This is a genomic window from Okeania sp. SIO2F5 (genome assembly GCF_010692685.1).
Classification (GTDB): Bacteria; Cyanobacteriota; Cyanobacteriia; order Cyanobacteriales; family Microcoleaceae; genus Okeania; species Okeania hirsuta.
Window position 1 is genome coordinate 115,343 of sequence record NZ_JAAHGU010000006.1, and the last position, 191,095, is coordinate 306,437.

Annotated in this window: 143 protein-coding genes, 2 tRNA genes and 8 pseudogenes (1 of these 153 only partly in view); 86 read left to right on the top strand and 67 right to left on the bottom strand. The window is 36.6% G+C overall.

The genetic code is table 11. From position 1 onward, the window contains the following. The 5 genes from F6K27_RS03575 to mnmA all read right to left on the bottom strand — a co-directional run. A protein-coding gene (locus F6K27_RS03575) for a BMP family protein (RefSeq protein WP_287273963.1) crosses the window boundary here: on the bottom strand, positions 1–600 show its 5' portion. 468 nt of this gene lie to the left of the window's left edge; only the first 600 of its 1,068 coding nucleotides appear in the window; it begins with the start codon at positions 598–600; the stop codon falls past the left edge of the window. A gap of 2,113 nt (positions 601–2,713) precedes the next feature. Beyond that, complete coding sequence (locus F6K27_RS03580; protein WP_287273964.1) at positions 2,714–3,325, bottom strand: macro domain-containing protein; 612 nt, start codon at positions 3,323–3,325, stop codon at positions 2,714–2,716. 348 nt (positions 3,326–3,673) lie between these two features. Then, positions 3,674–4,156, bottom strand: coding sequence for a DUF2656 domain-containing protein (locus F6K27_RS03585; RefSeq protein ID WP_287273966.1), 483 nt, complete (start codon positions 4,154–4,156; stop codon positions 3,674–3,676). 682 nt (positions 4,157–4,838) lie between these two features. Beyond that, a complete protein-coding gene (locus F6K27_RS03590) occupies positions 4,839–5,087 on the bottom strand; it encodes a hypothetical protein (protein ID WP_287284195.1) in 249 nt (82 codons plus the stop codon). A gap of 378 nt (positions 5,088–5,465) precedes the next feature. Further along, complete coding sequence (mnmA, locus tag F6K27_RS03595) at positions 5,466–6,560, bottom strand: tRNA 2-thiouridine(34) synthase MnmA (RefSeq protein ID WP_287274083.1); 1,095 nt, start codon at positions 6,558–6,560, stop codon at positions 5,466–5,468. Between the two features lie 290 nt (positions 6,561–6,850). On the opposite strand from mnmA, the gene F6K27_RS03600 reads away from it, so the two are divergent. The 4 genes from F6K27_RS03600 (at position 6,851) to F6K27_RS03615 (ending at position 11,642) form a co-directional block, all read left to right on the top strand. Then, positions 6,851–6,982 carry a hypothetical protein gene (locus tag F6K27_RS03600; RefSeq protein ID WP_287273967.1) on the top strand — a complete coding sequence of 44 codons (132 nt, stop codon included), beginning with the start codon at positions 6,851–6,853 and terminating at the stop codon, positions 6,980–6,982. 234 nt (positions 6,983–7,216) lie between these two features. Further along, positions 7,217–8,065, top strand: coding sequence for a hypothetical protein (locus F6K27_RS03605; protein WP_287273969.1), 849 nt, complete (start codon positions 7,217–7,219; stop codon positions 8,063–8,065). A gap of 363 nt (positions 8,066–8,428) precedes the next feature. Next, positions 8,429–9,967 carry an NAD(P)H-hydrate dehydratase gene (locus tag F6K27_RS03610; RefSeq protein ID WP_287273971.1) on the top strand — a complete coding sequence of 513 codons (1,539 nt, stop codon included), beginning with the start codon at positions 8,429–8,431 and terminating at the stop codon, positions 9,965–9,967. Positions 9,968–10,709: 742 nt separating this feature from the next. Continuing rightward, positions 10,710–11,642, top strand: a complete 933-nt coding sequence (locus F6K27_RS03615) for a spermidine synthase (RefSeq protein ID WP_287273973.1) — start codon at positions 10,710–10,712, stop codon at positions 11,640–11,642. Between the two features lie 1,126 nt (positions 11,643–12,768). Here F6K27_RS03615 and F6K27_RS03620 read toward each other — a convergent pair. Further along, positions 12,769–13,395, bottom strand: coding sequence for a calcium-binding protein (locus F6K27_RS03620; RefSeq protein WP_124154982.1), 627 nt, complete (start codon positions 13,393–13,395; stop codon positions 12,769–12,771). An 86-nt stretch (positions 13,396–13,481) separates the two neighbouring features. On the opposite strand from F6K27_RS03620, the gene F6K27_RS03625 reads away from it, so the two are divergent. After that, on the top strand, positions 13,482–14,150 hold the full coding sequence (locus F6K27_RS03625) for a DUF2301 domain-containing membrane protein (protein WP_287273975.1): 669 nt from the start codon (positions 13,482–13,484) through the stop codon (positions 14,148–14,150). A 499-nt stretch (positions 14,151–14,649) separates the two neighbouring features. Further along, positions 14,650–15,309, top strand: a complete 660-nt coding sequence (locus tag F6K27_RS03630; protein ID WP_287273977.1) for an ElyC/SanA/YdcF family protein — start codon at positions 14,650–14,652, stop codon at positions 15,307–15,309. 253 nt (positions 15,310–15,562) lie between these two features. Here F6K27_RS03630 and F6K27_RS03635 read toward each other — a convergent pair whose 3' ends face one another. The 4 genes from F6K27_RS03635 to F6K27_RS03650 form a co-directional block, all read right to left on the bottom strand. Then, a complete protein-coding gene (locus F6K27_RS03635) occupies positions 15,563–15,862 on the bottom strand; it encodes an RNA-binding protein (RefSeq protein WP_287273978.1) in 300 nt (99 codons plus the stop codon). Positions 15,863–16,714: 852 nt separating this feature from the next. Next, a complete protein-coding gene (locus F6K27_RS03640; RefSeq protein ID WP_287273979.1) occupies positions 16,715–18,118 on the bottom strand; it encodes an NAD(P)(+) transhydrogenase (Re/Si-specific) subunit beta in 1,404 nt (467 codons plus the stop codon). Further along, positions 18,118–18,408, bottom strand: coding sequence for an NAD(P) transhydrogenase subunit alpha (locus tag F6K27_RS03645; RefSeq protein ID WP_094678584.1), 291 nt, complete (start codon positions 18,406–18,408; stop codon positions 18,118–18,120). The genes F6K27_RS03640 and F6K27_RS03645 overlap by 1 nt, the downstream gene beginning before the upstream one ends. Positions 18,409–18,751: 343 nt before the next feature. Beyond that, positions 18,752–19,891 (bottom strand): Re/Si-specific NAD(P)(+) transhydrogenase subunit alpha, encoded by a 1,140-nt coding sequence (locus F6K27_RS03650; protein ID WP_287273980.1) that lies wholly within the window; start codon positions 19,889–19,891, stop codon positions 18,752–18,754. A 901-nt stretch (positions 19,892–20,792) separates the two neighbouring features. On the opposite strand from F6K27_RS03650, the gene F6K27_RS03655 reads away from it, so the two are divergent. The 11 genes from F6K27_RS03655 to F6K27_RS03705 all read left to right on the top strand — a co-directional run bounded on the left by F6K27_RS03655 (position 20,793) and on the right by F6K27_RS03705 (position 29,737). Further along, positions 20,793–21,320 carry a DUF2808 domain-containing protein gene (locus F6K27_RS03655; protein ID WP_124147109.1) on the top strand — a complete coding sequence of 176 codons (528 nt, stop codon included), beginning with the start codon at positions 20,793–20,795 and terminating at the stop codon, positions 21,318–21,320. A gap of 120 nt (positions 21,321–21,440) precedes the next feature. Next, a complete protein-coding gene (gene rpmH / locus F6K27_RS03660; protein ID WP_124147110.1) occupies positions 21,441–21,581 on the top strand; it encodes a 50S ribosomal protein L34 in 141 nt (46 codons plus the stop codon). Between the two features lie 57 nt (positions 21,582–21,638). After that, positions 21,639–22,046, top strand: coding sequence for a ribonuclease P protein component (gene rnpA / locus F6K27_RS03665; RefSeq protein WP_287273981.1), 408 nt, complete (start codon positions 21,639–21,641; stop codon positions 22,044–22,046). After that, on the top strand, positions 22,018–22,407 hold the full coding sequence (locus F6K27_RS03670) for a PH domain-containing protein (protein WP_287273983.1): 390 nt from the start codon (positions 22,018–22,020) through the stop codon (positions 22,405–22,407). Before rnpA ends, F6K27_RS03670 begins: the two co-directional genes overlap by 29 nt. Positions 22,408–22,599: 192 nt before the next feature. Beyond that, entirely contained in the window at positions 22,600–23,748 is a 1,149-nt protein-coding gene (gene yidC, locus F6K27_RS03675; protein ID WP_287273985.1) for a membrane protein insertase YidC, read from the top strand. Next, positions 23,748–24,248, top strand: coding sequence for a R3H domain-containing nucleic acid-binding protein (locus F6K27_RS03680; protein WP_287273987.1), 501 nt, complete (start codon positions 23,748–23,750; stop codon positions 24,246–24,248). Before yidC ends, F6K27_RS03680 begins: the two co-directional genes overlap by 1 nt. Positions 24,249–24,650: 402 nt before the next feature. Further along, complete coding sequence (locus F6K27_RS03685; protein ID WP_124147115.1) at positions 24,651–25,166, top strand: DUF177 domain-containing protein; 516 nt, start codon at positions 24,651–24,653, stop codon at positions 25,164–25,166. Positions 25,167–25,268: 102 nt separating this feature from the next. Further along, entirely contained in the window at positions 25,269–26,768 is a 1,500-nt protein-coding gene (locus tag F6K27_RS03690) for an AAA family ATPase (protein ID WP_287273989.1), read from the top strand. A gap of 104 nt (positions 26,769–26,872) precedes the next feature. Beyond that, a complete protein-coding gene (locus tag F6K27_RS03695; RefSeq protein ID WP_287273991.1) occupies positions 26,873–27,301 on the top strand; it encodes an SH3 domain-containing protein in 429 nt (142 codons plus the stop codon). 289 nt (positions 27,302–27,590) lie between these two features. Continuing rightward, positions 27,591–27,767: a hypothetical protein gene (locus F6K27_RS03700; RefSeq protein WP_287273993.1), complete on the top strand. Its 177-nt coding sequence runs from the start codon at positions 27,591–27,593 to the stop codon at positions 27,765–27,767. A gap of 518 nt (positions 27,768–28,285) precedes the next feature. Then, a complete protein-coding gene (locus F6K27_RS03705; RefSeq protein WP_287273995.1) occupies positions 28,286–29,737 on the top strand; it encodes a peptidoglycan-binding protein in 1,452 nt (483 codons plus the stop codon). Positions 29,738–29,814: 77 nt separating this feature from the next. Here the strand turns inward: F6K27_RS03705 and F6K27_RS03710 are convergent, their stop codons facing one another. The 8 genes and pseudogenes from F6K27_RS03710 to ffh all read right to left on the bottom strand — a co-directional run bounded on the left by F6K27_RS03710 (position 29,815) and on the right by ffh (position 35,343). After that, positions 29,815–30,327 carry a transcriptional repressor gene (locus F6K27_RS03710; protein WP_287273997.1) on the bottom strand — a complete coding sequence of 171 codons (513 nt, stop codon included), beginning with the start codon at positions 30,325–30,327 and terminating at the stop codon, positions 29,815–29,817. Between the two features lie 670 nt (positions 30,328–30,997). Further along, on the bottom strand, positions 30,998–31,408 hold the full coding sequence (locus tag F6K27_RS03715) for a ChuX/HutX family heme-like substrate-binding protein (protein ID WP_124147120.1): 411 nt from the start codon (positions 31,406–31,408) through the stop codon (positions 30,998–31,000). A 116-nt stretch (positions 31,409–31,524) separates the two neighbouring features. Continuing rightward, positions 31,525–31,656, bottom strand: coding sequence for a hypothetical protein (locus tag F6K27_RS03720; protein WP_287286804.1), 132 nt, complete (start codon positions 31,654–31,656; stop codon positions 31,525–31,527). 15 nt (positions 31,657–31,671) lie between these two features. Further along, entirely contained in the window at positions 31,672–32,625 is a 954-nt protein-coding gene (locus F6K27_RS03725; RefSeq protein WP_287240666.1) for a PhoH family protein, read from the bottom strand. A gap of 28 nt (positions 32,626–32,653) precedes the next feature. Then, a complete protein-coding gene (locus F6K27_RS03730; RefSeq protein ID WP_287273999.1) occupies positions 32,654–32,824 on the bottom strand; it encodes a hypothetical protein in 171 nt (56 codons plus the stop codon). An 84-nt stretch (positions 32,825–32,908) separates the two neighbouring features. After that, a complete protein-coding gene (locus F6K27_RS03735; protein ID WP_192901299.1) occupies positions 32,909–33,388 on the bottom strand; it encodes a KH domain-containing protein in 480 nt (159 codons plus the stop codon). Positions 33,389–33,479: 91 nt separating this feature from the next. Continuing rightward, a pseudogene (gene rpsP, locus F6K27_RS33510) lies at positions 33,480–33,749 on the bottom strand (30S ribosomal protein S16); the annotation flags it as partial. A 142-nt stretch (positions 33,750–33,891) separates the two neighbouring features. Continuing rightward, positions 33,892–35,343, bottom strand: a complete 1,452-nt coding sequence (gene ffh, locus F6K27_RS03745; RefSeq protein ID WP_124145993.1) for a signal recognition particle protein — start codon at positions 35,341–35,343, stop codon at positions 33,892–33,894. A 965-nt stretch (positions 35,344–36,308) separates the two neighbouring features. Here ffh and F6K27_RS03750 point away from each other — a divergent pair. Together F6K27_RS03750 and F6K27_RS34285 are read left to right on the top strand one after the other, a co-directional pair. After that, entirely contained in the window at positions 36,309–38,663 is a 2,355-nt protein-coding gene (locus F6K27_RS03750) for a GAF domain-containing protein (protein ID WP_287274001.1), read from the top strand. Positions 38,664–39,229: 566 nt separating this feature from the next. Beyond that, a pseudogene (locus F6K27_RS34285) lies at positions 39,230–39,340 on the top strand (IS1 family transposase); the annotation flags it as partial. A 31-nt stretch (positions 39,341–39,371) separates the two neighbouring features. Here the strand turns inward: F6K27_RS34285 and F6K27_RS03760 are convergent. Both F6K27_RS03760 and murF read right to left on the bottom strand, forming a co-directional pair. Then, the gene (locus F6K27_RS03760) at positions 39,372–40,736 is read right to left on the bottom strand and encodes a hypothetical protein (protein ID WP_287274003.1); all 1,365 of its coding nucleotides are present in this window, start codon (positions 40,734–40,736) and stop codon (positions 39,372–39,374) included. 543 nt (positions 40,737–41,279) lie between these two features. Then, on the bottom strand, positions 41,280–42,689 hold the full coding sequence (murF, locus tag F6K27_RS03765) for a UDP-N-acetylmuramoyl-tripeptide--D-alanyl-D-alanine ligase (protein WP_287274005.1): 1,410 nt from the start codon (positions 42,687–42,689) through the stop codon (positions 41,280–41,282). 621 nt (positions 42,690–43,310) lie between these two features. On the opposite strand from murF, the gene F6K27_RS03770 reads away from it, so the two are divergent. The 4 genes from F6K27_RS03770 (at position 43,311) to F6K27_RS03785 (ending at position 47,945) form a co-directional block, all read left to right on the top strand. Next, positions 43,311–44,636, top strand: coding sequence for a hypothetical protein (locus F6K27_RS03770; protein WP_124145999.1), 1,326 nt, complete (start codon positions 43,311–43,313; stop codon positions 44,634–44,636). A 715-nt stretch (positions 44,637–45,351) separates the two neighbouring features. Next, on the top strand, positions 45,352–45,525 hold the full coding sequence (gene rpsU, locus F6K27_RS03775) for a 30S ribosomal protein S21 (protein ID WP_124146000.1): 174 nt from the start codon (positions 45,352–45,354) through the stop codon (positions 45,523–45,525). Between the two features lie 422 nt (positions 45,526–45,947). Beyond that, on the top strand, positions 45,948–47,378 hold the full coding sequence (locus F6K27_RS03780) for a GTP-binding protein (protein ID WP_287274007.1): 1,431 nt from the start codon (positions 45,948–45,950) through the stop codon (positions 47,376–47,378). A gap of 390 nt (positions 47,379–47,768) precedes the next feature. Then, on the top strand, positions 47,769–47,945 hold the full coding sequence (locus F6K27_RS03785; RefSeq protein ID WP_375339400.1) for a hypothetical protein: 177 nt from the start codon (positions 47,769–47,771) through the stop codon (positions 47,943–47,945). Between the two features lie 301 nt (positions 47,946–48,246). Here the strand turns inward: F6K27_RS03785 and F6K27_RS03790 are convergent, their stop codons facing one another. Beyond that, on the bottom strand, positions 48,247–49,902 hold the full coding sequence (locus tag F6K27_RS03790; protein WP_287274009.1) for a mechanosensitive ion channel: 1,656 nt from the start codon (positions 49,900–49,902) through the stop codon (positions 48,247–48,249). An 80-nt stretch (positions 49,903–49,982) separates the two neighbouring features. Here F6K27_RS03790 and F6K27_RS03795 point away from each other — a divergent pair, with 80 nt between their 5' ends. Beyond that, entirely contained in the window at positions 49,983–50,441 is a 459-nt protein-coding gene (locus F6K27_RS03795) for an SRPBCC family protein (RefSeq protein ID WP_124146003.1), read from the top strand. A 998-nt stretch (positions 50,442–51,439) separates the two neighbouring features. On the opposite strand, the gene F6K27_RS03800 is transcribed toward F6K27_RS03795, so the two are convergent. From F6K27_RS03800 to mutL, 3 genes are all read right to left on the bottom strand, one after another. Next, positions 51,440–52,087 carry an alpha/beta hydrolase gene (locus F6K27_RS03800; protein WP_287274011.1) on the bottom strand — a complete coding sequence of 216 codons (648 nt, stop codon included), beginning with the start codon at positions 52,085–52,087 and terminating at the stop codon, positions 51,440–51,442. 108 nt (positions 52,088–52,195) lie between these two features. Beyond that, positions 52,196–53,020, bottom strand: a complete 825-nt coding sequence (locus F6K27_RS03805; RefSeq protein WP_287274013.1) for a SirB1 family protein — start codon at positions 53,018–53,020, stop codon at positions 52,196–52,198. Between the two features lie 1,628 nt (positions 53,021–54,648). After that, positions 54,649–56,412 carry a DNA mismatch repair endonuclease MutL gene (mutL, locus tag F6K27_RS03810; protein ID WP_287274015.1) on the bottom strand — a complete coding sequence of 588 codons (1,764 nt, stop codon included), beginning with the start codon at positions 56,410–56,412 and terminating at the stop codon, positions 54,649–54,651. 59 nt (positions 56,413–56,471) lie between these two features. Between mutL and F6K27_RS03815 the strand changes: the two genes are divergently transcribed. After that, positions 56,472–56,891: an element excision factor XisH family protein gene (locus F6K27_RS03815; RefSeq protein ID WP_287274017.1), complete on the top strand. Its 420-nt coding sequence runs from the start codon at positions 56,472–56,474 to the stop codon at positions 56,889–56,891. A 56-nt stretch (positions 56,892–56,947) separates the two neighbouring features. Here F6K27_RS03815 and F6K27_RS03820 read toward each other — a convergent pair whose 3' ends face one another. From F6K27_RS03820 to F6K27_RS03830, 3 genes are all read right to left on the bottom strand, one after another. Continuing rightward, entirely contained in the window at positions 56,948–58,330 is a 1,383-nt protein-coding gene (locus tag F6K27_RS03820; RefSeq protein ID WP_287274018.1) for an IctB family putative bicarbonate transporter, read from the bottom strand. Positions 58,331–58,867: 537 nt separating this feature from the next. Then, the gene (locus tag F6K27_RS03825; RefSeq protein ID WP_287274020.1) at positions 58,868–59,689 is read right to left on the bottom strand and encodes a sensor histidine kinase KdpD; all 822 of its coding nucleotides are present in this window, start codon (positions 59,687–59,689) and stop codon (positions 58,868–58,870) included. A 797-nt stretch (positions 59,690–60,486) separates the two neighbouring features. Beyond that, positions 60,487–61,893: a 1-acyl-sn-glycerol-3-phosphate acyltransferase gene (locus tag F6K27_RS03830; RefSeq protein WP_287274021.1), complete on the bottom strand. Its 1,407-nt coding sequence runs from the start codon at positions 61,891–61,893 to the stop codon at positions 60,487–60,489. A 211-nt stretch (positions 61,894–62,104) separates the two neighbouring features. Here F6K27_RS03830 and F6K27_RS03835 point away from each other — a divergent pair, with 211 nt between their 5' ends. Further along, entirely contained in the window at positions 62,105–62,248 is a 144-nt protein-coding gene (locus F6K27_RS03835; RefSeq protein WP_287274023.1) for a hypothetical protein, read from the top strand. A gap of 622 nt (positions 62,249–62,870) precedes the next feature. On the opposite strand, the gene F6K27_RS03840 is transcribed toward F6K27_RS03835, so the two are convergent. Together F6K27_RS03840 and F6K27_RS03845 are read right to left on the bottom strand one after the other, a co-directional pair. Beyond that, positions 62,871–63,077, bottom strand: coding sequence for a hypothetical protein (locus tag F6K27_RS03840; RefSeq protein WP_124147097.1), 207 nt, complete (start codon positions 63,075–63,077; stop codon positions 62,871–62,873). Positions 63,078–63,683: 606 nt separating this feature from the next. Beyond that, complete coding sequence (locus F6K27_RS03845) at positions 63,684–64,433, bottom strand: metal ABC transporter ATP-binding protein (RefSeq protein WP_287274025.1); 750 nt, start codon at positions 64,431–64,433, stop codon at positions 63,684–63,686. 102 nt (positions 64,434–64,535) lie between these two features. Between F6K27_RS03845 and F6K27_RS03850 the strand changes: the two genes are divergently transcribed. The 4 genes and pseudogenes from F6K27_RS03850 (at position 64,536) to F6K27_RS03860 (ending at position 67,137) form a co-directional block, all read left to right on the top strand. Further along, a complete protein-coding gene (locus F6K27_RS03850) occupies positions 64,536–64,694 on the top strand; it encodes a hypothetical protein (RefSeq protein WP_287300841.1) in 159 nt (52 codons plus the stop codon). A 303-nt stretch (positions 64,695–64,997) separates the two neighbouring features. Next, a complete protein-coding gene (locus F6K27_RS03855) occupies positions 64,998–65,987 on the top strand; it encodes a metal ABC transporter solute-binding protein, Zn/Mn family (RefSeq protein WP_287274084.1) in 990 nt (329 codons plus the stop codon). Positions 65,988–66,157: 170 nt separating this feature from the next. Further along, positions 66,158–66,223: pseudogene (locus F6K27_RS33515) on the top strand (helix-turn-helix domain-containing protein); the annotation flags it as partial. A 404-nt stretch (positions 66,224–66,627) separates the two neighbouring features. Then, positions 66,628–67,137 carry a TerB family tellurite resistance protein gene (locus F6K27_RS03860; protein WP_287274027.1) on the top strand — a complete coding sequence of 170 codons (510 nt, stop codon included), beginning with the start codon at positions 66,628–66,630 and terminating at the stop codon, positions 67,135–67,137. A 570-nt stretch (positions 67,138–67,707) separates the two neighbouring features. Here the strand turns inward: F6K27_RS03860 and F6K27_RS03865 are convergent. The 4 genes from F6K27_RS03865 to F6K27_RS03880 all read right to left on the bottom strand — a co-directional run bounded on the left by F6K27_RS03865 (position 67,708) and on the right by F6K27_RS03880 (position 72,759). Next, positions 67,708–68,574 carry a bifunctional 2-polyprenyl-6-hydroxyphenol methylase/3-demethylubiquinol 3-O-methyltransferase UbiG gene (locus tag F6K27_RS03865; protein WP_287274029.1) on the bottom strand — a complete coding sequence of 289 codons (867 nt, stop codon included), beginning with the start codon at positions 68,572–68,574 and terminating at the stop codon, positions 67,708–67,710. 242 nt (positions 68,575–68,816) lie between these two features. Continuing rightward, positions 68,817–70,391, bottom strand: coding sequence for an NAD(P)/FAD-dependent oxidoreductase (locus F6K27_RS03870; RefSeq protein ID WP_287284103.1), 1,575 nt, complete (start codon positions 70,389–70,391; stop codon positions 68,817–68,819). 122 nt (positions 70,392–70,513) lie between these two features. Beyond that, the gene (locus tag F6K27_RS03875; protein ID WP_287274033.1) at positions 70,514–70,768 is read right to left on the bottom strand and encodes a hypothetical protein; all 255 of its coding nucleotides are present in this window, start codon (positions 70,766–70,768) and stop codon (positions 70,514–70,516) included. 332 nt (positions 70,769–71,100) lie between these two features. Continuing rightward, entirely contained in the window at positions 71,101–72,759 is a 1,659-nt protein-coding gene (locus F6K27_RS03880; protein ID WP_287274035.1) for an iron ABC transporter permease, read from the bottom strand. Positions 72,760–73,709: 950 nt separating this feature from the next. On the opposite strand from F6K27_RS03880, the gene F6K27_RS03885 reads away from it, so the two are divergent. Next, complete coding sequence (locus tag F6K27_RS03885) at positions 73,710–74,822, top strand: ABC transporter ATP-binding protein (RefSeq protein WP_287274036.1); 1,113 nt, start codon at positions 73,710–73,712, stop codon at positions 74,820–74,822. A gap of 554 nt (positions 74,823–75,376) precedes the next feature. On the opposite strand, the gene F6K27_RS03890 is transcribed toward F6K27_RS03885, so the two are convergent. Further along, a complete protein-coding gene (locus F6K27_RS03890; protein WP_287274038.1) occupies positions 75,377–75,571 on the bottom strand; it encodes a hypothetical protein in 195 nt (64 codons plus the stop codon). Positions 75,572–75,674: 103 nt separating this feature from the next. Continuing rightward, positions 75,675–76,535 (bottom strand): Npun_R2479 family HD domain-containing metalloprotein, encoded by an 861-nt coding sequence (locus F6K27_RS03895; protein WP_287274040.1) that lies wholly within the window; start codon positions 76,533–76,535, stop codon positions 75,675–75,677. A gap of 1,668 nt (positions 76,536–78,203) precedes the next feature. Between F6K27_RS03895 and F6K27_RS33520 the strand changes: the two genes are divergently transcribed. From F6K27_RS33520 to F6K27_RS03935, 8 genes and pseudogenes are all read left to right on the top strand, one after another. Continuing rightward, positions 78,204–78,362 carry a hypothetical protein gene (locus F6K27_RS33520; RefSeq protein ID WP_338043266.1) on the top strand — a complete coding sequence of 53 codons (159 nt, stop codon included), beginning with the start codon at positions 78,204–78,206 and terminating at the stop codon, positions 78,360–78,362. Between the two features lie 335 nt (positions 78,363–78,697). Continuing rightward, complete coding sequence (gene gshA, locus F6K27_RS03905; protein ID WP_124147595.1) at positions 78,698–79,849, top strand: glutamate--cysteine ligase; 1,152 nt, start codon at positions 78,698–78,700, stop codon at positions 79,847–79,849. A gap of 617 nt (positions 79,850–80,466) precedes the next feature. Then, the gene (locus tag F6K27_RS03910; RefSeq protein ID WP_124147594.1) at positions 80,467–80,928 is read left to right on the top strand and encodes a tRNA (cytidine(34)-2'-O)-methyltransferase; all 462 of its coding nucleotides are present in this window, start codon (positions 80,467–80,469) and stop codon (positions 80,926–80,928) included. Positions 80,929–81,586: 658 nt separating this feature from the next. Then, positions 81,587–84,004: a peptidoglycan DD-metalloendopeptidase family protein gene (locus F6K27_RS03915; RefSeq protein WP_287274041.1), complete on the top strand. Its 2,418-nt coding sequence runs from the start codon at positions 81,587–81,589 to the stop codon at positions 84,002–84,004. 643 nt (positions 84,005–84,647) lie between these two features. Continuing rightward, positions 84,648–84,720: transfer RNA gene (locus F6K27_RS03920), tRNA-Met, on the top strand. 1,045 nt (positions 84,721–85,765) lie between these two features. Further along, entirely contained in the window at positions 85,766–86,365 is a 600-nt protein-coding gene (locus F6K27_RS03925; RefSeq protein WP_287274043.1) for a peroxiredoxin, read from the top strand. A 129-nt stretch (positions 86,366–86,494) separates the two neighbouring features. Next, complete coding sequence (locus F6K27_RS03930; protein WP_287274044.1) at positions 86,495–87,058, top strand: peroxiredoxin; 564 nt, start codon at positions 86,495–86,497, stop codon at positions 87,056–87,058. Positions 87,059–87,499: 441 nt separating this feature from the next. After that, a pseudogene (locus F6K27_RS03935) lies at positions 87,500–87,937 on the top strand (GGDEF domain-containing protein). Positions 87,938–88,588: 651 nt separating this feature from the next. Here F6K27_RS03935 and F6K27_RS03940 read toward each other — a convergent pair. The 4 genes and pseudogenes from F6K27_RS03940 to psbN all read right to left on the bottom strand — a co-directional run bounded on the left by F6K27_RS03940 (position 88,589) and on the right by psbN (position 91,180). After that, positions 88,589–88,774, bottom strand: coding sequence for a hypothetical protein (locus tag F6K27_RS03940; protein WP_124147590.1), 186 nt, complete (start codon positions 88,772–88,774; stop codon positions 88,589–88,591). 95 nt (positions 88,775–88,869) lie between these two features. Beyond that, positions 88,870–89,226, bottom strand: coding sequence for a hypothetical protein (locus tag F6K27_RS03945; RefSeq protein WP_124147589.1), 357 nt, complete (start codon positions 89,224–89,226; stop codon positions 88,870–88,872). Positions 89,227–89,290: 64 nt separating this feature from the next. Then, positions 89,291–90,196, bottom strand: a pseudogene (locus F6K27_RS03950) (adenylate/guanylate cyclase domain-containing protein); the annotation flags it as partial. Positions 90,197–91,048: 852 nt separating this feature from the next. Further along, positions 91,049–91,180 (bottom strand): photosystem II reaction center protein PsbN, encoded by a 132-nt coding sequence (psbN, locus tag F6K27_RS03955; RefSeq protein WP_124146299.1) that lies wholly within the window; start codon positions 91,178–91,180, stop codon positions 91,049–91,051. 88 nt (positions 91,181–91,268) lie between these two features. On the opposite strand from psbN, the gene psbH reads away from it, so the two are divergent. The 6 genes from psbH to F6K27_RS03985 all read left to right on the top strand — a co-directional run bounded on the left by psbH (position 91,269) and on the right by F6K27_RS03985 (position 96,162). Continuing rightward, positions 91,269–91,472 (top strand): photosystem II reaction center phosphoprotein PsbH, encoded by a 204-nt coding sequence (gene psbH, locus F6K27_RS03960; RefSeq protein WP_287274054.1) that lies wholly within the window; start codon positions 91,269–91,271, stop codon positions 91,470–91,472. Between the two features lie 106 nt (positions 91,473–91,578). Next, positions 91,579–91,851 carry a TatA/E family twin arginine-targeting protein translocase gene (locus F6K27_RS03965; RefSeq protein WP_287274056.1) on the top strand — a complete coding sequence of 91 codons (273 nt, stop codon included), beginning with the start codon at positions 91,579–91,581 and terminating at the stop codon, positions 91,849–91,851. Between the two features lie 84 nt (positions 91,852–91,935). After that, positions 91,936–92,580, top strand: a complete 645-nt coding sequence (pth, locus tag F6K27_RS03970) for an aminoacyl-tRNA hydrolase (protein WP_124146296.1) — start codon at positions 91,936–91,938, stop codon at positions 92,578–92,580. A 315-nt stretch (positions 92,581–92,895) separates the two neighbouring features. Continuing rightward, the gene (locus tag F6K27_RS03975) at positions 92,896–93,162 is read left to right on the top strand and encodes a DUF3146 family protein (protein ID WP_124146295.1); all 267 of its coding nucleotides are present in this window, start codon (positions 92,896–92,898) and stop codon (positions 93,160–93,162) included. Positions 93,163–93,569: 407 nt separating this feature from the next. After that, entirely contained in the window at positions 93,570–95,291 is a 1,722-nt protein-coding gene (locus F6K27_RS03980) for a CTP synthase (protein ID WP_287274058.1), read from the top strand. A 442-nt stretch (positions 95,292–95,733) separates the two neighbouring features. Further along, positions 95,734–96,162, top strand: a complete 429-nt coding sequence (locus F6K27_RS03985) for a hypothetical protein (RefSeq protein WP_124146293.1) — start codon at positions 95,734–95,736, stop codon at positions 96,160–96,162. Between the two features lie 630 nt (positions 96,163–96,792). Here F6K27_RS03985 and F6K27_RS03990 read toward each other — a convergent pair. Both F6K27_RS03990 and F6K27_RS03995 read right to left on the bottom strand, forming a co-directional pair. Continuing rightward, the gene (locus tag F6K27_RS03990) at positions 96,793–97,779 is read right to left on the bottom strand and encodes an ROK family protein (RefSeq protein WP_287274059.1); all 987 of its coding nucleotides are present in this window, start codon (positions 97,777–97,779) and stop codon (positions 96,793–96,795) included. Positions 97,780–98,126: 347 nt separating this feature from the next. Then, positions 98,127–98,378, bottom strand: a complete 252-nt coding sequence (locus F6K27_RS03995) for a hypothetical protein (protein ID WP_202218420.1) — start codon at positions 98,376–98,378, stop codon at positions 98,127–98,129. Positions 98,379–98,690: 312 nt separating this feature from the next. Here F6K27_RS03995 and carB point away from each other — a divergent pair, with 312 nt between their 5' ends. Together carB and F6K27_RS04005 are read left to right on the top strand one after the other, a co-directional pair. Next, positions 98,691–101,921, top strand: a complete 3,231-nt coding sequence (gene carB / locus F6K27_RS04000; RefSeq protein ID WP_287274062.1) for a carbamoyl-phosphate synthase large subunit — start codon at positions 98,691–98,693, stop codon at positions 101,919–101,921. A 1,057-nt stretch (positions 101,922–102,978) separates the two neighbouring features. Continuing rightward, a complete protein-coding gene (locus F6K27_RS04005) occupies positions 102,979–103,620 on the top strand; it encodes a choice-of-anchor E domain-containing protein (protein WP_287274064.1) in 642 nt (213 codons plus the stop codon). 185 nt (positions 103,621–103,805) lie between these two features. On the opposite strand, the gene F6K27_RS04010 is transcribed toward F6K27_RS04005, so the two are convergent. Further along, complete coding sequence (locus F6K27_RS04010) at positions 103,806–104,327, bottom strand: hypothetical protein (RefSeq protein WP_287274066.1); 522 nt, start codon at positions 104,325–104,327, stop codon at positions 103,806–103,808. Continuing rightward, entirely contained in the window at positions 104,321–104,506 is a 186-nt protein-coding gene (locus tag F6K27_RS04015; RefSeq protein ID WP_287274067.1) for a hypothetical protein, read from the bottom strand. The genes F6K27_RS04010 and F6K27_RS04015 overlap by 7 nt, the downstream gene beginning before the upstream one ends. A gap of 407 nt (positions 104,507–104,913) precedes the next feature. Between F6K27_RS04015 and F6K27_RS04020 the strand changes: the two genes are divergently transcribed. The 3 genes from F6K27_RS04020 to F6K27_RS04030 all read left to right on the top strand — a co-directional run bounded on the left by F6K27_RS04020 (position 104,914) and on the right by F6K27_RS04030 (position 108,037). Then, entirely contained in the window at positions 104,914–105,909 is a 996-nt protein-coding gene (locus tag F6K27_RS04020) for a YgcG family protein (RefSeq protein WP_287274068.1), read from the top strand. A gap of 685 nt (positions 105,910–106,594) precedes the next feature. Continuing rightward, positions 106,595–107,143 carry a Uma2 family endonuclease gene (locus tag F6K27_RS04025; RefSeq protein WP_287274070.1) on the top strand — a complete coding sequence of 183 codons (549 nt, stop codon included), beginning with the start codon at positions 106,595–106,597 and terminating at the stop codon, positions 107,141–107,143. Positions 107,144–107,239: 96 nt separating this feature from the next. Next, positions 107,240–108,037 (top strand): phosphodiester glycosidase family protein, encoded by a 798-nt coding sequence (locus tag F6K27_RS04030; protein ID WP_287274071.1) that lies wholly within the window; start codon positions 107,240–107,242, stop codon positions 108,035–108,037. A 662-nt stretch (positions 108,038–108,699) separates the two neighbouring features. Here F6K27_RS04030 and F6K27_RS04035 read toward each other — a convergent pair. From F6K27_RS04035 to yidD, 3 genes are all read right to left on the bottom strand, one after another. Continuing rightward, positions 108,700–108,837 carry a hypothetical protein gene (locus tag F6K27_RS04035; protein WP_287274073.1) on the bottom strand — a complete coding sequence of 46 codons (138 nt, stop codon included), beginning with the start codon at positions 108,835–108,837 and terminating at the stop codon, positions 108,700–108,702. 17 nt (positions 108,838–108,854) lie between these two features. Then, complete coding sequence (gene cbiE / locus F6K27_RS04040) at positions 108,855–110,111, bottom strand: precorrin-6y C5,15-methyltransferase (decarboxylating) subunit CbiE (RefSeq protein ID WP_287274075.1); 1,257 nt, start codon at positions 110,109–110,111, stop codon at positions 108,855–108,857. A 498-nt stretch (positions 110,112–110,609) separates the two neighbouring features. After that, on the bottom strand, positions 110,610–110,870 hold the full coding sequence (gene yidD, locus F6K27_RS04045; protein WP_287279050.1) for a membrane protein insertion efficiency factor YidD: 261 nt from the start codon (positions 110,868–110,870) through the stop codon (positions 110,610–110,612). A gap of 414 nt (positions 110,871–111,284) precedes the next feature. Here yidD and chlP point away from each other — a divergent pair, with 414 nt between their 5' ends. Both chlP and F6K27_RS04055 read left to right on the top strand, forming a co-directional pair. Then, the gene (gene chlP / locus F6K27_RS04050) at positions 111,285–112,505 is read left to right on the top strand and encodes a geranylgeranyl reductase (protein WP_287279051.1); all 1,221 of its coding nucleotides are present in this window, start codon (positions 111,285–111,287) and stop codon (positions 112,503–112,505) included. Between the two features lie 647 nt (positions 112,506–113,152). Then, positions 113,153–113,929: a DUF938 domain-containing protein gene (locus tag F6K27_RS04055; RefSeq protein WP_375339652.1), complete on the top strand. Its 777-nt coding sequence runs from the start codon at positions 113,153–113,155 to the stop codon at positions 113,927–113,929. Positions 113,930–114,268: 339 nt separating this feature from the next. On the opposite strand, the gene hemB is transcribed toward F6K27_RS04055, so the two are convergent. The 6 genes and pseudogenes from hemB to F6K27_RS04085 all read right to left on the bottom strand — a co-directional run bounded on the left by hemB (position 114,269) and on the right by F6K27_RS04085 (position 121,919). Further along, a complete protein-coding gene (hemB, locus tag F6K27_RS04060) occupies positions 114,269–115,273 on the bottom strand; it encodes a porphobilinogen synthase (protein WP_287279065.1) in 1,005 nt (334 codons plus the stop codon). 255 nt (positions 115,274–115,528) lie between these two features. Next, entirely contained in the window at positions 115,529–117,571 is a 2,043-nt protein-coding gene (locus F6K27_RS04065; protein ID WP_287279052.1) for an SPFH domain-containing protein, read from the bottom strand. Positions 117,572–117,606: 35 nt separating this feature from the next. After that, positions 117,607–118,338 carry a GUN4 domain-containing protein gene (locus tag F6K27_RS04070; RefSeq protein WP_287279053.1) on the bottom strand — a complete coding sequence of 244 codons (732 nt, stop codon included), beginning with the start codon at positions 118,336–118,338 and terminating at the stop codon, positions 117,607–117,609. A 446-nt stretch (positions 118,339–118,784) separates the two neighbouring features. Beyond that, a pseudogene (locus tag F6K27_RS04075) lies at positions 118,785–119,528 on the bottom strand (IS1634 family transposase); the annotation flags it as partial. Between the two features lie 214 nt (positions 119,529–119,742). Further along, positions 119,743–120,966: a flavin monoamine oxidase family protein gene (locus tag F6K27_RS04080; protein WP_287279054.1), complete on the bottom strand. Its 1,224-nt coding sequence runs from the start codon at positions 120,964–120,966 to the stop codon at positions 119,743–119,745. Between the two features lie 743 nt (positions 120,967–121,709). Beyond that, complete coding sequence (locus F6K27_RS04085) at positions 121,710–121,919, bottom strand: hypothetical protein (protein WP_287279055.1); 210 nt, start codon at positions 121,917–121,919, stop codon at positions 121,710–121,712. A 317-nt stretch (positions 121,920–122,236) separates the two neighbouring features. Here F6K27_RS04085 and F6K27_RS04090 point away from each other — a divergent pair, with 317 nt between their 5' ends. From F6K27_RS04090 to F6K27_RS04115, 6 genes are all read left to right on the top strand, one after another. Continuing rightward, positions 122,237–123,505: a MerR family transcriptional regulator gene (locus tag F6K27_RS04090; RefSeq protein WP_287279056.1), complete on the top strand. Its 1,269-nt coding sequence runs from the start codon at positions 122,237–122,239 to the stop codon at positions 123,503–123,505. Positions 123,506–123,980: 475 nt separating this feature from the next. Then, positions 123,981–124,169 carry a hypothetical protein gene (locus F6K27_RS04095; RefSeq protein ID WP_287300842.1) on the top strand — a complete coding sequence of 63 codons (189 nt, stop codon included), beginning with the start codon at positions 123,981–123,983 and terminating at the stop codon, positions 124,167–124,169. A gap of 194 nt (positions 124,170–124,363) precedes the next feature. Next, entirely contained in the window at positions 124,364–128,038 is a 3,675-nt protein-coding gene (metH, locus tag F6K27_RS04100; protein ID WP_287279058.1) for a methionine synthase, read from the top strand. A gap of 447 nt (positions 128,039–128,485) precedes the next feature. Further along, on the top strand, positions 128,486–128,959 hold the full coding sequence (locus tag F6K27_RS04105) for a hypothetical protein (protein WP_287284108.1): 474 nt from the start codon (positions 128,486–128,488) through the stop codon (positions 128,957–128,959). Positions 128,960–129,046: 87 nt separating this feature from the next. After that, entirely contained in the window at positions 129,047–129,592 is a 546-nt protein-coding gene (locus F6K27_RS04110; protein ID WP_287279060.1) for a hypothetical protein, read from the top strand. A 169-nt stretch (positions 129,593–129,761) separates the two neighbouring features. Beyond that, entirely contained in the window at positions 129,762–130,238 is a 477-nt protein-coding gene (locus F6K27_RS04115; protein WP_287279061.1) for a hypothetical protein, read from the top strand. A 799-nt stretch (positions 130,239–131,037) separates the two neighbouring features. Here F6K27_RS04115 and F6K27_RS04120 read toward each other — a convergent pair. The 3 genes from F6K27_RS04120 to F6K27_RS04130 all read right to left on the bottom strand — a co-directional run bounded on the left by F6K27_RS04120 (position 131,038) and on the right by F6K27_RS04130 (position 134,037). Further along, positions 131,038–131,403 carry a hypothetical protein gene (locus F6K27_RS04120; protein ID WP_287279062.1) on the bottom strand — a complete coding sequence of 122 codons (366 nt, stop codon included), beginning with the start codon at positions 131,401–131,403 and terminating at the stop codon, positions 131,038–131,040. Between the two features lie 477 nt (positions 131,404–131,880). Next, positions 131,881–132,075, bottom strand: coding sequence for a hypothetical protein (locus F6K27_RS04125; RefSeq protein WP_287284110.1), 195 nt, complete (start codon positions 132,073–132,075; stop codon positions 131,881–131,883). 1,428 nt (positions 132,076–133,503) lie between these two features. Further along, the gene (locus F6K27_RS04130; protein WP_287274328.1) at positions 133,504–134,037 is read right to left on the bottom strand and encodes a Dps family protein; all 534 of its coding nucleotides are present in this window, start codon (positions 134,035–134,037) and stop codon (positions 133,504–133,506) included. Positions 134,038–134,319: 282 nt separating this feature from the next. Here F6K27_RS04130 and F6K27_RS04135 point away from each other — a divergent pair, with 282 nt between their 5' ends. From F6K27_RS04135 to F6K27_RS04175, 9 genes are all read left to right on the top strand, one after another. Next, the gene (locus tag F6K27_RS04135) at positions 134,320–134,565 is read left to right on the top strand and encodes an Asr1405/Asl0597 family protein (RefSeq protein WP_287274330.1); all 246 of its coding nucleotides are present in this window, start codon (positions 134,320–134,322) and stop codon (positions 134,563–134,565) included. A 283-nt stretch (positions 134,566–134,848) separates the two neighbouring features. Further along, positions 134,849–135,520 carry a (2Fe-2S) ferredoxin domain-containing protein gene (locus F6K27_RS04140; RefSeq protein ID WP_287274332.1) on the top strand — a complete coding sequence of 224 codons (672 nt, stop codon included), beginning with the start codon at positions 134,849–134,851 and terminating at the stop codon, positions 135,518–135,520. A gap of 356 nt (positions 135,521–135,876) precedes the next feature. After that, positions 135,877–136,878, top strand: a complete 1,002-nt coding sequence (gene galE / locus F6K27_RS04145) for a UDP-glucose 4-epimerase GalE (protein WP_287274333.1) — start codon at positions 135,877–135,879, stop codon at positions 136,876–136,878. 251 nt (positions 136,879–137,129) lie between these two features. Further along, positions 137,130–137,480: a hypothetical protein gene (locus F6K27_RS04150; RefSeq protein WP_287274335.1), complete on the top strand. Its 351-nt coding sequence runs from the start codon at positions 137,130–137,132 to the stop codon at positions 137,478–137,480. Positions 137,481–137,765: 285 nt separating this feature from the next. Further along, the gene (locus F6K27_RS04155) at positions 137,766–138,473 is read left to right on the top strand and encodes a hypothetical protein (protein ID WP_287274337.1); all 708 of its coding nucleotides are present in this window, start codon (positions 137,766–137,768) and stop codon (positions 138,471–138,473) included. Between the two features lie 14 nt (positions 138,474–138,487). Next, positions 138,488–140,194, top strand: a complete 1,707-nt coding sequence (locus F6K27_RS04160; RefSeq protein WP_287274339.1) for an asparagine synthetase B — start codon at positions 138,488–138,490, stop codon at positions 140,192–140,194. Between the two features lie 697 nt (positions 140,195–140,891). After that, positions 140,892–141,317 (top strand): hypothetical protein, encoded by a 426-nt coding sequence (locus F6K27_RS04165; RefSeq protein ID WP_287274341.1) that lies wholly within the window; start codon positions 140,892–140,894, stop codon positions 141,315–141,317. 286 nt (positions 141,318–141,603) lie between these two features. After that, positions 141,604–142,821 carry a decarboxylase gene (locus F6K27_RS04170; RefSeq protein ID WP_287284029.1) on the top strand — a complete coding sequence of 406 codons (1,218 nt, stop codon included), beginning with the start codon at positions 141,604–141,606 and terminating at the stop codon, positions 142,819–142,821. Positions 142,822–142,832: 11 nt separating this feature from the next. Further along, on the top strand, positions 142,833–144,203 hold the full coding sequence (locus F6K27_RS04175) for a hypothetical protein (protein ID WP_287274345.1): 1,371 nt from the start codon (positions 142,833–142,835) through the stop codon (positions 144,201–144,203). A gap of 693 nt (positions 144,204–144,896) precedes the next feature. Here the strand turns inward: F6K27_RS04175 and F6K27_RS04180 are convergent. Next, positions 144,897–146,630, bottom strand: coding sequence for an asparagine synthetase B (locus F6K27_RS04180; protein ID WP_287274347.1), 1,734 nt, complete (start codon positions 146,628–146,630; stop codon positions 144,897–144,899). A 668-nt stretch (positions 146,631–147,298) separates the two neighbouring features. Here F6K27_RS04180 and F6K27_RS04185 point away from each other — a divergent pair. The 5 genes from F6K27_RS04185 to F6K27_RS04205 all read left to right on the top strand — a co-directional run bounded on the left by F6K27_RS04185 (position 147,299) and on the right by F6K27_RS04205 (position 155,047). Beyond that, on the top strand, positions 147,299–148,465 hold the full coding sequence (locus F6K27_RS04185) for a class I SAM-dependent methyltransferase (RefSeq protein WP_287274349.1): 1,167 nt from the start codon (positions 147,299–147,301) through the stop codon (positions 148,463–148,465). A gap of 278 nt (positions 148,466–148,743) precedes the next feature. Then, complete coding sequence (locus tag F6K27_RS04190; RefSeq protein WP_124142809.1) at positions 148,744–150,102, top strand: acyltransferase domain-containing protein; 1,359 nt, start codon at positions 148,744–148,746, stop codon at positions 150,100–150,102. A gap of 21 nt (positions 150,103–150,123) precedes the next feature. Further along, positions 150,124–150,816 carry a 5'/3'-nucleotidase SurE gene (surE, locus tag F6K27_RS04195; RefSeq protein ID WP_124142810.1) on the top strand — a complete coding sequence of 231 codons (693 nt, stop codon included), beginning with the start codon at positions 150,124–150,126 and terminating at the stop codon, positions 150,814–150,816. Next, positions 150,810–153,068: an SMP-30/gluconolactonase/LRE family protein gene (locus tag F6K27_RS04200; protein ID WP_287274351.1), complete on the top strand. Its 2,259-nt coding sequence runs from the start codon at positions 150,810–150,812 to the stop codon at positions 153,066–153,068. The genes surE and F6K27_RS04200 overlap by 7 nt, the downstream gene beginning before the upstream one ends. A 1,445-nt stretch (positions 153,069–154,513) precedes the next feature. After that, complete coding sequence (locus F6K27_RS04205) at positions 154,514–155,047, top strand: histidine kinase dimerization/phospho-acceptor domain-containing protein (protein WP_240038743.1); 534 nt, start codon at positions 154,514–154,516, stop codon at positions 155,045–155,047. Between the two features lie 543 nt (positions 155,048–155,590). Here F6K27_RS04205 and F6K27_RS04210 read toward each other — a convergent pair. Further along, positions 155,591–158,275: a HEAT repeat domain-containing protein gene (locus F6K27_RS04210; protein WP_287274353.1), complete on the bottom strand. Its 2,685-nt coding sequence runs from the start codon at positions 158,273–158,275 to the stop codon at positions 155,591–155,593. An 869-nt stretch (positions 158,276–159,144) separates the two neighbouring features. Here F6K27_RS04210 and pip point away from each other — a divergent pair. Continuing rightward, complete coding sequence (pip, locus tag F6K27_RS04215; RefSeq protein ID WP_287274354.1) at positions 159,145–160,092, top strand: prolyl aminopeptidase; 948 nt, start codon at positions 159,145–159,147, stop codon at positions 160,090–160,092. Positions 160,093–160,599: 507 nt separating this feature from the next. On the opposite strand, the gene F6K27_RS04220 is transcribed toward pip, so the two are convergent. After that, positions 160,600–161,412 carry a trans-aconitate 2-methyltransferase gene (locus F6K27_RS04220; protein WP_287274356.1) on the bottom strand — a complete coding sequence of 271 codons (813 nt, stop codon included), beginning with the start codon at positions 161,410–161,412 and terminating at the stop codon, positions 160,600–160,602. 253 nt (positions 161,413–161,665) lie between these two features. Here F6K27_RS04220 and F6K27_RS04225 point away from each other — a divergent pair, with 253 nt between their 5' ends. Further along, positions 161,666–163,096, top strand: coding sequence for an adenylate/guanylate cyclase domain-containing protein (locus tag F6K27_RS04225; RefSeq protein WP_287274358.1), 1,431 nt, complete (start codon positions 161,666–161,668; stop codon positions 163,094–163,096). A gap of 479 nt (positions 163,097–163,575) precedes the next feature. Here the strand turns inward: F6K27_RS04225 and F6K27_RS04230 are convergent, their stop codons facing one another. Further along, positions 163,576–164,100: a pentapeptide repeat-containing protein gene (locus tag F6K27_RS04230; protein ID WP_240038744.1), complete on the bottom strand. Its 525-nt coding sequence runs from the start codon at positions 164,098–164,100 to the stop codon at positions 163,576–163,578. 358 nt (positions 164,101–164,458) lie between these two features. Here F6K27_RS04230 and F6K27_RS04235 point away from each other — a divergent pair. From F6K27_RS04235 to F6K27_RS33525, 3 genes and pseudogenes are all read left to right on the top strand, one after another. Further along, positions 164,459–165,173: pseudogene (locus F6K27_RS04235) on the top strand (IS1 family transposase). A 652-nt stretch (positions 165,174–165,825) separates the two neighbouring features. Beyond that, a pseudogene (locus F6K27_RS04240) lies at positions 165,826–166,509 on the top strand (Rpn family recombination-promoting nuclease/putative transposase). Between the two features lie 12 nt (positions 166,510–166,521). Beyond that, the gene (locus tag F6K27_RS33525) at positions 166,522–166,722 is read left to right on the top strand and encodes a DUF4351 domain-containing protein (protein ID WP_338043114.1); all 201 of its coding nucleotides are present in this window, start codon (positions 166,522–166,524) and stop codon (positions 166,720–166,722) included. A 620-nt stretch (positions 166,723–167,342) separates the two neighbouring features. On the opposite strand, the gene F6K27_RS04245 is transcribed toward F6K27_RS33525, so the two are convergent. Then, positions 167,343–167,492, bottom strand: coding sequence for a hypothetical protein (locus tag F6K27_RS04245; RefSeq protein WP_161564986.1), 150 nt, complete (start codon positions 167,490–167,492; stop codon positions 167,343–167,345). A gap of 586 nt (positions 167,493–168,078) precedes the next feature. On the opposite strand from F6K27_RS04245, the gene F6K27_RS04250 reads away from it, so the two are divergent. Further along, positions 168,079–168,273 carry a hypothetical protein gene (locus F6K27_RS04250; protein ID WP_287284034.1) on the top strand — a complete coding sequence of 65 codons (195 nt, stop codon included), beginning with the start codon at positions 168,079–168,081 and terminating at the stop codon, positions 168,271–168,273. An 82-nt stretch (positions 168,274–168,355) separates the two neighbouring features. Continuing rightward, the gene (locus tag F6K27_RS04255) at positions 168,356–168,508 is read left to right on the top strand and encodes a hypothetical protein (RefSeq protein ID WP_287274359.1); all 153 of its coding nucleotides are present in this window, start codon (positions 168,356–168,358) and stop codon (positions 168,506–168,508) included. A gap of 271 nt (positions 168,509–168,779) precedes the next feature. Here the strand turns inward: F6K27_RS04255 and F6K27_RS04260 are convergent, their stop codons facing one another. Further along, entirely contained in the window at positions 168,780–169,634 is an 855-nt protein-coding gene (locus F6K27_RS04260) for a DUF6816 family protein (protein ID WP_287274361.1), read from the bottom strand. A gap of 366 nt (positions 169,635–170,000) precedes the next feature. Between F6K27_RS04260 and F6K27_RS04265 the strand changes: the two genes are divergently transcribed. Next, a complete protein-coding gene (locus F6K27_RS04265; RefSeq protein WP_287274363.1) occupies positions 170,001–170,165 on the top strand; it encodes a hypothetical protein in 165 nt (54 codons plus the stop codon). A 424-nt stretch (positions 170,166–170,589) separates the two neighbouring features. Here F6K27_RS04265 and F6K27_RS04270 read toward each other — a convergent pair whose 3' ends face one another. From F6K27_RS04270 to F6K27_RS04280, 3 genes are all read right to left on the bottom strand, one after another. Further along, on the bottom strand, positions 170,590–172,230 hold the full coding sequence (locus F6K27_RS04270; protein WP_287274365.1) for an AAA-like domain-containing protein: 1,641 nt from the start codon (positions 172,228–172,230) through the stop codon (positions 170,590–170,592). 849 nt (positions 172,231–173,079) lie between these two features. Beyond that, entirely contained in the window at positions 173,080–174,192 is a 1,113-nt protein-coding gene (ribD, locus tag F6K27_RS04275) for a bifunctional diaminohydroxyphosphoribosylaminopyrimidine deaminase/5-amino-6-(5-phosphoribosylamino)uracil reductase RibD (protein ID WP_287274366.1), read from the bottom strand. A gap of 637 nt (positions 174,193–174,829) precedes the next feature. Continuing rightward, complete coding sequence (locus F6K27_RS04280) at positions 174,830–175,054, bottom strand: cyclic nucleotide-binding domain-containing protein (RefSeq protein ID WP_287274368.1); 225 nt, start codon at positions 175,052–175,054, stop codon at positions 174,830–174,832. Positions 175,055–175,607: 553 nt separating this feature from the next. Between F6K27_RS04280 and purF the strand changes: the two genes are divergently transcribed. After that, positions 175,608–177,089: an amidophosphoribosyltransferase gene (purF, locus tag F6K27_RS04285; RefSeq protein WP_287274370.1), complete on the top strand. Its 1,482-nt coding sequence runs from the start codon at positions 175,608–175,610 to the stop codon at positions 177,087–177,089. 1,035 nt (positions 177,090–178,124) lie between these two features. Here purF and F6K27_RS04290 read toward each other — a convergent pair. Next, positions 178,125–178,751: a chorismate lyase gene (locus F6K27_RS04290; protein WP_124142820.1), complete on the bottom strand. Its 627-nt coding sequence runs from the start codon at positions 178,749–178,751 to the stop codon at positions 178,125–178,127. Between the two features lie 1,829 nt (positions 178,752–180,580). On the opposite strand from F6K27_RS04290, the gene F6K27_RS04295 reads away from it, so the two are divergent. Both F6K27_RS04295 and F6K27_RS04300 read left to right on the top strand, forming a co-directional pair. After that, positions 180,581–182,218: a hypothetical protein gene (locus F6K27_RS04295; RefSeq protein ID WP_287274371.1), complete on the top strand. Its 1,638-nt coding sequence runs from the start codon at positions 180,581–180,583 to the stop codon at positions 182,216–182,218. A gap of 327 nt (positions 182,219–182,545) precedes the next feature. Beyond that, positions 182,546–184,516, top strand: a complete 1,971-nt coding sequence (locus F6K27_RS04300; RefSeq protein WP_287274373.1) for an ATP-binding protein — start codon at positions 182,546–182,548, stop codon at positions 184,514–184,516. 990 nt (positions 184,517–185,506) lie between these two features. Here F6K27_RS04300 and F6K27_RS04305 read toward each other — a convergent pair. Continuing rightward, positions 185,507–185,587 (bottom strand) — tRNA-Leu (locus F6K27_RS04305). A gap of 330 nt (positions 185,588–185,917) precedes the next feature. Here F6K27_RS04305 and accC point away from each other — a divergent pair. Then, the gene (gene accC, locus F6K27_RS04310) at positions 185,918–187,276 is read left to right on the top strand and encodes an acetyl-CoA carboxylase biotin carboxylase subunit (RefSeq protein ID WP_287274375.1); all 1,359 of its coding nucleotides are present in this window, start codon (positions 185,918–185,920) and stop codon (positions 187,274–187,276) included. Positions 187,277–187,376: 100 nt separating this feature from the next. Here the strand turns inward: accC and F6K27_RS04315 are convergent, their stop codons facing one another. After that, positions 187,377–187,661 carry a YggT family protein gene (locus F6K27_RS04315; RefSeq protein WP_124146590.1) on the bottom strand — a complete coding sequence of 95 codons (285 nt, stop codon included), beginning with the start codon at positions 187,659–187,661 and terminating at the stop codon, positions 187,377–187,379. A 540-nt stretch (positions 187,662–188,201) separates the two neighbouring features. Here F6K27_RS04315 and psbX point away from each other — a divergent pair. Continuing rightward, positions 188,202–188,321, top strand: a complete 120-nt coding sequence (psbX, locus tag F6K27_RS04320) for a photosystem II reaction center X protein (RefSeq protein WP_124146589.1) — start codon at positions 188,202–188,204, stop codon at positions 188,319–188,321. A gap of 487 nt (positions 188,322–188,808) precedes the next feature. Beyond that, the gene (locus F6K27_RS04325; RefSeq protein WP_287274377.1) at positions 188,809–189,690 is read left to right on the top strand and encodes a Ycf66 family protein; all 882 of its coding nucleotides are present in this window, start codon (positions 188,809–188,811) and stop codon (positions 189,688–189,690) included. The last annotated feature ends 1,405 nt before the right edge of the window (positions 189,691–191,095 follow it).

A 191,095-nucleotide genomic window follows, 5' to 3' on the forward strand; every position in this document is an offset into this window, starting at 1 on the left:
GTCATTTACTGACTTAGCACCTAACTCAAACGCCTTACCTTGTAAGTTAGTTCCTTTAAAAGATAAACCTGTAAGATAAGCAACTTTATTAGTCTTAGTCATCAAACCAGCAATTACACCAGCAAGATAACCCATTTGGAAATAATTTGTTGTCACCGAAGCGTAATTTTCACCAGCAATATTACCATTAACTCCCAAAAAAAATTTATCGGGAAATTGACTAGCTACTTGTTGAATAGCAGCATCAAATTGTCCGCCATGACCTACGACTAAATCGTAATTTTTCCTAGCAAAATCAGAAAGAGTTTCTACCTGGTATGGTTGGGCAATATTTTCTACATAAATCATCTCACCATTGAGAATTTCGGCTGCTTTTTTTACCCCTTCATAACCAGATTGATTCCATCCTCCATCGGTAATAATTCCAGGTAAGGCAATGGCAATTTTAAAAGTTTCAGAATTATCTATAGAATCATTATTAGGATTTTCTGTCCGAATTATTGTAGAAGGAGAGTCAGCACAAGCTTTTAATAATAAGCTAGTTATTAATGTTGCTGTACTATAGGAAATAAATGAGCGTCTATTTAATTTTTTAGTCATATTAAGTAGTCCTATAAATGTAGTAATTTACTTTGGAGTTAAGGAGTAGAGAATATCTCTAATTGAAAATTTAAAAGCAACAGTATTTATCAATGCAGAAGGAAGAAAGAAAAAGGAAAAATCTTGATTTGCCTGAATTTTCAGCTTTTAATATGTCTGCCCTCTCTCCTTTGACTGCTATCTCTACTAATAGTAACTGCTGGCGTTTCTCTTAGTTCTATGCAGAAGGAAGAAAGAAAAAAGAAAATCTTGGGTTGTCTGATTTTTAAGATGAGTGATATATCCGCACCTTTTCCTGAGACTACTATATTTACCAATAGCAACTTTTGGTGTTTCTCCTAGTTCTATGCAGAAGGAAGAAACAAGAAGGAAAAAGAAATAAATAACAAGGAAAAATCTTGGGTTATCTGATTTTTCAGATGAGTGATATATCCGCACCTTTTTCTTCGAATGCTATATTTACCAATAGTAACTATTGGTGTTTCTCCTAGTTCTATGCAGAAGGAAGAAATCAGAAGGAAAAATCTTGAGTTGTCTGAGTTTTAAGATGAGTGATATATCCACACCTTTTCCTGAGACTGCTATATTTACCAATAGTAAATTTTGGTATTTCTCCTAGTTCTATGCAGAAGAAAGAAACTAGAAGGAAAAAGGAATAAACAACAAGGAAAAATCTTGAGTTGTCTGAGTTTTAAGATGAGTGATATATCCGCACCTTTTCCTGAGACTACTATATTTACCAATAGCAACTTTTGGTGTTTCTCCTAGTTCTATGCAGAAGGAAGAAACAAGAAGGAAAAAGAAATAAATAACAAGGAAAAATCTTGGGTTATCTGATTTTTCAGCTTTTTATATTTCCGCGCTCTTTCCTGAGACTGCTATATTTACCCATAGTAACTATTGGTGTTTCTCTTAGTTCTATGCAGAAGGAATAAACAAGAAGGAAAAAGGAATAAACAAGAAGAAAAAATCTTGAGTTGTCTGAGTTTTAAGATGAGTTATATATCCGCACCTTTTCCTGAGAATGCTATATTTACCAATAGCAACTATTGGTGTTTCTCTTAGTTCTATTTTAAAGTCTAAAGGCACTATAGTCAGAGAAAAATTCATGTTAATTGGGGTTATATAGAAAAAAGTAGACCAGAAAATTTAGCAGAACTATCATCGGAATATTAGATTTGTCAAACTGGTCAAAATCAATCGCAAATTAATATCAAATCACCTATATCTATTGAAGCACCTCAAATTTAAATTAATATCAAGTCCGGCAACATCAGTATTATAAAGTTTAGGAAAGGAAGAGAGTCTTAGTTATCTAGGAGAGAAGATTTGAAATAAAGAAAAAGTAGATATTTCCCAAGTTTTTACACAAACGATACCAACAGACATGATATAACTCAAAAAATATCCCATAAAATAAATATTATTAATAATAGTCATAGAAACCAGGTAAATTATACACATGGAAGTAGACTAAATATTTAGTGACAAATCTATTGGAACCTGAGTAGCAAATCTAAAAATTTGCTCAATTATATCCTAATAATACTAGACCTGGTAAATCACTAAGACAACAATTTTCACTAAAGTCCCGTTAAATAACCTGACAATAAATTAAACTCCTAATTATGGGGTCTTAATTATGGGGTAATTTAATCTGTGTCAAGCTAGGTGAATTTAATACTACTGTAAAATAAGAGAAAGTAATAATTTTGCCAACTCTAAATTAGTAAGATATTTAGAGCTACTACTAATTAAATTGATCCTCTAGCTAATAGCTCATTTTCAAATTAACTCGATCGAAGAATATGACAAAAAACTGTTTTATAGTCAGCTCCAAAACTAGAAATTTTAGCATATTAGATAGCGTTATCAAATGAGATGTCAAACAAGAGTTGGTGATTTACTAACAGTAAAAAGTCTAACAAACCTTCTTACATATTGACCCCTGCCTTTTGCCAAAAAGCGACCAATTTTGTTACGCAACTCAAATGAAATTACTATATCCATATGATATTAGTTAATATAATTAAATTTAACATTTTATAGTGTAGATAAAAATAGCGATCGCCTAGCCAAATCAATAACTAACTTATAAATAATAGTAATAAATTTAACTATATCTTTTTTTCAAGTCTCCCTCTTCCCAAATTTGGAGTTGCCTTTCAGCAGCAATAAAATTGTTAATTGATTTCGGCGGGTAAACAAAATGGTCATAAGCAAGAGCCATTTGTCTAGCTGCTTCTTGGTAAGAAACTTTTCCTATTCCTGTACCTAAACCTGGACAGACAACATTTTGAATTTGTTGCTTTTGCTGACGGTTGTGGTGTCGCACTGTCAGTAACATTGCCCACATTGCGATATAAGGAGTATCAGTGCCAGCAATGGACATAGGTACGCGCATAGTGGGGGTATGGGCAAGAAAAGGATGTTGGGGATGACCAGTTTCGACAATAGTAGATGTGCCAACTGGTTGTTCGCCCAGATATTCATCTAATATTTTTTGTTGAACCGAAGTCATTAAAAAATCACCAAAATATTTGACGATCGCTGCATCTATACCACCATCCATAAGTCCAAAAGAATTTCCTGGACTTACTAAACAGTCATATTCTGGTACAGTCTCGAAATAATTATTGATAATTTCTAGATTGGGTAAATAATGGAAATGTTCTTGAAAAGCATCATATAATGATGTATTTGGAGCAACTAAAATCAGTTTCATATTAGTCTTTATTCTGGTAACTTGAGAATTATCAAGAATCCTAATAGGTTTTCAATTTGAAGAAGGAAAAATATCAGCCTTAAAAAATAATTTTTGGACATAGTTTACGGGCGTTGAATTGAGTCTCAAACATATTTTCTATTTCTTCCTCAACAAATTGTTAAATCATTTTTTTTATTTAATCAGGACTTACGCATAACCACCAAATATTGTAGGGGTTAACGGCCGTTAACCCCTAAAAATGGCGTATATTTTTTTCTTTTGCGTAAGTTATATAAATCTTGAATCTACCACTTTGACTAAAGAGTGAAACATACCTCGCACAACTTTAATTTTTCGGTAAATAAATTAACTCAGAATATTTTTCACTTCTATTTTAAAAATATTTTCAATAGTTTTTCCGGCAGTTTTTTCCTCCCAGTTAAGGATATTGAGAAAAGTTTTTGCTGAGTGAGTTTCTACAACATCAATACCCCATTCTCCTGTTTGGAGAGTATCAGGAGAATCATTTAATGGAGGTGTTTTTTTTAAACCTCCCAGAATCAAGACATCAACAATTATATCCTTGTCATTTTTTTGAATTATTCGCTTTTCTATTAAAGCTTCAGCACATTTTTCACCAACTTGAGGTGGAGAAAAAACTTGATTTTCAAATAAAATTTCTACCATCCAATGAGGATGATTTAATTGCCGACATTTAAGTTGTGGGTATTTGCTTAAACCATTAATGAAAACTTCAGCAAATTCTTCCCTATTTAATTCAGGCAGAGTATTTTCTGAGAGTTCAAAATTGTGGGAAAGCAACATTCGTCCAGTTTGAGATTCAGTCATTATTTTATTTATCCTATGTTCTAGAAATTTTAATTCACAATTTTACAGCAGAAGTAAGAAGGAAGAAGTAAGAAGGAAGAAGGAAGAAGGAAGAAGGAAGAAGGAAAAATATTATGTTGTCTTAGTTTTAAGCTTTGGAGTTGTCCGCGCCCTTTCTTTCGACTGCTATATATCCTATTAGACCATAAATCAATACCATAGATAAAATTGATATGTCTATAAATTTCGGCATTGCTGAATTAAGGTATGAAAGTAGGTTTGTAGGGAATAGGGAATAGGGAATAGGGAACAGGGAACAGTTAATATTAACAAGTAGTTCAAAGCATCCAAAATACAAAATCAAAAATATAAAATTATCAAATCATACCCAGAATCAGCAACGGCTAAATTTCCAAGAAAAACAGTATAAATCAGAGGAATTGATATTAGACAAAAATTATTAGTTATTCAGACAATATTTTGATTTTCGATAAATTTTGCTAGGAATGTTCCATGGAAAATCTACTACTCCTGAATTTTCCCCTCTAACCATCAAAAAATTTCCAGACTTATCCATACTTACTCTTGCTTTATCTCCTAAAAAATTTCAACCAGTCAAAATCTGAGAAACCCAACGATGACAAATTTACTACTCCTGAATTTTCCCCTCTAACCATCAAAAAATTTCCAGAAGAAACCATGCTTACCCTGACTTTATACCCTGAAAAAATTTCAACCAGTCAAAATCTGAGAAACTCAATGATGAAAAATTTACTACTCCTGAATTTTCCCCTCCGACCGTCAAAAAATCTTCAGAGTTACCTATACTTAACCCTGACTTTATACCCTGAAAAAATTTCAACCAGTCAAAATCTGAGAAACTCAATGATGAAAAATTTACTACTCCTGAATTTTCCCCTCCGACCGTCAAAAAATTTCCAGAGGAACCCATATTTACTCTGACTTTATCCCCTGAAAAAATTTGTACAAGCCAAAATCTGAGAAACTCAATGATGAAAAATTTACTACTCCTGAATTTTCCCCTCCGACCGTCAAAAAATTTCCAGAGGAACCCATATTTACTCTGACTTTATCCCCTGAAAAAATTTGTACAAGCCAAAATCTGAGAAACCGACTCATAGAAAATTTACTATTTCTAGATTTTCCCCTCCGACCGTCAAAAAAATTCCAGAGGAACCCATATTTATTCTAGTTTTACCCTTAAAAAAATTCCCACAAAGCAAAATTTAAGAAATCTGCTAATAGATAATTTAGTCGTCTGGATTTTCAACTTCAATAATCAACTAAAATCCAGACAACAAACTAACACTTACTCCTCCTTTTCAATTATCCCTCCACCTAACAAAATATCTCCGTCATACCAAACAGCCGCTTGCCCAGGAGTTATACCAAAAACTGCCTCTTCAAACATTAACTTAACTCGAAAACCATCCTGTGGTTTCTCCTCATTAATACCCAAAGGAATAATATTTGCTGCTACAGGTAAACTACGATATCTCACTTGCACCTCCCCTCGTATAGGTATAGTTGGTGGGACAATAGAAACCCAATTAACTAACTTCACAGTGGACTCCATTTTTGACGCACTGTGGCGATCGCCCACTATTACCCGATTCATCACTGGGTCTAAATCAATCACATATAAAGGATGAGGGGCCGAAACTCCTAAACCTTTTCTTTGGCCAATTGTATAATGATGGACACCATCATGGTTTCCTAACACTCGCCCCTCTTGGTCAACTATTTCACCTTGATGGGGAGTAATATATTTATCCAAAAATGCCCGCATCGAACCGCTAGCTTCCACTAGACATAAATCCTGACTTTCAGGTTTATCAGCAGTTTTCAAACCATATTCTGCTGCAATCCGTCGGGTTTCACTTTTCACCATCTTTCCTAGAGGAAATACGGAACCAGCTAATAAGTCCTGTGTTAAATCGTACAGAAAATAAGACTGGTCTTTGTTACGGTCAATAGCACGTTTTAATTGATAGCGATCGCTTTCTGAATCATAATCAATTCGTGCATAATGCCCCGTGGCAATTTTGTCAATACCCAATTTTTCACGGCCATAAGCTAACATCGGGCCAAATTTCACAGCTTTATTACATTGAGAACAAGGTAGTGGAGTAATTCCGGCACTGTATCCTGTTACTAAATAATCAACAATATTTGCTTGAAATAAATCGCGACTATCCACAATATGATGGGGAATACCTAATTGTTCACAAATATGAGCAGCATCTACCATTCCTTCGGAACAACATTGACCTTTTCCTTTCATTAACCAAAGAGTTAAGCCTTCAACTTGATATCCTTGATGATGTAGTATTGCTGCGGTTGTGGAACTATCAACTCCACCAGAAAGACCGACTATAATTTTATTCATTGAATTTGAGGTTATAAAATCAAAACTATATGTATTTATCTTAAATTATAGATTTTTTGAAGAAGGAAGAGTTCAATAATTGATAATTGATAATTGATAATTGATAATTGCCTCTCCCTAAAAGGAAGAGGATTGAATAAAAGGAAAATTTTTTCTTGTTTCTCCTTTAAAGGAGAGGAATTTTACCTTAATTATTCGGTAAGAGGGAAGAAGGAAGAAGGAAAAATATTACTTTGTCTGAGTTTTAAGTTCTCGATCTTTCTTAACCTTTCCTTCGACTGCTATATATGAGACTGCACAGAATTATGAAATTTATTAATTTGTCTGTATTAATCTTAAGTAAGGAAGAAGGAAGAAGGAAGAAAAAATGGATGGGGACTCAAACCCCAATCAATTGTCAACACCGTGTAGACGGTGGGGTATTAAACCCAAAATAAAAAGATAATTTAGAATTGCTATATATAATCTCACGGGTGCATCTCATACCAAGCAAAAATACTTTTTTCCTATATATTCCCTGTTCCCTGTTCCCTGTTCCCTGTTCCCTAAAAGCAATAACTTTTTAGCTTTATTCACGCATTGAGATGCACCCAATTTCACTTTGTTTTATCCATATAATAAACTATGTTTGAGCGCCTGCTAAAAATCATCATTTATTTGCTCGACTCACCATGCCAAACCAATTATTTTTAATATTAAAATACAGAATTTCAAAAAATTCATTATTATCAATTATATTAGGAGGATTTTTAGCTATAAATCACCAAACTATCGCCCAAGGAAAAGTCATTAAAACTCAAATTTTACCCACCAATCAAAGGCAAAGCAAAACCACAAATTTTAGTCCCAATAGTAATACAAAAAAAAATGCACTATTAATAACAGAAAATACCAGCTTTCCAAGATCTCTTGAAGCATTACCTCCATCAACACTAAGACCCTCAATTCGACAGCAAGAACCAATATTTAATCCCATTGAAGTAAATCCATTTCCCAATTTACGGTATGTTGTCTATATTGAATCAGATAGTGCGTTGTTGTTAGGAATTATTCGGCGAAAAATCGAACCAAGAGCAGTATTGCGCTCTTTTGCAGGCAGCACTGTAATTCAAGTAGGAAGTTTTTCTCAGTTATTTTTCGCTTTAGATTTGTTAGATTATTTGGAAGAAAGAGGAATTAATGCCCAACTAGAAAAACTTGATTCAAATGAAGCTTTTGGTGAACCTGTAAAACCTGCAATTTTAGCAGCTAGTGTATATCCTCCAGTTAAACGTTCAATTGCTTATGGACTAAGTAATAGTAAATCTTATTATTTATTAATTCCTAGTAAGTCAACAAATTTAGCTTTAATTACATATAAATTGCGATTATTAGGAATTCCCGACCAAGGTATTCAAGTGACAGAAATTCCCGAAAATGTAGCGATAGGACCTTTTGAAAAGGAAGAAATAGCAGAAAAGTGGCAACGCTATTTATTAGATTCGGGGTTTGTTAATGTGGTTATTTACTTTGGTCGTTAAAAGTCAGTCAGAAGTTAAATTTAAAAGTTGATTGAAATACATTTTTAGGCAACAGGCAACAGGGAATATAGAATAGGGAATAGAGAATAGGGAATATATAGGAAAAAAGTATTTTTGTAAATATGAGATGCACCCTCCAAAACTGCTTTAAGTAAAATTTCAAGTCCCTTATGTATCAAGAAGAAAAAAGACAAAAAATCCTTTTAGTAAGTCCTATACTTTTAAACATAGGTAATTAGGGTTTGCTGAATCTTATATAGCGTTTCTCAAGTTATTGAGGTACATTTTTTCTTCTTTTCTACTCCCTGCTCTCTACTCCCTAATCTCTACTCCCTACTCCCTACTCCCTACTCCCTAAAATCAATGAACAATACTAAAGAAAAATTTGTAGTTACTGCTGCCCAAATGCGACAAATAGAAGAACGAATATTTGTTGCCGGAATGCCAGTAGCAGCATTAATGGAAAAAGTTGCAGGATTAGTAACACGAAGAATCGTAAAATTATTCAATCGTAATATTAGTAAAATTGGTATATTAGTAGGTCCTGGTCATAATGGCGGAGATGCTTTAGTCATAGCCAGAGAATTATATTTCCAAGGTTATGAAATAACAGTTTACTGTCCGATACTAAAACTTAAAGAATTAACAAATGCTCATAGTAAATATCTGCAATCTTTAGGAGTTAATTTTGTTGATAATATTTCCCCGATCAAAAATTGTGACTTGCTCATAGACGGTTTATTTGGCTTTGGTTTAGAACGAGAAATTACCGGATATTTAGCTAAAGCAATCAATGAAATTAATAGTTGGAAAAAACAGATATTTAGTATCGACTTACCTTCTGGAATTCATACAGATACAGGAGCAATTTTAGGAACAGCAATTTCTGCTAATCACACATTTTGTTTGGGTCTGTGGAAACAAGCATTTTTACAAGACCAAGCATTAGAATATATAGGTACATCTGAACTAATAGATTTTGATATTCCTCTGACAGATATTACAGCAATTTTAGGAGAAATTCCCACTATTGAAAGAATCACAAAAACATCTGCCACAGCAAATTTTCCCTTACCTCTTTCTCCCACAACCTATAAATATAAAAACGGTAATTTATTATTAATTGTAGGTTCCCATCGTTATAGTGGAGCAGCAATTTTAACAGGATTAGGAGCTAGAGCAACAGGTGTAGGAATGTTATCAATTGCCGTACCAGAATCAATTAAACCTATACTAAATAATCACTTACCAGAAGCACTAATTATTGGTTGTCCTGAAACAGAAACCGGAACAATAAAACAATTACCAAAAGATATAGATTTAAGTAAATTTGAAGCGATCGCCTGCGGACCTGGTTTAACCACAGAACCTAAATCTATAGTAGAAGCAATATTATCCGTAAATTGTCCGATAGTTCTAGATGCTGATGCTTTAAATATTTGTGATAATTTAGAAAAAAATTATTTAGTCAGTCAGCGTCAAGCACCAACAATTATTACACCCCACCCAGGAGAATTTAAACGTCTATTTCCTCACCTAGAAAATCAACTTAATAATCGGATATTATCAGCTAAAAAAGTAACTAAAAACAGTAACCTGATTTTAGTTTTCAAAGGAGCAAAAACAATTATTGCCAATAGTCAAAAAATATTGATTAATCCAGAAAGTACCCCTGCATTAGCAAGGGGAGGTAGTGGAGATGTATTAACAGGATTAGTTGGTGGTTTATTAGCTATTACTTCAGCTAAAACTTCACCACTCGAAGCTGTCAAAACAGCAGTTTGGTGGCACGCTCAAACGGCAATATTCGCAGCAAAAAAACGCACCGAGTTAGGAGTAGATGCTTTTACTTTAACTCAGTATTTAATCCCCGCACTAGAAAAAATATATAGCAATTCCTAAGAAGCGTGAACTACAAAATTCCTTGGTTTTAGGGAATAGGGAGTAGTAATTCGGGCAACAGGGAATAGCGGTGTGACCCCGCGAGGTGCGTTTGTCGCACCTAGTAGCGCACTCCTGTGAGAAAAGAAGAAATGTCATTGCACCTCAGTAACTTGAGAAATGCTATAACCTTTCTTAGTTTGATAAGAAACCAAAATCTGGAAACTGAAATACCTCCTTATTTATGCCTCAAAATTCTATCAGCACTTATTAACTAGGCAGGCATAAAAATATATATAAAACTGGGATATGGTGTTAAGTATTGAGGAGTCAAAATAATCCTTTTTCTCTTTTAAATTAACAAAAAATATCCGGCCTCAATCTTGATCTTTATAAAGAGATAAAAAAGAAAATCCTGAATCTTCAAAGCTTCCCTATTCCAGGAGTTACTGATAACTGATAACTGAATAGACCATTACTAGGTTTTTATTCCCTCGTTTAATTGTTCTTTTTTTAATTTAAACTATAGTTTTTTTATATGAGATGTAAATGTAGGTTAAGGTTTTTTATAATAAAAAAAGCACGCTTATTGATTGCTTTACCTCCTTGTATTTGCTAATATTTAATGCTGTTCTCCCTTCTTTACTATTCCCTCCATACCTTTTTCATAACACTTGGTTTCCACATCCCACATAAAAACGCTATACCTAACTTTAAGTCTAAAAATGCTATAATTAAATATTTATTCGGAGGAAAACCATCAATGGCAGGTGCTAAACTTAATACAAATTTATGGTTCGCTGAACAAATTACACCTTGGGATATTTATAAACATGGCATTGATCGAGTGCTGGTTTATCAAAAAACTAAATATCAGGAAATGTATATTGTTGAAGGTATCTATGGCAAAGCTTTAATACTAGATAATAAGTGGCAGTCGTGCACCAAAGAAGAATTTCTCTACCATGAATGCTTAGTACATCCAGCAATGATTTTTCATGAGTCCCCACGCAAAGTCTTAGTACTTGGAGGTGCAGAAGGAGCAACATTACGAGAAGTATTACGCTGGAAAACTGTGGAAAAATTAGTTATGGTTGATATAGATGGGGAAGTAGTAGATGCCTGCAAAAAGTATCTACCAGAAATGCACCAAAATTCTTTTGAAGACCCCCGGGTAGAATTAATTATTGATGATGCCCAGAATTTTTTAAACTCTTCTTCAGAAACTTGGGACGTGATTATTTCCGATCTAACTGACCCTATTGAGTTTGGTCTGTCTTTTCCCTTATTTACTCAGGAATACTTTCAAAAAATTTATCAAATTTTGTCTCCTGATGGAGTTGTTATGATACAAGCAGGTTCAATTTCTCCTGCCGAAATGTATCTTCATGTCCGGGTGCTTAAAACTTTACAAACTGTGTTTAATTATACTTATTCTGTAGAGCCTTATTCTGCCAGTTTTGGAACTCCATTAGGATTTGTTATTGCTTCGGACCAAGAACTTTCCTCTACACCAAACCCAGAAAAAGTAGACCTTTTATTAGCAGAAAAAACTATCGGTGGTTTAAAAGTTATGGATGGTATTTCTTTGTTAGGAATGTTGCAAATACCTTTGAATGTACGACAGGCGATCGCCACAGAAACTCAGATATATACTTTGAAATCTCCACCAAAATCTCTTCAGATTTCAGGTTGAAAACTAACAAGAAAATTACTACTCAATCAAGCAGTTGTAAATAATTTCATAAATTAAATTTTATCAGATAAAGCCGTTGGTAGAAAAACATACAGGAGTCAGAATGAATAGCTTCTGTAGGATTTCTTAAGTCGGAACTTCTACCAATTTGAAAAAAGAATGTGTTCAAATAATAAGTGCGATCAAAAGATTTTGTAGGAAATGTCCCTTTGACGAAAAAGAGAATTTACGACCGTTCAAACTGGTATTGAAGCAATTATCGTGTGACTCAGTCCGACTGACTTCCCCTCCAGGGATGGGTTAGAGGTGGGTTGACTCCTAAGAAATAGCCTAACTATTTGTAGCAAACATTTATCAAATTGGTATTATCTATCTTTTTAGTCAAAGAGATATCTACTGTAAAGTCTTTTAATGGCCAAAATTAATTCGTAACATTCTTTATTCTGCGTTTGCTATTAGATATCTTAAAGTTAGAATATGAAGCACATTCGTACTCCTAATTAGCTAGGTTTTAAAATGTTAAAACCTTAAAATTTAGACAACACCAAATTTTTCCAACTTCCTTGTTCCTTCTGCTATATTTATCCTTCATATAATAAATAAAATCTAGTTTTAATTATTAAAGTAATTTGATTAGAAAAAGGTGTAAAAGTTTAGCCAAAAACTTTGCAATTATTCCAGAAAATACACCAACTGGTGAAAAGATTAACAATTGATATCAAATGATTTCGATATTTGAGTCTGTAGTTATATCATGTCCGCTGGTATCGTTTGTATAAACCCAAGGGTGAATATCTACAAAAAATTTAAGTTTTTTTGGACTTTTAAGTCTTCCGTTCTAGATAACTAAAGCCTTCTTCCCTCTTCCAACTTCGGTCCTTCCTTACCTTTACATACAATACTGATGCTACCGGACTTGATATTACACCTTATATATCTTTCAACAGCACTTTAGAGAATGTTTGTCAAATAAATATAAGACCGCGTAGGGTGCCAAGGGTGTTACGTAATTCACTATCCAACAGCACGCGGTTCGTGAGGAGTCAAACCGACCATTATTCCATAAATTAAATTGTAAGCGTACCGTCACACACCCTACTTAGTTCTTAGGGCCACTTTCAATTTATTATAGATAAGTAAAAAACCACATAGAATAATCTTCTAACAATTCAGCATTCTCAGAATCTTCCATAACAGCTTCTAATTCAGCTAGTGGCAATATAAATTTTTGACTATCTGTAGTGCGCTCCAATTCTGCTAAGATTCCAGACTCTAAATCTAATTTATCATCTAACTTTAGCAGATTAAACACATCTGTATAGGATGGTTTTTTCTTCTTCAGCTTCTGATATTCTTTTTTACTCCCTGGACCCATAGTATAATATACTTCCCACTCAAATTCTTCTATTCCTGTTACTAAACAAGGAAATTCAAGATTTTGCTTGAGATATTTAAAAAAAGATTTTAAATTACTTTGATTAACTTTGAAATTACTTGTATTGAAAATTTCCTCTAACTTTTGCTCAAAAACTTCTAAATTAATTTGTTCTGCTTGATCATCATCTTCCATCCCTTGAAAAGCACCGATCTGCTGTAAAAAATTATCAATAGGTACACTAATAGTTATATTTTCTCCATTATTCAACTTACCAGTTTTCCCTGATATAATAGTCTCATCAATCTCAATTGGTTTTAGTTTTCTGGTATCAGGTTGAGACTTATTTTTATTTTGTTTTTGATTAGATTTTGGCATAAAGTTCTCCCCTTATCCAGGTTTATGATTAAAAATATCTATAAGTAAAAAAAATCAGTCGATCTATATTTCTTTAGGAGTAAATTATGACACAAATACTACAATCTCCAAAACCGATAGTTTATCAAGGACATTTTGGAGAATTTACGATCACAAAAAGCGATCGCCTTAGTGTCATTATTTATCGTAGTGGCCTGATGATAGCTGCCCTTAGTTTTGCATTAGGCAGCACCTTAGTCTTATGGCAAGGCAACAACCCAGCAGTGATTAAAGCACTAACACCTATCTACGGCTGTTTTTGTCTAGCTTTAGGTGTAAGTTTAGCCACTATTCATATCTATATGGCCATTTTACACCGACTACTCCAGTTATTTTGGATTATAGGGACTATTACTACAGTAATCTTAGCAATTAACAGTAGTCAGCCCCTGCCCTTAGTAGTTTACACTAATCCAATTACCATTTTGGGTGTTGGTTTTACCTTTGCGGCCTTGACTGGTATTTATTTCAAAGAAGCTTTTTGTTTTAACCGCCTAGAAACAAAATTCCTCACACCTTTAGTACCTTTTTTACTCCTATCTCATATGGCTAACTTTTTATTACTTGAATTCAAAGAGTTTTTATTGGGAATTTGGGCGTTTCTATTTATAATTTTTGCTATCCGAAAGGTATTCCAAGCAATACCTCCAGATATTGGTGATAAGAGTGTTTTTGAGTATTTACACAAAAAACAAGAAGAAGTAGCTCATAGCTAGAAAGAGCTATTAACAGTAAATATTACTGAAGTTAAATCAAGAAGATTGAGTCTTTTTGAATAGATAGTAGTTATAGCAAATCTAAAAAATTTTGCTACCTACATTTAGTTAAAAGTAAAAGTAATCAATAGTCAGTAGTCAGGAAAAACAGAATAACAACATTTACAGCAGATTCCAAATATATGAAGACATATATTAACAATTAAATGTTACCACTGCGGGCATCTTGCCCGCTATAGTTGTACCTCACCCCTGATGGAATCTACTGTACCAAAAGCCCTACTACGCTCATAACTTTGATTTTGCAAACTTATAAAGCACTCAAGTATAGCAAGATTTTTAGTAATTGATATTATCTAAAATTCAGTTTAAATAAATTACTTATGAAGGTCAAGAGTAAAGAACAGAAAAAAATTATAAATCTGTTTTATTAACCGGATTTAGTGTGAGATGAAATCTGTTACTTTCTTTCTTCTTTACTTCTTAGTTGATTACTTAAATGTATCCAAAAAACATTTTATTACAATGGCAGGAAAAATTAATTTTAATAATCCAGGTATGGATATTAATTTTAGGATTAATTATCTTTCTAATTACGATTTGCTGCTTTAATATTTATTCATTCTTAGCACTAACCTCCCCCATAAAAGCAGATATACTAATAGTTGAGGGTTGGATGTCTGACTATGCAGTAAAGTTAGCTATCGCTGAATTTCAGCAAGGTGCTTATCAAAAATTAATTACCACAGGTTCGCCCATAGGTAAGGGATATTATCTATCAGAATACAATAACTTTGCCGAACTAACAGCAGCAACTTTAATTACTTTAGGTTTCGATCCAGACCGAGTAGTTACGATACCAACTCCTCAAGTTGTTAAGTATCGCACTGCTGCCTCCGCTATTGCAGTTAAAGAATGGCTAACAACTTCTAATCTCAAAGTAGACTCTATCAATATCTATACTTTAGGACCCCACGCTCGCCGTAGCTGGATGATTTACCGAAATATTCTCAGTCCAGATATTCAGGTAGGTGTGATTGCTCTTGAACCTAAAGATTATAATCCTCACAGATGGTGGCAGTCTAGTGCAGGTATGCGGACTGTTGTTGGAGAGGCGATCGCTTATTTTTATACCCGTTTTGTCAATTGGACATCTTGAAGAAGAAGTTAGGAGTTAGTAGACAGGAAAAAGCATTAATTAGGCATTTAAGACCCATCACTCATTAAAGACTACCAAATTTTATGTTTGGTAGAGGGTCTTAAACGCACTTGCGAAACATAAAAATTTTACAGAATTCAATTCAAAATTCTGCACTTTGTTAATCCAACGTTTCCCCTACCTAAATTCTTTCTTGATAATTATAGGAGCTAAACTAAGTCTTATAATTAGGTTTTCATGAAAATGAATTAAATTAGTAGCGACGAGAGTTGTTTCTGCGACCACCGCCACCACCAAAGGAAGGCCTTTCCTCCCGTGGCTTTGCTTTGTTCACTTTTATTTCGCGATCCATCCATTCAGCACCATCAAGTGCCGCAATGGCCGCTTCTTCTTCTGCCTCAGTATCCATTTCCACGAATCCAAAACCACGAACGCGTCCTGTTTCACGGTCAGTTGGTAAATGAACCCGTTTGACAGAACCATATTCCTGAAAAACTTCAGATAGGTCATCCGTCGTGACCTCGTAGGATAAGTTGCCTACATAAATTGACATAGATATTCTCCAAAATTAAGATTTTTGTAGAGATTTAGATTTCGGAGAGAAGCTTGTCAATAGCGACAGGAAAGTAGCCCTCAATATAAACAAACATTATAACCGAATTTATTCTCACCTTCTATAATAGCACAATAGATATTTATATTCAGAGACTTTTTTGAAAATATTGAAAATATTTAAGACGAGAAAATGACCAACTAAGTTCGTTTCACTAAAGTCAGAAGTCAAAAGTCAGAAGTCAGAAGTGATATTTTAGACACTTATATAAAATCCGGTTATACAGTTATCGCACTTTCTACTTCCATTCAATGCAGACTTGAAGAAGGAGACAGGAGACAGGAGACAGGAGGAAAATTACATGGGGATAGTCAACGAAGGGCCGCTCCGCGTCTACGCTCCCCCAAGTAATGCGTGAACACCCCCGTTGACGGTGGGGTATTAAACCCACAAAGAAAATGATAAAATGCCGGAATATCCCCAGATAATTCCAACTCTCATCCTTTCTTCTTACTGACTCGTGAGTTCTGAGTTCTGACTCCTCTCATCATACAATAACTAATTATCCGGAACTATATTAAAACCTCTACTCTACAGTAATTTTAGCTTATTATTTGACTTCATCAGTTACCAACTATTTGTGACATTTTTTAAGTGAATTGGTATAAGTTCGTGTAGTCTTCTGTAAGGAATAACAAGAGCAAACAAAATAATGAAAAATAATTTACTCTGGAACACTTAAAATGAGCATTGCTCAATGAACAATGCTCAGTATTGAATGGGTTAGAGGTAAGCGCTTTGAGACAAATATTATGCGCTTACCACAGCTAAATTTAATTTTAAGACCCCGAATTAAAGTTGCTTAACCTCAGAAACCAACTTAGCAACCATATCCTTAGCACTGCCAAATAGCATCATAGTTTTATCCTTGTAGAACAAGTCATTGTCCACACCAGCAAAACCAGTGCTAAGACCGCGCTTAATCACAATAGTATGCTTTGCCTTATCAACATCGAGAATGGGCATTCCATAAATCGGACTATTCTGATCCGCACGCGCCGCCGGATTAACCACGTCATTCGCTCCAATCACCAAAGCTACATCTGCCTGGTCAAACTGAGGATTAATGTCATCCATATCATATAACTGGGGATAAGGCACATTTGCCTCTGCCAACAATACATTCATGTGTCCAGGCATCCGTCCTGCAACTGGGTGAATAGCATACTTAACCTCAACACCCAATCCTTCCAACTGGTCTGTCAACTCACGGACAGAATGTTGTGCTTGAGCAACAGCCATACCATAACCAGGTACAATTACCACAGAACGCGCATAACCCAACATCATTGCACCCTCTTCAGGGTCAATACTACGAACAGACTTATCAGTTGTACCACCAGCAGCAGCAGGACCACCACCTTCACCAGTACCAAATGCAGCAAACAGTACATTAGTCAAGGAACGGTTCATACCCTTACACATAATTACTGTGAGAATAATTCCAGAAGCACCAACCAATGCACCAGCAATGATCAACATATTGTTCATCACCACAAAACCAGCAGCACTAGCAGCTAGTCCAGAAAATGAGTTCAACAAAGAAATCACAACTGGCATATCGCCACCACCAATAGGGATGACAAACATTATACCCAATACTAGGGATACGCCTACCAATGCTAAAAATATGGGTAAGTTGAATGGCGTGACACATAGATAGACACTACCAACAATAAACCCACCAAATAGGAGAGCATTAACAGGTTGTTGCAATGGGAAAGTGATCGGAGAACCACTCATAATTCCCTGTAGTTTAGCAAAAGCAATTACAGAACCTGTAAAAGTTACGCCACCAATTAATACGCCCAATAATGCTGTAATAGTAGTAGGCAATGGAGGAGACTGAGCAACAGCCAAATACCGCCAAAACTCACCTACTGCCACCATTGCAGAAGCAGCACCACCCAAACCGTTGAATAAACCAACCATTTGAGGCATATCAGTCATTTCTACTTTGTAAGCACCGATCGCTCCAATAATGGAACCGACAACAATTGCTACCAAAATCATCTCATAGTTGATTACTTCCTTTTCTAGCAGGGTTGCTACAATAGCAATCAACATTCCCACTGATGCTAATAAATTACCATTACGAGCTGTAGCTGGAGAACCCAACTTTTTCAGCCCCACGAAAAATAGAGATACTGCTACTAGGTAGCTTAACTGGATTCCGGTTGGTATAAAGTCAGTCATTATGCAGCCTCCTTTTTCTTGAACATTTGCAACATCCGGTCTGTTACTAAAAAGCCACCAACTACGTTAATGGTGGCAAAAACGACAGCAATTAAACCTAAAATCACAGTGACATTCCAATCTTTGTCACCAGCAATAATTAGTGCGCCCAAAACTGCAATTCCTGAGATGGCATTTGCTCCAGACATCAGGGGAGTGTGCAGAGTTGGTGGCACTTTATTAATAACTTCAAATCCGGCAAATGATGCCAAGACGAATACGAATAAAGCTGCAATTAATGTTTCACTCATAGTCCTTTTACAGTTAATTTTTGACTTCTTGCTTTTGTTGTTGTTAAAAGTTTTATCCAAAAAGTTGACTAAGTAAGACCGCATTAAATTAAAATTTCAGCTATAGCAGGGAACAGGGAACAGGGAACAGGGAACAGTGGTAAAAGCTTTCCTCTGTCTCAGGTTCATCATAAATCTCTGTCAAACACCAACTCTTTCCTTGCTATACTAGCTAATTTGGCATCAAATTTATCTTCATCACAGATAGATGATGAAAAACTGCTTAATTTACCAAATACAACTTTTAACCAAATGCTATTTTACGGATATTCAAACTTAGCAATACTTTTCAGATTGAGATTAACTAACTAACAGCAACACCTAAAGCATCTTTGACTCTTTGATTGCGAATTTCACCACCATGGGCAACACAAGCACCAGCAATGATGTCATCCTCAAAATCAAGATTTAGCTCTCCATCCTTAATCATCAATTTGAGTAAAGCGGAAATATTTTTGGCATACAATTCACTAGCATGAACTGGCATAGTTGCTGGCAAGTTTACCGGACCGATAATAGTCACACCATTCCACTGTACATTTTTGCCTGCTTCAGTACATTCACAGTTTCCACCCTGTGATGCTGCCATATCAACTATCACTGCACCTGGTTTCATTTGGTCTACCATTTCTTTAGTTACTAGCAATGGCGCTTTTTTGCCAGGAACTTGAGCAGTAGTAATTACAATATCCGAAGCAGCAACGTGCTGTGTGAGAACTTCACGAGTGTGTTGTTTAGCTTGCTCAGAAAGTTCTTTGGCATAACCACCCTCAGCAACAGTATCTTCCTGGAGAGTCACGTCTACAAACTTGGCTCCCAAGCTTTGCACTTGTTCTTTAACTTCTGGACGAATATCAAATGCTTCTACTACCGCACCTAGACGACGAGCAGTAGCGATCGCCTGTAAACCTGCAACCCCCGCACCCATTACTAATACTTTGGCAGGTTTAATTGTACCTGCTGCAGTAGTTAACATTGGGAAAAACTTGGGTAAAGCAGCAGAAGCGAGCAAAACTGCTTTATATCCACCAATATTAGCTTGGGAAGATAAAGCATCCATAACTTGCGCTCTACTGGTACGAGGAATCAACTCCATACTGAATGCAGTTATTTTCCGCTCCGCTAAACGTTGGACGATAGCAGGGTTGCCTAAAGGATCGAGGAAACTAATTAAAACAGTACCCTCTCGTAACTTATCAATTTCTGATTCCTGTAGTACCCCAATTTTTAGAAGTACCTCAGTTTCATGCCACAGGGCGTCACTATCAGAAATTATTTTTGCTCCAGCTTGTTCGTAAGCTCCATCAAAGAAGAAAGACTTTTCTCCCGCACTTGCTTCTACCTGGATTTCTAATCCCTGTTTGACTAATCGTGCTATAACATCGGGAACTAAGGCCACACGGGATTCATTGACCAGAGTTTCCTTAGCTACTGCTATTCTCATAAATTCTCCTTGTCTACTTAAAGTTTGATTTCCTTACCTAAGAACCCTACCTAAAATCATGGGCCTGAGTTAGCTAGCTATAGCTATGTTTATTGTTCTTTTACTAATAATTATTAGGCTGATATTTCGTTGCTCATTGCTATCTTTAACTTGTCTTATGAATTCAAGGTGGACATTAAGAAAATATGTGATTTTTAAGACTAAATACTTGGTCATTATTGAAGCTTGAACAAATTCAAAAAAATTGCTAAATAAAGAGGATATTAAATAAATTTGTGGAGATTACTCTCAAAGTCAATATTTTTAATTTGTCAGTTTGAATAGAGATACTACTCCCTACTCCCTACTTTGGTGGAAATATCTATTTTAAAAATCCTGTTTATACTATTAGGCATCTCCAAAAATCAAAAATCAAATCAATTATCATAAATAAATCATCAATTATCAAAATAACATGGGTCTAAAACCCCGCCTTTTAAGGCGCAATATTTGTGGAGCGAAGTTCAAATCCGCTACTTCCCCTCCTGGGAGGGGTTAGGGGTGGGTTAACTTCTGACTTCTGACTTCTGACTTCGTTAATTCCCCCTACTCCCTACTCCCTCAGATATCTATTTTCAAAATCCCTAATGCAGGATGGCGAAAATAACTGACCAGTTACAAAAATTACAAATCAATACTTTTGACTGTCAGATGTGCGTCTTACATTCTGTTTGCGGAGCGTTTCGGGAGGAAACGGAAACCTCGCTAATTAGAACTCGTTTTTAACTTTTGACTTTTAACTTCCTCTCAATACTTTTGACTTTTAACTTTTGACTTTTAACTTCCGCGTAGCAGCACTAGCCGTATATATAAAATCTTGATAAAGTTTTAGTGAAGAGATTTTAAAATTAGAGGAAGTTTTATGAAACGTATACTTTCTACTTTGCTGGTTAGCAGTTGCTTATTAACAGGTGTACCAATTGCTAGCTTGGCTCAAGGGATGCCAGGATTTACATTATTTGGTGGCCCAGAACAAAAAAATCAGTTAAACTTTCGTTTAGATTCTGGTAGGTCCGGGACTTGGGATCGTTATCGACTAAGGATACCAGCAAACAAATTAAATTTAGCAGTTGCCCAGTTATCAATTTTTTATCCCAATTACTACAAAGGTTCATTTGATACTGACAAAATAGAAATTCGTGTTGGGGGAGGAAGTTCAGAAAAACCAGAATCAATACCTATTGATGAAATAGTATGGGACAAAGAAAATAATTTTGTCGAAATTTACCCTGCTGAACCTATCCCTGCGGGTAATAAAATTGAAGTAGTTTTCAGCAATGTCAGAAATCCAAGATTTGGTGGAATGTACCACTTTAATGCCAATATTAGGACTCCTGGTGATGTGCCTTTACTACGTTATATTGGCACATGGCTTTTGACCATAGAATAAGATATTCGACCGAGAAATAGACGATAGATTTGCCCTATTTTACTTTATATGATATATGTGCTATAATAAGGGATTGTGACTTTAAATTGTGATTAGATTAGTGGCTAAGGAGCAGAAAAAATGACTCAAAGGACTTTACATGGTACAAGTAGAAAAAGAAGAAGAGTATCTGGCTTTAGAACAAGAATGCGTACTAGAAATGGCCGAGCAGTAATTAAAGCACGTCGGCAAAAAGGGCGGGAGCGTCTAGCAGTCTATTAGAAAAAGAAAATTAGAAATAATTCTGATGATTATAGACAAATTTTAAATAATCTCACTATGTTGCCTATCGAAAACAGGCTGCGTCATCATAAAGATTTTGGTGCTGTATATCAAAAAGGAATTCGCAAGAATAGTTCTTATCTGACATTAAAGGCTCTGCGTCATCAGCAAGAGCCTAAGTTACCTCAAGGTGCAGATAATTTAGAATCTATGCAACCTACTCGCATAGGCATTACTATTAGCAAAAAAGTCAGCAAAGGAGCAGTAGTCCGAAATCGAATTAAACGCCAAATTAGAGCAGCTTTACGTCAAATGTTGCCATTCATTTCCAAAGGATGGGATATAGTGATTGTAGTTAAACCAACAGCTCAACAGTGCAATTATTCTCAATTTCTGCAACAATTAGAAGAGTTATTGACACAAGTGGAGGTGTTGGATGGGTATTCGAGAGGAAGCCTTTTATGAAGGTGGTCCCCACATAGGAGATTTAATTCTTAACTTATTTATTGGTTTAACAATTATTGGCCTACCTCTAACTGTTGCTGCTATTGTGAGGGCTTTATGGCTACGCTATAGGATTACTAATCGTCGAGTTTCCGTAATAGGAGGCTGGATGGGACAAGATAGAACAGATATTGTTTACTCAGAAATTGTCAAAATAGCAAAAGTACCCAGGGGATTAGGAGCTTGGGGGGACTTGGTAGTTACTCTCAGAAATGGTACTCGTTTAGAACTCAGGGCAATACCAAGATTTAGAGAGATTGAATCTTACATAACTGAAAAGATGACTGCAAAAGCTCAAAAAACTAATAGTCCTACTAATTGATAGTTATTTAACTATTATTTTTCAAAGCTACTATGTCTTTCAATTAGCTACTACTATAATATCGACCTAGTAAATGTTCTTATAAATGACTAATTTATATGTATTGAACTAGATACCTTTATTATATAGTAATCAAAAATTAAAAATAGTCGAAATTAGAAATATCACCAGCCCCAAGGTTGACATAAAATAATGGATTTTGGTATAGGGTTTCTTTCCAACAATATAATGCTGCCGATCCTAGATTTTTTCTACGGGATCGTACCAAGTTATGGTCTAGCGATCGTAGCTTTAACTCTTGTAATTCGCGCAAGTCTCTACCCGTTAAATGCGGGGTCAATTAGGAATATGCGTAAGATGAAAGTTACGCAACCTTTGATGAAAAAGCGACAAGAGGAGATTCAAAAACGCTATAAAGACGATCCACAAAAACAGCAGGAAGAAATGGGTAAACTGATGAAAGAGTTTAATCCATTGGCAGGATGTTTGCCACTGCTATTTCAAATGCCTATACTTTTTGCCTTGTTTGCAACTCTGCGTGGATCGCCCTTTACTAATATTAATTACACTGTAGATATACAAATATTTCCTCAAGAACAACTAGAGCGAATTCAACCACAAGCTTATATAACTTCACCTCAAAATATATATGTTAATGATGGTGTCCACTTTCCTATTTTTGCCTTGATGCCTAGTGGTAATAAGTTAGTTGTTGGAGATAAGACTCACGTCGAATTTCAAACAGTAGAAGGTAAATCTCTAGAAACTCTGAAACAGGAATATAATCAAACCGAAGTTAAACCTACATGGACTATAACTAAAGGTTCAGAAAGAGTTCAAATCGATGGAGACGGTAACTTAGTAGCTTTACAACCAGGGGATGCTACAATTCAAGGTACTATCCCAGGAATTGCAGCAAATAAAGGATTTCTATTTATTAAAGCTCTAGGTCGTGTAGGTGCCTTTGATGAAAATGGGAAGATTCACTGGGATATATTAATTATGGTGATTGGTTTTGGAGTTAGTATCTATGCTAGTCAGACAATATCAGGTAAAGGACCAGGGGCTAACAATGCTAATCCTAATCAAGACTCAATTAACAAAATCACTCCCTTTTTGTTTTCAGGAATATTTCTGTTTACTCCTTTACCGGCAGGTGTGTTACTTTATATGCTCATAGCTAACATATTTCAAACGGTTCAGGCTTTTATTTTATCAAAGGAACCATTACCTGAGAACCTACAGAAATTAGTAGAAGAGTCACAGCCAAAAACAACAAAAACAGGAAAGGGAAGAGAAGCATTACCCTTTGAACCAGGACGTTCTAAGAAGAAAGCTTAATGCTAGTAATGAACGATAGTTATTATATAGAACAAGGATTAGACCAAGGAAAGCAATGGCTAGAGAAACTGCTAATTTTAGCAGAAATTCCAGCAAAAGTCACAGGTCAACAACAAGAAGACGGCTATTGGTTAATCATAGATGAGACAAATCTGACACCAGAACAAGTTTCTATTCTAGTAGGATTTGATGGTAAAGCAATTGATGCAATTCAGTATCTTGTTAATACAATTCTGAATATAGCTCATGATTCAGAACAGCATTTGTCCTACACTGTGGAAATAGCCGGTTATCGAGTTCGCCGTCAAGAAGAACTCCTATTAATAGCAGAGTATGCAGCCAAAAAAGTACGTTTGACTGGTGAAGAACATGAGTTAACATCTCTATCTTCTGCCGAACGTCGTCAAATACATACTATGCTTCAAGACTGTGAAGATTTAGAAACTTACAGTCATGGACAGGAACCAGACCGCCGTTTAGTAGTGAAAATTAGAAGTTAATGACCAATAGAAAATATATAGAAAATATTTGGAGAAAAGAATGATTTATAGAGATTAAAATCATTAGTGTAAGTAAAGCAAATTCAGAATTCTATCAAAAATGGAGCGAGAGGACTCCCGGTAAATCTGAGATTATACCGGGAGATGGATCGCGACCAAACAAACAATAAGCACTCCATTAAGAAAGTATCTGTAAAATAAATCTTAAGAGATGCTCAAAAGTTTAGGTTTTACTGGGTTACGGTGAATCACAAAGCTAACTATTAACTTTAACCATGTAATCTGCGCAATCCAAATCGTGAGGTTTGGGAGTCTCACTTTATAATCGCGAGATTTAATGGGAGAGGATGTCAAACTCAGAATTCTGAATAGCTGATATGGAATAAGTGAGGTATAAGGAAGATGGAAGTAATACATATTCCCAGTCTACTAAAAAAAACTGAGCAGACTGAGGCTATTAAGTTTGAAGAATTTATATCAGACTTGGACACACTGACTCCAGTTAGAGGCTATTTACAAGTAACTCATCATGGCAATTATCTGGAAGTTAAAGGAAAATCAGAAACAATTATTACTCTCACTTGTGATAGATGTTTAAAACAGTACAACTATAAATTGGCGATCGCTCCAAAAGAATTAATTTGGTTTCAAGAAATTAAAGAGCAAAAGGATTTATTTCAGATAGAAGTAGAAAATTCTGTGGAAGATTTGGTGGAAACTTTACCTCCAGATGGATATTTTAACCCTAAAGAATGGGTATATGAACAGTTGTGTTTGGCAGTTCCTCCCAGAAAGTTATGCGATAAAAATTGCCAGGGAATTAAATTATCTGAAAAAAATGGCTCTTCATTAATGATAGACCGGCGATGGGCTGGTTTAGAATCTATCAAAAAACAACTGAATATAAATAATAATTGAAATTTTAATCAGAAAGTTAGCTGTTAAATATTAAATAAAAAATTTTTTTTTTACTGGCAATACACTGAAGATTATCAAATTGGCAACTGACAAAAAAATATTATGAGTTTTCAAGAAGAATTTGAACTACTACTACGTTCGCGCTACTCAATAATTTATATCCAAACTAGGGAAGAAGAGCGAGTCGAAAATGCAATTATTCAATCAGCAAAAAGACAGGCTAATAGAGCGGTTTATATATGGGATTTTGTCGAAGGATATCAAAATAATCCTAATGATATAGGGTGGGGAAAAAGAAATCCTCTCCAAGGTTTAGAGCTTTTGGAAAAGTTACCGGAATCTGCTCCGGCAGTCTTTATTTTGCGTGATTTTCAAAGATTTTTGGAAGATATTTCTATTTCGAGAAAACTACGAAATTTGGCAAAAAAGTTAAAATCTCAACCTAAAAATCTAGTTATTCTTGCTCCTCAAATATCTGTTCCAGAAGATTTAACTGAAGTTATCACAATTATAGAATTCCCACTGCCAAATAGTCAAGAAATTTCCCAAGAGGTAGAACATCTATTAGTGGCAATGGGTCAATCTTTAGACAAACGTTTATTAGATGAAGTTGTTCGAGCAGCTCAAGGATTATCTATTGAAAGAATTAGAAGAGTTTTGGCTAAGGCAATTGCTACTCACGGAGAACTACAGCTTAATGATGTTGATTTAATATTAGAAGAAAAACGTCAAAATATCCGCCAAACTCAAATATTAGACTTCTATCCTGCTCGTGAAAATATTTCTGATATTGGGGGTTTAGATAACCTGAAAGATTGGTTATTGCGACGTGGAGGAGCATTTTCTGAAAGGGCCAGACAATATGGTTTGCCTCATCCAAGAGGTTTACTTTTGGTAGGAATACAAGGTACTGGCAAATCTCTTACTGCTAAAGCGATCGCTCATCATTGGCATTTGCCTCTACTACGTTTGGATGTGGGACGTTTGTTTGGAGGGTTAGTCGGAGAGTCGGAGTCTCGTACCCGACAGATGATTTCTATTGCGGAAGCTTTAGCACCTTGTGTTCTCTGGATTGATGAAATTGATAAGGGTTTTGCAGGGTTGAAAAGTCAAGGAGATGCTGGTACTACCAGTCGCGTTTTTGGTACATTTATTACTTGGTTAGCTGAGAAAAAATCTCCTGTTTTTGTGGTAGCTACTGCTAATAATATTCAATCTTTACCTCCTGAGATATTACGAAAAGGTAGGTTTGATGAAATATTTTTTGTTGGTTTGCCTAACCAAGAAGAAAGAACAGCTATTTTTGAGGTACATTTATCTCGACTAAGACCTCACAATATCAAAAATTATGATATAAATCGCCTAGCTTATGAAACTCCAGATTTTTCTGGTGCAGAAATAGAACAATCTCTAATTGAAGCTATGCACATTGGATTTAGTCAAAATCGTGAGTTTACTACTGAGGATATTTTAGAGTCTGCTAGTCAAATTATCCCTCTTGCTAGGACTGCAGAAGAACAAATCAAGTTTTTACAAGATTGGGCAGCAGCAGGTAAAGCGCGTCTTGCTTCTAGATATGGTGGCTTAAAAAGTAATTTTTAGTATTATCAATAATAATTCTATAGGACTATAAGTTTAGCAACTTTAATTTTGCTTATATATATCCAATTTTTTTGATTTCAATCTTGGAAAAAAGTCTTAAAATTATGAATTTTTATAGCTTCTTCAAATTTTTAATAGGGTTTATTTTAGCAATACTATTGCTAGCTGGTGCTAGTGCAGCAGCAGTTCTCTTCTTTGCAGCAAAACTAACGAAAATGCCAGAAAAACCAATATTTACTAATGAAAAACCTGTTGCCCAAAAAGTGAGTACGTCTTCTTCAGAAACTACAAATAAAAATTTATCTAATGAATTAGACCCAGGAGCTTATAAAGCTATTGTAGTTGAGCCTATTGGTTTAATTTTGCGGGATACTCCTAGTAGAAATGCTAATCGTATTGGTGGTGTTTCTTATCAAGAGAAAGTTATAGTTTTGGAAGAAAGTTCAGATAAAAGATGGCAAAAAGTTCGAGTGGATGATGGTAGTAATCGTACAGGATGGGTATCAGGTGGTAATACTGAAAAATTGGAGTAGATTCTCTATTATTTAATATCATTGAAGACTTACCTAATAAATATAAATATTGAGTATAAAAACATATTTATAAGTAATTATTTAATTTTTTTATTTTCTCTGCCACCTTTTCCCAACTTCTGCAAAAAATTTATCATTAAATAGTCTTGATTTGTTAAGAAATTTAGAGAAATTTTAATGTTAATTGCAAAACCAGGATAATTCCCATCTTAATTATTAATTAAGTGATAGGTTGAGACAACGTTGTTAGTTATGAATTGTTTCAAAAGTCTATCTGGGATAAATAATTATGTACAAAAATCGTTCAAACCGCGATCCATTAGTTGCTGCCGTTACTGCTGCTCTAGGAGCTGGTGTAGTGACTTCCTTTGCTGTTACTCAAGGTCAAAATCCTTTAACTGCTTTAGGAATAACTATTTTTGCCGCTTTAGTAGCTCTAATTTTTGACCGCGCAGGTTTAATTTAAGCATTTTATAGTACAACAAAATGATAGAATATTAGATAGGAAAGTTTAAATTAAATTAATCTATAGATGTTCTTTCAGTAAGTTATTGTACTAACAATTTGATACCCTAATAGTAGTTGAATAATGAACAAAGACATAAACTCAAATAGAGAAGTCTTTAAAGGAGAGAAAAGTACCTCTGTGTTAATGGGGGAAGTTGTTTGAATATTTGAAGTTATAGATTCAAATATTTCCCTCTCCTGATGAGCTAGAGATTTTATTATACATAAAGTCTCCGTCTCTGTTCATAATAATTGAATTATTATACTCTGTTAAGAATTGCTTTAATACCAAATTCATCAGAAGTTGTATAGAATAATATTTTGATCGGGGTTGACTGTAGATCGAGACAGACAAGTAGTAATAAATTTCATAATTTTGTGCCGCCTTACATAAAATTGGTATAACTTCTTTAAGATAACAAGCTCAATCAATTTAGCTTGTTACTATTAAAATTTTAGAGTCCCCCAGGAAAATTTATGGAATCTCTTGCATATATAGAATTTTTTCTGGTTAATGAAGAAAACAAAGACTTCAAACTTATTGAAGGACTTAACTGGAAAAAACTGTCTAGCTTCGCTTACATAAATTTTTTATCAATAATGATGATTAATTTAATTATTATTGATTCTAGTTGTGCTAGAAGGCCAGAAATTCTCAGTCCTGAAACAAATAGTTATTTTAATGTTAGTCAAACATACCAAGGACAAATAGCAACAAACTCTTTTTTTTCTGGCTCTTCTAACTTTAGACCAGAAAGCGATGCTATTCTTTCCCCTAATAGTGCAGTCTATCTAAGACGTGGAGATAATGCCGCAACAGTGTCTGCAGTTCAAAGAAAACTTAGAGAGTTAGGCTATTTTTCTGCTAATCTAACTGGTTATTATGGTCCTATTACAGAAAGAGCTGTAAGACAGTTCCAGCAAGACAAGGGTATTGCAGCTACAGGTCAAATTGAACCTACTACCTGGTCATTACTATTTGCAGGTAAGAGGTCTAATCAAATTCATTCTTCCCTATTAAATTCTTCAACAAGACCATTATCTTTTGGACAAGTTAGCCCTCAAGTAGCAATTATTCAAAGAAGGTTAGCAGAATTAGGGTTTTACAGAGGTCCAATCAATAGTATTTATGACCAAAATACTAGAACTGCAGTTATCAGATTTCAAAACTCTCACAGAATTACGCCTACGGGTCAGGTAGGTATTACAACTAGAGAATATTTGTTTGGCACTAGACCTGTTCCTGTGGAGAAAGTATTTCTTCGACCTGGAGAAACAGGTGTAGAGATAGGAAGATTACAACAACGTTTGAAAAATTTAGGTTATTATCAAGGACAAATAACTAACTATTTTGATCGAAGTACTGAGATAGCAGTAATTGAATTTCAAAGGAGGAATAGAATTACTCCTACAGGTATAGTAGGACCAACAACTCAATCATTTCTATTTAATCCTAGTCAAGTTCTGCCCCCAGGTCCTGTGTCTGACTCCAGGCAAAACTACACCACTAGGCAATACTCCTACTCAAGTTCTCTCAGAAGGGGTAATCGAGGTTTGGCTGTAAAACAACTCCAGATTTTGTTAACAAGATTGGGTTATTATCCTGGTGTCATTGATGGTGTTTTTGGACCTGCGACTGAGTTTGCGGTCAGACGTTTTCAGCAAGATGCGGGAACAAACGCCAGTGGAGTAGCTACAAGAAATACATTACAAGCTCTTAGGCATCCTATGATTGTTACTCCAAGTGCTTCCAAAGGGCGAGCTACTTATATAGGTAGTCAAGCAAATGTCTTAGAACTGCAAAAGAGACTTCGGCTACAAGGATTTTATTTTGGTCCGTTAAATGGAGTTTACAACTCAGAAACAAGAGTAGCAGTGGCGAAAGCTCATCTGCATTATGGTTTAAGTGCTAAAGATATTGGAAACTAATTATTAGATTTATAAATCTTTTTTTATTTACCCCACTCAGAGATTAAGTGGGGTTGTTTATTTTATTCAGAGTTTTTTTATTCAGAATTTTCTGCATCTGCAAGTGATCGTGGACAAGACCATTCACAAGATACTAGAGAAGGCCAGCCCATTCTTAGGGCTTCATAACAAATTGTATGAATAGTTAATTGACAATCTAAGAGATGTAACCCAGATTTTTCTGTCTGCTTAAGACCAATTTTTAAAATAGAATCATTCTTAAATTCAACAGTTTTATTGCATTGTACGCAGACAAGATGATGGTGATGATGGGGATAAGGTTGATTTATCTCATAATGTTTATGTCCCTCCGCTAGTTCTAGTTCTCTTAGAATTCCCATCCTTGCCATTAACTTTAAAGTTCTGTAAATGGTAGATAGACTAATTCTTTCACCCCGATTTTGTAGCATATTATAAAGATCTTCGGCACTCAGATGATTGCCTTTAGGAAGATTTTGAAAAACGTGCAAAATGGTCTCCCGTTGGGGAGTCATTCGCCAACCTTTGTCATTTAGTTCTGCTTTAAATGAAGATGGTGTGTAAAGGGCCACGGTACTTTATCAAAAATGTACGCCTATTGATAATCATACACAATAACTAAACGATTGTCAAAAAAAAGATATTATTGAAAATTGCCTGAAAATTTTTGGGAGCTTGAGAGTAATATCACGTCCGGTTGAATACTTATAAATCAGGGAGTAGGGAGCGGGAAGCAGCGATAATAGGGAGATTTGCCCTGTGTAAGAGGATAGGTTTTTTTATAACTAATTATCCGGACTTAATATCATAGACAGTAGATAGAAATACCGAATACACTTTATCCTATAGGCAAAAAAAAGATTATTTAGAGTTTGCAGAAAAACCCTTCAGAGTTTTAAAATAATAAACTTGTCGCTAAATAAAACCCTAAAAGTGGCAAAACAAAATTGTAAAATTGTGGGTTGGACTTATCAAAATTAAGCGACAAGTCTCAGGATCGATCTTCGTAATTTTGGATTAAAGGTTGAAAAACTTCTAGTTGAGAGCTTTTTATAGTATCAAAAGTAATATCTTTTTTGAAGATAAAGGAGTAAAATTCTGGGGTTGTAACAAGAAAAATTTCCCTACTTTCTGTTCCTTAAGCTAAAACTTAGGACTTTTGAGGATACCCTAATTATTAGTATTTAACCATACAATACATAGTTTAATTTTCATTAAAACTCATTAGGTAATCCTCTGTAACTATTCCAAACTTTCCACAGGAACAGGTTTCCAAACTTCACCATATTTTTCTTTCAACCCTTGCCAAGATTCTACCTGTCCAGGTTCATATTCTCCTGGTTTTCCCCATTGTAAAAATGCACTCAAAGCAATTTTATCTTCACTATCTAAGAAACGAATTGCATAAGTAGTAAAATTTCCTCTTTTTGCCTCCCCAGTCTCAAACTTTACCTGTTTAATCATATCCATGTTTAGATGGAACTCAACAATATCGGTGTGCATATTGGCATACTTGCCTTTAGGAAGTTCAGCATAAAATAACTTTTGAATTTTGCCCCTAACTTCCAATACGGCAGCAGTACTTGTCACAATTAAACGTAAAGTTCCCAATTGTTCACAAGCTTCTAAAAAATCTTTTAGGTTAGTAGTCATAGATAAAAATATTATTTAATTATTTATTTTTGGCGTTGGCGATTTAAGATATGATATAATAACTAGACAACTAGGGATAAAACTCCGTTCCGCGCTCCGCCTTACATATCGCGTAGCTAAACAAAAAAACTTTCTCCTTCTATTCTTCTCTTGTTTCTTCTTCTTTCTCCCCTCCTAACTCCTGTTCCCCTCCTGGGAGGGGTTAGGGGTGGGTTGACTCCTAAGTAATTAATACTAATATCATACACTAATTCAGCAACGTCTTATTTTTCATACTGCTCGTAAGCAGCAACTATTCTCTGTACTAGAGGATGTCGTACCACATCTGCTTGGGATAGTTCACAAATAGCAATACCCTCTACATTTCGCAGAATTTTCATAGCAACTGTTAAACCAGATTTTTGACTTAGGGGTAAATCTGTTTGAGTAATATCTCCCGTTACCACCATTCTTGAGCGGAAACCCAAGCGAGTTAATACCATTTTCATCTGAGCAGGAGTGGTATTCTGAGCTTCATCAAGAATCACGAAAGAGTTATTCAGAGTTCGACCTCTCATATATGCTAAAGGCGCAACTTCAATAGTGCCTTTCTCCATCAAAGTAGTTACTTTTTCTGGTTCTATTAATTCATAAAGAGCATCATATAGAGGTCGTAAATAGGGATTAATTTTCTGTTGCAAATCACCTGGTAAAAATCCCAATTTTTCTCCAGCTTCTACAGCAGGTCTAGTTAAAATCAAACGTTCATATTGGTTATCTAAAAGTGCTTTAACTGCTAGAAGTGCTGCCAAAAATGTTTTACCTGTACCAGCAGGACCCACACAAAAAGTCATATCGCGGGTGCGGATAGCTTGTGCATATTTTCGTTGACGGAAAGTTTTAGCACGAATTTCTAACCCACGACGGGTTTTAACTAGAACGTCTTGTTGAAGTTCTTGTAGGTCATCTTGACGGTTAGTATCAATAGCATGGCGAGCAGTGATAATTTCTACTCCAGTAATTATTTTACCATGTTTCCAGAGGCTTTCGAGCGATCGCACAATTTGTTGGCATCGTTCTATTTGAGTTGCCGTGCCACTGATAAATAATTCTTGTCCACGCAGTACAACATTTGCCCCTGTATGTCGTGCCAGTAGTTTAATATTTTCTTCCTGATAACCAGAAAGATTGATCGCGCTATCAATACTAGGCAACTCTACTCTTACTGTCTCTGTCATGCCAACATGGTTCTCCATTCCATATTTGCTAAGACTCCCTAACAAATACTTTCTGTTTTTTTATCCAAGTGCTAGCACTAGATAACCCAAAGGCTGTCACAGTTGTTGGCAGTAGCAAAGCAAGTTGCTCAATGACCGCCCAACGCAAATTTATCTTATCGGTTTTTAAACTAGGAAACCATCTATATATTTTTATCAATAAATAGTCCTCCAATCTTAGAATAATGAAAGTAATGCCCCACTATTCCTAATAAAAGTTTTAGTGGTGGCATTGTGATAATTTTTACCTCATTCCACGATCGTCTCGTTTATATATAATTGGACTTGGAGTTGTACTACGACTACGAGATACTCTTTGTCTGTTGTAGGATGGGCGACTAATTGGCATAGTCTTTCTATCATAAGTCCCTTCTTCTCGATTGCTATCAGAGTAAGAAGGAGAAGGGCGTGGTGTCTCTGAATGGTCTTCGTATATCTCCAAATGCACAGATTGACCTGCTGTTTGAGCTAATGCTGCTAACACAGTACGAACCGCTTGGATATTACGTCCTCCACGACCATATACTCGTCCTTTTTCGAGTTCATCAAAAGCTAGACGAATCCAGGCTTTTGCTTGCCGAGGATTTACTTCACAGTCCACTCGTAAAGACTCTGGTGAATCTAGAAATGGCTCAATTAAAAATCTTACTATTTCCGCGTAATCAGGGTTAGCTGAGTGAGAATTATTCCTCAGACTCGGTAGCTGCTGTTTCAGTTGACTCACTGTCACTGGTTTGGCTGGCTTCGGTATTGGCAGTTTCTTCGCTTGGTTGATTATTGGCAATGGCTTCTGTCGATTCTGCATGGGAAACTGATACGTTCTCTTGGGTGTTAATTCCGGTTCTTGGTGATTCAAGGACATTAGCTTTTCTCAATATGTCACGCACTGTTTGTGTTGGTTGAGCGCCTTGTTCAAGACGTCTGGTAATTCCTGGTACATCTAGCCTAGTTTCATCTGTTCTGGGATTGTAAAAGCCGAGTTCTTCTAATGGACGGCCATCACGTCGGGAACTGCTGTTCATTGCTACTATCCGGTAGCTAGTCTCCCGTTTTTTTCCATATTTCTTTAATCGCAGTTTGATCATTTCGAGTGATTATACTCCTGTTTGGAATTGTAAGCTATTATGTTTCATGGTAACGAAGAAATTATTAGGCATCTTTTGTCAAATTTACAGTTTGCCACCATATATTTATATTTTAGGACTCTTAATACCTGCTACCGTATTCTTAAAGTTGCCCAAAGCCCTTTTTCTTTTTCTGTTTCTTTTTCTTTTTGCCACCACCCATACCGGGGTAGTTTGGCAATCCTGGAGGTGTTCTGCCTCCTAGCATTCCTGGCATTCCCATACCTGGCATTCCTGGCATCCCCATACCTGGCATTCCTCCTTGGCCCATTTGTTGCATGAGCGATCGCATTTTTTGGAAGTCACTCACCAGTTTACTAACATCTTTTTCAGCATAACCTGAACCACGAGCAATACGTTTTCGTCGAGAAGGAGACTTGGCTAAAAGTTCTGGGGTTTGGCGCTCTTGCTTTGTCATTGAATTAATCATTGACTCACAGCGTTTGAGTTGAGTTTCTCCCTGCTGTAACTGATCGTCACTCAATTTATTCATTCCAGGAATTAATTTCATAATTCCTCCCAGAGAACCCATGTTCTTCATGAGTCGCGTTTGCTTCAGGAAGTCAGTAAAGTCAAACTTAGCTGAGAGAATTTTCTCTTGCATTTTTTCTGCATCAGCTATGTCAAACTCTTCCTGAGCTTTTTCTACCAGGGTCAGTACATCTCCCATCCCCAGAATCCGAGAAGCCATCCTCTCTGGGTAGAAAGGTTGTAGGGCTTCTACTTTTTCTCCCACCCCCACAAATTTTATGGGCTGACCAGAAATTCTACGTACTGATAATGCTGCCCCACCTCTTGTATCCCCGTCCATTTTTGTGAGGATTGCCCCTGTAATCCCAATTTGATCGTTGAAGGTACGGGTTAATGTTGCCGCTTCTTGACCTGTCATTGCATCCACTACTAGTAATGTTTCTTGGGGCTTAACTGCTGCTTTAATTTTGGCGAGCTCCGCCATCATATCTTGGTCAATCTGTAGCCGACCTGCTGTATCTATAATTACAGTATCTATGCCCTCTGTCTTTGCTTTTTCAACACCTTTTTGAGCAATTTCTACAGGATCTATATCTATGCCTAATTCAAATACGGATACATCTATCTGCTTACCTAGAGTAACTAGCTGGTCTATAGCAGCAGGTCTATAGATATCAGTAGCTACTAGCAAGGTACTTCTGTCTTGCTTCCGTAGATGTAAGGCCAATTTAGCTGAGGCAGTGGTTTTACCTGTCCCTTGTAAACCTGCCATCAGAACAATAGTTGGTGCTTGTTCAGCTTTTGCTAGGGGAGCATTGGTTTCTCCCATGACGCGCACTAGCTCATCATGGACTATTTTGATGAACTGTTGATCTGGCCTTACTCCTGTTAATACATCTGCCCCTTTAGCCTTATTGCTAACCTCGGCTATAAAGTCTTTCACAACCTGTAAGTTAACATCTGCCTCTAATAGAGCACGACGGACTTCTCGTAGGGCTTCTTGAATATTGGAGTCTGTAATTTTATCTTGACCCCTTAGTTTTTTCCAGGCGACTTCTAAGCGGTCGGCAAGGGCTTCAAACATAAAGCAATTTCAGCTAGCTAGTAGTAGTTTTTTATTATATATCATCTGAAAGGTTTTTTCTTTTTTTTACCTAACTTTTTTTCCAACTGTGAAATTCAAAGCGTTCTGAACATAGACAGTTAGCTTCTGTTTAAATTTTATTTATTGCTTCTTTAAAGTAAAAAAAATTTTCGTTAAATCATTGCTTTTTCTCTTTTACAACAATGTAATCTTTTATTCCTAACCTAATTTCCTATTTCCATAATCGATAACTATTTTGGTTTTTTATTCAGCTCTTCATAGATATATAGAAAATTCAGTGCATATTTTTTTCATATCTGCAATGTTGGATATCTTTCAATATTTTTAGTACAAAATATTTCTCGGCATTTTTTGTAGCAAAACAAAAATTATATAATTTACTTCTTCAAAACAACATAAATCACGATTTTCTAACTTTAACTCTACTCAATATTCAAGCAAATCGTAAATATTAATCTATATCTTTATCTTTAATTATATTATATTTACCATAGTGTATATATTCTGTCAATAGTTTCCATTTTATGGGGTTTTACCCATAATATTATTAACCTATCAGTAAATATTTGTCCAGTATCAAGCTTACTTGTCCAGATATATAGCTTCGATCTTGGATTTTATGGCCTATTATTAAAAACTCGGCCTAGTTTAAGATCGTATATATAACCCATTTGAGAGTTATCTAATTGATATAGTTTAAACATGGGGAGATGGGGAGATAGGGATATGGGAGCATTTTTCTACCTGCTTGGTGCGCGTTCCCTTGCGCCGTGCGAAGGCGCGGGGTCGCATCTGCTTTTTCCCCTATTCTATTTCTGAATTTCCTGACTTCACCAGGACTGAGTTCTGAATTCTATGCCAAAAACACATACCGTGTGCAAAGAGACCAAATGGGTTCTCATAGATACATAAAATAAATATTCAAAACATCAGGTGTAAAACAGATGCATACTTCCAAACAAAAAATTACAGATAAACATAACAAATATTATACAAAAGCTTTACCAGGGAAAACTTCTTCCATCCCAAACCATCAAAACAGTGAGGATATCAATATAGAGCAACTATTGCAAGCTCTAGCATCTCAACTATCCAATCACCATAATCAAGTCGATCAACTAAAAATTTGGAGACAAATAATAGAGCGACTTGAAGATTTTCCACACCAAAGCAGAATATTAACAGCAATTGTAGAACCAAGTAACCTCAGCATTAAATATGCTAATCGTGCTTTTTGCCAGCTAATGGGAATGAATCAGATCGATGAAATAGAATCAAAGCAAAACATTAAGCTGAATGAGTTGGTAAGTGATTGGGAGAAAACAGAACTAGAAAAAATTTACCGCCTGCAAATTTTGCACTGGATACTCAAAGAACTTTATCAAATAAATACAGCAAATCTACAATTTCAACATTATTCAATCATATCAACCATTAATTGCCCACAAAACTCAGAACCACAGTATATAGAATTCTGGTTTTGTTGCTCACAACAAAAAGTACAAAGAGTTGAGAAAACTGTAGACGATTTTACAGATATCAATTTCCAATCAATGTCAACATCTGAACAAATAGCTTGGTTGATACAACCGGGAAATCTAGAAATTTTAGCCCAACAGTTAAAATTGGAAAATTTCCAACTAGAGGGTTTGTTTTTACTCGAAGGATTGGATGTAACTGTTAAAGAACAAAAACGAAGACTAACTCAACTGTTAGTAGAACCAGAATCATTGATGCAGCAAGAAAAATTTCAGCAAATTGACAAACAAATGCGGTCGCTATTCCGGGCAGATGATATGATTCTACTGCGCAATGAAGGAGAAAAACAACTAAAATTATTCATCAGCAGTGAGTATTTAACAACAAGCAACTATCCTGGACTATATTCCACACAGAGTCTAGAGGATTCTCCAATCTTCAAAACTGCTAAAGATAATCAAATTCAGAATATTCCCGACCTGAAGATACATTGTCAAACTGAGTGTGAACAAAATCTATATCAAAAAGGAGTTCGCTCCTTGCTACTAATTCCTCTAGTAATTAAAGCTGCCTGTCCACAAGATAGTTCTGGACTTCAAGCAGTTTTGGGAATAGTAGGATTAACTAGCAAGCTCCCCAACAATTTTTATACCTCTGATTACAAACACGCTCAGGAACTTATTTCACCTTTAACCACTGCGGTTCGTCAAACAATTCAACAACGGTTCACAAATATTCGTAATATTCACCCGGCAGTTGAATGGCGATTTTTGCAAGAAGCAGAACGCCGTCGTTGGGGATTACCGCCAGAAATAATCGTTTTTGAAGATGTCTATCCTCTTTATGGTATCTGTGATATTCGTGGATCTTCCAGCGAACGCAATCGAGCAATTCAAACCGATCTGCTGACACAATTTTGCTTAGGATTGACAATTGTCGAAACTGTTTGTCAAATCAAAGATAGTGCTTTTTGTCAGCAACTACGGCAAGATCTGTTGGAATATATTAAGTCTCTAGAAGCAAAAGTATCAGTGGATAGTGAAATTACAGCGAGAGATTATCTACATTTACATTTAGAAATCTACTTTGATTATTTTGTGGAATGTGGAGATGCTGTTAAAACTGCTGTAGAAGCTTATCGAGCTGCTTGTAGCAATGAACATCATAGCGTATATCAAGCTCGCGATCGCTACGACCAGATGTTGCACAAAATTAACTACCATCTTCAAAATACTTGGGAAAAGTGGCAAAAGCAGATGCAGCAAATTATACCCCACCATTGTGATTTTGAGGCTACCGATGGCATAGACCACATGATGTATCTGGGGAAATCTATTAATCCTAAATTTAGTCAATTTCATCTCTGTAGTTTGCGTTATGAGCAACTACGAGCAATTTGTGATTGTGCTAGAACAATTTTGCGCCTGAAAGCTGAATCTGAGGAAGTTACTTTGGGAGTTGTGCATCTGATCTTAGTACAGAATTCTACAATTGATATTTATCACAATGAAAGTACAGAAAGATTGTTTGATGTCAAAGGTAGTCGCGATATTCGTTATGAAATTGTTAAAAAGCGAATTGACAAAGGTGTGGATCAGGAAACAAAGGAGCGGATAACTCAGCCAGGGATGTTGACTGTGGTTTATTCTACTGATGAAGAGTGGCAAGAATATCAACAGTATTTCCGTTATCTAGTTCGTGAAGGTTGGGTGGAGGATAAATTTGAGAGTGGTTTGGTTGAACCTCTACAGGGAGTAAGTGGTTTACGGTTTGTTCGAGCAAAGGTACTGTTGCCTGAAGAAGCTACATCTACTAAGTAGGTCGATAAAGTTGGCGTTGTCAGAAAAGAAGATGATTGAGAGAATGATCAGCGTGTAAAGTTCAAGGAAAAATGCAATGGAATGTCCAGAATGCCACAGTTACCACATCCATAAAAATGGTCACGCGAAAAGGTAAACAAAATTATAGCAATGTGCGCTGGCATATTTACAAATTACAAGAACTGTCCAGTAGCTAAAAGTCTTATATTATAGGTTTTTTATTCCCCCTTCCGGAGCTGTTGCCTTCCAGAGCTGTTGCCTGCGCACAGCGCTATATCTCTGTGTCAAGTGTGGCCGTCAATTGATCCCAGAATATCAACCCATACGGATATAGTGATGATGCCAAACGCAACTGCTGGAAAATGTATGTTAATGGCATGGGTTTTCGTGCCATAGAGAGAATTACAGGAGTTTCACGCACAACTATTATAGATGGGGTTAAACTCGTGGGAACACTTCTACCAGATACCTATGAGGCAGAAACTATGCCAGAGGTAGGAGAATTGGAGCAACTGGAAACCTTTGTTGGAAAAAAAAATCAAATCTGGCAGAGGAGCTGCTGTTGGGTGAGGGATGGTAATCCAGTTTATAGCAAATTTATTCCAGCAGGAGATCAGATTGTGAGCAAGACTTACATGACTGGTGTAGAGGAAGAAAATACACCTTTACGTCATTACTGAGCTAGGTATAGTAACGTTTCTCAAATGTTTACTGCGGAGCAATCCGAACTGGTCCAAATATTCCCGTCAAATAGATGCCACCATCAGGAGTGGGCATTGCAAATGTGCCACCAGTATTAAATTTGACGCTCTGACCGAAAGAGATGTCAGCGACCTTTTCTCCAGTCTCCCAATCAAATCCAACCAATCCGTACACGCCCTCTCCTACGGTTGCAAGGTAGGCCGTGCCATCCTTGACAGAAACAGGCGAAAGCGTCCAAGTGAAAGTCTTTTCATCATAGACCCAATCGCTCTTGAATTCGTTGTTCTGCCAATCCCAACTGAACTTTTCAGCACCACGAGGAGCTGGACGTGTTAATCCCATCGTCACCTGAGTTGAAACCAGATCAAATTCTCCATCTAAGTAGACAGGTTCGGGAAACTCTGAAGCAAACATCATCATGCCATTTCCGAAGACGTGCGGCGACCATTCAATTGTTGTCGCAACCGGAAAAGAAAGCGGAATAGACGCAGCAGTTCTCTGAGTCTTCGCGCCTTCTACTTTTTTGGCATCCTCTGGTATTTCATCACGCCAGAAAGCCACTGCTTTTACCGGATCGCCTTGATCGGCGATTATTACAAGTTTGTCCTCTTCCTCTCCAAATCCCAGCAATGTTGGGGTCGTGCCGCTGCCATTTGAAAGAGACCCCTCTTTTTTCACCCAGTCATAGGGTTCTTTCCAAGCGCCATCTGCTTCCTCTAGGGATATATCGGTGCCAGTCCAAACGAGTTTTCTCATGTACTGGTCTGTGACGACGTAAATACCACCTTTCTCATCTACACTGACGCCGTTATCAACAATTTCACCAGGGATTGGGGCGATCTTGACATTAGACATATCGCGGTCTACAATCGCAATTGCTCCTGCCATGGCCACTACAATCTTTCCGTCATAGGTCATATTTACCCCAAGGAAACGGCTAATCTGCTCTTGCAAATCCTCAGGCGCATCCAGGCGAAGGTCTCTGGAGTTCACAATTTCGATTTCAGAAGCAGGATCATCAGGTGATATATCGCCGACTTTTATCAGTTCTGTTCCATACCCTGGGTAGTAAAAGCCATCCACATCCATCATCGTGTAGAGGCCGTTAGACCAATTTTCCGTTTTGATTCCAGTCTCTCGCACTACCGGTTGCAAACGAGCGAGTAAGGTTTCCTCATCTGTCTCTGCAGCATCAAGGTCATCAACCAGACTCGCTGTTTCTTCTTGTGACAGGTACTGTTGTTCAAAGCCGGGAATTTGAATTTCCGAGACGAGTTGAAGTCCGCCATTATCAAACAAATATTTGGCAACCCGTCCCAGTCCCGAAACAAAAATCACCTCGCTGCCATCGGGGTATTTTCGATATGCCAAACCGGTATTTCCAATACCACCGGGAGCAAAGGTGACATCCTCTGGTTCTACTTCGACCTCACCTTTCCAGGCAGGAAATTCGATTATGTCTGTTTGCGCAACATTGAAATGAATTATCGGGTAGAAACTCTCCTGGATCAGTCAGGGATTAACAGGGGGGAGGTCGGCACGGGCCGTTCCCGGAGCAAATATCACCAGCAATACTGTTATTGCAAGGATTGTCGCTTTAGTAAGAATTTTATGATACATTGAGTGATCCCTTGATAAAGTAGAACTAAATCATCGTAATACTATCGATAGTACAAAGTCTCAAAAGTTTTGCTGACGGATAGCTTCGATTCAAAGTGAAAGTTTGTAGGGAAACTGGGCAATAGTAACCTTATTTGTTTACTGATTTTATCATGTTTATAGAACCCATTTTAAGATATTCCAAGGAAATTAAGGTTTGAAACTTCTCAGTGGTTGGGGGTTGAAAACCTCTAAAATCTTACTTTTGACTTTAAATTTTCCCTATTTCCCTAATACATATTCATCGAAATAGCATTACTTATTAATTAAAATTTCAACAACTTTATTAAGTTCTACAGAATGAGAAGCCTTAAAAAGAACCCGATCGCCTGGTTGTAAAAACTCCTGCAAATGTGTTGCTAATTTCTGATGAACATCATTAGAACTAATATTTTCTACCTCTATAAACTGCAAACCAGCAGCACCAATAGCCATTGCCTGTGCTTCTTCAAAATCTGCCAAAATAAATAAACCATCAATATTCAAATCTCGCACAACATGACCAACTTGTTGATGAAATAAAACTGATTTATCCCCTAATTCTTTCATCGTTCCTAACACAGCAACATGACGTTTTCCCGGAGTTTCAACTAACAAATTCAGAGCAGCTATCATCGACTCTAAACCAGCATTATAACTTTCATCTAAAATCACAATATCATTCTCTAAATCATATCTTTTTGCCCTGCCTCCTGGTAATTGAACCGATAAATTATTAGTCAAAGGTTCAAACAAAGTTTTTGTCGAAATATTTTTTCCATGTAGCACTTTCAACACTGCCAATGCTGCCAAATAATTAGAAGCATTATGACTACCAGGTAAAGGTAAAGGTAAATCTACACCCTCAACATTTATAGTTTGAGAACCAATTAATTTTCCCTGTAAATCTCCACCTTCTAAACCATAAGTAAAAGTTTCTCCAGACCAAACTTTAGCCGCAGTTTCTATCAACCGTTGATTATCATAATTCAGAATAGCAATACTATTATTAGACATTTCTCTTAATAATTCACACTTAGCTTCAGCGATCGCTTCAACAGAACCCAAACGACCAATATGAGCAGTACCAACATTAGTAATTAAGCCAATTGTCGGATTGGCAATATGTGTTAATTCTGCTATTTCCCCTGGTCCTCGCATTGCCATCTCTACCACAGCATAATTATCATCAGAGGAAAGTCTTAGTAGAGTTTTAGGCACACCTATTTCATTATTATAGTTAGCTTCAGTTTTCAGAACTTGACCCTGAGTAGTCAAGACTTGAGCAATTAATTCCTTAGTAGTAGTTTTACCCACTGAACCTGTTACCGCAATTACAGGAATAGCAAACCGATCTCGCCACCAACGAGCAATTTTTTGGTAAGCTTCTAAAGTATTTTCTACTTGTAATATAGTTACGCTATTTGACTCTTGTGTAACTCTATTCTTTAAGGTATATTCTTCCTCAACAATGATACAAGAAGCCCCTTTTTCCATTGCCTGTTTCACAAATTTATGGCCATCAAACTTTTCACCTCGTAATGCCACAAATCCTTCACCAGATTGTAAGTTACGAGTGTCTGTATTTATGCCTGTAATTAATGTTTTTTCAGGAATCTGAAAATTTTTAAGTGTTGTAGCAGCCAAGATTTCAATTAATTGAGATAAGGTAATGTGACAGACCATAACGATTGGCAGTCCTACTCAAATATGTATAATAATTATATTAGAGTATTTATTATTTTTGAAGTCAATTTATTTTTTGAGAGATAACTGAGCAATCAGGAAAAAATAAAAAGTATAAATAATTCTCTAGGGGAAAAAAAATTTTAAGTTTGGTAAATTTTGTCATAATTTAGAGCTGACACCAGACAAAATAACTAAAACTTTGCCGAGCAAGGATTAATAAAATTTAGACTATCTTATGTATATTACAATCAGTAACGAAAAATTTGTATGGAGTGGGAAGTAGATGCTACTAATAAATCAGTAAAATCAAAATTGACCGATGTAGGAGAGTTTTTAATCAAGCAAAATCTTTACTGAAACTTCACACAAATTCAGTAAGTTTTTAAGATAATGAAAGTTATGGGTTTTAGTCAACTGTAGGGTATCGATGTTAGGTATAGAATAATCTAAGGGTTTTAATACTGAGTTATAGATAAAAATTATACCTAGTATAGTAAAGTAAATATCAACCTAAAATTTGGAATTAAATATACAATTTTATACAAACTATAGACGCTAATTAATCGTCAAACTAGCCCTAGAAGATAAAAATCTTAAAGTAGGTAGGAAGTATATAAAATGAAAAATATTATGGACGAATATAACAAATACAAATCTCAAGATGAACAAGATATCTATAACCATTTTATCCAATTGATAGATCTAAAGTCTTCAAAAGAAGTAATTGAAAGATTTAGAATGTTATTTATTAATGGTTCGGGATATCCTGACAGAGAAATATCTCAAGCACTAGATAGAATTACAGCATTGCCAGAAATTGAAGAAGATTTTAATTTTATCTTAAATCGCTGCTGTCATATAGTTATCAATAGAAAACAACCATATAACTATAAAAAAGATGTTTTACTAGACTTAATGAAGCTTTTCGCTCGAGTTGAAAATCAACCAGCACGCCGCCACTACTACGGTTCTCATAATAGTAAGAAATTATTAGAACTGGTTCAAGCATTCACAAGAAGCGAGCAATATCTCTCCTTAAAACGCTTAACAGAATTAATTAACCAACAAACAGGAAGTTGCAGAAACACTAATAGTGCTCTAGCTCAACCTTTAAGAACTCTAATTCCACGCTATCCTTACATATACCAACATTGTTTAGTTACTCCAGATAGTAGTTATGAACACCAACAAGTTATCAGAAAAATTCAACGACAGAAACAAAGAAAATTTGAAATAGACTTATCCAAATATGTAACTCATAAAATTAGACAGAGAGTAGTAACAACTGCCTCTGAAAGAGAAGCTGCACTTTCAAACTTGACAGCATTTCCTTGGGAAGGCACCAACAATATTCAAAATCCTACTCTTTTGAGCGAGCGGGAAGTATTATCAGCAATTAAAAAATTTGTAGGTAAAGTTGAAAATGGTAATAACTATCGAGATAATGCAAAAAGTTTCCTAACCCATGTCAGACAACCTCAATCCTATCGTTCTTTTAAAGAAAGTTTCTATGAATATTTAAGTACATCTTTTGATGTAGATTCCAAATCTATTAAGCATCAGTTTCAAGATAAACTATATAAGCAGCTAAAAAATACTATGTCTCACAGTAATGACAAACAGTTTAATGACTTTTTGCTGATGAGAACTTGTAATCAAATGTTAGGATATCTAGTTGTAGAAAGTACCCAAAAACCACAACACTTTCTATTTCTCAATCTAATGGGTAACCTGGGTCCGATCACAACAACTGGCCTTTTACTGAAAATAGTTTTGGTCTGCTATAGAGTCAAACCATACCTAGAAAAACGATTTTCTATACTATTTAACCATTACGAATCACATACTAGAGAAACAGTTATGTGGTTAGTTAAAGCTCTAGAAAATATGCAGGTTGCTTTAAGTACTAACTTTGGTAGGGTTGATTTATCTTTGATTCGTTAGAATATTTTAAATAAGCAATCAGCACTTAGCAGTAAATGTTTAGAAGGAGATTTTAACCCCTCCGCGTACCTTCCGGTTTATAGAAGAAACCGGGGACTTAAACAGAGCTACTAAAAGCTGTTAAAGCTTCCGAAATCTAGAATAAGCTAAGTTAACATTAGGAATAATATTGCAATGTTAAAATAAAGCTCAGAGTAAAGTTTTCAAGTATCATTTACATGATGGAATTATAGTTAATCTAAATATTTGAAGAAGGAGACAGGAGACAGCTATACTGGAGACAGGAGGAAAATTACATGGGGATTCGCTCCCCCAAGTAATGCGTGAACACCCTGTAGACGGTGGGGTATTAAACCCACAAAGAAAATGATAAAATAAATAAAAAATACGGTAAACATTAAAAAGATTAAATATGTTGCCTAATTTAGCTATCGTATTATAAATAATAAATAATTAGATAACCTCTTAGCTTGTAGCTGTGGGTAGTTAAATACTAAGCATAGGTTAAGTAAAGACAAAAAGAAAAAGTAATGACCCAAGTGTTATATCAAATCCGTTTAATTGGACATAAAAAAAATCTTCAATCGTCATAACTACGCTCATCTTTGTAATTCTTTCTTCTCCTGACTCCTGACTCGGTCCTTCCCCTCCTGGGAGGGGCGAGGGGTGGGTTGACTCCTCCTAACTTAACCATTCTATGGTTGTTTAACCGGATTTGATATTACTAGGTAAAAACGAAGGTATAGAGTTGGCCCTCCGGCGATTCAAGCGTCAAGTTTCTAGAGCAGGTATCCTTGCAGATGTGAAAAAACGTCGGTACTTTGAAACTTCTCAGGAAAAACGAAAGAAAAAGGTAGTAGCAGCACGACGTCAAAAACAATTTTATTAAAGCAAAAAATTTACAGTGGCAAATATTATAGAAGTGTTGAAATAAATTTTATAGAGCTTTAGCTAGTATTTTATGATATTAGTAATGTCTAATTTGAAGAAGGAAGAAGGAAGAAGGTCTAATTGCTTATGCATAGTCAACGACAGACCACGCGCGTGTATGATAACCCCAAACAATTTTCAGCACCTCCGTTGACGGTGTAGGGTTAATTTATTGTCACGCTTAGAAAAATTGTATCCTTTGAAATTTCCTAGATCTTGCTAGAACTAGTTAACCAAAAATATAGAGTTGTAAATATTCTCTGACGACAAAGAATTAGCCCTGTGGGTAGGGGACACTACTCCTGCCTTTTGCCTTATTCAATAAAGTTGAAATCAACAACTAGAATAGGGAATTAATTATTAAATGAAAACTATCCAGAAATGAATGTAGATCGAGAACTAGACAATACAATACTAAGTTTTGCAGATATTCAAGCAGAACTTAATATCCGCAATGCAAAAGATGCTTTAAAAGAAATCGTAGATAATATAGATTTAACTTCCGAAGAAAGAACCGGATTAGACTCAGAAATTTCTGGTTTAGAATCAATGTTAGAAAAACTGGAAAAAGCCTCTGTACATATTGCCGTATTCGGTATGGTAGGAAGAGGTAAATCTTCAGTTCTCAATGCTTTGTTAGGAGAAAAAGTATTTGAAACAGGCCCAATTCATGGTGTTACCAAAACTACAGAAATCAAGCAATGGCAATTAGGGAAAGATAACTTAGAAGAAACAGAATCCTCATCTGATACCTCTCTAGTTTCTTACAGAATATCCCAAATTGAACTTATCGATACTCCCGGTATTGATGAAGTAGACGGAGAAACTCGCGAACTAATGGCCAGACAGGTGGCAAAGCAAGCAGACTTACTCTTGTTTATTGTGGCAGGAGATATTACCCAAGTAGAATATGAAGCTCTTTCCCAATTACGAGATGCTGGTAAACCGATGTTGTTAGTATTTAATAAAATAGACCAGTATCCAGAAGCAGATAGACTAGCTATATACAATAAAATTCGAGATGAGCGAGTCCGTGAGCTACTATCTCCCAACGAAATAGTCATGGCAGCAGCTTACCCACTTGTAGCTAAGGCATTACGACAACCTGACAGTAATATTACAGTAAAGATGGAGCGGGGGGAACCCCAGATAGAAGATTTAAAGCTAAAAATATTAGAAATTTTAGACCAAGAAGGTAAATCTCTGGTAGCTCTCAATAGTATGCTCTATGCTGATAATGTCAATGAGCAGTTGGTGCGCCGGAAAATAGAAATTCGCGAACAAAGTGCTAATCAAGTAATCTGGAAAGCAGTAATGGCCAAGGCTATGGCGATCGCTCTTAATCCTCTAACTTTGGTAGATATTCTGAGTGGAGCTGTAATTGATGTAGCTATGATATTGACTTTATCAAAGTTGTATGGTATAAGCATGAGCCAAAGCGGAGCAATAGATTTACTGCAAAAGATAGCTATTAGTATGGGTGGCATTACAGCTAGTGAATTAGTGGCAAATCTAGGACTAAGTTCTGTGAAAGGATTATTGGGTTTAGCTGCACCTGCTACTGGTGGGTTGTCTTTAGCGCCTTATTTATCTGTAGCGGTAACTCAAGCTGCAGTGGCAGGTTTATCATCTTATGGAATTGGACAAGTAAGCAAAACTTATCTTGCTAATGGTGCATCTTGGGGAGAAGAAGGTCCAAAAGCTGTAGTGAGTCATATTTTAGAATCTCTGGATGAAACTTCAATTATGGGTCGAATTAAGGAAGAGTTAATAGCTAAGTTAAACATCAAAAATTTCAGTAATCAGCAATAGCAAAATAGCAAAATCAGGAAAGTTTTACTAACGAAAAAATAGTATTGCAGAGTAATAGTAAAGTGTGAAAGAAGAATGTTACGAATAATTTGAATCATTGAAAGATTTTACACATCATGTTTCTTTCAGAGTGCGGGGCAAAATTACCTGATTAAATTACAGCAGTTTTCGAGTTGATAAGGTAAAAAGTTTTATTCTTTTAGGGAATAGGGAATAGGAAATAGGGAACAAGGAATGAATAAAAATTATAGATTAGTCTCAAACTTTACCTCACTATGAAGAAAACAGAAGATATTTTTATTTTAGCTGTGGAGGATATCCAAATATTAATTATTCCTGCTACAGAGGTAAAAATTCTGTGATCAAGGCTAATTTTCCAACAATGAGTAAATTGAATTCAGAAATTATGTTCTGGTTCACCTAGAGAATATGGAGACATTTTATGCTTTGTTAGATCCTCTCAAAGAAAAACTACAAAGAACTTTATCAGAAAAAAAAATAGATAATTTATCCGAAATTTTGGCAGACAAAAAGCACAATAGTTTAGTTATTGATGCATGGCAATAGTTTGAGATTTTGACTAGGTGGAGAGTAAGCATTCAGCTATTAGCAGTCAGCTCTTCCTACGGAATGCTCTCGTAGTCAGCTTTTTAATGAATGAAGCAAGCATTTTGTTAACTTCTACTACATTTTTATACAAAGAATTGAAGTACAAGAACAAGAAGCTTAAATTGTCCACTAAAGGTAATAAAGCTGATAGCTGATAGCTGACCGCTGAATGCTTACGGTGGAGAGAGGATGATTAAAATCTTTAAAATTCTTTCTACTCTCCCCAATACAATACTTTTGCAGTAGCTTTAACTACTTATTATTTCTTATTTTTGAACTGCTCTAACCATTCTTGAATTTTAGAAGAAGCAATATCTCGTCCTCCTAAACCAAAAGCTAAAGCAATAGCTACTGCCATTGCTCCCATGAAAAGTCCAAAAGCTAGATTCACAATACTAGGAGCAATTCCCATTTGTTGCAAAGCCATAGCTGAGACTAATACAATAATCCCAATTCGAGCTAGCTGGCCCAAAAGTCTAGCTTGAGAATTACCAGAACTGGTGATTAAATTATAAGCAAGGTTAGCCAAGTATAGACCTATAGCCAATACTACTAAACCATAAAGAACCCGACCTGCAATATAAATTACAACATTGACAATTAAGGTCAGAGCTTCCAACTCCATAATCTGGGTAGCTGAAACTGTGGCAAAAAGGATAATACCCACAAAAGCTACAATACCAGCAATTTCTGAAGGAGTCCGTGCAGTAGGTTTAGCCCCAGGAGTACCAGGTTCACCCTGAATTACAGTAGCATTTGGATCAGAAGCTGGTTGTGTTGAACTTAAACCAAGCCAGTTGAAAAGGTTATTGAAACCAACGCTAGTCAGAAGATTAGTAACTAAATCACTAACAAATCTACCAACAAAATAAGCAACTACCAAAATCACAGCAGCAGCAAAGATTTTCGGTATAAACGTCAGAATATCATTGAGCATCGCCACTGCTGGAGTAGTAATGGCCAAAATATCCAGAGCGCTCAGAGCAGCGATCGCTACAGGAATCAATATCAGAACATAAACAACTGTGCCAATAATGGAAGAAAGATTTTGACCCCCAGTAGTTTGACTCATACCAAACCTACTACCTATTTGGTCTACACCTGTAGCAGCCAGAAGATTAGTAACAACTTTCTTAACCACAGTAGCAACTAACCAACCTACTCCAGCTAGAATAACAGCCTTGAGAATTCTGGGAAGAGACTGTAGGATTTGGTCAACAATGTTCTGAACAGGTTGTAGTGCAATCTGTAGTTGTAAAGCTTCCAGGATTACAGGCAAGAATAACAAGAAAATCAACCAATAGATAGCATTAGCAATAGTATCGCTAATTTGCACTTGATTTTCTGTTTGTCCATCACTAACTTGCTGGTTCAGACGGTCATCTAAACCAAATGTCCTCAGTCCTTTAGTAACTGCTAATTTAGCTATAGTTGCCACTAACCAGGCAATACCTAGCCAAATTAGGGCAGCTGCTACATTAGGTAAGAAGCTAGTTATTTCTGTGAGGAAGGCATTGAGAGGTTGAGAAACTGCCGTCAGGTTGAGCTTATCAAAGAAAGCTATCAGAACAAAGATCATGATGATCCAGAAAATCAAAGAGGAGATCCATTTCTCCACTGGTAAATTCTGAGCTTGTTCTTGACTACCCGTTACCCAACCAGCAATTTTGTTATCGATTTTGGTCTTCTTGAATAGTCCTCCAAGGAAGCTGGAGAGAATCCAAGCCACTATCCAGCCTACAACTAGAATTGCAATTGCTGTTACTATGTCCAAAATTGCAATTGCTGTAAAATTTTGGGACACCATATTTACAGGATTTGCTTCAGTTTGTGCCAAAATATTTGAGGCTAACATCAAATTAGCCTGAATTGGCTCACTGATTGATTGTGTAATAATTTGCCAAGTGCCATTCATGCTTTTTTTGGGTTAATGTGACCTTTAAATTAGCAACCTGATGAGATTACCAATATATGCCTTATAGCTTGAAGGTAACTATGTCATTTAGTCAAGTTTTTCAGCAATTTATTTTAATTCGTGCCAGTGCCACTATTGTAGAGGATTGTATTACTAATAACATTCTTATGCACAAGTGGTTAAATCCAATGTTACGTTGTGAACCTGTGGGCAAATGGGATACATTTGTGGGAAGTCGTAGTAGATTTATCATAAATATTCCCTTTTTATATCCATCTTTAGATAGTGTTGTGGTAGAACGAGAACCTGGTTTAATTGTCTGGGAGTTTAAGGGCTTTTTTCGAGGTCGAGATCGCTGGGAATGTCAACCAGAAGCTGAAGGTACTTGTTTATTAAATCGTTTTGAATTTGAGATACCGAATCCTGTAATTCAATTCGGTTTTAATAAGTTTGCTGCCTCATGGACAAAAGCAGATATGGAAGCTCAACTGCGACGTTTGAAGAGAGTAGCAGAAGAACAATACTATTATAAATGTTGAAAGAGGACTCCAGTTATAATCGCGAGATTTAACGGTGAGACGGGGCGTATAAACGGAGCGGGAAACCTAAATTGTTAACAGATAATTAACCTGAATCCTCAAAAAAAGTCTGATGATAACAGGGGATTAAAAGCTCTGTCAATCTTAGATAATACTTAACTAGGGCTTGCTGATTAAATCTAAAAGTATTTACAGATAAAGGTTTTAGCCTTTTTTGGGTCGAAAAAAGTACCTGGTTTTCAGCTCTTCACGCTCAAAAAGGAGCGTATTTTAGGCGCATAGTTGGGCAGAATAATCTTGGGACAAAACTTAGCTCCTACCTCCTCGCTCCCGATCCATTTCTCCCCTCCACCGGAGGGGTTAGGGGTGGGTTGTCTCCTGTCTCCTACCCTCACCCATAAGACTTTATTCAGCAAACCCTAACTATTTACACTCAACGTCTTACCTTTCATCTGATGATTAAACAATTTTCAATTGACTTACATAAATGTTCTAAGATACATTTGATTGAACAATGAATCAATGTAATTTGTGGTGTTGGTTAGCGTTGGCGGAGCCTAGCGGCAGCTATATCGCGAACCCACACCCTCACTAATAATGATGATCCCACTCCTATAAAAAACCTCAATTTTTGACAGAGTGGATACCCTTGAAATGCTTACAAAAAATAGTTTTGAAGTGGTTCTCACCCCGTGAGGTAAACTCCTTATTTTCAATTTTATCTTCTTACTTTCTGCGCAGCACTCGGGTTAAATTTATCAAAATTTATGACAACAAATTAGTTTTCAACAATTAATAATTATAGTAGTCACCATGACTGTATTTGAAATATCAAAAACTTAAAACTCAGACAACGAAAATTTTTATTTCTGCCTTCTACCTTCTTAAAAGAAGAGGTTTTCAACCTTAATTATTCAGTAAAAAATATTAATTTTAGCTGAAATAATTGAGAATTAACCTTCTTCTTTCTTGCTTCTTTTACCTTCCTGACCTGTAGACTACTCACAGAATAATTTTTGTACCTGTGGCTGGGCCTTGAGAAAATCTAGTCCTCTTTTTGCAAAATCAATAGTCTCTACAAAAAATGTTTCAATACCTTTAGCATCAATCAAAATTTTATCTGTCCATTTAAACTCTTGCACCATTTCTAAAAATGATATTTCTCCATCACTAATCATTCGACTAACTGTATCAATAATATCGTTAGTTACTTGAGATAAATTACTATCTGGAGAAAAATAACGACTAAATTGTTCTACACCAAGTTTGCCATAACGCGATTCTAATAATGTATTTACAAAATCAGCTTCAACTTCTAATTTATAATTTAAAATTTCCCGAACTGTATCGATATTTTCCTGAGTAGCATTTGCAGTTAAAAACAGTGACTTTAGTTGCTCAGACTGTTCTCCTGTCTCAGCAAAAGTTACTAGATCGGCAATAGCTATAGGTATATTCAAACCGTCATAGGTAATTTTAATTTCATCTATAGCATCTGCTGGTTGAGAAGTAAAGATTAAAACACTACTAATAATTGCCAAAAATCCTGCAAAAAAAAGGTAGAAAAACTTTGATATTCCTTGCCTAAAATCAGCAATTTTTTTGGATTTATTGTTCCACTGCCCTGAATTAAAAATATTTTTCATTCTACTATTCCTCAAAAATTAATAATTACATTTGTTCAATGTATTTTCACTCTTGTATATAAGGTCTGAAAGATGAGAGATGGGGTTCCCCAAATCTGTCATATTCAGTTATAAATCTTGACTCATACTAGCCAGTAATTGTCTAATTATATCTGCATCCTCTGCTTGAGGAAGATTTACTAGATAACTCTCTAAATCTTGACGAGCTTCTGCCCAAAAATTTAACTGATAATATAATACGCCTCGGTCTCGCTTTTCTACAATTGCATCAGGAAATAATAATAAAATCCGGTCGATAGCTGCAATAGCTTTTAACCCCTCATTTCGGTTCAAATAAATTCCTTTAAGATTTGTCAACATTCGTGCTAAAAATTGTTTTTTACTTACCTTTGCCAAAAACTGAGGTTGTAGCTCTACCGCTCGACCATAAATCCTGGCCAATCTTTCTTGACAATCTTGAGGAAAAAGAATTTCACCTCGATCAAAAGCATCTACATATATGCCAGCTTCTTCAAAATCAGGTCGAATTAAAAAATGTCCTGGCATTCCAATACCAACCATCGGAAAATTAATTCTCTTGGCAATTTCTAGATAAACGAGGGATAAAGTAATTGGAATACCAGTGTGTCTTTCTATTACTTGATTCAGAAAACTATTCTGTGGATCGTAATAATCAATTGTATTTCCAGCAAAGCCTAAATCATCATAGAGATAGTTATTAATACTTTTAATAATTTGTAGAGGGTAAAGCGTTTCTGGTAGTTTTTCTCGAACTTCATCTGCCATGGTATCCAGAGCATTCAGATATTCATCAGGGTCAAATTCTGGTTCATATTCTAAAGCTAAATAAAGAGCAGCTTTAGCTAAATCTATTTTTTCATCAGGTTGATTAATTACTGAATAAAATAACTGTCGATATTGGGAATAATTCATCTTTAAAATATTAAGTATTAGGTGGTAGTTTTGCAGTTTTTAACAATTAACAATTACCTCTCCTTGAGAGGGTATCTGTAAATAAAATATTAAATTCTGGTGTAGGGTGGGTTAGGCGCAGATTAATAGTTAAACTTCATAGTTGTCGCTATGATTCGCCGTAACCCACTAGAACCAATTTTTTAACATCCCTGAAGATTTATTTTATAGATACCTTCTGAAAAGAAAATGATTAACTAAAAGGAAAATTTTTTATTTTTTCCTCTTTAAAGGAAAGGCTTTAAAATTTAATTATTTGGTAAATGAGAAAGTTTGCCTAATGGGACAAACTTTATAGGTGACAAAGCGCCTAAAAGTCCCTCTAGGGAGTGGAATAATATCAATGTTCTAAAAATGTATGAAATCCTTAGCAATTTATAATTTATACCTTTTTGAGGTAAATACTGTAACTCACCAATCTGACAGATATCTTACCTGAGTTCTGCCTTGTTATTTATAACTATTCAACAGAAGATGATATTAAGTAGATGAGCATAAATAAAAGCAATATTAGAGGGCGGGTTTTTAGAACTAGATCGCGCTGAAGTCAAAGCTTTCGGTTAAACCTCCCCCTACAATTTTTTTACGTTTAATTAGACCTACCTACTTATACCAAATTGATAAATTTTTGCTACAAATAGCTAGGATATTTCTTAGGAGTTAACCCACCCCTAACCCCTCCGGTGGAGGAGAAGTCAGTCTGACTGAGTCAGAATGAATAGCTTTAATAGCAGTTTTTAGATCTGAACTTATCTTTTTCGTCCAAGAGACATCTCCTATAAAGTATTTTAATTGCCCTGATTATTCGTAACATTCTTTTTTCACGCTTGGTATTATACCAATTCCCAAAAGTATTGCTATACTTGGGCAATACTTCAGTTGTCAACTAATCAGCACAAGTAAAATCACTTTTTTGCTAATTTCAGCTAAGTTAATGTTAATTATTCTTATGTTTGATTCTCCCCACACTACCCCACTACCATACTCCCCTGCTCAACAAAGTGTAGAAAAGTTTTTGAGAAATGGTATTACTTACCTAAAACCTAATAGGTAATAAAGTGGCTAAAAGTCAGTCTATGGAGTGGAATAAGATCAATTTTCTCAAAATGTATAAAACCCTTTTGGATGTAAATACTGTAATATCATGTATCTTTAAATGCCCACAATAAAAATTTTAGGGAACAGGGAACAGGTAACAGGGAACAGGGAAAAATTTATCATAGAAAACATTTTTATTATGGCTAATTAATGAGACTTGATATAACTCGCCAATATGACAGATATACTACCTGAGTTCTGCCTTGTTATTTAAACTATTCAATAGAACATAGTATTACTTACCTAAAACCTAAAAGCTACCACCTAATAGCTGACAAAGCGCCTAAAAGTTATTCTAGGGAGTGGAATAATATCAATGTTCTCAAAATATATGAAATCCTTGGCAATTTATAATTTATACCTTTTGGAGGTAAATACTGCAACTCACCAATCTGATAGATATCCTACCTGAGTTCTGTCTTGTTATTTATAACTATTCAACAGAACATAATATTACTTATCTAACACCTACCACCTACCACCTTCTTCCTTCAAATACCATGACTTTTTCCAATTACCCAATGTCGCCGAAAGAAACGAGCTAAAGCTGATTCTTCTAAAGATAAATAAATCGGTCTGCCATGAGGACAAGTACGAGGGTTGCGAGTAAGTCGCCATTGATTTAATAAACTTTGCATTTCTGACAGACTTAAAGGAGTTCCATTTCTAATAGCACTTCGACAAGAAGTAGCTACTTTAGCAGATTCTAAATCACCACCTTTACTCAGTTCAATTAAAGCTTCAGCACAGTCATTTCTTTTAGCTAAAATTGCTGGAGCAGTACGAGCTGCCCAAAGGAAATCTCCAAAAATTTCTACTTCTATATTTAAACGTTGAAGTTGTTCTATTTGACCAGAAGATAAATTATGCAAAATAATTGGTGGCTCTAAATAAATTATTTCCCAAGCATCACATAATTTTTCATATAAAACTCTTTCATGGGCAATATGTTGCTCAATTAACCAAATGCCATTCGGATGTTCAGCTACTATATAAGTATTGTGTAATTGAGCGATCGCTTTGAGTTCTATCAATCCAAATTCTTGATTTTTTTCTGCTGTATTATCTGGAGAAACTTGTATCGACCGACGAGTTTGATAATTCCCTGTATTTTCAGATACTTTTAATATTTTTTCCACTCTTTCTGATAAAGGAAATTCTGGCATTACTTCCATATTAAATTGTAATGCCTTAGCAATTGTTAGCTCGATTTGTTGTTGCCAAAAACTGAGGTTATGAAGATAAACTTCTGTTTTTGCAGGATGACGATTCCAATTTATTTGATGAGGAAAAATTTGGAAATGAATAAAACATATAGGATAGCGATCGCGAGGGCAAGTCCGCGCCAAAGAACTAATAATTTTTTGTTCTAATTCTGGTACTTTTACTACCCTCCCATTAATAGCAACTTTCACCCAATCAGGTCGTCTGCGATGACATCTATCTGGCAAACCTAAGACTAATTCTAATGATTGTCTATCTAAAATTTGAGAATCTTGATATTGGGAAAAATTTGATGTTTCAATATTTAATTCTTCTGCTTCTTGCTCATCAATTTCTTGTTGAATATACTGTAAATCGCTCAATCTTACCGTCGATAAAATTTGAGGTAAAATTTGTTTTGCCGTAGCACCAGGACTAATTTGTATCCATAATTTACTACCCTGCCAAACTTGCCAAGTAACATCAGGATAACAAAGCGCTATTTGCTGAATAACTAATTGTATACCTCGCATTTGTTGTGCCAAAGAAGGCATTCCTTGACGACGTACAGGCCATTTTCCAAAAAGATTAGAAACCTTAACAATAGTACCAGGAGCAACAGCAACTCTTTCAACTTCAACAGCCTTTCCTTGCTCGTTATAAACAACTCGCCAACCTTCATTTTCATTCTCTAAAAGAGGCGACTTAGGACGACTTAATATTTCCAAAGTTGAGAGATTAGCTAAACTATGAAGTGCCTCTCCACGAAATCCCAAACTGGTAATTTTTGTGAGGTCTTGAAGATGAGTAATTTTGCTCGTACTATGAGGATTAGCTGCTTGTTTTAAATTAGCTAAATTCATACCCATACCATTGTCAGAAATTTGCACTCGCCACTGTTCAGAAATGATAGAAATTATGATGCGAGTTGCACCAGCATCCAGAGAATTTTCTACTAATTCCCGTACTACTGCTGCTAAAGAATCAATCACTTCTCCAGCGGCAATTAAATTAACAACTTCTTTGGGTAAGGTTTGAATTTTAGATTGCATTTGCAGACACAGATTTGGCCACGGATGTACGGATTAGTCCAGTAAGGAAAATAGTCATAATGCCAGCCCGCGATTATTATCATAATACTGTCAAATCTGCTATTCAAAAAGACGGATGGAGAATCACTGAGGATTCATATCTTCTTAAACTTACAAGGAGGAAAAATTTATTTGTTGATCTAGGTGCAGAACGTCTAATTGCGGCAGAAAAAGGACTAGAAAAAATTGCTATTGAAGTCAAAAGCTTTGGGAGTGCTTCAGAAATGAAGGATTTAGAACAAGCTATTGGTCAATTTGTATTGTATGAACATATTTTAAATCGTTACGAACCTGAGCGAAAATTATACTTAGCTGTTTCTGAAGAAATACGTCAATCAGTGTTTGAAGAAGAAGCTGGAATAATATTAATAGAAGATCGAATATTACGTCTTGTTAGCTTTAATCCCACTAAAGAGGAAATTGTTAAATGGATACCCTAAATATTGAACTTAAGCAAGCAATTATCAAAGTTTTACAGACGTTGCATGCAACGTCCCTACTGCCTACTCCCTCCTTTCTCACCGTAATAACTAGCAATAATAGCTACCATCAACCACCAAAGCGTATTAATTTGAGGACGATACCAAACCGTATCCACCAAACCATGAGCCATTAACCCTACCATCGCCACCATTGCCCCAATTAACCAATACCCTTGACGATCGCCTGCATCTCGCAAACGTCTTAAATTTAATACACCTTGATTGAAAGTCACCAACAGCAACCATAAAAAAGCAGTAAAACCAATAAAACCAGTTTCCACAATAATTTCTAAAGGTACCGAATAAGCACTCAAAGCACTATAACGAGGTCGCTGATAAAGAGGATAAATTTTGTTAAAGACATCATTTCCGGGCCCAATACCCAAAACCGGGCGATCGCGAATCATATCAAATACAGACATCCAGACATTCATCCGAAAATTATTACTACTATCTTGACGACCTGCAAAAACACTAAAAACCCGATAACGCAAAGGCTCTAATAACACCACCGCCAGAATTAATAAACCTGCCAAACTTCCCACAGCTATTGGCAGCGACCAAGTTTGCCAAAAACTGGGCATATAGATGCTCCACCAATACCACATTAAAATTAACAGAGCAAACATCAAAGCGATAAACCCAATCCAACTGCCTCTACTACCTGTATAACGTAAACAAGCACAATTCACTAGCAACATTGTTACTGCCAGAAATTTCTGTGGCCAAGTACGCCAGGCAAAAATTGCGACAAAGCTCAAAGCAATGGCAGGTAGTAAATATCCACCTAATAAATTAGGATTTCCCAAATAACTATACACGCGAGTAATACCAGCTTGAGCAGAAGTAGGGTCGTTCCAGGTAGCAAGGGGTTCAACCTTGTCTATCCATTGACGAATACCGTAGAAACTGACTACCAAAGAAACCAATAAATAGATACTAATTAACCAAGAGCGGAGTTTAGGCGATCGCAATACCATTGCTCCTAAAACAAATAACAATAGATAAAGAGTTAACTTGACCCATCCACTAAAAGCAGCCATTCTTGCTGGCGAAGTTGCCATTGCTAATGTAGCAATACCCCAATAAACGAATATCAGTAGATGAATGGGAGTTAAATATTCCTGAGTGTTATCTGAGACAGCAAGCAATACCCAAAACCCGGCACCAGCAAGTAATAATAAACCTATCAGAGCAGTATTTACAAAAGGAGCCAGACTAAATACAATTGCCAGCAAGATAAAACCCAGAGCTTCTCCCCATTGCATTAACCAACTACCTCGTCGCCAGTTATGGAGGGAACCATTAATTAAACCATAGAGGTAGCTAGCATTTAGCCATGGAGAGTTAGAAAAAGAAAGATTAGTTAATGTTAATTTCTGCCAAACTGAGTTCATATTATTATCAATTGGATAAATAATCTTACAAATAGTATAAGCAAGTAAAGAAAGTTATATAGCAGTCCTATTTTATTTGTGTATAAAAATCTTACCGCTTTTAGGGAACAGGGAACAGCGGTGCGACCCCGCGTCGGCGTCAGACGCAAGCGGTCAGACCCCGCGACGACGCCAGCTCGCTTGCGGAATGCTGACCAAGAGAGGGAACGCGCACCAAGAGAGGGAACAGGGAACAGGTAGAAGTTTCAGTTTTTTTATCTACTTTTTGATTTGTCACAACTTATTTAGGATTGCTATATTTGAGAATAATACAATACAGAATTTTGGCGTTGCTGAATTAGTGTATTATATTAACTTTAATTACTTAGGATTCAGGATAAAGAAAAGTGCTTTTCGGTCAATTCAGTAAGGGCAATATCTAATTTTGCCATTCAAAGAATGACTCTTAATTTACCTAAATCACTTATTTCATAACTTTTCATAACTCAAATCACCAATGCCATAATTTTAAATAAGAAGAAAACTATTTCCTATTCCCTACTTAGAAAGTGGCAGAGTTAAAATATATCGATAGCCTAATTCCGTAGAACCTTGAACCCAGAAAGAGCCACCATTTTGTTCAGCTAACTGACAACTTAATAGTAATGCCAATAGCTCGCGGGTAGGTTCAGCTGCAATATTTTCTCCTTGTATTGAAGTTTTGTCAAAAACTATTGTTGTTAGTTCATCAAATGTTAGCTGTAATCTATTTAGCATTAAGCTAGACTGATTATCCTGGTTTTCAATCTCTGATAACTTGTGAGAATATAGTTGAGCATGAGGAAGATTATCTCCAAGAATAGGATGAGAAACCCACACTGCAATATTAAATTCTTCTTGCTTTTCAGACAAATGAATTTTTACTCCACTCCCTGAACCTGTAGATTTAATTACACTATAAATTAAGTTGTACAATGTTTGTTCTAAAGCTATTTTATCAAAAAAACAAACCTGATCACTAGACCCAGCTAATAACTGAACTTTTATCTGCTGATGAACTATTTCTGGCTCTAGGTCTCTTACGATCTGCTGACAGATATTTTTCACATCAACGGGAGTTTTTTCTGAAGTTTGGCCAGACTCATCTAGTTTTGTTAAACCAATAATTTCTTCAACTAGCAATCGTAAATATTGACTTCTTTCATGAATCACTTCTACATATTTTCTCTGCTTATCAGTTAGAGAACCATAGATTTCTTGGTGGAGAACACTTGCCATCCCCATCACAGAAGTTAAGGGAGTTAACATTTCTTGGATCAAAAGACTTAGTAGCTTATTTTTAATTAAATTAGAGGATTTAATAATAGATTCTTTAGTCATTACAAAAAATTAGGCGGGGGATAGTTTTGTCAAGTTTTATTAGTGGTATAGCAGAAGGAAGAAGGCAGAAGAAAAAATATTGTGTTGTCTGAGTTTTAAGCTTTTGATATGTCCTCACCTCCCCTTCAACTGCTATACTAATTCACTCAAATTATTTCACAAATAATTCAAAACTTGGTATTTGAAATAATTTTCTAAATTTATTTTCAGTCAAAGCTTTTAATCTATATATTTATAATTTTATAGCAGATAACAGTGAAAAAAAATTTATCCTGATTGGGACATCATCAGTCTATATCTGCGCCCTACTTGTCTATTGCTATAATTTTTAACTTTCGATTTCTGTTTAAGTAGTTAACTAGCTATCAACATTTCAGCATTTCTGTACCGGAATGCTCCGCAAACAGCCTTCAGCGGGCTAAAAGCTTGGGTTGAAATTCTCGACTTCTAGCTTATCGTTTAATTTTATAACACTAGGCAAATAGGGCGCGGACATTTATAAATGCTCAAAGTTAGTCAGAGATTATTTTTGTACGGACAAACGGCCGAAAGCTTGCGCATAACGATCGTTAACGCCACTACTGACTTATGACTTTTGACTTGCGCGTAGCGTTATAGGAGGGGTCGCGTATCCACTTCTCAAAAGCTGACTGCTAAACGCCTAGCGGCTGTTTGCGGAGCATTTCAGACCGAAACGCTTTTTAAACCGAATTAACCGAATTAATTGTATATTTTATTTTCTATTCCCTATTCCCTTTTCCCTACAAATGTTAAATTAATTTTTGGCACAGATACTATCATTTAATCGTTTCTTCCAGTGCCTCTTGCAAATCTTGAGTCAGCTCTGATATAGCTGTACGACGTTTAGTTTTGTAACTCTCCCAACGCTGGGAAACAGAAATTGGTTGTCCCACTGTCATGTATACTATTTGTTTTCCTAGTATAGGACGCTTGAGAGGATTACCGCCCTTAATGCGATTAATCATATCCCATATTAGTAGAGTTGTATCAGAAAACCTTTCTACTGTCGGTTTTTCCGTAATATATTTGCCACTAACCGCAACAAAACTTTCGACTAATCTCATGTGCCACATTCTTAGACTAGCCTCATGCGCAAGTCGATCTGCAAGAGCTTTGTCTAAAGGAGAAAGAGTTGCTAAATTTTCAATATCTTCTCTGTATATACAATTCCAACCCGCTTGTTCTAAACGACGACAACGATCTATAAAATTACCGCTGGCCTTAATATGAAAATATTCTTCTGCCACTTCCAAAGCAACATTGAGAAGAGCATTGAGGCGAGTGGCGATCGCTTCATTAATTTGGTTATCTGTTAAAGATTGTTGGGAAGAACTTTCTTCAGTCAACTTGGGTAGCTCTCGGTGGTAGAACTTTCTATAAAATTCTTCCATTTTTGCTAATAAATGACCTGCTAATCTCAAAAGTCGTTGGTACAGTGCAGAAGGTGCTAACTTTTGCTGATGAGAAAGATTTTCTGAACCTGAAAATAAACCACTATCTTTTTCCAGCTTAGTTAAAAGTTGCTCTATATTTTCCCATGGTTCACCCAAGTATTTATATTGAATACCTATTGGTACAATGAAAACTTCCTCAGAACGAGTTGCTTGATGTATATCCTCAACACACCAAAATCCCATCTGGGCAATACCAGGCTCTAAGGGACTAACTCTTTCATTATGGCCATTAGTAGCTCCTTCTGGAGCAGCCATCATTGGTAAACTGCCATTGGCAAATAATTCACGAGCTGATTTTAGTCCCTGACGGTCTATTTTTCCTCGGTGAATTGAACTTCCTCCCAAATATGAATACCATTTACCTACAAAATCACCAGCCCATAAAGGAATACCTCGGTCAAAGAGAAAATGATAGTGGAGAAGAGATGGAAGGGTAATTCCTTGTTGTTTAGCAAATTTGGGCAATAGATACCAGATCATATACCCTAGACAGTAAGGGTCGTTGGCATTAGGATGACGAAATGCCATCAGAAAGCGGTTTTTCCCCTGATGGAAGTTTTGATATAGTTGGGCTAGGGTTTCTAGGTTATCTGCTTGTACGTCGGCGACAGACACTTGGTACTTAAGCCACCAAGGTAACATTAGCTTTGTACCTAGTCGTACCAGTGGCTTGAAGTTGGGTGGAATATATTTTAGGGGTGGTTGAACGTGGATGGTTGAGTGGGACATTAAAATTTATCAGTTACTTATGGGTTAAATATTAGATTTTCCTGCGAGCTATTTGTCTATTCCCTACTTTCTAATGCTTCTACCCTTTTTTCTAATAATAGTATTGTATGAATTGGGGTTGGCTTTCTTTATACTCCAAAAATTCCGCCAATACACTTACCACTACTTCTGTTTTAGACATCTTTGTTTGATTAATATAATCTTTAAACTTATGCAAAAGTTGGAGCGAGATTATAACTTGAAGAAGGAGACAGCTATACTGGAGACAGGAGGAAAATTACATGGGGATTCGCTCCCCCAAGTAATGCGTGAACACCCTGTAGACGGTGGGGTATTAAACCCACAAAGAAAATGATAAATCTGATATTTTTTTCTAACTAATCATTACTGTCTGTCCTGTTTGTGTATATGAACAACATCATATTACATGGCAAAAACTTTAACATAATTTTATATACTAGAAAATATTTCTACTTTGATATATGTATATAGCAATCCTATTTAAGTTGCGGGTAACAATCTCTTTAAATTTAGGGAACAGGGAATAGGGGTAAAAGTTTCAGAGTTTTTATATATCCTTATATTTTTTACAAATCATATCAAATCCGTTTAATATGGTATGAAAATATTGTCCATATTCACCATTACCAAATCTTGATAACTGTTTTTCTTCTTGTACGAGCGTTAATAGCAATGCTACCGGATTTAAATCATTTGGGATTACTGTATGATCGTATTTTTGAAAAAATATTTGGGTGCATCTCACATTTGCAAAAATACTTTTTTCCTATATATTCCCTATTCCCTGTTGCCTGTTGCCTGTTCCCTAAAAGCGATAAATTTTTAGCTTTATTCAAAATTGAGATGCACCCAAAGATTTCCTACTGCTATAGTCTTAATAGTTAAAGGCTAGAAATAAATATTTTAATTTCTAGCAGATATATATTTTTGATTTTTTTTCACTGCCACTCTTCTAATTATTCTATCCAATTTTGCAATAAATTATTAATTTGTTCTCGTCGAGTTTCAAAACTTGCAGCTATCCAAATAAAGACAATTCCTACTATTAAACCGATGCTCCACTTGAAAAAAGAGTAAAGAGAGTTCAGGATAATTAGTTGATTAAAAGCGTTGATGAAAAATGTGACTGTTCCTATATAAAGAAAAGCTCTAGTTGGTAACACTAATCCTGGAAAAATAACAATTACACTAATTATTCCTGGTAGTAAACTAGTCTATTGATTTTCTAATAAAGCTATAAAACAAATTATTTCACTGCCAAAAAGTCGTAAGTTATGCCGAATATTTCTGTTTTTAGGTAATTTCAAAATAGGATCGACTTTAGCGATATAAAGTATAATGTATATGCTAAAAGTACTAAATATTGTCCGGTTAAAAGCCCTGTAAAAAAAAGAATGCTACAAAAAGGTGCATATCGTTTAAAGATACTTAAAAAAAACCGATCCAATTAATTTTAGATGGTTATATATATATGATTTTTACTGATAACTGAATTCCGCAGTTCCGACCACAGGAGGCTAACTGAAATTACCTTTTTTTATTCAATCTTTCTTCCCTCTTCCTTCTTCCCCTCTTCCTTACTTCTACCATTTGTAAAAAACATCGATAGCCCTCAGTATAAAACCTAAATCCTACTAAAAAAATCGGGAATAATTACAGCATTTTTGAGGAAGCGCAAGATACTGTTTAATACTAATCTCTATTCCCTTTTCCCAATTCCCTATTCCTTAAACTCACAAAACTTTGTACCTTATAACTCCAAAACTGCTTTAAGCAATTTTCGCTAAAGGTTCTGAAAAGAAACCAACTTTACCTCCATAAGCACGATATAAATTTTCTTCCTGCAATACAACCTGCCGATCGCCAACAGCAATTAACTCTTTATTTAACAAAATCAAATCATCAAAATTAGCAATAGATTCCCCTAAATCATGATTAACGACTATGACAATTTTTCCAGAATTTGCTAATTCGTGAAAAATCCCAAAAATAATATTTTCGGTTTTCTGGTCAACCCCAACAAACGGTTCATCAAAACAAAAAATATCAGCTTCCTGAGCTAATGACCGCGCCAAAAATATTCGTTGCTGCTGACCGCCAGAAAGTTGACCAATAGGGCGATCGCGATAACCATCCATGCCTACTCTGGCCAACGCCTCCATCCCTATCTGCCGACTCACTGTAGAAAAGCGACGAAACCAACCTGTTTTTGCTACCCGCCCCATCATTACGACATCCCAGACAGTGGCCGGATAAGTCCAATCAATTTGCGACCTCTGAGGTACATAAGCAACTATTTTTAACTGCTCTGAAAGAGGTTTGTCATTATAGATAATAGAACCCTCACTTAAGGGAATTAACCCTAACATTCCCTTCAAGAGGGTACTTTTACCTGCGCCATTTGGTCCAATAATACCAGTTAATTTTCCTGCTTGTACCTGTAGGGTAATGTCTCGCAACGCTTCAACGGTACGATAATGGACTCTTAAATGACTTACTGTAATTTTAGTCTGATTCATTAATTTAGATTCCTATAAATATTCCCTAGCTATTCCCCTTTCTATAACTCAAGAAGGAAGATTCGATAAAAAAGAATCTTAAATAGGGTTTGCTGAAAAAGTATGAATAGTAGGGGTAGGAGACAGGAGACAGCAGACAGGAGACAACCGACCCCTCGCCCCTCCCCCTCCCAGGAGGGGAAGACAGGAGAAATGGATCGGGAGCGAGGAAGTAGGAGTAAGAATTGTAAGAATGATTTTTCTGCCCAACTATGCGCCTAAAATATGCTCCTTTTTGAGCGTTTTATACTGAAACAGGCGCACTTTTTTCGTTCCCAAAAAGGCACTTGTCTTTATATGTCAATGCTTTTATATTTAATCAGCAAGCCCTAAATAAAGGTGTGCATCAAAAATATGTTCTGGAATATAGGAGTCGAAACAAAGGGCGCGGACAGTTCAAAAGTTTAAAACTCAGACAAAGTAATACTTTTCCTTTTTCCTTCTTCCTTCTGCCATATCAAAAATATGAAAACAATATGATATACATTATGAAAGGAATATGAAAAATTGTCAATTAAAATTAAAATGAAATTAAGCAGTATTTCTACTCAAGGTTTCCCACAAAAGTTGTGGCCAGCATTAGGAATTTTATTGGGATTATGGATAAGTAGCTGTGCCGCCCCATTTTCAGACGGTAATGAAAAAAAACCTAAAGTAGTTTCTACTAGCACCATAATTGCCGATATGACAGAAAAAATAGGTGAGGATGAAATTGAGCATCAGGGAATTATGGAACCCGGAGCTGACCCCCATATTTATGAACCTGTGCCTGCTGATAGTGTGGCTTTTGAGGAAGCGGACTTAATTGTTTACAATGGCTACAATTTGGAACCTGGTTTAATTAAACTGATGAATGCTGCTGGTATAAAAGCCCAAAAATTGGCCGTGGGGGAAAAGGTGACACCATTGCAAAATCCAGATCAGGGCGAGTTAGTGCCAGACCCCCATGTTTGGGGTGATGCAAAAAATGGGATTTTGATGGTAAATGGAATTCGGGATGCTTTGATTAATTTGTCGCCGGAAGATAAAGAGTTGTTTACGGAGAATGCAGCGAGACTCACTGAGGAGTTACTGGCAGTTGATACTTGGATTAGCGAACAAATAGCAACTATTCCAGAAAGTAAGCGCCGATTAGTGACAACCCATGATGCTTTTGAATATTATGTCAGAGCTTATGGTTTAGAGATGACTGGAACTTTAATTGGGATGAGTACCGAAGAGCAACCCAGTGCAAAGACAGTGAAAAATTTGGCAGAGGAAATTAAGAAAACTGGAGTACCTGCAATTTTTGCTGAGACAACAATTAATCCTCAGTTGATCACAACTGTAGCTCAGGAAGCAGGAGTAAAGTTAGCGCCAAGAGAGTTATATTCTGATTCTATTGGCGCTCCAGGTAGTGAGGGAGATAGTTACGTTAAAATGTTGATCTCTAATACTCAGGCAATAGTGGAAGCTTTGGGTGGGGAATATACAGCTTTTGAGTTGCAAACAAAATCGACTACAGAGGGCTTGTAACTGTTGGCTAAAATCTGGTTTTATCTATAAAAATCTGGGATTATCTGTTTTATGCTATAGCGCTACGCGAAGCGTGAATAGGGAATAGGGAATAGTAAACTGTCAAAGGCTTTCAGGATTTAGAAATGTCCTAACCTTAATGCGTAGTGCTATACTAGGATTCACGCGCTGAATTATACCCCACAAACCAGCAAAAAACGCTGCTGGCTAAACACGCGGGTTCAGTAATACGATAACTAATTACCCGGATTCTATATCATATAGAATCCGATTGAACACTCGTCATTGCGACGATAGGAAGCAATCTCGTGAGACCCCTGAGATTGCTTTCCTTACGGAATGCTGCGCAAACCTTCCACTCCGTTCCAGTCGCAATGACTTGGGTATAGTAATTATCCGGATTTGATATGACTCCTCTTTCCGTAATACATTTTGTCGTGCGGAATTTAGGATTACACTATTGGTATTATGAAGTATCTAAATTCATCTTTATTATGAGTTTAGTCATAAGAATTTATTATCTATTTTCAGAATTTGGATAAAAAAAATATGGTTTCAAGCTCGAACTGCAGCATCCTCTGTAATAATTTTGAACTGTAGTTCAGCTCGATCATCTTAAATTGAAAGGAAAAAGAGAATTATGAATGCTAAAGAAATGGATGCAGCTCGTAAAAGAGCAGCTAATTGGTACTATCAGGATACCTGGGGTTGGGAACCTGAAGATATTCCTCCAACAGAAGTACATTCGACTTTTCTAAAAGCTCAACTCATAGCAGCAAATGGTGATGGAAAACTTGCCCCTGAAGAAAGACAGTGGGCTCTTGGTCGGGCAGCTACTGTTGGATACCCAGAGGATCTACTTCAAGAATTAGAAGACTATAAAGCAGATGAAGATATCGCAGAGGTGATTTCTCAAACTGAAACAACCAATAAATCGAGAAAGTCTGTAATCTACTTTGCCATTAAAGCTTCTGCTGCGGATGGCGTTTATCACGATCAAGAAAAAAAGGTCGTCCGTCATGCTGCTGCTGCTCTGGGAATTTCTGAAGACGTGGTAGAAGAAATCGAAAAACTGTGTGCAGAAGAAGAACTTTTGAAAGAAAAACGCATTCAGTTATTGTTCCCCGATGGTAGTCCTGCAGCTCACTAGACTTACCATAACGAGAATCAGCATTGCTGAAATGTAATGGTCAGTAGCTGAAGGTAAAATCGGAAAACTTATGTTTTTCGTTGATACTTAATCTAAAAATCATTACCACTCAGCAACGCCCGAGAATCTATAGTAACTTTGCCCCTCCCATTCTTATGAAGCAGGGCTGTTTCAAAGTATCGTAAGTCAACGATGAGCGGGATCTAGGGAGATAGGGGGATGGGGAGATCAGGAAATCAACCGAAATTTGCTAGTTTTTCAGCTTCTTTAGTGATGAAAATTTGACTTTTGTAGTCTAGTTCAATAACTCCAATCAACTCGAATGACTAACAATTCGTTAATTTACCTTCGAGTATGGATGGATAAATTTGGCTTAGATCCCGACTATTGGCTCGAAAATTCTCCCCACCTCCCCATTCCCCTCCTGGGAGGGGTTAGGGGTGGGTCCCCATCTCCCTCTCTGTTTTTCACATCGGATGAAACAGCCCTGCATTCTTATGAAGGGGGGCGTTTTTAGTCTGTTGCCAGCGAAATTCACAAAGCCACCGTCAGCTAGCAGAGGATTCTCATCTAAATTCCTAACTCATAGACAAAAAAACTTTGGAATTCTGGTTTATCCGCAGGACCCAAAGACTTCTTGGAGAGTTGTTGCCAGCCGCAGAGTTTGAACTCCTGTTCGACAATCAGTGGAGACATTTTGTGTTCGTTGCCAAAACCAGTCATTAAGTCATTATAAGTTGCTCGGAGTTCGTCGATCGCTACTTCAATACAATTCCTTTCCATAGCGCAGTCAACAACATACCTATACCAAATCCAGAGTGCCTGCTGCCGATGTCGTTCAAATTCCAGTGCCACATGAGGAATCTCCCCCGATCGCTTATAATCTTCGACTTCAGCAGCACTTGTCAAAATATAGCCATTAGCAATATAAATAAGTTTGGCGTTAGCAATGCGTAGTGCATCAGCTTCATTGGAGTAATCGGGACAGAACTCATCACCTAAGATTAAAACGCCATCTTTTTTTAGCACTTGCTTTGCATGAGTTAAGTAATTTGGAGGCAAATGGTGGTGAGAACCCCAAGAGATAATTATATCTACATATTCATTCCACTCTTCAAAAGGACGGTCGAATACTGTAGCTTTAGTGTCAGCTAGACGATGTTTTAATTTGACAACAACATCAGGTTCTTCTTCCGCCACGATTAATTCAAGATCAGGGAGCGATTTTAGCAACTTGGAAGCAAAATATCCAGTACCACAGCCAACATCCAGTATGCGGAACGATCTTCCTAGACGTTGGCAGTGCTGCCTAATAAGTTTTATGATGTAGGCATCACCTTGAGCAATTTGAGGATGACCTTTACGCATCAAAGCCGCAATATCTACTTCTGTAGAATTTATCCCGACTTGGGAATGGTTTGTAGCAAAAACAGACATGAAAAAGCTCCTATAAGAAACAATAAATTAATCCAAGTTCGAGATCGGTTAGACCAAGTAGCACTAATTAGGGAATGCTTGTCGTTAATTGATATTATATCATGTCCGGATAAGAGCGTTATCAAAAAACTTTCTCCTTTTTCTCCTCTTCTTCCTCTTCCTTGTTCTTTCTTGTTTCTTTCCTCCTGACTCCTGAATCCTCAGTCGTGTCGTTATTTATAACTGTTCAACCGGACATGATATTACAGGTTAATTTGCTTGCGGTTCTCCAAATCAGATTTTTTCCAGAATGCGGTCAAACCCTTAACGATAGCCTTGAAGCCATAGATGGTGCGACCTCTTAAACCAGCTAGAAAAAAATAATTGAATTGAGTGACTGGTAATTTCGCGATCGCTTCTTTAGCAAAAGTTTCTTTCTGTCCTGGTCCTCGCAAACGAAACTGAGTTGCCTGAGTCGCACCATATACGAGACGCACCCAGAGGCAAGGATTTAAGAAAAAGTATTTCCACAAAGGAGGTTTGCAGCCAATTAAGTCAGCTAGTTCATCCATGTAAATATGATAATCAACCAAACTGCGAATACGAGTGGCATTATGCTCAAACTGTTGTAAATACTTCTGTCGCTCCATAGATGCTACCTCCTCCATTTGTTCAGAAGTTGGCAACTGCTGCTCCCCAGTGCAGATCGAGGCAAAAAATCGTGCTTGCATTTCCATAATCGGAAACTGACTTCCGAACCCCGGACGCGCCCAACCAATCCAAACGATTTTATCCCGATACTGGGAATGAAGCATATGTTTGTAAAGACTCCGGGGGTCAGTTTCCTTAAGTGCATCGGGAAGGAAAGACACATAGTTTTGGTAGCCGGTACAAAACACCACCGCATCTACCGAATGCAGAACTTCTCCACTGGCTGCCAGTAGAGTTCTGCCCCCATCTTCTACCCCAATTATTTTGCCGACGACATTACATTTATGATAGACGATCGCCTTGGGTAAAGCATAAGTTTTAGTTCCATAAGTTCCCCAGGCTCCGTTTCGAGACTTGACCTTCTTGTTCAACTTAACTGCTGTTTTATCCAGTGGATCTTTGTAGGTCAACCAACGCTGAGAGATAATTTTGCTCAAAGTATTTCCATATTCTCTTGGCAATCCGTATATGCCTCTATTGCTGGCGATGTCGTTAGCACGTTCGCCTCTCTTGCGAGGGACTACAAACCCAGTTGAATTGCGAAGGCTGACCCAGCAATTGTTGGCAACGCGGGATATTTCTAAGGCTATATCTGAAGCTGACTCTCCACCACCAACTACTAAGACGTTTTTGCCGACAAAGTTATTCGCGTTACGATAATCTTGGGAATGAGAAAACTCCACCTCAGTTAATAAGTCTTTCCATTGGGGATAATTCGGAATACTGTTGTTACCAATTGCAACAGCCACTCGTTTTGACAGCAAAGTTTCTCCAGATGCCAGTTTAATTTGCCATTCTTCATTGTCGCGTTCACTCACTTCGAGAACTTTGGCGTTGAAACGAATTTTATCCAAAACGCCAAAATGTTTGGCATATCTTTTCCAATAGTCAACCGCTTCATTTTTCGTCCAGAATTCGTATTGGTTTCCATCACCGATCCAGAAGTCGGAAAACATACTAAAAGTACAAGAAGAAGTTAGCACTAAACTGTCGTAGGTATTGGCAAAAACCCCTCCGATATTCCCTGTTTGCTCCAAACAAATGACCTCACACAAACCTTGTTCGACTAATTCTTTGGTGGTTACTAGGCCACCGGGACCTGCTCCAATAACAATACAATCCAACAAGATTTTTAACCTCATGTTATTTTTTCAGTCTTTGAGTGCTTCAATTACACTCAGTTCCGATTCAGTCGGAAGTATTTTAGTTAGTTTGAACCCAGTCGCTTTTAACAAATCTTTATACTCATTTACAGAATTAGCTTTGAGTTTAATGGAGCCTTTGATGACACCTTCCCTATCCTTTTTTTAGATTTACTTATACGTTCAATCTTTTTTTTACTTCTTTCATGATTTTGCCATTCAGCTATTTTCACATCACACTCCAAACAACTAGGATTTTCTATTTTTAATTGTTTGATTGTGTCAAACAAATCTGCGTATAATCCCTGGTTAGCTGTCACACATAATGAGGTAGCTATTAAAATAATTTTACCTATTTTCATAAGTCCTAATTTAATTATACTTGATGCTTACAACCTCCTTATTTCTATTAAGACCTTGTATCTCTAATTTATTACTAATTTCTTTATGCTTAATTCAGATTTTTTTAATTTTTCTTAATAAAAAAACAGACAATATAAAACTATAAAATTTCAATAGATTTACTCCTCTAATTAATACAGAACAACTCGATTACGTCCGGTTTGTTTCGCCTGAGACAAAGCTCGGTCTGCCCGTTCAGGATCTAGATTTTGCAATAAGCTAGTTTGAGTTATAATATCTAGTAGTTCGCCATTATTACCACTCCTAAATAATAAAAAAATTGTTAATAATCTTAATATTGGCGTGACTTGGCAATCCTCAAGCTGAGTAGAATTACTGGTATTATTCCTACTAATACAATTGCTAAAGCCGGACCTGCTGCCTCCGTTAACCTCTCATCAGAAGCCAAATTATAAACCCTGACTGCTAAGGTATCAAAATTAAACGGACGAATTACCATTGTTGCAGGTAACTCTTTCATCACATCCACAAAAGTTAGCATTGCTCCAGTTAATAACCCTCCCCACATCATCGGTGCATGAACTTTAACCAGAGTCTTCGTAGCTCCATAGCCTAAACTTCGGGAAGCATCATCTAAACTTGGTTTGATTTTAAGCAAGCTTGACTCCACAGCACCAAATGCTACCGCCATAAACCTCACCAAATAAGCAAACACTAATGCTGTAATAGTTCCACTGAATAATAAACCAGTTGATATGCCAAATATTGAACGCATAAAGCTATCAATAATATTGTCAACCGCACCTATAGGAATCAAAATTCCGACAGCAATAACTGAACCCGGTACAGCATAACCCATAGCAGCAATGCGGGTCGATAAACGCATTCCCAAATTTCGATTCAACCGCACGCCATAAGCCATAATTAAGGCGATCGCTACAGCCAAAACAGCAGTAACTCCTGCCAAAATCAAACTATGGGAAGCATAATTCCAAAACTGTCCCCGAAAACTTTCCCCACTTTCAGCAATAGTCATTTCTAATAATAATCCTGCTGGCAACAAAAAACCTAACAATACTGGCAGCAAACAAGCAAATAAACTGACTATCCCACGCATTCCACCTAAATGAAACTGCTGCAATTTTTGATACTGACTGCTAGTTTGATAATATTTTGCCTGCCGACGCGACCATAACTCCAGCAAAATTAACCATAAAATAAATAACATCAATACTGCTGCCAACTGTGCTGCGGCAACTCTCTCTCCCATGCCAAACCAAGTCCGATAGATGCCAGTGGTAAATGTTTCAACGCCAAAATATTGCACTGTACCGAAATCATTAAGAGTCTCCATCAGTGCTAGAGCTAAACCTGCCATTATTGCTGGTCTAGCTAGGGGTAAAGCTATTTTATAAAAGCTGCGCCAAGGGTTGCATCCCAGGGAGCGACTGGCTTCTAAAGTACAGGTTGATTGTTCTAAAAAAGCGACTCGTGTTAGTAAGTAAACATAAGGATATAGGGTAAGGGTTAACAAAGCGATCGCTCCTCCCATGGAACGGATCTCCGGGAACCAATAATCACTTACACTTGCCCAACCAAATACCTCTCGCAACCACATTTGTACAGGCCCATAAAATTCTAGTAATTCTGTGTAGGTGTAGGCGAGAATATAGGCGGGAGTTGCCAATGGTAGTAGCATTGCCCATTCAAAGATGCGACTACCAGGAAAGCGACACATTGTGACTAACCATGCTACCCCTACTCCGATGACGACAACTCCACAACCTACTCCTAGCATTAAGATCAAGGAGTTTAACAGATAACGGGGTAAAACTGTAGAAGCTAAATGACTCCAAATTTCTCCTGTATCCGAGAAAATACTGCTGAGAATAAATACTACAGGAGCTGAGATTAATAAAGCGATCGCTATGACAAATACTGTCCAAGCATTCCAGTTGAAATAGTTAATTTTTTTCACATTATCAAACATTTTGATTTTATACATTTTATACATTAGAGACTATAGCGCTGCGCGCAGGCAACAGGCAATAGGCAACAGCGGTGCGACCCCGCGTCGGCATCAGACGCAAGGGAATGCGCACCAAGAGAGGCAATAGGGGAAATAAAAAACCGTTGGCGCAAGCATTCCGTAGGAAATCATATAAGACTTTTAGTTATTAGACATCTCCAAAAATAAAAAATAAAATCAATTATCATACAGAAATTATCAATTATTTTCCCCCTCCATACCTATTCCCTATTCCCTCTTTTCTGGAGATGTCTATTACGTAATACTATTTCTGAATAGAAAAGTAATACTATCAGGACTTATATCATATAGCAATATGATTTTAGTTGTGAGATATTGAAGACTGTTGTTTTAGGTATGGAGGGAATAGGGAATAGGGAATAGGAAAGAAATGAATACATAAGAATAAGATAACTACTATATTCTATGCTTTAAAGGAATACCTCAATTCTCACATCTGATTTCTGATTGCTATATATAGAACCCATTTGAGATCTATATAATTATGGTAGTCAAGTCTTTTCGCGCATTAATGTTGAGGAAAATTCAGTTGAAGGAGTGTTGAATTTTTTGTATTATCTCTCCCCAAATCTTCCCTCTTAACCTTTTCTCTCTTACCTTCTGTCTCCTGTCTCCAGTATAGCTGTCTCCTAGTCAAAAAAACTTGATATTTATATGAAGATACGGTTAGGGGTTCTATAGAATTTTCTCTTCAGCATAGCTGCCTTCTGCCCTCTGCCATCTAGAAATAGTAAGCGTACCGTCACACACCCTACTTGATTGGCAAACAGCCTCTTAGAAAAATTTCAATAAACTTAATGAGAACATTTCCTAAAAATTAGGTTAATATAATTGAAAAGTAAATAATGTTCTAGACATATTTTAAGAATTTAAGGGAGGTTAAACAATAAATGACCCAATCTGTAATTCTCTGTTTGGAGAGTGTCAGCAAACAATTTTCTCGCACTGCTACCCCTGCGGTGCAAAATGTCAATTTAACATTGTACCAAGGGGATATACTAGGGTTATTGGGGCCTTCAGGTTGTGGCAAAACAACTTTATTGAGAATGATTGCTGGATTTGAGCAACCACAGTCAGGTATTATTACTATTAATGAGCGAGTAGTTGCTGGTGTAAATGATTGGGTGGCACCTGAAAAACGAGATGTTGGTATGGTTTTCCAAGATTATGCCTTATTTCCCCATCTGACGGTAGCTAAAAATATTGCATTCGGTCTACATAATTCTGGCAAAAAGTCAAGTAGGCAAATTAATCATCAGGTTGCGGATGCTCTGGAGTTAGTTGGTTTATCTGGTTTGGAAAGTCGTTATCCCCACGAACTTTCTGGGGGTCAACAGCAACGGGTAGCTTTGGCGCGTGCTTTGGCACCAAATCCAGCTTTAGTATTATTGGATGAACCTTTGAGTAATTTGGATGTACAAGTCAGAATTAGATTACGGCAAGAATTACGAGATATCCTCAAAAATGCTGGTGCTTCGGGAATTTTTGTTACCCACGATCAAGAAGAGGCAATGGCTATTTCCGATCGGGTGGCAGTAATGCGAGCTGGATGTGTGGAACAGTTTGGTACTCCGGAAGATATTTATACTGAACCTGCTTCTCAGTTTGTGGCTGAATTTGTAACTCAGGCTAATTTTTTATCTGCACGTCGTCAAGGTCAGGTGTGGGAAACGGAACTTGGGGGTTTTGAATTAACAGATAATCATTTATTTTGTGGAAAAATTGGTAGCTTAGATGAATTTGATCGAGTTGAGTTAATGATTCGTCAGGAAGATTTGATTTTAAAACCTGATGATGGCGGGTCTGTAGTGATTCGCGATCGCCAATTTTTAGGTCGTGAATTTCGTTATTCTTTACGTACTGAATCTGGACAAGAATTAATTGCTCGTACAACTCCACAAGTAGCATTGCCCATTGGAATTAAGGTTAAGGTATCTATTACAGAGGATTGTTTGAGGGTCTTTCCTTCTACATCTACTAAAAATCTGGCGTTAGTTAAATAACTGGGTGATTTTGTACGGCAGGCGAGGTAAAAAATACGTTGTTGCCGACCTATCTATAGAACCCTTATGGAATCTATTTAAAAATATAGGGGGTGTGTGGGGAGATGGTGAATCTGGAAGGAAATTTCCACCTTTTTCCCTATTCTATTTCTCTAGATCCTGATCTCAAATTCGTTTTATTGGACATAAAAAAAATTCTCCAATCGTCATAACTACGCTCATCTTTGTAATTCTCTCTCCTCCTGAGGACTGAGGACTGACTCCTCCTGACTTAAACATTCTATAACTGTTTAACCGGATTTGATCTGAGAAGGTCCTCCTGACTCCTTTGCCAAAAACCCGTACCGCGTGCAAAGATACCATGAGACTTCTATAGGGATTCAATTTTTAACAATAGATGAGTTGATTGCAAGCTGGAGTAATAAAGCGATGGTGTTAGTGGAGTCGCACCCAGACTTTGATCAAAACTTAGACTATAGAAATAAAGTTAGCGGTTTGTAGCATTGACTAGGGCACATTGGAGTTATGGCCTTATCATTGCTAAGGTTTTACTGTTAAACCTGTTTATCAGTATGATTTTTTTCTTTAATACAAATCCTGACAAACGATGTACTGACTCGAACGGATAGGGATATGCTAACTGGAGTAGCGATCACTGTTTTAGTAATAAACGCCATCGCTGTTAGTCTCAAATTTATCCAATCAATGCTCATTGCTAACCTTGCCCAATACTTGGAGCTAGATATCATCTTAGAATTTTGGATAAAGTTTTTCGAGCGCTAATTATCCCCAGTCAGCAGGTGCAGAAACCGGGTTTCTCTAGATAGTAATAAATTTTGCCTTGATCGCTAACTAACTGATAGCTACAGCCTCTTCAACAGCATTATCATGTTCTACTCGGAAAACATTCGCACTTAGGTTCGCTACTATCTGTTTTCCTTGTTGAGTAAGATTTAGATAAGCGATCGCATCCTTAACGTAGCTATAAACTACATTCCAGTAAAACTTAGGATAGCCCCGACGTAAATCACCTGGATTATGATATCCCAGTATTTTATTCTGGCCTGTTTCCTCAAACTCATAGAAAAGGGCACTAATTTTTTGTAAATAACGGGGGTCGCTTAATTGACCTATTAGATCTGCTGCCCTCACCAAACCAGGATAGTTTTCCTTATCCTGATGATCTTCATCTGCTGGTACTGGAAAACGAGTCAGTTCTATGTTACGCTTAATCACTTCTGCATCAATTAACTTATGACCTCCAAAGCGTTCCTCAATAAATAGTTTACCTCGGTCAACATGATAAGGAGTTAGGTTAGCATCCGTAGCGCCTCTAGGTAAAGATACACTTGTGCCATCTATGCCTGTAGCATATAATCTTAAGTCTCCTCTATCTTGACGACATACACCTTTGACATACCCAATATCGTGACAAAGTAAGGAAATGTGGTAGTGTAGCCAATCTTCACCAGAAACTCCACCCTCACGGATATGCTTCCCGCGTAAAATTTCTTGTCCCACTAAAGTTACAAGAATAGTATGTTCTACATTGTGATACAGGGCATCACTATTAGCAATATTTTCTAATGCCATTCCGGCCGCCCAGGCAATAATATCAGCATAATCTGCTTTATATCCACCATAAGTATGACGATAGCCATTAGTCAGCCGTTTTATGAAGGCATCAATTAAAAGTTCTGTGGAGTTAAACATCTGCAGTCTCCTAATTTAAATTTTCTATTTCACTGAATTTCAGTTTAATGAACTTATACACTTTTTTATTTACCATCATCAACAAATTATCTCACTTCATTTTCTTTTTTTCATTCCTAAATACTACTTATTATTATTTTTAGCCATAGTGAAAAAGTTAATTTCAGGTTTAAATATATAGCAATTTTATTTGTGAGATATCCTAGGCTTTTAGAGAACAGGGAACAGGGAATAGGGAATGAGAAACACCTAAGCAATAAAATCCTCACGAATGATTTAGGATTGCTATATCTATATTGATTGAATACTTAGATGCTATCCAAAGTTTGAGGTGGAAGATTATCTATTAATCATTTTGTAATAGTTTTTCCATTGCATATCTCAAACTAGATTGTCATCTTTTATTTTACAAATAGTTCTGTGAACCCTGCAACTTTTCTCTCAATAATATTTTATATTGATATTTTAAATATTGATTTTATACATTACTTTCTTGTTATGTAATTGTCAAAAATCTCTTATAAGCTTCTAATAAAGAACAAAGTATTACAGCTTAATAGTGTAAAAAAATCTGTATATATTGATGATATTTTGTAAATTTTACACAAACTGCTATATTTATTTTTGAAGTTATTTAGCAAAAAAAAGATATTTACAATGATAAAAAAAAAATCTCTACACTTCATTTTTTCCTGCTTTTTCGTCAATATAATATTTACAGCTAAAATGTAAATGCCACATATTTCTGTGTTATTTACTATTGACACATTAAGTTTACCATTCTATATTCGAGATAGCTTGATTTAACTATAAAATCACAAAAATAAAATTATAGTCCCGTCCTGTGATTGACGATTATGGTTAATATTCTTTTCAAAAATTATAGTTATTATAATTTAATTACCAATATACTTCAAACCTTGATAGTAATTTTTTTAATAACTATTATATGTAATTTAATCTCGATTTGTCAGTGATTAACATCTACTATTGGTTGTGATAGTAAAAAATCACTAATGTGATTTTAATCACAATAATAAAAAAATATTATATTAACATCCGTAAAAATCAAAATAGTAATAATGAAAAATCGCAAAAATAAATATCAAAATATATTTTATTAACCCAATTATGAAGACAGTGTCTTTAATAAACTAACCCAAAAAGTTAAACAATTGCCGGCTAGTTTACCTTGGCATCAACGCTGTTATGTTTGATCTTTTTCTTATATTTTATGTGGTTATTCTCCAGAAAAACAAGCAGATTTTTTAGATGATTATATAGCTGATGGTTTAGCAGTAAACATGATACAAGATATAGATAAGATTAACAGGGTGAACAAATATCTAAGACGGTTTCATACTCAAACAAAAATCAATCAAAATGTACTCATAAATTATATTAGACAATATTATATTCATTCTGCTCAAGATGTACGCTGTCAAACTCTACAATATTTATAATTGGCATTAAAATGAGTCATTAATACAGAAAAAAAAATCAAATATTTAACTATATTTTGGGATTTGAAATGAGAAACTAGCTCGTATTCAAACAAATCAATATAATTTTATTAAAACATATATAAAACCAATTCAGCACGCTCATCTTAATGGCATTATTGTACCTAAAGATAAAGGAATATTTTTTGCAAAAAGAGATTATTATGTGCAAATACCTGAACTATCTCCAAAAAAGTTAGTGACTTTAGTAATAGCAACTTTTACGACTGATAAAGTTACTAAGTGTGGTTTTCTGATCGCTCGCCATATTAAAGCTTTAAAATTTGATTTTGATTATATATTTCAACAGCAAGAGGAAGAATAAATTTTTCCTCTAGAATTTTAGTCTCTAGTTAATTAGAAGAAAATCCTTCAAATATCTCTGTTAGAAATATATTAAATAATTAAATATTTAGCTGCTTTGATCTACAGTATTTTCAGACTAGTTATAATATAGGAATATTAAATAATTTATGATAAATTGATTACTTGATGTCTCTTAAACCCTAAATATCTACAATATCTCACAGTTAAAATGTAAATGCTATACTTCAATAAAGTAATAATATCCTGATAATCTAAGCCCTAGGACATAGACCAAAGATGTTAAATATACTGATACCATTAAAAATATAAATAAACCAAATTTAGGAGCCTGTTGTGCTGCTATCGAAAGGATTTGAAGTAGAAATGTACACTGGCACACCCCAAGGTAATACTGTTGGCCTGTCAGACCAAATTGTGGCCAAAGTAGAGGGGTTTGTTAGGGAGCCAGATAGTAGAAATGTAGAATACACAACTGCACCATTGTGTAGCTACGCTCAACTTTTATGTGCTCTAGTAAAGCCAAGACTGAAATTGAGAAGTTATTTAAACACTTTAGGGGATTACACAATAATTCCAGGAAGTACCTTATCTTTAGGAGGTAGTGATACCTTTGAACGCTCTGACCCTAACAACCCATATCACACATATATACAACAAACTTACGGTGCAAAAGTCGTTACAACCAGTATTCATATAAATATTGGTATTAGTGAACCAGAATTATTGATGCGAGCCATTCGCTTGATCCGAATGGAAGCCCCTTTATATTTAGCCCTAAGTGCCTCTTCTCCTTTTATAGATGGCCAGGCTACAGGCTTTCACTCTACTCGTTGGACTACTTTTCCGAAAACTCCAGCTTATGTCCCTCTATTTGAAAGTCATAGTCATTTCATCAAATGGACTGAAGAGAAAGTTGCTACAGGTGTTATGCAAAATGTCCGCCATCTTTGGTGTTCTGTGCGGCCTAATGGCGATCGCCGTCCCTATAATCTTAATCGTCTAGAATTAAGAATTTGTGACTTCGTAAGTAACCCAGTTATGCAGCTGGCCTTGGTAGCTTTATTAGAAGCTCGTTTATGGCAATTATTTGACGATCCTAGTCTCGACCCCTTAGAAAAAAGTAATTTATCTGCAACTAACCGTTTGGAAGATTTAGTCGCTTTAGCAGATAATAATGAAATAGCAGCAGCTCATCATAGCCTTGAAGCTCAACTCTCCCATTGGCAAGATGGTAGAACTATTTTAGCGAAAAATTGGATTGAGGAAATTTATCAACAGGTTTTACCTTATGCCAAAAAACTTGGCTTTAGTTGCTTTCTTTCTCCAATCAAAAAAATTATTCGGGAAGGCAATACAGCACAAAAATGGTTAGATCAATATAACAGTAGTCTTGACAGTCGGAGCGTAATTAAAGCAGCAATTTTGGAGATGGCACAACAAGAAGAAGAGCTAGAAGATCAATTATGTCAATCAATGGTGGCCTAACTTAATACCATTTCATTTACTTCAGCTACATAGGTTGAAAGGAGTCAGGAATCAGGAGTTATACCAAATCTCAAAAGTTTTGCTACATATCCTTTCCTTGTAATGGGGAGATGAAATGGTAACTAAATATAGCATTTATACATGAGAAAATTCATTAAGAGTCAGGAATTAAGGTAAATAGCATTCTTTATTTGAATTGTTATAACTTCTACTATATCAAAATTTTTTTCTGAACTAGGGGTAGTGGCAAAGGAAGCACCAGGAGCGTGGGGAGATGGGGAGATGGGGAGTACCGGGTACCGGGAGTGTGGGATAAATTAAAAAATATATTATATATCCTCATCATTACCATGCAAGACTACCGAACTAGGAAATCAAAATATACTGTTTCTAGGATCAGAACGGTGAGGCACGACACTAGCCTAGAAAGTAAAACTAACAAAACTAAGATAAGATTAGGGGAGAAAAACCTAATTGCTATATTAGGCATATAGTTAAGTTGTTATTATACCTATATTGTATTGAATTATTGAATTTTCAGAGAAATCCTAAAACTTAAAGGTAGGATATTCTAGCTAACAACTTTAATGTTCTCAATATCAAAATAAATTGATTTAATGCCTCAGATTGTTCTAGTGTATCCGCAAATTCCCCCCAATACAGGAAATGTTGCTCGTACTTGTGCTGCTACTAATACAGAATTACATCTAGTAAAACCTTTGGGTTTTGAAATTAGCGATCGCTATTTGAAACGGGCAGGTTTAGATTACTGGCCTTATGTTAAACTATATGACCACGATAACTTCAAAGAGTTTCAAACCTATCATCAGCAACGAGGTGGAAGACTGGTAGGTTTTAGTGCAAAGGGAGCTTCTAATTATACTAAATTTCAATACCAAACAAATGATTGGCTATTGTTTGGTTCAGAAACTAATGGACTACCACAAGATGTCCTAGAGTATTGTGTAGCAACTCTCTATATACCAATGACACAGCCAAAGGTTCGTAGTTTAAATCTTTCTGTTAGTGCTGCCTTGGGTTTATTTGAAGCCAGGCGTCAATTGGATTATCTGAGTTAAAATCATTATTCTGATAATATCTATAAATTTATAATCTTTATTTACTATTTACAGATATGTATATTAATGATGAAAAACATCATATATCCCTAATTAAAACTATACTGCCACACTAAATATAGTTTTGATCGCTCAAAAATCTTTAACTTCTTAAATATTCCAATTATAAGTATTTAATGGGTCATTTTGCTCTGTATAAGTATGACGCATAAAGTCTGTAATTCTATATCTATCTATATATAAGAAATTTCTATAGATCTAATAATTGCCACAACTGCCAAGTTAGTGTATACCAAAATTTAGATGATATTTTCTCCTGAAATCCTTTTGTTCGTCTAGAGGGTATTTACTAAAGGACTAAATAATTCAGAGAAAAATACAATTGGATTATTTCCAAATAACATGGCAAAAATAAACTACGAGCAAGAATGTTGTAATATTTAGTGCCTTAAAAGTTAGTTACTTTTTTTGTGCTATTTTTGGCCATTAAATAAAAATCAAATTAAAATTATCCTTGCTTTTTTTATGAAACCAAGATACCCTAGCCTAAGTTTGATGTTTGTCAGTGATCTTGATCTCTAAAATAGAGTGAATTATGTCATTGACAAAGAAAAATTAATTAAGGATAGTTAAACCCTTGTCGATAGGAGGTCGTTCTTTGAAACGAACATTTCCAAGTAAAGGAAAATCTGCCGCTATCTGTGAACTTCACACAGAAGCAACTATTGATCAGTCAAAACAAATAAGTATAGTTGGTAGCAAAAAAACTTCTTCCGCTGCTGCCATGATTGGACTTGCTGCCATTTCAACCACTATGGGTGCATCAGGCATCCTGTTGTCTGGGAAAGGCAATATCGCAGTCGCAGCCGAACTTCCTGGAGTGGACACTAACAAACATGAACTTTCAACTAGAGAGTTAAATGTTACTGGAGTTAGTAGGTCAAAAGGTCTACTACTTCAGAAATTAACCCAAGGGTATGTAGAGGTAGAAGAAAATACTGATTCTGAAGTTGAAGCAACTCAACCTGAGACTGTCCTGCCCTCAGAACATACACTAGGAGAAAAATCCTTTTTTCCTATAGAACTTCAACACAAATATAGCCAGACTAAAGCCAGAAAATCTGAACAAGAGAAAGAGACTTTAGTTTTTTCTGAACCGAAAATTAATAAATTAGAAACTAATGAGTTGCCTCCTCTAGGACTTCTGGCTAAAGTGCAGGACAAGGAGCCAATAGGCAGTAATAGTAAGCTAATTGACCGATTAAAAGTAGAAATTAATCCTGTCCAAAAACCAGAAAACCTCTCGACAAAAAGTTCGCTGGAGTTGAGGTATGAGCAGTATATTTCTGATCCCGTAGGAAAGTCATTTGATAAATCAAAGGAAAAATTCCTAGAAAATAGAAATGGCAAATCAGAAAATTTAGTTGTTGAAGAACCAGCTCTACAGATGGCCACATCCTCTGAATTAGACAATAGTCCCACAGCTAAACAAGTAGGTGATAGTCAAATAGATATTGCTCAAGAGTCAATCAAGGCTCAAGGGACTAAACTACAAGGGGCAGTGGTTATTGATTCTGAGATGACATCTACACCAGTTTCATTGGTATATAAGGTGCGTGTGGGAGACACGCTAAGTTTAATTGCCAAGGAAAACAATGTATCTGTCGAAGTATTAGCTAGAGCTAATAATATCAAAAATCTAGACGTAATTGAAGCAGCTAAATTACTTAAAATTCCTCAGCAACCATTTTCTGAATCATTAAAACTGGTAAGTTCTACAAGTAGCCATTCTACAAAAGAGGAATTTAGTCAACCTTCTTTGGAAACTACAGCTAACCAACTCAATATTCCTGAAGCCAAGCTTCCTAATATCAAATCTAATTATTTATCGTACAGCGTACCAAGTTTGACTGGAGCTGAAGTTGAACCACACAGAAGTGTACAACTAGTTTCTTGGTCTGAAGGTCTAAACGATCAAGAACATCAAATACACAAGAAACCAAAAGAATTTTCAACTTCAACACAGTTGGTTGTTACAGATAGCCCTAAAAATCCCTTAGTTAATAAAGTATGGCCTGATCATCTAGGTGCAAGGGAATCTAGACAAAATTCTTTTAGTAATAGTCAACCCGTTCAACCACTACCAGTGGACATAAATACTGAGAGTGGTGAGTTACTACCAACAGCAAAATCTGAAGGTCAAAATAATCCTTATGCTAACCGTTTGAGGTCAGAAATAAGCAGGCTAAGAGAGGAATATAATAATCAAAAAGAACTTGAAGATTCTCAAATAATAACCTCAGAAGCAATAAATATTCCAGTACCTGAGCCGTCGTCTTCACAACAGAATTTACCGAATAATTCTCAAATTCTGACTGAGAACAATAGTAGTAGGTACTTACAACCAACTTATCAGGAAGAAGTAAGTAGCAGTCAGACCACACAATGGTCTGAAGAAATGGGAACTAACAGACCTGAAATCAGAAATCCTGCTACAGTTGTTAAAGAACTACCCCTAGAAAGAGAAATTAGTCAATCTCAAGGGTCATCATTCATGGCCACAGCACCAACAGGAGCTAACTTTAATGAGATTCTGAATAATCCTTCACTAGGAAAAATGGTTTCTCCAGACTTGCCACCTTTGGGTAAAGCTGATACCTATTTACCTGGTGGTTCAATGCAATTTACCGGGTATACATGGCCTAGTAAGGGTACTTTAACATCAGGTTATGGTTGGCGCTGGGGAAGAATGCACCGTGGTATTGATATAGCTGCACCGACAGGTACTCCTATTGTTGCTGCAGCCCCTGGTGTTGTCACTTTTGCTAATTGGAATAGTGGAGGGTATGGTAACTTAGTGGAAATTAAACATCCCAACGGTAGTCTGACAATCTACGCTCATAACAGCCAAATTCTTGTGAGAGAAGGTCAAAAAGTGGCTCAGGGTGAGCTAATTGCTAAAATGGGAAGCACTGGACGTAGTACCGGCCCACACTTACATTTTGAAATTCATCCAACAGGAAATGGAGCTGTTAATCCAATGGCTCTTTTACCTTCGGGAGTGGCATATCATTAGGTTAGGTATTGTCCATAATCATCGTAAAATTTCCGTAAGTGGGAAAAGTGCAAGTTTGAACGGCTGGATGCAAAGGACTCAAAGGATTTTTATCCCTAGTCAAAAAAATGTGTTATAATTAATAAAAAATTATAAAAGTAGCCTTAATGGTATTTTGGCCGTAGAGAGTAGTGGCAATTGATGCCCCTAGTAAATTACTGGTGTATACGTACTACGGTATGCTACTGGCAATTTAGTTAAAGCAATATGAAAATCGTGGTTTTTACCCGATTTACAACTCCTAGTCACAAATCCACGTTGATTTATGCCGTGGAGTGTCAAAATTGGGATTATTTTATATAGTACAGTTATTTTTATCCCAATACATATAAATATGTAATCGGAACAAATCAAGATCTCCTAGTACTCAGAACTTATTCTAACTCCCTAATCAATCCCATCTGAAAATCTTCCTATTTTCAGTACAACTCCTCTAACTTGAAAAATGTTAATAACCCCATTCTTGTAAGTAAAAATGGGGAGAGAGATATAAATAAATTTAGGGTGCAAATTAAATCTATTTTGGTTTTTTTAAGAAAAAAATAGTAAAGGATTGAATAAATTACAATATTCTGTGCTATGATTATGGATGGTTAAAAATTTAGGCTCAGTAGCTCAGTGGTTAGAGCAGGGGACTCATAAGCCCAAGGTCGCAGGTTCAAATCCCGCCTGAGCCATATATATAAATAAGTAATTTTTTTTTGATTTATTGCAATAGATCACGATAGTCTAACCTTAGTCAACAACTGGCGTTTAAGTTAAAGTATTTGGTTATTTATTGAATCGTTAGCTTCCAAAGGAGGAAGTAGGTGTATGATTGGGGAGTTAAACAGTTATTAGTATAGTGGTTCGGCATTTAAATTGTATAGTCATTTCAGTTGAGATTGAGATAAGCGTTTCTTGCATTGAAAGAGTTTCAGCCGAAAAAGTGTTTCATTCTTATCTGAAATGACTATATATCCCAATTGGATCTAAGGAAACAATGGATATGGGAACAGCGGTATACCCTGGGTCGGCGAAGCACGTTAGCTCCTATGTAAGAAGCTAGACAAGCTATCGAGGGATATCAACGTTCCTTTGCCTACGGGACACTTTGCGCAGCGCAAAAACGCTATATCCAATCGACCCAGAAAGGGAATCTTTACTCCTGTGAGGACACAGGGAATACAAAATCTCAATAGGCCTGAGTTGAGTTCCGGTTCAATTTTTACCATCAACTGGAGTTGGAAAAAGTTAACTGATAACTGAAATAGTGGGGGTCAATTAAGAACCTATTAGAGCTGATTTATAAACTTAGCTAAAAGTATTGCATTACCAAGCTTTCAGGAATTTCGGTCTACAGGCCGATAACTAGCAAAACCTAAGTATAGCGAGAAATTCAGCCTCTTAATATTTACTTTATAAATCAGATATTAAAAACATTAACTCATGACTATAACATATATGACTGATAATATCTTTATATACCCTTAGAACTAAACTTTAAAAAACTAAAATAGTTGATCGATCCTTACTGGTCAATCCAATATGGAATGAGAAACCAAGTCTGAAAATATTCGAGCTGCTAAGTTGGTCTAGCTATGTCCGAAAGGAGACATTCTATGGTTTTGTTTGTACTTAAGGTCTAGTATGAAGAGGTAAGATTGAAGAATAAAGAATCTCAAACCATAAGTTTTCTTTGAGTTTTGAGTGTCAACAAGTTATTTTAAGGAGAATTAAATCATGACAGAGGAATGCCTGCGTGTAGGCCAGGAAGCCCCGGATTTCACTGCTACAGGTGTAGTGGATCAGGAATTCGAGACAATTAAACTGTCTGATTATCGTGGTAAGTATATAGTTTTATTCTTCTATCCCCTGGACTTTACTTTTGTTTGTCCAACAGAAATTACGGCATTTAGCGATCGCTACAAAGAGTTTGAATCACTTAACACAGAAATTCTAGGAGTTTCAGTAGATAGTGAATTTTCGCATTTAGCTTGGATTCAAACAGATCGTAAGTCTGGTGGAGTTGGAGACCTTAACTATCCGCTACTATCTGACATTAAAAAAGAGATTAGTTCTGCCTATAACGTCTTAGACCCAGAAGCAGGTATTGCTCTGCGGGGTTTGTTCATTATTGATAGAGAAGGTACTATTCAACACGCCACAATTAATAATCTTGCTTTTGGTCGTAACGTGGATGAAACCTTACGTACTCTACAAGCTATTCAGTATGTACAGGCTAACCCAGATGAAGTTTGCCCTGCAGGTTGGAAACCAGGAGATCAAACTATGAATCCCGACCCAATCAAATCTAAGGAATTCTTTGCAGCTATTAAATAAATTGATTTAAGCAGTCTATTCCAACACTTTCATATATATTCTAGCTCTAAAAGTGTTGGAGTTGTAAATTTAGAGGAGATTTAAACACATTAAAGTTTTGAATTTTAACTTTTAAATTATATCAAGATTATGCTAAATTCCTATGATTTTAGAGGTTTAATAAATCAACGTTTTGTTCAAAATTTATTACCTATTCCACCTATTAATAGTTTGGATAACGGAAAAAGAACACCAGATTTTGAATTACCAGATATCACAAATGGTAAATTAGTTCGTTTATCAGACTATTGGGGGGTAAAACCTGTCATACTTGCTTTGACTCGTATCTTTACTGAGAAACAGTATTGTCCATTTTGTTTTCCTCATATCTTAGCTTTAAATAATAATTATGAAAAATTTTTAGAGCGGGGAATAGAAATATTAATGATTACGAGTACAGATAGGGAACAAAGTAAGACTGTTGTGAGCGATCTAAGTTTAAAAATGCCTTTACTCAGTGATTCTAGTTGTCAGGTATTTAAAAATTATCAAGTCGGTCAAGCTTTGGGAGCACCTCTTCCAGGACAATTTGTATTAGATAAACAAGGTAGACTTAGCTATAAACATTTGTTTTCTTTTCTAGATCATAATGCTAGTATTGAAGATTTACTAGAAGTTTTAGATAATTATATAGTTGAGCAAAATAACTATTAGTAGCTGAATTCTATCTTAGAGCTGATTTATAAAGTAAATATTAAGAGGCTGAATTTATTACAGGACAAAGGTTTTGCCGATTGTAGGCCAGTAAAGTATAAATTGATGAGACCTAGATAGCATAAGAGTTTTCCTGCGGAATGCTGCGCAAACAGCTCAGTTAATCAATCACCTCTTAGTGCAAGTAGCTCTTTTTTATAGACTAATTTCTTTATAGACTAATTTCGCAGGTAAATTTAGCCTGTGGTGTTGAGATTAAGTCTGATATCCTGTTAGTTATATACTCAAATTTTAACTGCAAATATTGCCAATTTTAATTATGGTTAAGTATCTTAGTTTTTCTGAACATAAGATAACTCAAATCTAATTTATAGCAATTCTAAATCATTCGTGATAATTTTCTTGCTTCGGTGTTTCCTATTCCCTGTTCCCTCACACCGAGTGCCCATTGCCTCACAAGAGACTGAAAAGCCTATTGGTATAATTATGATTGATGTAGATTATTTTAAAAGTTTTAATGATGAATTTGGTCATGCTGCTGGAGATATTATTCTCAAAAATTTAGGCTCTTTTTTAAAATAGAAAGTTCGAGATTATTATATAGCTTGTCGTTATGGTGGGGAAGAATTGATTATGATATTACCAGGAAGTTCTTTAGAAAATACCAAGTGAAGAGCTGAACAAATACGGAAAAAAATCCAACAATTATGTGTAGAATATGATGGTATACTGCTAAGTTATATTACTATTTCTTTGGGAGTTGCTTGCTTTCCTAAACATGGCAAAACAGGGGAAAAGGTCATTGAAGCTGCTGATTTTGCTCTTGATCAGGCTAAGTATGAGGGACGTAACCGAATTGTAGTAGCTTCAAATTATTGAATATTTTATTTATATTACATTGTTTTTTATATTACATTGTTTAAATTAATACAGTCTATTTTCGGTTAATCAGTTATTTATTATTACTACTTAATTAGGGCTTGCTGATTAAATATAAAAGCATTTACAGATAAAGGTTTTAGCATTTTTAGAGCGAAAAAAAGTGCAATTTTTTAAGGTTAAGTGGCCAAAAAGTTACGATTTTTGGCTAACTATGGCAAAAAAAATAAAGGGATAAATATATCCGACTACCTCCTCTAAATTCCCTGTTCCTCCTGACTCCTACCCCTGCCAAAAGACTTTTTCAGCAAACCCTAATTCAATATAAATAGTATATGTGTACAGATGAAAATTATAGTAGTTTAACTTAAAAATGAGACGTTTTTTCGTCTGAAACTCCCTCATAGCAAGAAAGCTTTGTCTCAATCTAAAGTTAAATGACTATATATTCAAGTCTAAATCAAGCATAAAGTTGACTTTTAGGTAGGTTTTAGAGGAAAAAATTTATAATCGAAAATAATACAAAGATAAACTATAAATTTCCTCATGGATCATCCTGCCTACTGCTTTATGAAAAAATCTACCGCGTCGCAGTATTCTTGAAAAATTGATAAAAATTGAAACTAAAGTTCTTAGAAATTTGGTTGGAAATCATTCATACCCAGACAATTCATAAGAGGTTTGAGGAATCACATTTATATTACGATGAGAATAACGACTAATGGCCAATAAAGGCAAGGCCAGAGTCAGAACAGCGATCGCTGTTCCCAAAATATTTGCAATTCTTTGAGGAGGTTCATCGTCTGAGTAACTGGCAGGTTGACTATCTGATTCCATATTGAGAAAGCTTCTAAAAAACTTAAAATTGTTAGTAGCAATACAAGCTGTATTATGATTTCTTGGGAATAGCCCTAAACTTTGATTGTTAAGAACTACGATTTTTTTTCAACAACTTTGTCCTTAATCTCTTTAGCTGTTTGTGCCAGTACCAGAGATCTTTGACCCATACTTACAGGTAGTCTAGGTATATCTGCCAAAGAAGCACGAGATAAATCCAACAAAAGTTGACGGACTTTTTCTACCCATTCTAATGAATCTGGAGGAATAACTTGGCCATCAGCTTTTTCTTGAATAATTTTTGCTTTCTGTGCTAGTGGTAGAGCTTTTTCTGCAAGATTTTCTGGTAGTTTAGGCTTATCCGACAAGGAAGTACGGACAATCTCAAATAATAATTGATGAATCTGCTCTATCCACTCAGTATCTGAGTAGTGGGAATTTAAATTAGTCATAACTAGGGCTAGTTTTTTTTCAAAATGAGAGTTAACATTCTATTCTTATTTAGATAGATATTGTTTACTTTTCAGTTAAATTCCAGACTCCATCCCAATTTTTTGGAGGAAGCTCGGCCTGAAATAGCTGACAACGATCGCGGTGCAACTTAGCAGCTTTGTTGTTTGGATCGATTTTCAATACTTCTTTAAATTCAGCTTCAGCTAGTGCAAAAGCTTCTTTTATAGAGAGGTCTGTTAAATTTTTTTCTTTGGATGGTCTTAAGTAATACTCTCGTCCTTGATGATAATGTTCAACTATATGGTGTTGTTTCTCCGTTAGCTCTTGCTTCAGATCCCCTTCCTTAAAGCCTAACAGTTCATATATTCTAACAGGCTTACTTTTTCCCTTCACAGTAATTAGGTCTAGTTCCCGAACCCAAAGCATATCTTTGTAAGGTTGATAAGTATTATCACTGATGACCAAATCTGTACCATACTGCTTGCTTGTACCTTCAAGGCGAGAAGCTAGATTAACACCATCTCCAATAGAAGTTAGCTCCATACGCTTACTAGAGCCAATATTACCACTAACCACTTCGTCTGAGTGAATGCCCATACCAATTCTAATAGACATTTTTTTCTTAACTACACGGTCTCTATTGAAGATTTTCAGGCGTTGACGCATTTCTACAGCACTTTGCATAGCACACAAAGGATGATGTTCTAGAGGAGCTGGAGAACCAAATACTGCCATAATGGCATCTCCTATATATTTGTCAAGAGTACCTTTGTATTTGAATACAGCATCTACCATCTCTTCAAAGTATTCGTTCAGCATCGTGACAACCTGTTCAGCTTCCATGCCTTCTGTCAAAGTAGTGTAGCTACGAATATCACTGAAAAGCACAGATACCTGTTGACGTTTTCCTCCTAAACCAGTATCACCACTTGCTAATAATTGTTCTGCAACTTCTGGTGTCATGTACCTAATAAACGTTCTGATTCTTGTGGATGCCATACGAATGTAGTCAAGCATACTGGTCATAATTAGCCATAAAAAATTACATTTTATATGACTCTATCACAATTTATTTATTTTTCCCAGATGTCTATTGTGTGTGGCGATTGAAAATCTCAATATTAAGGGTTTAGTTCGGACAGATTGGCTAAGTCAATTAATGACGTAAGTTGGTCTATGTTTCTAGAATTTCTAGAATGTTTCTGTCAAAAAAATAACAGAAAATTAATAGCTGTTCATTGCTCAACTAAACCTACTCAAAGGTCTGAAAGCCTAGTCATTCTTAGTGGTTCAAGCACTACAGGGCTAAACGGCAAACCCTTTATTCCCTGGTCAAAAACATCGGGAATTACTTTACCCTAGTATTAAGAGGCCAGTTAAAATTGGCAATAATCTCCCGTTAAATTTTGATAATGATAACGAGAGAGTATTAATCACCTTCTAAAAGTCTAGACAATCCTAGACACCCTCTTCATCAGTGAGTAAGAGTAATTTTCCGCCTCACCTGTCCATAAGTCTACTGGCGCGCGAAGGTTGGTTAATGTTCCGCTCAAACACATCGAGTTTAGGATTCCCTAGGCGGGTTTTCGTCCTTATGAAAAGTCGAGTGTCAAACAGTCCATAATTGTTGCTAGAATACTCTGGTCTTAGCATACATATGTAATAATAACACAGATTAATAGCGTAAAAACATAGACATTTTGTAGATATTTGTCTTGGATAGTCCATGTTTTTAAGCTTTAGCAAACAACAGTATAAATATATCAATATACAATAACATAAGTTTATATATATTAATAAATCAATAATAGTTAATTAACCTTAATCTTCGTGTTCATCAAAAGGGTCTCTCAACTCCTTAGCGGGAGGTCCAAAAGCCGTATAAATTGAAAAGCTAGTAATGGCCACAACCATTACACCTATAGAGATACTAAGAACTGTTGCAGGTTCCATATAATTCATTAAAATTATGAGTGTTATACATATACAATATTACAAAAGATTAAAAAATTCTGCTGAATTATAGATTACATAGAAACTTATGGCACAAAGAACTGGATTAGGAGACCTGCTGAAACCTTTAAACTCTGAATATGGTAAAGTATCTCCCGGTTGGGGCACTACACCATTAATGGCCGTTTTTATGGGCTTATTCTTTGTCTTCTTGTTGATTATTCTCCAAATCTACAACTCTTCGTTGTTGTTAGAGAATGTTGATGTGGACTGGGCTAGCCTAACCAAATAAGATGAATTAAAGAGTAGGGCTAAGAAATTCAATTAATTAAAATTTCTCCAGCCCTAGCTATATCCTTAGTAATAATCTCAGATAAGTTTTAGGAGTAAAAAACAAGATGAATATTTTTGGTATTGGTCTGCCTGAAATGATTGTAATTTTAGTCGTAGCTCTTTTGATATTCGGTCCAAAGAAACTACCAGAAATTGGTCGTAGTTTAGGGCAAGCGATAAATAGTTTTAAAGCAGGAGCTAAAGAGTTTGAAAATGAGTTTAAACGAGAGGCAAAACAGTTAAAAGAAGGGTCTCAAGTTAGTCAGTATGCACCTGAATCAGAGTCAGAAAAAGTAGTAACTGTTTCTTCTCCTACAGAGACAAGTCAGAAAAGCTAGTTGATAAAAGTAGAGAAAAATTTCACCTGAGCCAATCCAAAAAAAGATAATATTTTTGACGATTTAATTTTAATTCTTAACGTAATGAAAGAGGTGGCATCAGGGCAAAATTTAGTGATTCCTCAATTAATTGTAGGTTTGGGAAATCCAGAGCAAAAATACGAAAGAACTAGACACAATATAGGATTTGCGGCAGTTGATAGTATAGCCAATATGTGGCATACTTCTCTATCGGAAAACCGAAAATTTAAAGCAGAATTTGGAGAAGGCAGAGGTATAAAATCCGATAAAATTTATTTGCTCAAACCCTTGACTTATATGAATAAGTCGGGACAAGCAATTCGTACCGTGTTAGATTGGTATAAATTGCCACAAAATTCGGTGCTAATTATATATGATGATATGGATTTGCCAATGGGACGACTGCGACTACGGTTATCTGGGTCTGCTGGTGGCCATAATGGGATGAAGTCAGCGATCGCTCATTTAGGGACTCAAAAATTTCCTCGTTTGCGAATAGGTATAGGTAAGCCAAAGAATGCTGCTGCTGAAAGTAGAGATCCAAATACTATTGGTCATGTTTTAGGAAAGTTTAGCCCAGAGGAAAGTCAATTAATGACTCAAGTGCTGAAATTAGTTGTAGAAGCTGTAGAGCTTTCTTTGAGACAAGGAATAGAAAAAGCAATGAGTCTCTATAATAGTCGTAGTGTTAGCTTACCAGAAGATTAATTTACTATTTAAGCAAGTATTTAAAAGTGCCTTGATTTATATAGATGAGTGTATTATCTGAATTTAACTAGCTATAAGCTTTTAGCATTTGCGTACCGGAATGCGGAGCTAACAGCTATCCTCTTGCTGAGGAACTACGTTAACAGCTTTTAGCAGCTCGGGTTAAAATCCCCGAGAACTCACCATTGCGCCAGATGGTTTAGGAAGGGTTGAAATCCTATTATCGCACGTTCAAAAAAATAATCTTGCTGACTGCTGACCGCTTCTTGAAAATTTTGACTTTAATAAAATATAAAGTGTGACTTTTCACTATTAATGAGTTATAAAGGTTTACCAGAAACTACTGCTTATGTCAGAGTAACTCGTCAGTCTTGGCAAAAAGGCATTATCGAAGGAGAAGTAAGTGCTGGGTCTTTTAATTGGCATTTTAAATGGGGTTTTCGCCATAAAAAAACTCTTTCCATTCGCCCTTCTCAAGGACGTGCTTTAATTCAAGAACCTTTAGGTAGGTTTCTAGAAAAATGGGATTATCAACTAGAAGCTGGTGGGGATTATTATTTTACAATTAAAGCAAAATTTTAGATATTAATTAGATTAGATGGGAGATTTTAGTTGAAAATGTAGATTAATTGTCGAAAAGCAACTAATAATTTAAAATCTAAGTATTTATAAGTATTGATAGCTTAAAATCCACACAAAAAAGCAAAAAATTATAACTATTGAAATGAAATTATTCCAGCCTTTGACCTACTACCTAAAACCTACCACATAATATCAAATCCGGTTAAATACTTAATGATATAGTTGGGAGAGATGGGGAGGTGGGGAAGTAGTCCGATTTAATATTAGAGTGTGGATAGAATTATAAACATATACTGTATAACCGGATTCTATATAAAACCTTCTTGATTCAGAAATTAAATTATTCCAGTCTTTAAACTACCACCTAAAACCTTCTTCAAACCTAAAACCTTCTTCAAAAAAAACTTATGAGTAAATTTGTATTTATAACTGGTGGAGTAGTTTCCAGTATTGGTAAAGGAATTGTAGCAGCAAGCTTAGGCCGTTTGCTCAAATCACGGGATTATTCCGTATCTATTCTGAAATTAGACCCTTATATCAATGTAGACCCAGGTACCATGAGTCCCTTTCAACATGGAGAAGTATTTGTCACAGAAGATGGTGCAGAAACAGACCTTGACTTGGGCCACTACGAACGATTTACAGATACCTCCATGTCCCGCCTGAATAGTGTAACCCAGGGTTCAATCTACCAAGCAGTAATCAATAAAGAAAGACGAGGCGATTATAAAGGAGGCACAGTTCAAGTTATTCCTCATATTACCAATGAAATAAAAGAGCGGGTACATAGAGTTGCCAAAAATGCTAATCCAGATGTAGTAATTACAGAAATTGGGGGAACTGTAGGAGATATTGAATCTCAACCCTTTTTAGAAGCTATTCGGCAATTTCGTAAAGATGTGGGACGAAATCATGTGTTATATATCCATGTTACCCTAGTCCCTTGGATTGCAGCGGCAGGGGAGATGAAAACTAAGCCCACTCAACATTCAGTCAAAGAGTTGCGCTCTATTGGTATTCAGCCAGATATTCTAGTCTGTCGATGCGATCGCCAACTGAGCAACAACTTAAAAGAAAAAATGTCTGAATTCTGTGATGTACCTGTAGCATCCGTAATTACATCAAAAGATGCCGAAAGTATTTATGAAGTACCTCTAATGTTAGAAACAGAAGGACTAGCGGTGCAAGCTCTAGAATTATTAAATATGGAGCAACGTCAACCAAATCTTGATAGGTGGCAAACTTTGGTCAATCGTCTTTATCATCGGAACAATCCTGAAATAGAGACAAAAAATGTCCAATCATCTACTACTACAAGTATCGAAATTGCGATAGTAGGTAAATATATTCAACTGAGCGATGCTTATTTATCAGTGGTAGAGGCATTACGCCATGCTGCAATAGCTATTGGTGTGGACTTAAATCTGCGTTGGGTCAGTTCTGAAGATGTGGAGGTCAAAGGAGCAAAGACCTACCTGGAAAAGGTGAATGGAATTATTGTTCCGGGAGGGTTTGGCGTGAGAGGTATTGATGGAAAAATAGCTGCTATTGAATATTCTCGGTTGCAAAAAATTCCTTTTTTGGGGTTATGTCTGGGAATGCAATGTGCAGTAATTGAGTGGGCACGCAATATAGCAAAATTGGAATCTGCTCATAGTGCGGAGTTTGACCCTGAAACACCAAACCCAGTGATTAATTTGTTACCCGAACAACAAGATGTAGTGGACTTGGGCGGTACTATGCGACTGGGACTTTATCCTTGCCGTCTTCAAACTGATACATTAGCATTTCAGACTTATCAGCAAGAGGTGATTTATGAACGTCATCGTCATAGATATGAATTTAATAATGCTTACCGGAACTTGTTGTTAGAAACAGGATATGTTATTAGTGGAGCTTCTCCGGATGGTAGGTTAGTAGAAATTATTGAACTTCCCACTCATCCTTTCTTTATTGCTACACAATTTCATCCAGAGTTTCAATCTCGACCTAGCACTCCTCACCCTCTATTTCATAGCTTTTTTAAAGCTGCTAGTTCACAAGAAAAATGTTATGATTTGTCTGTAAATAATGTTGAAGTCACCCAAGATAATGTAGTTAGTACAGGTTCTATCCTAAGTGCTGACTAGATTATTAGTTACTAAAATTTTTTTATTATTGTTTGTTATCTAGTTTAATTTCCCTATCTTAGGCGATTACTAATAATCTTAAATACAGCATTAAACATTGTTATATTTTCTAATATTAATCGCTGATAGTTATCTTAGATGTTTGAAACTTTTAGTAGTGGTAAACTTCTTGATTTAAAAAATAAATCTTTTTCATTGAGTGAACCTATCCCAGTAATAATATTTTTGCTAAAAACCCTAAATATTTTGAGAGTTAAAAACAAAAAATTAAACTTTTAAAACACATTTTACTTAAACAAATAAGCCTGTTAAAAATAGTGGGATAGGTTTATTGAGTAGTAATTTACCAGATCGAGGGTAACTCAATAGTGTCCATCGGACTTTTAGAGTAACTTGCACTAATTTGGAGAAATGCAAGAAATCAAAGCTTTGAGGGGGTCATGTGGCCTACTGGATTAAAATAGATTATGAAAGAAGTAAATACTTGATCGACCTCGATCATATTACTGCTTTTTCTTGTCAGCCAAATAAACGACTAACTTTTTGGTTGCCAAATAGCAGTCAGCCAATTATATTAAATAAGCAAAGTTGCGAACATGACTATCAGCTAGTCATAAAATATATTACAGAAAAGATTGAGATAAACTGTCTCACTAATGATGAATGTTGGGTACATATTATTTACGATCGCCATGAATGGTTTATAAATTTGAATTGTATTACTACATTTGCTTCTGAACCTAATGGTCGTATAACTTTTTGGCTACCAGATAGTACAAAAGATATTATTATTAGTCCCAATATCGATCCGGAAGCTTATGAAAAGGTTGTGGAATTTATCACAAAAGTAACAGGGTATTCTTTACCTTGAAGAAGGAAGAGGGAAGAAGGAAGAGGGTCTAATACCAATTACCAAAAGTTATGCTATAGTTAGGTAGCACTTCAATTATTAAGCAATTAACACTAGCCTTATACCTTTTTGATAGTTGTCACGGTATTTAGCATTAATTAGGGTTTGCTGAATAAAGTCTTTTGCTATGGGTAGGAGTCAGAAGTTAGGAGTCAGGAGAAACGGGGAATTTAGAGGAGGTAGAAGTAAGAATTTCCCTCAATTTTTTTGTCCTTGATTTGCCCAAAATGCTAACTTTTTTGTAATCTCAGAAGGCTAAAGTCTTGGGGTTGCACATTATGGAATGATATTGCCAAAAATTGGTTTAGATTTTGACTAAAAATAACCATTAATTAATCATTCTAGCAATTGATTAATCCACAATCCAATTCAATCAAAAATATCAAATCATTCGTCACTGTGCAACGCCGAAAAATTAAGAGACAAATATATCCGACTACTTTCTAATTAAATTCTATTCTCCGCTCCTCCTAGCAACTCTCTACTCCACTCCTGGGAGGAGTTAGGGTTGGGTTGTCCCACACTTCTTTGACATCAAAGGTAAAAAACCCTTAGTAAGCACTTCCCTACTCCCTCTTTTGTAGGAGATGTCTAATTATTATGCAAACTTGCCCAAGCTAATTTAGCAGCTCCTACAATACCAGCATGATTACCTAATTTAGCCGTTAATAATTTTAAGCCTAAACGAGAACTCAACAAAACTCGTCTCTCAATTTCTGCTTTAGCTACAGGCAAAAAAAGTTCTGCACCAGCACTCACTCCCCCTCCAATAATTACAGCTTCTGGTGTCAAGATGTAAATCAAACTTGCCAAACCTGCACCCAAAAGTCTGCCATAATATTCCCAGAATTCTAGGGCAAATTTGTCTCCAGTTTGAGCCAAATTTGCTAACTCCAATGGTTCTTTACCAGTAGCTCGACGAATTGCCTGAACAGAAATATATTGTTCTAGAGACCCACTATTACCACTGTTACAGTCTGGCCCGTCCGGGTTCAAAGTAATTAACCCTAACTCTCCGGCAGTCCCTAAATGACCTACAAATAATTGACCATCTAAAATAATTGCTCCCCCAACACCAGTACCCAGAGTAAGCATAATCATATTTTTAAACGGACGACCTGCCCCTAGCCAAGACTCTCCTAAACCAGCACAGTTAGCATCATTAGCCAAAACTACAGGTAAACCTGTCTTTTCCTCCAACCACTCAGCCAAGGGAACATCTTGCCAATCTGTCAAATTAATTGCTACTTTAGATCTTCTACCTTGAGCATCAGTAGGACCAGGTACTCCAATACCGATCGCTTGAATAACTGCTGAGTTATCTGGTTGAGATTTAGCTACAGATAAATCGGGCGGATTAACACTATAATTTTTGAGTGACGAATTAGATATTAAACCAGAGTTTGCGGAGCGCTGCAATAACAAAATTGCTTCTACCATCACATCAACTACTGCTTTTGGGGTTGCAGGTTGAGGAGTTGGCACATTCAAAGATTGATGACAAACTCCATCTTTGTCAAAACGCCCCAGTTTAATTGCCGTCCCCCCTATATCAATACCTATTACCTGAATATTCATGTTAGTTAGTCTGTGTTTAGCTGTCACACAACGCACGTTAACGCTTTCCTAGGTTATGAAGGGCGCAAACGGGATATATAAAGCGTAGCATTGCCTCAACAAAACAAGAAACTTCATCAGGAAATTGGGTACAGTTATCCTTGTTTTGAAGTTCCCGTTATCATCCCATATAATGTCTCCCCTTCGGGGGAGCTACCCTTACGGTAGAACAGTTATAATAGAGCTGTGTAGTTTTACTTTAGCAATAATATTAAGTATTGCAAGAGCTAGAGCAAAACTACAAACAAAAACTTTATTATTGCTAATTAAGCGGACATGATATCAGATTCAACGGCAGAGAACTTCACTTAAAATCTTTCAACACTAGAATTAAATATAGGTTCAACCCGGATAGCAATTATAGCAGAGGGACGAACAACCATATATTCTCCTTGAATAGTCTTAATTGGCACATTTACAAACTCTGGAGAATCATGCTTTGGAACTATAACGCCACTGTACCAAGTTTGAAATTCTTTAAGAGTCAGAAAACGTACTTCTTCACGAGCGCCACCTTCTAACAATAGGTGTATGGCAAATTCATCAGGGTTTCTAGGCATATCTAAAAAGTTTCAGTCAAAATTTAAAATTCAAAAGTACTAATTAATAAAACTTTGAGTATTTTGTCAATGGCTAGTTTCGCTAAATAATCAACCATTACAAGATCAAATTTCCAAAGTATTAACTTAAGCTAAAGGCTGATAGTTTTTTACCTCTTAGTTTTCAGTATAGTATTTTTGCTGACGACTCAGGGCTAATTGCTTTAAATGCCCAAATATAAAATTGGTCTGTATATCATAACACTACAACTATACTCACCCTTAAAATACTGTGAATTAACCCTTAATTGTCAAACAAATAAATATAAATCTATGCCGCGTCGCCAAGATATACGCAAAATTCTACTTGTTGGTTCTGGTCCGATTGTAATTGGCCAAGCTTGTGAATTTGATTATAGTGGTACACAAGCTTGTAAAGCTCTTAGAGAAGAAGGATTTGAGGTTGTGCTGGTCAACTCCAATCCAGCTACAATTATGACAGACCCAGAAATTGCCGAATGTACTTACATCGAACCCCTGACTCCTGAACTTGTAGAAAAAGTCATTGCCAAAGAACGACCAGATGCTCTCCTACCCACAATGGGCGGTCAGACAGCTTTAAATATATCAGTATCTTTGGCCAAAAATGGTACTTTAGCTAAGTATGGTGTTGAGTTAATCGGGGCTAAACTACCAGCAATTGAAATGGCCGAAGACCGACTGCTATTCAAGGAAGCAATGGCTCGAATTGGTATTCCGGTTTGTCCATCGGGTATTGCTAGCAACTGGGAAGAGGCAAAAGCGATCGCCAACGAAATTGGCACTTATCCCTTAATTATTCGCCCTGCTTTCACATTAGGGGGAACAGGAGGAGGTATTGCTTACAATCAGGAAGAATACGAAGTAATGGCACAAGCAGGGATAGATGCTAGTCCAGTATCTCAAATCCTAGTGGAAAAATCGTTGATTGGTTGGAAAGAATATGAATTGGAGGTAATGCGAGACTTAGCAGATAATGTAGTAATTATCTGTTCGATTGAAAACATTGACCCGATGGGTGTACATACTGGAGACTCGATCACTGTTGCTCCAGCTCAAACGTTAACGGATAAGGAATATCAACGACTGCGAGATGCTTCGATTAAAATTATCCGGGAAATAGGGGTGGAAACTGGGGGTTCTAATATTCAGTTTGCTGTCAACCCGGTGAATGGAGATGTGATTGTGATTGAAATGAACCCACGGGTGAGTCGCTCTTCAGCTTTGGCGTCAAAAGCTACTGGTTTTCCTATTGCTAAAATGGCAGCAAAATTAGCAGTGGGTTACACCTTAGATGAAATTCCTAATGATATTACTAAAAAGACACCAGCTAGTTTTGAACCAACTATAGATTATGTTGTCACGAAAATTCCTAGGTTTGCTTTTGAGAAATTTCCCGGTTCCCAAGCAGTGCTGACTACTCAAATGAAGTCGGTGGGAGAAGCAATGGCAATAGGTAGGACATTCCAGGAGTCGTTTCAGAAAGCATTGCGGTCTTTGGAAACAGGTAGGGCAGGTTTTGGTAGCGATCGCTGGGAAAAGTTGCCCAGTTTAGAACAAGTACGAGCAGGGTTACGCACGCCTAACCCAGAGAGAGTATTTACAGTACGTCATGCTTTGTTGTTAGGCATGACAGTAGAGGAAGTCTATGAACTGACCGGAATTGATATTTGGTTTCTGGATAAGATGCGGGAGTTGACCGATACAGAAAAATTGATTAAGCGAACTTCCCTCAAAGAATTAACAAAAGAGCAGATGTGGGATATTAAACGGCAAGGTTTTAGCGATCGCCAAATTGCCTATTGCAGTAAGACTACTGAGGATGAGGTCAGAAGTCATCGGTTGAGTTTGGGAGTTAAACCTGCTTATAAAACGGTGGATACTTGTGCAGCAGAGTTTGAAGCGCTGACACCTTACTATTATTCTACTTATGAAGAAGAGTCAGAAGTTTTGCCTTCTGAAAAACGGAAAGTAATGATTTTGGGAGGCGGACCTAACCGTATTGGTCAGGGAATAGAATTTGATTATTGTTGTTGTCATGCTAGTTATGCTCTGGGAGAAGATGGGTTTGAAACAATTATGGTTAACTCTAATCCCGAAACTGTTTCGACTGACTATGATACGAGCGATCGTCTTTATTTTGAACCTTTAACTAAAGAAGACGTACTAAATATTATTGAGGCGGAAAACCCGGAAGGAATTATCGTTCAGTTTGGCGGACAAACACCTCTGAAATTAGCGGTTCCTCTGCAAAAATATTTAGAGCAAACAGAAACTAAAACAAAAATTTGGGGCACTTCCCCAGACTCTATCGATACCGCAGAAGACCGAGAAAGGTTTGAGCAGATTTTGCGAGATTTAGATATTCGTCAAGCTGCTAACGGTCTCGCCCGCAGTTTTGAGGATGCGCTGGAGGTGGCACAGAAAATAGGTTATCCAGTGGTGGTACGACCATCCTATGTTTTGGGAGGCAGGGCAATGGAAATTGTTTATTCTGACCAAGAGTTAGAGCGTTATATGAAGTTTGCAGTACAAGTGGAACCGGAACATCCGATTTTGATTGACAAGTTCCTAGAAAATGCGATTGAAGTGGATGTGGATGCCATTGCAGATAGTACTGGTCAGGTAGTTATTGGTGGAATAATGGAACATATTGAGGAGGCAGGTATTCACTCTGGAGACTCTGCTTGTTCCATTCCTTATCAAACTTTAGCTCCTGCTGCTGTGGAAACAATTCGCCAATGGACTGTTGCTCTAGCAAAAGCATTGAATGTTATCGGGTTAATGAATATTCAGTTTGCGGTGCAAGGGGAAACAGTATATATTTTGGAGGCAAACCCCCGTGCGTCGCGAACAGTACCTTTTGTGTCTAAGGCAATAGGAACACCCTTGGCAAAAATGGCATCGCGAGTCATGTCTGGCAAGACGTTGCCAGAGTTGGGTTTTGTGGAGGAACAGATACCCGAACACGTTTCTGTGAAAGAGGCGGTGTTACCGTTTGCGAAATTCCCAGGTACAGACACAATATTAGGACCGGAAATGCGCTCTACTGGTGAAGCGATGGGTATTGATGTTGACTTTGGTAAAGCGTTTGCTAAAGCACAGTTATCCGCAGGGCAAAAATTGCCTTTGGAGGGAACTGTGTTTGTGTCGATGAGCGATCGCCATAAAGAAGCAGTTGTGCCAGTGGTTAAGGACTTGATTGAGTTGGGTTTGAAAGTGATAGCTACTGAGGGAACTCGGAAGGTATTGTGTTTGCATGGTTTGGATGTGGGATTGATGTTGAAGTTGCATGAAGGACGACCTAATGTTTTGGATGGGATTAAAAATGGAGAAATTCAGTTGATTATTACGACTCCTTCTGGGGAGGAAGCGCGTGCTGATGGGATTAAAATTCGGCGGAGTTCGTTAGATTATAAAGTGCCATTAATTACGACTATTGCGGGGGCGAAAGCAACGGCGGCGGCGATTCGAGCGTTGAAGTCTGGGTCGTTGGAGGTGAAGGCGATGCAGGATTATTATTGAAGAAAGAGTCAGGAGACAGGAGTCAGGAGTCAGAATGAAAGAAGGAGTCAGGAGACAGGAGTCAGGAGTCAGAATGAAAGAAAGAGTCAGGAGACAGGAGTTAGGAGACAGTAGTATAACCTAACCCCCCAACCCCCTTCCCTACAAGGGAAGGGGGAGAATATTCCAAAAGCAGGAGAGGGGTTGGGGGAGAGGTCTTAATTTTACAACCAACAGTCAACCCCGTAGGGATGTTTCATGGAACGTCCCGACATTTTTCAAAAAGATTCTTATAAAAAAGTAGTGGTACTTAGACATTTTATGGTCTAAAAATGGCTTATAGTCAGTCTAGATCAGGGAATTTTGAGCCTATTTTCTACTTCTGTTTTGTGTAAGTCTCACTAATTATAGCAATGTGCGCTGGCATATTTACAAATTACAAGAGGTTTCCAATAGCTAAAATCTTGTATTATCGGTCTTTTATTCCCCCTGTTGCCTGTTGCCTGTTGCCTGCGCACAGCGCTATATTTGTGCCTACCTATTTCATTAACTTTAACTAACAGTTAACTGATAAAGAGGGAGCAAAGTTTAATTTATCACCCCCTCAATTTTTTACTTCCCTTTGCGATCGCTACTTTCATGCCACAAAGTTGCTATAAATTGAAAACTTCTGTAGTAACGCACCTAGCGATCGCTCTGTTAATCTACAACACCAAATAAAATTCCATTATCTTGAGAATATTTTTTATACAAAGTTTTATTATATCACTTCCAGCCTTCCTAGATGTACTAACCAATAAAAATTTCTATAATTTATCTGAAGCCGTAATAAGACTATTATTTAACCATAATATCCGGAAAACTTAGTCTAGCTTAATCAAAACTTCATAAGTACCGTTGCCATAGCTATACACCTCAAGCCTTTATCTAGTAGTTAATTCCACTAATTTTAACTACTAAAAACACCGTAGATGAAATTAAAGATTCTGTAAAATTAGACAAAAAGGGTTGCGAAAATTTCGGGGGGGGGGGTAGATTAATGTTGTAGGCAATAAATCTTAACTCAGGAAATTTAATTATGTTGAAAAAGCTTTCAATCGCTTCTGGATTAACTACCGCAGGATTAGCGTCTGCTTTAACTTTAATAGCATCTGTTCTTCCTGCTCAAGCAGCAACTATAGAACAAACTGTAAGCAATTTTTCTAACCCAATCTCATTTGATGGCTTTGATTCTTCTGTAGGAAACCTTACAGGAGTTTCTTTAGACTATAATTTCTCTGCTACAGGTTCAGCATTTGACTCAGCACAATTATGTACATCTATTCAGGATTGTGAAGGAAGTTTTGTCTTATCTTTGTTGGGTGATGGAGCATTTGCTGGTTTGTCTGATATAGACAGTGTTTTTGTTAGCAATTCTCAAGTAGATGATGGGGTTTCTGTAAATTTGAGTATAATAGACTGGCAAGTGTTCGACACCAGTGCGTTTGTAGATGTCGCTTCTGTTGGTGATGTGGTTGTAGAGTTTTTTGCAGATGGAGACCTTGGCAATGACTCTTTTGCTGGTCTTAATCTTTCCGAAGTATCAGGAGAAGTGACTTTAAAATATGAGTTTGAGGAAGTATCTAAATCAACACCCGAACCTACTTCTATGCTAGGCTTACTAGCTATAGGTACTATTGGTGCTACCTCCCTGAAACGCAAACAAAAAGAAGAAAAGTAGGTTCACAGATCTAATTTCTGGCAAACCTACCTCAATTTTAAAAGCTAACTATAAGTATATCTCTAAATATTCGATTTTGACAAGATGCACCCTAAAAATATTAGGGTGTGTCTTTCAACTTTTGTTTATGCAATATTCTGTCGAGCAAAACAATTTGAATTTACAATTTATTTCTCCTTAAAAAATCAGGTAAAATTCCACTCCTTTTCTATCAACTCCTGAGCATAACCATTATGTTCCCAAGCACCAGTTACAACTCCAGCAACACCTACAATAACAACACCAACCACTGGAATTTTTTGCAATTTTTTAAACTCTGTAATTTGGTAGCAACGACAGTCTCCTGTTGTCACCAAACGTGCCCAATGTTCGCAATTAAACCGGAACAGTTCATACTTCCAATTTTCGTGAAACTGAGCAACAGAAACGTGCATCGCTTTTTGAATTTTCTCTTTTTCTAAATGCGTCACCCACTGTGCAGGTTGAAAACGTTCACAGTCAATATGCCAAATTGCTAGTCTTCCTGTATTTTTTTGGCGATCGCTACTTTCATGCAACAAAGCCGGTTCCCATGCTAAAGATTCTGAATCATTTATTTGCACTGAGTAATGCAAAATGTTTGGGTTTTGAAGATCGTGATGATACAACAAGCGTCCATATTCAGGATGAAAGAAATTGTTGTCAATTAGAGAACAAAGGTTTAACATAACAAAAATTCAAGGTTAATAGGACTTATACAAAGAAAGCGGGTTTCTTGGTTAGTTTGCGTAAGTTCTGTTACTAACTGATCATTCTGCCTAAAATCCAATCGAATAGCTATTAAAATTTTGGCAGTTGCTTTTCCGACTCCAGAAGATGTACCTGTCACCAATACAGTATATCCCATGTTGTTTTCTTTGCTTTTCTAAATGGCAATTTTTAAGTATATACCATAAACATCTATAGCAATCCTAGAAACCTGGTTTATTTTAAATACGCCACCATATTAACATCTACCTCCCATAAACCTGGTTTCTTATGTTTCTTATAGTAAGCATTCAGCTATTAGCAGTCAGCTCTCATAGTCGTTTGTTTTACATTTTTCCCCTATTCTATTTCTCGATCTCCTGACTTCTGACTCCTTTGCCAAAAACCCGCACCTTTGCAAAGATACCAAATAACCTCTATAAAAGTTATACATAGCAATTCTCGCGATCTAGATCATTTGTTCTTCAATCAGAGTATCACCAGTCAAATATTAAATTGCTATAATTAATAGGGAACATTTTATTGTTTTTCCAAAAGGTAAAAATTATGAATTTCCCTTCAATTATCTTGAGATGTGTTTTGTCAATAATTTTTGTAGTCCAAATTTGGTCAATACATCCTTTGCCTAGTTTTGCCCTAACTATACAAGAAGTACCAAATCCACGACATTACTATCATGGTTGGGTGACAGATATGGCTGAAATTCTCAGTAAAAGTACAGAAACTCAACTTAACCAAATGATTTCCAATTTAGAAGCAAAAAATGGCTCAGAAATTTCTGTTGTGACTGTAGCAGAAACTCAACCCGCAGCAACTCCCAAAGAATTTACTACTAAGTTGTTTAATTATTGGGGAATTGGTAAAAAAGGTCGAAATAATGGTGTGTTGTTTTTAGTTTCTGTAGGCGATCGTCGTGTGGAAATTCAAACAGGTAGGGGAATACAGCGAGCTTTACCAAATGGTAAGGTTAGTAATATTATCAACAGTAAAATTATTCCTGAATTTAAGTTAGGAAACTTTGAAAGTGGTGTAGTTGCAGGTACAAAAGAATTAGTAACATCCCTGAAAACAGAGAAATATCAGTTAGCTACAACTTCTACTGCAGGTTTAGTAACATCCCCGAAAACAGAGAAATATCAGTCAGCTACAAATTCTAACGCAGGTCTCGTTAGTTGTATCTTCATATATATAGGTATCTTCATGGGTATCTTACTGATATGGATGTTCTGGAGTATCCTCAAAAGTATTGATAGAGTCCAGATGAGTCCGCAAAGCACCTATATTAGTCGCAGTAAAAATTATAGAACTACTGGCAGTAGATCGACTAACAGAAGTAGTAGCATTTACAGTGGTGATAGTAGCGGTAGCTATGGAAGCGATAGTGGTAGTTTTGGTGGAGGTGGCAGTTATGGTGATGGTGGAGGTGGCAGTTTTGGTGACAGTTTTAGTGGAGGTGTGAGTTATGGTGATGGTGGAGGTGGCAGTTTTGGTGGCAGTGATGGTGGTGGTGATGGCGGTGGTGATGGTGGTGGTGGTGATTGAAAATTTGCCCACCCCACAAGTATTAGTTGTAGTGGACTGACACAGCTAAAATGGCAAGTACTGAGGTTTTAATTTTACCGAAAAATTAAGGTATAAAGCCTCTCCATTCATGGAGAAAAAAGAAAAAATTCCTTTTAACCCAATCCTCTTCCTTTCAAGGAGAGGTAATTCTAAATTCGCACATTCTAAATTCTAAATTCTTGAAAGCGTTATCTCAAAAAACAGTCAACCCCGCAGGGAAGTTTCATGGAACTTCCCTACATTTGAAAATTAAAAATATTCTTAGAAAAAAGTAGTTTACTTTATTCAATTTATTTAATTAAAAAGTTATGCCATTAAGAGCTTTGTTGAGTATGGATATATTCAACATATTGATTTTGAAACAACTGTTAATCTCTCTTTAGAAAATAAAAATATTTCTCATTGGTGCTATTCCCCGATTCAAAATTTTTCTTGTAACTGCTAATTTTTTCCAAGTAGATAATTATAAATTTAGAAGCAACGAAGCTTATTTAAAAGATCGCTGTAATAAACCAGAAATATTCAGCAAATATTCCTATCAAAAATTAGGTTTTTGAGTAACCTGATTTGGTAGTTCAGCTTCAGTATCAGGAGCAGTATAATAAATATAAACCTTATCAAATTTTATTATGTCTGTACAAAATCTTACTAAAGTTGTGGTCAAATGAAAACTTTATTCAAATGGACAATTAAAGAATATCATCATCTAATTAATACTGGAATATTTGTTAACCGTCGTGTGGAACTTTTGCATGGGGAAATTGTAGAAATGTCACCGGAAAGTCCAATACATACTCAAATTACAGAAACTAGCGTTGAATATCTACGCTCTCTGCTCAAAGATTTAGCTTATGTTCGGGAAGCACATCCTATTACTCTGTCTAATTCTGAACCTCAACCGGATATTGCGATCGCACACCCACCCAGAAATAATTACTATCAACGTCATCCTTATCCTGAAGATATTTTTTTGCTGATAGAAATTGCTAATACTACTCTAGGTTATGACTTAGGGGAAAAAAAGCAAGCTTATGCAAAAGCGAAAATTTTAGAATATTGGGTAGTAGATGTGGAAAATCGACAAATTTATGTTTTTCGACATCCTCAAGCAGATAATTATGGATCTGAAATTATTTTCCGCCAAGGAAAAATTAACCCCCTAGCATTTCCAGATATTTCTGTTTCAGTTAGTTCTTTTTTCGCAGAAAATTAATGATAAAAAGAAGCTATGGTTATTGAGCAAGAATATGAGATTTAAAATTCAAAATTAATGTAGTTTAAATGTAGTTTATTTTTAGACGCTAGTGTGATGAACAAAAAAATCAAAATAGGTTTGTGTGTGATTGTATTGCTTTGTTTAGGAGGAGTAGGAATTACTGTTTTCCAACGAGCAAAAAAATTAGACAAAGAAATTATTTATCAGCAAACTGTCGATCCTGATTCTAGTTTTCAAGACGGTGAAATTATGGCATATAAATTCAATGACTATGACATGACGATTGTTTCTTTTATTGGTAATTTTGATTTGATATACAAACCATCCCAGGCTGAATCAGTCAAAACTGTTGCAACAAAATCGAATTATAAATATATAGTTAATGGCTCATTTTTTGAAGAATCGAAAGAACACGCTGGATGGCTTTCTGTATTAGGTAAAGTAAAAACTCCGGTCAAAGAAGATAAACAACTTTCCCATATTATTAGCTTTAACCCAAATACAGAAGAGTTGAAGTTTGTTGAAACTAAACTATTTGAACCTTCAACTGAGAAAACTAATATTGAATTTCAGTCCGGTCCGTTAATTATAGATAGTAATCAAGTAACAACAAAATATATTAACCAATCTCTTAATGGTCTTTTGCTATTTGAAAGAACATTATTAGCCTATACAGAAGAAGACCGAAGAAAATATTTTATTATTACTAAAGAGAATGTCAAATTAGATGAGCTGGCAGACTATTTGTTAAAGCTTTCTGTGTTTTCAGGTAAGACCTTACATATTGTTAATTTAGATGGAGGTTCTTCGGTGGCATTGTATTCTCAAACCCATCCAGAATTGAATTTTAATGAAACAGCTATATTGCCTATATTATTAGGATTAAAGTGAGGCATTATGTAAATTTGGGCTTAATTATGTAGCGAATATTATTTATAGTTCAACAATTATGAAAATTAGGAGTAAAATTTGTGATTGTAGTGATTGTAGGTTGGGTTAAGCGCAGCGCAACCCAAAAAAACTTTTAGAATCAAAGGGTTTTGTTGCATGAATGTTGCGATCGCAACTACCCACGGGACGACGACTCTCATATTTAATTGCTCAAGGAAAACAAGCTGCAGTAAAAATAATTTCAGTATTTCTTCGGTACTGTTAGTTCTTAAATTTTATTTATAACTGACCCGTCCGAACATGATATAATACCAATTTTAAAAAAGAATGTTACGAATAATAAGTGGGATAAAAAGATTTTGCAGGAAATGTTCCTTTGACAAAGCGGTCGTTAGCGCAGCTTCCCGTAGGGTGGGATGGCCAGGGGACCTCGCCATATCCAATCGACCAAGAGAGCGGTGCGACCCCGCGACAACGCCAGCTCGCTTGCGGAACGCGCACCAAGAGAAAAAGAGAGTTTACGACCTAAAAACTGGTATTGAAGCAATTCATTCTGACTCCTGACTCCTGAATCCTGACTCCTGAATCCTAAGAAATATCCTAGCTATTTGTAGCAAACATTTATCAAATAGGTATAACACTATTTTCTGAAAATGGTATAACTATTCATTAACACGGAGAAACTCTGAAAGCACTTTATCCAGCTTTTCCTCTTTCACTGCTCCAGTTTTTAGACTAAAACACCAACGATATAAATACGGAATATCGCCATTAGGATCGCGATTGCCTTCATTTGTCACAAATACATTACCCTGTGCTAACTACTAATAATCATAATATTCACTGGATTGAGTGGAGTAAAGCGAGTTAAATTAGCTATAGGTATAGATCGAGATAACTGTACTTGCAAAAGACGATAATTCCAACTCCGATCGCTCTTTTTTCTTTCCTCTACCCAACTTAAAGCAGTATGCAAATTTTCCAAACTGGTAAATGCTAATACTATCATTCCTCCAGGTAGCATCCTCATCCCACAAACTCCCAGAATATTCCTAAGTTTACCACTACTACCCCCAATAAAAATTCTATGGGGAGGGCGCAGGTGATGCAAAATATCAGGAGCATTACCGTGAATAGAAACTACATTGTTCACCTGAAAGCGACGGCAGTTTTCTTCAATTAAACTTGTTCCAGCAGCAGTTTTTTCAATTGCATATACTGTAGAATCACTAAAAAGGCGGGCAATTTCAACTGAAACAGAGCCACTACCAGCACCAATATCCCAAATAACTTGTCCTGGTTGCAAACCCAACTCAGCCAAAATTAACACTCGTATTTCCCGTTTAGTCATTAACCCTGGGCGGTCATCGTAAGTAAAAAAATAACTATCCGGTATTCCCAACCAAGGTAAATTAGTTAAATCCACAGATTGATTAGCTAATTTACCTTGACGTAATAATACTACTACATTTAAAGGAGCAAATATTTCTTGTTTTGCTTCATCTATAGACCATTGTTGAACTCGTTCATCCTCACTACCGATATTTTCACAGACCCAAAAATGATAGTCAATTGGTAAATCTAAAGCCAATAATAAATTAGCGATCGCTTTTGGTGTATGAGTATTGTCTGTTAACACTGCTATTTTCTCAATTCCCTGCTGCAGTGCTTGAATCAACTCATCCATTGAGCGACCATGAACGCTAATTATTTTAGCATCTTGCCAAGGAATTTTGAGGCGACTAAAAGCTAATTGTACCGAACTCAGATGCGGATAAAACCTTAATTTTTCTGGCGGAAAATGAGTTACTAATAGCCGCCCTAAGCCAAAAAATAAAGGGTCTCCTGAAGTTAAAACTACGATACAACTGTTGGGGATATCTAAATGCTGTCGTATTTCTACAATTGTCTCAAGTATATCTTCCAGTACAATAATTTCGGCAGAATGATTAGGGAAATAACGGAGATGGCGATCGCTTCCTACTAACACAGTCGCCCTTTCAACAATTTTCCGCACTGACTCATTTAGTCCAACAACTCCATCTAAACCTATGCCAATAACATTTATACTCACGTTGACATCCTCTCCCATTAAATCAAAGATTATAACAGGAGATTCCCAAACCTCGCGATTTAGGTTTACTGCTTGAGTGGCACTTATCTAGACTGTTCCCAGTCCCCGACAGTACGCCTAGACAGTCANATTCATACAATGTTCCATACTCAACGTGATGATTCAAAATGGTAAACCCCAGAGCTACAAAGTAGAAATCTAGTTAACTTCCAACTAAGGGAGTTTTTGGCGATCGCTACTTTCATGCAACAAAGCCCATATAAATTATCAATTCTTTCCACCTACTCCCTACTCCCTCTTTTCCGGAGAAGTCTAATAGACTGGATATTTGCCGACTATACCTATGATGATTATGAACCACAACTGCCAAAGTCTGGGCTACAATCTAATTCACAGCTACCACAATCTAATTCTGGGAAATCACAGCTATCACAATTACAGTTTGGCAAAGCAGACTCACAGCTCTCTTCGGCTACATCACCGCAACAATTAATGAACTTAGAAGGTTGTTTTTTTTTTGGATTTCTTTTCGAGACTAACTGCCTGTAACTTCAAAATTTGATTAGCCTCTTTACAAGCTTTAAACCTTTGACGTGCAGCTTGAATAGCTCCTGAAAAATCTTGCTCAATAAACATACGCTTAATATAATGAGAACAAGATTCATCATTGTACAATATTCTATGGGCACAAGAAAATCCTGTTCTCGGCGAAATGTACTGTTGATATCCGTCAATCAAAGCAACAGCAATTTTATTCATAACAAATGAAGATATTAATTCAGGCCAATTTATACTACAAAAATTAAACCCTCATTTCCCAAGACGTACCTCTATTGCCTATTTTTATCAAAAAATCATGTTCGGACGGGTCAATTATAAATAAAATTTAAGGACTGACAGTACCTACATTACCAAAGAAATACTGAAATTATCTTTACTTTCCTCCTTTCTTCCCTCCTGACTCCTGACTCCTGACTCCTGACTCCTCACAACAGTTATTTTATTAAGTATTCAACCAAAGATAATATTACAGAAGTCCATTTTCAGAAAAAGTATCAAATTATTAAGGTCTGTTGCAATTTCTTCACATATCCTCAGAGAATCAACTACGACACCCAAGTCCGTGATACCATCCCAACTTGTAAGTATAAAAAAAAGATTGGGAGAAGACCTTTGACTCTGAGAGTTGCTGTTGTTGGTTCTGGCCCAGCAGGTTCATCTGCTGCTGAGACTTTAGTAAAAGCAGGTATTGAAACTTATTTATTTGAACGTAAACTAGATAATGCTAAACCTTGCGGTGGAGCTATTCCTCTGTGTATGGTTAGTGAATTTGACCTACCACCAGAAATTATCGATCGCCGCGTTAGAAATATGAAAATGATATCTCCCTCTAATGTTGAGGTGGATATCCATATAGAAAAACAAGATGAATATATAGGTATGTGCCGTCGGGAAGTTTTAGATGGCTTCCTTAGAGACCGGGCAGCTTCTCTCGGAGCTAACCTGATTAATGGCACGGTTTATAAACTGGATATTCCTACTAATGATAGAGACCCCTACACTCTTCATTACTCTGACCATTCAGAAGGTGATATCCAAGGTACAGCTAAAACCTTAAAGGTAGATTTGGTTATTGGAGCTGATGGGGCAAACTCTCGTATAGCTAAGGCCATTGATGCTGGAGATTATAATTACGCGATCGCTTTCCAAGAGCGTATTCGTCTGCCAGAACATCTCATGGCATATTATGAAGACCTAGCAGAGATGTATGTGGGTGATGATGTGTCCCCAGACTTCTATGCTTGGGTATTCCCCAAACATGACCACGTTGCTGTGGGTACTGGCACAATGAAAGTCAACCAGGCCCAAATCAAAAAGCTACAAGCGGGTATTCGCGCTCGTGCTGCAAAGCGTCTGGAAGGTGGAGAAATCATCAAGGTAGAAGCTCACCCGATTCCCGAACATCCTCGTCCTCGTCGGGTTCGTGGTAGAGTTGCTCTAGTGGGAGATGCTGCTGGTACTGTAACTAAGTCTTCTGGTGAAGGTATTTATTTTGCGGCTAAGTCTGCTCGGATGTGTGCTGAAACTATTGTGGAGACTTCTAATAATGGTGCAACTATTCCCACTGAAGCAGATTTAAAGCTTTATTTGAAGCGGTGGGATAAGAAGTATGGCATGACTTATAAAGTATTAGATATTTTACAGAGAGTATTCTATCGTTCTGATGCTACCCGCGAAGCTTTTGTAGAAATGTGTGCTGATATGGATGTGCAGAAGCTAACTTTTGATAGTTATTTGTACAAAACTGTCGTACCTGCTAATCCTTTAGTTCAGATGAAGATTACTGCTAAAACTATTGGTAGTCTTCTCCGGGGTAATGCTTTAGCACCTTAGTGCCGCTACGCAGAAGTTAAAAGTCAAAAGTTAAAAATCAAAAGTTAAAAGCGAGTGCGTAATTCTGAGGAAACCTCAGAATGTAAGACGCACTCAAGACAGTCAATAATTTTTGATTTGTAATTGTTTTAGGATTTTGTAACTGGTCAGTTATTTCTACCATCCTGCACTAGATGTGTTAAAGTCCAAAGTTAATTAAGTTAATCTTAAAATCTTGCGGAATATTGCTGCGGGATTTTAAGGTTGATATGTAGAGTGTTTTGCATACAAGTTAAATATTCTACTGAGCTATCAAAAGATATGGGGCTGTGGCTCAGATGGATAGAGCAAGCGCCTCCTGAAATATCGGGCACCATGTGAGGAAACTCCGTGAGTGAATGTGGTCAAATTCAAGGAAGCCTAAGTCTATTATTTGTAGATATGGTAATCTTGAGCCAAGCTTTACCTAATTATTGGTGAAGAAGGTGCAGAGACTAGAGTTTTAAGGAGAAATAAAATTCTGCTTAAACTAGGCCACCACCTAAAGCTATTTTGGAGCTATGGTGAAGGGATAGTCCAGAGAGTGGGGAAACTCACACAAATCTGAAGCGCTAGGTCGCGCGTTCGAATCGCGCCAGTCCCGTTTTCGGCGTTGGTGAAGTGGGTGTATGATATTAATCTTAATTATTGAGGAGTCAGGAGTCAGGAGTCAGGAGGGAAGAAAGAAGAAGCAAAGAGTAGTAGAAGGAGAAAGTTTTTTGTTCGCGCTCTTATGCGGACATGATATCATACCTCAAATCACCAAAGCCAAAATCAATCTTATGACATCTTTTAGCGATGCTCGGCAGTATGCTCCGACAACTGAACGCAACCGCTCATTTATCTTGGAAGTGCTACAGCGAGTTTTGCCTCCAACGGGAAATATTTTAGAAATTGCTAGTGGTACGGGAGAACATTCTGTTTTCTTTTCTCCCCACCTACAACCTCGTCAGTGGTTTCTTTCTGACCCCAACCCAATGTTGCGCGATAGTATTGTAGCTTGGCAACAACATAGTCCGTCAGATAATTTGCATTCTCCTCTTGATATTGATGTGCGAGAATCAGTTTGGGCGGTGGAAAAAGAGGGTATTGAGATTGCTGCTATTGTCAATATTAATATGATTCATATTAGTCCCTGGTCAACTAGTTTGGGATTAATGGCAGGTGCGGGACGTTTGTTGCCAAAGGACGGGGTGCTATATTTGTATGGTCCATATAAACAAGGTGGGGAACATACTACACCAAGTAACCAGAGTTTTGATGAGTCTTTGCGTTCTCAAGATCCTGAGTGGGGAGTGAGAAATTTAGAGGATGTTATCGCAGTAGCGGATAAGGAGGGGTTAAGGTTTGTGGAGATGGTAGAAATGCCTGCAAATAATTTGTCTGTGATTTTTCATAAAAACTAATATCATTGAGAAAATCTCATTGAGAAAATGGGTTTGCGTAGATTGCGTTGAGGAAAGTTAGTGCCATCTTATCCGTTAGGATAAACTCAACACATATGTATTCTATACCTATTGGTCTTTTTTTTGTATTGCACTGCGACTTTTTTTGAGGTTATATCATGTCTGGATAATTAGCGATCAAAAAACCTTATCCTTTTCTTGCTTTTTCCTTCTTCTTTCTTCCCTCCTGACTCCTACGTCGTTTATTCATAAGTATTCAACCAGACATGATATCACATTTTGAAGTGCGGAATGTGGGTTCCTATTCTTGTTCCAATTCCCCACTATTATCATCATTGCCTATTGCAAAATTAACGCAACTTCCTTAGCAAAATAAGTCAAAATTAAATCCGCACCAGCACGTTTCATACTGGTTAGAGTTTCCAACATCACCTTTTTTTCATCTATCCAACCTTTCTCACCAGCAGCCTTAATCATGGCATATTCGCCACTCACGTTATAAGCAGCTACAGGTAGATTTGTTGTCTTTTTCACCTCACAAATAATATCTAAATAAGCCAGCGCCGGCTTAACCATCACCATATCTGCACCTTCGGCAATATCCAAAGCTACTTCCTTGATGGCTTCCCTAGCATTAGCAGGGTTCATTTGATAAGTCTTTTTGTCCCCAAATTTTGGCGCAGAATCCAAAGCATCCCGAAACGGGCCATAATAAGCTGAGGCATATTTGGCAGAGTAGGCAAGTATTCCCACATCGAAGTATTCAGCAGCATCAAGAGCTTTGCGAATCGCTCCAATACGCCCATCCATCATATCTGAGGGAGCGACAATATCAGCACCTGCTTCGGCCTGGGATAGTGCTTGTTTGACCAAAACTTCTACAGTAGGGTCGTTGAGAATGACTCCATTTTCCCCCACAATACCATCGTGACCTTCGCTAGAATAGGGGTCGAGGGCAACATCAGTAATGACGACAATATCTGGTACTGTTTGTTTAATCGCTTTTACAGTTCTTTGTATTAACCCATCTGGGTTGTAGCTTTCGGTGCCAACGTTGTCTTTTTTAGCTTCCTCAACTAGGGGGAATAAAGCGATCGCATTAATTCCTAAATTATAAGCATCCTCTATTTCTTTGAGCAGTAAATCTAGAGTATAGCGATAACTTCCTGGCATGGAAACAACCTCGACTTTTTGCCCTTCTCCTTCCATCACAAATAATGGATAAATTAAATCGTTAACTGTCAACTGGGTTTCCTCAACCATACGTCGCAAAGCAGGAGTGCGACGAAGACGACGGGGGCGCTGTACGCCGGGAAATTCTGTGGAAAAATTTGTTTCTGTCATGGGTAGATTAGTTATCCTAATAATTTTGATAGTCATTAATCATAATCAAAAATTGACATCTAGTCAATAGAGATTAGAGAGCTACAAAAAGTTAGCATTTTCAGTAAAGAAGGGCGGAAAAATCAAGGGACTATTGGACTACCTCCTCATTTTTTGATGAAAAATTTAACCTTTTCTTCCACTCAATAAGCTAGGAATTTTTATAAGTTACGGTTCTAAAGAAAAACTTTGGCTGTGTTACCTTGTAATTTTCTTTTAACTTAGAAGTTTTTTGTGATCGCTTGAGTTGAGCAAAGGCTGTTCGCTAGATGAACGGAAAACTGAAGCAATCAATGCTTCAAGCATTCCAGTATTTTTCTGATCTGAATTATTCACTAAAACTTCTGGAAGTTTCAATTCAGCAAAGTGTTTTATTTTTTCTAAATCTAAATATCCATCGCGACCCAGGTTATCAATCATGGCTTGCAAAAATTCGATTTTTGCTTGATTTTCCATCTTAGTCGCGTCAAACTTGGCTAAATTTTTACATTTTTGTGCCATTGCCTCTAGCTCGGCAATCTCTACCCCATGTTGGGATCGAACCAGTTCTCCCTGAAGTTCCGTTAGTGCCTGAGTATAGGCAAGTTTTTGCTTTTCTTCCTCAGCCTCCCGCTCTTTTTTCAAGGTCTCTGCTATGAGTTCAAACTCTTTTTGTCTAGTTAGTTCCTTCTCAACTCCATCAGGCAAATCGATTTCATTAATAAACGTGCCGACAGCTCTAACGCCATAAGCATCAAGTGCGGAACTAATGAAATCAATTGCATCTCTTTGTCTGTCACCTCGATTGTGATGAAAGTCCAGTGCCTCGTAGTCCTGAGCGGAATTACGAAAGTGAGTGCCGACCATTGGCCCTATAACTCTGGTGACGAGATTTTTAATAGAGCTAAATTTCATGGGGTTTACAGAGTTATCGAAACGAGCGACGGTTGGATTCGAGACTCCAACTAAGAGGGAACCTACGCGGGAGAGCATTTTGGGAGCGTCTTTGCCCGCGATACTGATTACCTGCGTCACCTCCATACCAAAAGCAAATCCATCTTTGGAGCGAAGCTTTAAAGCCAGAAGTTGCGAGTCGTAGTTGCTAGCTGGCTTGGGTTTGTTAGACCAGTCGAGGGTAATTTCATGAGTGGGGACGATTTCCACTCTCTGCACTTTTGGATTGATGGGATATTTACCTGGATAGAGCGGAGTTTTCAAAACCCCTTTGTATCCGCAGTCAACAGGCTCGTCTTGGGTGTGGGGATTCTTACCAACATCAGAAATGATAACCCCGACATGCCCTGCGGGAATATCGGTTAATGGCACTTGTTCGACCTTGACGAACCAGGGATTGAGATACCAAGACCCCGATGGCAGAACTTCCTCTTGTAAGCCTTTGTATCCATCAGCATCAATAAATTTCTGACCGTTTTGGAAGTTATCGTGATCTGGTATAGGCGAACCGGCAATTTCTCCCTCTGGAAGGGGTATTCCGTCCTCAGTTTTCACAATACCAATCTTATCTGAATCAATGACGCATACCCGCAAGTCTTTGGGACTCATGCGATGTTGCGTCGCGTTGGCTGTAGTGATGACGGTGAACAGCTTGGTATTGATTCGGTAAGTGGTATCCCTCAAAATACCAAGCTGCCGACCTGTCTGACCATGTTTCAAAAATGCCCGGGCATCTTGGAAATCATCGCAGTTGACAACTTTACCCAACATTTGTCCAGGTGGAATAGATTCTCCATCTTGAGCAATCACCAGTCCGATTTCTCCTGGGGGAATCTGAATCTCTTTTTCCTTGAGGATTTTGTAGAACCAAGGATGTCGGAAATGTAAACCGGGACACAGCACATCAGGTTGCCAACCTGTTTCTCCTTTGAGAGCAATTCGTTTGTTCTGGGGTAAAGAACCGCGTCGAGGGGCAATTTTTTTGTAGACTATCCCAATTTCCCCATCCCTAATGAAAACTCTGCTTTGCCAAGTAACGATCGCCACGGGAGTAACTATTATTCCACCCAGCAAGACGAGCCACACGATTACACCCCCTCCCTCTCTACCGGTTTGAGCTAAGACGAGAGGTTTGTTTAGAGAGATTAACCTAAGCGATGGACTCAGAGCAGTTGAGCGATCGTAACGAGTGGGTTGTGACGTAACATTTAGATCTGGCTCAACAGCTAAGGAGCGTGTCTGAAAATTATTGGTTCCAAAGATAATCCCGATTGTTGCTAGCCCGATCAATGCCACTTTTTTTAGAGAAACTCTTGAAGATTGCATAGTTTAAATTCCATTGAAATTGGTTTGATTTTTGTCTAATTTTTCAATCTTTGAGCATATGTGTTTCCGTTGAAACTACTCGACAAACAAGCGCTCAAACGAGGTAATAAATGATTAAAACTGTCTTTTCGCAATCCAAACCACCCACCCGGATTGTTCGGATTTGTAAAGAATAAAGATGGGAGATGTCCTTCTGGAGCATCTGAGGTAAACTCCAACTCCTCATTTTTGAGCCATTCATTGTTTTTGCGCCAACCGACGCGATCGCAAAATTTGTAGAAAATGTTGTTATCGAATTTACCTAGCTGACCTCCAACCTGAGACCAAATTTGTTGCTGTAAGCTTAATCCAAATTGACCTTTGCTATACTCTATCCATAATTTGTCGATCTGTTTGAGGTCGGGGCAAGGCAACACATCGATGTCTTTTACTCGTAACCAACCATTCGTTTGCCGATCGGCAAGTTCGAGCAGAACTCTAGTTGTTTCTATATCTGCCTCTTTCCATTTTTCTGCTGCTAGAAGATCGCTTAGGTGGGTGTAGTTTGCCAGAGGTTCTGGAGGTTCGGGAGGTCCTGGTTCTGGAGGTTCGGGAGGTTCTGGTTTGTCCTTTTTCTTGAACCAGTCTTGGCGCATTTGATGGAGGTTTTGATAAGTCTCCTTTTGACGGCTGCCTAAAACGTCCAACCTTGTTTGCATATGCTGCCAGTAGTTTCCAACTTCCTGTGTTTGAGATGGACCCACATTCCGCACTTCACAATGTAACACATAAGGTATACATGAATCATCATCAGAATTTGAGCCAACAAATTCAACAAATTAATTCTATAAAACATAAAAAAATGAATGTCATCAGTATTGTTGGTGAACCAGGGAGTTTTGTTGGCAGCAGAAAACACGGGAACAATTACGCTCCAGTTGAAAGCATCAATCAATTTTCATGATCGCAGGTAGTGCGATGGTGCTCCGCACCGTCCGGAGGATGATCACCGCTCATTAAAATCACAGATAATATTTTTGACAAGCAGAGGGTAAAAACTTTAAAATCAAGCTCCGTTCTTCAGTGAGATTAACTACTTTTTTGGATTGATTTATAGTTAGCAAATGAATGCCTTGAAAGCATTGAAATATCCATCTTAATGTGGGGGTATTTGTTAGTTTTCCTAACTGATTCTTGACTGCATTATTGGTTCTTGTTAAAGTATTTCTCAACTCTCTTTGGCCTTTTTTAAAGTCATTGGCACTCTAGTTATCCATTTTAAGTTTGAGATTAACTGGAGATTCTCTTGGCTATATAAGGCACTATCACAGACCATAATACTATCTAGTTTTATTTGTTTTTTGACCTCAGTTAAAATTTGACCAAATACTGCTTTATCTGATTCATTACCATCAGCATTCCTCATAAACAATGGTATTCCACTATCACTACTGACAACTAAATCTAATACACATTGTTTTAAATCTGGTCGATGGTCGCGAGAATATCCTTTTGTTATTAATATAGGTCTTTTTTGATCATTTTCAGAAGATTCAATTTGATTATATTCTCCATGTAAATGAAATGATGTTGAATCTAAGTGAGCATATTTAGTCTCTATGTTAAATTTTTTAATAACTAATAATCCTATCTCTACAAATAAATTTGTTAGTCCTAATTGATAGGTATTATCCATGACTCTACCAATTTTATCGTCGTTTAAATATTCACCTGAGATATCTATTCCTAATAATTTTTCTACCGCCTTGTCTTCAAAAAACTGACTAAACAAATATAAAGGACGTGATACCATTCCTAATCCGTTGATAATTAAAGCTTTAATTACTTGGCCTGATGTGATTTTCTCTCGATTATCTACTCCTAAATTTTGGTTAATTATTTCCACAATTCCTATCTCATCAATTAGTCCTGCAACTATTCCTAAGTGGTCGAGATTTTTAATTGTTATTTCTTCCATCTACTGACATTTTTTTTATACTAAAAATTATGAGATCATAAAGCTGATGATCTCATCTGAAGTCACTAAACACCATAAGTAATTCTACTTAATTAAATACACAAGTTTTATGTAACCTCTTGTAATATAATTTGAAGTGCGGAATGTGGGTTAAAAGCTAAACCAGAGCGACCACAAAATAAAATTAAGATTAGCATTCTTCATTAAAACCGTTCTAAACTGAATAGGCAGTGTAAATAGTTTGTAAGGCTCTTTGCACAATATCTTCATCTGAAAGTGCCGATAAGGCTAAAGCTGGTGGCCCCCCATTTAAAACCATAATGATAGGCTCTTTAATGTATGGATAAAGATTAAACCATTGGTTAAACTGCCCCGGAGGAAGATCGTTTTCTGGAGTTAATATCCAGGTAGTTGATAAATCCCAGAATGGCTCATCGAATAACAAATAAACTTTGTCTAAAGTCCCCATTCCGAGTCGATCGATAGCTTGCTGCTTATTTTTGGGCAATACAGGATTGAACTTGATATCTCCTGTTTTGAGTACACCAAGGGGGACTGTTACCAAAACCGCATCAAAAGATTGATTATTAATTTTCTCAAAACCCAGTGTCACCCCTTTTTGAGTTCTCGAAATTTCCTTAACCAGTGTATTCAATTTAATTTTGTAGTCTCCCTTGAAGGCTGCCAAAATACCTGCGTATCCATCTGGGAATATGACATCGGGACCATCATAGTCGTTCACAAAGAGATAAGCCAACTGATTGATTTGATCTTCATTTGTTCCAGCCGTGTGCTGGATACTAACAACATTTTCCAACCATTCTGGGGCATCGCGGTCTCTAATTTTACGCCCACCACGTCCTCGAATAATGTAATCCTCTTTTTTAGTTTGGATAAGTCGCCGATCCAGCCCCTCGGCCAAATTCACAAGGGGGTTTCCGTTTATCCCATGAATCCAACTAGCTCCCAGTTCCAATGGTATTCCCAGTCGGTCATCTGTCCATATCCGTCCACCAATGCGATCGCGTGCTTCAAACACAGTAACTTCTCTACCATTTGTGGAAAGTTTATGTGCTGAGGCAAGGCCGCTCATTCCGGCACCAATAATTGCAATCCTATCAGCGCTACGTTCCAAAATTGAGTTAGCTGCCCGAAGCCCAGATTCGTAGGCAGAATGAACTGTACTGTTGTACTTTGGAAAAGTAGCTTCGCCAGCAAAAAATATCTTCTTGTCAATGGGCTGCTCTAGGGCACGAATGTCACTGCGCGAAGCTCCCTTTGGGATGTATGAATATGAGCCGTATGTGTAGCGATCGCGACTCCAATTGGTTCGGATGTAGCCTAAAAGCTTTTGTTTTTTTGCCTGAAAACCCTCCCAGGGTAAGAAATTCAAAAGTAAGCTACTGGTAACTCCATGTAGTAATAATCGTCGATTCATTTTTAGCTAGATTTATCAAAGAGTCATTAGTTACTTTATAGCGCTTTTCAGATTGATGAACCACATCGTTACAACCAAAACCTTGTAGGGGCGTTTCGCTGCGCGACATATAAAGCGGAGCTTTGCGCCAGCAAATGGCCATTCGCCCCTACTGTAGTCTACCGACATGAAAACTGCTGTAACCTAAATTTGATAAATATTAAGTATAGTCAAAAAAGTGTTTGGGAAAGGTTGAGCGATCGCGTATCTGCTATAATTTTCCGTATTTAGATTCCACAAAATTCTCAATCTGTCGAACTACTGATTAGAGAGCTACAAAAAGTCAGCATTTTCAGCAGAGAAGGGCGGAAAAATCAAGGAGGAATGTTTTTTTCTACTGAGAACTTTTTACTGTCCAATAAAATTTGTACAACTTATTTTTACAATCCTATGAAGAAAAAATTGATTATTCTTTTAAAGAATATTTCCCTTATATATGTGGGTCTATTTTTGTTGAGCTTAATTTTTGCATTTTCAATCCCATTACCTTATTTTGATTTTGGAGAAGTCGTCGATCTACAAAAAGGCTGCTATCGGACGAATGATGATTTTATAGTGGATCATATTGAGTGTCGAGGTTTGCCCATAAATGGGTTAGTGAAGTTTTTTTTGAATTTCTGGATGCGCTTGTTAGTTTCGGCAGCTTTGGCATTTCATTTTACTGAGGCTGCATATTCCACTTTGCTATATTGGTCTCCCTTATTTTACTTGCTATGGTATGCAATAAAAGGGCGGCATTTAACCAAATAGGACTCTTGAGCATCAGTAATAATTTTGAGATTGGGAAAGTCGGTAGCAAGGCAAATTTGGTCAACCTCACTGCGACTATGAGGCAGATAGGAACAAAGATACCCATCACCCGCCACAAATAACTTCAGGTGCTGCACATCAACCTTCAGTCGGTCGGTTTGCATGGGCGTTGTTAGACCAGGATCATATAGCGCTGTGCGCAGGCAACAGGCAACAGACAACAGGCAACAGGGGGAATAAAAATCTGATAATATAAGACTTTTAGCTATTGGACACCTCTTGTAATTTGTAAATATGCCAGCGCACATTGCTATACATCTTGAAGAGTAGATAGATTGAGTGATGGGATTGCTACATATAGTAGCAATTGAAATTCAGAAAGAAAATCTTTATAATCTGCCTCTTGAGTCTCACGTTACGTCATCCTTTAGCATTTAGTCATCAACCGTAATTTTCTGAGAAATTGGATTCGAGGCCACTTATGCCAAAGCTATTACAAATCGGGGAGTTGGCAAAACAAACCGGACTATCCATTCGGACTTTAAGGTACTACGACGAAATTGGTTTGCTGGTGCCCTCGCACCGTACTGAGGCGGAGTATCGACTGTATAGCGAAGCAGACATTGCAAGACTACAACAAATTTTGTCGTTGCGACAGTTGGGTTTTTCACTCAAGGAAATTCGTGAATGTTTGGAGAATCCGGATTTCTCCCTACCAAATGTAATCAATCTGCATTTGGCGCAACTCCAAGAGCAGATGGCTGTGTCCCAGTCGCTCTTTACCAAGCTCAGTACCCTAGCCCAACAACTCGAAACCTCTCAAACCGTTACGGTTGACGATCTCTTACAAATAATGGAGAACCTTACCATGACTCAACAATATTTGACCCAAGAACAACATGATTTGCTCGAAGCCCGATTGAATGCGGGGAGCAATGATGAGCAGACCGAGTGGCTAGATCAGGCGCGATCGTACATGACCCAAGGTCGTGACTTCAATGATCCAGAGGTGCGGCTCATGGCATTTCAGTTTCGTAACGGCCTCTATGGATTAGTCGGTGGTGATCTGCAACTCTATGAAGCGCTGATGCACGTCTATCAGAAAGAGGGAGCTGAAGCCGCTACCTTAGGAACCTTAGATGCCCCCACATTAGACTATCTTCTCAAGGCGATAGCGATACTGTCAGTGCGGGAAGACATGGAAGAGTTTTCGTTAGACCCCTTGACTCCCGAAAGCCGTGAAGTGTTGATTCAAGGCCAGAAATGTATGCGGGAGCTACACCTCGACTTCTTCGGTACAGAAGGGCTACTTTTAGGGCTGCTGGTTGTCGAAACATCCTCAGCAGCACAAGCCCTAAACAACCAGGGGGTGGATTTCGTTATTGCCCAAAATCTCCTCCGAAAGTTGTTAGCTAAACACAAGGTTTCTGATACAAAAATCCCCTCTTATATGAAAAATCTCATCCGAAAGTTGTCAGCTAAACACACCGTTAAATTACCAAAAATTCCCTCTGATACAAAAACCCCCCCAGAAATTCCCTTTACACCCCGTGCCCACCGTGTCATGGAGCTAGCGACTGAACAAGCAGAACAGCAAGGTCACGCTCAGATAACCCCCGAACATCTGTTACTCGGTCTTTTGCGAGAAAGTGAGATGGGTGGTAAGTCAGGTGGCGGTTTGGCCATGCGCATCCTACAAGAGTGCGGAGTAGACTGCCAGAAGTTGAAGCAGCAGCTTAACAGTGTCTGAGGAGAAAGACGCAGACCTAACGTTTATTATGTTTTCTCCATCATGTGGTGACAAGCTCATGGGGTGTCATTTCAGTTATCAGTTAACAGTTATCAGTACCTCCTGCTGTTTGTGTAGCATTCCGTAGGAAACCAGGAGGCTTGAAATAGGGAATATTCTTTTTTTATCCTCTTAAAAGAGGAGGTTTGAGACCCTTTTTTTTCGTTCAATAAGCTTGAGTGCTTTGCAGGGAAAGCTTTTGAAGCTTACTACTCCTGAAAATATTTCTCCCTTAATCTTGAGATTTTCAGCCTTGAAGAGCACACAAAAAGGCTATAAGGCTGATTCTTTTATGATGCGATCGCCACCTAGGCACTTGCGATGACTAGATTATGAGTTGATTTTTCGGCAGTTTATCATCTAAAAGGCTTGTCCTGACTGACTTACGAAGGGATTTTTCCCAGCTGAACCCAATACGGTCAGCCTGTTGTCTCCGGTGCAAATTCTCACTGGTGTTTATCTGACTGGAGTATTGTTACCTTGTCTAGTTACTCTGTTAACGATTGTGCCAGAAAAGTCTCTTCGATTTGCCTTATTGCTGTTAAGTAGGCAGGCGATCGCTACAATCTTTTTTTCTCTATTACTTGCTTGGGCAGGAATATTGATTAAAAGGTCAAAAGAATAGCCCAAAATCCTTGATGGTGATGGCCCGAATCCGATACAATTGTAAATAAATAAAAAGTATTTTTATGTTATCTTAATTATGAGAATAATTATCATTCTCATACATAATTATCCTCCTCAACTTTCCAAGCCGAATTGCTTTGGGGTTAAAAAGGTTGCAGGAGAAGTCCAAGACCAACTATAACCATTACGACTATGCTAAGTATTGAAGCTCCCAAACCTCAGTTAAAGACTTCATTTCTCGAACGCCTCCAAAATCCGGATCGTCCAGTGGTAATCTTTGATGGCGCGATGGGAACTAACATCCAATCCCAAAACTTGACCGCCGAGGACTTTGGTGGACCGGAATATGAAGGTTGTAATGAATATTTAGTCATCACCAAGCCAGAAGCAGTGGCCAAGGTCCATCGTGATTTTCTCGCAGCAGGGGCGGATGTTGTCGAGACTGATAGCTTTGGCTCTAGCCCCTTAGTTCTCGCAGAGTACGATCTAGCCGATCGCGCCTACGAGCTAAGTAGAAAGGCGGCAGAATTGGCTCGCCGTTGTGCGGATGAGTTTACGACTCCCGAAAAACCAAGATTTGTCGCAGGTTCCATCGGTCCAGGAACCAAGCTACCCACCCTCGGCCATATTACTTATGATGAATTGAGAGCCAGCTTCATGGTGCAAGCAGAAGGTCTCTATGACGGGGGTTCCGATCTTTTCATCGTGGAAACCTGTCAAGATGTTCTGCAAATTAAGGCAGCATTGAGTGCGTTTGAGGCGGTATTTGCCAAAAAAGGTTCGCGAATCCCCTTAATGGTGTCCGTGACTATGGAAATCCAGGGAACCATGTTGGTGGGGACTGATATCTCTGGGGTACTGGCAATTCTGGAACCCTTCCCCATTGATATTTTGGGGCTAAATTGTGCCACTGGTCCCAATTTGATGACTTCTCATATTAAGTATCTGTCAGAAAATTCCCCCTTCCCCATTTCCTGTATTCCCAATGCGGGGCTACCAGAAAATGTTGGCGGTCAGGCAGTTTATAAAATGACCCCCGAAGAATATACAACTGCCATGACAGGGTTCATTGCCGAACATGGGGTTCAGATTGTCGGGGGGTGCTGTGGTACGCGCCCAGCACATATTCAAGCTTTAGCCGAGGCTGTGGAATACACCACACTAAAAGAGCGTTCGGTGCGAAAAAATGCCGTGGGGGAGCTTCGAGAACCCATCTCCTATACGCCAGCAGCAGCTTCCATTTATTCCGCCCAAACTTATGAGCAGGATAATTCTTTTTTAATTGTTGGTGAGCGATTAAATGCCAGTGGTTCTAAAAAAGTCCGCACGCTGTTGAATGAAGATGATTGGGATGGGTTATTGGCGATCGCTAAATCCCAAGTCAAAGAAGGCGCGCATATGCTGGACGTAAACGTGGATTACGTCGGGCGTGATGGAGAACGGGATATGCGAGAACTGGTGTCGCGACTGGTGACTAATACGACTCTTCCACTGATGCTTGACTCCACCGAATGGACCAAAATGGAAGCGGGTCTCAAGGTCGCTGGGGGCAAATGTTTGCTCAATTCCACCAACTATGAAGATGGAGAAGAGCGATTTTTTAAAGTGTTGGAACTGGCAAAAGAATATGGTGCAGGAGTTGTAATCGGCTGTATCGATGAAGAGGGAATGGCTCGAACCGCCAAGAAAAAATTTGAAATCGCCAAACGGGCTTATGAGGATGCCCTCAAGTTTGGGATTCCACCCCATGAAATTTTCTATGATACCTTAGCCCTACCGATTTCAACTGGGATTGAGGAGGATAGGGAAAATGCCAAAGCAACCATCGAATCAATTCGACTGATTCGGGAAAATCTGCCCGGTGTTCACTTTATGCTGGGGGTCTCTAATATTTCTTTTGGCTTGAGTCCAGCCACTCGCATCACCTTAAATTCTGTCTTCCTGAATGAAGCGATGAAAGCTGGGATGGATGGTTCGATTGTCTCTGCTGCCAAAATTTTGCCCTTATCGAAGATTGACGAAGAACATCAACAGATATGTCGCGATTTGATTTATGACAATCGCAAATTTGAAGGGGATATTTGCACCTACGATCCGTTGACGAAACTGACGGAAATTTTTGCGGGAGTGAGTGCAAAAGATGCTAGATCGAGTGCTTCCTTAGCAGATTTGCCCATCGACCAACGCTTGAAGCAACATATTATTGATGGCGAGCGGATTGGATTGGATGATGCGTTAAAGGCAGGTTTAGATGCAGGTCATAAAGCACTGGATATCATCAATACTTTCTTGTTGGATGGGATGAAGGTTGTGGGTGAACTGTTTGGCTCTGGTCAAATGCAATTGCCCTTCGTATTGCAGTCAGCGGAAACTATGAAATCTGCAGTGGCTTTCCTCGAACCCTACATGGAAAAAATCGAAGGAGAGGACGAAGATCGCGGTAAAGGTAAATTCCTGATTGCTACCGTTAAAGGGGATGTCCATGATATCGGAAAGAATCTGGTGGATATCATCTTGACCAATAATGGCTACAAGGTGGTCAATCTGGGCATTAAACAAGCCATTGAGGCAATCGTCGAAGCTTATGAGCAGCATCAGCCTGATTGTATTGCCATGAGTGGCTTGCTGGTGAAGTCTACAGCATTTATGAAAGAAAATCTGGCAGCATTTAATGCTAAAGGTATTACAGTTCCAGTGATTTTAGGCGGTGCAGCACTAACACCAAAGTTTGTGTATGGAGATTGTCAAGATACTTACAACGGGCAGGTGATTTACGGTAAAGATGCTTTTGCCGATTTGACCTTTATGGATCGACTGATGCCCGCCAAAGAACAGCATTCCTGGGTGGATACCGAAGGCTTTACAGGGGAATTCGCTCAGTTTAACCAAAAGGGACGCAAGGCGATTGAAGATTCAGATCGAGAACTCAATGGTGATGGGTCCAAATCCGATGGAGAACTCAATGGCGATGGGAAGAAATCCGATGAACCCACTGTCATTGATACCAAACGCTCGGAAGATGTGGCGATTGATATCGAACGTCCTGCGCCGCCTTTCTGGGGGACGAAAATTCTTCAGAGTGGCGATCTAGATTTAGAAGAACTGTTCTGGTACATGGATTTGCAGGCACTGTTTGCTGGTCAATGGCAATTCCGTAAACCGAAAGGTCAATCTCGCGAGGAATATGATTGGTTCCTGGCATCAAAGGTTCATCCGATATTGGAAGAATGGAAGGAAAAAATTCGCACAGAAAAATGGTTGGAACCCACTCTAGTTTATGGTTATTTCCCCTGTGCAGCGATCGGCAATTCTGTTCATGTTTACGAGCCTAGTGTTATCGAGCAGGGGTTAACACCGAAAACAGCAACCCCGTTCGTCACTTGGACATTCCCCCGTCAGAAATCCGGGCGTCGGCTGTGCATTGCTGATTTCATCCGCCCCCTCGAACAGGATAAGTTTGATGTCTTGCCTATGCAGGCAGTCACTATGGGAGAAATTGCCACCGAGAAAGCACAGGAACTCTATAAAGACAACAAGTACACCGATTATCTGTACTTCCACGGGATGGCGGTGCAGTTGGCGGAAGCTTTGGCAGAATGGAGTCATGCCAGGATTCGGCGGGAATTAGGTTATGGGGATTTAGAGCCTGATAACATTCGCGATGTATTAGCCCAAAGGTATCAGGGATCTCGGTATAGTTTTGGCTATCCAGCTTGTCCGACGGTGATGGATCAAGTGCCACAGTTGCAATTATTGGGATGCGAGCGCATTGGGATATCAATAGATGAGAGCGAACAGCTTTATCCAGAGCAAACGACCACTGCTTTTGCCACCTATCATCCTGTCGCTAGATATTTTAGTGCTTAGAGCGATCGGCAATGGGGTCGCGCTGAAATCCAGGCGACCTCTAATTTTTCTTGATAATTGCTAGGGGCGTATCCAAAGGTTGGGGGAGAGAGCGTGCAGCCCATGCTGATCCCCCTAAATCCCCCTGAGAAAGGAGGACTTGAAGATATTGTTCCCCCCTGAGAAAGGAGGACTTGAAGATATTGTTCCCCCCTGAGAAAGGAGGACTTGAAGATATTGTTCCCCCCTGAGAAAGGAGGACTTGAAGATATTGTTCCCCCCTGAGAAAGGAGGACTTGAATATCTTGTTCCCCCCTGAGAAAGGGGGGCTAGGGGGGATCAAGCCGCACTTCAAAAAGTGTAGTTTTGTACTCCCCCAACTGCTGGATGCGCCCAATTACTAGGCATCGGCATAGCTCCTTTAGCCTAAATTTCAACTGGATTTGCTTTCAAAATATAGGTCTCTAAATGAGTGAAACAAACGATATATCGAATTGGCATCAAGATTTTATTGCCAGTAATTTGCTGGTCATTGGCTATAATGCTTGGGCGGGTCATCTCAGTCAGAAGCGCGGCGCGATTGTTTGTAGCACAAATTCTCCAACATTGGGGGTTGGCGGAGAATCATTCCAAACCCATTTTGTCGGACGTTCTCGCCTTGCGCCGTTCCTGAATGCCTGGTTAGCGGCTCCTGACACTGCAATTTTGCACCATCACTTTATGATTGCTCACATCTTGGAAGTTGTCGATAATTATTCTCCAACCACAGAGGTTGTATTGTTGCTGGAGTCTTTCGAGCAAGTGACGTTCTTTTACTTGAAAAACCTACCCATCACACCACCTGAATGCTACGAGCAAGTATGTAAGACTTGGGATGAATTCCAGCCAGGAGTCAGTGTTAATAGCGGTTCGTGCGACCAGGTGCAGCCTAGTACGATGTGACAAAAGTCAACCTTTTAGAACCCACTAACAACTGACGCATTTGCTCGATGCCCACGAAGGTTGACAAAGCCCACGAATTTTACATCTATGTCCACTCTTCTCGAAAAAATAGCCTCCGACGAGGCGATCGATACTGCTTATGAATGGTTGTGTAAAAAACGCCGACATTATCATCCTAATGCCGATGTCTGGCAGCTCAGACGATGGTGGCACGAGAAAAAGCCGATTCTACAGGGGCAAATTCTTTCGGGCAAATTTCAATTTCGGGAGTTGCGCTTGATTCGAGGTGAGGAGAAATCAATAGAATGGTGGTCGTCTTTAGATGCTTTGGTGTTAAAGGCGATGACTATTGTTTTGACGGAACACTTGAAACCTGTCCTTTCGACCCGCTGTTTTCACTTAGCCGGGAATGGTGGGTTGAAGGGGGCGGTGCGAGAGGTTGCTGCTCATGTTGAGGAGCATCCTTTTGTCTTTCGCACTGATGTTAAGGGGTATTACGCCAGCATCAATCATGGAATTTTGATGGATATTGTGGGGAAATACATACAGGATGATGCTGTTTTACGTCTGTTATGGGGTTATCTGCGTCGCTATGTTTCGGATGGGGCGGAATATTTGCGCAGCATTCCGTAAGGAAAACAACCGTAAGGGTTGGGGATTACTTGACTTCCTACCCTTCGGGAACGCCAAGAGCGAACGTAATGACGGTAAATATTTTTGTCTACTTACTTACAACTGATAACTGATGTGTCCGCTTACTGATAACTGATAACTGATAACTGATAACTGATATGTCCGGTATATGGATGACTGGGTGATTCTGGCTCCAACGCGGTGGAAGTTACGCAAAGCCATCAAGGCAACTAACCAGGTGATGAGTGAGTTACAGGTGATTAAACATCCGGATAAAACCTTCATCGGGAGAGTTGCCAGGGGCTTTGATTTTTTAGGTTATTGGTTTTCCCCTGCGGGTTTGGGTATCGCTCGGAAAACTGTGGAAAGGATGGTTGAAAATATGCGTCGGCTTTATGAGCAAGGTGCGTCGGATGAGCGCATTGAGGCATATTTTCAACGCTGGTGTCGATGGGTGAACGGTGGGATTTCAGCCAACGGACATGGTTATGTCTTTGGCTTTTTATCTTCTGTGTGTCATCGCGTTTTACGGTCTGGGGCGCTTGATTATGCTCTGTCGGCAGCACGGGTTGTAAATGGCTATACTACCCGTACCTTGCCGCTCAGACCGACTAGTAAACGTTTCGATGGGTTAGCGATAGCGTAACCCATCCTACTGCACTCAGCCAAGCCTTTAAAAAAACTTCCACAAATAATTCAAGTGTTACTGCGCTATTTAGGCACAGATAAACATGTTGGATTTTTCCAGGGAATATTGTACCAAGACGTGAAAACTTTTTCTTGATTCCATGTCCTGGGAAGCGATCGCCTCAATCTGTGGATGGGATTACATTATCTCCGCTTTATTAAGTACCTCATCATAGGGAATTGGTCAAAGACCCCAGCCTCGCCTTCCTCAACCCGTGGTCGGCTCCATGTGTTGGGGGTTGTGGGTATCTCAACATGATTTCGCCGAAAGCGTTCCTTTGTTGCTTCTCAGCCATCGCTACTGTTTCTTAATAGGGCAAGAGCGCAGTAAAAATATTTCTTAAAGTTAATTAACACACCCTGCTATTGTAGCAATACATTCGTCCTTTGTCCAGCTTATTTCCCATTCAACTTAAAATAGCTAAAAGCTATAACCCGAAAGACTTATAGAGTTGGATTTTGAGATTTGAATACGTCTCCAAAGTTACAGAACTTTACAATTAGTCCCTTTTTGCGCGTATCCCGGCTGCACCCAAAGTCGGAGTATTGACCGCAATATTATCATCAGGTAAAATAATGCTTCAAGCTTTATTTCAAGGCTTCATATTTTTATCGGTTCTAGCTATTATCTTCTTGGATTTTAAAGCCGATTAAACTCATTCGCCCAACCTCAGATGTGAGGTTGGGCTAACATCCTTCAACAGGACTCAAGAACTAAACTAATTAAATCAAATTAGAGTTGATTTCCAACAATATGTTTAGCCTACAAACCATTTTATAGCCACTCGGTCTTGCTCGTGACCCCGTGGATTATGTGCGCCTACGTCCCATCGAATCACGTCGCGATTACCTTGAGTATCAACAACTATCATGAACCAGTAGGAGTCATCCTGGAATTTAAGAATATTTCCCTGAAATGCTACACTTACATGTGAGGTATTTTGTGCATATACAATTCCGTTTTTCACCCAAAGAGTTTGGGCCACTGTGATGATTTGCACTTCACCACTATCCACAAGAATACGAACCGATTCACCTTGGTTAACAGCTTCTATGAGTAGATTTTTGTCACCTGCGGTGGTATTACCACTCATATCGTTAGCATATACTAGAGACCACGACATCGCTTAAATCCTCGTCTTTGTTGTTTTTGCAAATACTATGTAATTATTGGAGTTTGGACAAAATGTTAATTTCGATCCTTTCTCCTTACACTCTTAAGACGATTTCCAAACCAAATTTCTGAATTTATCTTGTTAGCACTAATCTTTAGGACTCGACTCAACAAACTTCAATCATCAACCCACATTTCGCACTTCAAAGCAAATTACCAATGAAGCATTCCTTTCAATTATCCGCGTGTGAGTAGCAATTGATACTGCTGGCGAAATTATCCAAGGGTGACAAGCACCCCGAAACTTCTGCCACCACTGGCTTAACCTGACCCAACCTGAAGACAATAATTGAAGGTAATGACCATCAGGACACCCAGAAGTGGGTGATATAGTAGCGGTGCTACTTTTACCCTTTTGTGTAGATGAGGATCTAGGGGCACTGTGCGCCGTTAAGGTCGTTAAAAAGCAGCTCAATAAAAGCCTTTTTTAGGTTCTCATTACTAGAACACCACTAATGCCAAATAAACCTCTAGCGCAACTATTCCAATATCCAGCGATCGCCTCTCCTCCTCCCTTCCATCCCACACCCTGCATCAAACTCTGCCAAAAAACAGAAAGTATAGACAATAAAGGTGGGTCTCTAATAACATTAACCACATCAGTAATATTCAACCCAACCATCGCCTTTAATCTCATGTCCGNTTAAGAGGGAAGATTTGGGGAGAGATAATACAAAAAATTCAACACTCCTTCAACTGAATTTTCCTCAAAATTAATGCGCGAAAAGACTTGACTACCATAATTATATAGATCTCAAATGGGTTCTATAAATAAACTATGGAGGAGTCAGGAGTCAGGAGGTAAGAAAGAATAACAAAGAAGAAGGAAAAAGCAATAAGCAATAAGAGCTGATTTATAAAGTAAATATTAAAAGGATAAATACTTTACAGTGTAAGAGTTTGACAGTATCTAAACCCCAAGGTCATAACTTTTGAAAAACCCATGCTAGAAAGGGATTTTAGCTCAGTTTACAAATCAGCTCTAAGGAAGAGGAGGAAAAGGAGAAAGTTTTTTTTATCGTTAATTATCCGGACATGATATAGTATCTATTCCCTAAACTCGTAAAACTTTTTTTCTCATCAACTCCAAAACTGCTGTAGTTATCGTATAGTAAAATAAAAGATTATTTTGATTTAGGGATGGGGGAGTAGGAGAATGCTTCGGCCACTGTAGTCTATCTATTTGAAAACCACTCTAGCAGTCCAAGCAAACAGCCCGGACATATTAAAAGCTTAAAATTCAGAGAACGCAAGATGTTTTCAACTTTAGTCCATCCTTCTTCCTTCTCCTATATTTAAAGCGATGGCTCTTTTTCTCCCCTGGCCTATTCTGCTGAGAGTCGATCAGGGCAAAAAAATGTTACTTATACCCACATCATTTCTTAACATAAAGCTTGACTTTAGAGACAAGTTATGAGTGAGTCTTGGCTCGGCTTTTTCGGGAGAAAAAATGTATTTTTCCATACTTTTTTTTGACAACTTCAGTAGTTTTACTTAGCTACTATGATTTTTTCTCCTTTCTCCCCTGCTCCCTGCTCCCCTGCTACCCATAAGGGTTTCAAGACTTATGGGTAAGGGATAGGTTTCTCAGGGGGGTTAAAGAGATAAAAATATAAAAATTTATTCTGGTTGTTCAACTGGAAATAATACAACATCTTTTTCTAACTTCTATTTATAAATCAGTAACAAATTTTACAAAAATTAAATTTTATTTAGAGTATTTGCAAAAAGTTTGCAACAGAGTTATACTTTGAATTAGTAACGAACTACCGATCTAGCAAAAAAAATTTGACAGAGAGAATAGGTGTACCTCTCTGCCAGTTATGTTCTCGTATTTATTCTATAATCTGAGTGAAATTTTGTAGGCAATTCAAAGTTTAAGAAGTTGAATTTCTGAAGCTTTGCTTGCAAGTACCTACTAAAATAGAGTTTTTTGCTAGTTTATGAAAATTCTATGACAATAAAAGTTTAGGTGTTGCATCTACCAGCTTCTTTTGTATAGTTCATTTTCCAGGAAATTCTTAAATTGCTACTTAATAATTATGTGAAACTAGTTCAAGACTACTAATGTGTCTGGAGCAAGGAAGTGGTCTAAGTGATATGCACGCTCTTCAGTTTTGAGTAGAATTTGCTCATAGAGGTAGCGAGTAGCGCGATCGCCTAAGCTTTCAGCTTGTGCAGCAAGACGACGTAGAAGTTTAATAACTTCTTGTTCTGCTGCTAGATCGTGTTCGACCATAGCTCTAGAGTTAAAACTTCCATCTTCTTCAGGAGTAAAACAGCACATTTCAGACAACTTAGCAAAGCTAGCAACTGGAACGCCACCTAGACCATTTAAGCGTTCAGCCAAGTCATGGACATGATCTCTTACATCATCATAACTTTCTTGAAAAAACTCATGCAGTTGATAAAAATCCGATCCTTCAACAACAAAATGATGCTTCTCATATTGGAGATATAAAGCTTGGAAACTGGCCAAAGCAGCATTCATACCTTCACATACTGGTGTAGTTACCTCTTTTTCTAATCCAACTGGATTATCCTTAACTTCACCAAATGCTTGTACTGGGGTAGCTGTAGTCATCTTAATTTATTCTCCTTTCAATTAACTTAATTTATTGCTAGTTATCTAGTTTGATTTATTGCTAACAGTTTTAAGTCTACCACAGTTAATAGGAGAGTCAACCTGAGCCAAGATCGCAGATAGAAGATATTCTAAGTTAGCAAATTTTTTTTGATAAAACTATTGAGAAAGTTTAGCAGCTATTGTATATTCAAAAATATAGTTACTCTGGTAGAAACACATCAGAACTGCTAGAGGTCTTAACGGTAAATTTAGTGCTAATATATTGCAATTGAAAAAAAAATGAGTACATTCAACCAGAGGCCAGACACTAAGGAAATTTTACAAATAAGCTCGGTAGACCGATGGGAAGTCTATAAACGCTTACAAGAATTGGATATTCATTGTTGGTGTGAAGCAGAAAAGCCATTACGGGTACAGCTCAAAAACACAAATGAAGCTACCCAATTAGAAAGTGTTTTAAAACAATTCACAGCTAATCGTTGCGAATTGGTGCAATTGTTACAACGCTGTTGGCAGGTTAGCTAATATGCTGATTAATACCATAAGTTAGAGAGGGGCAAAAGTAATGTATTTATCTGTAGAGATACAAAACTTTTAGTAATACCATTTCACTTAAAAAATGTCACAAATAGTTGGTAACTGATGAAGTCAAATAATAAGCTGAAATTCCTGTAGAGTAGAGGTTTTAAGTACTTAAAATTAACTTTTGACTTCTAACTTTTGACTTTTGACTTTAGTGAAACTGTATCAGTATTTAAACCTTCCCCTAGCCACATAGATGACCATGACCTAGCAAAAATAACCAACAATGTCTAAATCCAAGAAGCAAATGACAAAATTTATCTTAGAAGGACAAATCCAAGAAGTTACCGTTAAAGACGGCTATAAACTAAAATATATTCATGTAGAGACGCCAGCCGGGAATAATTATATCATCAAACTTGCTAAACCTTTACGGAAGATTTTTGCCTCAGTATTAATACCAGGTTTAGGAGTAAAAGTAACTGGAGAAAGAACAGTTTATCGGAAAACTGGTGAAGAAGAATTGAAGGCTTTAAAAATTAAACCAGATTTTAGCAATAACGCAATAACACCATGTAAAAATCATAATGTGGGATTAGTTGAAACTTTATCTAGCCAAGTAAAAGAGCAGAAGTTATCTGAAACTGAACATACTTGTAGTAAATCTCCAGAAATCACTGGAACTAATTCTAAATGTGCAGCGAAGAAAGCTCAGATTTTAGTGTGCCAAAAATCAGATTGCCAAAAACGGGGTGCAGGCAAAGTTTGTAAAGCATTATCAGAAGTATTAAGCGATCGCGGCTTACAAGACCATGTGACAATTAAGAAGACTGGATGTCTGAAAAAGTGTAAAGCAGGACCTAATCTAGTAATTATGCCTAACAAAGCCCGTTATAGCCGGATTAGTTCATCAGAAATTCCTGATGTTATTGAAAAACATTTTAGTTTAGAAGCATAACACAAAAGATTGCTAATTTGTAGTAAGTTTCTCTGGTTCCAATCTCTTGTTGGGGATTGGAAATATTTTGCTGTTTATTTGTAATATAAGGATTAAAATAGTGTAGGGTAAAGACAAAAAAGTTATTTTATGCCTACCGAATATTAATTTCAGGGAAGCTACTAATACCGTTTCACGGAAGTCAGAAGTCAAAACTTATAAGTCAGAAGTCAGAATTTAGATTTGATCGGCTAAAGACTTTGGCAATACAATAGTTTCAGGCAATTATTTGACATTAAAAGGAGCAACACTATTTGTGACATCCTTAAAGTGAATTGGTATAACTAAATTAATAGCAATTAAGGAAGACTAAAAAAGTGTCACAAACTAAGCCAACTATTTTAGTGACTGGGGGAGCAGGATATATTGGCTCTCATGCAGTGCAGGCCCTACAAACTGCAGGTTATGAAGTCGTAATTCTGGATAATCTTGTCTATGGACATCGGGACATAGTAGAAAATGTCCTGAAAGTAGAGATGATTGTCGGAAATACAAGCGATCGCTCTCTATTAGACAAAATTTTTGCCACTCACAATATAGCAGCAGTAATGCATTTTGCTGCATATATTTTTGTAGGAGAGTCGGTTAAAGACCCCCAAAAATATTATCACAATAATGTAGTAGGTACACTAACATTATTAGAAGCAATGTTGGCAGCATCTGTGAAAAAATTTGTATTTTCTTCTACTGCTGCTATTTATGGGGAACCACAGACTAGTCCTATTCCTGAAGACCACCCCAAAAATCCGATTAACCCTTATGGGGCGAGTAAATTGATGGTAGAGCAAATACTTTCGGACTTTGAGGTTGCTTATGATTTTAAGTCTGTTTGTTTTCGCTATTTTAACGCAGCAGGGGCGCATCCTAATGGTTTAACTGGAGAAGATCATAATCCGGAAACTCATCTAATTCCACTGGTATTATTAGCAGCATTAGGTAAGCGAGATGCTATCTCAATTTTTGGTACAGATTATTCTACCCATGATGGTACTTGTATTCGCGATTATATTCATGTATGTGATTTAGCAGATGCTCATGTGTTGGGGTTAGAATATTTATTGAATGGTGGTAAAAGTGAAGTATTTAATTTAGGTAATGGTAATGGGTTTTCTGTCAGAGAAGTGATAGAAACGGTTAAGAAAGTAACCGGAAAAGATTTTCAAGTAATAGAATGCGATCGCCGACCAGGAGATGCACCAGTGTTGGTAGGAAGTAGCGAAAAAGTAAGGAAAGTATTGGGTTGGTCTCCTAAATATCCAGAGGTGCAAAATATTGTTACCCATGCTTGGCAATGGCATCAAAAAAGACATGGGAAATAAAAGTTAAAAGTCAAAAGGCAAAAGTAAGAATAATGGTGTAGTCGTGGTTACAACTAATCTTTATGATGGAGATTATTTGTCTGTCTTTAGATATAGCTTTGTATCAGAAAGCTGATTTTTTACCCAAATAAAAGTCGTTGTTGCGCTTTAGCTCTCCCAGATATATTTAGGGGGTATCCAGCGCAACTATAAACAAATAAATTTTTGATAATTCAATTGCTACATAGTTTGAATTGAGAAAAATAAAACTAATGGTTATTCCAGATATTCCTGATGGTTGGAAATATGTTATTAGCTCGTTAGTTGGTGGAAGCATCGCGATATTTGTCACTTTCTTAAACAATCGCCATCAACTCAGTAAAGATACCAAGATTTGGGAAAAAGAAAAATTGTGGGAAGGTTATCAAAAGTGTATTTCTAATTTAAACTTAATTGATAGTTTCTGGACGAATTTGAGCGCAGAAAGCGGAGTCAATTATGTTTTGAAAATAGAAGAAAGAGAAAAATTTTTTACCCTATATTCAGAAATACTGCCTTATTTATATTGGATCATATATAATTCTCCAAATCCCCAATCAGAAGAAATAAAAGCATTGAAATAAATCATCGGGGAAGAGGAAATAAAAACAACATTTCAGATGAAAAAACTAATTTTTTTTAATTTCTAATCCTAAACTTTTAAATCCCATGAAACAAGAGCTTACTAAGTTAATGGTTAATGACTCTAGACTTTCAAAATCATAAGTAATATTTAAAACTTTTTCCACATAATTAATATAGTTTAACTATTAGACATCTCCAATAATCAAAAATAAAATCAATTATCATACATAAATCATCAATTATTTCCCCCTACTTCCTACTCCCTCTTTTGGAGGAGATGTCTGTTGAAAACTATACTTATAAATAGTGATTTTGCTTCTTTTTCTGTGCGTTATAATTTTCCTAACCTAATATCTATGACAGAAGAACGACTGACACAAATACAATTTACTCAACTGGTGGCAGAAGTTGAGCAATTATCTAGACAGCGCGACGAAGAAATTGACCGAGAGCAGATGCAGCAGATTTTACAAGAGCTAAATCTCCCGACTGACTTGGTAGATGAGGCAATGATGCAGTTGCGAAGGCGAGAAGCGTTGGCAGTAGAGCAGAAGCGGAATAAATTGATTACTGTGGGGGTGCTTTCTGGGTTGGTAGTAGTTATAGTTGCTAGTTTCTTATGGTTTCAAACTCAAAAACAAGCATTAAATAATGTCTATGCTAATTCAGGGCAAAGTAAGTTGACATTAGAAACAAATAGTGGTCAAGAAATACTAATTGTGGTTGATAGTCAACAAAATTCAGAAGTATTTTATCGGGTAACTCTACAAGATGCACCAGTAGGAAAAAAACTTTATTTAGGGTGCAACTGGATTGATTCTAATGGTGAAATTAGTCATCAAAATAGTTACCAAACTAAGCAAATTAATAAAGCAGTTTGGCCGACTTATTGTAAGTATAAATTTCATACTGGTTCACCTGTGGGAAATTGGCAGGTGGAGATGTATTTAGGCGATCGCTTTCTCAGTCAAACTGAGTTTACAGTTAAGTAAAATTTTGTGATTAAGTGCAATATCAATTTATTGGTTATTGGGGATATGGTTTCCCACTAGAATTAAATACTATTCTCACCAAGCTAACTGAGGAAAAAAAGACAAAAGTGTTTAATTTTAATCAGGGAATAACTGTTGGTGGAATTAGTTATATTGGTGGGGAAGAAATGAAATTAGCTAGGGGTGAGACTTTGATTGCTTCTCTATCTGCCTCTGGTTTATCTGATAGTATTGATGCTTGGGTAAAGTTAGAAAATAACCAATTAATTTTAGGTAGGGAACCTTTTGGAAGAGTGCCTTTATATTGGGCAAAAATAGAAAAAGTTATTTGGTTTGCTTCTCAATTCAAGTTATTATTACCTATGATTTATGAGCTATCTATTAGTATTCCTGGATTTTATGGTTATACTTGTTTTTCTTATGTGCCAACTCCACTCACTCCAGTAGAAAACATTTTTGCAGTACCAGCAGGAACAGAACAAATTTTTTTGGAGCCAGAAATACAAATTCAACGTCGTTATGACTGGCGAGAAAATTCCGTACAAATTGAAGATAAAAATGACGCAATTACACAGTTACAAACCCTACTTAAAAATGCGATTAATCGGCAAATTATTGACTTAAATTATGAACCTGTAGGAGTTTTTCTTTCAGGAGGTTTAGATTCTTCAATAGTTGCAGCTTTATTAGTAAAAGCGGGAATAAAAGTGCGTGCATATACCTTAGATTTTGGGAAAAATAGTTTTTCAGAATGGGAATATGCAGAAAAGGTTGCTGAACATTTAGACATACCTTTAGTGAAAGTATCTGTAACTCCAAAGCTGATAAAAAATGCTTTATTAGATACAGTTAAGGCTTTAGATTTACCTTTTGGTGATGGGGTGACAGTACCTTTATATTTATTATGTCAAACTGCAGCTCAAGAAGTATCTGTAATTTTCAATGGGGAAGGAGGAGATCAATTATTTGCTGGGTGGACGAATAAACCAATTATTGCTGCTGCTGTTTACAATAGACAAGAAAATTTCATTCAACGATATTTGCAGACTTTTCATAAATTATGGGGTTATGAACAGAAAGTTTTTCAACCACAAATTTATGAAAAAGTAAAAAATATCTCAGCAGAAAAGTGGATAGAATTTGCTTTAGATGAAGGTTTTTGTACTGGATTAATCCATAAGTTACGTCGTGCTAGTTTGATTTTGAAAGGGGCACAAAATATTCATCCCAGGGCAACAAATTTGGCATTTAGTAATGGATTAGTTGTACGATCGCCTTTTTGTGATTTAGAGCTAACTGAATGGACTTTTCAAATACCAGGAGAATTTAATTTAAAAGGTTCAAATGAAAAATATATATTGAAAAAAGCGGTAGAGTCTTGGTTACCACCGGAAGTTGTTTGGCGAGAAAAAAGAGGGATGGGAGTACCTTTAAGTTATTGGTGTTTAAATGAATTATGGTCAGAAATTAGGCAATGGTTAAACCCAGAAGTTTTACAAGCAGAAGGTAGATTTATTTCGGATATAGCTATTACGATAATTCAAGGAAAATTAGGGGGGCAAATTAGGAATAGACGCGTGGGTGAAATTCTCTGGTTATTAATGATTTGGGAAATTTGGCGAGTAACAATTTTAGGAGAATCTACTATTAGTAATTATGGGTATAATCCTTTATTATTACCGCCTTGGTGGTGGAGGTGGGTTGAGCAGGTTAAAAGTTAAATTTGATCTGATAAAAACTTTAAGTGCTTAGGGAAAATTAATTACTTAATTTTATTCTCTGTAATTTTTACAACATAAACTTTAGAGCTTGAGAGTATGTGTAATTATAGCAGTCGCCATTACTGTATTTGACATATCAAAAACTTAGATATCAGACAACGAAAATTTTTCTTTCTTCCTTTTTCCTTAAATGAATTATGATTAAAAACGAAATTGATATTATAGAAGAATATTTCTACAACCATGATTTACTTGAGAATGAGTACATGAAACAACAGAAATAAGAATATTTAGACCAAATTCAAAAAAGGCAGTTACATCTTAATTTGTGATTTATTCCTAAAAGAAAAAATTAGAAATTCCATAAATTATAAAATTTCCACTTTTTTTCCTCTTTAATATTTATGTTTTTCTTTCCCTGTTCCCTGTTCCCTGTTCCCTGTTCCCTGTTCCCTGTTCCCTGTTCCCTGTTCCCTGTTCCCTGTTCCCTGTGTCGTCACTGTAGCAATATTTTATGAAATTGGTATTAGACCACAGGAATAATGATTTCCCAATTAACCCATATCGAAACTATTTAAAAATTCTTAAATACTTCAAATAAATTAACCAATATAATCCCAGCTATGCAGCTTATTTTACAAAGCGAATAAAAGCTCAAAAGAAGGAATGGAAAGATTGCAAAGCTGTCATATCTGAAATGATTGTTTACCACAACTATATTCCACTAATTAGAGAAAGATTGGTCAAATCTTTATCATTGGAAACTGATGAATGTGATGTTATAGTTGAGCGTTGTGACAGCTCTAAATATTACCTCGAAGTTTTTTGTATAATGCCAAATTTTCAAGAAGATGAGGATGGAGTAATAAATATTCAGACTCATACACAAAAAGCATTGTCATCGGTCAGACAAAAACTCTTGAATAAGGCTAATAAACAAAGACAATTTTCAACAGAAAGAGAGAATTTTGCAGTTATAGAATTAAACGACAGACGTATAGCTCGTGATTTGACAATTCTGTCTTCTTTATCTGATGGCTACAAAATAAAAATTGATATAGACAAAATGAAAACTGTTGATGAAGGTTATGACTGGGAAACTTCAGTCTTTAAATCCCCATAAACTCGTTTTATTAAGGGAGTAATATGGTTTCATTTGGGAAATTACCAGGATAGAAAAATATTGATAAATCCTTTCTATAAATAATGATAAAAAGAGGAGTAATAAATCTCTTTATATAAACTAGACTTGGTATAACGAACTATCACTGCTTGACATACGGATAAATTATAAGCTACTTCTTCAAACCAGATTTAGTATGATTAGTTGATAGTCATATATTAGCCAATGGCATACTCTCTACTGATAACATAGATTATGATCTAGACTGTTACTTGTTCAGTTAACTATGGTAGAAAATATGCCAAATTTTGTGACTCCTTTTTCTCTGAAATTTGCCCACGAATTACTAGAAAATTATGGTTCTCCTCTGTATGTTTATGATGGCGATATTCTGATAAAAACGATAAATCATATTACTAAATCTATTCCCTATCCCCACACAGAATTTCATTTTGCCAGCGTAACTAATGGTAATGTATCTTTATTACAAATTTTTCAAAGGTATAAATGGGGTCTTCATGCTAATACACCGGGGGATGTTTTTCTGGGATTAAAGGCAGGTTTTTCCCCTGAAAAAATTGTCTATAGCGGGAGTAATTTAAACGGTCAAGAATTTTCACGACTATTAAACTGGGGGGTAACTACTTTTAATTTAGATAGTGTGAGTCAACTACAGTTATTTTGTGACGTATATATAGATAAGTTTGCCAGAGAAATTACGCCAAAATTAGGTTTGAGACTGAATTTACCAGAACTAACGGGAGAAAGTCGAATTGGTGTTCGACCAGAGGAATTTTCCCAGGCAATTCAAATTACAAAGTCAGTGGGTTTAAAGTTGAGTGGTTTACATTTTTATCGAGGTACTGGCACAAATACTACGAAAGCTTTTACTCAAGTAATTGAACCAATATTAGCAATTGGTAAATTTTTACCAGACTGGGAATATTTAGATTTTGGTGGTGGTTTTGGTTATCCTTATAATGACAATGGGATAGCTTTTAACTGGCAAACTTTTGGTGCGGAGTTAACAGCAGCGATAGAAAAAGTAGGCAGAAAAATTAAATTAATTATTGAACCTGGTCGCGCAGCTATTGCTCGTTCAGGCACAGTATTAACTAAAGTTATTTCTGTGAAATGGCAGGGAGATAAACAAATAGTTGGAGTTGATACAACTGTGGCTAATTTATCTGTGCCATCCGTCCATGGGGGTTATCGAGAAATTGTTAGTTTTCGGGAAATAAATAAGTCAGATTTATATTTGACGGATGTTTGTGGAAATACAACTTATTCCCGTGATTATTTGGGTAAAAATTGTCAGTTACCTGCTTTAGAAAAAGGAGATATTTTAGCTATTTTAGATACGGGTGCTTATGGTTATGCAATGTCTTCTCATTTTTTACATAGACCCCGTCCTGCTGAAGTTTTGTTAGAAGAAAGTCAGCATAGATTAATTCGTCAGCGAGAAGATTATAATATTTTATTGAATGGTCAAATTTTTAGTTAAGGAGTCAATAGATGAAATGTGTTAGATGTGAAACAAATAATAATTTCAAAGAAAGAATAGAAGCTGGGGGTAGATGTAAAAATTGTAATCATCCTTTTGTTTTTGACCCAAAAGCAGGAAGTAAATTTACAGATATATTTTTCAAGAATTCTATTCAGATTATTTCCTCTGAAAATACCTTGTTTTTTACCCCTAAACAGTTGTGGTATTTGATAGAGAAGCGTTTAGTTAATAAAAACAATATTGAGCTATTGGGATATTTATTTATTTCTGCTTTTTTCTTACCATTTATATTACCATTTACATTTACATTGGCATTCATTATAGGTGTGCAAATGAGAACCCTTTTTTTGATACCTACCATAATATTTTTGAGCTTGGTATCATTCTTGATTTGGGGTAGTAAATCCCAGCAGTTTCCCACCAAAATTAGAAGAATTTTTGCCAGAGCTATGCAAATTCTTGGAGGGTTAATTCTAGTTGCTGTTTTAGTTTGGTTTTTTAAATTCTCCACCGTGAAAAATACAGCATTTTTCTTATTTTTGTTAGGTATTGGTTTAGGAATATTCTTAATTTATTTTGGTATGCGACTACTAAGCATTCAACATAAAATACCTCAACCACTTCAGTTTCATCAAAGTGAAATTCCCCATTGGTTGAGTCGTTGGGAAGAAGTTAATGGTGAGGTGACAAATGTTTTAGCTCCCTCCAAAGAAATGAGTGAACCTATAGAAATTAATTCTGAAGTTAAAGCTTATAGTTTTGACAGAGTTATTGTTTGTGACACTGCCGAAATTGCTCAGTTTTTAATAGCTAATAATTTCCACTTTGAACATAACTGCGCTGTACTAAGTATTGATGGATATCCCCAGAATATTTTTAGTACAGTAATGCAAATGTTAAAACAAAATCCAGACTTAAAAGTTTATGCTTTTCATAGTGCTACCCCCCGTGGAGTTACGACGATCAATGAACTGCGAAATAGTCCTAATTGGTTTGGCGGAAATAATCTAATTATTTATGATTTAGGATTATTGCCACGTCATGTATTTCCTAGTAAGAATATGTGGATTATCAAGTCAGATGAATTAGCAGGACAAGGGCGAAAAATACCAGCAGAAGTCAAGCAAACTTTATCAACAGATGAATTAGAGTGGTTAGAAGCAGGATTTTATGTAGAATTAGAATCTTTTTCTCCTCGTAAATTACTACAAGTAGTTTCTCAAGGTATTGCTAAAACTCAAGCAGTTGCTAATGGTTATAGTTCAGCTTCAGATAGTAGTTTAGATTCTGGTTATAGTAGTGATGATGGGATAATTTTGGTTGGTATTGATGATGATAATCGAAATACAAGTTTTTTCGCATCTGATAGTTTTGGTTAAATATTTTAGGTTGGGTTAAGTGCAGCGCAACCCAACAAAAACATATATATCTATATCTATAATTGTTAGGTTTTTCCTATGGATAAGCTACCCTAATACCGTTTCACTAAAGTAGGTTGGGTTAAGTGAAACGCAACCCAACAAAAACATATATCTATATCTATAATTGTGAGGTTTATCTTGTGGATAAGCTACCCTAATACCGTTTCACTAAAGTAGGTTGGGTTAAGTGAAACGCAACCCAACAAAAACATATATCTATATCTATAATTGTGAGGTTTATCTTGTGGATAAGCTACCCTAATACTGTTTCACTAAAGTAGGTTTTTTTCTATCCGATAGTTTTGGTTAATGTAGTTATTGTCTATATATTGGGTTCATCCTGCTAATACCATTTTGAAAAAAGAATGTTACGAATAATAAGTGCAATAAAAAAAATGCAGGAAATGTCTCTTTGATAAAAAAGATAATTTATGACCTAAAAACTGGTATTAAATCTATTCATTCTGACTCCTGACTCCTGACTCCTAAAAAGTACCCTACCTATTTGTAGCAAACATTTATAAAATTGGTATAATAAGCTCCCCTAAGATGTCTCAACCTAACCTAATAATAACTAATAACTGTTGGGTTTATCCTCCGGATAAGTTCCACTAACGTTCCTCAACCCAACCTACGGGAGTCTACATAAACCTATTTACGATTAACTTGTAGCCAAATTTCTAAACTTACTAATAACCAAAGCTGAATACCATAACGCTTCCAAGTATCCCCACGATAATTTAACCAATCTTTGATTAAATCTTGATTAAAATAAGGAGCGATCGCTGCATTTTTACTTAACAATAAATTCCTAGTTCGACGTTGCCATATTTGTTTAAACCAAAAGTTAACAGGTACCATCATTCCACTTTTTGGACGAGTTAATATTCTCTCTGGTAATAAGTCTGCCACTGCTCGTTTTAATACCGCTTTTTCATCAGCACCAGATAATTTATATTCTGGTGGAATTTCTAAACTTAGCTCCACAATTCTTTGGTCAAATAATGGGGAAAGTCCGATTAAACTAGCCGCCCTAGTCATATTATTTACCTTAGTTAAAATATGGTCTGCTCCTTTAAATTTAATATTGAGTAACATCAAACGGTTTAAATAATCAGCATCAGAATTTAAGTCAGATTCAAATATATAAGATTCTGTTTTTACAGCTTCCCAAATCTCCGGTTTTAATAGCTTAGATAAATCTGCAAAACATTTATGAAAAGAACTTAGATAAGATGAAAAAATATCTGATTTTCCTGACTGCAAACCACCATAAATATTATTTAATAACATCGGTTTATTTTTCGGTCCGCCAAAACAAGGGTCGCCACCTTCACCATTCAGAATAACCCCCACATTTTCTGCTGCTAAATTTCCTAAAAGATAATTAGGAACTGTTAATGGGTCGCCAATAGGGTCATCTAAATTTGCCATAGTAATTGGCAGTTTATTCCACATATCATCCGGTGTAATTTCTAGGATATGATGTTGAGTTTGACAATGTTCAGCAACTAAACTAGAAAATTCTAATTCGTTCGGTAATTCTGCACCAAAATGTATTGAATAAGTATGTACTGGATAATCATGATTTTTTGCTGCTAATGCCACAATACAACTCGAATCTAAACCACCCGATAAATAAGCTCCCACTGGTTGATTATTTGGTAAATATTCAGGAATAATTTTATCTAGAAGAGAACGTAATTTTTGACCATGATATTCTAAAGGTCGGTCGGCATTTTTAACTTGTGCTTGTGGTTGCCAATAAGACATTGGTGATGGAATTTTTAAATCATTAGTAAAATGGATGAAACTTCCCTGTCTTAATTCTTTTACTTCCTGCCAAAGAGTACGTTCTCCAGGTACAAAAGCACAACAAAGATAATCCCGTAAAGCAATTAAATCTAACTCATTAGAATGGTAAGAAGAAAGAATTTTTAACCGAGGAGAAATCCAAATAGTTGAGTCAGTAGTCGTGTAATATAAAGTCCGTCCACCCACGCGATCGCGTCCAATCCATAATTCTTTTTCTTCCCTATCCCAAACTGCTAAAGCAAAAATTCCTTCCAACAACAAAAAAGTTTTTTTTCCATAACTTTGCCATAATTCAGCAACTATTTGAGTAACAGTAAGAGAGGTAGAAATATCTAAAAGTTTTTGTAATTGTGGCAGATTAGTTAAACAAATATCACCCACAACAACAAACCTTTCATTAGAGCTAAAAGTAGGTTGAACTTGATGAATCAAAAAATGGCGATCGCTCCAAGAAATATCTGCCTTTATCTGGTCTATTTTGCCCCAAGCAATATGCCAATTAGGGGCAACTAAATTTTTATTTGTAGGAATGGATAATTGTTTATTTAATGATAAAAAAGAAAACTTCATATTTACTAATTTAGATAATAATTATTGGGTAGTCCTACATAGTAATGGTAAGATAATTTAAGGATAAGTAATATCATGTCCGGTTAAACAGTTATAAATAAACGACTCATAATTCATAATTTAGAATTCAGAATTTAGAATTTAGCAGGGAAGAAAGAAGAAAAGAAAGAGAAAGTTTTTTGATCACTAATTATCCGGACATGATATAAGTCGGTGAAAAAAAACCAAATTATGTAAATAAATTTTAAGCAGTTTGATTTGAGTAAAATTTAAAACGTTCCGTACTGTAGTTTCCCTTTTTTCCCCTACCCCCATGTGTAAATTTCCTCACTCATATATGTAGGTATATTATCCATATTTACTTATCTTTACATAGTTTGGTTTATTTATGCCAACTTACTTAGAAGCAAAAGTTATTGATGGGAATCATCAATATTAATAAATTTTTAGTATGGATGGTTTTCCTAACCATATCCAATTGAAAATGTGCTCACATTATCATTGCCTAGCAAAGCGGAACAGTGTTCTATCATTAGCTTTATGCTCTCACTTGAAGTTACTCAAAGCCATAAATAATTCTACTTAATTAAATACACAAATTTTCTGTAGCTTGTTGTGATATAATCTGAAGTGCTGAATGTGGGTTAACTAATTTAATTGTAGGAGACATGAAAGTAACTCCAAAACAAATAGAGACTGTTTACAATGAAAGCAATGCCGTTGAACACTACCTATCTAAAAGTCGTCGTGATGGTGTAAAAATTGAGTGGGAAGAACCTTTTTCTTGTTCAGTATTTAAGAGAGCAATTGTATTATGCAACAGAAAGAAAGGAGACAAGCTAAAAGTTCTTGATGTTGGTTCAGGTACAGGTGATGGATACGCTTTACTATCCCAGTTATTATGTGATGATTTCGCCATTGCTGGCAACTACGAGCTAGATTATTTAGGTGTTGATATTAGCAGCCAGATGGTAGAAACTGCCCGTAATATCTATGCCAACCATAGTAACGCTAGGTTTGAGTGTGCAGATATTCGCACCAGCAGTTTGACTGAGCCTTTCGATATTTACCTCTCTTGTGGAGTTCCCTACTCCCATCTTACCCACAAAGAACTTCACCAAGCCCTCAAGATGATCGCTGCCAATGTTTGCCAGCATCGCTCCCGGTGTGCTGTGGTGGTGGATGTCTTAGGGTGCTACAGTATTGAGTGGACACCCCAATGGCAAGAAAGCCGTTGGAATTACTCTATGAGTTTTTTCGAGAGTGAAGGGAATGCAGAAGCTACCTGGATGAGCTTTTACTCCCATCACCACTTGCAAGAAATTATGCAGCAAGTCATGGATGAAGTAGGCTGTCCTGTAGAAAGATTTGACTTTTTTGACCGTTCTATCATGGTAGGGCGTCATACCTCAACGGGACAGTTTAATCCGAAATTACCCCAGTATCGGAACCTAGTTAATAGTTTACTTGATAGTTCAGTGGAGACAGATTTAAGTCAACTGCTATTTTCAGTAGAGTTAGGTTCAGCACCAGAGCATATCTTAGATTTCTTCAGGAAATTTTCTCGTTGGTGGAATACTTTGGTGAGTCAAGCAGCAGCACTTTTGGGTGAGTCTCTAGCAGTGGAGTCTGTGGAATTACCTTCAGAGATTCAAGAATTCCAGGAAAATGTCCAAAAGGAATTGTCCCATATTTCTGACCGAAATCTGTACCGACAGAAGGTAGAGTTGCTGTTGGCTGAAGCTTTACGTTGTTTGGAAGCAACGCAACAACCAGGCTATGGTGTAGGTCATGATTTGTTTGGGGTAATGTGGTTGGATGCCACCAGGCTTTAGGTAAAAACGGCTTTCTTAAATCAGTGTTAACTATAGAAGCATTGACGAATAAAGTTTGTAGCATTTTTAGGTCGGAAAAAGTATCGTATTTTCGCTTGATAAGGCTCAAAAAGTTAGTATTTGAGTAAGATAGAGGCAGAAAAATTAAGGGATAATTTTTCCGAGTCTCTCCTCTACAACTACCTCCAAATCTTGAATCTTAACTACTCCCTACTCTCTACTCCCTGCCTTAGCAAAAAGACTTTTGAGCGCAAACCCTAACTAGATATCTAAAGTGAATGAATGTTTTTTGTGAAGTTCAACAATCAAATATAAAACCAGGAAAAAGAAAAGAGGAACGCCCCTTACATCTCCTGATTTTATCCGCTAAGACGGAAATAGAATTGCAGGAATTGAGGGCAAAGTACATTAGCTATTTAGAGTCTACTACCGACGAAAAATTGGCGGATATTTGTTTTACTGCCAATATAAGCTGTAAGTGCCTGAAGTATCGCTTGGCAGTTATCGCCTCCTCAGTGGCACAGATGCGGGAAAAATTAATGGCACCTGACTCAGAGAGTATGGGGGTTGTTGAAAACCAGGAAAACAAGAGCAAGATTGCCTTTCTCTTTACCTCTCAGGGCTATCAGTATGTAGGTATGGGTCGCCAACTCTACCAAACTCAACCGACTTTCCGACAAGCACTCGATCGCTGTAACAACATTCTTAGTCCATACTTAGAAAAGCCGTTATTGGAAATTCTCTATCCTCCAGAAGAAATAGAAGAGTCAACCCAATATCTGCTTGATGAAACAGCTTATACCCAACCAGCATTGTTTGCAGTACAGTATGCTATGTTTGAACTATGGAAATCTTGGGGAATTAAACCAGATGTAATGATGGGGTATAGTGTAGGGGAATATGCTGCTGCTTGTGTTGCTGGAGTTTTTAGTCTGGAAAATGTTTTGAAAGTGATTGCCGAACGCAGTCGGCTGATGGCAGAATTACCAAAGGATGGTAAGATCGTGGCAGTAAAAGCATCAGAACAAGAAGTTCGCACAATTATTGGTTCCCAGCCTTGTCCTATTTGGATTAGCGCCATCAACGGCCCCAAAAATGTCGCTATTGCTGGCAAAATCGAGGATGTGGGCGCAGTGTCTACGGCAGTAGAAGCACAGGGACTTGAAATTAAAAAACTAAATGCTTCTGTTGCTTTCCATTCGCCCTTGATGAAACCTATGTTAGGTGAGTTTAAGCAGGCGCTCCGAGAAATAAGTTTTTCTCCACCCCAAATTAAGCTAGTTTCTAGTATGACGGGGAAAGTAGTAATAAAGGAAGTGACTTCTCCAGATTATTGGTGTCGTCAGATTATCGAACCAGTGGAGTTTTTAGCTGGCATGAATAGTCTAAAAAGGGAGGGAATTGAGATTTTCGTAGAAATAGGGCCAAAACCAACTTTACTACGAAGAGGTTGCCAGTGTCTACCAGATGCTGAGTACTTATGGCTGCCAAGTTTGTCTCCAACTGAAATAGACTGGCAACAAATGTTAACCAGCACTGCTGCACTTTATCTTCGTGGCATCCCGGTAGATTGGGTGGGTTTTGACCGCGATTATAACCGTTCTTTCCTACCTATACCAAGTTATCACAGCAACTAAATCACTGAATTATCTGAAATTATGACTTTTTTAGTAACTAATGATGATGGGATTGATGCTCCCGGTATTCAAGCCTTACACAAAGCATTGTTTCAAGTAACCACTGATCCGATTGTAGTTGTTGCTCCTAAAGAGCACCAGTCTGGCTGTGGTCATCGGGTTAATATTCGCACCGTTATTCCTGTAGAATGGCGCTCCGACACTGAGGTGAGTGTAGACAGTACCCCAGCAGATTGTGTTCGTCTGGGCATCAACTATCTCTATGACGATATCCATTTTGTCGTTTCTGGAATTAATGGTGGTTGTAATCTAGGTTCAGATATTTATCCTTCAGGAACCATAGCTGCTGCTAGGGAAGCCACCCAACATAGGATTCCTGCCATTGCCTTTTCTCATTTTAAACGCACTGACTGGGAGTTAGACTGGGAGCGAGCCACCCAATGGACAGTGCGGGTGTTGCAGGAATTACTAACTCAAACCGTCGATCCTGGGACATTATGGAGTGTTAATTTTCCCCACCTAGAGCCGGGATCGCCAGAGCCAGAGATTGTCTTCTGTTCCCTGTGTACCCGTCCCCTACTCACGGAATTTGTGAAGCAAGAGAATGGGTATCTTTATGTGGGAGACGATATCAACCGCAAGTCTGATTCCGGTACAGATGTTGATGTGTGTTTGTCAGGGAACATTGCGATCGCCAAATACTGTTTATGGTAAAAAATATTTATTCTCAATTCACACTTAAAGTTGCCACAGTAACTGTAATTAATCCATCCGATAAACTAATTCCTATTTTGGTTTTGTGTCCATCTCAGAATGAAAAACAGTTATTTTATCGTGCTGAATTTTCTGATTATTGTTTCCATTGCCTAGAATATTCCTGTTTACAAACTACCCCACCGAAAATCAAAGATCGAGTAGATTTAGTAGCTTTTTGCCAAGATGCGATAGCTTATGCCCAAGCACATCAAATTGTGGCTATTTACTATAGTTTTGATATTGCCAATTTGGTAGCAGCAATAGTTTGTGAAAAGCTTAATTTATTTAGTCCTCGTTTTGAAAGTGTGGTGCAATGTTTTCATAAATTTTATGCCCGTAAAATTGATTCCTATGCCCCTGGTTACTCTGTTGTGCAATGGGAAAATGAAGGGAAATTGACAATTGATGAGCAGATTTTAACTAAACTGAAATTTCCCCTATTTGTCAAGCCAGTTTGCTCTAGTTACGGTATGTTTTGTGGGATAGTAAATAAACCAGAACAGTTATCAGAATTATGCAACAATCTTGCCAAGAATTATCAACCTTGGTGGCAAATGTATCAGGTTTTGTTCCAAGAATTTATTGATAGCAGAAAATATCCTCTAGCTACCACATCTCAAGTTCCCCTTTTAGTGGAAGAGATGGTTTCTGGTAAACCTTTAACCTGTGATGGTTTTGTCTATCAAGGGCAGGTTCATTTTGTCGGTTTAGTGGACACATTGGAAGCCGAAGATGGCTCAGTTGATTGTTATGTTTTTCCTGCTCAAGTTAGTTGTCAACAACAACAAAATATTTACGATCGGGTGACTAATTTTATTCAAGATAGTGGTTTAGATAACAGCTTTTTCAGTGCAGAATTTTGGCTTCAAGGGCAAGATACCCCGATCTTAATTGAAATAAATGCCCGCATGAGTGCAACCTTTGGCTTTCTATATCAGCAGAGTCTGAATTTTAATTTACCCAAAGCTGCTCTGAAATTAGCTCAGGGAATTTGCCCCCAAATTCCTCAACACCGATCGGAAGAAGAAACGATCGCTAGTTGTCGTCTGTATATTTCCACTCGTAAAAGTGGTATTGCCTCAACATTGTTTGATTTTAACCTGGCTCAACAAACTCTTGATTGCTCACAACTGATTACTTTTAATTGTGAACCAGGAGAACAAATTCAAGACACTCACTATCATCCTACTCCCCTCGCAGAACTCAATCTTGTAGGTGCTAACCGAACTGCTCTACAATTTTACGGGGAACACCTACGCAATGCCTTACTCTTAGAAAGACGCTCCCCAACCTATCAAGTTTCTGTTGTGCAAGAGTGTCCTATTCAAGGAGGTGAGGGACTTTGCTACGATGGGGAAACTAATCAACTATTTTGCTTAGACTACGGTAACTCTCAGCTAATTAAATTGTGCTTAACCACCTGCCAGGTGCAGAGATTTCCCTTACCTGGTTTGTGTTACGGTGTCGCAGTCTTGACAAAAGGTACGTTGGTGTTGTCTGGAGAGTTGGGGCTAGTGCAATTTAATCTCCATACCCAGAAAATAACACCAATAATCGAAACCTATCAGGGTAAAAAGTTAGTTAGTAATGATGTAATTATCGACACAACAGGAAACATCTGGTTTAACACCATTAATGAGGATACCACAGGTATTAAGGACAAAGGAAAACTGCTAAAGTGCAATCCCCAAGGACAAATCCAGGAAATGTTTGCGGGACTAAGCTATGCTAATGGTATGGGATTATCCCCAGATGGGCGATCGCTCTACGTTGTAGATAGCTTGGAACGGTCGATTCACGTTTTCGTTGTTAATGGTGATTGTTCTGAGTTTTACCACGATCGCCAATTTATCGTTTCCCAGGAGCATGAAGGAGTACCTGATGGATTAGCTGTAGATCGTGCAGGTTATCTTTGGGTTACATTTTGGTTTGGTGGTAAGGTAGTTTGTATTGATCCGCGATCGCAAGCAAGAGTCAGAGAGATTATTCTACCTGTGATGAATATTAGTAGCGTGACAATTGTTGACTCCAAATGCAATTGCCCTGCCGACTCACCTTGGAAATTGTTTGCTTGCTCATCCATAGTTCCTTGGTTAGGGGGGAAATTATTAGCACCTTGGTACGTAGATGATTTGGTAGTCGAACAACGAGGATATCTTTTTGAACTTCGCGAGAGTGAAAAAATCGGGGGAGATAACAATATATGGTAAGATAAACAAATGTCTAATTACTCCGATGAAGATAAATTACTAATAATGTACCAGGTTTCTAATATATTTTTCTGGTTTCTTTGGCGCTTTTTATATATCAATAAATTTCGGAGGCCGACTTGCTTGAAAAGTGAGTATTTTTCGGGTAGCAAAAGCCGAAAAATCACTCTTACTATTGTTTGGGCCACTGACTCTGTAATTCCCATTTATTCTACCTCCTAACTACTGCCTACTGTCTACCCTCGCAAAAAGACTTTCCATACGCAAACCCTAATCAACAACTACCTCTTCTTTGAAAGGAGAGGATTGACTCAAAGGAAAATTTTTCCTTCTGCCCTCTGTGTTCAACTCCCGCTACCTTCGTTTATTAATTTTTAATTAGGGCTTGCTGATTAATTCTCAAAGCATTGACTGATATTGGTTGTAGCATTTTTTTGTCGAAAAAAGTGCCAGCTTTTCAGTGGCAAGAGCTGCATAAAGCTAGTATTTTGGGATGATTATGGCAGAAAAATTGAGGGACAACTTTTCCGACTACCTACTCTATAATTCCCATTTCTCCTGACTCCTGACTCCTTCCTTCACTCATAAGACTTTCTCAGCAAACCCTAATTATTCATTATTAATTATTCGGTAAAGTAGTCTTTTACTGCACTTTTTACTTTTTATATTCCCCAAAACCTATAATTTTGTAGCTCATGCTTTTTGGGAATTGCTATAATCTAAAAATACAGCATATTTTAAACTAATGTGGTACAACTGACGGGGTCAATATTTTGTGCTTGTTCACTACCCTAATTCCCATCTTTCCTACTCCCTAAAAATCAATATATGTACCTCTTAACGAAGTCAGAAGTCAGAAGTTAACCCACCCCTAACCCAACCCACCCCCGCTCCTCCCAGGAGGGGAGCCAGGAGGGGAAGTAGGGGATGCGTGAGCAACTCTCCAAAAATATTGCGCCTTAAAAGGCGGGGTTTTAGACCCACATTATTTTGATAACTTCGGAAACTGCTGTATGTAGATAAAATTGAGTCTAATAGACATCTCCAAAAAATCAAAATAAAATCAATTATTTCTCCCTATTCCCTATTCCCTATTACCTATTCCCTCTATTTTAAAGACTATGGCATCTATAAATCAAGATTTCTCGATCGAGAATACTAGAAAAAATTCCCTGCGCAACGTTTTTATTGTACCTTTTGTTTGACAAATATTAACAACATTTGCATTAATTGGTTATCTTTCTTTTAGAAATGGAGAAAAAGCAGTTAATCGATTAGCAAGTCAATGGGAACATGAAGTTACAAACCGTGTTGAAGACCACCTAAATCATTGTCTAGAATACCCTCATATTATTGTTCAAAGTAATATCAATGCTATTCAACTCGAACAACTAAATACCACCAATATTGATACTTTAGCCTTTCATTTCATTAAACAAATTCAATTGTATAAATTTGTTTCTGCTATTTATTTTGCAGGTGACTATGAAAATGGAGAATATGCTCAAGGCAGACGAAATATAGATGGTACTCTAAATATAAAAGTATTTGAAGATTTTCCCAATCGTGTCGATTATCTCGTAAATAAAGAAGGTCAGCGTATTAAAAAGCTGCAAAGTGTAGTAGTAATTATGACAGTACGTTTAGTTACCGCACCTATACTCAAACTTAATTGTGCTGCCAAAAAAATTACTCAAGGTAAATGGGAAACTCAACTCCACATTAACCGTAACGATGAAGTGGGAGAACTGACTCACTCTTTTAATTGTATGGCAAACCAACTGAAAAATTCCTTTAAATCTCTAGAAGCAAACAACGAACAACTCAAGCAACTCGATCGCCTCAAAGACGAATTTTTAGCCAACACTTCTCACGAACTACGAACCCCCCTCAATGGTATTATCGGTATCGGTGAATTTCTTTTAGAAAGCAATACAGAAAAATTGAATTCAGTCACCACTGGCAACTTAACGATTTAAATATTGGGGGTGGGGAGTGTGGGGAGGTGGAGAAAGTGTGGATAGAATTATAAACATATACTGTATAACCAGATTCTATATAATTTATCTTTCTCCTAATCATAAATTTATTCAGCAACGCCCCAAAACTTAATATTATATCATGTCCGGTAGCATCGGTATTGTAAGCGTGAAGGTAAGGAAGAGGGAAGAAGGCTTAAAAGCTGGAAAAAAGGCTTAAAAGCTGGAAAAAACGTAAATTTCCTGTAGATATTCACCCTTGATTTTACACAAACGATACCAACGGACATGATATTAAAGGTGCGTGATGGCTCAACTATGAGTCTATTATCGTCACACACCTTACTTATATCATGTTCCCCTCCGGGGGAGCTACGAATTGCGGATAATCAGTTATAATAAACCTTCTGCCTTCTAACCTTGCTCTTTCCCTTCAGCATAGCTGCCCTCTGCCTTCTGCCTTTGGTCCACAGATATTATAAGTATTCAACCGAACATGATATTATACTGCTTGAAACTTGTTGCAGATATAGCCTATGTCCGCTAAAATCCTTTTAAAGTTTTCAGGGCAAACTTTTGCACTTGCTCATCTGAGTCATTTTCGGCTCGATCGCTCAATATCTGGAGAATCTGAGTATTCTCTTGATATTGTTCGAGAATTGCCTCTAAAGCAGTTTGGCGCGGGTTATCTTCCCACTCCTCCTGGCGTACAAATGGATCGGAGTATGTGCGAGTGCAGAAAAATTCAAACATTCCTGGTTCATCATGCCAACCTAAAGCTAACTGCTGTATTGCTGAACGTCGTACATAAAAATTATCATCAGACTCAGCTAATTTTTTGAGCATAATAACCGCAAAAGGATCGTTTTTTCCCAGCATAGCAAATAATTCTAAAGCAGTTTGTCGCACATAAAAACTACGATCGCTCATAGCTACTTGTTTGATAATTTCTATTACCTCAGGGTCATATTGCCAACAAATACCTAACTCAACCACTGCTGTTTGCCGGACGCACACATCCTCGTCAGAAATAGCTAATTTTTTAAATAACGCTAATGTCTCAGGGTTATGCTTCCAACCGAGAGCTAATTGCTGCATTGCTGCTTGTCGTACTTCTCGTTCATCTGTAGACTCTACCCTTTGTTTGAGAATAGTAAAAGTATCAGGGTCATCTTTCCAACCAAGAGCTAATTGTTGCATTGCTAGCTGTTGTAAATCTGGACATTGAGCTGATACAGCCAGCTTTTTGAGAGCAGACATGGTCTCAGGGTCATCCTTCCAAGTAGTAGCTAATTGTAGTACTGCTGACTGTTGTAGCTGTGAACAATTGCCAGACACAACCAGTTGTTTGATAATATTTAGAGTGTCGGGATCGTCTTTCCAATCTGTAGCTAACTGTTCCATTGTTGCCTGTTGCACATAAGAACACGGATCGTCAACTGCTTGTTGTTTGAGCCAAGCTAAGATATTAGGATCGTCCTTACCATCATTGCCTAGTTTAACGACTGCTGCTACTCGCACATCTGAACATCCGTCAGATACAGCAATTTGTTGCAGAGTTGCCAAAGTATCACCGTCATTTTTCCAAGTAGTAGCTAACAATTCCATTGCTGCTATGCGTACTTCTGAAAATTTATCGGATAATGCTGCTTGTTTAATTGTAGCGATCGCCTCTGGGTGATCTTTCCAACCTGTGACTAACATCTCCATTGCTGCAATTTGTACATCGTGGCGATCGTCAGACAAAGCAACTTTTTTGACTACTTCAAAAGTCTCAGGATCGTCATGCCAAGCAGTAGCTAGTTGTTCAACTGCTAACTTCCTAGCGTGCCAACAATCATCTTGGAAAACGACTTGTTTGAGAATAATCAAAGTATCAGGGTCATCTTTCCAACCGATAGATAATTCTCGTATTGCTGCCACTCGTGCATCGGAGTTAGATAGAGCCAATTTTTTCAGCAGAGCTAGAACACAAGGCTCATCTTTCCATCCAACAGTTAATTGTGCTACTGCTATCTCTCCCACTACCCAGCACTCAGGAGACTCAGCCTGCTGTTTGAGAAAAGTCAACACATCTGGGTCATGTTGCCAAAATGCACCCAACTGTACCACTGCCAGTTCTCGCATCCGCCAACATTCATCTGACTGCACAACCTGTTTCAGAATAGCTACTGTATCAGAGTCTTTTTGCCAGTTTTCGATTAAATAGCCCATTGCTGCTTTTCGTACTTCTGAAGCTGTGTCTGATATAGCCAACTTTTTCATAATAGCTACTGTATCAGAATTTTCCTTCCAATCTGTTACTAACTGTTCCACTGCTGCCAGTCGCACATGAGAACACTGGTCAAATTCTGCCAGTTGTTTGAGGGTTAATAGCGTATCTGGATCGCTTCCCAAATTTTCTGCTAGTTGACTCATCGCAGCTCGTCTTACCTCTGAAGCTTGAGCAGACAAAGCCAATTGTTTCAGAATAGTTCCAGTATCGATGTCATCTTTTGCCAGTTTAGCTAACTTGAATACTGCTTCTGAAGCCACATAAGGGCTTGGATCAGACATTGCCATTCCTTTGAGCCAAGCTAAAGTCTTGCGGTCGTACTTCCCATCTTGATTTAATTTTTCTATGATGGTTAAACGTACTCCCCAATGTTTATCTGATTCTGCTCTTTGTCTTAGCCAGGTGAGAGTATCTATATCTTGCCAACCTTCAGCTAAAAGTTCTACTGCTGTTTCCCGCAAAGCTTCATCAACATCGGATACAGCTCGTTGTTTCAAAAATGCTAGGGTATCTGGCTCATTTTGCCAGTTTTGGGCTAACTGTTTTAATGCTGCATAACGTACATTTGAGGAACGATATTGATCTGCCAAAATCAGTTGTTTCAGGAAAGCGATCGTATTTGGATCGTCATGCCAACCTGTAGTTAATTGGGTAAGTATGGCTTCTTGTACCCACCAATATTCATTGTTAGATACTACAAATTGTTTAAGAAAAGGTAAAATATTAGGATCGTTTTGCCTGCCTTGGACAAGATATTCTGTTGCAGCTCTCCGCACATCTGGACATCCATCGGATATAGCTAATTGTTTAAGAATAGCTACAGTATCCGGGTGATTTTTCCATTCTATGGCTAGCTTTTCCAATGCTGCTATTCGCTGTTCTGGGTCTTCGTCAAACACCACTTGACGTTTGAGGGAAGATAAAGTGTGAGAGTCATTTTTGAGCATTATCATAATGGCCTATTGTAAGTTAATAGTTTTTTTAGCTTTACGTTTAACTTGGATATTTGTAGGGAAAGTTTCACAAACTGAGTCTATTATAAGTTAAATTAAATAAATAGAATTGCATCCTCAATAGATTTTATATAGATTAATAGTTGTATAGGTATGTGTAGACTAATTCCTGAAATCCGAGAATTCAGGAATATATGTCCAGCTAGTTGACTATACATCAATTTTGCCTATAGGTTAAACAGGAAAGATATTACTTAGTATTAATAAATATCTCTAGAAAATAGGTAGTAAGCAGTAGGGAATCAGGAGTAGGGAGTATGCGGAAATAATTAATAATTTATTTACGAAAATTAATTTTATTTTTTATAATTGGATATTTCTAAATAATGACATCATGAAATCTACAAGTAAGTGATACCTATCACTCCTTGAAAAATAAAAATATAAGTATCGTATGCTATTCTTTGAATAATGGCAGAAGTGCGATCGCAGCTCTAAGGCAGAGGATACATCTACTCACGACGCTGTAGGCGATAACACTTTTAGGACTTACGCAGTATAATATATTTTCATCATTGTTACCCACAGGGCAGCAACCTCAAATCCCAGTTTTTCCTACTTTATGTGTAAGTCCTGACTTTGTTTTTGAGTTATAAATTCTTAATTTTTTGGCTTTCCTAATGTGAATCTAGGGTTGTGCCAAGGGTCTTTTTTTATTGCAGAAACTTTAGTAATTTATAGAAATATTTATAATAGTATGTTACTTTTTTTATACTAAAAGTTATTTTAATTAATAATTAACAGTTGAAATAAATATTATTTAGCCTAAATTTTCTCTAAAATATTAATATAAATCTTGAAATATAACCATGCGAGAACTTTATCCACCCATTCAACCCTATCAAAGAGGCAATCTCAAAGTTTCCGATATTCACACTATTTATTATGAAGAATGTGGCAACCCCCAAGGTAAACCAGTAGTCTTTTTACATGGTGGACCAGGTGGTGGAATTCTGCCTCTTTATCGTCAATATTTTAACCCCAAAAAATGGCGAATTATTCTATTTGATCAACGAGGTTGTGGTCGTAGTACTCCCCATGCTGAATTATCTCAAAATACTACCTGGGATTTAGTAAGTGATATAGAAAAACTACGAGTTCATCTCAGTATTGAAAAATGGGTTGTGTTTGGAGGTAGTTGGGGAAGTACTCTAGCATTAGCTTATAGTCAAACTCATCCAGAAAATTGTATAGGCTTAATTTTACGAGGTATTTTTATGGTGCGCCCCAAAGAAATTTCTTGGTTTTATCAAGAGGGTGCAAGTAATATTTTTCCTGATGCTTGGGAGGAATATTTAAAACCTATTCCTATAGAAGAAAGAGGTGATTTAGTTAAAGCTTATTATCAAAGATTAACCAGTGCTGATGAAAAAGTTAGATTAGAAGCAGCACGCGCTTGGTCAATTTGGGAAGGAAGTACCAGTAAATTAATACCAACTTCAAATGTATCACAAAAGTTTGGAGATAGTTATTTTGCTTTAGCTTTTGCTAGAATAGAATGTCATTATTTCATTAACAAATGTTTTTTTGAACATGAAGAACAGTTATTAAAAAATGTCTATAAAATTCGGCATATCCCAGGAGTAATCGTACAAGGAAGATATGATATTGTTTGTCCGATGGTATCAGCTTGGGAATTACATAAAGCTTGGCCGGAAGCTGAATTTATCGTAGTGCCAGATGCCGGACATTCAGTTTCTGAACCAGGAATTATAAATGCTCTAATTAAGGCAACTGATAAGTTGGCAATTCTATAAAAAAACAGAGGTATTTTACTTGATAATTGTCAGTATTTATCCTTGTTAAACTCTAAAGGTGTTAGGCTTTAAGTAGCAGGTTCAAGAATTTAGAATTTAGAATTTAGAATTTAGAATTTAGAATTATCTCTCTTTGAAAAGAAGAGGATTGACTCAAAGGAAAATTTTCATTTATTATCCCCTTAATAAGGGGAGGCTTTAAACCAAAATATTTCGGTAAGCTGTTGTTACCTAAAGCCTAAAACCTGATTCAATTTAACTTTCAATAGTTCAAATTATTGCAGAAAATCTCTACTTTTATTCTGAAACATTATAATATTATTGCTAATAAAAAGTTTGGCATAATTTTGTAGTTTACTTCCTTATCAGTATATTAATATAGCGTTTCCCAAAGTCGTGAGGTACAGTTATCTTTTTGTCTTTTTATTCCCTATTCCCTAAAGCCTAAAATTTTGTACCTCACCAGTATGGGAATTGCTATAAATGATTTTAAACACAAAAATTATTCTAAACAAAACCACCAAATACTGCGAGTTTATAATATTTCCAAGGTACAGCTACAGGTACAAATTTGGCAGTTGTTAACATCTCCAAATGGGCAGACAAACTAGCTAATTGGTCTTGATTAGAAGAATAACCATGAGGGTTGCTAGTCCCAATTTTGGCACTAATTTCTGTTAAAGTAGTTCCTTGACTTATTGCCCACTCCTGCTGTATATGTTTAAACACCTCTGCTAATTCTGTAGTTGCAGGCAAAACAGGATCGGCATTCCAAAAACAACCTCCATAATTTAAGCTTTTTCTAATCTTTTGAAATAATTTTAATTTCATACTATCGCTCAGATGATGAATAGCGAGAGATGATACACAAGCATTAAAACCATCACCAATAGGGGATGATAAATCAGCGTTATTTGCCCACTCACCAAAATCCATTTCTATTTCAGTCCATCTATCTGTATACCCAGCAGCATCAATCTTAGTTTGGGCAAATTCTAGCATCCGTGGAGAATAATCCACCGCTACTATCTGTGCGTTAGGATATTTATGTAATAGCTTTAAACTTAGTTCCCCAGTACCACAACCAAGTTCCAAAATGCGATCGCTATTTTTTTGCACACAACGCACTATGACATCCAACATTTCATCATATCGTGGTAATAAATGTCGAATACCTGTGTCAAAATTAACAGGATGACTGAATACTTCTCCTGGAAAAATATTTTGCTTTTCTAAAGGTAAATCTTGAGAATCGAAAAAATTTCTCAAATTGCTTTCTGGATTAAGATTTTTCATCAGGATTAATTCATATGAGACCATAGCTTTATATATCTTAACAAATTCTATCTTTCTAGCTATAATTGATTAAGAACATTAAAGTGTAGTTAATACTAATTCAATAAAATAATGTTACAAATGAGTGAATGGAAATCCTTGTCATGTATAGATTTTTCCATAGCAGCAATTTTGAAAATTGGTATAATAGGTTTTTAAATTAGATGAGGTACACCAGCGCCAAACCTTAAGCATTTTGGCTGATATGGCGCAACGAATTTTTTTCAGTTTGGGTATTATGTATAAACTCATTCATAGAGTAAAAACTTTATTCATCCAACAACTCTACAAACGTACAGCATTAGTGTTAAGCATAATGTTCTGCATATGTATTATTGCTGGTTTATGGAATACACATCGTCTCTCATCTAAGCTAATTAAATCACAGGTACTGCAAAATGCCAGGCATTACGCCGAGACTATCCAAGCATCTCGTACACTTTATTCAGAAGTAGTAACTCGTGCTAAAACAGTTGAAGGTATTAGTATCACTCACGACTATAAAATCATAGAAGGAGGAATTCCTATACCAGCAACATTTTTGATTGAATTAGGTCAATACATCCAGCTTAAAAATCCAGGAATGTCAGTTCATCTCTACAGCAACTATCCTTTTCCCTCGCGTCAAGCAGAAGGTGGTCCCAGAGACAATTTTGAAGTCAAAGCTATCCGCTATTTGGAAAAAAAACCTAATTCAGAATTTTATCAATTTGTCAAATTTCAGGGACGTCCTTCATTTCGATATGCTCAAGCAGACATTATGAAACCAAGCTGCGTTAGTTGTCATAATAACCACCCAGACAGTCCTAGAAAAGATTGGAAAGTCGGAGATGTTAGAGGTGTTTTGGAAATTACTCAACCACTCGATCGCATCATTAAGACAACTAATGCGGGATTACGAGATACATTTTTGACCTTGGTAGGATTGTCTGTATTAGGAATTATTAGCTTAACTTTAGTAATTAGCAAACTTCGACAAACTTCAAAAGAATTGGAGAAACGTGTAATTGAACGCACAGCAGAATTAGCAACAGAAAAAGAAAAATCAGAATCTCTACTACTAAATATTTTACCAGAACAAATAGCACAGAGACTAAAGCAAGGACATGATCAAATTGCTGACGGATTTGCAGAAGTGACGATCCTATTTGCTGATATTGTTGGTTTTACTCAACTCTCAGAAAAAATTCTACCGGAAGATTTGGTAATATTGCTCAATAAAATTTTTTCAGAATTTGATAAGTTGAGCGATCGCCACGGGTTAGAAAAAATTAAAACTATCGGAGATGCTTACATGGTTGCTAGTGGTCTACCTACTCCACGAGCAGACCATGCCAAAGCTGCTGCAGAAATGGCTCTTGATATGCAACAAGAAATCAGCAAATTTAATTTACAGCATAATTTTGAACTCTGTATCCGCATTGGCATTAACACCGGACCTGTTGTTGCTGGGGTCATTGGCACGAAAAAGTATATTTACGACCTCTGGGGTGATGCAGTGAATACTGCCAGTCGCATGGAATCTCATGGAATTCCCGGTACGATTCAAGTTTCGACAAAAACTTACGATCTCTTACATAATCAGTATATTTTTAAGGAACGCGGTTCCATAGTAGTTAAAGGTAAGGGTGAAATGAAAACTTATTTATTGATTGGCAGAAAAGTATAGATAGAAAAAAAGAAATCAGGAATAAGGATTAAAAGAAAAATAAGACATCTAATTAAATTCCCATCGCCACTGAACATCAGAGAAAATATAAGTTGCTTCAGTTCACAGGGATGGTCTCTTGAGTATCCGTAATATCATGTCCGTTTAATTAGTTATAATAAAGTTCTTAGGTGGTAGGTCGTAGGTGTAAATTCAAGTGAGAATACTGGAAACAGAGCAGAAATTTGGGATATTCCTTCAAGATCGCTTCAACAGAACATTTTTATTATACTTAATCATCCGGACATGGTATAAGCACTTTAGTAAGTGAATTGGTTATTTCTCTTCAACAGTTTCATGCTGGATATATAGCAGTCACTATTACTGTATTTGACTTATGAAATAGCTACAAACTTGGGAATATCAATAATCAAACTTCTTCTTTCTTCCTTCTGCTATATTTGTTATGTTGATGAAAAAAGAACCTCAATTTATCAAAATTAGAGTTTAGGAGGACACCCCAAACTATCGCGGGTAGCTACTCCTGTAATAGGATTAATTCCTGAAGCATTTTTACACATTAATTTTACCTGATAGCGGTCTACTATTGCTCGAGAAAAATCTGCCCCTGTCACCACTGCATTACTGAAGGTGCTACTACTCAACATAGCATCTGTAAAAATAGCATTAGTTAAGTCAGTTTGATCGAAAGTGACTCGATCTGCAAAAGTATCAGTAAAATCTGTTTCACTTAAGTTTGCCCGAAAAAAGTCTCCCTTAGTAATAATTGTTCGTTGCATATTTGCCCCTTGAAAATTTGCACCCCGCATTTCTGCACCAGCAAAGGAAGTACCTTGCAAATCTTTATTAGAAAAATCTCGATAGTTTAAATCTGTAAGAGTATAGTTTACAGTATTTTCCTGTGCTTGAGCTAAATCAATATGAATTGGTAAAATACCTACGACAGCCAATATTAATACCAATACTAAAAATCCTGTTTTCACCACTACAATAACTGCTCCCAAAGTTGAGTATAACTAAATAATAAATATACCAAATTAGAGACCATCTTAACGAAGTCAGAAGCCAGAAGTTAGAAGTCAGATAAAGTCGCTGTGGGTAGGGCGACCTACAGAAATTATTTTTGTCATGGGGATAGATGAGCAACCCTCCAAAAATATTTCGCCAAAGCGGGGTGGTACGACCCAATTATAGCGCTACGCGCAAGGCAACAGGCAACAGGCAATAGGCAACAGGGGAATACAAAAGGGTTTCAGCTTTTATTTATGTCAAACACCTTAATGTGTAGCGCTATATTTTGATAAAAATAAAAAATTTGGGTGTTGCACAATAGAGAATGATATTCTAGAATTTTCTAGACAGATGGACTGTCCTGATTGTCAAAGTCATAAAGTAGTGAAAAATGGTCATCGTCAGGGCAAACAGAGTGATCTGTGCCGTAACTGTGGCCGTCAATGCGCGAGAAAGCCCCTGTCCTGCGGGTTATAGTTCTGATATTAAAGATCTTTGTGTGAAAATGTCCCTATTTGGCATGGGATTGCCAGCCATTGAGAGAGTGACTGGTATTTCCCATAACACAGTGCTCAACTGGGTACGACTTGCACAAGCGCAGATTCCCGATAGTAACTATGAAATACCTCAAACAGCTCACGCTAGATGAACTACAAACTTTTATTGGCTCAAAAAAAACCAAATTTGGGTCTGGAGAGTCGTCAACAGCAAAATGCCAGGAATTCTGAAGTTTGTACGGGGGCGCTCGCTCGTTAGTTACCTTCACTATATTGTGGCAGATGATTCACGCCTGGGCCGGTTTTCTTGAGATTACAGATGGATATCAGGTTGATCCCTGTTTAATCGACGATTGCGTTCGCGAAGTTCGGTGCGGAGCACGCTTCACCTAGTAAGCACCCGCAGCGATGACCAGAGTAGAAGGAGAAAACTGCCGTCATTGACACTACGCACGCTAGGTTACATCGTAAAACTTTGTGTTATTCCAAGTCCATTGATTATGTTTTACAGATCAATTCACCTGCTGATCTATTGTTTGAAACATCGTCAAGTTCCTCAATTCTCATAATCATTCGTCACTGTGCAACGCCACTTTGACACTCATCATTGATTTTTTTATTTTCCTACCTTAAATACCTCTTCATGACCATCTTTAGCTTTTTTTTACATAGCTTTTTTTTACAAACAGTCTCTTAGATTTTTGTTAAATGCTCAATTTGATATGAAGAAAAAAAACCTTATAACAACGGAGATACTTTATAATCATAAGTAAAACTTATAGTAGATTTCCAGAAATCAGAAAGGCTTGTCTTCATCGAATCTTCACAAAACTCAGCCAGGACTCTAACGGTACTTTGATATTTGTATGCAGTGAAAATGGCTTCAAACCCAATAGGGGCAAGGGTAATTTCAGTTATCAGTTATTAGTTATCAGTACCTCTGCAATAAGGAGGCTTGAAATATAGAATATTCTCTTTTTTATTGCCTTAAAAGAGGAGGCTTCAGACCACAATTTCTCGGTAATATATGAACAGGCTAAAAATGGTTCAAACCTAGATATATCAACAAACATCCTGATTAGATGTAAAACCTTTACTGTATAAGCTTTTGATGCTATTTTGAACTGATTTTTTGTTAAAATTTCTATATTATACTAACCTTTGCCTTCTATAGCTACAATATTTTTCATAACTTCTGAGATTAACTGTATCAAAAGTATTATGAGATTTATTAACCCAAAAGTCGATTATGCCTTTAAAAAAATATTTGGATCGGAACAAAGCAAAGAGATTTTAATTAGCTTTCTGAATGCGATTATTTATGAAGGAGAGAAAGTAATTGAATCTTTGACAATTGTCAATCCTTATAATCCCGGTCAGATAATATCATTAAAGGAGACTTATTTAGATATAAAAGCAGTTTTAAGAGATGGCTCTCTGGTAGTAATTGAAATGTAAGTGGCGCGAATGACTGCTTTTAGCAAACGGGTAGCTTATAACCTAGCTAAAGCTTATGCCAATCAATTAGAAAAAGGAGAAGATTATCCTCTATTAAATCCAGCAATTGCGGTGACTATTACTGATTTTATTCTGTTTAATAATACTGAGGGTGTGATTAATAAATTTGTGTTTCAAGAGGAAATCAAAAAGTTTGAATGCCTGGAGCGAGAATTGCGGTTAATTTTTGTAGAATTACCAAAGTTTAAGAGAACTTTGTCAGAGTTGAATAGTTTGACTGATAAGTTGATTTATTTTTTGAAAGAGGCAGCTACTTTGCATGAAATACCAGAAAATTTGGGAGAAGTATCAGAGATAGAAATGGCTTTAAATATTGCCAATAAAATTAATATGACGGCAGAAGAACTAGATATAGTTGACCGTCGGGGAATAACCTTGCAAGATTAAAGAGGGCGAATAATTTATGCGGTAGAACAAGGACGACTTAATCAAACAATAGTCTTAATCATGCGTCAACTGAAAAAGTGTTTTGGAGAAATTTCAGTAACTATAAGTAGTCAAGTGGAAGATTTATCCATTGAAAATTTAGAAAGTTTAGGAGAAGATTTTTTAGACTTCAAAAGTCTGGAAGATTTATTGAGTTGGTTAGAGAAACGTTAGTTGTTTTAATAAGTTAGGTGATCGCTTCCTACAATGGCCTTATATTTTGAGGAGGCGATCGCTCTTAATATTAGTAATCCTTTAATAAGTGCTTTATCAAAAGTATTTTTCTTCTGTAATTAAGGATTAAATAATTTCTGTCTGTTCATCAAACTCTGGAGTCTTACCAACTAACAGCAAAGCAAAAAAGTCTGATTCAAGACAAGAATCTTCTAAATTGGTAAATCTTCTACAATTAGATTAATTGTGTAATAAGTAAAATCTGAAAAAAGTCTGCTGTCATGTTCTGATAATTTAGCCAGGATATTGTAGGTAGGCAAATTAAGTTCAGCCCAACAAATATATTTTTTGTTGGGTTAACCTTTGAGAAGCAATCTCAGGTCTCTCAACCCAACCTGCAAGAGACTGTTTTTCTGATTAGACATCTAGCAGACTCGATCATCAGAAGCCAAAGAAAGTAATTTCTAAATCAATTCCAAAATTACTCAAATTCTGGATAAAATACTCTCCCAAAATCTTGAGAGAGCTGACCAATAAACAAAACTCATTTAATTACTCAAGAATAAATGTATTTATTAGAGAGTATTTGTCCTAATTCAAGATTTAATTTCACCTCTCTATTATGTATGTGGTTTTCTAATCTGGTTTTGTGACAGTGGCGATCGCAAATTTATTATTAAACATCTCTTTTTTTTATGAGTTAATTGAGATTTAGACCAGTTGCCAAAAATCTTTCTTTGTCGGCGCATTTTGTTAGAGATATTTTCCATTTGCTTCCCTTATTTCCTGAAAAAATCTCTAATTTATGACAACTCAAAATAACTCTCAAATCTTCACTTTCCTACAGGAGTCGCGATTACCCTCTTCTACCATTTCACGGAAATTAAAAGTCAAAAGTCAAAAGTAAGATTAGCATTCCATTACTAAAATCAAAAAACAGTTTCCCGCCATAACGCCAAAATATAAATTTAAACAATAAAATTAACTCTTATAATTTTTTCTGCTTATCAAAAAAATCTCTTGTTTTAGCTAATTATTACAAAATATTTCACGGACTTGCGTTATTTCAGCGATTTGGTATCATATAGATACATAGTTTATTGTGCCAATGTTGTATTTAAAAATAAAAAATTTTATCTAGAAAAAGCTACAACCTTCTATTTTTCGTCAATATAGGGTGCAAAAATTTATACTTTCTCCACGGTTGAATAAATCTCAAAAAAACAAATTTTGAATAGGTATCGGTGCTTAAGCAATTATAGCCATTGACAGATTTATTTTTTATAGGGTAAAAAAATTCTCTTCAAGATCAAATATTCCAGAAATGCCTAAATAGGGTTTGCTGAATAAAGTCTTTTGCTATGGGTAGGAGTCAACCCACCCCTAACCCAACCCACCCCCGCCCCTCCCAGGAGGGGACCCAGGAGGGGAAGTCAGGAGGACCGAGTCAGAATAAATGGGAATTATAGAGGAGGTAGTCGGAATAATTGTCCCTTGATTTTTCTATCCTTGTCTGCCCAAAATCCTAACTTTTTGGCAGCTCAAGCTTAAAAAGTTGCACTTTTTTTCAGTATAAAAAGGCTGAAGCTCTTATCTGTAAATGCTTTGAGAATTAATCAGCAAGCCCTCAATAATGCTCGATCTATATTTTGATTTTGTTCTTAGAGCGATCGCCAATCAAAATTCCTCACCTCAACCCAAAGAGGCGATCGCGCAAAATTATAGTGGTTTTTATCAAAATGGAACACAGACTAAGAACTGCAATTTTTGTAGAGACCCTTTATGAAAAGTCTCTACTATGGTCTAACAAAACTTAAACTTCTATTTTTGTAGAGACCCTTTATGGAAAGTCTCTACTATGGTCTAACAAAACTTAAACTTCTATAAAAAGCAGTAAAAAATTCCTTCAAATCTTTTGATTCCTAAATTCTGAATTATATTAAGTCTGGATAATTAGTGATGAAAAAACCTATCTTTTTACACAGGGTAAATATTCCTATTATTCCCGCTCCTTACTCCCTACTCCATTATTTATAAGTATTCAAGGGGACATGATATTATTCCTCTACCAAAGGCAATAATTCTAACTGATAACGATACAAAGCTACGGGATGATTACCTGCCACAAAATAATCAGGGTCTTGAGGTGATAAATAAATAGCAGTTATCTGATTTGCTTCAATTATTTCTCCTTGATTTTCATCGATAATATGATGATAATCTGTAGTTGTTTCTACCTCATTTAAGTAAATCATAGTCTCACCCTGAAATAGTTGCTGAGTTATTTCGCAGGTAATAAAATTATCTGAGTTTAATTGTTCCCTTGCCCTACCAGTAATAACTGAAACTAACTCTAGATTATCTCGCAAAATAGTTGTCTGACGATTAGGATTATTTTGGTCAATTTTTACAGATAAAATTGCATCATCACCCAAAAGTGCTTTGCCAATATTTAATCCGTTAAATTCTCGATCTGCAATAACTGCTTCTGGAGGTAAGTCTGATTTTTCAGTAGACCAATATATGGGCAGATTAATTAATTTTTGTTGGGATATTTCTTCGATATTCAAGTTTGGCTCGAACTTAATAAATCTAACTTTAAAATTTACTGATTGATGCAAATATTTACGATTATTTTCAAAGCCTGGCGTAACAATTTCTGGAGCTAATGGTGCAACCATATCTATTAAAGTACTTTTAACATTCCAATTTCCTGCCATCCAGTCTGGATAAATTAAGTCCTCTTTAGCGATACTAATTGATGGTTTATTTTCCCAGTTAGGAAAATCATCAATTCTGGAAGTAAGTGTTCCTGCTATTGCATTATTAGCCCGAAGCAAAATAATTGTAATTAAACATAAACTCCAAATTACTTGCCAGAATTTTTGATAATTTTTTCTAGATTTGTGCATTATTATAGTCGCAATTATTTTTTGAATAATTTCTTAGTATACCATTTTTATTTGAGATGTTTGATTGAATCAAGTATTCAGCTTTTTTGTCGGATAGTTGCTGCGAATATCGTTCCTCAAGCCAAAATAAATAAACCAAATATCAAAAATTTTGCTAGATTTTAAGGTGTTGTTATCTACAAATCTCAGTATCAACTTTGTGAGCTTTATGACAATATCCCCTCACTTTTAAAACATCCTCTCAATTGTACTTTTAACAATTCTTCGATTAAATCACTTAAATTCTGTAAATCATAAATTCTTTATTGGTGATTACAGCAAAATTTTAAATTGAGTTTTCCTAACTAATACTAATTTCATAAAGTTATGGAAGATATAAAGCTTGTAAAATCTCAGACCACTCAGTTATTGAAGAAGGAGACAGGAGACAGGAGACAGGAGACAGGAGGAAAATTACATGGGGATTCGCTCCCCCAAGTAATTTTGAACACTCCAGTTGACGGTGGGGTATTAAACCCACAAAGAAAATGATAAACCAACAACTTGATTAGTTAAAGATGTTAAAATTTTATCGACTTTAATTCTAAGTTCTTCAAGGTAAAAAAACATTTCATAATTTTATATTATTGAGGCTAGGTAAAATTTTAGAATGCTGATTTGAGTCAGATCAACTACAGTACAAGAAAATCTTTCCTGTTTGATGCCAAATTCATTTCTAAGTTGCATAGAATAATATTTGAATCAGAGTTGACTGTAGATAGAGATAGGCAAGTTAATAAATTTCATAATTCTGTGCCACCTAGCATAAAATTGGTATAACACTAAGTACCTAAAACCTAACACCTAAAACCTAAAACCCAACACCTAATATTGATATTTAAAATGTAAAAAGGATTATTGCTTAGAAGGCTGGTATCTATAAATTGACATAAATAAACTGTCGATCTTTTGATACTCAAGAATCTTGATAATTTAAAAATGAACTTAAAGTAACACAATCTCCTTGTTCTTGAGATTCAAATAAGGCTTCTTCTGCTGCTAAAAACAGACTACTATGTTCATTTTCGCTGGGAATTGTACAAGCAATTCCCATACTCATAGTTACTATAGAATTAGGTAAATTAGTCAACATATCTCTGTCAGGAGATAAAATCAATTCTTTGATTTCCCGGATCATTATTTCAGCAATTTCTATTGCTTTTCTACCATCTATTTTCGGCAAAATCATTATAAATTGTTCATTTTCCTTGTTGAAATGTACATTGTGAATATCCTGTAAAATCAGAGATATTTTTTTTGATATAACTTGTAAACAATTATGACTAAATTTAGTTCCATATTGATTTTTATAAACTTGATAATTATCTATTTCACCTAATATCAAAGCAATCGGATAGTTTTCAGCAACTATATTATTCCATTCAATCTTAGTGTAGAAGTTAAAAAAATCATGGTTACTCATTTTAACAGAATTAATATTTGTAAAAACTTGTGGATTTTGATAATCTTGATTTTTGGTTTTTTCTGCCACAGTTCGATCACTTGTCTGCCCTAATTTTTGCCCTTGAAAATAGAGAGAATATAACTTACAGCAAGGAACACAAATATTTCCATCTATTTTGACTAATCCTAAATTTTCTAGTTGATAAGTAATCATCGGTTCCAATTGAATATTTGTTGGTTCTGTAATTAGCTGTGTAAATGTAGCTGCCAGTGTTGGTTGCTTTTGTAATACTATCCATAAACTGCGTAAATAATCACTATAAATTCCTCTCTGAGTAGGAGCATCTCTTAATAATTCTTCAAAAGTTAAATTGTGATGATATAAATTATCTAAAGCCAGATGTACTAAATAGGGATGCCCCCCTACTAAATTCATCAATTCTTGTATTTGTTCTTCTGGCAACTTCAGTCCATAACGTTGAGCAAAATCTTTAACTTGTTCTAGTGTAAATTCAGATAATTTAATGGGTAAACCAAGATTAAACGGTGATTGATTCACACTTAATGAAACATATATTTCAGTAGCATGAACTAATACTAATCGCAGTTTTTTCCAAATTTCTACTATCCGAGCTTGTTCATGCCAAAATCGTAATAATGGTAAAAAATCCTGGGTAATTTTAGTATATTTAAAGACGCAATTAACTTCTTTAAAAATCAACACTACAGGACTATAAACTTCATGTAATAGTTCTTCAACAAAAATCGTACAACATACCTTATATCCTATATCTTCGTCCCAATAATCATCTATATTATAAGTCGATTTTAGCTGCCTACTAAGATTAATACAAAACCAACGTAAAAATTTTTCTGTACTCTCAAAAACTGCTGTATCAGTCTGTAAAAAATCTATAGTTATGATTCGGTAATCTAAAGTTTTAGTGTAGTTAATCAATCGTAGTAGGAAAGAAGTTTTTCCCATTTGTCTAGGCCCTCTAATCCTAATCAAACTACCTGGAGTAGCAATTTCTTGATATGCACGTTCTTCGCAAGGTGGTCGCTCGATATAAAATCTGGAGTTAAGTGCTATAGGTGTTCCTGGATTATCTGGCCTGGGATCTATACTTTTTAATTTAGGAATATATGTCATCAGATTTAAAAGATTATGTATACATTTATAGCAGTTTTCGCTTGATTAGACTACAGTTATATAGAGGATATATACAAGAATTATAATTTTTACTGCGTATTCCATCTTCCTGAAAACCGCTCTAATTTATATTCAGATATAGCTATTTAAAATAAGTCGTGAAAAATCAAAAAATAGATTATTTCTTTGTAGTTCCTGCCATCGTTTTCTAGTTCATAAATTATATGCATATTCTCTACAATATCCAAATCTAAGGTTGATTTTATTTGTATAAAGATAATATTATTTTATTTCGTATTTAAACCGTGAACTTGCCTCAATATCTACTTATATATCTTTCTTGATTACTAAAGACTTAATAATACTAATATTACCGGAAAATTGAGAACTTATATCATGTCCGGTTGAATACTTATAAATAAACAACGGAGGAGTCAGTCGGACCGAGTCAGGAGGAAATAAAGAATAAAGAGGAAGAAAAGGAGAAGTTTTTTTGAGCACTAATTATCCGGAGATGATATTACCGAATAATTAAGGTTTAAACTCTCTCCTTGGCTGCGCCGCGAGCTGTCGCTCTATAAGGAGAAATAAGCGGTCGTTAGCGCAGCTTCCCGTAGGGTGGGATGGCGTACTTCGGAGCCATATCCAATCAACCAAGAGAAGAAAAATTTTTCATGATTAGTCAATCCTTTTCTTTTCAAGGAGAGGTAATAATTAATAATTAATAATTAATTGTTGAAATACTTTAAGATCAATCATCAAAATGTTTGAATAATAATTTATCATGAATAAACTCTTTTCAACCTTCCCTTCTTTCCTCCTATCTTGCTTCCATCAAAGTATTAGTATTCAATCGAATATAATATAACCTGTCAATAAATAGTCACAACCAACAGCACAAATACTCACATTCTCTAACTCCACAGCTTCTGTCATTTTAATTAATCCTAAATCCCCTACAGGTGAAGGCGCTATTTGGCCACCAATAATTTTAGGAGCAATAAAAGCGCATATTTTCTGCACTGCACCATCAGCGATCGCCCTTGCTGCCAAAGTCCCCCCACATTCCCAAAGTACAGAAAGAAATCCGCGGTCGTAGAGATTTTCCATTACCTTTGCCGGAGTCAATGATGAAATTTCTACTACTTCAACCCCTTTTTGTCTCAAATATTGCTGAAATTCTCGATTAGACTCTACTTCTGTAAACACTAAAGTATTAGCTTCATCAACATTCCATAAATTAGCCTCTGTAGGCAAATCTAGACTGCGACTCATAACCACCCGCAAAGGATTATCAACTTTACTGCTGCGACTCGTCAAAAGTGGATTATCTCGACGCACCGTATTGCCTCCAATAATCACAGCATCACAAGCAACCCGTAACTTATGTACTTCACTCCGCGCTGCGGGTGATGTCACCCATGCACTATGACCTGTAGTAGTAGCAATTTTGCCATCAAGAGTCATGGCATATTTCAAAATTCCAAAGGGTTTTTGGTGGAGTATTCGGTGAATAAAAGCTTCATTTAGTTGACGACATTCAGCTTCTAACACTCCGACCACTACTTGAATACCAGCTTCTCGTAATTTTGCAATACCACTACCTGCAACCAAAGGATTTGGATCGATCATTCCCACCACAACCTTTGCTACACCTGCTGCAATTAAAGCTTCCGTACAAGGTGGCGTACGTCCATAGTGATTACATGGTTCTAAACTCACATAAACAGTAGCTCCTTTTGCTTTTTCACCTGCCTCCTTGAGAGCAAGCACTTCTGCATGAGGATGACCTGCACCAGGATGAAACCCTTTTCCTACAATTTGGCTATTTTGAGCGATCACACAACCTACCATGGGATTAGGGGCAGTTTTACCTAAAGCTTGTTGGGCCAGATCTAGACAATAACCCATGATTATCCGGTCGAATTTTTGTTGATTTTCACTTTGATCAAATTCTGACATCTTCAAATTTTTAGCTTCAAAGTACAAATTAAATATACATTTCCAGAAAAAAGGGAGTAGGAAGTAGGGGGAAAGAATTAATGAATAAGAGTGGGATAATTATAGCGGTTTTCACAAAGGTAGACTACAGACAAAATATAAGTATGTTTGAAGTTTAATAATTACAGACCTAATAGCTGTATTCTATGTTAATGAAAACCGCTATAATTTTATTTTTTATTATTGGAGATGTCTAATGAAGAAAGAGGGTCATTAATGCTCCGCAAACGAGGGCATCTCAAAAAAAATTTGCTGATTGCTGAGGTGCTGACCGCTGAGGTGCTTCTTTAACTACTCCTAAGACTTCCATTAATGCTTCAAATCTAGACTTAGCTACGGCACTATTGTCTGCTAATGTTTCAGTATTATTATTCCCATAATTATCTTGATCAAGTAAATCTTGATGTTCACTAAAGCGGGTTACAGTACCGCGTAATCGAGTCGATAAAAACTTAGTAATTGCTCGATAAAATCTGAGATAAAATAATACATATTGCTCTAATTTTTCATTTAATTTTTGTTTAGAGATAGACAGAATTAAAGTATTTTCTATCGCCTTTAAAGTAGCAGATGGTAATCGACCATCTACAAAAGAAATCTATCCCAAAATTTCACCAGAAGTAATAATACCTATCTCTTGATTTCCAACACCAGCTACATAAACTTTCATTGTGCCATCAAGTACAATATCAAGAGCATCAATTGGTTGACCTTCATGGATTAATATAGTGTTAGTAGTAATTTTTTTCTTACTACCATTAGCAATCATCCAATCAATGTCACGATTGCTTAATTCCCCTAAAATAGCTAACACTTTACTCATAGGATATTTGTTTAATAATACATATTTCTAAATGACTTAACTTAAGTATTTAACTGGACATAATACATTAAACCTGAAACGGCGATTCATTCCTACTACACAGATTTTACCAACATTAATACCAATTATCAAAAATAATACTATAAAAAGGAATTTGAAAATTTATGCCTACTAAGAGGCTGATAATCATATTTCCTACCCAATCTCTATCATGATTTTTATTCTTTTTTCTTCCTTACCTTTTTGCGAAATTGTTTGATGCAACAATTAGTACTAAATAACTCTAGGAAAACTTTTTTGCCTTAAGCAAGCTCCAGTAGAATGCCACCAGCATTCTAGTAATTTTATAAATCGAAGGGTTTGATAAGTTATCAATCGCCCTGATGAGCTTAATATTTTACCTATTTAGTTTACAATACTTCACAAAATTAGTTACTATAGTTTAAGATGAGGTTAAATTTTTCCTAGTGTATCTATCCTTAGACCAGATAATTTACCACTTTGAAAATAGTTATAAAAACTAATAATCCTGATAAGGAGTTAAAATATAACCATGACTGACAACTACCCTTCAACTACTGAGAAACATTTAGAAAATTATCTTGAGACAGATAAACCAGAAGAAGCTTGTGGCGTTTTCGGCATTTATGCCCCAGAAGAAGATGTAACTAAACTCACCTATTTTGGCTTATACGCACTACAGCATCGAGGTCAAGAGTCTGCCGGAATTGCTACTTTTCAAGACGATCGAGTTTACATACATAAAGGAATGGGGCTAGTATCTCAAGTATTTAATGAGTCTATCTTACAGCAGTTGACTGGTAATATAGGAATTGGTCATACTCGTTATTCTACTACAGGCTCTAGCCAGATTAATAATGCTCAACCTGCTCTGGTTGAGACTCCTCTTGGACCTTTAGCGATTGCACACAATGGTAATCTTGTCAATACACAAGACTTAAAAAAAGAACTAATTGACCGTGGATGTAACTTTAACAGCACTACAGATTCAGAAATGATTGCATTAGCGATCGCCACAGAAGTTAAAAGTGGTAAAAGCTGGCTAAAAGCTGCTATTAGTGCTTTTCATTTGTGTAAAGGAGCTTTCAGTTTAACTATTGGTACTCCAGAAGGTCTGATGGGAGTACGCGACCCCCACGGTGTAAGACCCCTTGTGATTGGTACTTTAGAAGATATCAACCCAAAAAGATATGTCCTCGCCTCAGAAACCTGTGCTTTAGATATTATTGGTGCAGAATATCTCCGAGATGTTGAACCTGGAGAGTTAGTTTGGATTACAGAAGAAGGTATGGTTTCCTTCCACTGGAATCAGAAACCACAAAGAAAGCTATGTATTTTTGAAATGATTTACTTTGCCCGCCCTGACAGTATAATGGAAGGTGGTAGTTTATACAGCTACAGACTGAAAATAGGACGCCAGTTAGCAAAAGAATCTTCCATAGACGCAGATATGGTAATAGGTGTTCCTGATTCTGGTATTCCAGCAGCTATAGGTTTTTCTCAAGAATCAGGTATTCCCTATGCTGAGGGATTAATTAAAAATCGCTATGTTGGCCGTACCTTTATTCAGCCCACTCAACACATGAGAGAATCAGGTATCCGAATGAAACTTAACCCTCTCAAAGATGTACTAGAAGGTAAGCGAATTATTATGGTTGACGATTCCATTGTGCGTGGCAACACCAGTAAAAAAATCGTTAAAGCTTTGCGAGATTCTGGCGCAACAGAAGTTCACATGAGAATTTCTTCCCCACCAGTTACTCATCCCTGTTTTTATGGCATCGATACAGATAATCAGGAGCAATTAATTGGAGCAACAAAATCAGTTGCAGAAATTGCTGAACAAATAGGTGTTGACTCTCTAGCATACTTGAGTTGGGAGGGGATGTTAAGAACAACGGATGAAGATCCTAAGACTTTTTGTTCTGCCTGTTTTACTGGTGACTATCCTATTCCTTTGCCAGACAAATTGAAGCGTTCTAAACTTGTTCTAGAAAATCCTGTCCAAGTTTAAAATGATGAAATATAGCGGTTTGTGTATAGCTTAAGTAGAATTTTGGTATTCACAAAATAGTGAGTAATATTATTTATTTTTGCCGGTCTAAATTGTGGTTAAGATACTAGGAAACCAGAGGATAAATACTGAATATATTTTAAATTAAATGATGTAGCAAAAAAATAATATGGAAAACAGTCAAAGACCTTAAAATTAATGATAATTGTAGTCCTATACTACCGATCTTCTAATTACTGACTACTTACTGTAATTACAGTTCGTTTAATGGCAAACTGTTATAGTCTTTGATGATTGATTACTGAATAATAAAAACTTTTTGTATGAGATACCCACACCTTTTTCAAGATTATCGTGTGGGTGTCTAAGTTTAAAGTAAAATTTAGCGCATCAGCATCATAATTTATACCAAATCTGTTTATTCATTATATTGTTCCGTCAAAATAAAAATGACGGGTATTTCAAAATTGAAAAGCCGATCAATCAAAATGTTTGATAGTTTATCATCCGTTAAAATTCTTTTGACAAACCACTATTTTTCAATTCATCTTTAACGTTCCTACTTAATACAAAACAGAACTATTTGATCAAATTTTTGCAACTTTATCGAAAAATCCCTGACCTAAAACCCAGACTTTTAGAGTGTGAATTAAAAAAAATTTTGAACAAAACTTCTCATGCCCGGTTTTTTTATACTATCTGACAAAGTCTAGTATCATGTCTGTTTGAATAACCACTTCGGAAAAATTTAGGGAGTAGGGAGGTAGGGGAAATTTGTTTTCTGCGCATTCCGCACCGAAAAAATATTCTCTCTCAAAAGAAGAAAATTTTTATTATGGCTAATTAATGAGACTTGATATCAGATTAAGGTCGAACCATAATAATTTATGAGTGCCTACTACGGAGGAGTTGCGCTTTCAAAGTCAAAGCTAAACTTCAGAAATACGTAGAAATAGATGATCCTATTTGTACATCTAAATTCATCCAAAATTTGTCGATTCTTAATATTTATGGCAATCAAAAAATTAACAACTATTACTTTTGAAAGTCTGTATCCGTCACGTTTGTTTGTCCCAAATATTTCTTAAGATAAGGTGAAAACACTTCATAAATTAATGTCAGTGGTTGGCCATGATGCCAAAATAGGTAATGTCGCCCCCAAAATGGTCCTAACTCGCCAAAAGCTAACTCTAATTCTCTAGAATGACCATAATAAATTCCCTGGACATCTCGATATAATTCAGTCCGCAAACGAGCTAAACTAGCCCAAATAGGCAAAGACCGATTTTGCAAATACTCATCCACATGACTCGCTTCCCACCAAGAAGCAGCATAAGCTAGCCTTTGTCCTGAAGTTGTTCTCAACCATACCTGTCGTCGCAGTCTAGGGCCAGGTACAGCATGAATTAAGTCAGGGGCATTATCCAGATTCATGCCAATGGGAGACATATCAATTACATCAACTTCTGTGGGTTCAGTTGTCAAAAGTTGCAAGTGACGAGTGGGAGAGCCATCTCCAAGTAGTAATATTTGCCATGTGGGTGAAAGTTGGGAGTGGGGCAGACCTTGGCGAACTACTTCTTCTCCTCCTTGCCATAAAGGAGCTAGGGAGTACCAAGGTTTGGGTTGTATAATAGAATGTTTGGGTGAAATAGCAGTCAATTTTTTCTTTACAAAACTTAACTTAGTTATTCCGATCATAGCGTCCCGACTCAATTCTTTCTACTAGCATCAAAATAATTAGGGTTTGCTTATGGAAGTCTTATGGGTGAGGGTAGGAGTCAACCCACCCCCGCCCCTCCCAGGAGGGGAAAAGCCGAGTCAGGAGGAATGAGGAATTACAGAGGATGTAGTCGGAACAATTGTTCTGAGATTTTTCTGCCCTTGTCTGCTCAAAATCCTGACATTTTCAGCTTAAGGGAGCAAAAACCTTGCACTTTTTTAGTACACGCCTTGGCTAATATCTTTATATACCAATGCTTTTAGATTTAATCAGCAAGCCCTAATTAGGGTTTGCGTATGGAAAGTCTTTTGGTAGAGGTAGGAGTCAACCCACCCCCGCCCCTCCCAGGAGGGGAAAAGCCGAGTCAGGAGAAATGGCAATTATAGAGGAGGTAGTCGGAAAAATTGTAAGAGTGATTTTTCTGCCATAATCGTCCCAAAATACTAGCTTTATGCAGCTCTTGCCACCGAAAAGCTGACACTTTTTTAGACCAAAAAATGCTACAACCTTTATCTGTCAATGCTTTGATATTTAATCAGCAAGCCCTAATTAAACGAAATAATACCAATTAACTTAAAATTTTGTCACGAATAATTTCACACACGGAACTTACGCAAAGGTACTATATATAGTAGAGAAAAACTATAGCACTATGGTATATATAGTGTTTTTTTCGGAAAAATGCGTAAGTCCTGACACAATAAGTGCAAAATTCTTACCTAATACCATTTCTCTCTAACAATGTGCTTAATAATTGTTGCTCAGACCTGATTACAGTGACTATTCTTGTCTTTATATTAACTGCAACTTCATGGAGAAATGGTATAAGTAAAATTATTATCAGTTAAACTTTTTAGCTAAATCAATCTTAAACTTTTTACTTTTGACTTTTAACTGTAATGAAGTTCATCTTAACCCAGCTTTTAACGTAGCCTTTCGGTCAGAAATGGAGACCGACTAATTACGCACTTGATGCATGATTTATGTGAAATATTATCAGAAGTAAAAAGGTAAATTTAGAGGAGTATTTAAACTGCCTCTAAATCTTTTATGGGGGACTTCAAGCCATTCCTTTAAGAAGTATTAATGGAAGATCAAAACTTTCTAGTATTGGCTTTTTGTTTCTTCCTTTCCTAGATAATGCTGCACATTAATATCATGCTGTAAAACAAGTCAAGCAAGTTAAAGTTCAATAAAGATTTTTGCTATATTTCATACTATTAGTAAACAAAAATTAAATTACTGCGTCTATGAATAAAATATAGCGCTAATACCAATTTCATAAAAATTTGTCTATCAGGTAATAACTCCATAAAATAACAGGGAATATTAAAAGATAAGTCTATGAAAAAAGATAAAAAAAATTAATATTTATAAAATTTGCAAGGGATAAAATTTTATACTATAGATATCAAACACAGATTAAGATGTAAGTAATACCAAATTTAACGCATTTTTGCTACATATTTTTTAGAGTAGGGAGTAGGTAAATAACGAATAAGATATCTTTACTTCATACAAATAATTGCTCAAAACATTACTGAGCCTTACTTATTACTTAATAACTGAAGTGTTATATAAGTATAGAATGATTTTTAGGAATTGGTATAACTTGGTCTAAATTTGGTATAAGAAAAAAAAGACTGACAGCGATTAAATCCTAAAATGTTACAGATTCTTTGAGTATAGCTTAGTACTGAACCCTTTACTATTAGTTCTCAGATATTAAGTATGATACAAGAGAGATAATTTATAAATAATCAAAATTATGAATAAAAAACAACCATCATCCTTATGGAAATCAATGACTAACAAGGCATCAACAGTTAGAGAAAATCTTGGTAAAAAAGTATCTAAAGCCGGGCAGTCAATCAGTGAAAAAGCTTCCGAAACTGCTAAAACTAAAGCTTCAGAAATGGAAGAAATTATCAGTAATAAAGCATCAAATATTGGTAAATATTTTAGAGAAACTGCTAAAGAATCTGCCTTTGGAAAACAGCAAACTAATTCTGAATCATCTCCAGAAATAGAAAATGATTTAGAACAAGAAGAAATATATCATATCTTTGTTGCTTATCAGGTTGCGAGTCAGGGAGGTACTCAAAAAGTTACTCTTAAATCAGGTAAAAGCTATAACGTGAGAATTCGCACCAATAGTACTGAAGGTTCTACTTTACGATTAAAAAAATGCGGTTTACAAGGAAATGATGCCTTTCTAGTTTTACATACTTTTTATAATTCCGAATTCAACCTAGACCGTCGGATGAATAATTTGATAATTCATTCATCAATTTATGAAAGAAGCAAAACTAGATGTTTAGAAGCTTATAACAGAATTAATGTCGGTTTATATGTTTATGATTTAGCAGCACTCAATCTATTGGATTTTATTGTTAACTCTTCAAATATAGATTCCTTAATTGGTTTACGCTATACAATTGCCAGTGAAAATTCGCGGTGGATAGGTATTGATAAAAGTTTAGAAGAAGTGTTAGAATTTGCCAATTTAAGTGAAACTGAAAAATGTCAAATCAAGAGTATTTATCAATATATTAAAGCAGCAGACCCTTTACCTAAATTAGATGATTTTCAACAGTTAAATGCGATGATTTTAAATTCAGCGATCGCCTCTGAACTGAAAGATAAATATTTATTGGCAAGTGCTACATCAACTGGGTTAAGAATAGATATGTTGATTGTAGATTTGATTTACAATAGCTCAGAAATAAATGATAATCAGCGTCGAAAATATTTATCGTTATATCAGAAGATTAAAGAAGGTGCAAAAGTCACAGATAATTTGATTTCAGAAAGTTTAGATGCGATAATTATTCAGGCAGAAATTCCGAGAATATGCAAGATTGTATATCAACTTTTAAGAGAAAGATATTTTGAAATAGAACTAGAATTAGAAAAACTAGACCGGGAAGAATTTTACTCAGTTTTTAGCAAATTCAAGAAAGTAGAACAGTTTGTCAAACAGGCAGAAAATCCAGCAAAAATTACAAATAGTTTCGGGAATATTGCCATTCAGAAAGGAATGTTAATCGAGGAAGCGAATGATGCCGTAGTTAGTGGTGGTGTTGGAGTATTAGCAGGGGTAAAAGTATTAAAAGGAGGAGAAGCTTTAATTGGAGCTGTGGGTTTAGTAGCGATCGCCTCGACATTGGAAATGAGTACTCAGGAGAAAATTAAATTAGGAATTACTGAGGAGGGAAATTTTTCTGGAGCAGTTGCTTATAGTGGAATTATGAATGCTATTAATCAAGTTAGTTGGGTAATTGGCGATGGTGAAGAAAGAAAATTAGAGCAGAAATTAGATATTTTTGGAATGTTTAAAGGTAGTCAGGATAAAAAGCAAATTTTACAAGAGTTGGAAACTAAATTATATAGTTCAAATCCATAATATTTTATTGATTAAAAGTAAGCATTCAGTTCTGAGTAGTCAGCTATCAGCAATTAATAATGGATAATTACTACTAAAGTTAAGGAAGAGTACTTTGGTAGTAAATTTTAATTCTATTAAATTATCAAAATTGTATTTAATATCCACAAAATATACTTGATAATTCAGATTTTTTTTTGACAATATCCGGCTTGGTTAGTAAAACCCGACAGTTTAGTTTGATAAATATGATGATTCAAATTACACGCTATAACCGTAATTTTTCGCTTTTATTTTATTTATAATTCGACTATTGTATTCTGAGAATACCAAACCAATTGAATTAATATGTCAGAAGTCAGAGAACCCAAATATCCTGTTATTTCTTACAACCATATACTATCTGAACTTTCTGTTAATCGCGAAGATCCATGTGAAGTTATTCGAGAATTAATCTCTAATTCTTATGATGCCAATGCCTCTAAGATTCAAATATACCCACTTTTACAAGAAAAAGGATTTATATATTTTGATAATGGCATTGGTTTAAGTGAAACAAAAGAAATTAATGGTATTACTCCTTATGTAGCTTTTTTCTCTATCGGAAAATCCACAAAAATTCAAGGAGAGTCTATAGGGTATAAATGTCAAGGTTCTAAACTTTGTTTTGCATCTAAAAAGATTACTATCATTACTAAATGTTCAGAGGAGAATTCCTGGAGATATAAATCAATAGATAATCCCCAAAAAAATATTAATGATTCTTTCGATATTGCTTCTGAGTTTAGTGAGCAACCTTGGAATATTTTAACTGAACTTTTCCCCAGAAAAAAAGCTCAAACTCAAAACATAGTTAAAGAATTAAATCAAGATTTTTTTACTTCTCAATTTAGCGATCGAGGAACAATGATTATTATTGAGGGATTAGAAGTTCAAGATTTTTCAGATTATTATTCCTCAGATGACTATGGAAAAAAACAATGGTCATATTTAAAGCATTATATCCGCTTCAATACAAGACATGGCGATATGAGAATACTAAGACCTAACTATACAGGTTTTCCTCAAAGGAGAGAGATTTCATTTAGAGAAACTTCTGGATACAATGAGCAATGCAAACTATCTCTATGGTCTAAGACTAAAAAGGATAAATATACATTAAAGGATAAATATACATTAGAAGAAATTAAACCAGGATATCCTTATTTACCAAAACCAGATGCAACTGAAGCAAAAAAGATTAAAAGTCCTGCTCAAGTATCAAGCCTTGATAATGGTAATTTTTCTGCCCGTTATTGTTCTACTTTTTCATATGAGGAAACAACTTATTGTATAGTTTTAGCAATAGATGGAAGGACAAGAACCCGTAACCAATATAAAGAATTAGGCAGACAAGGCGATAGTAGGTCTGGAATTAAATTATCCTCTCAAAGAGGAACTTTTATTTCATCTGAAGGTGTGAAAATTTGTTCTTACAATAAAATTTTTGAGCATGAATCATTAAAAGAATATTCTATACTTGCAGACACTAAAGTTCAATACCATTATATTTTGCTCATTAATGGTAGTTTTAATATGGTGACAAATAGAAATTCTTTGACTGATGCTTCTAGACAAATTTTAAAAGACAATTCCTTCCTGAAAAATATTAAAAAGTTTCTAGATGAAGCCAAAAGACAACTTCCTATTTTCCATGAATTGATTGAAAGATTAAATAAAGAAAATCAAGAGGCAAAATTAGAGGCATATACTCAAAGATTAGACAAGCTTAAAAAAGATATTAAACATCGAACAAGATTTAAAGTTAACAACATAGAACAATTAAAAGATAAATGGATTATACAACCAGAAAGAGGAGAAGAACATTGGGTAGGAGCATTATATACAATGTTTTCTCATTTAGTTACTATTGATTTACCTTATGCAGAATTATGGGTACGTCCAAGAACTTTTTGTGGCGTTGGTCTTGATAGTATAGCAGTTCCATTAAAAGAAAATAGTTTCAAAGACACAGTTCACATAGGACTAGAATATAAATACACTTTTTCCTCGACAGATGAATATAATCATCCCTTTATTGTGACGAATTTTATAGTTTGTTGGCATATGTCTATCCCAGAAGAGCGGGAATTAATTAAGGATGCTTATGGCTATTTTGGATATGTATCTTTAACAGAAGAATTAAATAATATTGGTTATGAAATAATTAAAATTGAAAGTCAAACAGGTGAAATTCATAACCAAAACATTAAAGTAATTAGCCTCAAAAAATTACTCGATCATACTTTTGATTGTCAATGGACTACTCCTCCAAAATAAGCACCTAATAATATCTAAAACTCAACCTTTTTTGCTTTTAGATAGTTCATCGTATTTGCTGTGGAGTATATTTCAAAGATTTTCCAAATTATGTGGCCAGAAAAATTTTCGAGGCGATCGCCCCATCCCAAAAACACACCTTGAGGTATTTCTACAGCTCAAACACTATATCTGCTATAGCACTATAGTTATTCACTAGACAGGACTTAGGTCAAAGCACTATATATAGTAGATAAAAACTATAGCACTATGGTACATATAGTGGTTTTATCGGAAAAATTCCTTAGTCCTGACTAGAAGATTTTTCGATTATCTAGCCAGAAAAATTTTCTAGGCGATCGCCTCTTCCCAAAAAAAACACCTTCAGGCATTTCTCAAATTCAAACATTAGAACAGCTATAGCACTATAGTTTTTGATTGAAAGCTCACAAAATGTAAATGACTGCCATGAAAAAACTATAACGTTTGAGTTTAGATACTTCCACTGCGCACGGCATCATTGTGAACGCCACCAAAAAATGGAGAGTGAGGTAGGTGGGTAGGAATAAATCTCCCCTTCACCCACAATAGTTGGAGGCTCACAAAATGTGAGTGACTGCCATGAGAAAACTATAACGTTTGAGTTTAGACACTTCCACTCCACAGTCAATCATTGTGAACGCCACTAATATAGCATTATAGTTTTTCACTAGACAGGAATTAGGTAAAGGCACTATATATAGTAGATAAAAACTATAGCACTATTGTATATATAGTGGTTTTGTCGGAAAAATTTGTTAGTCCTGACTAGAATAATTTTCGATTATCTAGCCATAAAAATTTGCTAGGCGATCGTCCTACCTCAAAAAAACATCTGGAGGTATTTCTCAAATTCAAACACCAGATAAACTATAGCGCTATAGTTTTAACTATCCACATCTAACGTTAATTCCTGGGTCCCAAAAAAGATAAAGTCAGAGATTATTACTTTAACCCCTGACTATTCTCCAATGCGGATGGCGAGACTCGAACTCGCAAGGCAAAGCCACACGCCCCTCAAACGTGCGCGTATACCAATTCCGCCACATCCGCTCTAGTTAGCATTTATCAACTAAACTTCAAGAAAATTATAGAATTTTAGCTAACAATATAAAATGATAACATAAAATTCTGGAATGTCTACAAGAAATTTTCTAAAATCCTCTTAATGTAGCAGCCGTCAGGGCAGTTAGGACATTATCCCTCCTCTCAAATTTAGTCACAGTAAGAATGGGGAAAGAGTCATTCACTCCCAATCACTTATGACAAAAAAATAAGGTCAATAGCTTCCCCCTTTCAAAGGGATGAAAAAAAATAAACTTTAGTATTTCAACCCTTTGGGTTTAACTAGAGTTACTGATAACTGATAACTGATAACTGAAAATGCGGTTCACTAAAATTCTCATAGCCAACCGAGGCGAAATAGCCCTACGCATTCTCCGCACCTGCGAAGAAATGGGCATAGCCACCATCGCCGTCCACTCAACAATAGACCGCCATGCTCTCCATGTGCAACTGGCGGACGAAGCAGTTTGCATTGGTGAACCCACCAGCAGCAAAAGCTATCTCAACATTCCCAATATCATTTCAGCAGCCTTAACTCGTAATGCCTCTGCCATCCATCCAGGCTATGGCTTTCTGGCTGAAAATGCCCGGTTTGCAGAAATCTGTGCTGACCACGACATTGCTTTTATTGGCCCAACGCCAGAGGGGATGCGGGCCATGGGGGACAAATCCACAGCCAAAGAAACCATGCAAAAAGCAGGAGTTCCCACAGTTCCAGGAAGTGATGGTCTTCTCACAGACGAAAAAGAAGCAGTAGCGATCGCCAAAAAAATCGGCGTTCCCCTGATGATCAAAGCCACTGCTGGAGGAGGGGGACGAGGAATGAGACTTGTTCGCCAAGAAAACGAACTCTCCAAACTGCTTCAGGCAGCTCAAGGAGAAGCAGAAGCAGCCTTTGGGAACTCTGGAGTCTACATAGAAAAATTCATTGAACGTCCACGTCACATTGAATTTCAAATCCTGGCCGATAGTCACGGAAACGTTATTCACCTGGGAGAAAGAGACTGTTCTATTCAGCGTCGCCATCAAAAGTTACTAGAAGAAGCTCCCAGTCCAGCATTAAGTCCTAAACTACGTCAGAAAATGGGAGAAGCTGCAGTCAAAGCAGCCAAGTCTATCAACTATATAGGTGCTGGCACTGTAGAATTTCTCCTAGACCAGTCTGGTGAATTCTACTTTATGGAAATGAATACTAGGATTCAAGTAGAACACCCAGTCACAGAAGTAGTTACAGGACTTGACTTAATTGCCGAGCAAATTAGAATTGCCCAAGGGGAGAAACTGCGACTAACCCAAAAGCAGGTGACTTTTAATGGCCATGCAATAGAATGCCGAATTAACGCCGAAGACCCAGACCATAATTTTCGGCCCCATCCGGGTCGCATTAGTGGTTATCTACCACCGGGAGGTTTAGGAGTGAGGATGGATTCTCATGTTTATACAGACTATGAGATTCCACCTTATTATGATTCTTTGATTGGTAAATTAATAGTTTGGGGACAAGACCGTCCTACTGCTATTCAGAGGATGAAACGCGCTCTAAGAGAATGTGCTGTGACAGGAGTTCCCACAACTATCAGCTTTCATCAAAGAATTTTAGAGACTCCGGAATTTCTGGAGGGGCAAGTATATACAAACTTTGTTGAGACTGTGATGAAACCCGATAGTAGTAAATAAGTAAGTTGGCGCAAAAGAAACTAAGTATGTAACAAAAAGTAAAGTAGCTCTAAAACCTCTTCCCTTTTGCCTTCTGCCTTCTGCCTCCTGCCTTCATTAGCTATAGCATCATTCTTAATAAACCTTGCTGGCCTAAAAGCAACTCTCGTAATAAGCTGAAAATACCTACCCAAATAATCGGACTAATATCTACTCCACCTAGAGGAGGCACAATTTTCCTAGTGGGGGCTAAAAATGGTTCCGTAGGCCAAAAAATCAAGTTAAACGGAAGTTGATTGATATTTACCTGGGGGTACCATGTGAGAACTATTCGGAAGATAAATAAGAAAGTCATTAACCCCAGGAGAATACCTAGAGTCCAATTCGCTAATGTCAGATAGTCCATAAGACAATAAAAAAATGTAATTTTGTCAAGTAAAAATTAGCTTTAAGTTACTTGATTGTATTTCAAATGATGAAGCGCTATTAATACAAGTTTTTCCCTTTTGAAAAAAAACTTTTTCACCATAATGATATAAGTTATGGCAGTTTGCAGATTAGTTAATTGTGAAAGTTTGACCAAATTTTCAAGAGAAGAGGAACTTTTGAATAAGTATGTAATTAAGTAAGTAGCTTTAATATCAACCACTGAAATATCTCCTGTTCCCGAAAATCTTTTGTGTAGCGCTGTAGAAATAATCTACCAGTGACACAATTCCATAAACATTAGTAATTGATCCTTCTACCTTCTGTACAGCCACACTAAAAATTTGGATAGTCCTAAATATGTAAGGATATTGATTAGTAAATCCTTTTCATGGTCAGGAGGTAAGCGATAAAATCATTACTTGTTTACCACGACCAAAATTTGTACTGAAAAAAATCGCAAACCGCTATAATATCTAAAATAAAGTAAATCAAATTTTGTGGCAAAGGGCAATAATCCATGACTCCTTCTTTATCAAACTTCTTATTAAGTCTACTGGCGGGAACTCTAATTGTAGTTATTCCTGCTACAATTTTTCTGATATTCGTCAGCCAAAAAGATAAAGTTACCCGTTCCTAGACCCTAGATAATAGAAATTTTTCTTTTTGGAGCAAAGGTTAAGTCAGAATACCATTTCCTAGAAGTCTAAAAATCATGAATTCTTCTTAGGAATAAACTTTTTTCTGCAATAACCTAACAGTTATGTGAAGAGCCGAAAAGCAAACTATTTTAGGTTTAAGTTTCACCTAATTTTTTTTTGCAAAGACAAAGTTAAAGCCTCAGACTATAGAATAGGGAAGACAGTGATATAATTGTCCAAACCTAACAAGCTGAGGTTTTTCTTTGTTAAATTGATGATATAGCAGAAGGCAAAAGGAAAAATCTGGCGTTGTCTGAGTTTTTAGCTTTTGATATGTCAAATATAGTAATGGCGACTGCTATACAATATCCAACTAAATATTAAATAAGCTTTATATCTGCCAAATAACTTCAAGTCTAGATACCAAAGCAGGATAGAAATTTTAAACTTGAATTACTAATTGATGAATTACTTAGGAGATTTAGAATGGTCAACTTAGGATTAAATTGGAGTAGTTTGCTAGGAATAATCCTGGCCATAGCAGGAGCAGGACTATACTTTCTCCGCACATGGCGTCCAAAACTAGCGAGAGACCACGATATTTTCTTTGCCGCAATTGGCTTACTATGTGGAGGTATTCTTATATTCCAAGGCTGGAGACTAGACCCTATTTTAGCTTTCGGTCAGTTTTTGTTAACTGGTAGTGCCATATTCTTTGCAGCAGAATCTATCAGAATGAGAGGTCTTACAACTAAGCAAGCTAGAGAACGTACCCCTATTGTAGATGAAGAAAGATCGGTAAGTCCTGTTTATGGTTATGCAGAAACAGACTTAGACGAACTAGAACCTTATGAAGAATATCCTGCTAACCGTCGTATCAGGGGTACTCAAGATTATCGTTCTTCTAGGCCAGATAATTTTGAGGATGACTACCGCCGTCGTCCTCCTAATCGCAGAAGTAGTTATGATAGACCAGGAGAAACAAACCCAAGATTACGCAAACGTGGTCCTCGTTCAGAAGATTATCCTACTAGATCGTCTTCTGAATATTGGGAAAACTCTGTAGATTTAGAAGATAAGAGACCTACTTCTCGCAGTCGAGGTAATTTCAGTGATACTAGTAGGCCAGAAGATAGACTACCTCGCCCTCGTAGTCGAGATAGCTGGGAGACTTCTAGTACTGAAGAAAGAGCATCTAATAACCGTACTCGTCGCCCTATTCCTGAAACAAGCTACTCGGAAGAAATATCCTCTAGAACTAGAAAACGTCGTCCACCAGAAGCATCATCTACTGATGGAGAAGCAACATCAGAAAATTATGTAGAGTATACTCCTATGGATTCTGTTGATAGTGATGTTAATGGTTAAATAAATTTATAATAGAAGTAGGAATATTAGGTGGGGATAATTTGTCTTTTTAGAGTAAATAAAAAAATCCCATTTTTCCCCGCCCATTCTATTATTTATTTAGTAGCTGAATATCAATACTTCTGTATAAAATGTATAAAATAAATTTTTGCTGAATCTAAAAAATTATCATCAAAGCTTCACCACAAAATTCCTAATTTACTCATTAATAAGCTGTTTTGTATTCAAACCATATATCAAATTTTTTTCAAAGGGAACAGCGGTGCGAACCCGCGGGGTGCGACAGATGCAAGCGTTAGGAACCCGGCGAGGTCTCCTCGCCATGGGAATGCCGATCAAGAGAGGGAATGCGCACTCCTGTGAGGGAATATAGAATCTAAATGATTCTTAGCTTATTACTAATTTTCTATTAGTTTATAAACAATAGTTCAAACTGTTCAAATGTTATGAACTCCTCTATCCATTTTCAGTGAACTATAACCCCAATACTTTGCTGTGGTAAAATGAAGCCCTAATTGATTAAATTTCTTGTTTAATTTGCTCTACAACTATAGAAATTTTAGCAGTTTTCAATTTAGTAAAAAATACAGGGTACATAGACTTTAGCCTAAAATTAGAACGAACCTCTTCTCATAGACCTCTAGTGATAATTAATCTCAAACCCTGATCATACATGCATGGGCAAAAACTTAGTTCCCACCAGATATCTAATGGTAAAAGTTATATGTTTCACTCAAGTGAAAAGTGCTATTGCTATAATTATTAATAACTTTATCTACAAAGCTTGCGCGAAGCTAATGCCTAGAATACTTGAAAGCCAATTCCCAATACAATAATTAAAGAAGAGATAAATTCAATCTACCATAACTTTTCAGTCTAGTGCTAATAATTATTAGAATAAGTAAGTCGGCCAAATGAAACCTAAAATAACTGATATAGCAGAAGGAAGAAGGAAGAAGGCCTTTAGTTATCTAGGCGATTTAGTTATCTAGGCGATTTAGTTATCTAGGCGATTTAGTTATCTAGGCGATTTAGTTATCTAGGCGATTAGTTATCTAGGCGATTAGTTATCTAGGCCTTTAGTTATCTAGGCGATTTAGTTATCTAGGCGATTTAGTTATCTAGGCGATTTAGTTATCTAGGCGATTAGTTATCTAGGCGATTAGTTATCTAGGCGATTTAGTTATCTAGGCGATTTAGTTATCTAGGCGATTAGTTATCTAGGCGATTTAGTTATCTAGGCGATTAGTTATCTAGGCGATTAGTTATCTAGGCGATTTAGTTATCTAGGCGATTTAGTTATCTAGGCGATTTAGTTATCTAGGCGATTTAGTTATCTAGGCGATTTAGTTATCTAGGCGATTTAGTTATCTAGGCGATTTAGTTATCTAGGCGATTTAGTTAT

Bases quoted from the DNA above. Each gene is read 5' to 3' on its own strand.
- F6K27_RS03580 (WP_287273964.1), bottom strand. From the start codon at position 3,325: ATGAAACTGATTTTAGTTGCTCCAAATACATCATTATATGATGCTTTT.
- F6K27_RS03585 (WP_287273966.1), bottom strand. From the start codon at position 4,156: ATGACTGAATCTCAAACTGGACGAATGTTGCTTTCCCACAATTTTGAA.
- F6K27_RS03590 (WP_287284195.1), bottom strand. From the start codon at position 5,087: ATGGGTTCCTCTGGAAATTTTTTGACGGTCGGAGGGGAAAATTCAGGA.
- F6K27_RS03600 (WP_287273967.1), top strand. From the start codon at position 6,851: ATGAAATTTATTAATTTGTCTGTATTAATCTTAAGTAAGGAAGAAGGA.
- F6K27_RS03605 (WP_287273969.1), top strand. From the start codon at position 7,217: ATGCCAAACCAATTATTTTTAATATTAAAATACAGAATTTCAAAAAAT.
- F6K27_RS03610 (WP_287273971.1), top strand. From the start codon at position 8,429: ATGAACAATACTAAAGAAAAATTTGTAGTTACTGCTGCCCAAATGCGA.
- F6K27_RS03615 (WP_287273973.1), top strand. From the start codon at position 10,710: ATGGCAGGTGCTAAACTTAATACAAATTTATGGTTCGCTGAACAAATT.
- F6K27_RS03620 (WP_124154982.1), bottom strand. From the start codon at position 13,395: ATGCCAAAATCTAATCAAAAACAAAATAAAAATAAGTCTCAACCTGAT.
- F6K27_RS03625 (WP_287273975.1), top strand. From the start codon at position 13,482: ATGACACAAATACTACAATCTCCAAAACCGATAGTTTATCAAGGACAT.
- F6K27_RS03630 (WP_287273977.1), top strand. From the start codon at position 14,650: ATGTATCCAAAAAACATTTTATTACAATGGCAGGAAAAATTAATTTTA.
- F6K27_RS03635 (WP_287273978.1), bottom strand. From the start codon at position 15,862: ATGTCAATTTATGTAGGCAACTTATCCTACGAGGTCACGACGGATGAC.
- F6K27_RS03640 (WP_287273979.1), bottom strand. From the start codon at position 18,118: ATGACTGACTTTATACCAACCGGAATCCAGTTAAGCTACCTAGTAGCA.
- F6K27_RS03645 (WP_094678584.1), bottom strand. From the start codon at position 18,408: ATGAGTGAAACATTAATTGCAGCTTTATTCGTATTCGTCTTGGCATCA.
- F6K27_RS03650 (WP_287273980.1), bottom strand. From the start codon at position 19,891: ATGAGAATAGCAGTAGCTAAGGAAACTCTGGTCAATGAATCCCGTGTG.
- F6K27_RS03655 (WP_124147109.1), top strand. From the start codon at position 20,793: ATGAAACGTATACTTTCTACTTTGCTGGTTAGCAGTTGCTTATTAACA.
- rpmH (WP_124147110.1), top strand. From the start codon at position 21,441: ATGACTCAAAGGACTTTACATGGTACAAGTAGAAAAAGAAGAAGAGTA.
- rnpA (WP_287273981.1), top strand. From the start codon at position 21,639: ATGTTGCCTATCGAAAACAGGCTGCGTCATCATAAAGATTTTGGTGCT.
- F6K27_RS03670 (WP_287273983.1), top strand. From the start codon at position 22,018: ATGGGTATTCGAGAGGAAGCCTTTTATGAAGGTGGTCCCCACATAGGA.
- yidC (WP_287273985.1), top strand. From the start codon at position 22,600: ATGGATTTTGGTATAGGGTTTCTTTCCAACAATATAATGCTGCCGATC.
- F6K27_RS03680 (WP_287273987.1), top strand. From the start codon at position 23,748: ATGCTAGTAATGAACGATAGTTATTATATAGAACAAGGATTAGACCAA.
- F6K27_RS03685 (WP_124147115.1), top strand. From the start codon at position 24,651: ATGGAAGTAATACATATTCCCAGTCTACTAAAAAAAACTGAGCAGACT.
- F6K27_RS03690 (WP_287273989.1), top strand. From the start codon at position 25,269: ATGAGTTTTCAAGAAGAATTTGAACTACTACTACGTTCGCGCTACTCA.
- F6K27_RS03695 (WP_287273991.1), top strand. From the start codon at position 26,873: ATGAATTTTTATAGCTTCTTCAAATTTTTAATAGGGTTTATTTTAGCA.
- F6K27_RS03700 (WP_287273993.1), top strand. From the start codon at position 27,591: ATGTACAAAAATCGTTCAAACCGCGATCCATTAGTTGCTGCCGTTACT.
- F6K27_RS03705 (WP_287273995.1), top strand. From the start codon at position 28,286: ATGGAATCTCTTGCATATATAGAATTTTTTCTGGTTAATGAAGAAAAC.
- F6K27_RS03715 (WP_124147120.1), bottom strand. From the start codon at position 31,408: ATGACTACTAACCTAAAAGATTTTTTAGAAGCTTGTGAACAATTGGGA.
- F6K27_RS03725 (WP_287240666.1), bottom strand. From the start codon at position 32,625: ATGACAGAGACAGTAAGAGTAGAGTTGCCTAGTATTGATAGCGCGATC.
- ffh (WP_124145993.1), bottom strand. From the start codon at position 35,343: ATGTTTGAAGCCCTTGCCGACCGCTTAGAAGTCGCCTGGAAAAAACTA.
- F6K27_RS03750 (WP_287274001.1), top strand. From the start codon at position 36,309: ATGCATACTTCCAAACAAAAAATTACAGATAAACATAACAAATATTAT.
- murF (WP_287274005.1), bottom strand. From the start codon at position 42,689: ATGGTCTGTCACATTACCTTATCTCAATTAATTGAAATCTTGGCTGCT.
- F6K27_RS03770 (WP_124145999.1), top strand. From the start codon at position 43,311: ATGAAAAATATTATGGACGAATATAACAAATACAAATCTCAAGATGAA.
- F6K27_RS03780 (WP_287274007.1), top strand. From the start codon at position 45,948: ATGAATGTAGATCGAGAACTAGACAATACAATACTAAGTTTTGCAGAT.
- F6K27_RS03790 (WP_287274009.1), bottom strand. From the start codon at position 49,902: ATGAATGGCACTTGGCAAATTATTACACAATCAATCAGTGAGCCAATT.
- F6K27_RS03795 (WP_124146003.1), top strand. From the start codon at position 49,983: ATGTCATTTAGTCAAGTTTTTCAGCAATTTATTTTAATTCGTGCCAGT.
- F6K27_RS03800 (WP_287274011.1), bottom strand. From the start codon at position 52,087: ATGAAAAATATTTTTAATTCAGGGCAGTGGAACAATAAATCCAAAAAA.
- F6K27_RS03805 (WP_287274013.1), bottom strand. From the start codon at position 53,020: ATGAATTATTCCCAATATCGACAGTTATTTTATTCAGTAATTAATCAA.
- mutL (WP_287274015.1), bottom strand. From the start codon at position 56,412: ATGCAATCTAAAATTCAAACCTTACCCAAAGAAGTTGTTAATTTAATT.
- F6K27_RS03815 (WP_287274017.1), top strand. From the start codon at position 56,472: ATGCCAGCCCGCGATTATTATCATAATACTGTCAAATCTGCTATTCAA.
- F6K27_RS03820 (WP_287274018.1), bottom strand. From the start codon at position 58,330: ATGAACTCAGTTTGGCAGAAATTAACATTAACTAATCTTTCTTTTTCT.
- F6K27_RS03825 (WP_287274020.1), bottom strand. From the start codon at position 59,689: ATGACTAAAGAATCTATTATTAAATCCTCTAATTTAATTAAAAATAAG.
- F6K27_RS03830 (WP_287274021.1), bottom strand. From the start codon at position 61,893: ATGTCCCACTCAACCATCCACGTTCAACCACCCCTAAAATATATTCCA.
- F6K27_RS03835 (WP_287274023.1), top strand. From the start codon at position 62,105: ATGCAAAAGTTGGAGCGAGATTATAACTTGAAGAAGGAGACAGCTATA.
- F6K27_RS03845 (WP_287274025.1), bottom strand. From the start codon at position 64,433: ATGAATCAGACTAAAATTACAGTAAGTCATTTAAGAGTCCATTATCGT.
- F6K27_RS03850 (WP_287300841.1), top strand. From the start codon at position 64,536: ATGAATAGTAGGGGTAGGAGACAGGAGACAGCAGACAGGAGACAACCG.
- F6K27_RS03855 (WP_287274084.1), top strand. From the start codon at position 64,998: ATGAAATTAAGCAGTATTTCTACTCAAGGTTTCCCACAAAAGTTGTGG.
- F6K27_RS03860 (WP_287274027.1), top strand. From the start codon at position 66,628: ATGAATGCTAAAGAAATGGATGCAGCTCGTAAAAGAGCAGCTAATTGG.
- F6K27_RS03865 (WP_287274029.1), bottom strand. From the start codon at position 68,574: ATGTCTGTTTTTGCTACAAACCATTCCCAAGTCGGGATAAATTCTACA.
- F6K27_RS03875 (WP_287274033.1), bottom strand. From the start codon at position 70,768: ATGAAAATAGGTAAAATTATTTTAATAGCTACCTCATTATGTGTGACA.
- F6K27_RS03880 (WP_287274035.1), bottom strand. From the start codon at position 72,759: ATGTTTGATAATGTGAAAAAAATTAACTATTTCAACTGGAATGCTTGG.
- F6K27_RS03885 (WP_287274036.1), top strand. From the start codon at position 73,710: ATGACCCAATCTGTAATTCTCTGTTTGGAGAGTGTCAGCAAACAATTT.
- F6K27_RS03890 (WP_287274038.1), bottom strand. From the start codon at position 75,571: ATGATATCTAGCTCCAAGTATTGGGCAAGGTTAGCAATGAGCATTGAT.
- F6K27_RS03895 (WP_287274040.1), bottom strand. From the start codon at position 76,535: ATGTTTAACTCCACAGAACTTTTAATTGATGCCTTCATAAAACGGCTG.
- F6K27_RS03910 (WP_124147594.1), top strand. From the start codon at position 80,467: ATGCCTCAGATTGTTCTAGTGTATCCGCAAATTCCCCCCAATACAGGA.
- F6K27_RS03925 (WP_287274043.1), top strand. From the start codon at position 85,766: ATGACAGAGGAATGCCTGCGTGTAGGCCAGGAAGCCCCGGATTTCACT.
- F6K27_RS03930 (WP_287274044.1), top strand. From the start codon at position 86,495: ATGCTAAATTCCTATGATTTTAGAGGTTTAATAAATCAACGTTTTGTT.
- F6K27_RS03940 (WP_124147590.1), bottom strand. From the start codon at position 88,774: ATGGAATCAGATAGTCAACCTGCCAGTTACTCAGACGATGAACCTCCT.
- F6K27_RS03945 (WP_124147589.1), bottom strand. From the start codon at position 89,226: ATGACTAATTTAAATTCCCACTACTCAGATACTGAGTGGATAGAGCAG.
- psbN (WP_124146299.1), bottom strand. From the start codon at position 91,180: ATGGAACCTGCAACAGTTCTTAGTATCTCTATAGGTGTAATGGTTGTG.
- psbH (WP_287274054.1), top strand. From the start codon at position 91,269: ATGGCACAAAGAACTGGATTAGGAGACCTGCTGAAACCTTTAAACTCT.
- F6K27_RS03965 (WP_287274056.1), top strand. From the start codon at position 91,579: ATGAATATTTTTGGTATTGGTCTGCCTGAAATGATTGTAATTTTAGTC.
- pth (WP_124146296.1), top strand. From the start codon at position 91,936: ATGAAAGAGGTGGCATCAGGGCAAAATTTAGTGATTCCTCAATTAATT.
- F6K27_RS03975 (WP_124146295.1), top strand. From the start codon at position 92,896: ATGAGTTATAAAGGTTTACCAGAAACTACTGCTTATGTCAGAGTAACT.
- F6K27_RS03980 (WP_287274058.1), top strand. From the start codon at position 93,570: ATGAGTAAATTTGTATTTATAACTGGTGGAGTAGTTTCCAGTATTGGT.
- F6K27_RS03990 (WP_287274059.1), bottom strand. From the start codon at position 97,779: ATGAATATTCAGGTAATAGGTATTGATATAGGGGGGACGGCAATTAAA.
- F6K27_RS03995 (WP_202218420.1), bottom strand. From the start codon at position 98,378: ATGCCTAGAAACCCTGATGAATTTGCCATACACCTATTGTTAGAAGGT.
- carB (WP_287274062.1), top strand. From the start codon at position 98,691: ATGCCGCGTCGCCAAGATATACGCAAAATTCTACTTGTTGGTTCTGGT.
- F6K27_RS04005 (WP_287274064.1), top strand. From the start codon at position 102,979: ATGTTGAAAAAGCTTTCAATCGCTTCTGGATTAACTACCGCAGGATTA.
- F6K27_RS04010 (WP_287274066.1), bottom strand. From the start codon at position 104,327: ATGTTAAACCTTTGTTCTCTAATTGACAACAATTTCTTTCATCCTGAA.
- F6K27_RS04015 (WP_287274067.1), bottom strand. From the start codon at position 104,506: ATGGGATATACTGTATTGGTGACAGGTACATCTTCTGGAGTCGGAAAA.
- F6K27_RS04020 (WP_287274068.1), top strand. From the start codon at position 104,914: ATGAATTTCCCTTCAATTATCTTGAGATGTGTTTTGTCAATAATTTTT.
- F6K27_RS04025 (WP_287274070.1), top strand. From the start codon at position 106,595: ATGAAAACTTTATTCAAATGGACAATTAAAGAATATCATCATCTAATT.
- F6K27_RS04030 (WP_287274071.1), top strand. From the start codon at position 107,240: ATGAACAAAAAAATCAAAATAGGTTTGTGTGTGATTGTATTGCTTTGT.
- yidD (WP_287279050.1), bottom strand. From the start codon at position 110,870: ATGAATAAAATTGCTGTTGCTTTGATTGACGGATATCAACAGTACATT.
- F6K27_RS04055 (WP_375339652.1), top strand. From the start codon at position 113,153: ATGATATTAATCTTAATTATTGAGGAGTCAGGAGTCAGGAGTCAGGAG.
- hemB (WP_287279065.1), bottom strand. From the start codon at position 115,273: ATGACAGAAACAAATTTTTCCACAGAATTTCCCGGCGTACAGCGCCCC.
- F6K27_RS04065 (WP_287279052.1), bottom strand. From the start codon at position 117,571: ATGCAATCTTCAAGAGTTTCTCTAAAAAAAGTGGCATTGATCGGGCTA.
- F6K27_RS04080 (WP_287279054.1), bottom strand. From the start codon at position 120,966: ATGAATCGACGATTATTACTACATGGAGTTACCAGTAGCTTACTTTTG.
- F6K27_RS04085 (WP_287279055.1), bottom strand. From the start codon at position 121,919: ATGCAAACCGACCGACTGAAGGTTGATGTGCAGCACCTGAAGTTATTT.
- F6K27_RS04090 (WP_287279056.1), top strand. From the start codon at position 122,237: ATGCCAAAGCTATTACAAATCGGGGAGTTGGCAAAACAAACCGGACTA.
- metH (WP_287279058.1), top strand. From the start codon at position 124,364: ATGCTAAGTATTGAAGCTCCCAAACCTCAGTTAAAGACTTCATTTCTC.
- F6K27_RS04105 (WP_287284108.1), top strand. From the start codon at position 128,486: ATGAGTGAAACAAACGATATATCGAATTGGCATCAAGATTTTATTGCC.
- F6K27_RS04110 (WP_287279060.1), top strand. From the start codon at position 129,047: ATGTCCACTCTTCTCGAAAAAATAGCCTCCGACGAGGCGATCGATACT.
- F6K27_RS04115 (WP_287279061.1), top strand. From the start codon at position 129,762: ATGGATGACTGGGTGATTCTGGCTCCAACGCGGTGGAAGTTACGCAAA.
- F6K27_RS04120 (WP_287279062.1), bottom strand. From the start codon at position 131,403: ATGTCGTGGTCTCTAGTATATGCTAACGATATGAGTGGTAATACCACC.
- F6K27_RS04125 (WP_287284110.1), bottom strand. From the start codon at position 132,075: ATGGTTGGGTTGAATATTACTGATGTGGTTAATGTTATTAGAGACCCA.
- F6K27_RS04130 (WP_287274328.1), bottom strand. From the start codon at position 134,037: ATGACTACAGCTACCCCAGTACAAGCATTTGGTGAAGTTAAGGATAAT.
- F6K27_RS04135 (WP_287274330.1), top strand. From the start codon at position 134,320: ATGAGTACATTCAACCAGAGGCCAGACACTAAGGAAATTTTACAAATA.
- F6K27_RS04140 (WP_287274332.1), top strand. From the start codon at position 134,849: ATGTCTAAATCCAAGAAGCAAATGACAAAATTTATCTTAGAAGGACAA.
- F6K27_RS04150 (WP_287274335.1), top strand. From the start codon at position 137,130: ATGGTTATTCCAGATATTCCTGATGGTTGGAAATATGTTATTAGCTCG.
- F6K27_RS04165 (WP_287274341.1), top strand. From the start codon at position 140,892: ATGATTGTTTACCACAACTATATTCCACTAATTAGAGAAAGATTGGTC.
- F6K27_RS04170 (WP_287284029.1), top strand. From the start codon at position 141,604: ATGGTAGAAAATATGCCAAATTTTGTGACTCCTTTTTCTCTGAAATTT.
- F6K27_RS04175 (WP_287274345.1), top strand. From the start codon at position 142,833: ATGAAATGTGTTAGATGTGAAACAAATAATAATTTCAAAGAAAGAATA.
- F6K27_RS04180 (WP_287274347.1), bottom strand. From the start codon at position 146,630: ATGAAGTTTTCTTTTTTATCATTAAATAAACAATTATCCATTCCTACA.
- F6K27_RS04185 (WP_287274349.1), top strand. From the start codon at position 147,299: ATGAAAGTAACTCCAAAACAAATAGAGACTGTTTACAATGAAAGCAAT.
- F6K27_RS04190 (WP_124142809.1), top strand. From the start codon at position 148,744: ATGAATGTTTTTTGTGAAGTTCAACAATCAAATATAAAACCAGGAAAA.
- surE (WP_124142810.1), top strand. From the start codon at position 150,124: ATGACTTTTTTAGTAACTAATGATGATGGGATTGATGCTCCCGGTATT.
- F6K27_RS04200 (WP_287274351.1), top strand. From the start codon at position 150,810: ATGGTAAAAAATATTTATTCTCAATTCACACTTAAAGTTGCCACAGTA.
- F6K27_RS04210 (WP_287274353.1), bottom strand. From the start codon at position 158,275: ATGATAATGCTCAAAAATGACTCTCACACTTTATCTTCCCTCAAACGT.
- pip (WP_287274354.1), top strand. From the start codon at position 159,145: ATGCGAGAACTTTATCCACCCATTCAACCCTATCAAAGAGGCAATCTC.
- F6K27_RS04220 (WP_287274356.1), bottom strand. From the start codon at position 161,412: ATGGTCTCATATGAATTAATCCTGATGAAAAATCTTAATCCAGAAAGC.
- F6K27_RS04225 (WP_287274358.1), top strand. From the start codon at position 161,666: ATGTATAAACTCATTCATAGAGTAAAAACTTTATTCATCCAACAACTC.
- F6K27_RS04245 (WP_161564986.1), bottom strand. From the start codon at position 167,492: ATGGAAAATATCTCTAACAAAATGCGCCGACAAAGAAAGATTTTTGGC.
- F6K27_RS04255 (WP_287274359.1), top strand. From the start codon at position 168,356: ATGCTCGATCTATATTTTGATTTTGTTCTTAGAGCGATCGCCAATCAA.
- F6K27_RS04260 (WP_287274361.1), bottom strand. From the start codon at position 169,634: ATGCACAAATCTAGAAAAAATTATCAAAAATTCTGGCAAGTAATTTGG.
- F6K27_RS04265 (WP_287274363.1), top strand. From the start codon at position 170,001: ATGGAAGATATAAAGCTTGTAAAATCTCAGACCACTCAGTTATTGAAG.
- F6K27_RS04270 (WP_287274365.1), bottom strand. From the start codon at position 172,230: ATGACATATATTCCTAAATTAAAAAGTATAGATCCCAGGCCAGATAAT.
- ribD (WP_287274366.1), bottom strand. From the start codon at position 174,192: ATGTCAGAATTTGATCAAAGTGAAAATCAACAAAAATTCGACCGGATA.
- F6K27_RS04280 (WP_287274368.1), bottom strand. From the start codon at position 175,054: ATGAGTAAAGTGTTAGCTATTTTAGGGGAATTAAGCAATCGTGACATT.
- purF (WP_287274370.1), top strand. From the start codon at position 175,608: ATGACTGACAACTACCCTTCAACTACTGAGAAACATTTAGAAAATTAT.
- F6K27_RS04295 (WP_287274371.1), top strand. From the start codon at position 180,581: ATGAATAAAAAACAACCATCATCCTTATGGAAATCAATGACTAACAAG.
- F6K27_RS04300 (WP_287274373.1), top strand. From the start codon at position 182,546: ATGTCAGAAGTCAGAGAACCCAAATATCCTGTTATTTCTTACAACCAT.
- accC (WP_287274375.1), top strand. From the start codon at position 185,918: ATGCGGTTCACTAAAATTCTCATAGCCAACCGAGGCGAAATAGCCCTA.
- F6K27_RS04315 (WP_124146590.1), bottom strand. From the start codon at position 187,661: ATGGACTATCTGACATTAGCGAATTGGACTCTAGGTATTCTCCTGGGG.
- psbX (WP_124146589.1), top strand. From the start codon at position 188,202: ATGACTCCTTCTTTATCAAACTTCTTATTAAGTCTACTGGCGGGAACT.
- F6K27_RS04325 (WP_287274377.1), top strand. From the start codon at position 188,809: ATGGTCAACTTAGGATTAAATTGGAGTAGTTTGCTAGGAATAATCCTG.